Annotated in this window: 211 protein-coding genes, 3 tRNA genes, 3 pseudogenes and 1 riboswitch; of the genes and pseudogenes, 114 read left to right on the forward strand and 103 right to left on the reverse strand. The window is 74.9% G+C overall.

The window, feature by feature from the left end; all coding sequences use genetic code 11:
• Positions 1–128: 128 nt before the first annotated feature.
• Together ACI784_RS02730 and ACI784_RS02735 are read right to left on the reverse strand one after the other, a co-directional pair.
• The gene (locus ACI784_RS02730; RefSeq protein WP_457012451.1) at positions 129–1,340 is read right to left on the reverse strand and encodes a sensor domain-containing phosphodiesterase; all 1,212 of its coding nucleotides are present in this window, start codon (positions 1,338–1,340) and stop codon (positions 129–131) included.
• 250 nt (positions 1,341–1,590) lie between these two features.
• Positions 1,591–1,673: transfer RNA gene (locus ACI784_RS02735), tRNA-Leu, on the reverse strand.
• A 178-nt stretch (positions 1,674–1,851) separates the two neighbouring features.
• Between ACI784_RS02735 and ACI784_RS02740 the strand changes: the two genes are divergently transcribed.
• The 7 genes from ACI784_RS02740 to pknB all read left to right on the forward strand — a co-directional run bounded on the left by ACI784_RS02740 (position 1,852) and on the right by pknB (position 11,311).
• Positions 1,852–2,661 (forward strand): FhaA domain-containing protein, encoded by an 810-nt coding sequence (locus tag ACI784_RS02740; RefSeq protein WP_457012452.1) that lies wholly within the window; start codon positions 1,852–1,854, stop codon positions 2,659–2,661.
• A gap of 13 nt (positions 2,662–2,674) precedes the next feature.
• Positions 2,675–3,133, forward strand: coding sequence for an FHA domain-containing protein FhaB/FipA (locus ACI784_RS02745; protein WP_456921827.1), 459 nt, complete (start codon positions 2,675–2,677; stop codon positions 3,131–3,133).
• Complete coding sequence (locus ACI784_RS02750; RefSeq protein WP_457012453.1) at positions 3,130–4,545, forward strand: PP2C family protein-serine/threonine phosphatase; 1,416 nt, start codon at positions 3,130–3,132, stop codon at positions 4,543–4,545. The genes ACI784_RS02745 and ACI784_RS02750 overlap by 4 nt, the downstream gene beginning before the upstream one ends.
• Positions 4,542–5,960, forward strand: a complete 1,419-nt coding sequence (locus ACI784_RS02755) for an FtsW/RodA/SpoVE family cell cycle protein (protein ID WP_457012454.1) — start codon at positions 4,542–4,544, stop codon at positions 5,958–5,960. Before ACI784_RS02750 ends, ACI784_RS02755 begins: the two co-directional genes overlap by 4 nt.
• Positions 5,957–7,399 (forward strand): peptidoglycan D,D-transpeptidase FtsI family protein, encoded by a 1,443-nt coding sequence (locus ACI784_RS02760; protein ID WP_456921830.1) that lies wholly within the window; start codon positions 5,957–5,959, stop codon positions 7,397–7,399. The genes ACI784_RS02755 and ACI784_RS02760 overlap by 4 nt, the downstream gene beginning before the upstream one ends.
• Positions 7,399–9,246 (forward strand): serine/threonine protein kinase, encoded by a 1,848-nt coding sequence (locus tag ACI784_RS02765; RefSeq protein WP_457012455.1) that lies wholly within the window; start codon positions 7,399–7,401, stop codon positions 9,244–9,246. Before ACI784_RS02760 ends, ACI784_RS02765 begins: the two co-directional genes overlap by 1 nt.
• Positions 9,247–9,379: 133 nt before the next feature.
• Entirely contained in the window at positions 9,380–11,311 is a 1,932-nt protein-coding gene (pknB, locus tag ACI784_RS02770) for a Stk1 family PASTA domain-containing Ser/Thr kinase (RefSeq protein ID WP_457012457.1), read from the forward strand.
• Between the two features lie 73 nt (positions 11,312–11,384).
• Here the strand turns inward: pknB and ACI784_RS02775 are convergent, their stop codons facing one another.
• Both ACI784_RS02775 and ACI784_RS02780 read right to left on the reverse strand, forming a co-directional pair.
• Positions 11,385–12,041, reverse strand: coding sequence for an aminodeoxychorismate/anthranilate synthase component II (locus tag ACI784_RS02775; protein ID WP_456921833.1), 657 nt, complete (start codon positions 12,039–12,041; stop codon positions 11,385–11,387).
• 76 nt (positions 12,042–12,117) lie between these two features.
• Positions 12,118–12,885 carry a DUF881 domain-containing protein gene (locus ACI784_RS02780; protein ID WP_457012458.1) on the reverse strand — a complete coding sequence of 256 codons (768 nt, stop codon included), beginning with the start codon at positions 12,883–12,885 and terminating at the stop codon, positions 12,118–12,120.
• 69 nt (positions 12,886–12,954) lie between these two features.
• Between ACI784_RS02780 and crgA the strand changes: the two genes are divergently transcribed.
• Positions 12,955–13,227 carry a cell division protein CrgA gene (crgA, locus tag ACI784_RS02785; protein WP_456921835.1) on the forward strand — a complete coding sequence of 91 codons (273 nt, stop codon included), beginning with the start codon at positions 12,955–12,957 and terminating at the stop codon, positions 13,225–13,227.
• A 527-nt stretch (positions 13,228–13,754) separates the two neighbouring features.
• On the opposite strand, the gene ACI784_RS02790 is transcribed toward crgA, so the two are convergent.
• The gene (locus ACI784_RS02790; RefSeq protein ID WP_457012459.1) at positions 13,755–14,912 is read right to left on the reverse strand and encodes a thiolase family protein; all 1,158 of its coding nucleotides are present in this window, start codon (positions 14,910–14,912) and stop codon (positions 13,755–13,757) included.
• A 96-nt stretch (positions 14,913–15,008) separates the two neighbouring features.
• Between ACI784_RS02790 and ACI784_RS02795 the strand changes: the two genes are divergently transcribed.
• The gene (locus tag ACI784_RS02795) at positions 15,009–15,437 is read left to right on the forward strand and encodes a PH domain-containing protein (protein ID WP_456921837.1); all 429 of its coding nucleotides are present in this window, start codon (positions 15,009–15,011) and stop codon (positions 15,435–15,437) included.
• Here the strand turns inward: ACI784_RS02795 and ACI784_RS02800 are convergent.
• The 11 genes and pseudogenes from ACI784_RS02800 to ACI784_RS02850 form a co-directional block, all read right to left on the reverse strand.
• A complete protein-coding gene (locus ACI784_RS02800; protein WP_456921838.1) occupies positions 15,434–16,192 on the reverse strand; it encodes a rhomboid family intramembrane serine protease in 759 nt (252 codons plus the stop codon). The two genes, ACI784_RS02795 and ACI784_RS02800, sit on opposite strands and share 4 nt — an antisense overlap.
• Before the next feature lie 6 nt (positions 16,193–16,198).
• Positions 16,199–16,327: pseudogene (locus ACI784_RS02805) on the reverse strand (hypothetical protein); the annotation flags it as partial.
• Entirely contained in the window at positions 16,324–16,857 is a 534-nt protein-coding gene (locus ACI784_RS02810; RefSeq protein WP_456850887.1) for a peptidylprolyl isomerase, read from the reverse strand. The gene ACI784_RS02810 and the pseudogene ACI784_RS02805, both read right to left, overlap by 4 nt.
• A 107-nt stretch (positions 16,858–16,964) precedes the next feature.
• On the reverse strand, positions 16,965–17,459 hold the full coding sequence (locus tag ACI784_RS02815) for a DUF1059 domain-containing protein (protein WP_457012461.1): 495 nt from the start codon (positions 17,457–17,459) through the stop codon (positions 16,965–16,967).
• Positions 17,460–17,796: 337 nt separating this feature from the next.
• Positions 17,797–17,869: transfer RNA gene (locus ACI784_RS02820), tRNA-Ala, on the reverse strand.
• 25 nt (positions 17,870–17,894) lie between these two features.
• Positions 17,895–18,038: a DLW-39 family protein gene (locus ACI784_RS02825; RefSeq protein ID WP_456921840.1), complete on the reverse strand. Its 144-nt coding sequence runs from the start codon at positions 18,036–18,038 to the stop codon at positions 17,895–17,897.
• Positions 18,039–18,140: 102 nt separating this feature from the next.
• Positions 18,141–18,214 (reverse strand) — tRNA-Ile (locus tag ACI784_RS02830).
• Between the two features lie 64 nt (positions 18,215–18,278).
• A complete protein-coding gene (locus ACI784_RS02835) occupies positions 18,279–19,025 on the reverse strand; it encodes a DUF3566 domain-containing protein (protein ID WP_457012462.1) in 747 nt (248 codons plus the stop codon).
• 171 nt (positions 19,026–19,196) lie between these two features.
• Positions 19,197–21,665: a DNA gyrase subunit A gene (gyrA, locus tag ACI784_RS02840; RefSeq protein ID WP_456921842.1), complete on the reverse strand. Its 2,469-nt coding sequence runs from the start codon at positions 21,663–21,665 to the stop codon at positions 19,197–19,199.
• A 106-nt stretch (positions 21,666–21,771) separates the two neighbouring features.
• Positions 21,772–23,808 carry a DNA topoisomerase (ATP-hydrolyzing) subunit B gene (gyrB, locus tag ACI784_RS02845; RefSeq protein ID WP_457012463.1) on the reverse strand — a complete coding sequence of 679 codons (2,037 nt, stop codon included), beginning with the start codon at positions 23,806–23,808 and terminating at the stop codon, positions 21,772–21,774.
• Between the two features lie 380 nt (positions 23,809–24,188).
• On the reverse strand, positions 24,189–25,604 hold the full coding sequence (locus ACI784_RS02850; RefSeq protein ID WP_457012464.1) for an APC family permease: 1,416 nt from the start codon (positions 25,602–25,604) through the stop codon (positions 24,189–24,191).
• Between the two features lie 126 nt (positions 25,605–25,730).
• Here ACI784_RS02850 and ACI784_RS02855 point away from each other — a divergent pair, with 126 nt between their 5' ends.
• Positions 25,731–27,227, forward strand: coding sequence for an SDR family oxidoreductase (locus ACI784_RS02855; RefSeq protein ID WP_457012465.1), 1,497 nt, complete (start codon positions 25,731–25,733; stop codon positions 27,225–27,227).
• Between the two features lie 70 nt (positions 27,228–27,297).
• Here ACI784_RS02855 and ACI784_RS02860 read toward each other — a convergent pair whose 3' ends face one another.
• The 7 genes from ACI784_RS02860 to dnaA form a co-directional block, all read right to left on the reverse strand.
• Entirely contained in the window at positions 27,298–29,142 is a 1,845-nt protein-coding gene (locus ACI784_RS02860) for an ABC transporter ATP-binding protein (RefSeq protein WP_457012466.1), read from the reverse strand.
• A complete protein-coding gene (locus ACI784_RS02865) occupies positions 29,139–30,083 on the reverse strand; it encodes a hypothetical protein (protein WP_456921847.1) in 945 nt (314 codons plus the stop codon). Before ACI784_RS02865 ends, ACI784_RS02860 begins: the two co-directional genes overlap by 4 nt.
• A 42-nt stretch (positions 30,084–30,125) precedes the next feature.
• Positions 30,126–30,626, reverse strand: coding sequence for a DUF721 domain-containing protein (locus tag ACI784_RS02870; RefSeq protein ID WP_456921848.1), 501 nt, complete (start codon positions 30,624–30,626; stop codon positions 30,126–30,128).
• Positions 30,623–31,825, reverse strand: a complete 1,203-nt coding sequence (gene recF / locus ACI784_RS02875; RefSeq protein ID WP_457012467.1) for a DNA replication/repair protein RecF — start codon at positions 31,823–31,825, stop codon at positions 30,623–30,625. Before recF ends, ACI784_RS02870 begins: the two co-directional genes overlap by 4 nt.
• Before the next feature lie 90 nt (positions 31,826–31,915).
• Positions 31,916–32,848: a phosphogluconate dehydrogenase (NAD(+)-dependent, decarboxylating) gene (gene gnd, locus ACI784_RS02880; protein ID WP_456921850.1), complete on the reverse strand. Its 933-nt coding sequence runs from the start codon at positions 32,846–32,848 to the stop codon at positions 31,916–31,918.
• Between the two features lie 115 nt (positions 32,849–32,963).
• Positions 32,964–34,124, reverse strand: coding sequence for a DNA polymerase III subunit beta (dnaN, locus tag ACI784_RS02885; protein ID WP_456921851.1), 1,161 nt, complete (start codon positions 34,122–34,124; stop codon positions 32,964–32,966).
• A gap of 918 nt (positions 34,125–35,042) precedes the next feature.
• On the reverse strand, positions 35,043–36,827 hold the full coding sequence (dnaA, locus tag ACI784_RS02890; protein ID WP_457012468.1) for a chromosomal replication initiator protein DnaA: 1,785 nt from the start codon (positions 36,825–36,827) through the stop codon (positions 35,043–35,045).
• 585 nt (positions 36,828–37,412) lie between these two features.
• On the opposite strand from dnaA, the gene rpmH reads away from it, so the two are divergent.
• From rpmH to ACI784_RS02930, 8 genes are all read left to right on the forward strand, one after another.
• Positions 37,413–37,550 carry a 50S ribosomal protein L34 gene (rpmH, locus tag ACI784_RS02895; protein ID WP_089305879.1) on the forward strand — a complete coding sequence of 46 codons (138 nt, stop codon included), beginning with the start codon at positions 37,413–37,415 and terminating at the stop codon, positions 37,548–37,550.
• Between the two features lies 1 nt (position 37,551).
• A complete protein-coding gene (rnpA, locus tag ACI784_RS02900) occupies positions 37,552–37,935 on the forward strand; it encodes a ribonuclease P protein component (protein ID WP_456921853.1) in 384 nt (127 codons plus the stop codon).
• A 56-nt stretch (positions 37,936–37,991) separates the two neighbouring features.
• Positions 37,992–38,285: a membrane protein insertion efficiency factor YidD gene (gene yidD / locus ACI784_RS02905; protein ID WP_457012469.1), complete on the forward strand. Its 294-nt coding sequence runs from the start codon at positions 37,992–37,994 to the stop codon at positions 38,283–38,285.
• Positions 38,278–39,426, forward strand: a complete 1,149-nt coding sequence (gene yidC, locus ACI784_RS02910) for a membrane protein insertase YidC (RefSeq protein ID WP_457012470.1) — start codon at positions 38,278–38,280, stop codon at positions 39,424–39,426. Before yidD ends, yidC begins: the two co-directional genes overlap by 8 nt.
• A gap of 94 nt (positions 39,427–39,520) precedes the next feature.
• The gene (locus ACI784_RS02915) at positions 39,521–40,159 is read left to right on the forward strand and encodes a Jag family protein (protein ID WP_457012471.1); all 639 of its coding nucleotides are present in this window, start codon (positions 39,521–39,523) and stop codon (positions 40,157–40,159) included.
• Entirely contained in the window at positions 40,156–40,815 is a 660-nt protein-coding gene (gene rsmG / locus ACI784_RS02920; RefSeq protein ID WP_456921857.1) for a 16S rRNA (guanine(527)-N(7))-methyltransferase RsmG, read from the forward strand. Before ACI784_RS02915 ends, rsmG begins: the two co-directional genes overlap by 4 nt.
• A gap of 82 nt (positions 40,816–40,897) precedes the next feature.
• On the forward strand, positions 40,898–41,968 hold the full coding sequence (locus ACI784_RS02925; protein WP_457012472.1) for an AAA family ATPase: 1,071 nt from the start codon (positions 40,898–40,900) through the stop codon (positions 41,966–41,968).
• The gene (locus tag ACI784_RS02930; protein ID WP_456921859.1) at positions 41,965–43,008 is read left to right on the forward strand and encodes a ParB/RepB/Spo0J family partition protein; all 1,044 of its coding nucleotides are present in this window, start codon (positions 41,965–41,967) and stop codon (positions 43,006–43,008) included. Before ACI784_RS02925 ends, ACI784_RS02930 begins: the two co-directional genes overlap by 4 nt.
• A 110-nt stretch (positions 43,009–43,118) precedes the next feature.
• Here ACI784_RS02930 and ACI784_RS02935 read toward each other — a convergent pair whose 3' ends face one another.
• The 9 genes from ACI784_RS02935 to ACI784_RS02975 all read right to left on the reverse strand — a co-directional run bounded on the left by ACI784_RS02935 (position 43,119) and on the right by ACI784_RS02975 (position 54,963).
• Positions 43,119–44,111: a D-alanine--D-alanine ligase family protein gene (locus ACI784_RS02935; RefSeq protein WP_457012473.1), complete on the reverse strand. Its 993-nt coding sequence runs from the start codon at positions 44,109–44,111 to the stop codon at positions 43,119–43,121.
• Positions 44,108–45,397 (reverse strand): aminotransferase-like domain-containing protein, encoded by a 1,290-nt coding sequence (locus tag ACI784_RS02940; protein WP_457012474.1) that lies wholly within the window; start codon positions 45,395–45,397, stop codon positions 44,108–44,110. Before ACI784_RS02940 ends, ACI784_RS02935 begins: the two co-directional genes overlap by 4 nt.
• 182 nt (positions 45,398–45,579) lie before the next feature.
• A complete protein-coding gene (locus ACI784_RS02945) occupies positions 45,580–46,734 on the reverse strand; it encodes an N-acetylmuramoyl-L-alanine amidase (RefSeq protein ID WP_456921862.1) in 1,155 nt (384 codons plus the stop codon).
• A 170-nt stretch (positions 46,735–46,904) separates the two neighbouring features.
• Positions 46,905–47,231, reverse strand: coding sequence for a thioredoxin (trxA, locus tag ACI784_RS02950; protein ID WP_456850861.1), 327 nt, complete (start codon positions 47,229–47,231; stop codon positions 46,905–46,907).
• A 116-nt stretch (positions 47,232–47,347) separates the two neighbouring features.
• Positions 47,348–48,355, reverse strand: a complete 1,008-nt coding sequence (trxB, locus tag ACI784_RS02955; protein WP_457012475.1) for a thioredoxin-disulfide reductase — start codon at positions 48,353–48,355, stop codon at positions 47,348–47,350.
• Between the two features lie 86 nt (positions 48,356–48,441).
• On the reverse strand, positions 48,442–50,079 hold the full coding sequence (locus tag ACI784_RS02960; RefSeq protein ID WP_456921864.1) for a protein kinase family protein: 1,638 nt from the start codon (positions 50,077–50,079) through the stop codon (positions 48,442–48,444).
• Between the two features lie 71 nt (positions 50,080–50,150).
• Positions 50,151–51,896 (reverse strand): murein biosynthesis integral membrane protein MurJ, encoded by a 1,746-nt coding sequence (gene murJ, locus ACI784_RS02965; protein ID WP_457012476.1) that lies wholly within the window; start codon positions 51,894–51,896, stop codon positions 50,151–50,153.
• A 251-nt stretch (positions 51,897–52,147) separates the two neighbouring features.
• Positions 52,148–54,490 (reverse strand): DUF6049 family protein, encoded by a 2,343-nt coding sequence (locus tag ACI784_RS02970; RefSeq protein ID WP_457012477.1) that lies wholly within the window; start codon positions 54,488–54,490, stop codon positions 52,148–52,150.
• A complete protein-coding gene (locus ACI784_RS02975; RefSeq protein WP_456921867.1) occupies positions 54,487–54,963 on the reverse strand; it encodes an NUDIX hydrolase in 477 nt (158 codons plus the stop codon). Before ACI784_RS02975 ends, ACI784_RS02970 begins: the two co-directional genes overlap by 4 nt.
• A gap of 42 nt (positions 54,964–55,005) precedes the next feature.
• Here ACI784_RS02975 and ACI784_RS02980 point away from each other — a divergent pair, with 42 nt between their 5' ends.
• Together ACI784_RS02980 and ACI784_RS02985 are read left to right on the forward strand one after the other, a co-directional pair.
• Positions 55,006–56,505, forward strand: a complete 1,500-nt coding sequence (locus ACI784_RS02980) for a CCA tRNA nucleotidyltransferase (protein WP_457012478.1) — start codon at positions 55,006–55,008, stop codon at positions 56,503–56,505.
• A gap of 80 nt (positions 56,506–56,585) precedes the next feature.
• Positions 56,586–57,518, forward strand: coding sequence for a DUF559 domain-containing protein (locus tag ACI784_RS02985; RefSeq protein WP_457012479.1), 933 nt, complete (start codon positions 56,586–56,588; stop codon positions 57,516–57,518).
• 32 nt (positions 57,519–57,550) lie between these two features.
• Here the strand turns inward: ACI784_RS02985 and ACI784_RS02990 are convergent, their stop codons facing one another.
• A complete protein-coding gene (locus ACI784_RS02990; RefSeq protein ID WP_457012480.1) occupies positions 57,551–58,819 on the reverse strand; it encodes an MFS transporter in 1,269 nt (422 codons plus the stop codon).
• Positions 58,820–58,936: 117 nt separating this feature from the next.
• Between ACI784_RS02990 and ACI784_RS02995 the strand changes: the two genes are divergently transcribed.
• Entirely contained in the window at positions 58,937–59,602 is a 666-nt protein-coding gene (locus ACI784_RS02995; RefSeq protein WP_456921871.1) for a YqgE/AlgH family protein, read from the forward strand.
• Positions 59,603–59,728: 126 nt separating this feature from the next.
• Here ACI784_RS02995 and ACI784_RS03000 read toward each other — a convergent pair whose 3' ends face one another.
• The 3 genes from ACI784_RS03000 to ACI784_RS03010 all read right to left on the reverse strand — a co-directional run bounded on the left by ACI784_RS03000 (position 59,729) and on the right by ACI784_RS03010 (position 62,370).
• Positions 59,729–60,490, reverse strand: a complete 762-nt coding sequence (locus ACI784_RS03000; RefSeq protein WP_457012481.1) for a hypothetical protein — start codon at positions 60,488–60,490, stop codon at positions 59,729–59,731.
• A 97-nt stretch (positions 60,491–60,587) separates the two neighbouring features.
• On the reverse strand, positions 60,588–61,667 hold the full coding sequence (locus tag ACI784_RS03005) for an inositol-3-phosphate synthase (RefSeq protein WP_456921873.1): 1,080 nt from the start codon (positions 61,665–61,667) through the stop codon (positions 60,588–60,590).
• A gap of 88 nt (positions 61,668–61,755) precedes the next feature.
• Positions 61,756–62,370, reverse strand: coding sequence for a PadR family transcriptional regulator (locus ACI784_RS03010; RefSeq protein ID WP_456921874.1), 615 nt, complete (start codon positions 62,368–62,370; stop codon positions 61,756–61,758).
• Between the two features lie 179 nt (positions 62,371–62,549).
• Between ACI784_RS03010 and ACI784_RS03015 the strand changes: the two genes are divergently transcribed.
• The 3 genes from ACI784_RS03015 (at position 62,550) to ACI784_RS03025 (ending at position 67,136) form a co-directional block, all read left to right on the forward strand.
• Entirely contained in the window at positions 62,550–62,963 is a 414-nt protein-coding gene (locus ACI784_RS03015) for a DUF5318 domain-containing protein (protein WP_456921875.1), read from the forward strand.
• 365 nt (positions 62,964–63,328) lie between these two features.
• Positions 63,329–65,593: a transglycosylase domain-containing protein gene (locus tag ACI784_RS03020; RefSeq protein ID WP_457012482.1), complete on the forward strand. Its 2,265-nt coding sequence runs from the start codon at positions 63,329–63,331 to the stop codon at positions 65,591–65,593.
• Positions 65,594–65,615: 22 nt separating this feature from the next.
• Positions 65,616–67,136, forward strand: coding sequence for a glycosyltransferase family 87 protein (locus tag ACI784_RS03025; RefSeq protein ID WP_457012483.1), 1,521 nt, complete (start codon positions 65,616–65,618; stop codon positions 67,134–67,136).
• Here the strand turns inward: ACI784_RS03025 and ACI784_RS03030 are convergent.
• Positions 67,122–67,934, reverse strand: coding sequence for a deoxyribonuclease IV (locus ACI784_RS03030; protein ID WP_457012484.1), 813 nt, complete (start codon positions 67,932–67,934; stop codon positions 67,122–67,124). The genes ACI784_RS03025 and ACI784_RS03030 overlap by 15 nt on opposite strands.
• Positions 67,935–68,155: 221 nt before the next feature.
• Between ACI784_RS03030 and rpsF the strand changes: the two genes are divergently transcribed.
• The 4 genes from rpsF to rplI all read left to right on the forward strand — a co-directional run bounded on the left by rpsF (position 68,156) and on the right by rplI (position 69,720).
• Complete coding sequence (rpsF, locus tag ACI784_RS03035; RefSeq protein WP_456921879.1) at positions 68,156–68,443, forward strand: 30S ribosomal protein S6; 288 nt, start codon at positions 68,156–68,158, stop codon at positions 68,441–68,443.
• 2 nt (positions 68,444–68,445) lie between these two features.
• Entirely contained in the window at positions 68,446–68,928 is a 483-nt protein-coding gene (locus tag ACI784_RS03040; RefSeq protein ID WP_457012485.1) for a single-stranded DNA-binding protein, read from the forward strand.
• A gap of 97 nt (positions 68,929–69,025) precedes the next feature.
• Positions 69,026–69,262: a 30S ribosomal protein S18 gene (rpsR, locus tag ACI784_RS03045; RefSeq protein ID WP_097207512.1), complete on the forward strand. Its 237-nt coding sequence runs from the start codon at positions 69,026–69,028 to the stop codon at positions 69,260–69,262.
• Positions 69,263–69,264: 2 nt separating this feature from the next.
• Entirely contained in the window at positions 69,265–69,720 is a 456-nt protein-coding gene (gene rplI / locus ACI784_RS03050; RefSeq protein WP_456921880.1) for a 50S ribosomal protein L9, read from the forward strand.
• 142 nt (positions 69,721–69,862) lie between these two features.
• Here the strand turns inward: rplI and ACI784_RS03055 are convergent, their stop codons facing one another.
• Complete coding sequence (locus ACI784_RS03055; protein ID WP_457012486.1) at positions 69,863–70,264, reverse strand: RidA family protein; 402 nt, start codon at positions 70,262–70,264, stop codon at positions 69,863–69,865.
• A gap of 517 nt (positions 70,265–70,781) precedes the next feature.
• Here ACI784_RS03055 and dnaB point away from each other — a divergent pair.
• Both dnaB and ACI784_RS03065 read left to right on the forward strand, forming a co-directional pair.
• Positions 70,782–72,152 carry a replicative DNA helicase gene (gene dnaB / locus ACI784_RS03060; RefSeq protein WP_456921882.1) on the forward strand — a complete coding sequence of 457 codons (1,371 nt, stop codon included), beginning with the start codon at positions 70,782–70,784 and terminating at the stop codon, positions 72,150–72,152.
• 99 nt (positions 72,153–72,251) lie between these two features.
• Complete coding sequence (locus ACI784_RS03065; protein ID WP_456921883.1) at positions 72,252–72,701, forward strand: DUF7715 family protein; 450 nt, start codon at positions 72,252–72,254, stop codon at positions 72,699–72,701.
• Between the two features lie 103 nt (positions 72,702–72,804).
• Here ACI784_RS03065 and ACI784_RS03070 read toward each other — a convergent pair whose 3' ends face one another.
• A complete protein-coding gene (locus ACI784_RS03070; RefSeq protein ID WP_457012487.1) occupies positions 72,805–74,004 on the reverse strand; it encodes a fatty acid desaturase family protein in 1,200 nt (399 codons plus the stop codon).
• Between the two features lie 34 nt (positions 74,005–74,038).
• Entirely contained in the window at positions 74,039–75,139 is a 1,101-nt protein-coding gene (locus ACI784_RS03075) for a ferredoxin reductase (protein WP_457012488.1), read from the reverse strand.
• 101 nt (positions 75,140–75,240) lie between these two features.
• Here ACI784_RS03075 and ACI784_RS03080 point away from each other — a divergent pair, with 101 nt between their 5' ends.
• Genes ACI784_RS03080 through ACI784_RS03090 form a run of 3 tightly spaced genes read left to right on the forward strand, consistent with a single transcriptional unit; the run spans position 75,241 to position 78,336 of the window.
• Entirely contained in the window at positions 75,241–76,434 is a 1,194-nt protein-coding gene (locus ACI784_RS03080) for a PucR family transcriptional regulator (RefSeq protein WP_456921886.1), read from the forward strand.
• Between the two features lie 22 nt (positions 76,435–76,456).
• The gene (locus ACI784_RS03085) at positions 76,457–77,038 is read left to right on the forward strand and encodes an RBBP9/YdeN family alpha/beta hydrolase (protein ID WP_457012489.1); all 582 of its coding nucleotides are present in this window, start codon (positions 76,457–76,459) and stop codon (positions 77,036–77,038) included.
• Positions 77,035–78,336, forward strand: coding sequence for a CoA transferase (locus ACI784_RS03090; protein ID WP_457012490.1), 1,302 nt, complete (start codon positions 77,035–77,037; stop codon positions 78,334–78,336). The genes ACI784_RS03085 and ACI784_RS03090 overlap by 4 nt, the downstream gene beginning before the upstream one ends.
• A gap of 252 nt (positions 78,337–78,588) precedes the next feature.
• Here the strand turns inward: ACI784_RS03090 and ACI784_RS03095 are convergent, their stop codons facing one another.
• Positions 78,589–79,194: a class I SAM-dependent methyltransferase gene (locus ACI784_RS03095; protein ID WP_457012491.1), complete on the reverse strand. Its 606-nt coding sequence runs from the start codon at positions 79,192–79,194 to the stop codon at positions 78,589–78,591.
• Positions 79,195–79,201: 7 nt separating this feature from the next.
• Between ACI784_RS03095 and ACI784_RS03100 the strand changes: the two genes are divergently transcribed.
• A complete protein-coding gene (locus ACI784_RS03100) occupies positions 79,202–79,399 on the forward strand; it encodes a hypothetical protein (RefSeq protein ID WP_457012492.1) in 198 nt (65 codons plus the stop codon).
• On the opposite strand, the gene ACI784_RS03105 is transcribed toward ACI784_RS03100, so the two are convergent.
• On the reverse strand, positions 79,365–80,732 hold the full coding sequence (locus ACI784_RS03105) for a DNA polymerase IV (protein WP_457012494.1): 1,368 nt from the start codon (positions 80,730–80,732) through the stop codon (positions 79,365–79,367). The two genes, ACI784_RS03100 and ACI784_RS03105, sit on opposite strands and share 35 nt — an antisense overlap.
• A 143-nt stretch (positions 80,733–80,875) precedes the next feature.
• Here ACI784_RS03105 and ACI784_RS03110 point away from each other — a divergent pair, with 143 nt between their 5' ends.
• Together ACI784_RS03110 and ACI784_RS03115 are read left to right on the forward strand one after the other, a co-directional pair.
• Positions 80,876–81,436: a hypothetical protein gene (locus tag ACI784_RS03110; protein ID WP_457012496.1), complete on the forward strand. Its 561-nt coding sequence runs from the start codon at positions 80,876–80,878 to the stop codon at positions 81,434–81,436.
• Positions 81,427–82,983: a flotillin family protein gene (locus ACI784_RS03115; protein WP_457012497.1), complete on the forward strand. Its 1,557-nt coding sequence runs from the start codon at positions 81,427–81,429 to the stop codon at positions 82,981–82,983. Before ACI784_RS03110 ends, ACI784_RS03115 begins: the two co-directional genes overlap by 10 nt.
• Before the next feature lie 3 nt (positions 82,984–82,986).
• Here the strand turns inward: ACI784_RS03115 and ACI784_RS03120 are convergent, their stop codons facing one another.
• From ACI784_RS03120 to ACI784_RS03140, 5 genes are all read right to left on the reverse strand, one after another.
• Entirely contained in the window at positions 82,987–83,676 is a 690-nt protein-coding gene (locus tag ACI784_RS03120; protein ID WP_456921894.1) for a TenA family protein, read from the reverse strand.
• Positions 83,673–84,515: a bifunctional hydroxymethylpyrimidine kinase/phosphomethylpyrimidine kinase gene (gene thiD / locus ACI784_RS03125; protein WP_457012498.1), complete on the reverse strand. Its 843-nt coding sequence runs from the start codon at positions 84,513–84,515 to the stop codon at positions 83,673–83,675. The genes ACI784_RS03120 and thiD overlap by 4 nt, the downstream gene beginning before the upstream one ends.
• Positions 84,512–85,183, reverse strand: a complete 672-nt coding sequence (gene thiE / locus ACI784_RS03130; protein WP_457012500.1) for a thiamine phosphate synthase — start codon at positions 85,181–85,183, stop codon at positions 84,512–84,514. Before thiE ends, thiD begins: the two co-directional genes overlap by 4 nt.
• Positions 85,180–85,977: a hydroxyethylthiazole kinase gene (gene thiM, locus ACI784_RS03135; RefSeq protein WP_456921897.1), complete on the reverse strand. Its 798-nt coding sequence runs from the start codon at positions 85,975–85,977 to the stop codon at positions 85,180–85,182. Before thiM ends, thiE begins: the two co-directional genes overlap by 4 nt.
• Positions 85,970–86,064: riboswitch (TPP riboswitch) on the reverse strand. It overlaps the preceding gene by 8 nt.
• Before the next feature lie 25 nt (positions 86,065–86,089).
• Positions 86,090–86,803, reverse strand: coding sequence for a DUF4386 domain-containing protein (locus ACI784_RS03140; RefSeq protein WP_457012501.1), 714 nt, complete (start codon positions 86,801–86,803; stop codon positions 86,090–86,092).
• Positions 86,804–86,949: 146 nt separating this feature from the next.
• Between ACI784_RS03140 and ACI784_RS03145 the strand changes: the two genes are divergently transcribed.
• Entirely contained in the window at positions 86,950–87,663 is a 714-nt protein-coding gene (locus ACI784_RS03145; RefSeq protein ID WP_457012502.1) for a TetR/AcrR family transcriptional regulator, read from the forward strand.
• Between the two features lie 15 nt (positions 87,664–87,678).
• Here the strand turns inward: ACI784_RS03145 and ACI784_RS03150 are convergent, their stop codons facing one another.
• Positions 87,679–89,400: a helicase gene (locus ACI784_RS03150; protein ID WP_457012503.1), complete on the reverse strand. Its 1,722-nt coding sequence runs from the start codon at positions 89,398–89,400 to the stop codon at positions 87,679–87,681.
• Between the two features lie 97 nt (positions 89,401–89,497).
• Here ACI784_RS03150 and ACI784_RS03155 point away from each other — a divergent pair, with 97 nt between their 5' ends.
• The 6 genes from ACI784_RS03155 to ACI784_RS03180 all read left to right on the forward strand — a co-directional run bounded on the left by ACI784_RS03155 (position 89,498) and on the right by ACI784_RS03180 (position 96,957).
• Positions 89,498–90,358 (forward strand): alpha/beta fold hydrolase, encoded by an 861-nt coding sequence (locus ACI784_RS03155; RefSeq protein ID WP_456921901.1) that lies wholly within the window; start codon positions 89,498–89,500, stop codon positions 90,356–90,358.
• A 147-nt stretch (positions 90,359–90,505) separates the two neighbouring features.
• On the forward strand, positions 90,506–92,143 hold the full coding sequence (pgm, locus tag ACI784_RS03160; RefSeq protein ID WP_456921902.1) for a phosphoglucomutase (alpha-D-glucose-1,6-bisphosphate-dependent): 1,638 nt from the start codon (positions 90,506–90,508) through the stop codon (positions 92,141–92,143).
• A 4-nt stretch (positions 92,144–92,147) separates the two neighbouring features.
• Positions 92,148–93,239 (forward strand): M20 family metallopeptidase, encoded by a 1,092-nt coding sequence (locus ACI784_RS03165; protein ID WP_456921903.1) that lies wholly within the window; start codon positions 92,148–92,150, stop codon positions 93,237–93,239.
• An 81-nt stretch (positions 93,240–93,320) separates the two neighbouring features.
• Positions 93,321–93,950 (forward strand): TetR/AcrR family transcriptional regulator, encoded by a 630-nt coding sequence (locus ACI784_RS03170; RefSeq protein WP_456921904.1) that lies wholly within the window; start codon positions 93,321–93,323, stop codon positions 93,948–93,950.
• Positions 93,951–93,970: 20 nt separating this feature from the next.
• Positions 93,971–96,211: an MMPL family transporter gene (locus tag ACI784_RS03175; protein ID WP_457012504.1), complete on the forward strand. Its 2,241-nt coding sequence runs from the start codon at positions 93,971–93,973 to the stop codon at positions 96,209–96,211.
• 5 nt (positions 96,212–96,216) lie between these two features.
• Entirely contained in the window at positions 96,217–96,957 is a 741-nt protein-coding gene (locus ACI784_RS03180; RefSeq protein WP_456921906.1) for a hypothetical protein, read from the forward strand.
• A 7-nt stretch (positions 96,958–96,964) separates the two neighbouring features.
• Here ACI784_RS03180 and ACI784_RS03185 read toward each other — a convergent pair whose 3' ends face one another.
• On the reverse strand, positions 96,965–97,852 hold the full coding sequence (locus ACI784_RS03185; RefSeq protein WP_456921907.1) for a diguanylate cyclase domain-containing protein: 888 nt from the start codon (positions 97,850–97,852) through the stop codon (positions 96,965–96,967).
• 137 nt (positions 97,853–97,989) lie between these two features.
• Here ACI784_RS03185 and ACI784_RS03190 point away from each other — a divergent pair, with 137 nt between their 5' ends.
• From ACI784_RS03190 to ACI784_RS03200, 3 genes are all read left to right on the forward strand, one after another.
• On the forward strand, positions 97,990–98,925 hold the full coding sequence (locus ACI784_RS03190) for a hydroxymethylglutaryl-CoA lyase (RefSeq protein WP_456921908.1): 936 nt from the start codon (positions 97,990–97,992) through the stop codon (positions 98,923–98,925).
• Between the two features lie 25 nt (positions 98,926–98,950).
• Positions 98,951–99,472, forward strand: coding sequence for a flavin reductase family protein (locus ACI784_RS03195; protein ID WP_456921909.1), 522 nt, complete (start codon positions 98,951–98,953; stop codon positions 99,470–99,472).
• Between the two features lie 77 nt (positions 99,473–99,549).
• Positions 99,550–100,281, forward strand: coding sequence for a hypothetical protein (locus ACI784_RS03200; RefSeq protein WP_456921910.1), 732 nt, complete (start codon positions 99,550–99,552; stop codon positions 100,279–100,281).
• Positions 100,282–100,322: 41 nt separating this feature from the next.
• Here the strand turns inward: ACI784_RS03200 and ACI784_RS03205 are convergent, their stop codons facing one another.
• Positions 100,323–100,751, reverse strand: coding sequence for a hypothetical protein (locus ACI784_RS03205; RefSeq protein ID WP_456921911.1), 429 nt, complete (start codon positions 100,749–100,751; stop codon positions 100,323–100,325).
• Positions 100,744–101,109 carry a hypothetical protein gene (locus ACI784_RS03210; protein WP_456921912.1) on the reverse strand — a complete coding sequence of 122 codons (366 nt, stop codon included), beginning with the start codon at positions 101,107–101,109 and terminating at the stop codon, positions 100,744–100,746. The genes ACI784_RS03205 and ACI784_RS03210 overlap by 8 nt, the downstream gene beginning before the upstream one ends.
• 136 nt (positions 101,110–101,245) lie before the next feature.
• On the opposite strand from ACI784_RS03210, the gene ACI784_RS03215 reads away from it, so the two are divergent.
• Positions 101,246–102,091, forward strand: coding sequence for a PaaX family transcriptional regulator (locus ACI784_RS03215; protein ID WP_456921913.1), 846 nt, complete (start codon positions 101,246–101,248; stop codon positions 102,089–102,091).
• Here the strand turns inward: ACI784_RS03215 and ACI784_RS03220 are convergent.
• Positions 102,061–103,047, reverse strand: a complete 987-nt coding sequence (locus tag ACI784_RS03220) for an aldo/keto reductase (protein WP_457012505.1) — start codon at positions 103,045–103,047, stop codon at positions 102,061–102,063. The genes ACI784_RS03215 and ACI784_RS03220 overlap by 31 nt on opposite strands.
• Before the next feature lie 129 nt (positions 103,048–103,176).
• Between ACI784_RS03220 and ACI784_RS03225 the strand changes: the two genes are divergently transcribed.
• The 16 genes and pseudogenes from ACI784_RS03225 to ACI784_RS03300 all read left to right on the forward strand — a co-directional run bounded on the left by ACI784_RS03225 (position 103,177) and on the right by ACI784_RS03300 (position 123,162).
• Positions 103,177–104,190 carry a siderophore ABC transporter substrate-binding protein gene (locus ACI784_RS03225; protein ID WP_456921915.1) on the forward strand — a complete coding sequence of 338 codons (1,014 nt, stop codon included), beginning with the start codon at positions 103,177–103,179 and terminating at the stop codon, positions 104,188–104,190.
• Positions 104,191–104,269: 79 nt separating this feature from the next.
• On the forward strand, positions 104,270–105,247 hold the full coding sequence (locus ACI784_RS03230; RefSeq protein WP_456921916.1) for an ABC transporter permease: 978 nt from the start codon (positions 104,270–104,272) through the stop codon (positions 105,245–105,247).
• On the forward strand, positions 105,237–106,253 hold the full coding sequence (locus ACI784_RS03235) for an iron chelate uptake ABC transporter family permease subunit (RefSeq protein WP_456921917.1): 1,017 nt from the start codon (positions 105,237–105,239) through the stop codon (positions 106,251–106,253). Before ACI784_RS03230 ends, ACI784_RS03235 begins: the two co-directional genes overlap by 11 nt.
• On the forward strand, positions 106,250–107,008 hold the full coding sequence (locus ACI784_RS03240; protein ID WP_456921918.1) for an iron ABC transporter ATP-binding protein: 759 nt from the start codon (positions 106,250–106,252) through the stop codon (positions 107,006–107,008). The genes ACI784_RS03235 and ACI784_RS03240 overlap by 4 nt, the downstream gene beginning before the upstream one ends.
• A gap of 194 nt (positions 107,009–107,202) precedes the next feature.
• Positions 107,203–108,984, forward strand: a complete 1,782-nt coding sequence (locus ACI784_RS03245) for an N-acetylglutaminylglutamine amidotransferase (protein WP_457012506.1) — start codon at positions 107,203–107,205, stop codon at positions 108,982–108,984.
• A gap of 104 nt (positions 108,985–109,088) precedes the next feature.
• Positions 109,089–110,720: pseudogene (gene ngg, locus ACI784_RS03250) on the forward strand (N-acetylglutaminylglutamine synthetase); the annotation flags it as partial.
• A gap of 101 nt (positions 110,721–110,821) precedes the next feature.
• Entirely contained in the window at positions 110,822–111,187 is a 366-nt protein-coding gene (crcB, locus tag ACI784_RS03255) for a fluoride efflux transporter CrcB (RefSeq protein ID WP_457012507.1), read from the forward strand.
• Positions 111,188–111,204: 17 nt separating this feature from the next.
• A complete protein-coding gene (locus tag ACI784_RS03260; RefSeq protein WP_457012554.1) occupies positions 111,205–111,534 on the forward strand; it encodes a fluoride efflux transporter FluC in 330 nt (109 codons plus the stop codon).
• 48 nt (positions 111,535–111,582) lie between these two features.
• The gene (locus ACI784_RS03265) at positions 111,583–112,998 is read left to right on the forward strand and encodes an alpha,alpha-trehalose-phosphate synthase (UDP-forming) (protein ID WP_456921923.1); all 1,416 of its coding nucleotides are present in this window, start codon (positions 111,583–111,585) and stop codon (positions 112,996–112,998) included.
• Positions 112,998–113,741 (forward strand): trehalose-phosphatase, encoded by a 744-nt coding sequence (otsB, locus tag ACI784_RS03270; protein ID WP_457012508.1) that lies wholly within the window; start codon positions 112,998–113,000, stop codon positions 113,739–113,741. Before ACI784_RS03265 ends, otsB begins: the two co-directional genes overlap by 1 nt.
• Positions 113,742–114,035: 294 nt before the next feature.
• Positions 114,036–115,652 (forward strand): methyl-accepting chemotaxis protein, encoded by a 1,617-nt coding sequence (locus ACI784_RS03275; RefSeq protein ID WP_457012509.1) that lies wholly within the window; start codon positions 114,036–114,038, stop codon positions 115,650–115,652.
• A 122-nt stretch (positions 115,653–115,774) separates the two neighbouring features.
• Positions 115,775–116,227: pseudogene (locus ACI784_RS03280) on the forward strand (methyl-accepting chemotaxis protein); the annotation flags it as partial.
• Between the two features lie 263 nt (positions 116,228–116,490).
• Entirely contained in the window at positions 116,491–118,119 is a 1,629-nt protein-coding gene (locus ACI784_RS03285) for a methyl-accepting chemotaxis protein (RefSeq protein WP_457012511.1), read from the forward strand.
• Positions 118,120–118,429: 310 nt separating this feature from the next.
• The gene (locus ACI784_RS03290; protein ID WP_457012512.1) at positions 118,430–120,043 is read left to right on the forward strand and encodes a methyl-accepting chemotaxis protein; all 1,614 of its coding nucleotides are present in this window, start codon (positions 118,430–118,432) and stop codon (positions 120,041–120,043) included.
• A 295-nt stretch (positions 120,044–120,338) separates the two neighbouring features.
• On the forward strand, positions 120,339–122,708 hold the full coding sequence (locus ACI784_RS03295) for a chemotaxis protein CheA (protein ID WP_457012513.1): 2,370 nt from the start codon (positions 120,339–120,341) through the stop codon (positions 122,706–122,708).
• A gap of 1 nt (position 122,709) precedes the next feature.
• Positions 122,710–123,162, forward strand: a complete 453-nt coding sequence (locus ACI784_RS03300) for a chemotaxis protein CheW (protein ID WP_456921930.1) — start codon at positions 122,710–122,712, stop codon at positions 123,160–123,162.
• Between the two features lie 137 nt (positions 123,163–123,299).
• On the opposite strand, the gene ACI784_RS03305 is transcribed toward ACI784_RS03300, so the two are convergent.
• Together ACI784_RS03305 and ACI784_RS03310 are read right to left on the reverse strand one after the other, a co-directional pair.
• On the reverse strand, positions 123,300–124,676 hold the full coding sequence (locus ACI784_RS03305; RefSeq protein ID WP_456921931.1) for a sensor histidine kinase: 1,377 nt from the start codon (positions 124,674–124,676) through the stop codon (positions 123,300–123,302).
• A gap of 5 nt (positions 124,677–124,681) precedes the next feature.
• Positions 124,682–125,365 (reverse strand): response regulator transcription factor, encoded by a 684-nt coding sequence (locus ACI784_RS03310; RefSeq protein WP_456921932.1) that lies wholly within the window; start codon positions 125,363–125,365, stop codon positions 124,682–124,684.
• Between the two features lie 324 nt (positions 125,366–125,689).
• Between ACI784_RS03310 and ACI784_RS03315 the strand changes: the two genes are divergently transcribed.
• Positions 125,690–126,568, forward strand: coding sequence for a hypothetical protein (locus tag ACI784_RS03315; protein WP_456921933.1), 879 nt, complete (start codon positions 125,690–125,692; stop codon positions 126,566–126,568).
• 110 nt (positions 126,569–126,678) lie between these two features.
• On the opposite strand, the gene ACI784_RS03320 is transcribed toward ACI784_RS03315, so the two are convergent.
• Positions 126,679–127,860 (reverse strand): glucose-1-phosphate adenylyltransferase family protein, encoded by a 1,182-nt coding sequence (locus ACI784_RS03320; RefSeq protein ID WP_456921934.1) that lies wholly within the window; start codon positions 127,858–127,860, stop codon positions 126,679–126,681.
• 385 nt (positions 127,861–128,245) lie between these two features.
• On the opposite strand from ACI784_RS03320, the gene ACI784_RS03325 reads away from it, so the two are divergent.
• Genes ACI784_RS03325 through ACI784_RS03350 form a run of 6 tightly spaced genes read left to right on the forward strand, consistent with a single transcriptional unit; the run spans position 128,246 to position 131,942 of the window.
• Positions 128,246–129,379 (forward strand): protein-glutamate methylesterase/protein-glutamine glutaminase, encoded by a 1,134-nt coding sequence (locus ACI784_RS03325; RefSeq protein ID WP_456921935.1) that lies wholly within the window; start codon positions 128,246–128,248, stop codon positions 129,377–129,379.
• The gene (locus ACI784_RS03330; RefSeq protein WP_456921936.1) at positions 129,376–130,200 is read left to right on the forward strand and encodes a CheR family methyltransferase; all 825 of its coding nucleotides are present in this window, start codon (positions 129,376–129,378) and stop codon (positions 130,198–130,200) included. The genes ACI784_RS03325 and ACI784_RS03330 overlap by 4 nt, the downstream gene beginning before the upstream one ends.
• A 2-nt stretch (positions 130,201–130,202) precedes the next feature.
• Positions 130,203–130,586, forward strand: coding sequence for a response regulator (locus ACI784_RS03335; protein ID WP_456921937.1), 384 nt, complete (start codon positions 130,203–130,205; stop codon positions 130,584–130,586).
• Positions 130,583–131,086, forward strand: a complete 504-nt coding sequence (locus ACI784_RS03340; protein ID WP_456921938.1) for a chemotaxis protein CheX — start codon at positions 130,583–130,585, stop codon at positions 131,084–131,086. Before ACI784_RS03335 ends, ACI784_RS03340 begins: the two co-directional genes overlap by 4 nt.
• Positions 131,083–131,445: a response regulator gene (locus ACI784_RS03345; RefSeq protein WP_456921939.1), complete on the forward strand. Its 363-nt coding sequence runs from the start codon at positions 131,083–131,085 to the stop codon at positions 131,443–131,445. The genes ACI784_RS03340 and ACI784_RS03345 overlap by 4 nt, the downstream gene beginning before the upstream one ends.
• Positions 131,442–131,942 (forward strand): hypothetical protein, encoded by a 501-nt coding sequence (locus ACI784_RS03350; protein ID WP_456921940.1) that lies wholly within the window; start codon positions 131,442–131,444, stop codon positions 131,940–131,942. Before ACI784_RS03345 ends, ACI784_RS03350 begins: the two co-directional genes overlap by 4 nt.
• Positions 131,943–132,098: 156 nt before the next feature.
• On the opposite strand, the gene ACI784_RS03355 is transcribed toward ACI784_RS03350, so the two are convergent.
• Positions 132,099–132,557, reverse strand: coding sequence for an ATP-binding protein (locus tag ACI784_RS03355; RefSeq protein ID WP_456921941.1), 459 nt, complete (start codon positions 132,555–132,557; stop codon positions 132,099–132,101).
• A gap of 101 nt (positions 132,558–132,658) precedes the next feature.
• Positions 132,659–134,320 (reverse strand): SpoIIE family protein phosphatase, encoded by a 1,662-nt coding sequence (locus tag ACI784_RS03360; RefSeq protein WP_456921942.1) that lies wholly within the window; start codon positions 134,318–134,320, stop codon positions 132,659–132,661.
• 225 nt (positions 134,321–134,545) lie between these two features.
• Between ACI784_RS03360 and ACI784_RS03365 the strand changes: the two genes are divergently transcribed.
• Positions 134,546–136,267 (forward strand): SpoIIE family protein phosphatase, encoded by a 1,722-nt coding sequence (locus ACI784_RS03365; RefSeq protein WP_456921943.1) that lies wholly within the window; start codon positions 134,546–134,548, stop codon positions 136,265–136,267.
• Position 136,268: 1 nt separating this feature from the next.
• Here the strand turns inward: ACI784_RS03365 and ACI784_RS03370 are convergent, their stop codons facing one another.
• From ACI784_RS03370 to ACI784_RS03390, 5 genes are all read right to left on the reverse strand, one after another.
• Positions 136,269–137,195 carry an alpha/beta fold hydrolase gene (locus ACI784_RS03370; protein WP_456921944.1) on the reverse strand — a complete coding sequence of 309 codons (927 nt, stop codon included), beginning with the start codon at positions 137,193–137,195 and terminating at the stop codon, positions 136,269–136,271.
• A 38-nt stretch (positions 137,196–137,233) separates the two neighbouring features.
• A complete protein-coding gene (locus ACI784_RS03375; protein WP_457012514.1) occupies positions 137,234–137,983 on the reverse strand; it encodes a ZIP family metal transporter in 750 nt (249 codons plus the stop codon).
• Positions 137,984–138,173: 190 nt separating this feature from the next.
• On the reverse strand, positions 138,174–139,358 hold the full coding sequence (locus ACI784_RS03380) for an AAA family ATPase (protein ID WP_456921946.1): 1,185 nt from the start codon (positions 139,356–139,358) through the stop codon (positions 138,174–138,176).
• Between the two features lie 54 nt (positions 139,359–139,412).
• Positions 139,413–140,387, reverse strand: a complete 975-nt coding sequence (locus ACI784_RS03385) for a chemotaxis protein CheB (RefSeq protein ID WP_456921947.1) — start codon at positions 140,385–140,387, stop codon at positions 139,413–139,415.
• Positions 140,388–140,460: 73 nt separating this feature from the next.
• Positions 140,461–140,907, reverse strand: coding sequence for a hypothetical protein (locus ACI784_RS03390; RefSeq protein ID WP_456921948.1), 447 nt, complete (start codon positions 140,905–140,907; stop codon positions 140,461–140,463).
• A gap of 115 nt (positions 140,908–141,022) precedes the next feature.
• On the opposite strand from ACI784_RS03390, the gene ACI784_RS03395 reads away from it, so the two are divergent.
• A complete protein-coding gene (locus ACI784_RS03395) occupies positions 141,023–141,409 on the forward strand; it encodes a phage holin family protein (RefSeq protein WP_456921949.1) in 387 nt (128 codons plus the stop codon).
• Between the two features lie 77 nt (positions 141,410–141,486).
• Positions 141,487–146,427: an NAD-glutamate dehydrogenase gene (locus tag ACI784_RS03400; RefSeq protein ID WP_457012515.1), complete on the forward strand. Its 4,941-nt coding sequence runs from the start codon at positions 141,487–141,489 to the stop codon at positions 146,425–146,427.
• A 48-nt stretch (positions 146,428–146,475) separates the two neighbouring features.
• On the opposite strand, the gene ACI784_RS03405 is transcribed toward ACI784_RS03400, so the two are convergent.
• The 6 genes from ACI784_RS03405 to ACI784_RS03430 form a co-directional block, all read right to left on the reverse strand.
• Positions 146,476–147,084 (reverse strand): TIGR03086 family metal-binding protein, encoded by a 609-nt coding sequence (locus ACI784_RS03405; RefSeq protein ID WP_456921951.1) that lies wholly within the window; start codon positions 147,082–147,084, stop codon positions 146,476–146,478.
• 146 nt (positions 147,085–147,230) lie between these two features.
• Complete coding sequence (locus tag ACI784_RS03410) at positions 147,231–148,652, reverse strand: amidase (protein ID WP_456921952.1); 1,422 nt, start codon at positions 148,650–148,652, stop codon at positions 147,231–147,233.
• Positions 148,653–148,686: 34 nt separating this feature from the next.
• On the reverse strand, positions 148,687–151,266 hold the full coding sequence (locus tag ACI784_RS03415) for a SpoIIE family protein phosphatase (protein ID WP_456921953.1): 2,580 nt from the start codon (positions 151,264–151,266) through the stop codon (positions 148,687–148,689).
• A 181-nt stretch (positions 151,267–151,447) separates the two neighbouring features.
• Positions 151,448–152,206, reverse strand: a complete 759-nt coding sequence (yaaA, locus tag ACI784_RS03420; RefSeq protein WP_456921954.1) for a peroxide stress protein YaaA — start codon at positions 152,204–152,206, stop codon at positions 151,448–151,450.
• Positions 152,207–152,210: 4 nt separating this feature from the next.
• Positions 152,211–153,002 carry an exodeoxyribonuclease III gene (locus tag ACI784_RS03425; protein WP_456921955.1) on the reverse strand — a complete coding sequence of 264 codons (792 nt, stop codon included), beginning with the start codon at positions 153,000–153,002 and terminating at the stop codon, positions 152,211–152,213.
• Between the two features lie 55 nt (positions 153,003–153,057).
• Complete coding sequence (locus ACI784_RS03430; protein WP_456921956.1) at positions 153,058–153,993, reverse strand: acyl-ACP desaturase; 936 nt, start codon at positions 153,991–153,993, stop codon at positions 153,058–153,060.
• 331 nt (positions 153,994–154,324) lie between these two features.
• Here ACI784_RS03430 and ACI784_RS03435 point away from each other — a divergent pair, with 331 nt between their 5' ends.
• Positions 154,325–155,782: an LCP family protein gene (locus ACI784_RS03435; RefSeq protein ID WP_456921957.1), complete on the forward strand. Its 1,458-nt coding sequence runs from the start codon at positions 154,325–154,327 to the stop codon at positions 155,780–155,782.
• On the opposite strand, the gene ACI784_RS03440 is transcribed toward ACI784_RS03435, so the two are convergent.
• Together ACI784_RS03440 and ACI784_RS03445 are read right to left on the reverse strand one after the other, a co-directional pair.
• Positions 155,779–157,386 carry an ABC transporter permease gene (locus ACI784_RS03440; RefSeq protein WP_457012516.1) on the reverse strand — a complete coding sequence of 536 codons (1,608 nt, stop codon included), beginning with the start codon at positions 157,384–157,386 and terminating at the stop codon, positions 155,779–155,781. The two genes, ACI784_RS03435 and ACI784_RS03440, sit on opposite strands and share 4 nt — an antisense overlap.
• A complete protein-coding gene (locus tag ACI784_RS03445; protein ID WP_457012517.1) occupies positions 157,383–158,312 on the reverse strand; it encodes an ABC transporter ATP-binding protein in 930 nt (309 codons plus the stop codon). Before ACI784_RS03445 ends, ACI784_RS03440 begins: the two co-directional genes overlap by 4 nt.
• A gap of 90 nt (positions 158,313–158,402) precedes the next feature.
• Here ACI784_RS03445 and ACI784_RS03450 point away from each other — a divergent pair, with 90 nt between their 5' ends.
• A complete protein-coding gene (locus tag ACI784_RS03450; protein ID WP_457012518.1) occupies positions 158,403–158,912 on the forward strand; it encodes a GbsR/MarR family transcriptional regulator in 510 nt (169 codons plus the stop codon).
• Between the two features lie 4 nt (positions 158,913–158,916).
• On the opposite strand, the gene ACI784_RS03455 is transcribed toward ACI784_RS03450, so the two are convergent.
• Both ACI784_RS03455 and ACI784_RS03460 read right to left on the reverse strand, forming a co-directional pair.
• Positions 158,917–159,300: a VOC family protein gene (locus tag ACI784_RS03455; protein WP_456921961.1), complete on the reverse strand. Its 384-nt coding sequence runs from the start codon at positions 159,298–159,300 to the stop codon at positions 158,917–158,919.
• Positions 159,301–159,302: 2 nt separating this feature from the next.
• On the reverse strand, positions 159,303–159,584 hold the full coding sequence (locus ACI784_RS03460; RefSeq protein WP_456921962.1) for an ArsR/SmtB family transcription factor: 282 nt from the start codon (positions 159,582–159,584) through the stop codon (positions 159,303–159,305).
• Positions 159,585–159,672: 88 nt separating this feature from the next.
• Between ACI784_RS03460 and ACI784_RS03465 the strand changes: the two genes are divergently transcribed.
• Entirely contained in the window at positions 159,673–159,870 is a 198-nt protein-coding gene (locus ACI784_RS03465) for a hypothetical protein (RefSeq protein WP_456921963.1), read from the forward strand.
• Positions 159,871–159,938: 68 nt separating this feature from the next.
• Here the strand turns inward: ACI784_RS03465 and ACI784_RS03470 are convergent, their stop codons facing one another.
• Both ACI784_RS03470 and ACI784_RS03475 read right to left on the reverse strand, forming a co-directional pair.
• A complete protein-coding gene (locus ACI784_RS03470; RefSeq protein ID WP_457012519.1) occupies positions 159,939–161,315 on the reverse strand; it encodes a hypothetical protein in 1,377 nt (458 codons plus the stop codon).
• 1 nt (position 161,316) lies between these two features.
• Positions 161,317–161,829: a SigE family RNA polymerase sigma factor gene (locus ACI784_RS03475; RefSeq protein WP_456921965.1), complete on the reverse strand. Its 513-nt coding sequence runs from the start codon at positions 161,827–161,829 to the stop codon at positions 161,317–161,319.
• Positions 161,830–161,996: 167 nt separating this feature from the next.
• Between ACI784_RS03475 and ACI784_RS03480 the strand changes: the two genes are divergently transcribed.
• Positions 161,997–162,197, forward strand: coding sequence for a hypothetical protein (locus tag ACI784_RS03480; protein ID WP_456921966.1), 201 nt, complete (start codon positions 161,997–161,999; stop codon positions 162,195–162,197).
• 30 nt (positions 162,198–162,227) lie between these two features.
• Here ACI784_RS03480 and ACI784_RS03485 read toward each other — a convergent pair whose 3' ends face one another.
• The 6 genes from ACI784_RS03485 to ACI784_RS03510 form a co-directional block, all read right to left on the reverse strand.
• Positions 162,228–162,623: a DUF1801 domain-containing protein gene (locus tag ACI784_RS03485; RefSeq protein ID WP_456921967.1), complete on the reverse strand. Its 396-nt coding sequence runs from the start codon at positions 162,621–162,623 to the stop codon at positions 162,228–162,230.
• A gap of 85 nt (positions 162,624–162,708) precedes the next feature.
• Positions 162,709–163,920: an acyl-CoA dehydrogenase family protein gene (locus ACI784_RS03490; protein ID WP_456921968.1), complete on the reverse strand. Its 1,212-nt coding sequence runs from the start codon at positions 163,918–163,920 to the stop codon at positions 162,709–162,711.
• 35 nt (positions 163,921–163,955) lie between these two features.
• Positions 163,956–164,246 (reverse strand): DUF3040 domain-containing protein, encoded by a 291-nt coding sequence (locus ACI784_RS03495; RefSeq protein WP_456921969.1) that lies wholly within the window; start codon positions 164,244–164,246, stop codon positions 163,956–163,958.
• A gap of 175 nt (positions 164,247–164,421) precedes the next feature.
• Positions 164,422–164,889 (reverse strand): DUF4383 domain-containing protein, encoded by a 468-nt coding sequence (locus ACI784_RS03500; RefSeq protein WP_456921970.1) that lies wholly within the window; start codon positions 164,887–164,889, stop codon positions 164,422–164,424.
• Between the two features lie 135 nt (positions 164,890–165,024).
• On the reverse strand, positions 165,025–166,668 hold the full coding sequence (locus tag ACI784_RS03505; RefSeq protein ID WP_456921971.1) for a carbamoyltransferase family protein: 1,644 nt from the start codon (positions 166,666–166,668) through the stop codon (positions 165,025–165,027).
• Positions 166,669–166,780: 112 nt separating this feature from the next.
• The gene (locus ACI784_RS03510; RefSeq protein ID WP_456921972.1) at positions 166,781–168,490 is read right to left on the reverse strand and encodes a RecQ family ATP-dependent DNA helicase; all 1,710 of its coding nucleotides are present in this window, start codon (positions 168,488–168,490) and stop codon (positions 166,781–166,783) included.
• 129 nt (positions 168,491–168,619) lie between these two features.
• Here ACI784_RS03510 and ACI784_RS03515 point away from each other — a divergent pair, with 129 nt between their 5' ends.
• From ACI784_RS03515 to ACI784_RS03540, 6 genes are all read left to right on the forward strand, one after another.
• On the forward strand, positions 168,620–169,015 hold the full coding sequence (locus ACI784_RS03515) for a TOBE domain-containing protein (protein ID WP_456921973.1): 396 nt from the start codon (positions 168,620–168,622) through the stop codon (positions 169,013–169,015).
• 124 nt (positions 169,016–169,139) lie between these two features.
• Entirely contained in the window at positions 169,140–169,940 is an 801-nt protein-coding gene (modA, locus tag ACI784_RS03520) for a molybdate ABC transporter substrate-binding protein (protein WP_456921974.1), read from the forward strand.
• Positions 169,937–170,734, forward strand: a complete 798-nt coding sequence (locus tag ACI784_RS03525; protein ID WP_456921975.1) for an ABC transporter permease — start codon at positions 169,937–169,939, stop codon at positions 170,732–170,734. The genes modA and ACI784_RS03525 overlap by 4 nt, the downstream gene beginning before the upstream one ends.
• The gene (locus ACI784_RS03530) at positions 170,731–171,786 is read left to right on the forward strand and encodes a sulfate/molybdate ABC transporter ATP-binding protein (RefSeq protein ID WP_456921976.1); all 1,056 of its coding nucleotides are present in this window, start codon (positions 170,731–170,733) and stop codon (positions 171,784–171,786) included. Before ACI784_RS03525 ends, ACI784_RS03530 begins: the two co-directional genes overlap by 4 nt.
• 77 nt (positions 171,787–171,863) lie before the next feature.
• Positions 171,864–172,445 carry a nucleotidyltransferase family protein gene (locus ACI784_RS03535; protein ID WP_456921977.1) on the forward strand — a complete coding sequence of 194 codons (582 nt, stop codon included), beginning with the start codon at positions 171,864–171,866 and terminating at the stop codon, positions 172,443–172,445.
• Positions 172,442–172,852 (forward strand): molybdenum cofactor biosynthesis protein MoaE, encoded by a 411-nt coding sequence (locus ACI784_RS03540; RefSeq protein ID WP_456921978.1) that lies wholly within the window; start codon positions 172,442–172,444, stop codon positions 172,850–172,852. The genes ACI784_RS03535 and ACI784_RS03540 overlap by 4 nt, the downstream gene beginning before the upstream one ends.
• Before the next feature lie 13 nt (positions 172,853–172,865).
• Here ACI784_RS03540 and ACI784_RS03545 read toward each other — a convergent pair whose 3' ends face one another.
• From ACI784_RS03545 to ACI784_RS03580, 8 genes are all read right to left on the reverse strand, one after another.
• Positions 172,866–173,795 (reverse strand): SMP-30/gluconolactonase/LRE family protein, encoded by a 930-nt coding sequence (locus ACI784_RS03545; protein ID WP_457012520.1) that lies wholly within the window; start codon positions 173,793–173,795, stop codon positions 172,866–172,868.
• Positions 173,796–173,890: 95 nt separating this feature from the next.
• The gene (locus ACI784_RS03550; protein ID WP_456921980.1) at positions 173,891–174,406 is read right to left on the reverse strand and encodes a GAF domain-containing protein; all 516 of its coding nucleotides are present in this window, start codon (positions 174,404–174,406) and stop codon (positions 173,891–173,893) included.
• Positions 174,407–174,476: 70 nt separating this feature from the next.
• Positions 174,477–174,683, reverse strand: coding sequence for a hypothetical protein (locus tag ACI784_RS03555; RefSeq protein ID WP_456921981.1), 207 nt, complete (start codon positions 174,681–174,683; stop codon positions 174,477–174,479).
• Between the two features lie 52 nt (positions 174,684–174,735).
• Positions 174,736–175,761 carry a hemolysin family protein gene (locus ACI784_RS03560; protein ID WP_457012521.1) on the reverse strand — a complete coding sequence of 342 codons (1,026 nt, stop codon included), beginning with the start codon at positions 175,759–175,761 and terminating at the stop codon, positions 174,736–174,738.
• Positions 175,754–177,133 carry a hemolysin family protein gene (locus ACI784_RS03565; protein WP_456921983.1) on the reverse strand — a complete coding sequence of 460 codons (1,380 nt, stop codon included), beginning with the start codon at positions 177,131–177,133 and terminating at the stop codon, positions 175,754–175,756. Before ACI784_RS03565 ends, ACI784_RS03560 begins: the two co-directional genes overlap by 8 nt.
• A 96-nt stretch (positions 177,134–177,229) precedes the next feature.
• On the reverse strand, positions 177,230–177,484 hold the full coding sequence (locus tag ACI784_RS03570; RefSeq protein ID WP_457012522.1) for a MoaD/ThiS family protein: 255 nt from the start codon (positions 177,482–177,484) through the stop codon (positions 177,230–177,232).
• Positions 177,485–177,559: 75 nt separating this feature from the next.
• Entirely contained in the window at positions 177,560–178,612 is a 1,053-nt protein-coding gene (gene moaA / locus ACI784_RS03575) for a GTP 3',8-cyclase MoaA (protein WP_456921985.1), read from the reverse strand.
• A 97-nt stretch (positions 178,613–178,709) separates the two neighbouring features.
• Positions 178,710–179,585 carry a hypothetical protein gene (locus ACI784_RS03580; RefSeq protein ID WP_457012523.1) on the reverse strand — a complete coding sequence of 292 codons (876 nt, stop codon included), beginning with the start codon at positions 179,583–179,585 and terminating at the stop codon, positions 178,710–178,712.
• Positions 179,586–179,789: 204 nt separating this feature from the next.
• Here ACI784_RS03580 and ACI784_RS03585 point away from each other — a divergent pair, with 204 nt between their 5' ends.
• Entirely contained in the window at positions 179,790–181,043 is a 1,254-nt protein-coding gene (locus ACI784_RS03585; RefSeq protein WP_456921987.1) for an MFS transporter, read from the forward strand.
• Positions 181,044–181,111: 68 nt separating this feature from the next.
• Positions 181,112–181,951, forward strand: coding sequence for an aldo/keto reductase (locus ACI784_RS03590; protein ID WP_457012524.1), 840 nt, complete (start codon positions 181,112–181,114; stop codon positions 181,949–181,951).
• Positions 181,952–181,999: 48 nt separating this feature from the next.
• On the opposite strand, the gene ACI784_RS03595 is transcribed toward ACI784_RS03590, so the two are convergent.
• From ACI784_RS03595 to ACI784_RS03605, 3 genes are all read right to left on the reverse strand, one after another.
• Complete coding sequence (locus ACI784_RS03595; protein ID WP_456921989.1) at positions 182,000–182,371, reverse strand: GntR family transcriptional regulator; 372 nt, start codon at positions 182,369–182,371, stop codon at positions 182,000–182,002.
• A 5-nt stretch (positions 182,372–182,376) separates the two neighbouring features.
• On the reverse strand, positions 182,377–183,246 hold the full coding sequence (locus ACI784_RS03600) for a hypothetical protein (RefSeq protein WP_457012525.1): 870 nt from the start codon (positions 183,244–183,246) through the stop codon (positions 182,377–182,379).
• Positions 183,247–183,352: 106 nt separating this feature from the next.
• Complete coding sequence (locus ACI784_RS03605) at positions 183,353–184,162, reverse strand: DUF3097 domain-containing protein (protein ID WP_457012526.1); 810 nt, start codon at positions 184,160–184,162, stop codon at positions 183,353–183,355.
• Positions 184,163–184,482: 320 nt separating this feature from the next.
• On the opposite strand from ACI784_RS03605, the gene ACI784_RS03610 reads away from it, so the two are divergent.
• From ACI784_RS03610 to ACI784_RS03640, 7 genes are all read left to right on the forward strand, one after another.
• The gene (locus ACI784_RS03610; protein WP_457012527.1) at positions 184,483–185,454 is read left to right on the forward strand and encodes a DUF2382 domain-containing protein; all 972 of its coding nucleotides are present in this window, start codon (positions 184,483–184,485) and stop codon (positions 185,452–185,454) included.
• 114 nt (positions 185,455–185,568) lie between these two features.
• Positions 185,569–186,486, forward strand: coding sequence for an AAA family ATPase (locus tag ACI784_RS03615; protein ID WP_456921993.1), 918 nt, complete (start codon positions 185,569–185,571; stop codon positions 186,484–186,486).
• 52 nt (positions 186,487–186,538) lie between these two features.
• Positions 186,539–187,651 carry a vWA domain-containing protein gene (locus ACI784_RS03620; RefSeq protein WP_456921994.1) on the forward strand — a complete coding sequence of 371 codons (1,113 nt, stop codon included), beginning with the start codon at positions 186,539–186,541 and terminating at the stop codon, positions 187,649–187,651.
• A gap of 68 nt (positions 187,652–187,719) precedes the next feature.
• The gene (locus ACI784_RS03625) at positions 187,720–188,841 is read left to right on the forward strand and encodes an XdhC family protein (RefSeq protein WP_456921995.1); all 1,122 of its coding nucleotides are present in this window, start codon (positions 187,720–187,722) and stop codon (positions 188,839–188,841) included.
• A gap of 49 nt (positions 188,842–188,890) precedes the next feature.
• On the forward strand, positions 188,891–189,154 hold the full coding sequence (locus tag ACI784_RS03630) for a helix-turn-helix domain-containing protein (protein ID WP_457012528.1): 264 nt from the start codon (positions 188,891–188,893) through the stop codon (positions 189,152–189,154).
• A complete protein-coding gene (locus ACI784_RS03635; RefSeq protein WP_456921997.1) occupies positions 189,151–189,828 on the forward strand; it encodes a ClpP family protease in 678 nt (225 codons plus the stop codon). Before ACI784_RS03630 ends, ACI784_RS03635 begins: the two co-directional genes overlap by 4 nt.
• A 95-nt stretch (positions 189,829–189,923) precedes the next feature.
• Positions 189,924–190,451, forward strand: a complete 528-nt coding sequence (locus ACI784_RS03640) for a molybdenum cofactor biosysynthesis protein (protein WP_457012529.1) — start codon at positions 189,924–189,926, stop codon at positions 190,449–190,451.
• Here ACI784_RS03640 and ACI784_RS03645 read toward each other — a convergent pair.
• From ACI784_RS03645 to ACI784_RS03655, 3 genes are all read right to left on the reverse strand, one after another.
• Positions 190,405–191,340: a vWA domain-containing protein gene (locus ACI784_RS03645; RefSeq protein WP_456921999.1), complete on the reverse strand. Its 936-nt coding sequence runs from the start codon at positions 191,338–191,340 to the stop codon at positions 190,405–190,407. The genes ACI784_RS03640 and ACI784_RS03645 overlap by 47 nt on opposite strands.
• 122 nt (positions 191,341–191,462) lie before the next feature.
• Positions 191,463–192,353, reverse strand: coding sequence for an AAA family ATPase (locus ACI784_RS03650; protein ID WP_456922000.1), 891 nt, complete (start codon positions 192,351–192,353; stop codon positions 191,463–191,465).
• 72 nt (positions 192,354–192,425) lie between these two features.
• A complete protein-coding gene (locus ACI784_RS03655; protein WP_456922001.1) occupies positions 192,426–193,553 on the reverse strand; it encodes an NDMA-dependent alcohol dehydrogenase in 1,128 nt (375 codons plus the stop codon).
• A 151-nt stretch (positions 193,554–193,704) separates the two neighbouring features.
• Between ACI784_RS03655 and ACI784_RS03660 the strand changes: the two genes are divergently transcribed.
• The 3 genes from ACI784_RS03660 (at position 193,705) to ACI784_RS03670 (ending at position 198,353) form a co-directional block, all read left to right on the forward strand.
• Positions 193,705–195,144: a bifunctional 3-(3-hydroxy-phenyl)propionate/3-hydroxycinnamic acid hydroxylase gene (locus ACI784_RS03660; protein WP_457012530.1), complete on the forward strand. Its 1,440-nt coding sequence runs from the start codon at positions 193,705–193,707 to the stop codon at positions 195,142–195,144.
• Positions 195,145–195,244: 100 nt separating this feature from the next.
• Positions 195,245–196,447: a cysteine desulfurase-like protein gene (locus tag ACI784_RS03665; RefSeq protein WP_457012531.1), complete on the forward strand. Its 1,203-nt coding sequence runs from the start codon at positions 195,245–195,247 to the stop codon at positions 196,445–196,447.
• A gap of 241 nt (positions 196,448–196,688) precedes the next feature.
• Positions 196,689–198,353 carry a multicopper oxidase family protein gene (locus tag ACI784_RS03670; protein ID WP_456922004.1) on the forward strand — a complete coding sequence of 555 codons (1,665 nt, stop codon included), beginning with the start codon at positions 196,689–196,691 and terminating at the stop codon, positions 198,351–198,353.
• 59 nt (positions 198,354–198,412) lie between these two features.
• Here ACI784_RS03670 and mftR read toward each other — a convergent pair whose 3' ends face one another.
• Positions 198,413–199,006, reverse strand: coding sequence for a mycofactocin system transcriptional regulator (gene mftR, locus ACI784_RS03675; RefSeq protein WP_456922005.1), 594 nt, complete (start codon positions 199,004–199,006; stop codon positions 198,413–198,415).
• A 186-nt stretch (positions 199,007–199,192) separates the two neighbouring features.
• On the opposite strand from mftR, the gene mftA reads away from it, so the two are divergent.
• The 4 genes from mftA to ACI784_RS03695 are packed head-to-tail and all read left to right on the forward strand — an operon-like array spanning position 199,193 to position 202,750.
• The gene (gene mftA, locus ACI784_RS03680; protein ID WP_456922006.1) at positions 199,193–199,306 is read left to right on the forward strand and encodes a mycofactocin precursor MftA; all 114 of its coding nucleotides are present in this window, start codon (positions 199,193–199,195) and stop codon (positions 199,304–199,306) included.
• Between the two features lie 32 nt (positions 199,307–199,338).
• Positions 199,339–199,659: a mycofactocin biosynthesis chaperone MftB gene (mftB, locus tag ACI784_RS03685; protein WP_456922007.1), complete on the forward strand. Its 321-nt coding sequence runs from the start codon at positions 199,339–199,341 to the stop codon at positions 199,657–199,659.
• Positions 199,656–200,891 (forward strand): mycofactocin radical SAM maturase, encoded by a 1,236-nt coding sequence (gene mftC, locus ACI784_RS03690; RefSeq protein WP_456922008.1) that lies wholly within the window; start codon positions 199,656–199,658, stop codon positions 200,889–200,891. The genes mftB and mftC overlap by 4 nt, the downstream gene beginning before the upstream one ends.
• A 14-nt stretch (positions 200,892–200,905) precedes the next feature.
• Complete coding sequence (locus tag ACI784_RS03695; RefSeq protein WP_457012555.1) at positions 200,906–202,750, forward strand: mycofactocin system FadH/OYE family oxidoreductase 1; 1,845 nt, start codon at positions 200,906–200,908, stop codon at positions 202,748–202,750.
• Here the strand turns inward: ACI784_RS03695 and ACI784_RS03700 are convergent.
• Positions 202,747–203,226 carry a pyridoxamine 5'-phosphate oxidase family protein gene (locus tag ACI784_RS03700; protein WP_456922009.1) on the reverse strand — a complete coding sequence of 160 codons (480 nt, stop codon included), beginning with the start codon at positions 203,224–203,226 and terminating at the stop codon, positions 202,747–202,749. The two genes, ACI784_RS03695 and ACI784_RS03700, sit on opposite strands and share 4 nt — an antisense overlap.
• 72 nt (positions 203,227–203,298) lie before the next feature.
• Positions 203,299–203,676, reverse strand: coding sequence for a YchJ family protein (locus ACI784_RS03705; protein WP_456922010.1), 378 nt, complete (start codon positions 203,674–203,676; stop codon positions 203,299–203,301).
• A 54-nt stretch (positions 203,677–203,730) separates the two neighbouring features.
• Here ACI784_RS03705 and ACI784_RS03710 point away from each other — a divergent pair, with 54 nt between their 5' ends.
• A complete protein-coding gene (locus tag ACI784_RS03710; protein ID WP_457012532.1) occupies positions 203,731–205,662 on the forward strand; it encodes a mycofactocin system FadH/OYE family oxidoreductase 2 in 1,932 nt (643 codons plus the stop codon).
• An 11-nt stretch (positions 205,663–205,673) separates the two neighbouring features.
• Here the strand turns inward: ACI784_RS03710 and ACI784_RS03715 are convergent, their stop codons facing one another.
• Entirely contained in the window at positions 205,674–206,315 is a 642-nt protein-coding gene (locus ACI784_RS03715) for a TetR/AcrR family transcriptional regulator C-terminal domain-containing protein (RefSeq protein ID WP_457012533.1), read from the reverse strand.
• A 62-nt stretch (positions 206,316–206,377) separates the two neighbouring features.
• Between ACI784_RS03715 and ACI784_RS03720 the strand changes: the two genes are divergently transcribed.
• From ACI784_RS03720 to ACI784_RS03750, 7 genes are all read left to right on the forward strand, one after another.
• On the forward strand, positions 206,378–207,370 hold the full coding sequence (locus ACI784_RS03720) for an ATP-binding cassette domain-containing protein (protein ID WP_457012534.1): 993 nt from the start codon (positions 206,378–206,380) through the stop codon (positions 207,368–207,370).
• 1 nt (position 207,371) lies between these two features.
• Entirely contained in the window at positions 207,372–208,241 is an 870-nt protein-coding gene (locus ACI784_RS03725; RefSeq protein WP_456922014.1) for an ABC transporter permease, read from the forward strand.
• 154 nt (positions 208,242–208,395) lie between these two features.
• Positions 208,396–209,091: a mycofactocin biosynthesis peptidyl-dipeptidase MftE gene (mftE, locus tag ACI784_RS03730; RefSeq protein WP_456922015.1), complete on the forward strand. Its 696-nt coding sequence runs from the start codon at positions 208,396–208,398 to the stop codon at positions 209,089–209,091.
• A 26-nt stretch (positions 209,092–209,117) separates the two neighbouring features.
• Positions 209,118–209,660: a cysteine hydrolase family protein gene (locus tag ACI784_RS03735; RefSeq protein WP_456922016.1), complete on the forward strand. Its 543-nt coding sequence runs from the start codon at positions 209,118–209,120 to the stop codon at positions 209,658–209,660.
• Positions 209,657–211,153 carry a mycofactocin biosynthesis glycosyltransferase MftF gene (mftF, locus tag ACI784_RS03740; protein WP_457012535.1) on the forward strand — a complete coding sequence of 499 codons (1,497 nt, stop codon included), beginning with the start codon at positions 209,657–209,659 and terminating at the stop codon, positions 211,151–211,153. Before ACI784_RS03735 ends, mftF begins: the two co-directional genes overlap by 4 nt.
• Positions 211,154–211,220: 67 nt before the next feature.
• The gene (locus tag ACI784_RS03745) at positions 211,221–212,558 is read left to right on the forward strand and encodes a GAF domain-containing protein (protein ID WP_457012536.1); all 1,338 of its coding nucleotides are present in this window, start codon (positions 211,221–211,223) and stop codon (positions 212,556–212,558) included.
• Between the two features lie 233 nt (positions 212,559–212,791).
• Positions 212,792–214,030, forward strand: a complete 1,239-nt coding sequence (locus ACI784_RS03750; protein ID WP_457012537.1) for an MFS transporter — start codon at positions 212,792–212,794, stop codon at positions 214,028–214,030.
• Here ACI784_RS03750 and ACI784_RS03755 read toward each other — a convergent pair.
• On the reverse strand, positions 214,027–215,019 hold the full coding sequence (locus ACI784_RS03755) for an iron-siderophore ABC transporter substrate-binding protein (RefSeq protein ID WP_457012538.1): 993 nt from the start codon (positions 215,017–215,019) through the stop codon (positions 214,027–214,029). The genes ACI784_RS03750 and ACI784_RS03755 overlap by 4 nt on opposite strands.
• Positions 215,020–215,319: 300 nt before the next feature.
• Here ACI784_RS03755 and ACI784_RS03760 point away from each other — a divergent pair, with 300 nt between their 5' ends.
• The 4 genes from ACI784_RS03760 (at position 215,320) to ACI784_RS03775 (ending at position 220,265) form a co-directional block, all read left to right on the forward strand.
• Positions 215,320–215,865 (forward strand): (2Fe-2S)-binding protein, encoded by a 546-nt coding sequence (locus tag ACI784_RS03760; RefSeq protein ID WP_456922021.1) that lies wholly within the window; start codon positions 215,320–215,322, stop codon positions 215,863–215,865.
• A complete protein-coding gene (locus tag ACI784_RS03765) occupies positions 215,862–218,354 on the forward strand; it encodes a xanthine dehydrogenase family protein molybdopterin-binding subunit (protein ID WP_457012539.1) in 2,493 nt (830 codons plus the stop codon). The genes ACI784_RS03760 and ACI784_RS03765 overlap by 4 nt, the downstream gene beginning before the upstream one ends.
• A 28-nt stretch (positions 218,355–218,382) precedes the next feature.
• The gene (locus tag ACI784_RS03770) at positions 218,383–219,243 is read left to right on the forward strand and encodes an FAD binding domain-containing protein (RefSeq protein WP_456922023.1); all 861 of its coding nucleotides are present in this window, start codon (positions 218,383–218,385) and stop codon (positions 219,241–219,243) included.
• A 95-nt stretch (positions 219,244–219,338) separates the two neighbouring features.
• The gene (locus ACI784_RS03775) at positions 219,339–220,265 is read left to right on the forward strand and encodes an SRPBCC family protein (RefSeq protein WP_456922024.1); all 927 of its coding nucleotides are present in this window, start codon (positions 219,339–219,341) and stop codon (positions 220,263–220,265) included.
• A gap of 27 nt (positions 220,266–220,292) precedes the next feature.
• Here ACI784_RS03775 and ACI784_RS03780 read toward each other — a convergent pair whose 3' ends face one another.
• The 3 genes from ACI784_RS03780 to ACI784_RS03790 are packed head-to-tail and all read right to left on the reverse strand — an operon-like array spanning position 220,293 to position 222,312.
• A complete protein-coding gene (locus ACI784_RS03780) occupies positions 220,293–220,913 on the reverse strand; it encodes an alpha/beta hydrolase family protein (RefSeq protein ID WP_456922025.1) in 621 nt (206 codons plus the stop codon).
• On the reverse strand, positions 220,910–221,584 hold the full coding sequence (locus ACI784_RS03785) for an HAD-IA family hydrolase (RefSeq protein WP_456922026.1): 675 nt from the start codon (positions 221,582–221,584) through the stop codon (positions 220,910–220,912). Before ACI784_RS03785 ends, ACI784_RS03780 begins: the two co-directional genes overlap by 4 nt.
• Positions 221,581–222,312 (reverse strand): DedA family protein, encoded by a 732-nt coding sequence (locus ACI784_RS03790; RefSeq protein ID WP_457012541.1) that lies wholly within the window; start codon positions 222,310–222,312, stop codon positions 221,581–221,583. Before ACI784_RS03790 ends, ACI784_RS03785 begins: the two co-directional genes overlap by 4 nt.
• A gap of 61 nt (positions 222,313–222,373) precedes the next feature.
• Here ACI784_RS03790 and ACI784_RS03795 point away from each other — a divergent pair, with 61 nt between their 5' ends.
• On the forward strand, positions 222,374–223,672 hold the full coding sequence (locus ACI784_RS03795) for an amidohydrolase family protein (protein WP_457012542.1): 1,299 nt from the start codon (positions 222,374–222,376) through the stop codon (positions 223,670–223,672).
• A gap of 45 nt (positions 223,673–223,717) precedes the next feature.
• Here the strand turns inward: ACI784_RS03795 and ACI784_RS03800 are convergent, their stop codons facing one another.
• Positions 223,718–224,533: an MBL fold metallo-hydrolase gene (locus tag ACI784_RS03800; protein ID WP_457012543.1), complete on the reverse strand. Its 816-nt coding sequence runs from the start codon at positions 224,531–224,533 to the stop codon at positions 223,718–223,720.
• Between the two features lie 171 nt (positions 224,534–224,704).
• Between ACI784_RS03800 and ACI784_RS03805 the strand changes: the two genes are divergently transcribed.
• Both ACI784_RS03805 and ACI784_RS03810 read left to right on the forward strand, forming a co-directional pair.
• A complete protein-coding gene (locus ACI784_RS03805; protein WP_457012544.1) occupies positions 224,705–226,219 on the forward strand; it encodes a TldD/PmbA family protein in 1,515 nt (504 codons plus the stop codon).
• Complete coding sequence (locus ACI784_RS03810) at positions 226,216–227,604, forward strand: metallopeptidase TldD-related protein (protein WP_456922031.1); 1,389 nt, start codon at positions 226,216–226,218, stop codon at positions 227,602–227,604. The genes ACI784_RS03805 and ACI784_RS03810 overlap by 4 nt, the downstream gene beginning before the upstream one ends.
• Positions 227,605–227,838 lie beyond the last annotated feature (234 nt).

Below are 227,838 nucleotides of genomic sequence, written 5' to 3' on the forward strand. Positions count from 1 at the left end.
GCGAGCGTTAGCGTGGGACACGAGACCTCCGAGCATTCGGGCGTGGCGTCAGCACCCACACCTTCGCTCGGAGGTCTCCTCGTTGGATCAGGCCTCGGCGCCGTCAACAACGCTCATGGGCAGTACAGCTAGGCGAGCACCGCGCAGTCCTGTCGGGGACGGCGCAGTGCGTCCGCCAGCACGGTGACGGGGCGGGGACGGCCCAGGTGGAAGCCCTGGCCGTGGCGGACGCCCAGGCCCTGCAGGGCGGCGTGCTCCCGGGCGTGCTCGATCCCCTCGGCGACCAGGGTGGCGCCGATGCGGTCGGCGAAGAGCACGAGGCTGCTCACGAGGGAGGCCCGGGCGGGGTCGGTGTCGATGCCCCCCACCAGGGCACGGTCCAGCTTGATGACGTCCGGGGCGAGGTTGAGGATGTGCTGCAGGGACGCGAACCCGGAGCCGGCGTCGTCGACCGCGAGGCGGACCCCCGACCAGCGCAGCCGGTTCAACGGAGCGGCCAGGACGTCGTAGTCGGCGACCGGGACGTGCTCGGTCAGCTCGATCACCAGCCGCTCGGTGGGGCCAGAGGTGATCAACCCGACCAGCCGCGGTGACGCGAGAGTCGCCGGGGAGGCGTTGAGCGACAGGTACAGGTCCGGAGGCAGCCGGTCCAGGGTGGCCACGGCCCGCTCGATGGCCGCGAGCTCGAGCTCCGCCCCGAGTCCGACGGCGGTGGCGTCGGCGAACCACGCCTCCGGCCCCTGCCGGACGTGGGCGGGGAAGCGGGACAGGGCCTCCGCGCCCACCGCCTGCCCGGTGGTCAGGTCCACGATCGGCTGGACCACCACGCTGGGCCCACCGTCGCGGAGCACCTGCTCCACCCGCTCCCGCCGTGCGCGGGCGACCTGCTGCCCCGCCAGGACGGCGGCGTGCTCCTCGGTGACGTCGCGGATGGAGGAGACGACGTACTCGACCTCACCGGAGGGCGCCAGCACCGGGTCGGTGTTCAGCGACAGCCACCTGAGCTCGCCCTCGACGTGGACGCCGACGACGCGGCCGCGGATGCCCACGCCGGCGTGGACGGTGGCGGCGGTCGGCCGCTGGTCGGCCGGCCACGGGGTGCCGTCGGGCCGCAGCGCCGACCGCAGCTCGTGGAGCGCCTGACCGTGCAACTGGTCCGCGGTGAGACCGAGGACGCGGCGTGCCGCTGAGTTGCTGGTGATCACGCGACCCTCGGGATCCTGCAGCAGCACGCCTTCGACGATGTTGTCGAGCAGGGTGGCCTGGAGGCGCTCCAGCCGCGAGGTCTCCGCCAGCAGCCGCCGCAACTGCTCGGCGTCCGCATCCGCCCCGGGTCGCACCGCGCGGAACCTCCTCACCGCTCCCCCTCCGGACGAGCCGTCGACGGCCCCACCGGCTCGCGGACGGGTCCACGGGCGCGGCGGGACGAGACAGGGACGGCCGACACGATCACCTGACCGTCATCGGCTCCACCGCACGGCACCTGGAGCCTCGCCAACCCCCAGGGGTGACGGTCGGCCGGGCCCGGGGAGGAGCCGAGACGCGACGCGGCCCCGGGGTCGGAACCCCGGGGCCGCGTCGTCGTGCCGGTGGGCAAGGGGGGAGTTGAACCCCCACGTCCTCTCGGACACACGGACCTGAACCGTGCGCGTCTGCCATTCCGCCACTTGCCCTGGCGAGGAAGAACCCTAGCAGCACCTCTGCGGACACCCGAGGAGGGGGGCACCCCCGCCCCGCGCCGACGCGCCGCGCCCGGGGCGTCGGGAGGTCACCGGCCGGTCCGCCGCCGCGCACCCGGCTACGATCAACGATGGCAGATCGGGACGTCCGCGCGAGCGCAAGGGAGCGACTGTGGGTGTGCTGCAGCGCTTCGAGCGGCGGCTGGAGGGGATGGTCGGGCTGGCCTTCGCCCGGCTCTTCAAGGGCAAGGTGCACCCGGCGGAGATCGCCAAGGCCCTGACCCGCGAGGCCGACGAGCAGCGCAGCGTCATGGGCGAGGGCCGGGTACTGGCGCCCAACGTCTACGACGTCCGGCTGGGCCCGACCGACTACGACCACCTCGCCGAGTGGTCCGAGCAGCTGGCCGCCCAGCTCGCCGACATGGTCTCCGAGCACATCGACGCCGAGGGCTACCAGGTCTTCGACGCCGTCCAGGTGCGGCTGGAGCGCGACGAGGCGCTGCTCACCGGCGTCTTCGAGGTCAGCTCGCACGTCGCCGACCCCGCGCGTCCCGGCAGCCGCGCCGACGACGTCCCCGCGCCGCTGCCCACCGGCGGCGTCCCGCCGCTGCCCCCGCTGCAGGGACGGATGGCCACCGACACCGGCCGGCAGCAGCCGTCGTCGGTGGTCGGGCGGGCCGGCACCCGGCCCGGTGTCACCCACGTCCTGCTGGTCGACGGCCCGGGCACCCGGCACGAGCTGACCACCGGCCGCAACGTCATCGGCCGCGGCACCGACGCCGACATCCGGCTGCCGGACACCGGGGTGAGCCGCAGGCACGTCGACGTCGTCCTCGACGGGGCCACCGCGATCGCCGAGGACCTCGGCTCCACCAACGGCACCCTGGTCAACGGCCGCCGGATCACCCGGCAGCCGCTGTCGGACGGCGACGTGATCCGCATCGGCCACTCGGTGCTGGTGTACCGGCAGGACGGCGCGTGAAGCAGGTTCTGCGATGACCGCCGAGATCGTGTTGCAGATCTTCCGCTTCGGCTTCCTGCTGCTGCTGTGGCTGTTCATCTTCGCCGCGTTCCGGGTGGTGCGCGCCGACCTGTTCGGCGGCCGGGCCGGCCGGGTGGCGTCGGTGCCCCCGCGCGCGGCCGCCGGCAAGAAGAGGAACCGCGGGCCCAAGACGCTGGTCGTCACCGCCGGACCACTCTCCGGCACCAAGATCACCCTGGGTGAGCAGCCGATCCTCATCGGCCGGGCCGACGACTCCACCCTCGTGCTCACCGACGACTTCGCCAGCTCCCGCCACGCCCGGCTCACCAACCGCGGCGGCCAGTGGTACGTCGAGGACCTCGGCTCCACCAACGGCACCTACCTCGACCAGCAGCGCGTGCAGGGCCCGCTGCTGATCGCCCCCGGTCAGCCGATCCGGATCGGCCAGACGGCCCTGGAGCTGCGTTCATGACCCTCGTGCTGCGCTACGCGGCCCGGTCCGACCGCGGCCTGGTCCGCGGCAACAACCAGGACTCGGTGTACGCCGGTCCCCGGCTGCTCGCCGTCGCCGACGGCATGGGCGGGCACGCCGCCGGCGACGTCGCCAGCAAGGTCGTCATCGCCGCCCTGGAGCACCTGGACGACGACGCCCCGTCCGGCGACATGCTGCAGGCGATGCGGGAGGCCGTCTTCGACGGCAGCGAGCACCTGCGCGAGGTGATCCGCGAGTCCCCGCAGCTGGAGGGCATGGGGACGACGCTGACCGCCGTCCTGTTCGCCGGTGGCCGGCTGGCCCTGTGCCACATCGGCGACTCCCGCGCCTACCTGCTGCGCGACGGCGTGCTCACCCAGATCACCCACGACGACACGTTCGTGCAGACGCTGATCGACGACGGTCGGATCACACCGGAGGAGGCCAACCACCACCCCCAGCGCTCGCTGCTGCTGCGCGCGCTGAACGGGCAGGAGGTCGACCCCTACCTGTCGATGCGCGAGGCGCGCGCCGGCGACCGCTACCTGCTGTGCTCCGACGGCCTGTCCGGCGTCGTGAGCGAGGAGACCCTCGCCGCCGCCCTGCTCGACCCCGACCCCCAGGCGACCGCCGACCGGCTCATCGAGCTGGCGTTGCGCAGCGGCGGGCCGGACAACATCACCGTCATCGTCGCCGACGTCGTCGAGGACGGCGGGCACGGCACCGCGCCGGTGGACCCCGTGGTCGACGGCGCGGCCGGCGACAACATCGGTCAGCGCGAGGTCGACCCCCGATCGGCGGCCGGGCGTGCGGCGCTGCACGATCCGCCCCCGACGCCGCCGACGCCGTCCGGCGCGGGCGCCGGCATGGTCGCGGCTCCACCGCCGGGACGCCGCCGGCGCCGGCTGCTGTGGGGCCTGGGCGCGCTGCTGCTGGGGGTCGCGGTGCTGGTCGGCGTGTACCTGTGGCTGCTGTCGAACTGGTTCGTCGGCGTCGAGGACACCTCCGCCGGCGAGCGGGTCACCGTCTTCCGCGGCATCGACACCGCCCTGCTCGGCGTCGACCTCAACCGCGTGGCCGACGTGACCGACCTGGCCGTCGGTGACCTCCCCCAGGCCAATGCGAGCAAGGTCCGCCGGGGCATCGAGGCCACCGACGGCGACCACGCCGACCGGATCGTCGCGATGCTGCGCGCGCAGCGGCTGCCCGTGTGCCCGAGCGAGGACGACAGCAGCCGGTCCCTGCCCACCCCCACCCCCACCCCCACTCCGACCCCGGCTCCCGACGGCGTCCCGGCACCCGGCGGGCTCGTGCCGCCGGCCGTCCCGGCGGAGACGACGCCCGAGGCCACCGTGTCCGAGCGGTCGACGCCGGCGCCCGAGCCCGGAGTGGACTGCCGGGAGGCGAAGTGACGACCGGCCCGTCCACGGACCCCCGTGCGAACGCGGCGGGTGCGGCCCCGCCGAAGCGGCGGAACACCGAGCTGGCGCTGCTGGCCTTCGCCGTCGTCATCACGCTCGTCGCGCAGGGCATCGTCGACCTGACCATCACCGGGTCACTGCGCCCGGAGCTGCTCACCTTCGGCGGGTGGTTCACCGCGCTGTGGGCCGTCGTGCACGTCGTCGTCCGCCGGTGGGCGCCCTACGCCGACCCGCTGCTGCTGCCCGCGGTGGCGCTGCTGACCGGCCTCGGGCTGTCGGTCATCCACCGCCTGGACCTCGCCGCCGAGCAGATCGACAGCAGCGCCACGCGCGAGGACGCCCCCGTCCAGCTGGTCTGGGCCACCCTCGGCGTCGTCCTGTTCGTCACCGTCCTGGTGGTGCTGCGCGACCACCGGGTGCTCTCCCGGTTCGCCTACACGCTGGCCCTGGTCGGCCTGGTGCTCCTCGCGATCCCCGCGGTGCTGCCCTCCTCGATGTCGGAGGTCAACGGCGCCAAGATCTGGATCCGGCTCGCGGGCTTCAGCATCCAGCCCGGTGAGTTCGCCAAGATCTGCCTGATCGTCTTCTTCGCCGCCTACCTGGTCGACAAGCGCGACGTCCTCGCGCTGGCCAGCCGCCGGGTGGCCGGCCTGGAGCTGCCCCGCGCCCGCGACCTCGGGCCGGTGCTGGTGGCCTGGGCGCTGTCGATCCTCGTGCTGGTCTTCGAGCGCGACCTGGGCAGCTCGCTGCTGCTGTTCGGCATCTTCGTGGTGATGCTCTACGTCGCCACCGAGCGCGCCAGCTGGCTGCTCATCGGCCTCGGCCTGTTCGCCGGCGCCGCGCTCATCGCCTACTCGGTGTTCACCCACGTCCAGTCGCGCGTCGACGTCTGGCTGAGCCCCTTCGAGTACCGGGACGGCTCCGGCTACCAGCTCGTGCAGTCGCTGTTCGGGCTCGGCACCGGCGGCCTGTTCGGCGCCGGCCTCGGCGGCGGACGCCCGGACCAGGTGCCGGTCGCCAAGAGCGACTTCATCGCCGCGGCCATCGGCGAGGAGCTCGGGCTCTTCGGCCTGGTCGCGGTGATCATCGTCTACCTGGTCCTGGTCGAGCGCGGGCTGCGCACCTCGCTGATCGTCCGCGACGCCTTCGGCAAGCTGCTCGCCGCGGGCCTGTCCTTCGCCATCGCCTGGCAGGTGTTCGTCGTCCTCGGCGGGGTGACCGGCCTGCTGCCGCTGACCGGCCTCACCACCCCGTTCCTCGCCTACGGCGGGTCCTCGCTGGTGGCCAACTTCGTGCTGGTCGCCGTCCTGGTGCGGATCAGTGACGCCGCCCGCCGTCCGGCCGCCCCCGCCGGGCCGCCGAAGCCGGCGCTGGGCGACGCGCCCACCGAGGTGGTGACGCCGTGAACGCACCCCTGCGCCGGGTCGCCATCAGCGTGCTCGTGCTGTTCACGCTGCTGATCATCAACGTCAACTACATCCAGGTGGTCCGCTCCGACGAGTTGCGCACCGACCCGGGCAACACCCGGGTGCTGTCGGAGGAGTACGACCGCGAGCGCGGCTCGATCGTCGTCGCGGGCACCGAGATCGCCACCTCGGTGGCCACCGACGACCGGCTGACCTACCTGCGGCAGTACCCGCAGGGGGAGCTGTACGCGCCGGTCACCGGCTACTACTCGCTGGTCTACGGCAACGCCCAGACCGAGCGGTCGATGAACGACTTCCTCGCCGGCAACGACGCCCGACTGTTCGCCCGGCGGCTCGCCGACCTGTTCACCGGCCGCGACCCCTCCGGCGGCGACGTCGTCCTCACCCTCGACCCCGCCGTCCAGGAGGCCGCGATGGCCGGCCTCGAGGGCGTGACCGGCGCGGTCGTAGCCCTGGACCCCTCCACCGGCGCGGTGCTGGGCATGGCCAGCACGCCGACGTACGACCCGAACCTGCTCTCCAGCCACGACCCGCAGGCGATCCGGGACTACTGGGCGCAACTCAACGACGCCGACCGCGATCCCCGGCTGAACCGGGCGATCGGCGACAACTACCCGCCGGGGTCGGTGTTCAAGGTGGTCGTCTCGGCGGCCGCGCTGGCCACCGGGGAGTACACGCCGGACACCGTGATCCCGGCGCCGGACACGCTGACCCTGCCCGGCACCAACACCGAACTGGAGAACTTCGGCGGCTCCCGCTGCAGCAGCACCGGCGAGCAGCCGCTGATCGACGCGCTGACCATCTCCTGCAACACCGCCTTCGCCCAGCTCGGCATCGACCTCGGCGAGGACCGGGTGCGCGAGATGGCCGAGGCGTTCGGGATGGACGGCGAGCGGCGGGAGATCCCGCTGACCGTGGAAGCCAGCACCATCGGCGACCCGGAGAACGACGCGCAGCTCGGCGTGAGCTCGATCGGCCAGCAGGACGTGGTGGTGACCCCGCTGCAGGCGGCGATGATCGCCGCCGCGGTGGCCAACGACGGCACGCTCATGCAGCCGTACCTGGTCGACCAGCTGCGCGCCCCCGACCTCAGCGTCATCGACGAGACCGACCCGGAGGAGCTGAGCCAGCCGGTCACCCCCGAGGTGGCCGGCCAGCTGACCGAGATGATGGAGAGCGTCGTCGCCAACGGCTCCGGCCGGGCCGCCCGCATCCCCGGCGTCACCGTCGCCGGCAAGACCGGGACGGCGGAGAACGCCGGCCCCGACCACAACTGGTTCGTCGGGTTCGCCCCGGCCGACGACCCGCAGATCGCCGTCGCGGTCTTCGTGGCCAACGGCGGGGGTACGGGTGGGGACGTGTCCGCCCCCATCGCCCGTGAGGTCATGCAGGCCCACCTGGACGGGCAGGGCGGCTGATGGCCCTGTCCACCGGCACGATCCTCGCCGGCCGCTACGAGATCACCGCCCCCATCGCGACCGGCGGGATGGGGGAGGTGTGGCGGGCCCGCGACCGGGTGCTCGACCGCGTCGTCGCCGCCAAGGTGCTGCGCAGCGAGTTCACCGGCGACCCCAGCTTCGTGGCGCGGTTCCGCAACGAGGCGCGGCACACCGCGGCGCTGAGCCACCCGAACATCGCCTCGGTCTACGACTACGGCGAGACCGACGACGAGCGCGGCGGGCAGCTGGCGTTCCTCGTCATGGAGCTGGTCGAGGGCAAGCCGCTGGTGACGATCCTCCACGAGGAGGGCAAGCTCCCGGTCGACTGGACGCTGCACGTGCTGGGCCAGTCCGCCGACGGCCTGTCGGCGGCGCACAAGGCCGGCGTCGTGCACCGCGACATCAAACCGGGCAACCTGATCGTCCGGCCCGACGGCGTGGTCAAGCTGACCGACTTCGGCATCGCCCGCGCACGGGACGCCACACCGCTGACCCGCACCGGCATGGTCGTCGGCACCGCCCAGTACCTCTCCCCCGAGCAGGCCCAGGGCTTCGAGGTCACCGCCGCCTCCGACGTCTACTCCCTCGGCGTGGTCGGGTACGAGTGCCTGACCGGCGGCCGCCCCTTCGACGGCACCTCCCAGGTGGCCGTGGCCCTGGCGCACATCAACCGCCCGCCGCCGCCGCTGCCGGGCCACGTGCCGGCCGCGGTGCGGCTGCTGATCGAGCGGGCCCTGGCCAAGGACCCCGCCGACCGGTTCCCCGACGGCGGTGCGTTCGCCGCCGCCATCCGCTCGGTGGCCGCGGGGAGCGGCCTGTCGGCTCCCGGGTCCGGCGGGCCGGCCACACCGGCCGCAGGGCGTCCGCGCCCCGGGCCCGTCGCCGCGGTCCCCGTGCCCACGTCGGCGGAGCCCGCGACGGCCCAGACCGAGCTCGTCACCGACGTGTCCGACAGCCGCACCCAGGTGCTCGGCGCCGCCTCCGCCGGCGGCACCGGCGACACCGGCGGCCCGGGGACGGCGCCGGGGACCATGCCGCCGCTGCGGCGACCGGCCGAGGACGACGGCACCTGGGACGGGCCCCGCCACGCGGAGCCGTCCCGCGGCCGCAACCGGTGGGTGTGGGTGGTCGCCGGCCTGCTGCTGCTCGCGCTGCTCGGCGGCGGTACCTGGTTCCTGCTCTCCGGCGACGGCGACCCCTCGGCGGCCGACCCGCAGCAGACCAGCGCACCGGCCACCAGCACCTCCACGGCGGCGGGCACGTTCACCGTCAACACCGACGAGTTCATCGGGCAGAACGTCGACGACGTCGAGGAGTACCTGGTCGGCAACGGCCTGCAGGTCAGCCAGCGCGAGGCGACCGCCGCGCAGGTGACCGCGCCGGGCCGGGCCTTCGACGCCGACGACGTCGTCGCCTCCGACCCGGCCAACGAGGCCGTGCCCCTGGGCACCGTCGTCACGCTGTACTACGCACCCGACGACTACGCGCCCGACACCACCGACGAGAGCGACCCGAGCGAGACCCAGCCCCAGCCGACGACGGCGGTGCCCACCACGACGACACCCAGCCGGACGACCACGGCGCCCGGCAACACGTCGAGCAGCAGTCAGGGCAACGGCCAGGGGAACGGCAACGGCGGCAATCCGGGGGAGAACCAGGACCCGGGCGGTGAGCGGGAAGGGGACGAGGGGGATGAGGCGCCCGCCAACCCGCCGGGCGGGAACCTCCCGGGAGACCCAGCACCGACGGCGACCGAGCCTTCCGTTCCCGCGACCGGGACGGGGAACGCCCAGCCGGCACCGGGCGCCGCGGGTGCGACGGAGTGATCCCGCTCCCCCGCGGCTCCCGGGTCGGGGTCGTCCCAGCGGTTAGGCTCCCCGCCGGCCCACCCGTCCGCCGCGTCCGCCCGTTGCCCGACTCCCCCTGGACGCCGGACCGCACCGCCCGAGAGGACCCCCGATGACCACGCCGCAGGTGCTCGGAGAGCGCTACGAGATCGGCGGGGTGCTCGGCCGCGGAGGCATGGCCGAGGTGCACCGGGGCCGTGACCTGCGGCTGGGCCGCGAGGTGGCCGTCAAGGTGCTGCGCAGCGACCTGGCCCGCGACCCGTCGTTCCAGGTGCGCTTCCGGCGCGAGGCACAGGCCGCGGCCTCGCTGAACCACCCGGCGATCGTCGCGGTCTACGACACCGGCGAGGATCGCTCGCCCAGCGGCGCCACGCCGTACATCGTCATGGAGTACGTCGAGGGCCAGACCCTGCGTGACGTGCTGCGCAGCGAGGGGGTGCTCTCCCCCGAGCGGGCCATGAGCCTGTCCGCCGACATCTGCGGGGCCCTGGACTTCAGCCACCGCAACGGCATCGTGCACCGCGACGTGAAGCCCGGGAACGTGATGATCACGCCGCAGGGCTCGGTCAAGGTCATGGACTTCGGCATCGCGCGCGCGGTCTCCGACTCCGCCGCCACGATGACCTCGACCGCCGCGGTCATCGGCACCGCCCAGTACCTCTCCCCCGAGCAGGCCCGCGGTGAGGGCGTCGACGCCCGTTCCGACGTCTACTCGGTCGGCTGCCTGCTCTACGAGCTGGTCACCGGCGCGCCGCCGTTCACCGGCGACTCCCCGGTCGCGGTGGCCTACCAGCACGTCCGCGAGGACCCCCGCCTGCCGTCGTCGATCAACCCGGCGATCCCGCCGGAGCTCGACGCGATCCTGCTCAAGGCGATGAGCAAGAACCCGGCCAACCGCTACCAGTCGGCCGCGGACATGCGCAACGACCTGCTCCGTGCACTGGCCGGCCAGCGGGTCGAGGCCACGCCGGTCATGAACGACGCCGAGAAGACCACCATCCTCGGCGCGCCCCCCGGCTACGGCGGCGGCGACTGGGACGAGGGCGACGACGAGGCGGCCCGGAAGCGGAAGCGCACGCGGGTGGTCATCGCCGTCGTCGCCGCCGTCCTGCTGCTCGGCGGCGTGATCACCGCGGCCCTGCTGCTCAACTCCGGCGACGACCCGGAGACCCCGGCCGCCCAGCAGGTCGCCGTGCCCACCCTGGTCGACCTGCCGCGGGCCGACGCGGAGGCCGCCATCACCGACGCCGGCCTGGTCGTGGGCGACGTGACCACCGAGATCACCAACGACGACTCCCAAGTGGGCAACGTCGTCTCCAGCACCCCCGCCAGCGGCGCGCGGGTCGACGAGGGCAGCGAGGTCGACCTCGTCGTCGGCGCGGCCCCGGACAGCGTCGCCGTCCCGCCGGTGGTCAACCTGGACGAGGACGACGCGCGGACCGCCCTGGAGAACGCCGGTTTCACGGGGAACGTCAACCGCGACGCCGTCGACTCCCTCGAGCCGGAGGGCACCGTCGTCCTCGTCGACCCCGAGCAGGGCACCCAGGTGCCGCCGGACACGACGATCACGCTGTCGGTGTCCGACGGGGACGCCGAGGTGCGCGACGTGGTGGGCCAGCAGCAGGACGCCGCCGTCCAGGCCCTGCGCGGGGACGGGTTCACCAACGTCCGGCCGGAGCAGGTCGAGGACGAGCAGCCCGCGGGCACCGTCGTCGCCATGTCGCCGGCGGCGGGCAGCCAGGCGACCGCGGACGCCCAGATCACCCTGCGGGTCTCCAGCGGCCCCGCGGAGCCGGAGACGGTCACCGTGCCGAACGTCGTCGACCAGCAGCAGTCGGCGGCGACCAGCGCGCTGCAGGGGCTCGGACTGGTCGTGAACGTGGTCCAGCAGGACGCTCCCGACCCGGCCGACGTCGGCCTCGTGATCGCCCAGAGCCCGTCGGCTGACGCCGAGGTGGAGCCGGGCTCGACGGTGACCATCACCGTCGGCCGGGCGCCCCAGGGCGGCGGCGGCACCGGTGACGGCACCGGTGGCGGCGGCTGAGCCACGAACCGACCGCACCGACGGCGAAGGGCCCCTCCCGAGCGGGAGGGGCCCTTCGCCGTGCCGGGGGGACTCAGGCGGGGGTGGCGACCGTCGTGAGCCGGCGCACGGCCGCTGCGGCCGCCTCGACCGCGGCGGGGTCGGGGGCCATCCCGCAGGTCTCCAGCCACGTGGCGAGCATCCGGTGCCCGCCCTCGGTGAGCACCGACTCGGGGTGGAACTGCACGCCCTCGATGGGCAGCTCCCGGTGGCGCAGGGCCATCACGATCCCCGACGGCGTCTCCCCGGTCACCTCGAGCTCGTCGGGCACCGTGGCGCGCTCGACGGCCAGCGAGTGGTACCGGGTGGCGGTGAACGGCGAGGGCAGCCCGGCGAGGACGCCGGCGCCGGTGTGCACCACCTGGCTGGTCTTGCCGTGCAGCAGCTCCGGCGCCCGCACCACCTCGGCACCGAAGGCCTCGGCGATCGCCTGGTGGCCCAGGCACACCCCGAGGACGGGCGTGCCGGCGTCCGCGGCGGCCCGCACCATGGGCACCGTCACCCCGGCGCCGGACGGCGTCCCGGGGCCGGGGGAGAGCAGCACCCCGGCGACGTCGAGGTCGGCGAGCTCGTCGACGGTGACGGCGTCGTTGCGGCGGACGATGCAGCGCACGCCCAGCTGACCCAGGTACTGGACCAGGTTGTAGACGAAGCTGTCGAAGTTGTCGACGACGAGGACGGGGCGGTTCACGCTCCCTGTGTACCAGGCAGACCCCGTGCTCCCCACCACTCGCGGACTGGCAGCGGGACCCCGCACGGGGCCTCACTCAGTCGTCGGTGGCGGTGGCGTGCTCCATGGCCAGCGTGCCCTCGTAGGCCGGCACCGTCAGAGACGGGCGGTCGCGCACGTCGAAACCGAGGCCGAAGTCCTCGACCGCCTGCTGGAACACCGCCACCTGCGGCGAGGCGGCCAGCTGGGCGCGGATCGCGGTGGTGTCCCCGACCGCGGTGACCACGAACGGGGGCGAGTACGTGCGGCCCTCCAGGAGCAGCACGTTGCCGACGCAGCGGACGGCGCTGGTGGCGATCAGCCGCCGGTCCATGATCGCGACGCCGTCGGCCCCGGCGGCCCACACCGCGTTCACCACCGCCTGCACGTCGGACTGGTGGATGACCACGTCGTCGGGGCGGGCGCCGATCGGCAGCGAGCCGTCCGGCCGGCGGGGCGCGTCGTCCAGGACGATCTCCACACCGCGGCCGCTGAGCGCGACCAGGCCCGCCGACAGCTCGGCGCCGTCGTCCTGGGCCTGGGCGGCGGCCACCGCGCCGTCCCGGGAGGCGGCCTGGTCGGTCAGCGCCTGCGTCTGGTCGCGCAGCGCCGCCAGCTGCTGCTGCTGGGCCCGGAGGACCTCCTCCCGGGCCCCGATCAGCGCCGACAGCTCGGTGACCTCCCCGCCGCGCAGGTCGGTGCCGCCGGCGGTCTGGCTGGAGGTGGCGAACAGCAGCCCGGCGAGGAGCGCCACGACGGGCACCAGCGCCGCCCACGCGGCGCCACGGCGGTGCCCCGGACGGGTCAGGGTGCGGGCTCCGGCCACGGTCGCAGCTTAGGCTGGAGTTCTGTCACGGCCGGCAGCGACGAACCGGCCCCGGAGGGAGTTCGCACGGTGCCCAAGTCCAAGGTGCGCAAGAAGTCGGTCTACACGCCGCCGCAGGGCACGCTGCAAGCCGGGACGCCGGCCGCACGGGCCGCCACGCCCAGCCCCCGCTGGTACGCGCCGCTCATGGTCGTCCTCATGCTGCTGGGGCTCCTGTGGATCGTCGTCTTCTACGTCGCCGGCGACCGGATCGGCGTGATGAACGGCCTCGGGCCGTGGAACTTCGCCATCGGGTTCGGCCTCATGGTCGCCGGCCTGGTGATGTCGATGCGCTGGCGCTGAAGAAGGACCCCCCTCCTCCCCACCCCTGGCACGCTCGGGGCGGGCCCGGGGAGGGGGCCGCACGACCCTCACGAGGCCCTCGTCCCCACCCGGGGACGGGGGCCGTTGTCATGTGAGCGCCCGAACACCCACCGTGTTGTTCACAGGTGCCGCTGTGCACAGCCGATCGCTGCGTCCACAGGTCGACAAAGCGCGATACCCCCAGAGTTGTCCACCGTGTGTGGAGAACGGATGTTCGATCAAACTCCGCTGACCTGCGGTTTCCCCACGGGTGAGGCGGATGTGACGCGAAGGGCCCCCGAGTAACTACATGCCTGTGACTCCATCCCCAGCTGTGCACACAGCTGTGGACGAATCGACTTGGCGGCAGGCTCAGGGCGGCGGCCGCACCGCGTCCCTACCCAGCGCCCGGCACTCCGACACGCGATCTGACCACGGGAGATGTCCCGGTCTCCCCGTTCCTCCACAGAGACGGCGACGGCCCCCGGTCCGCAGGGGGACCGGGGGCCGTCGTGGGGAACTGTGGATCAGGCGTCGATCAGCTCGAGGATCGTCGCGTTCGCCATCCCGCCGCCCTCGCACATCGTCTGCAGGCCGTAGCGGGTGCCCGTGGCCAGCATGCTGTGGACGAGCGTGGTCATGATGCGGGCGCCGGAGCCGCCGAGCGGGTGGCCGAGCGCGATCGCGCCGCCCCGGGGGTTGACCCGGTCCAGGTCGGCCCCGGTCTCCACCTGCCAGGCCAGCGGCACCGGCGCGAACGCCTCGTTCACCTCGAACAGGCCGATGTCGTCGATCGACAGCCCGGAGCGCTGCAGCACCTTGTGGGTGGCCGGGATCGGCGCGGTGAGCATGATGACCGGGTCGTCGCCGGCCATGACCGTGGTGTGCACGCGGACCAGCGGGCGCAGGCCGAGCTCGCGGGCCTTCTCCGAGGTGGTCACCAGCAGCGCGGCCGAGCCGTCGGAGATCTGGCTGGCGTTGCCCGCGCTGATGACGCCGTCGGCCTTGAAGGGGGTCTTCAGCGACGCCAGCTTCTCCAGCGTGCCCCCCGGCCGCACGCCCTCGTCGGCCCGCACCACGGTGCCGTCGGGGGTGGTGACCGGCGCGATCTCCTCGTCGAAGGCGCCGTCGGCCTGGGCCTTGGCGGCCTTCTCGTGGGAGGCGAGGGAGAACTCGTCGAGCCGGGTGCGGGAGAAGCCCCACCGCTCGGCGATCATCTCGGCGCCGACGCCCTGGTTGGGGGCCACGCCGTAGCGCTCCATGAACCGCGGGCCGAGGGGACGGCCGGCCGTGCCGTCGCCCACCGAGGAACCCATCGGCACCCGGCTCATCGACTCCACACCACCGGCGACGACGACGTCGGCCTGGCCGCTGACGACGCTGGCCGCCGCGAAGGCCACCGCCTGCTGGCTGGAGCCGCACTGCCGGTCGATGGTCGTGCCGGGCACCGTCTCGGGCCAGCCCGCGGCCAGCGCCGCGTTGCGGGCCACGTTGTACGTCTGCTCGCCGATCTGGCTCACGCAGCCCCAGATGACGTCGTCGACCACGGCCGGGTCGATGCCGGTGCGTGCCACCAGCGCCTCCAGCACGTGCGCGGAGAGGTCGACGGCGTGCACACCGGACAACCCCCCGCCCCGCTTGCCCACCGGGGTCCGCACGGCGGCACAGATGACGGCATCTCGCATGACCACTCCTCGTCGACGTGGGCGGCGTCACGCCCCTCCGGCGATGGTAGGACGTCCACGCACCCGCTCCGAAGGCCCGGCTGGAAGGCTGGACGGGTGCAGTGGTCCACACGGCCGGCGGAGACCGTCGCCCTCGCCGTCGCGGGGGTGGTGCTGGCCGTGCTCGCCGTGCTGCTGGACCCGGTGGGCCGGGTGCTGGTCGGCGCGGCCGCCGTCCTGCTGCTGCTCCTGGCGCTGCGCGACCGCGTGCTGCGGCCGCGGCTGGCCACCGATCCCGACGGGCTCCTCGTCCGCCGGCTGACCGGCACGCTGGAGCTGCCGTGGGCGCTGCTGCGGGTGCGGGTGCGCGAGACCCGGCGCTGGGGCGTGCGGTCGCGGCTGCTGGAGCTGGACACCGCCGTCGGCGCGGACGACGACGGGGTGCTCGTCCTGCTCGGGCGCCGCGACCTCGGCACCGACCCGGAGGACGTCGCCCGCGCCCTGCTCGAGCTGCCGCCGGCCGGCGCCGAGGCCGGCGGCCGCTAGCCCAGGACGGCGATGGTCGGCACGGTCAGCGCCACCACGACCAGGGCCGCGGCCAGGAGCATGAGCCCCAGCACCTGCAGCTCGGTCCGCCGGCGGGCCAGGACGACGATGCCGGTGGCGGCGAACCCGGCGACCAGCCCGCCGAGGTGGCCGAGCAGGGAGACGCCGGGCAGGAAGCTGATGACCACGTTGATCGCCAGCAGCGTGAGCAGGCCCCGCAGGTCCTGCCTGCGGGCGATCATCACGACCGCCAGGCCGCCCAGCAGGCCGTAGATGGCCGCCGAGGCGCCGGCGACCGCCCGCCCCGGGTCGCCGAACAGCTGCAGCGCCACCGCCCCGCCGAGCAGCGAGACGAGGTAGACGACGAGGTAGCGCCAGCGGCCGAGCTGCCGCTCCAGCTCCGAGCCGAACACCAGCAGCGCGAGCATGTTCAGCGCCAGGTGGACGAGCCCGATGTGCAGGAACGCAGCGGTGAGCAGCCGCCAGTCCTCCCCCAGCTGGACCAGGATCGGGATCTGCGCCAGCCGGGCGAACAGGGGCGAGAACTGGTTGTCCAGTGGGTTGGCCCCGACGAGACCCGCGGAGACCGCCGTCGCGACGAACATGGCCACGTTGAGCCCGATGAGGCTCACGGTGACCAGCCCGAACCGGCGGCTCGCCCGGCGCAGCAGGGGCGCCTGGCGGGGCCGGCGCACGTCGGCCTGCCCGTCGCGGACGCACTGGGGGCACTGGAACCCGACCGAGGCCGGGGTCATGCACTCCGGGCAGATCGGCCGTCCGCAGCGCGTGCAGGAGATGCGGGTCGGCCGGTCGGGGTGCCGGTAGCAGGTGGTCGTCGGGGGCGCCGGCTGCGGCTGGCCGGCGCCCCCGTCGTCGGGTCCGGTGGTCAGCTGCGCTGCACCTCGACCGACTGCAGGACGACGTCCTCGACCGGCCGGTCACCGCGGGCGGTGGGCACCTTGGCGATGCGGTCGACGACGTCGCGGCTGGCCTGGTCGGCCACCTCGCCGAAGATCGTGTGCTTGCCGGTCAGCCACGTGGTCGGGGCGACCGTGATGAAGAACTGGGAGCCGTTGGTGCCGGGGCCGGCGTTGGCCATGGCCAGCAGGTACGGCTTGGTGAAGGCCAGCTCGGGGTGGATCTCGTCGCCGAACTTGTAGCCGGGGCCGCCGATGCCCTGCCCCAGCGGGTCGCCGCCCTGGATCATGAAGCCGTCGATGATCCGGTGGAAGACGGTGCCGTCGTAGAGCCGGTCGGTCGTCTTCTCGCGGGTCTGCGGGTGGGTCCACTCCCGGCGGCCCTCGGCGAGGTCGGCGAAGTTCGCGACCGTCTTCGGGGCGTGGTCGGGGAACAGGTCCACGGTGATGTCGCCGTGGTTGGTGTGCAGCACGGCGCGGCGTGCGGGAGTCGATTCGGTCACGACGCCCACTCTCCCACTGGTCCGCTCCCCGCGGACCGCGGGGAGCGGACCGTGGCCCCGTGCAGGGTCCCGCCGCGGGCCCGCGAGTGGCGGGCACGGGGCTCCTCCTACATGCGCAGCACCTCGGCGACGTCGAGGTTGCGGAAGGACGCCTCGCCCTCGGTGGCCTCCTGCATCCGCTTGGCGAACTCGGCGGTCACCGGGTGCTCGGAGTTCCGCATCGCCGAGGCGTGGTCGGGGAAGGCCACGATCTCGACGTAGGTGTCGAGCCGGTCGCGGTCGGCGGCCACGATGCCCCACCGGGCGGTCGTCTCCCGGCCCATGCGCTCCCGCCACTGCTCGGCCAGCCGGCGGAACTCGTCGAGGCCGCGGGCGCGGAACTCGATGAACTGGAGGAACGAGCCCTGCTCGGCCAGCAGGGCCTCCTCGTCGCGCATCGCGGCACGGATCCCGTCGCGCAGCTCGGCGTCGTCGGTGTGCCCGTGCGCGCTGACCGCGTGGGCGACCGCGAGCTCGAGGACCTCGTCCTCCTCGCCCGAGATCTGGACGGTGCAGTCGTAGTCGCTCGGCACCGTCCGGCAGTCGATCGTCTTCCGCGCCATGGCTGCTCCTCGTCGCGAGCCCTGGCCCGCCCGGCCGGTGGGCCACGAGCGGGGCCGACAGTGACGCCGCACAGGCGCGGCGTCCAGTGACGGAGGTCCCTGCGGCCGTGGACGACCCGGGGCGGCGTCGTCGGCGTTCCGGCGTCGGCCGCTCCGGGGAGGCTCCCGTGACGTCGCTGCCCGGATCCCGGCGATCACGGTTCCCGTCGGGCTGCGGATGGCGTTCTCCGCGGGCGACGGCGCACGGGGGGCCGGACCGGACCCGGAGCCGGCCGGCGCGGCGCCGGCGGGCGTCCGTGACGCGGTGACCTCCGGCCGGCCGGCGGGGCCGGGAGCGTGGAGACGAGGGGAATCGAACCCCTAACCCCCGCCTTGCAAAGGCGGTGCTCTGCCAATTGAGCTACGTCCCCGGGACGGGGCGGGTGCCCCGGTGGGTCAGCGTGCGGTGGGGGTGCTGACCGCCTGCGGGCCGCGGGTGGCCTCGGCCCACAGGTCGGCCTCGGTCCGGCCGGCGGACCGCTTGCGGACGAGGGCCAGGGCCGCTGCCCCGGCTGCCGCCAGCGCCAGCTTCTTCAGCACGCGGTGTACCTCCTCGACGGGAGTTCCCCGGCTCCGCCCTGCGGAGTGGGCCGGCCCGTCCGGAGGACGGGCCGGGTGGCGCGCTGGGCGCCGGGACACGGGTGGGCCTGGGAGGACTTGAACCTCCGGCCTCATCCTTATCAGGGATGCGCTCTAACCGCCTGAGCTACAGGCCCGTGAACCTCGAACAGCGTACCTGGCCCGTCCGAGGCGGTCGGAGGGGGGTCGGCCCCCCTCCGCTCAGTCGCGTTCGGACAGGGTGACCTCGAGGCCGCCGACCAGGTCCGAGCACATGTTGTAGATGAACGCCGCGACGGTGCACAGCGCGGTCATGAGCACGATGTTGATCGCGCCGATGACCGCCGCCCCGCCGAACACGATGCCCGGGGTGATGACCTCGGTGCTGCCGTCGGCGCCGGAGGCGGTACCGAGCTGGCCGAAGAGGTCGTTGAGCGTGTCGAAGACGCCGAGGCCGGAGAGCACGCCGTACAGGACGCCGACGGCGACCATCCAGATGAAGAACATCGCGATGGACAGCACCAGTGAGATCTTCAGCGCCGACCAGGTGTCGATGTGCCGTAGCTGCAGCCGGGCACGGCGCGGGCCGCGGGCCGGCTTCTGCTTGCCCGGCTTGCCGGCGGACCCGGTGGCGGGGGACCCGGTGGCGGGGGCAGCCGTCGCGGCAGCCGGGGCGGCCTTCGTCGCGACGACGCCGGTGCCGGCGCCCGTGGCCGGAGCCGGCGCGGCGGCCGGGGGCTCGGTGGCGTCCGGCGTGGCGGGCGGGACGGTGACCGGAGCCGATGCGACCGGTGCGGTGCCGTCGGCCGGGGAGACCCGCTGGGTGCCCGTGCCGGGTGCGGAGGGGGCGGCCGTGGCCGGGGACCCCCCGTCGGCGGCGGGCTGCTGGCCGGTCGGCGCCTTCGTCGACGCGGTGGCGCCCCCAGGCCGGGACCCGGTGCGCACCGAACCCTGCGTCCGGTCGCTCATGCGAGTCTCCCGTTCCCCAGCGGCCCTCGCCGCTCCCTCGTACCCGAGTGTCCCGGCTCGCGGCCAGGGGCGCCCGGGCGCCGGTCAGATCTGTGGTGGTGTGACCGGAGGAGGAGCGGCACACCGGCCCGCGGGCCCGGCCGCCGCGCCCCCTCCGTCATCACGTCCAGACTAGGCGGCTGGCTCGTCGTTGTCCGTCGTCCGCGCGATCGCCACGATCGACACGTCTTCCGGCAAGTTCATGAGCTTGACACCCATGGTGGCGCGGTCCTTGTTGTGCCGCACCCCGTTGACCGGCGTCCGGATCACCCCGCCGCCGGAGGTGATCGCGTAGAGCTCGTCGCCGAGCCGCACCGCCAGGGCACCGACGAGGGAGCCCTTGCGCGCCTTGGGGTCGGCGGTGAGCACGCCCTTCCCGCCGCGGCCCTGGTTCGGGTAGTTCTCGATGCCGGTCCGCTTGGCGAAACCGCGCTCGGTGGCGACGAGGACGTCGACGCCCTCCTCGACCACGATCATCGACAGCAGCTGGTCGTCGGGGGCCAGCGAGATGCCCCGGACGCCCTCGGTCGCCCGCCCCATCGGCCGCAGCGCGGCGTCGTCGGCCTTGAACCGGATCGACATCGCCTTGCGGGTGACCAGCAGCAGGTCCTGCTCGGGGTCGATCAGCGCGGCGCCGACCAGCTCGTCGCCGTCGCGCAGGTTGATGGCGATCACGCCGCCGCTGCGCGGGGAGTCGAAGTCGGTCAGCCGGGTCTTCTTCACCTGCCCGTTGGCGGTGGCGAGCACGAGGTACGGGGCGACCGAGTAGTCCTTGATCTGCATGACCTGGGCGATCCGCTCGTCGGGCTGGAACGCCAGGATGTTGGCCACGTGCGCGCCGCGGGCGGTGCGGTTGGCCTCGGGCAGCTCGTAGGCCTTGGCCCGGTAGACCCGGCCCTTGTTGGTGAAGAACAGGATCCAGTCGTGGGTGGAGCCCACGAAGAAGTGGTCGACGATGTCGTCCTGCTTCAGGGCCGCACCCATGACGCCCTTGCCGCCACGCCGCTGCGACCGGTAGAGGTCGCTCTTGGTCCGCTTGGCGTAGCCGGTGCGGGTGATGGTGACGACGACCTCCTCCTCGGCGATGAGGTCCTCCATGGAGACGTCGCCGTCGTTGGCCACGAACTTCGTGCGCCGGTCGTCGCCGTACTTCTCCACGATCTCGGCGAGCTCGTCGCGGATGATCTGCCGCTGCCGCTCGGGGGAGTCGAGGATCGCCTGCAGGTCGGCGATGCGGGCCTCGAGCTCGGCCAGCTCGTCGAGGATCCGCTGCCGCTCCAGGGCCGCCAGCCGGCGCAGCTGCATGTCGAGGATCGCGGTGGCCTGGATCTCGTCGATGTCGAGGAGGTCCATGAGGCCACCGCGGGCGGCGTCGGCCGACGGGCTGTTGCGGATCAGCGCGATGACCGCGTCGAGCTGGTCGAGGGCCTTGGCCAGACCGCGCAGGATGTGCGCGCGCTCCTCGGCCTTGCGCAGCCGGTAGCGGGTCCGCCGCTGGATGACCTCGACCTGGTGGGCCACGTAGTAGCGGATCAGCTCGTCCAGGCGCAGCGTCCGCGGGACGCCGTCGACGATGGAGAGCATGTTGCAGCCGAACGTGGTCTGCAGCTGGGTGTGCTTGTAGAGGTTGTTCAGCACGACCTTGGCGACGGCGTCCCGGCGCAGGGTGATGACCAGGCGGCGGCCGACGCGGTCGGAGGACTCGTCGGCGATCTCGCTGATGCCCTGCAGCCGGCCGTCCTTGACCGCCTCGGCGATCGCCTCGGCCAGGTTGTCGGGGTTGACCTGGTAGGGCAGCTCGGTGACGACCAGCTGCACCCGGCCCTTGGCGTCCTCCTCGACGGTGACGACCGCGCGCATGCGCACCGAGCCGCGGCCGGTGCGGTAGGCGTCCTCGATCCCCTCCCGGCCGACGATCAGGCCGGCGGTCGGGAAGTCGGGGCCGGGGATGCGCTGCATGCAGGCGGTGAGCGCCTCCTCCGGCTCGGCGTCCGGGTGGTCGAGCATCCAGAACACCGCCTCCGCGACCTCGCGGAGGTTGTGCGGCGGCATGTTGGTGGCCATGCCGACGGCGATGCCGGCCGAGCCGTTGATCAGCAGGTTCGGGATGCGCCCCGGCAGGACCAGCGGCTCCTGGTTCTTGCCGTCGTAGTTGGGCTGGAAGTCGACGGTCTCCTCGTCGATGTTGGCCAGCATCTCCATGGCCAGCGGCGTCAGCCGGGCCTCGGTGTAGCGCATGGCCGCGGCCGGGTCGTTGCCGGGGGAGCCGAAGTTGCCCTGCCCGTCGATGAGCGGGTAGCGCATCGACCACGGCTGGGCCAGCCGGACGAGGGCGTCGTAGATCGCCGAGTCACCGTGGGGGTGGTAGTTACCCATGACCTCGCCGACGACGCGGGCGCACTTGACGTAGCCGCGGTCGGGGCGGAAGCCCTGGTCGTACATCGCGTACAGCACGCGCCGGTGCACGGGCTTGAGGCCGTCACGGACCTCCGGCAGCGCGCGGCCGACGATGACCGACATCGCGTAGTCGATGTAGCTGCGCTGCATCTCCTGCTGGAGGTCGACCGGCTCGATGCGGTCGCGGGCAGGGGTCTCGGTCACGTTTCAGGTCCTCATGGGTCGGTGCGAAGGATGTGGAGTCCGCGCGGTGGCCCCGTCCAGAGGCTCGCCGCGAGCATGCGAGCGGTGAGGGGGACGGGGTCCTTCTTCAGACGTCGAGGAAGCGGACGTCCTTGGCGTTGCGGGTGATGAAGCTGCGGCGGGCCTCGACGTCCTCGCCCATGAGCACGCTGAACAGCTCGTCGGCGGTCGCGGCGTCCTCGAGGGTGACCTGCAGCAGGATGCGCGTCTCCGGGTTCATCGTGGTGTCCCACAGCTCGGTCGCGTTCATCTCGCCGAGGCCCTTGAAGCGCTGGATCGCGTCGTCCTTGGGCAGCTTGCGGCCGGCCTCGGCACCGGCCTTGAGGACGGCGTCGCGCTCCTTGTCGCTGTAGACGTACTCGTCCCCGATCTTGCCGCCCCACTTGATCTTGTACAGCGGCGGCTGGGCCAGGTAGACGTAGCCGGCCTCGACCAGCGGCCGCATGAATCGGAACAGCAGGGTCAGCAGCAGGGTGCGGATGTGCTGGCCGTCGACGTCGGCGTCGGCCATCAGCACGATCTTGTGGTACCGCAGCTTCGAGACGTCGAACTCGTCGTGGATGCCGGTGCCGAAGGCGGTGATCATCGACTGGACCTCGGTGTTCTTGAGGACCCGGTCGATGCGCGCCTTCTCGACGTTGATGATCTTGCCGCGGATCGGCAGGATCGCCTGGAACATCGAGTCGCGGCCGGACTTCGCCGAACCACCGGCGGAGTCACCCTCGACGATGTAGATCTCCGAGGCCCGCGGGTCGGTGGAGCGGCAGTCGGCCAGCTTGCCCGGCAGCGAGTTGTTGCTCAGCAGGTTCTTGCGGGCCAGCTTGCGGGCGTCCTGCGCCGCACGCCGGGCCCGGGCCGCCGACGAGGCCTTGTTGATGATCGTCTTGGCCTCGGTCGGGTTGGCCTCGAACCAGTGCGCGATCTGCTCGTTGCAGACCTTCTGGACGAAGCCCTTGACCTCGGTGTTGCCGAGCTTGGTCTTCGTCTGGCCCTCGAACTGCGGGTCGCCGATCTTCACCGAGACGATGGCGGCCAGGCCCTCGCGGATGTCCTCACCCGTGAGCTTCTCGTCCTTGGCCTTGAAGAGCTTCTTCTCCTCGGCGTACCGGTTGACGATCGAGGTCAGCGCGGTGCGGAAGCCCTCCTCGTGGGTGCCGCCCTCGTGCGTGTTGATCGTGTTCGCGAAGGAGTAGACCGACTCGGAGTACGCGTCGGACCACTGCATCGCGACGTCGACGCTCATGCGCATGTCGTTCTTGCCGGTGCCCTCGGCGCCGAAGCTGATGATCGACCGGTGGATCGGCGTCTTCTTGGCGTTGATGTGCTTGACGTAGTCCTCGAGGCCGCCGTCGTAGCGGTAGGTGATCTCGGTGGCCTCGAACGCCTTCGCCTCGGCGCCCGGCTCGGGGGCGGCCTCGGCGAGGGTGACCTCCTCGGCCATGCCGGTCTCGGCCTTGCCGTGACCGGGCCGCTCGTCGCGCAGCACGATGGTCAGGCCCTTGTTGAGGAAGGCCATCTCCTGAAGCCGGCGGCTGATCGTGTCGAACGAGTAGGTCGTCGTCTCGAAGATGTCGCCGTCGGCCCAGAACGTCGTGGTGGTGCCGCGCCCCTTGGTGGGGCCCACCTTCTCGAGCGGGCCCGGCTTGGCCATGTCGTAGTGCTGGTACCACTCGAAGCCGTCCCGCTTGATGCGGACGTCGAGCTTCGTGGACAGCGCGTTGACGACGGTGACGCCGACGCCGTGCAGGCCGCCGGAGACCGCGTAGCTCTTGCCGTCGAACTTGCCGCCGGCGTGCAGCACGGTGAGGACGACCTCGACCGTGGGGCGCTTCTCGACCGGGTGCATGTCGACCGGGATGCCACGGCCGTTGTCCTCCACCCGGACGCCGCCGTCGGCGAGCAGGGTGACCTTCACGGTGTCGCAGTGGCCGGCGAGGGCCTCGTCGACGGAGTTGTCGACGACCTCCCACACCATGTGGTGCAGACCCCGCTCACCGGTGGAGCCGATGTACATGCCGGGGCGCTTGCGCACGGCCTCGAGGCCCTCGAGCACCGTGATCGAGCTGCCGGAGTACGCGTTGTCAGTCTGGGGTCGAGCGACCACGTGGGGCCCTTCTGTCGCGCAACCGGCGCACGGCTCCCCGGCCTCGCGGGCGGGGGGCTGGACGCGGACGGCGTCGCGCCCTGAGGGCGCAGAACGACGCTGAGCCGGTTGCTGGCGGTTTCTCGTTCCCAGGATACCGGGTGGTACGACAGGAATGCCGCCGTCCACGCCCTGAGGCGGTTCCTGCGCCACTCGCGGCTCGTTCGCCACCCCCGATGGTGGGTCCCGGGGTCGACATGCCGTCCCCGGCTGTCTGGTGACCCGACGGAGCGGCCCCCTGCAGGGCCCCCGCCGCCGGCCCCGTCCAGGGCCCCGCTCCGGGCGCGGCGTGGGTGGGGCGGACGGGGTCCTCCCACGGAGGGGTGCGGGAGTCCCGTCTCTCAGTTGACGGGGCCGCCCTTGGTGAACCGGTCGGGGTCCAGCAGCGGCACGGCGGGGCCGGTCCGGCGGTTGATGAGCACCGTGACGCCCCAGAGGACGACGCCGATGACCAGCAGCACCCCGGCGATCCGGTACTGCTCGGCGGGCCGGCCGGCCCACGGCGTGGCGAGGAAACCGCAGGCCAGAGCCCCGACGACGGGCAGCACGGTGGGGGTGCGGAAGTGCTCCTCGTCCACCTCGTCCTTGCGCAGCACCAGGACGGCGACGTTGACGACGGTGAAGACGACCAGCAGCAGCAGCGCCGTCGTCCCGCCGAGGGCCGGCACGGCGCCGACGAAGGTGATGAGGCCGAAGGCGAGCGCGGTGGTGAACAGGATCGCGGTCGTGGGGGTGCGCCGCCGCGGGTGCACCCGGCCCAGCAGCGGGGGCAGCACGTGCTGGCGGCTCATCCCGTAGACCAGCCGGCTGGCCATGAGCATGTTGATCAGCGCCGAGTTGGCGACGGCGAACATGGTGATGACGCCGAAGATGCCGATCGGGAAGCCGGGGGCGCCGGCCTGGACGACCTGCAGCAGCGGCGTGTCGCCCTCGCTGAGGTCGTCGGCCGGCACCAGCGCGATCGCCGAGATCGACACCAGCACGTAGATGAGCCCGGTCAGGCACAGGCCGGCGAGCAGCACCTTGGGGAAGATCCGCCGCGGGTGCTTGCACTCCTCGGCCATGTTGACCGAGTCCTCGAACCCGACCATCGCGAAGAAGGCCAGCCCGGTCGCCGCGATGACCCCGCCGACGACCGAGCGCTCCCCGGTGTCGAACTCGGTCACGCGGGAGAAGTCGCCCTCCCCGATGCCCAGCGCCCAGACGCCGACCCCGATGACGATCAGCAGGCCGGAGAGCTCCACGCAGGTCAGCACCACGTTGGCCTTGACGCTCTCCCCCACGCCCCGGTGGTTGACCAGGGCGACCAGCGCCATGAACCCCAGGCCGATGAGGGTGATCCCGATGCCGTCCTCGATGTCGAGGCCCAGGACGCTCGCCGCGTTCGCGCTGAACGCCCGGGCGGCGGTGGACGCCGACGTGATGCCGGAGCTCATGACCGCGAAGGCGACCAGGAACGTGACGAAGTGGATGCCGAACGCCTTGTGCGTGTACAGCGCCGCACCCGCCGCCTGCGGGTACTTGGTCACGAGTTCCAGGTAGCTGAAGGCGGTGACCAGCGCGACCAGGAACGCGACGAGGAACGGCAGCCACACGACACCGCCCACCTGGGCGGCGACCTGCCCGGTCAGCGCGTAGATCCCGGTGCCGAGGATGTCGCCGACGATGAACAGCAGCAGCAAGCCGGGCCCCATGACCCGCTTGAGGGTGGGCTGACCGTCCTCGGTCCGGTCGCGTGCCTCGGTGGTGTCGGCCATGAGGGGCCTCCTGCTCGGCCGGTTGTGGGTGGCGACCGCCGTTGGTCCAGGTGCTGTCGATCGTGGCGGGTGGCGGTCCCGCCCGCGACCCGAGCACGGCGTCCCGGGACGGCCGACACTCGGGGCATGGCCGAGTCCGACGCCGCGAAGACCTGCCTCGTCACCGGGGCCACCGGCTACATCGGGGGCCGGCTGGTGCCCGAGCTGCTCGCCGCCGGCCACCGGGTGCGGGTCATGACGCGCTCGCCGGAGCGGCTGCGCGACCACCCGTGGGCCGGCCAGGTGGAGGTGGCCCGCGCCGACGCCGGGGACGCCGAGGCGGTCGCGGCCGCCTGCGCCGGGGTCGACGTCGTCTACTACCTGGTCCACGCGCTGGGCAGCGGCCGGGAGTTCGAGGAGACCGACCGGCGGACGGCGGGGGTCGTGGCGCGTGCCGCCCGGGCGGCCGGGGTGGGCCGGCTGGTCTACCTGGGCGGGCTCGAGCCGGCCGACGAGGAGCTGTCCCCGCACCTGCGCTCGCGCGCGGAGGTGGCGCGGATCCTGCTCGACTCCGGCGTCCCGACCGTCGTCCTGCGGGCCGCGGTGGTGCTCGGCTCGGGCTCGGCGTCGTTCGAGATGCTGCGGTACCTGACCGAGCGGCTGCCGGTGATGGTCACGCCGCGGTGGGTGCACAGCCGCATCCAGCCGATCGCGATCCGCGACGTGCTGCGCTACCTGGTCGGCTGCGCCACCCTGCCGGCCGACGTCCACCGGTGCTTCGACATCGGCGGGCCCGACGTCATGGACTACGCCGCGATGATGCAGCGGTTCGCGGCCGTGGCCGGGCTGCCGCGGCGGCGGATCCTGCCGGTGCCGCTGTTCACCCCGTCGCTGTCCAGCCACTGGGTCGGGCTGGTCACGCCGGTGCCGGCCGGCATCGCCCGCCCGCTGGTGGAGTCCCTGCGCAACACCGTGGTCTGCCGCGAGCACGACATCGCGGCCTACGTCCCGGACCCGCCCGAGGGGCTGCTCGGCTTCGACGAGGCGGTGCGGCTGGCCATCCAGCGGGTCCGGGAGGCCGCGGTGGACACCCGCTGGTCCTCGGCGTCGGTGCCCGGGGCGCCGTCGGACCCGCTGCCCACCGACCCCGACTGGGCCGGCGGCAGCCTCTACGTCGACGAGCGCACCCGCGCGACCGACGCCGCGCCGTCCGCCCTGTGGCGGGTGGTCGAGGGGATCGGCGGCGAGAACGGCTGGTACTCGTTCCCCCTCGCCTGGGAGGTCCGCGGCTGGCTGGACCGGGCGGTCGGCGGGGTGGGACTGCGCCGGGGACGGCGCTCGCCGTCGCGGCTCTACGTCGGCGACGCCCTGGACTTCTGGCGGGTCGAGGAGATCGAGCCCGGCCGGCTGCTGCGGCTGCGCGCCGAGATGCGGGTGCCCGGGCTGGCCTGGCTGGAGTTCCACGTGGAACAGGAGGGCGGGCGCACCCGGCTGCGGCAGAAGGCCACCTTCAAGCCGAACGGGTTGTTCGGGCACGTGTACTGGTGGGCACTCGTGCCGTTCCACGGCTTCGTGTTCGGCGGCATGCTGCGCAACGTCTGCCGGGAGGCCGAGGCGCTCGGCGAGGCGCGCGCCGCGGCCTGAGCGGGTGCGCTGAGGCGGAGGTGCGCGGCCGGGAACCGGGCCTCGGCGCACCCGCTCGGCATGGCGCCGGCTACACGAGCAGCTGGGCGGCGGCGAGCTCGCGGTAGAGCGGGCTGGAGTCGACCAGCTCGGCGTGCGTGCCCCGGGCTACCACCCGGCCGCCGTCGAGCACCACGATCTGGTCGCTGTCGAGCACCGTCGACAGCCGGTGGGCCACGACGAGCAGCGCGCGGTCCTCGGCCGCCGCGGCGAGGGTCTGCCGCAGCAGCTGCTCGTTGCGGGCGTCGAGGCTGGCGGTCGGCTCGTCGAGCAGCAGCAGCGCCGGCCGGGCCAGCAGCGAGCGGGCGATCGCCAGCCGCTGCCGCTCCCCACCCGAGAGCAGCACGCCCTCGTCCCCCACCGGGACGTCGAGCCCGCGCGGCGAGCGCTGCACCACGTCGGTGAGCCCGACGTCGGCCAGCACCGCCCACAGCTCCGGGTCGGTGGCGTCCGGGGCGGCCAGCAGCAGGTTGTCGCGCACCGAGCCGGCCAGCACCGGGGCCTCCTGCTCGACGTAGCCCAGCCGCGCCCGCAGCCCGGCCCGTGGCAGGTCGCGCACGTCGGTGCCGGCCCATCGGATCGCCCCACCGGTCAGCGGGTAGAAGCCCTCGACCAGCGCCAGCACCGTCGACTTGCCCGCGCCCGACGGCCCGACCAGCGCCACCCGGCTGCCGGCCGGCACCGCCAGCGACACCCCGCGCAGCACCTCGGTGCCGTCCGCGTAGGCGAAGGAGACGTCGTCCAGCTCGAGCAGCGGCACCTCCCGGGACGGCGGCGCCGGCGGGACCGCGACGGCGGCACCGCCCCGCTCCGGCCAGGCGTCCTCCTCCGGCGCCAGGCCGAGCACCTCCTGGATGCGGGCGAGCGCGCCCAGGCCGGTCTGCAGCTGGGTCCACGCCCCGATCGCCTGGCCCAGCGGCATGACCAGCAGGAACAGGTACAGGATGAACGCGACCAGGTCGGCGACGGCGATCGAGCCCGCGGCCACCCGGTATCCGCCGAGCCCCAGGACGGCGAGGAACGCACCCTGGACCGCGATCGAGCCCGCCGGGGAGACCAGCGCCTCCAGCCGGGCCACCCGCACCCCGGCCGCGTGGGCCCGGCCCGCGCCGGCGCCGACGACGTCGACCTCGCGGGTGGTGGCGCCGCTCGCGCGGATGGTGCGGACCGCCGACAGGGCCCGCTCCACCGCGGCGCTCATCGCGCCGACCTCCTCCTGCGCCTGCCGCGACAGCCGGCGCACGCCCCGGGTCACCGAGGCGACGACGGCCACGCCGACGGCGACCGCGACGACGGTGACCAGCAGCAGCCAGCCGTCGACCAGCGCCATCGCCACGAGGGCACCGACGCCGACCACGACCGACCCGGCGATGTCGACGACGCCGGAGGTGACGGTGGCGCGCAGGAGCGTGGTGTCCGCTCCCACCCGCGACATGAGGTCCCCGGTGCGCCGCCGGTCGTACTCGGCGATCGGCAGCCGCAGCAGCCGGTCGGCCACCGTCCGGCGGGTGGTGAGCACCACGCCCTCGGCGGTGCGCTGGAGCAGGTACTGCTGGAACGCCGACAGCGCCGAGGCGGCCACGAGGACGAGGACCAGCGTGACCACCGCGGGCAGCAGCGCCCGGCCGGCCCCGACCGCCTCGATGACCCGCGCCACCAGCGCCGGCTGGGCCAGCGCGCCGGCGGCCGCCACCAGGGACAGCGCGGCGGCGCCGAGCAGCGGTCCGCGGTGCGGGCGCAGCAGTGGGAGCAGCTCCCGCACCCCCGCCGCCGGGGCCGCCACCTGGCCGGGATCGGCGGCGGCTCCCGTGGCCGGATCGGCGGCGGGTTCCGCGCCGGGAGCGGCGGCCTGCGCGGCGCCGGCGGCGTCGCTCACGAGCCGGCGGTGAGGGCGCCGACGATCGCGGTCAGCAGGCGTGCGTGGTGCTCGATGAGCTCGGGCCGGTGGCCGTCGGGCCGGATCGCGGCGACGAAGCCGCCCTCCCAGGCGGCGCCCTGACCGGGCGACGTCCAGAACTCGTCACCGTCGTCGGTGTTGAGCAGCAGGCCGCGCACCGTCGCGTCCGCCACCAGCCGGCGGGTCACCGGACCGTCCTCGGCGGCCAGCAGCACCCACCGCGCGTCGAACTCCGGGTCGCCGCTCGGCACCTGCACCAGGCCGCCGGTGCGGTGCTTCCAGAAGCGGGCGGGCGAGAGCCGCAGCGACGGGACGGGGACGAGCACCGGCGCGGCGGTGACCGCGTACTCCGGCACCGCGTACCGGCCCGAGGCGTACAGGACGTCGAACGCGACGAGCTCGGTGGAGCCGTAGCGGCCGCGCATCACCCCGGCCGGCCGGTGGTCCTTGGTCGCCCGGACCGGCGCGGAGGCGACCAGCCCGGCGAGGGCGGCGTCCTCGGGGCCGGTGCCGTCGGAGATCGCCCAGCCGTGCTGGACCGCCCAGCCCTGCGCACCGACCGGATCGCCCTGGTAGGCGAAGACCCGTTCCACCTCGCCGGGCTGCCGCGGCCGCCGGCTGCCGAACAGGCCCCCGCGCGCCGGCTGGTCCACCGGTGGCGGACCCCACGGCGTCCGGTCGTCGTCCGGCGGGACGGGGGCGGAGGCGCCGGAGGGAGCCGGCCGGGCCGGCTCCGCGGCCGGCAGGTCCCAGCCCGGCGGCTGCCAGGGGGCGCCGTCGTCCGGCGACTGCGCGGGACCGTCGGCCGGCCGCCCGGGGGACCGTGCGGCGTCCCCCTCGCCCAGGTGGGACGGCTCCCGCCAGCCGCTGCCGTCGTCGTGCCGGTCGTCGAAGCCGTCGCGGTCGCGCGGGCTGCTCATCGCTGCATCGTCCTCCCGGAGCGGCCCGCCTCGGACCGGCTCCTATCCGTACGTGTCCCGGGGCCCCCGCCCGCGGACCGACCGCGGGCCCTTCTTCCAGCTGGGGGCCGTCGGTCCGACAACGCGCAGGCGGGTCACGACGTCCCCGCCCACCGAGGCGCGCAGCCGGCCGAGGATCGTCGGGGCGAGCAGCCGCAGCTGGGTCGCCCACGCGGTGGACTCGGCGACGACCAGCAGTTCACCCTCCGTGAGGGTCTGCGGGGTGCAGTGCGCGGCGATGTCCGGCCCGACCAGCGCCGACCAGCGGCCGAAGACGGCGCCGACCTTGGTGTGGGCGCTCCAGTCCTGCGCGGTGACCAGCGAGTCGACCAGCCGGCCCAGCGGCTGCGGGTCGTCGTCCCCCGGCCGGGGGCCGGTCCAGGCCCGGCGCGGCCCGGCGATCCGCCGCCGCGTCGGGCGCGGCCGGGCGGCCGAGGCAGCGCGCGCGGCCTCCAGCGCCGCGCGGGCGATGTCGCTGGGCCGGGACGGCGGGTCAGCGGTCACCGGACCTCCTCCTCGAGCACCGCGGCGTCCACGGCCCCATCCTCGGCGGCCCCGGCGGCCAGCGGAACCGCCTGCCCACCGGCGACCTGCACGACCGTGCCGCGCAGCTCGGCAGGGACGTCGTCGAGCACCGCGGCGGTGATGAGCGTCTGCTCCGCGGACCGGGCGACCGCGGCCAGCGCCGCACGCCGGTCGGCGTCCAGGGTGGCGAAGACGTCGTCCAGCACGAGCACCGGCTCCTCGCCGTCGGCCCGCAGCAGCTCGAAGCAGCCGAGCTTGAGGGCCAGCGCCAGCGACCAGGACTCCCCGTGGCTGGCGAACCCCTTGGCCGGCAGGGTGCCGAGGGAGAGGACGAGGTCGTCGCGGTGCGGCCCGACCAGGGTCATCCCCCGGTCCACCTCCTCGCCGCGCCGCTCGGCGACCCGCTCCCGCAGCGCCGTGCTGAGCTCGGCCGCGTCGGGCAGCCGCGCCCCCTCGGCCGGCGGGGTGCCGTCACCGGCCAGCGGCACGGTGCTGGCGTAGCCCAGCGCCGCCACCGCGGCGTCGGCCCCGGCCACCCCGGCGTAGGCGCGGGCCACGTGCGGACCGAGATCGGCGACCAGCCGCAGGCGGGCAGCCAGCAGCTGACCCCCGAGGTCGATCAGGTGACCGTCCCAGACGTCGAGGGTCGCGAGGGCGTTGCCGCGGGCCAGCCGCGCGGTCTTGAGCAGGGCGTTGCGCTGCTTGAGCACCCGGTCGTAGTCACTGCGCACACCGGCCAGCCGCGGCGTCCGGCTGACCAGCAGGTCGTCGAGGAACCGGCGCCGCTCGGCGGGGTCGCCCCGGACCAGCACGAGGTCCTCCGGGGCGAACAGGACCGACTTGACCAGGCCCAGCAGCTCGCGTGGCCGGGGCAGCGGCGCCCGGTTGACCCGGACGCGGTTGGCCCGGCCGGGGTTGATCTCGATCTCGACGAGCAGTTCACGGTCCTCGCGGCGCAGCGCCGCGCGCACCACCGCCTGCGCGGCGCCCTGGCGGACCAGGGGTGCGTCCGAGGAGACCCGGTGGCTGCTCATCGTGGCCAGGTAGCCGACCGCCTCGACCAGGTTGGTCTTGCCCTCGCCGTTGCGGCCGACGACGACCGTCGGCCCGGGGCGCAGGGCGAGGTCCACGCGGTCCCAGTTGCGGAACGAGCCGAGCTGCAGGTGGCGCAGGTACACCTCAGCGTCCCCGTGGTGAGGCGCTGGAACGGCCCCCCTGCAGGGCCCCGCCGCGAGCCTGCGAGTGGTGGGGGGCAGGGGGGTCCTCTCTCATGCCGGGCGCTCGGCCTCCTGCGCCTGCACCGCGTGCACGGCGTGCCCGCCGAACTGCTGGCGCAGCGCGGCGACGGCCTTCATCGTCGGCGAGTCCTCCTGGCGCGAGGAGAAGCGGGCGAACAGCGAGGCGGCGATCGTCGGCATGGGGACGGCGTTCTCGATGGCCTGCTCGACGGTCCAGCGGCCCTCGCCGGAGTCCTCCGCGTAGCCCTTGATGCGGTCGAGCTCCGGGTCCTCGTCCAGGGCGCGGACCAGCAGGTCCAGCAGCCAGGAGCGGATGACGGTGCCCTGGGTCCAGGACTTGACCACGCCGGGGACGTCCTCGATGAGGTCGACGGCGGCCAGCAGCTCGTAGCCCTCGCCGTAGGCCTGCATCATCGCGTACTCGATGCCGTTGTGGACCATCTTCGAGAAGTGGCCGGCGCCCACCGGGCCGGCGTGCACGAAGCCCGCGCCCGGCAGCTCCTGGCCCGACGCGTCCTTCGGCGCCGGCGGCTTGAGGGCGTCGAAGACCGGCTGCACCTTGGCGACGTCGTCCTTCGTGCCGCCGACCATCAGCGCGTAGCCGTTCTCCAGACCCCACACCCCACCGGAGACGCCGGCGTCGACGTAGCCGATGCCCTTCTCGCGGCACAGCACGTCGTGGACCTGGTCGTCGGTGTACTTCGAGTTGCCGCCGTCGACGATCACGTCGCCGGGGCTCAGCAGCTCGGCCAGTTCCTTCACCGTCGCCTTGGTGGGCTCACCCGCCGGCACCATCACCCACACCACGCGCGGTGCCGACAGCGCCTCCACCAGGGCGGGCAGGCTGTCGACGTCCCGCCTGTCCGGGTGGTGGTCGAAGCCGACGACCTCGTGGCCGGCGCGGCGCAGCCGCTCGCGCATGTTGCCGCCCATCTTGCCCAGCCCGATCAGCCCCAGCTGCACGACGACGTCCTCTCCTCGAGATAGAAGGACCCTCCTGCCCCCCACCACTCGCAGGCTCGTGGCGGGACCCTGCAGGAGAGCCTGCCTCGGCACCGGCCGGGGCGCGACTGGTTCCTCAGCCGGGCAGGCGCACCGGCATGATCAGGTAGCGGTAGCTGCCGGGGCGCTCGGCCGCCGCGGCGGCGCCGTCGTCGTCGGCCGCCGGCTCCTCCACCCCGGAGAGGACGGCGGGCTTGAGCGGGCTGGTGAAGTCCATCCGCGCCCGCGGCGTGTGCACCGCGGCCAGCCCGTCGAGCAGGAACGTCGGGTTGAAGCCGATGGTCAGCGGCTCGCCGTCGAACTCGACGTCGCAGCGCTCCTCGGCCTGCCCCTCGTCGTCACTGCCGCCGGCCCGCAGGGTGACCTGACCCGGCGTGAACTCGCAGCGCAGCGGCGTGCCCCGCTCGGCGACGAGGGCGACACGCTTGGCGGCGTCGGTGAACAGGCCCACCGGGAGCACCGCGTTGGCGTGCGACTCGTTGGGCATGATCGCGCGGTACTTGACGAACTCGGCGTCCAGCAGCCGGGTCGTGGTCTGCCGGTCCTTGCCCGAGAGGCCGAGGATGCCCTCCCCCGAGCTGCCCGAGGACAGCGACAGGGTGATCTCCGGGCCGCTGGTCAGCGTCTTCGCCGCGTCGGCCAGCGTGCGGGCGGGGACGAGCACCGCCGCGGACAGCCCCGGGGACTCCGGGCGCCAGGCGAACTCACGGACCGCCAGCCGGTAGCGGTCGGTCGCCGCGAGGGTGACCAGGTCGTCGTCGATCTCCAGCCGGACGCCGGTGAGCATCGGCAGGGTGTCGTCGCGGCCGGCGGCGACGGCGACCTGCCCGACCGCCTCGGCGAAGACGTCACTGTCCACCACACCGGCCGAGGACGGCATCGACGGCAGGGAGGGGTAGTCCTCCACCGGCAGCGTCGGCAGGCTGAACCGCGCGTTGCCACAGGCGATGGACAGCCGCGGCCCCTCGGCGGTGATGTCGACCGGGTGCGGCGGCAGTGCCCGGGTGATCTCCGCCAGCAGCCGGCCGGGCACGAGGGTGCGGCCGCTCTCGGTGGCCTGCACGTCGACCTCCGCGCGCGCGGAGACCTCGTAGTCGAACCCGCTCACCGACAGCTGGCTGCCGTCGACCTCGAGCAGGATGCCGGCCAGCACCGGCACCGACGGCCGGGGCGGCAGGCTGCGCGCCGTCCATGCGACGGCATCGGCGAGCACCTCACGTGCCACCCGGAACTTCATGACCTGATCCACCCCAGCTCTGTCCGTGCTGCTCCTACTGCGGTGCTCATCGTGCCTTGTACTCCTGACTTGCGGGTGACCGCTGTCCCGATCAGGTGCGCTCCAGCCCCTGCAGACCCTGCTTCCCCACCCTGAATGTGGTTCGAGAACTCATGGAGAGAACTCCCTCATCCTCGTCATCACTGGTGTGGAAGCTGGGGATCGGGCACTTCTGCCCAGGTCAGGGCCGAAGTCGACATGTTGGCCGGCTGTGGGTGCAGCAGCGTCATCTGTTGTCGACACGTGGACATCTCGACGACTGTGCACACCGACCGTCGTCTCTCCACCTGCTGTCCCCTGGTTCCCCCAGTGCCCGTCCCCAGGTGCTGTGCACGACGCCGGCCCCGCCGACGCGGCCGATCCGGGACCTGACGGAGGTCGGTCGCATACCAGCAGGTCAACGACGTGCGGGTGACGGGAGGACGACGAACCGACGACGGCACGCCCACGGACCGGCGTCACGACGCGTGAGGTCCTCCCTACGAGATACCCCCAGACTGTGCACATCCCTGGGGACAACTCGTCGACGAGTCGACCGGCGCCCGGCCGGTCACCGCGGCATCCCGGGCGCAGACGTGCCCTGACGCCATGCACACGCTTGTGCACAGGTGTGGAGAAGTCGACCGTGCTGACCGTCATTGCACTGCGGTCCTCCGGACCGCACCGCGGCCAACGAGGGTTCCCGGCTGCCGTGGAGCCCCACCCGTGTCCCGGTCGGGAGACCCCTCCGGGCCTCCGCGACCGGTCCACTCCCCGCCGGGCTGCCGTTCCCGGCCCGGTGCCCGGCTCACCACGGCCAGCGGCCTCACCCGGCGCCCCTCACCCGGCGTCCCCGGCCGCGCCCGATCGGCCTCCGACCGGCGGCGGTCCCCGGCGGGGTTACTGGCGGGCGCGGCTCTTGATGCGGGCGGTCAGCTCGGTGACCTGGGTGTACGTGGCCCGGCGCTCGCTCATCAGGTTGGTGATCTTCTTCACCGCGTGCATGACCGTGGTGTGGTCCTTGCCGCCGAAGGAGGCACCGATCCGCGGCAGGGACAGCTCGGTGAGCTCCCGGCACAGGTACATCGCGATCTGCCGGGCGTTGACCAGCGTGCGGCTGCGGTTGGAGCCCTGCAGCTCCTCCATCGTCACGGAGAAGTACTCCGCGGTCGCGGCCATGATGATCGCCGCGGTGATCTGCGGGCCCTGCTCGTCGCTGATGAGGTCCTTGAGCACCAGCTCGGCCAGCGGCAGGTCCACCTGCTGCTTGTTCAGCGACGCGAACGCCGTCACCCGGATCAGCGCGCCCTCGAGCTCGCGGATGTTGGTCTGCACCTTGCTGGCGATGAACTCCAGCACCGGGTCGGGCACCTGGAGCCGCTCGCCGTAGGCCTTCTTCCGCAGGATCGCGATGCGGGTCTCCAGGTCCGGCGCCTGGACGTCGGTGATGAGGCCCCACTCGAAGCGGGTCCGCAGCCGGTCCTCGAGCGTGGTCAGCTTCTTCGGCGCCCGGTCGGAGGTGATGACGATCTGCTTGCTGGCGTTGTGCAGCGTGTTGAAGGTGTGGAAGAACTCCTCCTGCGTCCGCTCGGCACGCTCCAGGAACTGGATGTCGTCGATGAGCAGGAAGTCGATGTCCCGGTAGCGACGGCGGAAGTCCTCGGCCCGGCCGGAGTGCACCAGGTTGATGAACTCGTTGGTGAACTCCTCGGTGCTCACGTACCGCACCCGCACGTTGGGGAACATCCGCGCCGCGTAGTGCCCGATCGCGTGCAGCAGGTGGGTCTTGCCCAGCCCGGAGTCGCCGTAGATGAACAGCGGGTTGTAGGCCCGCGCCGGTGCCTCGGCCACCGCGACCGCCGCGGCGTGGGCGAACCGGTTGCTGTTGCCGATGACGAAACTGTCGAAGACGTACTTGGGGTTCAGCCCCGGGTCCTGGGCACCGGCCGGCGCGCGACGGTCCCCGAACAGCGGGACGGCGTCGCCTCCGCGCCCACCCGCTCCGCGGCCCTCACTGCGGCGGCCGCGACCGCTCGCCGACGGTGCGTCGTCGTCCCGGCCGGTGGGCTCGAGGTCGAAGGGCAGGACGGCGGCGCCGTCCTCGTCCACGTCCCCGCCGCCCCAGTCACGGTCGGCACCCCGGGTGCCGCGGCCGGCGGCCCGGCGCGTCGGCGGGCTCCAGTCGGTGGCCGGCCGGTCCTCCTCGTCCCGCTCGGGCGCGGGCCGCTCCGGGAGACCGGGGCGCTCCGCCGCGTCGCGCTCCCAGGTCAGGGGGCGCGTGACGTCGGCCCGGACGCCGAAGGCGCTGCGCCCGTCGTCGGTGCGGTCGCGGGTCTCGCGGTCCTCCTCGGCGCGCTGGGCCTCGACGGCGGACCACGGCCGCCGGGTCGGGACCTCCGGGCGCGGCTCCTCCTCGGGCTGGGCCGGGGTGTCCTCCACCTGGACGGCGACGCGGATGTCGCGACCGAGCTGCTCGGACAGCGCCTCGGCCAGCACCCGCCGCATGCGCGACTCGAGCACGGTCTGGGTGAACTCGTTGGGCGCCGACAGCACCGCGGTGTCCTCGAACACCCCGACCGGCCGGGTCAGGTTCAGCATCGCGTTCTGCTGCGGGGACAGACTCGTCGCCAGCCGCTCGCGGATCTGGTCCCAGACCGTCGCCAGGTCCACCGTGGCATCGGCCATGACCGTGTCCTCCCCAAACCGTGTGTTCGTCGCCACTGCCGCGGGGTGCGCACCGCCGCGCCCGATCCCTCGGCAGTTCCCCGCTGTGGACAGCCGGACACACGGTGTCCACACCGTCGTCCACAGGTTGTGCACGGTCGACGACGCGCTCGTCGGGCATCCGCTCGCGCGGGCCGGTCAGGGACGTCGTCGCTGGTCGGGGAGGGGGTCGAGAGGTTGTTCGAGGAGCGCGGTGGTCGGTCGACCCAGCGGGGCGGCCCCGGTACCGGACGCGGTCGTCCGGTGTGGAGCGACGGCGACGCTAACAGCCTCGTCCACAGCCGGGCAACGAGACCGGCGGCGCCGCGCGGCGCGGCGCGGGGCGTGTCGCCGGGAACCCGCGGCGCGCCGTTCGCTCCCACCGCCGCGTCTGGGGGAGCCTGGGGAGTCCGTGTCCGGACGGCCCTCCGGCACCGGGGAATCCTCGGCTATGCTGGCGGGAGTCTGTGGACGGGGAGCCGGTCCTGCCGAGCTCCAACCGTCCCTCCGCGCGTGCCTGCCCGCCGGCCGGTGCGCACCGTCGATGTCGTGTAGTGGGAGTACCTCGTGAGCAAGCGCACGTTCCAGCCGAACAACCGCCGCCGGTCCAAGACCCACGGCTTCCGGCTGCGTATGCGCACCCGCGCGGGCCGGGCGATCATCGCCGGCCGTCGGCGCAAGGGTCGCGAGAAGCTCTCCGCCTGAGGTGCTGCCCGCGCAGGCACGCCTGCGCCGGCGTCCGGAGTTCACCGCGGTCGTCCGGTCCGGTCGGCGTGCCGGACGGCCGACCATGGTGCTCCACTACCTCCCCGAACGGCCCGTGACTCCGGCCGCCGGCACCGCCGGCGAGACCGGCGGTCCACGGGCCGGCTTCGTGGTGGGCAAGGCCGTGGGCAACTCCGTGGTCCGGCACCGCGTGACGCGCCGGCTGCGGGCGGTCGTCCTGGGCGAGCTGCACCGGCTGCCCGCAGCGGCCGACCTCGTCGTCCGCGCCCGTCCCGAGGCGGCGACCGCGAGCTCGGTCGACCTGCGCCGGGACCTCGCGGCCGGTCTGGACCGCCTCCTCGGCTCCCGGACCCGCACCTCGTGAGCGGCGCCGCGGTCCCTTCCGGTTCCTCCCCCGCTGCCTCGCGCGGGCGGGGACCGGTGGGCCGCGCCCTGCTGGGCGCGGTGCGCTTCTACCAACGCGCGGTCAGCCCGGCGCTGCCGCCGCGCTGCCGGTTCGCCCCCACGTGCAGCGCCTACGCCGTCGAGGCGATCGAAGTCCACGGCGCCGCCCGCGGCAGCTGGCTGGCACTGCGCCGCCTGCTCAAGTGCGCGCCCTGGCACCCCGGGGGCTTCGACCCCGTTCCCCGGGTGAGCACCGCACCACCCGGAACCGACCGAGCCACCCCGCCGGCCCCCGCCCGGGCCCCGCAGGAGGAGTCCCCCCTTGCTTGACTGGCTGTACACCGCCATCTCGTGGGTCATGGCCCGGTGGCACTCGTTGTGGGACGCCGTCTTCGGTGACCCCCCGGCCGGGACGGGCCTGTCCGGGCTGGCCTGGGCGCTGTCGATCGTCTTCCTTGTCGTCACGATCCGGGTGCTGCTGTTCCCGCTGTTCGTCAAGCAGATCAAGTCGCAGCGGGCGATGCAGGAGATCCAGCCGGAGATCCAGAAGCTGCGCAAGCAGTACGGCAGCGACAAGCAGGGCTTCAGCCAGGCGATGATGGCGCTGCAGAAGGAGCGCGGGGTCAACCCGCTGGCCGGGTGCCTGCCGATCCTCCCTCAGATCCCGGTCTTCCTCTCGTTGTTCCACGTGCTGCGCCGTCTCGCCCCCGGTGCGCCGGGCCTCTACGGCTGGAGCGACCAGCTCACCGACGAGGCCGCGCGGGCGCCGTTCTTCGGGGCGCCCATCTCCTCCTCGTTCGACATGTCCGGGGAGAAGGAAGCGGCGATCCTCGCGCTGCCCGGGGTCACCTACACCAGCATCCGGGTCGTCGCCTTCATCCTCATCGTCATCATGTGCGTGACGACGTACGTGACGCAGCGCCAGACGATGAAGCGCTCCGGCCCGGTCGAGGGTCAGGCCGCCACGGTGCAGAAGCTGCTGCTCTACGGCATGCCGATCAGCCTCTTCGTCACCGGCTTCTTCTTCCCCATCGGCGTCCTCCTCTACTGGTTCACCAACAACCTGTGGACGCTGGGGCAGCAGTACTTCATCCTCCGCAAGATGCCGCCGCCCGGCTCCCCCGCGGCGCTGGCCAAGGCGGCCGCCGACAAGCCCGCTGTCGACCCGAAGACCCTCGCGCCGAAGCCCGGGGCGAAGCCGGTCCGGCCGAAGCCCGGCCGTCCCGCGGCGCCGTCGTCCACGGTGGACCCGGCCAACCCGACCGGCGACACCACGCCGTCGGACACCACGCCGTCGGACACCACGCCGTCCGGTACCGCGTCGTCCGACGGCGTGAGCGGGTCGTCGGCAGCCTCGTCCAACGGCCAGGCGCCCGGCGGCAAGGGCTCGGCCAGCAGGCCACGCGGGACCACCGCCGGCCGCGGCGGCAGCCCGGGCCCGGCCAACCGGGGCAAGCGCAAGCGCCGCTGACGGCGCGCACCGGCGTCCGCGCGGGCGCCGTCCGGCTCCGGCCGGCCACCGACCACCGGGGAAGCCCGGATGACCGACCACGGGAGGAGACGCCATGAGCGCCCCGCAGAACCCCACAGACACGTCCGTGACCGCTGAGGCGACGTCGGGTGCGGTCCTCAGCCCCCTGCCCGGCGACCCCGGACCGGCCCAGCCGGACCTGCCTGACCCGGACGCCGACAGCGCCGACGCCGTCGTCGACCCGGCGGACACCGACGACGAGGACGGCGGGGACGACCTGCTCGTGCGCGAGGGCGACGTCGCGGGGGACTACCTGGAGCGGCTGCTCGACATCCTCGACGTGGACGGGGACATCGACCTCGACGTGGAGGGCGACCGCGCCTCGGTCGCGATCGTCGGCGGGGAGCTGCAGGACCTCGTCGGTGCGGACGGCTCGGTGCTGGAGGCCCTGCAGGAGCTGACCCGGCTGGCCGTGGCGCAGTCCACCGGCGTGCGCAGCCGGCTCATGCTCGACATCAGCGGGTTCCGGGCCAAGCGCCGCGCCGACCTGACCACCCTGGCCGCCGAGGCGGCCCGCCGGGTGGCGCAGAGCCGGCAGCCGGAGCGGCTGGCGGCGATGAACCCGTTCGAGCGCAAGGTCGTCCACGACGTCATCGCCGGCGTCGCCGGTGTGCACAGCGAGTCGGAGGGCGAGGAGCCCAACCGCCGCGTCGTGGTGCTGCCGGATCGGTGAGTGCCCCCGCCGACGTCCCGGCCGTCCCACCGGCCCCACCCGTAGCGCGGGCGGTGTTCGGGGACGCCGTCGCCGACGCCGAGCGCTACGTGGCCCGGCTGGCCACCGACGGCGTCACCCGCGGGCTGATCGGCCCGCGGGAGGTGCCGCGGTTGTGGGAGCGGCACGTGCTCAACAGCGCCGCCGTCGCCGAGGCGGTCCCCTCCGGGGCCCGGGTGGTGGACGTCGGCAGCGGTGCCGGCCTGCCCGGCGTCCCGCTGGCGCTGGCCCGGCCGGACCTCCAGCTCACGCTGGTGGAGCCCATGGCCCGCCGGGTGGAGTTCCTCGAGGAGGTCGTCGCCGAGCTGCAGGCCCCGTGGCGGGTGGTCCGCGGGCGGGCCGAGGAGCGCTCCGTGCGCACCGCCGTCGGGCCGGTCGACGTGGTCACCGCCCGGGCGGTGGCGGCGCTCCCCCGCCTGGTGTCGTGGTGCCGCGGGCTGATGCGGCCGGGCACGCTGCTGGTCGCCCTGGTGGGCGCGCGGGCGGTGGAGGAGCTCCCTGCCCTGGTGCCCGAGCTCGAGGCCGCCGGGATGCGGGAGATCCACGCTCGGGCTGTCGGTGCGGAGCTGGGCGACGCTGCCACTACCGTGGTGGTCATGACGCGTGGGCCACGGTGACCTCCGCCGCCTGTTCCACGTGGAACCCGTACATCTCCCCGAGCCCGTTCCACGTGAAACGGATCGGCAGGAAGGACCCGAGATGACCGACCCGGGCCAGCGGCTGCGGAGCAGCCTCGCCGCCGACCAGGCGGCCAGCTCCGGAGCGGACTTCGACAGCCCCATCGCCATGGAGGCCCTGCGGGCCACTCGAGTGCTGCACGCGGCCAACCAGGAGCCCTTCCCCAAGCCGGGGCGGATCCGGGTCATCACCATCGCCAACCAGAAGGGCGGCGTCGGCAAGACGACGTCGGCGGTGAACCTCGGGGTGGCGCTCGCGCTCTACGGTCTGCGGACGCTGGTGATCGACCTCGACCCGCAGGGCAACACGAGCACCGCGCTGGGCGTCGAGCACACCGTCGGGACGCCGTCGGTCTACGACGCCCTGGTGGGTGACAGCTCGCTGTCGGAGGTGGTCCACCCGACCACCGCCAGCCCGCTCCTCCTCTGCGTGCCCGCCACCATCGACCTCGCCGGCGCGGAGATCGAGCTGGTCTCCGTCGTCGCCCGCGAGTACCGGCTGCGCCGGGCGATCGAGGCCTATCTCGTCGCCCTGCCGGCCGAGCAGCGGCCGCACTACGTCCTGGTGGACTGCCCGCCGTCCCTCGGGCTGCTCACGCTCAACGCGCTGGTGGCCGGCGACGAGGTGCTCATCCCGATCCAGTGCGAGTACTACGCGCTGGAGGGGCTGGGGCAGCTGCTCAACAACATCGACCTGGTGCGCCAGCACCTCAACCCGGGCATCGCCGTCCGCACCATCCTGCTGACGATGTACGACGCGCGGACCAAGCTCGCCGACCAGGTCGCGGAGGAGGTCCGCAGCCACTTCGGGGACCTGGTGCTCGACGCGGTGATCCCCCGCAACGTGCGCGTGTCCGAGGCGCCGGGCTACGGCCAGTCGGTGCTCACCTACGACCCCGGCTCCCGCGGCTCGACGAGCTACGTCGAGGCCGCCCGTGAGCTGGCCGAGCGGGGCGTCTCGTTGCCGCCGCTCGCCTCGCGCACGGGCCCCGGGATGCCCGCCGTCCCCCCGCCGCCGCTGGGTGCGGCATTCCCCGACACCGACGCGGCCGCCGTGCCCGTCCCCCCTTCTTCTCCTGAGGAGCGAGCATGACCAAGCGCGGTGGCCTGGGCCGGGGGCTCGCGGCACTGATCCCCACCAGCGCCCCGCCCGTCGAGCAGCCGACGCTGCCGGGCGCGCAGCCCGAGGACGGTGCGGCCGCGGCCCCCGCGCCGGCGGCCGAGGCGCCGTCCGCTCCGCCGGTGCACCTGCTGCCGCCGGCGGCCCAGGCGGCCGAGACCGTGGCCCGGCAGCGGGAGGAGGCAGCGGTCGGCGTCCCCGGGGCGCAGCTGCGCGAGGTGGCCGTCGGCGAGGTCGTGCCCAACCCCAAGCAGCCCCGCCAGGTCTTCGACGACGAGGCGCTGGAGGAGCTCACCTACTCGGTCCGGGAGTTCGGCCTCCTGCAGCCGATCGTGGTGCGCGAGCGCACCGAGGGCGGCTACGAGCTCATCATGGGCGAGCGGCGGCTGCGGGCCGCCCGCGCCGCCGAGCTGGACACCGTGCCGGCCATCGTCCGCGACACCACGGACGACGCCCTGCTCCGGGACGCCCTGCTGGAGAACATCCACCGCGTCCAGCTCAACCCGCTGGAGGAGGCCGCGGCCTACCAGCAGCTGCTGGAGGAGTTCGGCGCCACCCACGAGGAGCTGGCGCAGCGCATCGGCCGCAGCCGGTCGCAGGTCACCAACACCATCCGGCTGCTGAAGCTGCCGGTGAAGGTCCAGACGCGGGTCGCGGCCGGGGTCATCTCCGCCGGGCACGCCCGGGCGCTGCTCGGCCTGGCCGATGCCGAGGCCCAGGACGCGCTGGCCACCCGGATCGTCGCCGAGGGGCTGTCGGTGCGGGCCACCGAGGAGGCGGTCGCGATGGCCGCCGCCGAGCAGCCCTCGGCCAAGCGGCGCGCCCGGCGGTTCAGCGCCCCCGGGGTCGAGGACCTCGCCGGCCGGCTGTCGGACGCCTTCGAGACCAAGGTGAAGATCCAGATCGGCCGGGCCAAGGGCCGCATCGTCGTCGAGTTCGGGTCCGTCGACGACCTGCAGCGCATCATCGGCCAGATGGCGCCGGAGATCAGCGGCCGCCAGACCGAGGACTGAGGCCGCTCGACGACGAAGGCCGGGTTACGTCACAGACGTAACCCGGCCTTCGCGCGTCGGCCCCTGGCCTGGTCCCGGGCACCCCCGAGCTGGCGAGCGAGGAGTCCCCCTCAGCGTTCGGTGGTCGCCCGGCGGGTCAGCAGCCGGGAGAGGACGTCACCGAGCGAGTGCCCGGCCGCCTCCACCGCCATGGGGAACATCGACGTCTCGGTGAGCCCCGGGGAGACGTTCACCTCCAGGAAGTGCACCTCGCCGTCCGGGCTGACGATCGCATCGGTGCGGGACAGGTCGGCCAGCCCGAGCACCCGGTGCACCTGGACGGCGAGCGCCGCGGCCGCGGCCGCCACCTCGTCGGGCACCCGCGCCGGGGCGTGGTACTCGGTGAGGCCGGGGGTGTAGCGGGCCGTGTAGTCGAACACGCCCGACTCCGGCGCGATCTCCACCGCCGGCAGCGCCTCGGGCCCCTCCCCGAGGTCGACGACGGAGAGGGCGAGCTCCACGCCGTCGACGAACCGCTCGACGAGCACGGTGTCGCCGTAGGCGAAGCAGCTGACCATCGCGGCCGGGAGGTCCTCCACCCGGGTCACCTTCTGCGCCCCCAGCGCGGACCCGCCCGAGGCCGGCTTGACCATGAGCGGCAGGCCGAGCCGGGCCACGATGAGGTCCAGCACCGCGCCCGCGCCGAGCTCGCGGAACGTGCTGTGCGGCAGGGCCACCCAGTCCGGCGTCGTGACGCCCGCGGAGCGCACCACCGACTTCGCGGCGGGCTTGTCCCAGGCCAGCCGGCAGGCCGCGGCGGGCGACCCCACGTAGGGGACGCCGGCCAGGTCGAGCACCGCCCGCAGCGCGCCGTCCTCGCCGGTCGCCCCGTGCAGCGCGATGAACACCGCGTCGGCCGGGGCGGCGGCCAGTCCGGGCAGCAGCTCGGCGTCGGCGTCCCGGACCTCGGCGTCCACCCCGGCGCGGGTCAGCTCCTCCCACACCTGGGTGCCGGAGGAGAGGCTGACCTCGCGCTCGAAGTTCAGCCCACCGGCCAGGACGACGGCGCGCAGGGGGTGCGGTGCCGCCGCGGACTCCGCGGCGGGTGCGGCCGACTCACTCATGCGCGTCCGTCCTCGTAGGTGTCGCTGTTGGCCGGGCCGACGATGTTCTCGGCCTCGTGGCTGCGGGTGGACCGGGTGACGGCCCGGAAGGAGCCGGTGTCCACGGCGCCGAAGGTGGAGTGCAGGTCCAGCTCGGCCTCGATGACGCGGGCCAGCCGGCGCACGCCCTCGCGGATCTGGTCCGGCTCGGGGTAGCAGTAGGACAGCCGCATGTACTCGCGCCCCGACCCGTCGGCGTAGAAGCCGATGCCCGGCACGTAGGCGACGTGCGCGTTCACCGCGCGCGGCTGCATCAGCTTGGCGTCCAGGCCGTGCGGCAGCTTGAGCCACACGTAGAACCCGCCGTCCGGCCTGGTCCAGGTGGTGCCCGCCGGCATCAGCTGCTCGAGGGACTCCAGCGTGGCGTCGCGGCGCTCGCGGTAGAGCTCGACGAAGTGCTTGATCTGCTCGCGCCACGGCTGGGTGTCCAGGTACCGCGCGACGGCGTACTGGGTGAGCGAGGGCGGGCAGAGCACCTGCGCCTCGGTGGCCAGCACCAGCTTCTCGCGCACGGCGAGCGGGGCGAGCACCCAGCCCACGCGCAGGCCCGGGGAGAACGTCTTGGAGAACGACCCGAGGTAGATGACCCGCCGGCTGTCGCGCGCCCGCAGCGCCCGCATCGGCTCCCGGTCGAAGCCGAGCAGCCCGTAGGGGTTGTCCTCGACGACGAGCAGGTCGTAGCGCTCGGCGATCTCCATGACCGCCTGGCGGCGCGGCTCGGACAGCGTCACCCCGGCCGGGTTGTGGTAGTTCGGCACCGTGTAGAGGAACTTCACCCGGTCGCCGTTGGCCCGGCACTCCAGCAGGGCCTGCTCCAGGGCCTCGGGGATCAGGCCGTCGTCGTCCATCGGGACGTGCCGGACCCGCGCCTCCGAGGCGTCGAAGACGCCGAGCGCGCCCACGTACGACGGCCCCTCGGCGAGGACGACGTCACCGGGGTCGCAGAAGACCCGGGTGACGAGGTCCAGCCCCTGCTGGGAGCCGACGGTGACCACGACCTCGCTGGGCGAGGCGTCGGTGATGCCCTCCAGCGCCATGACGTCGCAGATGCGCTCGCGCAGCCGCGGGTCGCCCTGACCGGAGCCGTACTGCAGGGTCTGCGCGCCCATGCCGGAGACCAGCTCGCCGATCATCGAGCCCACCGCGTCCAGCGGCAGCGCCGTGACCGCCGGCATGCCCCCGGCCAGCGAGACGACCTCGGGCCGGCTCACGACCGAGAACAGTGCCCGGATCTCCGAGGTCTTCATCCCGTGCGTGCGTGCTGCGTACCGGTCCGCCAGAGGGTCCAGCCGCGGATGGCGCGGAGCCGGGTGGGGGGTCACGCCGGGGCCCGGAGGCGTGCCGGGCGGGAGATTGGCCACCCGTCGAGTGTAGGGAGCCGCCCGCCGTTGCCCGCCGGGGACACGGCGGGCAGGACGGACCAGTCCGCTCACACCCTCCCGGGGAGGACGAAGGTGCCGGTCGGCGGGTCGGCCTCGGCGGGCAGGAACAGCCGCTGGACGGCGGCCAGGACGGCGCTGGCCACGGTGCTGCGCAGCCGGGCGTCGAGCAGCAGCAGCCGGTCCACCGGGTGGGAGAGGTAGCCGCAGTCGATGCGCACCGCGGGCATGCGGGTCATGCGCAGCAGGTCCCAGGTCTTGGGGTGCGAGCCGAGGTCGATCAGGCCGGTGCGCGCCACCACCTCGCGGCGCAGCAGGTTGGCGAACTGCTCCCCCACCGTGGACGACGCCCCGGACCCGGTGCCGTAGTAGTAGCTGGCCACGCCGCGGGCGTGCTCGGAGGCGTGCGCGTCGATGTGCAGGGAGAGGAAGAGGTCGGCGCGGGCGTCGTTGGCGAACGCCGTCCGGTCGGCCGGGTCGGGGTTCTGCTTCCGGCCGCGGGTCAGGTAGACGGTCGCCCCCGCGGCGGCGAGCCGGCCCTCGATGCGGGAGGCCAGGTCGAGGACGAGGTCGGCCTCGGTGGTCTCCCCCGCGGTGAACCCGGTGTCGGCCCCGCCGTGCCCGGGGTCGATGACGATCCGCCGCCCGATGAGGTGCGGTCCGCTCTCCACGAAGCTGGCGCTCTGCCGCAGCAGCTGCGGGCGGCCGCCGGTGACCTTGCGGCCGAGCTGGCGCAGCGCGCGCAGCGTCGCCGGCCCGCAGGTGCCGTCGGAGGTCAGCCCGTAGTCGCGCTGGAAGGCCCGCAGGCCGACCTCGGTCTCCGGCCCGAAGACGCCGTCCACCGGGCCGGCGTCGTAGCCGAGCTCGTGCAGCCGCTCCTGCAGGTTGGTGACGTCGTCCCCGCGGATGGGCCGCTCCGGGTCGTGGTGCAGCAGCCGGTCGCCCAGGGACCAGCGGGCCTCCGAGAGGGCCCGGTAGGTCTCCGCACCGACCCGGCCGTCGACCGAGAGGCCACGGACCTGTTGGAAGTGCCGGACGGCGAGCTCGGTGGCCGGGCCGTAGACCGCGTCCTCGAGCGACTCGTCCTCGGTGCCGCCGTCCCCGGAGGGCAGCAGGGCGAGCGCGCGCAGGGCGGCCTGCACGTCGGCCACGGCGGGGCCCCGGTCACCGGGGCCCAGGGGGTGCATGCGGCTGTCGGTTCCCATCGTGGGGTCGATTGTGGTCCCCGGCCGTGCGCCCGGCCTCCCGGGGGGCACCCGGACGCACGAGGGCCTCCCCGGCACACGGCCGGGGAGGCCCTCAGTGACGTGCTGGAACGGCCACCCTTCGGGGCCCACGCCGAGCGTGCGAGGCGTGGGGGGAAGGGGGTCCTCTGTCAGATGTAGTCGGCGAGGTCCGAGAGGATCGCGCCCTTCGGCTTGGCCCCGATGATGCTCTTCACCGGCTTGCCACCCTGGAAGACCGTCATCGTCGGGATCGACATGACCTGGTAGTCACGGGCGATCTGCGGGTTCTCGTCGATGTTCAGCTTGGCGATCGTCAGCTTGTCGCCGTGCTCGGCGGCGATCTCCTCGAGGACCGGAGCGACCATCTTGCACGGGCCGCACCACTCCGCCCAGAAGTCGACGAGCACGGGCTTGTCGCTGCCCAGCACGTCGTCGGCGAAGCTGGCGTCGGTGACCGTCACGGTGTTGCCTGCCATGGTCGTTCTCCTCGTGGTTCGTGGCTGTGGTGTGGGCCTGGCAGGGGTAACCGACCGGACCGGCCGTCTATGCCCCGGCCTGGTGGGTGCCCCGCATCACCCGACGGCGAACGGGCTCAGCGCTCGCCGAAGGACTCGGCGAGGTACCGCTCGGCGTCGATCGCGGCCGAGGCGCCGGTGCCGGCCGAGGTGATGGCCTGCCGGTAGATGTGGTCGACGACGTCGCCGCAGGCGAAGACACCGTCGATGTTGGTCCGGGTGGTCGGGTGCTCGACCTGGATGTAGCCCTCGTCGTCCAGCTTCAGCTGGCCGGCGAAGATCTCGCTGCGCGGGTCGTGGCCGATCGCCACGAAGACGCCGGTGACCGGGACGGTCTCGGTGCCGCCGCTCTCCACGTCGGTGAGCTGGACGCCGGAGACGGTCTCCTCACCGAGGACGTCGGTGACCTGCTTGCCGAGCGCCCAGCGGATCTTCTCGTTCTCCTGGGCACGCTGCTGCATGATCTTCGAGGCGCGCAGCTCCTGGCGCCGGTGCACCACGGTGACGGTCTTGGCGAAGCGGGTGAGGAAGGTGGCCTCCTCCATCGCCGAGTCGCCGCCGCCGACCACGATGATGTCCTGGTCGCGGAAGAAGAAGCCGTCGCAGGTGGCGCAGGCGGAGACGCCGCGGCCGAGCAGGCGGGCCTCGTTGTCCAGGCCCAGGTACCGGTACTTCGAGCCGGTGGCGACGATGACGGCGTGCGCCCGGTGGACCTCGTCGCCGACCTTCACGATCTTCGGCTCGGCGGTCAGGTCGACCTCGCTGACGTCCCGCGCGACGAGCTCGGCGCCGAAGCGCTCGGCCTGCTGGCGCATGTCCATCATCAGCTGGGGGCCCTGGATGCCCTCGGCGAAGCCGGGGAAGTTCTCGACCTCGGTGGTGGTCATCAGCGCGCCACCGAACTGGGAGCCCTCGAACACCAGGGGGTGGAGGTTGGCGCGGGCGGCGTAGACGGCGGCGGTGTAGCCGGCCGGGCCCGACCCGATGATGATCAGGTCACGGATGCCGTCATGCTCCGCCGGCGGGATCGCGGGGTTCCCGTCGGTGGTCACGGCGGGGCCGGGGGTCGGGTGGTCTGAGGTCACGGGCGGCACAACGTGGATGGTAGAAGCCGCATTCCCCCGTGAGCAGCGGCGCATTCCAGGGGGCGGAAAACCCGACCGGGCGCGAGTCAGTCGGCCGGCTGGGGCGCGACCTCGGCGATGTCGGCGGAGAAGCCGTCGTCCGAGGGCACCAGGCCGGTGACCCACACCAGCAGGTAGCGGGTGGTGACCGGCTCGTCGAACGCGAGGTCCGTGGTCTCCTCCAGCTCGCCGGAGGCGACGACGTCGAAGCCGTCCAGGCCGTCGTCGGGCCGCTCGCCGGCCCGCACCTCGACGGTCGCCCCGGGGGTGTTCGTGGTGAGCGCGACACCGGCCAGTGCCTGCTCCGACCCGAGGTCGTAGACGACGCCGACGCCGTCCTTGAGGTTGCCGAAGGCCGGTGAGCCGCGGTAGGTCAGCGTCGACCACGCGGTCGCGGGGTCCCCGTCGAAGGACAGCGGGATCTCGTCGACGTTCTCCGGCTCGCCGTCGCCGCCGGGGTCGAGCACGGTGCCCTCGACGATCGTGGCGGGCGGGCCCTCCGCGGGGGTGGGGGCCGCGTCGTCCTCGGGCGGGGCGCTGCTGACCGGCGGGGGCGACGTGGTGTCCTCCGCGTCGACCGAGCCGGCCACCGACAGCACGCTGGAGCCGAACCACCAGGCCAGCGCGACCACGATCGCCAGGGCGGCCAGCGGCAGCCCGATGACGAGCAGCCGCCGGCGCGCGGGCGAGCGCTCGTGGTCGTCCTCCGGCTCCGGCGTCACCTCGTCGTAGCCGTGGTCGTCGTCCTCGTACACCCCGAAGCCGGAGGCCAGGGGCAGCAGGTCCTCGTCGGCGTCGACCGGGTGCGGTGCCGGCACCGGCGGGCGGCCCTGGGCGTCCAGGCGGCGCGGAGCGCCCGGCCCGGTGGTGTTCATCGTGGGCGCGGGGTCGTCGGTGGCGTCGTCCTCCCGGCGCTCCCGCAGCCGGCGCAGCCACCCGCTGTCGCTCTCGTCGGCGCCGCGCACCGGCTCGGAGACGTGACCGCGGGGCCGCTCGGCGAGCAGCGCGGCCATCGCCGCCACACTCGACAGACCGCCGCCGGGCTCGGTGGAGCGGGCGCGGCGCACCAGGGCGGCCAGGTCGGGCGCCATGCCCGGACGCGGCCCGGGCTGCGGCTCCTCGCCGGGGCGGCGGCCGGTCAGGCAGTACTCGAGCAGCTCGCCGAGCGCCGCGATGTCGCCCTGCAGGGTGCCGCTGGCGGCGGGCACGGCCCGCAGCCCGACCAGGCCGTTGGGCCGCAGGACGACGGTCTCGGGGGTGAGCCCGCCGACGGCCAGCCCGACGCGGTGCGCCTCGGCCACGCCCTCGGCGAGCCGGCGCAGCACGGTGCGGGCCTCGCGCTCGGGCATCGGGCCCCCGGCCAGCCGCTCGGCGAGGGTCTGCCCCTCGATCCACTCGTTGACGACGTAGGCCGAGCCACCGGGGGCGGTGCCGCCGCTGCCCTCCGCCGCGTCGTACACCATCGCGAGGGCCGGGGTGGCCAGGCCGCCGGCGGTGAGGGCGCGGGTGATCCAGTCGCGCGCGGCCAGGCCGCCGGGGGTGTGCACCCGGATGGCGACGTCGCGGTTGAGGATGCGGTCCTTGGCGCGCCAGCAGCGGATGACGCCGGTGGCGGTGTTCTCCGCGGGCCCGACCTCGTCGAGCGGGCGGTACCGGTCGGGGAGGCCGGTGGTCGTGGACGTCATCGACGCAGCCGACCCCCACTCCCATCCCGGCCGGCGGCTGGGTTGCCCCGGCGAGGGCGTCGCCGGGGTGTTCACCCGCGCCCCAGCCGTGCCCTGACGGTGGCCAGGGGCTCACGGACCTCGGGAACTCGGGCGAGCACCAGCCCTGCCAGGGCCACGACGCCGATCACCACGGTACCGACCAGCAGGGTGCCGAGCGACCCCGCCACCGACGAGCCGAGGGCGTCCTCGGTCACCAGCACCGCACCCCACCCGATCAGGCCTGCCACGGCCGAGGCGGCGGCGATGCGCAGCACGGGGCCCAGGGTGGCGCGGCCGTGCAGGGCTCCCAGCCGCCGGTGCAGCGCCACGTGGCCCAGCACCCAGCCGGCCACGTAGGTGATGCTCGTGACCAGCATCAGCCCGGCCACGACGTGCTCGGGGCCGACGACGACCGGGACGAGCAGCAGCAGCGGCACCCGTACGGTCACCATGCCCAGCTGGATGAGCGTCGGCGTCCGGGCGTCCTTCATGGCGTAGAAGACCCGCAGCTGCAGCAGCGTGACCGCCATGGGCAGCAGGCCGAAGGCGCCGACGGCCAGCGCCGTCCCGATGGCCTGTGCCTCCTCGACGCTGGTGTTGCCCCGGGCGAAGGCCACCGTCGCGAGGGCCGGCCCGAGCACGGTGAGGGCGGCGGTGACCGGCAGCAGGCCGAGGGCCGACAGGCGCGTGCCGAGGCCGAGGTCCTGCACCACGCCGGGGACGTCGGCCCGTGCGGCCGCCCGGCTCATCCGCGGCAGCAGCGCGGTCAGCAGGGCCACGCCGATGATCCCGTAGGGCATGTGGAACAGCAGGCTGGCGATGGCGAAGGCGCTGGAGCCCAGTCCGTCCGCGCGGCCGGCCGCGTTGGCGATGCGGGTGGCGACGGCGACGCCGACCGCGCTCACCGCGCTGTACCCGATCACCCACAGGCCGAGCGAGCCGGCCTCGCGCAGGCCGGTGTTCCGCAGCCCCCAGCGCGGTCGCAGCGGCACACCGGCCCGGCCGAGCAGCGGCAGCAGCACCAGTGCCTGCGCGGCGATGCCGAGCGTCGTGCCGCCGCCGAGCAGCCACACCTGCGCGGGCGTGATGGTCGCCGGGGTGAGGTCGCCCGGGCCGGTGGCGGCGACGAAGAGGACGCCGGTGGCGATGACCACGACGTTGTTGAGCACCGGGGCCCAGGCCGGCGGCCCGAACACCCCGCGGGAGTTGAGGATCGCCTGCGCCAGCGCCCCCACGCCGTAGAACACGATCTCCACCAGCAGGATCCGCGCCAGCCAGTTGGCCAGCCGGACCTGCTCCGGGTCGCCCTGGATGCCGTAGAGCGCCGTGAGGGCCGGTGCGATCACGATGGCCAGCGCCGTCACGACCACCAGCCCGGCGACGGCGACCGTGGCCAGCCGCTGGGCGTACGCCGTGCCGCCGTCCCGGTCGCGCTCCTGGGCGTGCACGAGCAGCGGCACGATCACCGAGGTCAGGACGCCGCCGAGCAGCAGCTCGTAGACGATGTTGGGCAGCGTGTTCGCGGTGTTGTAGGCGTCGTTGACCAGCCCGACGCCCAGCGCGGCGGCGAGCACCATCGTGCGCAGCAGGCCGGTGACCCGGGAGACGAGCGTGGCCACGGCCATGGTCCCGGCGGCGCGGAGGATGCCGCGGCTGGCGCCGGGCGCCCCCTCCCGGGCCTCGAGGTCCTCGTCGGACTCGTCGACCGGGCGCGGCACCGCGGGCAGCACCGGGATGAGCTGGGTGTCGTCGGGCCCGGGTACCCAGCGTCCCGGGCGCGGCCGCGGGGGCGGCACGGGGGGCAGCGGCCGCGCCCGGGACCCCGGAGGCGCCTCCGGCCGCACGGGGGACGCCGTGGGCGCGGACGTGCGCGGGTACGGCGGCGGGGGCAGCGGGAGCGCGGGCGGCGTGCCGGGACCGGGAACCGGTGGCGGGCCGGCCGCCCGGTCGGACCGGTCCGCGCCCGACCGGGTCGCCGGGGGGACCGGTGGCAGCGGGATCCGGCGCCGGCGCTCCTCCACGGGCCGCTCGTCGCGGCCGGCGGCGGTCACACCGGGCTCCGCGTCGGGGGCAGGGGCTGGGGCTGCTCGACCGGCTCGGCGGTGCCCCGCCGGCGGCGGAGCACGAACAGCACCAGGCGGCGGAGGAACAGCAGACCCAGCAGCGCGGCGGCGCCGATCGTGATGAACAGCGAGATCGACCCGTACGCGGTGCTCTTCACCTGCAGCTCCACCGGGTCGCCCAGCGGGCCGCCGTCCGGCGTGGTGAGCGTGGCGACGACGCCGAAGCGCCCCGACTGGCGCACCTCGGCCGGCACCGGCAGCGTCGTCCGCTGGCCGGGGTTGAGCACCTGTTCGCCGATGTCGCCGACGGTGAGGGCCGCGTTGCCCCGCGGCTGCACCCGGAGCAACACCCGGACGGCGAACGGCAGGTCGTTGCGGACGGTGAGCACCAGCGGGGCGTCGCCCGAGGCGAGGCTGTAGGTGCCTTCGGCCGGGGAGAGCAGGGTGACCCGCTCCCGCAGCCGGCCGAGCGTGGCCAGCAGGTCCGCGGCGCCGGCGTCGAAGCCCGCGGGGTCGTCGCGCCACGCGGCGGACACGGCCCGGGCGACCGCGGCGTCGTAGGGCGCCAGGACGGTGCCGGGGTCGTCGACCACCGCGCCGGCGAGGTCGTCGCGGATGCCGATCGCCGTGACGACGTCGGCCAGGCCCGCGGGCTCCAGCCCGCCCGGTGCGTCCGGGGAGGCCAGCTCGCCGGTGGCCGCCGACGGCCCGTCGCCGAGCTGGGACACCGTCGCCGGCCGCAGCCAGGGCAGCTGGGCGGCGGCGGCCATCATCGCCGCGGCGCCGCCGGGGTCGGGGTCGACCTCGCGGGTCGGGGCCACCAGCACCGTCTGCCCGGCCGGGTCGCTCCCGCCCCGCAGCGCCAGCAGGGACAGCTCGGCGAGGTAGCGCTGCTCCGCGACCCGGGCGCCGCCGGTCGACCGGGACGCCGCGCCGACCAGCCCGCTGAGGGCGCTGTCGGCGACGAGGGCGTCGACCTCGCCGCCGTCCACGGGGACCGCCGTCCGGGCCGCGGCGCCGCCGCCGTCCAGCCCGAGCGCCGCGGTGCCGTCGGTGAGGCCGTCGGGCGAGAGCACCAGCTCCCGCACCCCGCCGGCCTGCAGCGTGGCCACCGTGTCGGGGCGCACCGACCCGCCCACGGCCCACGCCAGGTCGGTGCGGGGCTCGACGCCCAGGGCGTCGCGGAGGATCTCCGCGCCGGCGCCGGTCGGGTCGTCCTCCGCCTCCGGGGGTGTGCTGCCGTCGGTGGGAGCGGCCGGGGTCGAGGCGTCGGGGTCGTCCTGCGCCGTCCCCTGCGGGGTGCCCGGCAGGCTGCGGATGACCACGCCCGGCAGGCCGGCGGCGGTGAGGGCGTCGGCGTCGACGTCGCCGTAGGGCAGCGCCACCACCGGGTGGTCGACGGCGACGGTCCGCAGCCGGTCGAGGAACTCGGCGGCGTCCTCGGTGCCCTGTCCGGCGTCGTCCTGCCCGGCCACGTCGTAGGGACCGGCGGCCATGAGCTCCAGCTCCTCGACCAGCGCGGGGTCGACGGCGAGGGTCACCCGCACCACCGGGGTGGGGTCCCCGCCCTCGGGCGCTGCGGTCTCGGGCAGCCGCTCGACGGCGGACAGCACCCGGTCCAGCCGGCCGCCGTCCTCGACGGCGTCGGCCAGGCCGTCGTCGGCGAACCCGCCGTCGGCGTCGCGGTGGGTGTGCTCCACCAGCGGCCACAGCCAGGCGACGCCGGTGGCCGCGGCCGGCTGCGCCGGGGGCTGCACGAGGAAGGTGGACAGCTCCCCCAGCCGGCGGCGCTCGCCGTCGGCCGCGGCGCCGTTGAGGTTGAGCAGCACCGGGTAGACGCCGTCCCGCGCGATCTGCAGCTCGGCGACGGTGGTGGTGAGCGCGAAGGCGACCGACCCGCCGGGGGCCAGCTCCCCGGGGACGGGCTGGAACGGCGTGGCGACGTCGGTCATCGGGTCGCGGTCGGCGTCGGTGGCCTGCAGCTCGGCGCGGCTCTCCAGCAGGTCGCCGCGCTGCAGACGGACCTCCAAGCCGGTGAACGTCTCGCTGCCGGTGTTGGTCAGCGTGCCGGCGATGGTGACGACGGCGTCGGGGGCCAGCGTCCGCGGGTCGATGCGGGTGACCTCCAGCTGGACCGGCCGGGCGGCGTCGTCCTCGCTCACCGGCGAGGGCTCGCCGGGCGTGGCCGCGGCCGCCGGCAGCGGGCCGAGCCCGACGAGGGGAGCGGCCAGGAACCCCACCAGGACGGCGCAGAGCGGCGCCGCCCGGCCGCAGGTGCGGCCCCGGTGCGGCGCGGGAGGGGTGCGGAAGGGTCGCCGACCGCTCACGCGCTGTCGGCGAGGAGTGCCGGTGCCCGCTCGACGAGGGCGCGCTCGTCGGCGTAGGCCAGCCGGTCACCGAGCTCGTCGAGGGGGACCCAGGCGACCTCGGTCACCTCGATGTCGGCGTCGGACAGGGCTCCTCCGATGGCGCGGAGCAGGAAGTGGTGCACGGTCTTGTGCACGCGGCGGCCGTCGGCGACGAACCAGAAGTCGATGATGCCCAGCGGGGCGACGACCTCGCCGACGATGCCGGTCTCCTCGGCGACCTCGCGGACGGCGGTGTCCTCCGGGGTCTCGCCCTCCTCGATGTGGCCCTTGGGCAGCGACCACAGGAGCCGGCCGCGGCGGTCGGTGCGGCCGATGAGCGCCGCTCGCGGCCCCGTGACGGGGTCGTCAGCGACCACCAGGCCCCCGGCGGAGGTCTCGTCGACCCGGCGCAACCGGCGGCCGGGGCGCCCTCGACCACCCGTCCCAGCCATGCCAGGAGGGTAGCGCGCGCCACGGCACTACCCTGGATCGTCGTGTCCGGTCAGCCCGCAAGTCGTCCCCCGGTCGTCGAACCGGTGCCGCCCGCCGTCCAGGAGACCGTGCGGGAGCTGGTCGACGTCTCCCCCGTGCTGACCCGGCTCGGCGAGCGCTTCACCGCGGCCGGTTTCGAGGTGCACCTCGTCGGCGGCTCGGTGCGCGACGCGCTGCTGGCGGCCGGTTCCGGCGGCCCGCGCGTCCCCGGTGACCTGGACCTGACCACCGACGCCCGCCCCGAGCAGGTCCTCGAGTTGGTGCGCGGCCTGGCCAGTTCCACGTGGAACACCGGCATCGCGTTCGGCACGGTCGGCGTGGAGGTGTCCGGCGTCCGGCTGGAGATCACGACGTACCGGGCCGACCGGTACGACCGGGAGTCGCGCAACCCGGAGGTCGCCTGGGGCACCTCGCTGGTCGACGACCTCGCCCGGCGCGACTTCACGGTCAACGCCATGGCGGTCTCCCTCGGCCCCGACCGCACCGTCACCGACCCCTACGGCGGGCTCGGTGACCTGCTGGCGCGCCGGCTGCGCACCCCGGGTGCCGCCGTCGACTCCTTCGCCGACGACCCGCTGCGGATGCTGCGCGCCGTCCGCTTCGTCGCCCAGCTCGGGCTGACGCCGGACGACGACGTGCTCGCGGCGATGACGTCGCTCGCCGGCGAGCTGGCCCGGATCACACCGGAGCGGGTGCAGGTGGAGCTGTCCAAGACGCTGCTGCAGGACGCCCCGCGGACGGCGCTGGAGCTGTTCGTCTCGACCGGGCTGGCCGACGTCGTCCTCCCGGAGCTGTCTGCGCTGCGCATGGAGATCGACGAGCACCACCAGCACAAGGACGTCTACAGCCACTCGCTGACCGTGCTCGACCAGGCGATCGCGCTGGAGCGGGCCGACGCGTCGGTGACCGAGCCGGACCTCGTGCTGCGGCTGGCCGCCCTCCTGCACGACATCGGCAAGCCGGCCACCCGCCGTCACGAGGCGCGGGGGCGGGTGTCGTTCCACCACCACGAGGTGGTCGGCGCCAAGCTGGTGCGCAAGCGGCTGATGGCGCTGCGGTACTCCAAGGAGGTCGTCGAGGCCGTCTCCCGGCTGACCTTCCTGCACCTGCGCTTCCACGGCTACGGCCGCGGCGAGTGGACCGACTCCGCCGTCCGCCGGTACGTCACCGACGCCGGCGACCTGCTCCCCCGGCTGCACAAGCTGGTGCGCTCGGACTGCACGACCCGCAACAAGCGGCGGGCGGCGGCGCTGTCGGCCACCTACGACTCGCTCGAGCAGCGGATCGCCGAGCTGTCGGCGGCCGAGGACCTCGCCCGCGTGCGCCCGGACCTCGACGGCAACGCGATCATGGAGATCCTCGGCATCCCGCCCGGCCGCGAGGTCGGCGAGGCGTGGAAGCACCTCAAGGAGCTGCGGCTGGAGCGCGGGCCGCTCGACCGCGACGAGGCCGAGGCCGAACTCCGCGCCTGGTGGGCCGCCCGAGGGTGTAGCGGAGGCTGAGGGCGCAGGAATCCTCGCTCTCCAGCCTCCGCTGTGGACGGTGGAAGCGAGGCGGGCCCCACCTGGTCCAGCCTGCGCGGGTGCACCTCCAGCCGATCGACCACCGAGGTCAACAGGTCGCGCCCCGGAAGCTGTTGCTGGAGCGTGGCATCAGCGCCTACCGGATGCGGACCGCCGTCGCGTCGGGTCGCTGGCAGGAACCGCTCCCGGGTGTCCTCGTCAGTCACTCCGGGCCCCTCACCCGGACGGAGCGGTGGCACGCGGCGCTGCTGTTCGCGGGAGAGGCTGCGGTGCTGTCCCATCGCAGCGCCCTGCTGGCGTGGGGCGCTCGCATCGAGGAACCGTCGCGAGCGGTGCGCGTCGCCGGCGTTCGAGGTGACTACGCCTCACTGCCGGAGGGTGGCCTGGTGGAGGTCACCACACCCCACGGGCAGCACCTGAGGTCGAGGGGCTTCGTGGTCCACCAGAGCCGTCGTCCCGTGGCCGAGGGGTTCGTCGTCGACCGGCTCCCGGTGGCACCCGCGGCGCGGGCTGCGGTCGGCGTCGCCATCACCTCGCGCCGCCGGGCCGACGTCGACCACGTCGTGGCGGACGTCCTCCAGCGCGGCCTGTGCACGGTGCGGGAGCTCGAGGACGAGGCGGCCGCGCTCGCCCGGCGGCTGACACCCTGGCTCCAGGCCGCGATCGCCGACGCGCGGCGGGGGATGCGGTCGGTGGGTGAGGCTGATCTCCGCCGGGCCGTCGTCGCAGCGCAGGTCCCCGAGCCGGAGTGGAACGCGGCGGTCGAGACGCCGCTGGGCACGTACTTCGTCGATGCGTACTGGCGGCGCCACCGGGTGGCCGCCGAGGCCGACGGGGCGGCATTCCACCTGAGCGCTCCGGACTGGGCTGCAGACCTCCGGCGGCAGAACGCCCTCCAGGCTGCCCGCGTGACGCTCTTGCGCTTCCCGGTCCGGCGCCTCCGCGCGGAGCCACTCGCCTGCGGGCTGGAACTGGCTCCCCTCGTCGCCTGAGCGGAGGCCGAGAACGCAGGAAACCTCGCTCCTCAGCCTCCGCCGGCCCTCCGGCTGAGGACGGCGGTGAGGGCGTAGATCGCGCCGACGGCGACCACGAGGCCGGCGGAGACGCCCGACGCGGGCAGCAGGAAGGCCGCCGTCACCAGCGCGACCACGTAGCTGACGTTGACCAGCGTGTCGTAGACGGAGAAGACCCGGCCGCGGAAGTCGTCGTCCACCGCCTCCTGCAGGGTGGCGTCGACGCAGATCTTGACCCCCTGGCCCACGAAGCCCAGCACGAACCCCGCGAGGACGACGGTGGGCGGGAGCGCGGGCAGGCCGAGGGCGACCAGCAGCGGCCCGGCGAGGGCCAGCAGCAGCGTCACCCAGCGGGACCGCCCGAGCCGGCGCACCGCCGCCGGGGTGACCGCCGCCGCGAGCAGGGTGCCCGCCGCGCCGGTGGCCACGACCACCCCGAGCCCGCCGAGCCCGCCGGGCACCGGCCCCCACGCGTCGAGGGTGTTCCGGAACAGCAGGAGCGTCATCAGCGTCACCAGGCCGAAGCACAGCCGGTGGGCGGTGATCACGGCGAGCGCGACGACGGCGGGCGGGCGGCTCCACGCGTGCCGGGCGCCGGCGACCATCCCGGCGCCCACCGCCCGCACCGACGGGGACGCCGTCCGGGTCGCGGTGTCCGGCCCCAGGTACCCGCGGCCGAACCCGGCGACGACCCCCGCGGACACCAGGTACGGCAGCGCCGCGGCCAGGGTGGCCGCCGCGTAGGCGCCGTCCCCCGCGCCGGCCAGGGGCAGCAGCGCGACGGCGACCGCGCCGCCCACCACCGTGGCCACCGCCCCGGAGGTCGTCGACAGGGCGTTGGCCGGCACCAGCGACGGCTCGTCGGCCGTGTGGGGCAGCGCCGCGGACAGTGCGGAGAGGACGAAGCGGTTGACCGAGAAGACCGCCAGGCCGGTGAGCAGGAACGGCGCGCCGGAGACGCCGGACCACACCAGTCCGGCGAGGAGCGCGACCAGGGCGCACCGGACGAGGTTGGCCCGCAACAGCACCTGGCGGCGGCTCCACCGGTCCAGCCAGACGCCGGCGAAGGGGCCGACCAGCGAGTAGGGCAGGAGGAGCGCGGCGAACCCGGCCGCGACGTCGAGCGGGTCGGCCGCGCGCTGCGGGTTGAACAGCACCGTGCCGGCGAGCGCGGCCTGCACCACGCCGTCCCCGAACTGCGCGGACAGGCGCGTGCCCAGCAGCCGGCGGAAGTCCGGCCGCACCAGCAGGTGGCGCACGCTCGTCCCCGCCTGGCGCACGCGGTCACCCTACGGTGGCCGTCCCGTCCCGGAGGGTGGACGACGGGCCGCGATCGGGCTTCCACAGCGGGCGGGCGCGGGCACCCTGCCCCGTCCGCGTGGGGCACACTGGGTGCGATGACTCCCCCGCCCTCGTCCGAACCCGAGTCCGGGCCGCCGGCGCGCCCGGTGGCGGGACGACGCCGTGCGGGCGCGGTTCCCCCGCTGTCCATCGGCGGTCTGGACGACGTCCGCCCGGGCTCGCTGCTGGTCGCCATGCCGGCGCTGACCGACCCGACCTTCGCCGGGACGGTCGTCTTCGTGCTCGACCACAGCGACACCGGCACCCTGGGCGTCGTCCTGGGCCGGCCGAGCCAGGTGGAGATCCGCGACGTCCTGCCGGGCTGGTGCGACCTCGCCGTCGAGCCCGGGGTGTTCCACGTGGGCGGCCCGTGCGAGACGGACACCGCGCTGTGCCTGGCCGTCTGCCCCGGTGTCCCGCCGGCGCCCGACAGCGGTCTGCGCCAGGTCGCCGGCGACGTCCACCTGGTCGACCTCGACGCCGAGCCCGACGTCCTCGACGGGCAGGTGCAGGGGCTGCGGGTGTTCGCCGGCTACGCGGGCTGGTCGCCGGGCCAGCTGGCCGGGGAGGTCGCCGAGGGGGCGTGGGCGTGCGTGCCCGGCACCCCGGACGACGTGCTCAGCGAGCTGGCCGGCCCGGAGCTGTGGCGCCGGGTCATGGGCCGGCAGACCGGCCGGCTGGCGGTGCTGTCCACGGCACCGGCCGACCCGTCGGTCAACTGAAGGTCACGATCCGCCGGTCAGGGGCGCGCCGGGGCAGCCGATCTGGTAGAAAGACCCTCGGAAGGGGGCGGTCTGGGGAAGAGGCCGCCCCCTTCCGCATGTCCGGGGCCGGGTGCTCCAGCGGCCTCAGAGGCCGACGGCCGCCGAGACCTCCGGGTGCGCCGCCCCGTCGACGGTCTCCTCCTCCGCCGGCACCGCGATCTGCCGGGGCCCGTGGTCGGACAGCGTCACCGTCACGTCGTGGTCCTGGCCGGGCAGCCGGGTGAGGAACTGCACCAGCAGGTCGCTGGAGCTGTCCACGGCCACCGACCAGCCCGACTCCGACGCGTAGACCGCCGTCAGGTCGCCGTCCACCGAGCGCTCGCCCTGCCAGGTGTAGTCGGTGCCACGGAACGCGCCGGGGTCGTCGGGCTCCTCGGCGGAGAGGTTGAGCACCAGCCGCACCAGCACGTCGGTGAGCGGCGACTCGTCGCCGGTGGCCAGCGGTCGGCGCACGTACGAGGCCTCCGGGAGGCCGGCCGCGGCGAGGGTCGCGGCGAGCCCCGGCACGTCGCCGAACCAGACGGCCTCGGGGGTGAAGAAGAGCGTGCGGGTGTCGTCGGGGCGGCCGTCGCCGTAGGTGGTCACCGCCTGGGCGCGCCCCACCCGGCCGGCGAGGTCGACCTCGCCGGTCAGGGTCAGGACGGTGTCCTCGCCGTACGGCGCCGTGACGACGACGTCCGCGCCGCCCTCGTCCTGGTTGCGCGCCAGCAGCTGCGCCAGGACGTCGGCCTCGGCCGCGGTCACGGGGTCGCCGGTCTGCCGTTCCTCGTCGCCGCCGGAGCACCCCGTGAGCAGCGCGAGCACCAGCCCCAGGGCCGGGAGCAGCGGACGGCGGCGCGGCGGCATGCGGCCCAGCGTAGGCAGCCGGGGCGGTCGGGCCGCGCAACGCGACAGGGCCCGTCCCCCGGATCGGGAGACGGGCCCTGTCGGGGCGCTCAGGACCTCAGCGCTCGACGTCGCCGCGGATGAAGGCCTCCACGGCGTCGCGGGCCTCGCTGTCGTCGTACTGCACGGGCGGGCTCTTCATGAAGTAGGACGACGCGGAGAGGATCGGGCCGCCGATGCCGCGGTCCTTGGCGATCTTCGCGGCGCGGACGGCGTCGATGATGATCCCGGCCGAGTTCGGGGAGTCCCAGACCTCCAGCTTGTACTCCAGGTTCAGCGGGACGTCGCCGAACGCGCGGCCCTCCAGGCGGACGTAGGCCCACTTGCGGTCCGACAGCCACGGCACGTGGTCCGACGGGCCGATGTGCACGTTCTCCTTGCCCATGTCCCGGTCGACCTGGCTGGTGACCGCCTGGGTCTTGGAGATCTTCTTGGACTCCAGGCGCTCGCGCTCGAGCATGTTCTTGAAGTCCATGTTGCCGCCGACGTTGAGCTGCATGGTGCGGTCCAGCTGCACGCCGCGGTCCTCGAACAGCTTGGCCAGCACCCGGTGGGTGATGGTCGCGCCGACCTGGCTCTTGATGTCGTCGCCGACGATCGGCACGCCGGCGGCGGTGAACTTGTCCGCCCACTCCTGGGTGCCGGCGATGAACACCGGCAGCGCGTTCACGAACGCGACGCCGGCGTCGATGGCGCACTGGGCGTAGAACTCGGCGGCCTGCTGCGAGCCGACGGGCAGGTAGCAGACGAGGACGTCGGCACCGGACTCGCGCAGCGCCGCGACGACGTCCACCGGCTCCTCGTCGGACTCCTCCACCATCTCGCGGTAGTACTTGCCCAGGCCGTCGAGGGTGGTGCCGCGCTGCACGGAGACGCCCAGGGGCGGCACGTCGCAGATCTTGATGGTGTTGTTCTCACTGGCGACGATGGCCTCGGAGAGGTCGCGGCCGACCTTCTTGGCGTCGACGTCGAACGCGGCGACGAACTCCACGTCGGACACGTGGTACTCGCCGAAGCGCACGTGCATGAGCCCGGGCACCGAGGCGGTCTCGTCGGCGTCGCGGTAGTAGTGCACGCCCTGGACGAGCGACGCGGCGCAGTTGCCGACGCCGACGATGGCGACCTTGACAGATCCCACAGGGGTCTCCTTCTTCATTGGACCGCGAACGGTCGGTGAGCGGACCGGGGACGGTCCTGCGTGTACGGAGGTGGCGACGCCTCCGGGGTCATCCCGCTGCCGGGGGCGGGTCGGCGTCCCTGGTCTCGGGTCCGCCGGTCCGTCGCCGCTCGCTGTCGGTCAGCTCCTGGTCGATCAGCTCGGCGAGCCAGCGGACCTCCCGGTCCACCGACTCCAGGCCGTGGCGCTGCAGCTCGAGGGTGTAGCGGTCCAGGCGCTGGCGGGTCCGCGCCAGTGAGGCCCGCAGGCCCTCCCGCTGCTGCTCCACGGTGCGGCGGCGGCCCTCGAGGATCCGCAGCCGCACGTCGGCGGCGGTGTGCCGGAAGAACGCCAGCCGGACGCCGAAGAGCCCGCCGTCGTCGTACGCCTCCGGGCCGGTCTGGCTGACCAGCTCGTGGAAGCGTTCCTTGCCCTCCGCGGTGATCGTGTAGACCACCTTCCCGCGCCGGCCGGTCAGCGCCGGGGCGTCGGCCGGCAGCGGTGCCCGCGGGTCCGGCTCGTCGGTGGTGACGTAGCCGGCCGCGTGCAGCCGCTTGAGCGCGGGGTACAGCGAGCCGTAGGAGATGCTGCGCAACCCGCCGAGCACCTGTGCGAGCTGTTTGCGCAGCTCGTAGCCGTGCATCGGGGACTGGTGCAGCAGGCCCAGGATGGCGAGCTCGAGCACGTCGCCTCCCCTTCGCCCCCACGGTTCGATGTATCGGGACGATACATCGACAGGCGACCGCCGCGACACGGGGAGGTGTCCGTGAGGTGGCCGGCCGGAGGGCCCGGTGGTGCGGCCGGGACGCCGGGGACCTGCTCGTCAGCGCTGACGGCGTCGGTCGCGGTGCGTACATTGGCGCCGTGCCCGGACGTCGATCCGTCGTGGACTACTCGCTGCAGCGGCGAGCCGTCCTCGCCGACGTGTACGCCGGACGCACGGGGCTCTTCGAGGTCTGCGACGCCAGTCCCTACCTCTCCCGGGCGGCCAAGTACCACGGTGAGGCGACCGACGTCGTCTGCCCGGTCTGCCGCAAGGAGCGCCTGACGCTGGTCAGCTACGTCTACGGCGAGCACCTCGGACCGACAGCCGGACAGGCCAAGACCCCGACCGAGCTCGCCCGGATGGACGCCGCGCAGGAGGAGTTCTCCGTGTACGCCGTCGAGGTCTGCCGCGGCTGTGGCTGGAATCACCTCGACTGCTCGTACGTGCTCGGGAACGAGCCTGAGCCGGGGCGTTCGCCCCGCCGGACCCGCCGGCGCGCCGCCACGGAGTAGTGGCTGCGGGAACAACTGCGCCCCGCCGGACCCTTCCGTCACGTGGGACCGCTGTGAGTACGGCGCTGCCGCGGGTCCTCCCCCGCTCTCACAGCTGAAGACGACACCCTGAGTGCGGGACGCCTTCGTCCCGCCCACCGAACGAGTCAGAGAGGGGCCCCTTCGTGCCTCCCCACGACGAGACCTCCCCGGTCGGGCCGCAGGGCGGCCCCGACCGCCGACCGGCGCCGGGCCGCACCGGCGGCGGGAACGGCGGCAACCGGCGGCCACCAGCCGGCCGTGGGGGCCGGACGACGGCGTCCCGGTCCGGCGGCGCGCGCCCCGGTTCCGCCGTCGCACGGTCGGGGCGGCCGAGCGGCCGGCCGATGACCAAGGCGGCCCGCACGAAGAAGCAGAAGGGCCGCCGCCGGCTGAAGATCGTCGGCGCCGCGTTCGCCGGCATGCTCGTGCTGCTCGGCGTCTTCGTCGGCGTCGTCTACGCCACCACCGAGGTGCCCGACCCCGACTCGGTGCAGAACGCGCAGACGACCGTCGTCTACTACGCCGACGGCACCACCGAGATGGCGCGGCTCGGCGTGGACGGCGGCAACCGCACCAACGTCCCCCTCGACAAGGTCGCGAAGCCGGCGCAGGAGGCGATCCTCGCCGCCGAGAACCGCAGCTTCTACACCGATCCGGGCATCTCCTTCACCGGGATCATGCGGGCCGCGTGGAACAACCTCACCGGCGGCTCGACCCAGGGTGGCTCGACGATCACCCAGCAGTACGTCAAGAACGCGTTCCTGACGCAGGAGCAGACGTTCAGCCGCAAGTTCCAGGAGCTCTTCCTCTCCATCAAGCTCGACAACGAGTACGAGAAGGACGAGATCCTCGAGAACTACCTGAACACCATCTACTTCGGCCGTGGCGCCTACGGCATCGAGAGCGCGGCCAACACCTACTTCGGGGTGCCGGCCGCCGAGCTGACCCCGCAGCAGGGCGCCGTCCTCGCCGTCCTCATCCGCAGCCCCAGCAACAACGACCCCGAGACCAACCCCGAGGGCGCGCAGAAGCGCTGGGGCCTGGTGCTCGACGCCATGGTCGACGAGGGGTGGCTGACCCAGGAGGAGCGGGACGCCTCGGTCTACCCGCCGGTGCAGCCCAAGACCGAGTCGAACCTCGGCATCCCCGGCACCCACGAGGGCCTGGTCGTGCAGCGGGCCATGGACGAGCTCGAGGCGAAGGGCTACACCGAGCAGCAGATCCGGGCCGGCGGCCTGCGGATCACCACCACGGTGGAGAAGCGTGCGCAGGACGCCGCGGCGGCCGCCGTCGACGAGGTGATGGACGGCCAGCCCGACGGCCTGCGGCAGGCGCTGGTCGCCGTCAACCCGCACAACGGTGCGGTGCGCGCCTACTACGGCGGCGCGAACGGCAACGGCACCGACTACGCGCAGGCCCAGCGCCAGGCCGGCTCGTCGATGAAGCCCTACACCCTGGCCACCGCGCTGGAGGAGGGCATCAGCGTCAACGCCCGCCGGGACGGCAGCTCGCCGCAGAAGTTCGACGACCGCGAGGCGCTGGTGCGCAACTCCGGCGGCGCGTCCTGCGGCGCGTGCACGCTGGTCGAGGCCATGACCCGGTCGCTGAACACCACCTTCTACGGCCTGGCGCACGAGGTCGGTCCGGAGAAGGTCCGCGAGACGGCCCTGGCCGCCACCGGCCTGCCGGAGGTGTGGCCCGAGGGCACCAACCTCGCCGGCAACACCACGCTGGCCAACGCCGACGGCTTCACCGGCTCGGCGATCGGCATCGGTGAGTACGAGATGCGCCCGATCGACCAGGCGCACGGCTTCGCCACCCTGGCCAACGGCGGGGTCGAGCACGAGCCGTTCTTCGTCTCCCGCGTGACCGACAGCCAGGGCGCGCTGCTGCTGGAGTACTCCGGTGACTCCGGTGACCAGGCGATCACCGCCGACGTCGCCAACGACGTCACCTTCGCGCTCAAGGGCGTGGCGTCCTACTCCAAGCGGGCGCTGGACGGCGGCCGCGAGGTGGCCAGCAAGACCGGTACGCAGGGCCAGGGCGAGGACAACTCCGACGCCTGGATGGTCGGCTACACCCCGTCGCTGTCGACGGCGGTGTGGATGGGCAACGACTCGCCCAGTGACCCGATCGTCAACTCCAGCGGCGCGATCATCTACGGCTCGGGCCTGCCCGGAGCGATCTGGCAGGAGTTCATGAACAGCGTCCTCGAGGGCACGCCGAAGGAGGACCTGCCCGACCGGGCGCTCATCCGGGGCGACACCGGCGTGAGCGTGCCCGAGCCGGCGCCGCAGACCCCGCGGCCGCAGCCGTCCACCGCCCCGCCCACGCAGTCGCAGCCGTCGACCCCGCCGGTCGTCCAGGACACGCCGCCGGCCGACGGGACCGGCAACGGCAACGGCAACGGTCAGACCGGCAACGGCGAGACGACGAACGGTCAGACCGGCAACGGCGAGACGACGAACGGGCAGACCGGCAACGGCGGGACGACCGGCGACCAGACAGGCCCGGGGGGTCGCACCATGCCGCCGCAGCCCGGCAGCCCGGCCCCTGCCCAGCCGGCGCAGCCCGTGGAACCCGACAGCGAGCTGCAGCCGACCGGCTGACCTGCGCGGGCAGACTGTCCGCGTGAGCACTTCCCCGCAGGGCCCGTCCGACCCGGCTGTCCAGCCGGCGGGCGGGCCCTCGGCGTCACCGGCGGCGACCACCGGCCGGGGGGACGACGCGCGCCCCGACCGCGTCGTCCCGACCTGGACCGACCCGGTGGCCACGCAGGCCAGCGAGGCCGTCGGCGGCCCGTGGGGACGGCACGCGGTCACCGGCCGGGCCCTGTTCTGGACGCCGCTGCGGGTCTGCCTGCTGTTCAGCACCACCGTGCTGGCGCTCGCCTGGGTCAAGCAGGCGCCCTGCTCCGACGGCAACTGGGCCGGCTGGGTGCAGTACACGCACTTCTGCTACTCCGACACCGTCCCGCTCTACGGCCTGCACGGGCTGGACGCCGGGGAGGTCCCCTACCTGGACTCCGCCGTCGAGTACCCGGTGCTCACCGGCGCGCTCATGTTCGTCTCGGCCCTGCTCGGCCGGTCCTACGACGCGCTGGCGGCGGCGTCCGGCGTGCTGCCCGCCGTCCCGGCGGTGCAGTCGTACTACGTCGCCACGTGCCTGCTGCTGTCGCTGTGCGCGCTGCTGGTGACCCGCGCGGTGCTCGGCTCCTCCGGACGGCGGCCGTGGGACGCCGCGATGGTCGGGCTGTCCCCGCTGCTGTTCGTGCACGCGTTCACCAACTGGGACCTGCTGGCCGTCGCCCTGGCCTCGCTCGGGGTGTGGGCCTGGGCACGCCGCCGCCCGGTGCTCGCCGGGGTGCTGCTGGGTCTCGGCGTCGCCGCCAAGCTGTACCCGGTGCTGCTGCTGGGCGCGCTGTTCCTGCTGTGCCTGCGGGCGGGGCGGCTGCGGACCTGGCTGCGGACGGCGGGAGCCGCGGGGCTGGCCTGGGCGGCGGTGGACGTGCCCGTCGCCGTCCTCGCCCCGGAGAACTGGTCGCGGTTCTTCCGGCTCAACAGCGAGCGGCCGGCCGACCCCGACACCCTGTGGAACATCGCCATCCACGTCTCCGGGGGGCGGCTGTTCGACGGTCCGCTGGCCGAGGGCGAGGCGCCGGTCGTGCTCAACGCCGCCGTGGCCGTCGCGGTGCTCGCGCTCGTCGCGGCGGTGGCCTGGCTGACGCTGGCCGCCCCGGTGCGGCCCCGCGTCGCGCAGGTGGCGTTCCTGCTGGTCGCCGGGTTCCTCCTGCTGAACAAGGTGTGGAGCCCGCAGTTCTCCGTGTGGCTGCTCCCGCTGGCGGTGCTGGCCCGGCCGCAGTGGCGGGCGCTGTTGCTGTGGCAGGCCACCGAGGCGCTGGTGTGGGTGCCCCGGCTGCTCTGGTACCTCGGCACCGACAACCGCGGCGTCGGCGTGGAGTGGTTCTTCCTCGCCGTGACGGTGCGCGACATCGCCGTCGTCGTCCTCATGGCGCTGGTGGTGCGGGACGTCTGGCGCCCGGACGGCGACGTCGTCCGGGCGAGCTGGCCCGGCGTCGACGACCCGGCCGGAGGCGTCCTCGACCACGCGGCGGACCGGGTGGTGCTGCGCCGGCGGTCAGCTGACGTGTGACCGCAGGAAGGCGATCTCCTCGGCGTGGGCGGCGGCGTCGCCGGGGGTCTCCAGGACGACGGGACAGTCCGCGGCGCGGGCCACCTCGACCAGGAGCTCGGTCGGGATCTCGCCGTCGGTCAGCGGTGCGTGCCGGTCGCGGCTGGAGCCGGCCGGGTCGCGGCTGTTGTTCAGGTGCACCAGGTCGACGCGGCCGGTGATCGCCCGGACGTCGTCCACCGCGGTCGCGAGGTCCCACCCGGCGGCCCAGGAGTGACAGGTGTCGAGCACGAAGCCGGCGCCGAACTCCCCGACCGCCTCCCACAGGCGGGCGATCGCGTCGAGGTCGCGGGCCATCGCGTTGCCGCCGCCCGCGGTGTTCTCGATGAGCAGCGGGACGGCGAAGCCGCCGGTCTCCGCCTGCCGCGCGAACGTCTTGCGCCAGTTGTCGACACCGGCCGCCGGGTCGTCCTTGGCCAGCACGTGGCCGCCGTGCACGACCATGCCGCGGGCGCCGATCGCGGCCGCGGCCCGGGCGTGCGCGTCCAGCAGCTTGCGGCTCGGGATGCGGATGCGGTTGTTCGTCGTCGCCACGTTGAGCACGTAGGGCGCGTGCACGACCACCATGACGTCGCCGGCGAGCAGGTCCGCGGCGTCCGGGCGGGGCTTGGGGGCGGTCCAGCCCTGCGGGTCGGCGAGGAAGACCTGCACGCCGTCGGCGTCCATCTCCGCCGCGCGCGCCAGCGGACCGCCGGCGTCGAGCTCGTTGTCCTCGGTCAGGCCGGGGCCGACGTGTACGCCGATCGGGTGAGCTGGCACGGCGGGAACCCTAGAAGGACCCCCTGCCCCCCGTCGCTCGCAGGCTCGCGGCGGGACCCTGCAGGGGGCCTGTGGACGCGCCCCGCGGCGAGGTCGGCGCGTGGCGTACCATGGGCGGAGCGCGTTCCACCGGTACCTCCGGTCGGGGCGCGCGACGCGTGTACGACCCTCCTGCTGCAGACCGACTGCAGCCGCCCAGACCAGAGGAGGTGGGGTTCTCCGTGCGTCACTACGAACTGATGGTCATCCTCGACCCCGATCTCGAGGAGCGGACCATCGCGCCGTCCCTCGACCGGTTCCTGACCGTCGTCAGCAACGCCGGCGGCACGTTCAAGACCGAGATCTGGGGCCGTCGCCGCATGGCCTACGAGATCAAGAAGCAGGTCGAGGGCATCTACGCCGTCATCGACATCCAGGCCGAGCCCGCCGCGGTCGCCGAGCTCGACCGGCAGCTCAACCTGAACGAGTCGGTCCTCCGCACGAAGCTGATGCGGCCCGAGGCCCACTGACGATGGCCGGCGAGACCGTCATCACCGTCATCGGCAACCTGACGTCGGACCCGGAGCTGCGGTTCACGCCCTCCGGTGCCGCGGTCGCCAACTTCACCGTCGCCTCGACGCCGCGGACGTTCGACCGCCAGTCGCAGGAGTGGAAGGACGGCGAGGCGCTCTTCCTGCGCTGCAACGTGTGGCGGCAGGCGGCGGAGAACGTCGCCGAGTCGCTGACCCGCGGTTCGCGGGTGATCGTCTCCGGCCGGCTCAAGCAGCGGTCGTTCGAGACCAAGGAAGGCGAGAAGCGCACCGTCGTCGAGCTGGAGGTCGACGAGATCGGCCCCTCGCTCCGCTACGCCACCGCGAAGGTCACCAAGGCCTCGCGCGGTGAGGGTGGCGGCGGCTTCGGCGGCGGTGGCGGTGGCGGCTTCGGCGGCGGCGGCGGCGGGTCGAGCGACCCGTGGTCGACCCCGGCCCCGCCGTCGGACGAACCGCCCTTCTGAAAGAGGACCCCGTCCTCCTCACCCCCTCCCACGCTCGGGGTGAGCCTCTGGACGGGGCCGACAACCCCCTGAACCTCTTCGTAACTGGAGAACCCCGGTGGCCAAGCCCCCCATCCGCAAGCCGAAGAAGAAGGTCTGCCAGTTCTGCAAGGACAAGGCGACCTACATCGACTACAAGGACACGACCCTGCTGCGGAAGTTCATCTCCGACCGCGGCAAGATCCGTGCCCGCCGCGTCAGCGGCAACTGCAGCCAGCACCAGCGGGACGTCGCCGTGGCCGTGAAGAACAGCCGCGAGATGGCTCTGCTGCCCTACACCTCGACGGCGCGCTGACCATGAGCACCCAGAAGCTGATCCTTACGCAGGAGGTCACCGGTCTCGGTTCCTCCGGTGACACCGTGGAGGTCAAGGGCGGGTACGCCCGCAACTACCTCCTGCCCCGCGGCCTGGCCATCGTCGCCACCCGCGGTGCCGAGAAGCAGGTCGAGTCGCTGCGCCGGGCGCGTGCCGCCCGCGAGGTGCGGTCGCTCGAGGAGGCGCAGACCGTGGCCGGCAGCCTGTCCGGGCTGACCGTCCGCGTGCCGGCCCGCGCCGGTGAGGGTGGCCGCCTGTTCGGCCGCGTCACCACCGCCGACGTCGTCAACGCCGTCACCGCCGCCGGTGGCCCGGCGCTGGACCGCCGCCGCGTGGAGCTGCCCAGCAGCATCAAGACCACGGGCCAGCACACCGTCACCGTGCGGGTGCACCCCGAGGTGACCACCCAGCTGGCGATCGAGGTCGTCCCCAGCTGAACCCGGACCCTCCAGGTTCCCTCCGGGGAAGCCGTGGAGGGCCCACCGCCCGCGAGGGGCGTCGGACTCCGGTCCGGCGCCCCTCGCGGCGTCGTGGCCCCCGTGCAGGGTCCCGCGAGCGGCGGGGGCAGGGGGCCCTCCGTCAGTCGACCGCCGTCGCCTCGATCTCGACCATCAGCTCCGGGAAGGCCAGCCGCGTGACCCCGACGAGGGTCGACGTCGGCCGGATCCCGGCGGCGGCGAAGCGCTCGGCGAGGGCCGGCCAGCAGGTCATGATGCCGTCGACGTCGGTCGTGAAGACGTTCAGCCGGACGACGTTGGCCAGTGTCATGCCGCCGTCCTTCAGCACGGTCTGGACGTTGTCGAGGCTCAGGGCCACCTGGGCGGCCAGGTCGCCTGGGTGCTGCGGGACGCCCTCGGCGTTCACGGCGGCCTGACCGGAGCACACGAGCACCCTGCCGGCGCCCTCGACGAGCGCGGCCTGGTCGAAGCCGAAGGCGGCCGACCACGGCCAGGGGTTCACGGGGGTACGGGTGACGGGCATCGGGGCCTCCCTTCCTCGGCCGCCGCCACGGGTCCGGGGCGGTCGGCGGCGGGAGCCCATGGTGGACCACCGGCGGGCACGAGTGGAGCTGTGGACATGTGGCCCGTGGGACGGGTGGTCACCGGTCCGCGACACGCCGGGGGGCGACACCCGGATTTCTCGGTGATTTTCCCCGTCCACACCCGGTGGGTCGTCTTCCCGCAGCTCAGGCGCGGGATGTGGAGATCGGCGCCCGTCCGTCCCCCGCTGTCTCCACATGTCGACACGTCTGTGTCCACCGACTTGTCCACAAGTTGTGCAGAACGAGGTGCACAGCGGTGTTGGACTGCTCCGTCTCAGCTTCCTAACGTCCTCCCCGAGCTGCCGCCGGCGCGTCCTGTCGGTGCCGCGCGGTAGCAATGACACGAACAGACGTTCGAGTCAGGTGTACGTCGATTCTGGTGCTTCCCCCACCAGGCCCCGGCCGGCGGCCGGGGTCTGTTCGCGGGTGCGCCGGTGAGTGGATGGAGGAGCCTCCGTGGCGGTGGCCGACGAGTTCAGCCGACCGATGCCGACGGCGCCGGAGTACGACCGGCAGCCGCCGCAGGACGTCGCGGCCGAGCAGTCGGTGCTCGGCGGCATGCTGCTGAGCAAGGACGCGATCGCCGACGTCGTCGAGGTGCTGGCCGGCCCGGACTTCTACCGGCCCGCGCACCAGGTGATCTTCGACTGCATCCTCGACCTGTACGGCCGTGGCGAGCCGGCCGACGCGATCACCGTCGCCGCGGAGCTCAACCGCACCGACCAGCTGTCGAAGATGGGCGGCGCGGTCTACCTGCACACGCTCATCCAGTCCACGCCCACCGCGGCCAACGCCGGCTACTACGCGGCGATCGTGGCCGAGCAGGCGGTGCTGCGCCGGCTGGTGGAGGCCGGCACCCGCGTGGTCCAGCTGGGCTACGGCGCCGCGGGCGGCAAGGGCGACGTCGACGACATCGTCGACCGCGCCCAGCAGGAGATCTACGACGTCACCGAGAAGCGCATGAGCGAGGACTACGCGCGCCTCGAGGACGTCCTGCAGCCGACGATGGACGAGCTGGACGCCATCGCCTCCCGCGGTGGCACCGCGCGCGGCGTGCCCACGGGCATCCGCGACCTCGACGAGCTCACCAACGGCCTGCAGGCCGGTCAGATGGTCGTCATCGCGGCCCGCCCCGGTGTGGGCAAGTCGACCCTCGGCCTGGACATCGCCCGCTCGGCCACCGTGAAGCACCACCTGCCGGCGGTCATCTTCTCGCTGGAGATGAGCAAGCACGAGATCACCATGCGTCTGCTGTCGGCCGAGGCGAAGGTGCCGCTGCACCACATGCGCGCCGGCACGCTGTCCGACGAGGACTGGTCGAAGCTGGCCCGTCGCATGGGCGAGATCGCCGACGCCCCGCTCTACATCGACGACTCCCCGAACATGACGATGATGGAGATCCGGGCCAAGGCGCGGCGGCTCAAGCAGCGCAACGACCTCAAGCTCGTGGTCATCGACTACCTCCAGCTGATGACCTCGGGCAAGCGGGTCGAGAGCCGCCAGCAGGAGGTCTCGGAGTTCTCCCGTGCGCTCAAGCTGCTGGCCAAGGAGCTCGAGGTCCCGGTCATCGCGATGAGCCAGCTGAACCGTGGGTCGGAGCAGCGTCAGGACAAGAAGCCGATGCTGTCGGACCTCCGTGAGTCCGGCTCGATCGAGCAGGACGCCGACATGGTCATGATGATCCACCGCGAGGACATGTACGAGAAGGAGAGCCCGCGGGCCGGCGAGGCCGACATCATGCTGGTCAAGCACCGCAACGGCCCCACCGCGAACGTCACCGTCGCCTTCCAGGGCCACTACAGCCGCTTCGTGGACATGGCGAACTGACCCGACCCCAGACCCCCAGAGGCCCAGGACGACGTCGTCCTGGGCCTCTCGGCTGTCGTCACGGCGGAAACCGTCGGACCCTCCTGTCACGGTGGGCGCGTGAAGCTGTTGACCGCGACGTACACGGGGCAGGGCGAGCGGGACGGCGACTTCTGCTTCGCCGTCGAGGGCGAGCTGGTCCTGGTGGGTGACGTCTGCGCGGCCGACCAGGCCGACCCCGACCCCGACGGCGGGTGCGGCTGCGGCCGGGCCTTCACCGGGCTGAGCTCGCACCGGGGCACGACGACCGCGATGGTCCGCGACCTCGAGTTCTCCCTCGGCGACCTGCAGCTGGCCCTGGAGGCCCATCTCGCCGCGAGCGGTCTGGGTCCCGATGTCCTGGGCGACGAGGACTTCGCCGACCTCGTGGAGGAGACGGTGCACGAGACGGCGTCCTTCGCCCGGTGCTGGCCCGTGGGCACGGTCCTCGGGCGGCGCCTGGACTCGGTCCGCCGGCGGTCGCTGCCAGCCGGCGCGGAGGACCACCCCTGGTTCGGCTCCGACAGCTGAGCGCGTGTGCTCGTCGTGGCCACGGACGACGAGAACCCGGAGTGCGGCTACCAGCACTCCGGGCCTCGTCGTCGGCTCCCGCCGCCTCAGGGGCGGCCAAGGGTCAGGCCGCGGCGGCCTCGGCCAGGAGCCGGCGGCGGACCTTCGGCGACCCGGTGCTCATCTTGTAGAGCTTGACCAGCTGCGAGGGCAGGTTCCGCGCCGTCGTCTTGTCCAGCCACCCGTTGGGCAGCGACAGCCGGATGATCTTGTGCCAGGCCGACGCGACCTGCTTCGGCAGCGGCGCCGAGTGGTAGTTCAGCCCGTACCGGTCGAACAGGTCACGGACCCGGGGCGCGATCTCGGCGTACCGGTTGCTCGGCAGGTCGGGGAACAGGTGGTGCTCGATCTGGTGCGACAGGTTGCCGGTCATGATGTGCATGGCCTTCGACCCGGAGATGTTCGCCGAGCCCAGCATCTGCCGCAGGTACCACTCACCGCGGGTCTCGCCGTCGATGGACTTCTTCTCGAAGGTCTCCACGCCCTCGGGGAAGTGCCCGCAGAGGATGACGGAGTTCGACCACAGGTTGCGCACCAGGTTGGCCACGAAGTTGGCCGTCAGGGTCGCCAGGAAGTTGGGCCCGGACAGCAGCGGGTGGACGAGGTAGTCCTTGCGTGCCTGCCGGCCGATCTTGCGCAGCACGGCCTTGGCCCGCGCGCGGAACTCGGGGTCACCGGTCTGCTTCTTCGCGATGACCGCGCCGAGCTCGAGGTCGTAGGCGGCGATGCCGTACTCGAAGAAGCAGGCGTTGATGAAGCTCCACAGCGGCTGCCCCAGGTACATCGGCACCCACGTCTGGTCCTCGTCGACGCGCATGATGCCGTAGCCGAGGTCGTTGTCCTTGCCGATCACGTTCGTGTACGTGTGGTGCAGCTCGTTGTGCGAGTGCTTCCACTGCTCGGCCGGGCTGGCCATGTCCCACTCCCACGTCGTGGAGTGGATCTTCGGGTCGCGCATCCAGTCCCACTGCCCGTGCAGGATGTTGTGCCCGATCTCCATGTTGTCGAGGATCTTGGCCACCGAGAGGCCGATCGTCCCGAGCACCCAGGCGGGCGGGAAGCCCGAGGCCAGCAGCACCGCGCGGCTGCCGAGCTCGATCTTCCGGTGGACGTCGATGACCTTGCGGATGTAGGCCGCGTCGGCCGCACCGCGGGTGTCGATGACGCTCTGACGGATGTCGTCGAGCTCCTTGCCGATGAGCTCGATGTCCTCGGCGGTGAGGTGGGCGATCGGGTTGACGGGCTTCTTCTGCAGGACGGTCACGCGTGAGTCCTCCGCTGGGTTCGGGGGCGGTCGGTCAGTGGTCGATGTCGCAGGCGCCGGCGGCGGCGCTCACGCAGGTCTGGATGAGGACGCCGTCCCCGGGGGCGGCGGTGGTGACCTCGCCGTTGCGCAGGTCGCGGACCGCGCCCTCCCGCAGCGGCAGCACGCAGCCGAAGCAGATGCCCATCCGGCAGCCGCTCGGCATGAGCACGCCGGCCTCCTCGGCGGCGTCGAGGATCGTCGTCGCGCCGTCGGCCTCCAGCGTCGTGCCCGACTTCACGAAGGAGACGGTGCCGCCCTCGCCGGCGACGACGGTCGTGGGTCGGAACCGCTCGGTGAACAGCCGGTCGGCCAGCCCGGCCGTCTCCCAGTGCTCCTCGAGGGCCTCCAGCAGGCCGACGGGGCCGCACGCCCAGGTGGCGCGCTCGGCGTGGTCGGGCACCAGTGCGGTGATCGCCGCGGCGTCGAGCAGCCCTGCGGTCTCGGTGTGCTGCTCGACCAGCCGGATCCGGCCGGCGGCGGCCAGCGCCCGCAGCTCCGCACCGAAGACGACGTCCTCGGCGGTGGGCGCGGAGTGCACGAGGACGACGTCGGGGAGCTCGGGGTGGTTGCGCAGGATGCCCATGACCGGCGTGATCCCGGAGCCCGCGGTGATGAACAGCGTCTTCGCCGGGGCCGGCGTGGGCAGCACGAACTCACCCGCGGCCTGGTCGAGCTGCACGATGGTGCCCGGCTCGGTGTGGTGCACCAGGTGGCTGCTGACCTTCCCGCCGGGGATGGCCTTGACGGTGATGCTGATGCAGCCGTCGGAGCGGGTCAGGTCCGAGGTCAGCGAGTAGGCGCGCCACTGGCGGACGCCGTCGACGTCGACACCGATGCGCACCCACTGGCCGGGCACGTGCGGCCGCCAGTCGGCGCCGGGGCGGATCACGAGGGTCGCGGCGTCGCGGGTCTCGTGGTGCACCGCCTCGATGCGCCCGCGCAGGGCGGCGCCGGAGCGCAGCGGGTGCACCAGGTCCAGGTAGTCGTCGGGCAGCAGCGGCGTCGTCACCAGCTCGGCGAGGCGCAGCGCCCGCCGGCGCAGGGCGGTCAGGGCCGGCCGGGCCGGGGAAGGGCGCGGGACGGTCGCGGTCATGCTTCTGATCGTTCCCAGCCCACCGTGCAATTACCTGTGCTCTCGACGTGAACCTCGGGCCGGATACTGTCTCGGCCGAACAAAGAACCGGTGACGGTGAGGTGAGTGTGACGCCGGAGCAGAACCCCTTCACCCCCGCGGTGGCCGCGGCCATGCGCGCCGAGCTGCCCGCGGTGGCCGAGAGCACCGTGGCCGCGATCGTCGTCGAGGTGCCCAGCTACACCGAGGCCTTCCGGGGCGACATGGGCCGGGCGATCGAGAACGCCGTCCAGCTGGCGCTCGGGGGGTTCCTCCAGCTGGCGACGACGACGGCCGGTGTCGACGCCAGCCGGCCGATCGGTCCCGCGCTCGAGGGTGCCTACGCCCTGGGCCGCGGGGAGGCCAAGAACGGGCGGACGATGGACGCGCTGCTGGCCGCCTACCGGGTCGGCGCCCGTGTGGCGTGGCGGCACATGAGCGAGACCGCGGTGGGTGCCGGGATGCCCGCCGCCTCGCTGGCCCGCTTCGCCGAGCTGGTGTTCGCCTACATCGACGCGTTGTCGGCCTCCAGCGTCGCCGGCCACGCCGACCACCTGGCCACCAGTGGCCGCGAGCGCCGCCGTCACCTGGAGCGGCTGGCCGAGCTGCTGCTCACCGGCAGCCCGGCCTACGACCTGGCCGCCGCGGCCGAGCGGGCGGACTGGACGCCGCCGCGGACCCTCACCGCGGTGCTCCTCCCGGAGGCCCGGGCCCGCGGGGCGGTCGCCCAGCTGGATGCCCGCACGCTGCAGGCCGGCACGGACCTGCCCGGCGCCGAGCCCTCCACCGAACGGGCGGTGCTGCTCGTGCCGGACGCGGAGGGGTTCGCCCGGGGCGGCCTGCTCAAGGCGCTGTCCGGGCGCGAGGCCGTCGTCGGACCGCCGCGACCCTGGCAGGACGCCCGGTCGTCCTACTCGCGGGCGCTGCGGGCGCTGCAGCTGGGCCTGCGACCCGAGGGCGAGGCGCCGGTGGACACCGAGCAGCGGCTGGCCGAGCTGGTCCTGCGGGCCGACGGCGAGGCGCTGGCCGACCTGCGCGCCCAGGTGCTCGCGCCGCTGGAGGACCTCGCCCCGGGTCCGCGGGAGAAGCTGGTCGAGACGCTGCGCTCGTGGCTGGCGCACCACGGACGGCGGGAGCGGATCGCCGCGGAGCTGTTCGTCCACCCGCAGACCGTGCGCTACCGGATGGGGCAGCTGCGCGAGCTGTTCGGCGACCGCCTGGAGGACCCCCGCACCGTGCTGGAGCTCACGATCGCCCTGGGCACCGCCGAGCCCTAGGCCGCTCCCTACGATCGCCGCCGTGATCGGCTTCCTCGTGGCGCACGGCTGGGAGAACCGGCGTCCGGCCGGGCACTGGCAGCACTGGCTGGCCGGGGAGCTGGCCGTGCAGGGGCACGCCGTGGCCTACCCGCAGTTCCCCTCGCCCGACGAGCCGGTGCTCGACGAGTGGCTGGCCGAGTTCCGCCGCCACCTGGCGGCCCTGGACGGCGACGAGCGGGTGCTGGTGTGCCACAGCCTGGCGGTCCTGCTCTGGTGGACGGCGCAGCCGGCACTCGGGGACCTGCAGCCCGACCGGGTCCTGCTGGTCGCCCCGCCCTCTCCCGACCGGCTGCGCCGGGAGCCGGCGGTGGCCGCCTTCGTGCCCGACGGCATCGAGACGACCCCGCTGGACGACGACGTCCGCCGCCGGGTGCGGATGGTGGCCTCCGACGACGACCCGTACTGCCCGGGCGGGGCGCTGGAGGTCTACGGCAGGCCTCACGGGCTGGACCTCGACGTGGTGCCGGGCGGCGCGCACCTGGACCTGCCGGCGGGCTACGGGTCGTGGCCGGCGGTGCTGCGCTGGTGCACCGACCCGAGTGTGCGGATCACCGGTCGATGAGCGCTCTGCTCGACGAGGTCTGGCCGCTGCTGACCGGGAGGGCGGCGCCGTCGGTCCGCGTCGTCGGGGCGACCGGTCTGGGCGGGCCGCTGCCCGTGCCCGACCTCGCCGTGGGGTCGGTCGCCGCGCAGTTGCTGGCCGCGCGGCTGCTCCGCGGCGGCTCGGAGCCGGTCGAGGTGGACGCCGCGCACGTCGGGCCGGCGTTCCGCAGCGAGCGGTTCGCGGCGGTGGGCGGGCAGCCGGTCGCGCCCGGGTTCGCGCCGCTGTCGCGGTTCTGGCGGACCGCCGACGGCTGGCTGCGGCTGCACGGCAACTACCCGCACCACCGGGACGCCGCGTTGCGGGTGCTGGGGCCCGAGGGTGGCCCGGCGGCGGAGCGGTGGCGGGCCGAGGAGCTGGAGGCGGCCGTCGTCGCGGCGGGAGGTGCGGCCGCCGCCGTCCGTCCGCGGTCGGTCTGGGCGGGGACGCCGCAGGGGCGGGCCGTGGCGGGAGCCCCGCTGGTCGGGTTGCGCCGGGTCGCCGACGGGCCCGTGCGGGCGTCGTCCCCCGACGGGGTGCGGGTGCTGGACCTGACGCGGGTCATCGCCGGCCCGGTCGCCACCCGCACGCTCGCCTCGCACGGCGCGGACGTGCTGCGGGTCGACAGCCCGCGGCTGCCCGAGGACCCGGGGCAGCTGGTCGACACGGGGCCCGGGAAGCGGCACGTGCTGCTGGACCTCGCCGCGGCGGCCGACCGCCGGACGGTCGAGGGGCTGCTGGCGGGGGCGGACGTCGTGGTCCAGGGGTACCGGCCCGGGGCGCTGGCGCGGTTCGGCCTGGATCCCGCGTCGCTGGCGTCCCGGCACCCGCACCTGGTCGTGGTGAGCCTGTCGGCCTGGGGCACGGCCGGGCCGTGGGCACAGCGGCGGGGCTTCGACTCGCTGGTGCAGGCGGCGACCGGGATCGCGCTCGAGTGCGGGTCGGCCGGGGAGCCCGGGGTGCTGCCGGCGCAGGCGCTGGACCACGCGACCGGTCACCTGGCCGCCGCGACGGTGCTGGCCGCGCTGGCCCGCCGCCGGGAGGAGGGCGGCGGCTGGCACGGGGAGCTCTCCCTCGCGCGCACGGCGCACTGGCTGCTGGACGCACCGCGGGTCGCGGCCCCAGCGGCGGCCTCGTCGGTCGATCCGGCGCCGTACCTGCTCTCCCTGCCGTCGCCCGACGGGCCGGTGACGCTCGTCGCGCCGCCGGGCTCGCCGCCGTGGCGGTCCGCGGCGGTCGGGCCGGCGGGGCAGCGGCCGGTCTGGCTGCCCCGGCCGTAGCCGGGGCCCTGGCGTGCGGGGTGCGGCGAAGCCTCGAGGGTGCGGCGGCGTCGGGTCACGGCGTCCTCGGAGCCGGCGCACAGCTGCCGTCCAGGTTCCCCGCTGACGATGGTGGTGCCGGGTCGACGGACCCCACCGTCCCGTTCCCACACCCCGGCACCCGCAGGTCGCCCCGAGGGGAGGCGGCCGGGGGCGGGTGGCGCGAGGCCCAGCGCCCTGGACAGCCGGGTCTCGCGCCGCCCGCGGCACCCCTCAGGCGGGGCGGAGGACGGCGACCAGGAACTCCGACGTCGGCGTGAACGGCCGCAGGTCCCAGGTGGCCAGCAGCAGGTCCGGCGTCCAGCCGCCGGTGCGGGTGTCGGCGAGGAAGTCGTCGAAGGCGTACCCCCGGCCGGCGCCGAAGCCGATGGCCGCGCGTCCGTCGCCGGCGACGTGCGCCCGCAGCCGCTCCAGCACCGCGACGCGGGTGGAGGGCGCCAGGAACGTCATCACGTTGCCGGCGCAGACGATCGCGTCGAAGGCGCCCGCCACCCCGGCCGCCGGCAGGTCGAGCTCGGCGAGGTCGCCGACCAGCCACCGCGGGCCGGGGTGGTCGTCCTCGGCGGCGGCGATGAGCACCGGGTCGACGTCCACCCCGACGACGTCGTGACCGGCCGCAGCCAGCCGGCCGCCCACCCGGCCCGGCCCGCAGCCGGCGTCGAGCACGCGGGAGCGGCGGGGCAGCATCGCGTCCACCAGCCGGGCCTCGCCGCCGAGGTCGGCGCCCTGCGCGGCCATGGTGCGGAAGCGCTGCACGTAGGCGGCCGAGTGCCCGGGGTCGTCCTGCGTCATCTGCACCCACGCGCTCTGGTCGACCATGCGGCCCATGATCGCCCCCGGTCGCGACCGAACTGGCACCCGGCTCCCAGCCCCCGGCCGGCCGGACGACGTCCTGCCAGCCGACCGGGCGGTCGACGTGGCCGCCGCTGCGCTCGCAGATCACCCCGGCGCGGTCATCGACGGGGTCGACGTCCACGTCGACTCCGACCTCACGGTGCCGGGCCGGCCGGCGTTCCCGGGCTGACCCGCCAGTCCGGCGGGTCGGCGGGGTGCAGGGCGGGGTCGTCGGCGGCCAGCGTGCGCACCGGTCCGGGCGGCGTCCCGGGGCCCTCGAAGCGCACCGTGACCCGGCCCAGGCCCCGGCCCCACACCCAGCCGGCGCCGAGGTCGTCGTGCCGGACGTCCTGCCCCGGCCACCACCGCTGCTCCGCGGGCAGCGGGGCCTCCGGCTCGTCGGGGGCCTCGTCGGGGACCGGGTCCTCCTCGGCCGGCGCGGGGTCGTCGGCCGCGAACAGGTCGCCCTGCGCGTAGGGCGACAACCCCGAGACGCCGACGCCGAGCAACCGCAACCCCCCGGCGGTGCCGGCCTCGGTGAGCAGCCGGCGGGCGATCCCGGCGATCGCCCGCGGGTCGTCCGTCGGCTGCGGCAGCGTCTGCGAGCGGGTGAGCGTGGTGAAGTCGTAGCGCCGCAGCTTGAGCGTCACGGTCCGGCCGGACAGGGCGGAGTCGCGCAGCCGGGTGGCGACCCGCCCGGCCATCGTGTCGATCTCCCGCGTGAGGACGGCGACGTCGGTGAGGTCCCGCTCGAACGTCGACTCCTGCGACACCGACTTCGCGCCGCGCTCGGCCACCACCGGCCGGTCGTCCTCGGCGCGGGCCAGCGCGTACAGGCCCCCGCCGTGCGCCCGCCCGGCCAGCGCGACCAGGTCCGGCAGCGACCGGGCGGCGAGGTCCGCGACGGTCTTCACGCCGATCTGGTGCAGCCGCTCCGCGGTGGCCGGGCCGACGCCGCCGAGCCGGGTCACCGGCAGCGGGTGCAGCACGTCCAGCTCCCGCCCCGGGGGGACGACGACCAGCCCGTCGGGCTTGTCGAGGTCGGAGGCGATCTTGGCCATGAGCTTCGAGGACCCGATGCCCACCGACCCGGTCACCCCGCCGGTGGCCTCGGCGATCCGCTCCTTCAGCCGGCGCCCGAGCGCGGTGACGCCGTCCACGGAGAGGTCGTGCCCGGCACCGGCCGCGAGGTCGACGTAGGCCTCGTCCAGCGAGGCGGGCTCCACCAGCGGGGAGAGCTCCCGCAGCAGTTCCATGACGACGTCGGAGGTGCGCCGGTAGGCGGCGAACCGGCCGCCGAGGAACGCCGTCCCGGCCGGGCAGCGCCGCCGCGCCTCGGCGGTGGACATCGCCGAGCGCGCCCCGTAGGCCCGCGCCTCGTAGGACGCCGTCGCCACCACGCCGCGGCCGCCGACCCCGCCGACCACCACCGGCCGCCCGCGCAGCGACGGCTTGTCGCGCTGCTCGACCGCGGCGAAGAAGGCGTCGAGGTCCAGGTGGAGGATGCTCGCCTCCCGCCGCACGCCCCACCTCCTCGCTGTCGCCGGCCCACCCCATCGTCGCCCGTCCTCCGACCGGGTGACGCGGACGCCCCGGTGCCGGTTCCGGTTGATCACCGGCGCCCGCGCCTGCGAGTGTCGGCGGCCACACCGACGGAGGGGGGCGCGTGGAGGTCGCTCTCCTGGTCGTGGGCGCGATCGGCCTCGCCGTCCTGCTGCTCTCCCTGGTCGTCGGCGAGATCGGCGACCTCGCCGGCGACGCGGACGGCCCCTTCTCCGTCCCCGCCGTGGCGGCGCTGCTCGGCGGCGTCGGCTTCGGTGGCGCCGCCGCCGCCTCGCTCCTGCCCGACGACCTCCCGGACGCCGGCCGGCTCGGGCTGGCCCTGGTCCTCGGGCTGGCCGTCGCGGTCCCGCTGGCCTGGGCCGCGGTCCGGCTGTCGCGGGCGCTGCGGAACATGCCCACCGCCGAGACCCTCACCCGCCACCACCTGCTCGGGGCACAGGGGGTCGTGGTCTCCGCCGTCCCGACCGCGGGGTTCGGGGAGGTCCGGCTGCGGGTCGCCGGCCAGCAGGTGAAGTTCGCCGCCCGCAGCGACGTCCCACTGGCCGCCGGCACCCCCGTCTACGTCGTCGAGGCGCTCAGCGAGACCGCCGTCCAGGTGGTGTCCACCGCGCCCGACCCCCTGCCCGAGCTGCCCCAGACCGGAGGCCCCGAACCGTGGACCTGACCCTGCTCATCGCCATCGGCGGCATCGCCGTCCTGGTGCTCCTGCTCGTGCTGCTGGTGCTCTCCCGGATCAAGGTGGCCGGACCCAACCAGGCGTTCATCGTCACCGGCCGGCAGGGCCGCCAGGTGACCAGCTCCAACGGGGTGACCTCACGGGACTCCTCCGGTCAGAAGGTCGTCATGGGCGCGAGCGTCTTCGTGCTGCCGGTCGTGCAGAAGCTGCACACGATGGACCTCTCCAGCCGCCGCATCCCGGTCGGCATCCGCGGGGCGGTGTCCAAGCAGGGCGTGAAGTGCGACCTCGAGGGCGTGGCCATCGTCAAGGTGGGCGGCACCGAGGACTCCATCCGCGCCGCCGCGCAGCGGTTCCTCAACCAGCAGGAGGGCATCGACACCTTCACCTCGGAGGTGCTCGCCGGCGCGCTGCGCTCCATCGTCGGCCGGCTGACGATCGAGGAGATCATCCGGGACCGCGCGGCGTTCGCCTCCGCCGTCGCCGAGGAGGCGGAGTCCTCCCTCACCGGGCAGGGGCTGGTGCTCGACACCTTCCAGCTGCAGGACATCCAGGCCGAGGGCAGCTACCTGGCCGACCTGGGCCGTCCCGAGGCCGCCCGGGTGCTCAAGGAGGCGAGCATCGCCGAGGCCCGCGCCCGGCAGGCCGCCCAGCAGGAGCAGCTGCTGGCCGACGAGGCGATCGCCGTCGCCCAGCGGCAGCTCGCGCTCCGGCAGGCGGAGATCACCGCCGAGACCGACGCCGCCAAGGCCAGGGCCGCCGCGGCCGGCCCGCTGGCGCAGGCCGCCCAGGACCAGGCGGTGCTCATCGAGCAGGAGAAGGTCGCCGAGCGGACGGCGGCGCTGACCGAGCGGCAGCTGGACACCCAGGTCCGCCGGCCGGCCGATGCCCAGCGGTACAAGGTCGAGCAGGAGGCCGAGGGCCGCAAGAACTCCGCGATCCTCACCGCCGAGGCGCAGCGGCAGGCCACCATCGCCGCCGCCCAGGCCGCCGCCGAGCAGGCCAAGCTCTCCGGTGAGGGTGAGCGGGCCCGCCGCTCGGCGCTGGCGGAGGCCGAGGCGATCGAGGGCGCCAAGCGGGGTGAGGCCGAGAAGCTGCGCCGGCAGGCCGTCGCGGACGCCGTCGAGCGCGAGGGTCAGGCCGAGGCGGCCGCGATCCTCGCCCGCGGGCAGGCCGAGGCCGAGGCGCTGGACGCCCGCTCGGAGGCCTTCGCGAAGTACGGCGAGGCGGCGATCCTGGAGATGCTGGTCAAGGTGCTCCCGGACGTCGTCCAGGCGGCCGCCGCCCCGCTGGCCGGCGTGGACAAGATGACGGTCATCTCCGCCGACGGCGCCGGCTCGCTGGGCCGGTCGGTGGCGGCCAACGTCGCGCAGGGCCTGCAGCTGTCCGGCGACCTCACCGGCGTCGACGTCGCGGCGCTGCTGCGCCGGCTGGGCGGGGCGGGTGCGCCCGGCGCGGACGGTGCCTCCCGGGCCACGGACGGCGCCACCCGCATCCCGATCGTCCCGGCCACGGGTGAACCGCCGGCGAGCTGACCGTCAGAGCCGGTCCGGCCAGGTCTCCCGCTCGTGCGCCGCCCGCCAGAACTCCAGCTCGTACCGGGTGGCGACGGTGAACGCGCGCAGCATCGCGGGCTCCGCCCCGGGCGACGCGAGGGCGGCCGCGTCCACCAGTGCCCGGGCCTCGCGAGCGGCGTCCTGGAACGCCGGGGAGTCGTAGGCGGCGACCCAGCGCAGGTACGGGTGCCCGGGGACGAGCGCGGCGGTCCGGGCCAGCCGCGCGCCGACGTCCGCGTACACCCAGTAGCAGGGCAGCGCGGCGGCGGCGCCCACCGCGTACGGAGCCGTCGCCGCCGCGGCCACCAGGTAGGAGACGTAGGCCAGGCAGGTCGGGGAGGGCACCGGGTCGCCATCCGGCCGGTCGGCCGGCCGGAGCTCGGCGGCCAGCAGGTCGGCGTGCAACTGGCGCTCGACCGTCGCGGTCGTGGCCGCGGACGTCGCCCAGAAGGCCGCGGCGGCGGAGTCCGGGGCGCGGGCGGCGAGCAGGGTCAGCGCCCGGGCGTACTCGGCGAGGTAGAGGGTGTCCTGCTCCAGGTAGTGCCGGAAGGTGGCCGGCGGCAGGGTGCCCGAGCCCAGCTCTGCGAGGAAGGACAGCTCGTCGATGGCCACCCGCAGGCCGGCGGTGGCCGCCCAGGCGCGCTCGGTGAACCGCTCGGTGGACGAGGTCACGACGGCCAGATGCCGGCGAAGTGGTGGACCGGGCCGGCCCCGGAGCCGATGCCCAGCCCGGCGCCGCCGACCAGCGCGGCCTGCAGGTAGTCCCGCGCCCGCTCCACCAGGGGCAGCCAGTCGCCGGCGCCCTCCGCGGCGGCGAGGGCGGCCAGCGCCGAGGAGAGCGTGCAGCCGGTGCCGTGCGTGGCCGAGGTCGCCACCCGGGGCCGCCGGGTGGGCGTCGCGCCGGCCGCGGTGACCAGGACGTCGACGCTCTCCGCCCCGCCCAGGTGGCCGCCCTTCAGCAGCACCGCCCGCGGGCCCAGCGCCAGCAGCGCCTCGCCCTGCCCGACCAGCCCGTCGACGTCGGTCGCGGGCGCGGCGTCCAGCAGCGCCGCCGCCTCGGGGACGTTGGGCGTGACGAGGTCGGCGAGCGGCAGCAGGGTGGTGCGGACGGCGTCCACCGCCGACTCGTCGATCAGCCGGTGGCCGCTGGTCGACACCATGACCGGGTCGCAGACGACCGGGCCGGCGGGGCGGGCGGCCAGGACGCCGGCCACTGCGGCGACCACCTCCGCCGTCCCGAGCATGCCGAGCTTGGTGGCGGCGACGGGGACGTCGTCGAGCAGCGTGTGCAGTTGCTGGGCGACGAACTCCGCCGGTACCGGGTGCACGCCGGTCACGCCGCGGGTGTTCTGCGCGGTGAGGGCGGTCAGCACCGCCGTCCCGTAGGCCCCGAGGGCGCTGAAGGTCTTGAGGTCGGCCTGGATGCCGGCCCCGCCGCTGGGGTCGCTGCCGGCCACGGTGAGCGCGACCGGTACCCCGGCCCGCCGCGGGGGCGCGTCCGGCGCGGTCACCGGTGCGCCCCCGCGGCCCGGCCGGCGGCGATCCCGGTCCGCAGGGCGCGAGCCGCCGCCTCCGGGTCGGACGCGGCGCAGATCGCGGACACCACGCAGATCCCGTCGACCCCGGTGCGGGCCACGTCGGCCGCCCGGCCGGCGTCGATGCCCCCGATCGCCACCGCGGCCAGGCCACCGGCACGGGCGGCGGTCGCCAGCGCGGCGGCGCCCGCGAGCCCCAGCCCCGGAGCGGCGTCCGGCTTCGTGGGGGTGGCCCACACCGGGCTCAGCCCGACGACGTCCACGGTGCCCGCGGGCAGGGCCAGCGCCGCGTCGAGTTCCGCCGCCGAGGAGACGCTCACCCCGAGCAGCCGGTCCGGCCCGAGCAGCGCGCGGGTCTCCCCCGGCGGCAGGTCGTCCTGTCCCACGTGCGCGCCGTCGGCGCCGGCGACCACGGCGACGTCCACCGCGTCGTTGACCACCACCGCCACGTCCGGCCGGTCGGCGAGCGCCGTCTGCACCGCCCGGGTGAGCGCCAGCAGCTCCCGGCGGGAGGCGGTCTTGTCGCGCACCTGGACGGCGGTGACCCCGCCGGCCACCGCGGCGCGGACGACGTCGGCGACCGGCCGCGGGTGGCACAGCGCGGTGTCGGTGACCAGGTAGAGGGTGGGGTCGAAGCGGGTCACCGGGAACCCCGGATGTCGGCGCCGGCCAGGGAGTCGCCGTCCAGGGCGTCGAGCGCGTCCAGCCACGCGGGCGCGAAGGTGCCCGGGCCGTCGGCGAGGTCGGCGGCGACCTCGGCGGCCAGCGCCACGTGGGCGTGGGCGGCGACGGTGCCGGTGAGGGCGTCGCCGGTGGCGGCGACGTAGGCGGCGACCAGCGCACCGAGGGCGCACCCGGCACCGGTGGTGCGGGTCAGCAGTTCCGAGCCGCCGCCCACGCGGACCGTCCGCCGCCCGTCGGTGACCAGGTCGACCTCGCCGCTGACGGCCACCACCCCACCGGTCCGGCGGGCCAGGTCGGCCGCGGCCGGGGCCGCGGCGTCGGTGCCGGCGGTGCTGTCCACCCCGCGGCCGCCGCTGCCCGCGCCGGCCAGCGCCATCACCTCGGAGGCGTTGCCGCGGACCACCGTGGGCCGCAGCCCGACCAGCTCGGTGGCCAGCTCGGTGCGGAAGACCAGGCCGCCGACGGCGACCGGGTCCAGGACCCACGGCGTCCCGGCGGCGGCCGCCGACCGGGCGGCCAGGCGCATCGCCTCGGCGGTGCGGGCGTTCACCGTGCCCACGTTGACCAGCACGGCGGAGGCGACGGCCGCGAAGTCGGCGGCCTCCTCCGGGGCGTCGACCATGGCCGGCGCCGCGCCGGCGGCCAGCAGGGCGTTGGCGGTGAGGGTCTGCACGACCGTGTTGGTCAGGCAGTGCACCAGGGGGGTGGTGGCGCGCAGGGCCGCCCGGGCCGCGCGCAGGTCGTCGGCATCCACGCCGTGACATCCCTTCGCCAGTACGAACTGGAGCAGGTTCGACGGGTGTGCTCTCAGTCCCCTGCGGGGACACCCCGTGTCACTTCCGCCGCCGAACCTAACAGCCGGGCCCTCAGACCGCGGCGGTCACCGCGGGCCGCGCGACCGGGACGGCCGGGCGGGGCGACGGCCGGAAGCCCCTGGCGATGAGGACGGCGGCGAGGCTCATCTCCCAGACGGTGACGGGGAGGGCGGCGACCATGCCCCACACGGAGACCTGCTCGTAGAGGCCGAACAGGATCGCGGTGGACGACGCGAAGACGACCGGTCCGCCCACGATCCCGAGGACGGCGATCCAGCGCGGCACGAGCCGGGACCGGTACACGAGGACGGCGAGCAGCAGGCTGTTCACCCCGATGACGAGGCCGGGGCCCAGCAGGAACGTCCGGTCGTGCAGGGCGACCAGCGACCGCGCGACCGCCAGCAGCCCGGCGTCGTCCGTGCCGGCCGCGGGGTCCTGCCGCAGGGTGACCACGGACAGGAGGCTGACGACGCCGACGACGATGAGCGCGGCCTCGAGCAGCCGGCCGCAGACGTAGGCCAGCGCCATGCCCTCGCCGTGCCGCTTGACCACCGGGTACAGCGTGACCGCGGTGCCGATGCACGAGGCGGCGAGCACGACCTCGAGGAAGCCGCCCCACAGCACGTGGGTGTCGGCACCGGCGCCCAGGACGTAGCCCGGGTCGCCCAGCACCGGCTGGTACAGCGCCAGCGCCACGACCGCGGTCACCGCGGCCACCACGAAGAACGTCCCCGCGACGACCGCGGTCCCTCTGTCCGTGCTCATGTCGTTCCCTCCCGGCCGAGGTGTACGGCGTACACCGATGCCGGAGACGGTAGGTGTACGTCGTACACCGGTCAAGGGCTAGGCTCGTCAGGGTGGCCTCGGCGGGGAGCTCGTCGGGGCGAGCTCGTCGGTGGGAGGGAGCCGCGATGCCCCAGCAGGCAGCCGGCGCGCGGCGCGTCCCGCTCAGCCGGGAGCGGGTGCTGCGCGCCGCGGTCCAGCTGGCCGACGAGGCCGGGATCGACGCGGTCAGCATGCGGCGGCTCGCCCAGGAGCTGGGGGTCGTGCCGATGGCGCTGTACAAGCACGTCGCCTCGAAGGAGGAGCTGCTCGACGGCATGGTCGACGTCGTCATCGGCGAGTTCGAGGCGCCCGACCCGTCGCTGGACTGGCGGACGGCGGTGCGCGAGCGGGTGCTCTCCGCGCGGCGGGCGGTGCTGCGGCACCCGTGGGCGCGGCAGGCCATCGAGTCCCGCACCCGCCGGACGCCCGCCGTCCTCGGCTACATGGACGCCGTGACCGGCACGTTCCGGGCGGGGGGCTTCTCCGCCGACCTGACCCACCACGTGATGCACGCGCTGGGCAACCGCATCTGGGGCTTCAGCCCGGAGCTGTTCGACGAGGCGCCCGGTGCGGACGCGCCGGCTCCCACCCCGGAGGAGCAGGCGGCCATGGCGGCGGAGTTCGCCCAGCGGTACCCGCACATCCTCGAGATCGCCGTGGCCGCGAACGAGGGCCCCGGGGCCGGGTCCGGCTGCGACGAGCAGTTCGAGTTCGAGTTCGCCCTCGACCTGCTGCTGGACGGGTTCGACCGGCTGCGACAGCAGGGCTGGAGCTCTCGGCCGGCCTCCGTGCCCGGCTGACGGGACCGGACGGGCTCAGGCGTCGGTCAGCGCCGTGGCCGGCAGCCAGTCGGCGTCCAGCAACTCGGCGATCTCCTGCAGGGACGACGTGTCCGCGCCGGCGGTCGACCCGCTGACCGCCAGCCGCTCCACCATCACGCGGGCGACCTGCTCCTCCACGGTGTCCTCCGCGAAGGCGACCCGCCACGGGGAGACCTGGCCGTCGCGGTGCGTGCGGCCGGTGACCTGCCGGGCCTGGATGCCGGAGAACCGCGGCTGGTGGAACAGCCCGACCCGCGGGGTGGCCGAGGCGGCGGACCCGCTCGGCAGCAGCTCGCCGGCGTGCAGGCTGATGGAGGCGGTCACGGTGAACACGCACACCGGCGCGGCGCCGGTCTGGAAGCGCAGCCGCTCGGCCTCGACGTCGAACCGGTCGCGGCCGTAGATGGCGGCGACGGGGATCCCGGAGTCGAGCAGGGCCTCGCGGATCGGGTCGGCCGCCGTCTCGACGAACTCCACCGAGACGGCCACCTGCCGCTCGGCCTCCACCTGCGCCCTGACCCAGTCGACCGTCGCCTGCGCGCGGATCAGGCCGGCCTTCTGCCGGAACCGCAGCAGCGCCGCCCGGCCGCGGGCGCTCTGCCGGGCGCGCCGGGCCAGTTGCATCTCGGTCCGGAACTCCTGCCACTCGGAGTCGTAGGCGGACCGCTCGGCGGGGGTCAGTGCGACCGGCGTCCCGGTCACCGACACCGGCCCCCAGGGCGCCGGCCGGTGCAGCGTCGCCGGTGGGGTGCCGTCGGCGAGCCACCCCTGCAGCCGGGCGAGGTCGGCGCGGCGCTCGTCGGCGTCCTCGGTCCAGGCCCAGCCGTAGCGGCCGCGTTCCACGTGGAACCCGTGCTCGGCCAGCCGGCCGGGCAGGTCGGACCAGGCGCGCAGCGGCTCGCCGTGCCGCTGCGCGAACTGCGGCGCGAGGTACGGCAGCTCCAGCGGTGTGTGCGCGGGGGTGGCGGTCGCGGCGATGACGAACGGCGCGTCCTTGACCCGGCCGGCGCCGGAGACGGCCTTCCAGTGCTTCCACCGCTGGGTCGTGGTGTGCCGGACCATGTGTGCCTCGTCGGCGATCACCACGTCGAACCGGAGCTTGGCGACCTTGGCCAGGCGGTCCCAGGTGGTGACGCACCAGCGCAGCCCGCCGTCCCCGAACCCGGCGATCGAGCGCGTCCAGTGCGGGATGGTGATCGCGGCGGGGCGGTCCGCGACGACGAGCACGGTGCGGCCGCCGCGCTGCGCCGCGACCTCGCGCGCGGCGAGGACCGCGGTGCCGGTCTTGCCGACGCCGGGGTCGTCACCGAGCAGGAACACGCGGTGCCCGGCCTTCGCGGAGGCGGCGATCGCCGCGGCGCCGGTGAGCTGCTCGTCGCGCGGCTGCATCGGGCGGCCGGCGGGGATCGGACGCGGCATCGGGTTGAGCTCGTCCTCGAGGAACCGCTCGAAGGTGTACGGCGCGGGGGCGTGGGGCGCCAGCTCCGGCGGCAGCCCGCGGCCGACGTACACGTGGGCCTGCAGGTCCGGGCGCCACTGGGCGCCGGGCGCCGGCGCGCGGAACGGGACGGCGAGCACCCACACCCGCTCCCCCGGCCCGGCGACCGGCGGCTCCGGGGCAGGCTTCGCGGCGCGGCGGGCCGGTGGCTTGCGGCGGGTGGCGGTCGTGCTGCGGGTGGTGGACCGGGTCGTCGTCCGGCGGCGCCGTCCGGGCATGGGTGCGCTCTCCTTCGTCGGCGCCGAGGGCGACCGGTGACTTCGTCGGCCGTCGACGGTAGGTGGGGAGGCCGCGGGGATCTGGTGGAATCGCCGGGTGACGACGAACTCCGACGAGCGGCTGCACGCCCGGACGCTGGGGGACGCCGGCCCGCGGGTGGTGTTCGTGCACGGGTTGTTCGGCCAGGGGAAGAACTGGACGACGATCGCCAAGGGGCTCTCGGCCGACCACCGCGTCACCCTGCTCGACCTGCCCAACCACGGGCACTCGCCGTGGACCGACCGCGTCGACTACGTCGACATGACCGGGATGGTCGCGGCGGAGCTCGAGTCGTTCGGCGAGCCGGTGACCCTCGTCGGGCACTCGATGGGCGGCAAGGTCGCGATGCAGCTCGCGCTGCGCCACCCGGAGCTGCTGCGCGCCCTCGTCGTCGTCGACATCGCGCCCACGGAGTACCCCGTGTCCGGCGGCCGCACCGACGACGAGGACGAGGAGGCCTCCCCGTTCGGCGCGTACATCGCCGCGATGCGGGCCCTCGACCTCGACGCGCTCACCAGCCGCGAGGACGCCGACGCCGCGCTGCGCTCCGCCGTCCCGAGCCGGATGGTGCGCTCGTTCCTGCTGCAGAGCCTGGTCCGCGAGGGGCTCGGCGAGGGCGGCGGCTGGCGGTGGCGGCTGAACCTGGAGCTGCTCGAGCGCGACCTCGGCGAGCTCCGCGGCTTCCCCGAGCCGCCGCCGGGGGCGCGGTACGACGGGCCGGTGCTGTGGATCGCCGGGGCCAACTCGCACTACGTCCTGCCCGAGGACCGGGAGCGCATGGACCGGCTGTGCCCGAACACCCGGCTGGTGCGGGTCAAGAACGCCGGGCACTGGGTGCACTCCGAGCAGCCGGAGGTGTTCCTCGAGACGCTCAAGCGCTTCCTCGCCGCGGTCGAGGGGCGGGACGGCACCGCCTGAGGGGGGGTGCCGGTCGAGCGGCAGGTGCTCGGCCGGCGCTCCCGGTACCGAGCGACCACACCGTCCGGCCCGGCCCTCCACGCGGACGGCCGGCGCCGCCGTGTCCACCGGTCGCGACCGGGGTGGGTCCGGGCCAAGATCGGCGACATGACCGACCCCCGCGCAGGACAGCCGGCCCGGCCGGACGACCTCATCGACGTCGCCTCGCTGGTCACCGCGTACTACACGTTGGAGCCCGACCCGTCGGACCCGGCGCAGCAGGTGGTGTTCGGTACCAGCGGTCACCGCGGGTCGGCGTTCGACGCGGCCTTCAACGAGGCGCACATCCTCGCCACCACGCAGGCGATCTGCGAGTACCGCACGGCGCAGGGCTACGACGGGCCCCTGTTCGTCGGCCGCGACACGCACGCGCTGTCCGAGCCGGCCTGGGCCAGCGCGCTGGAGGTGCTCGCCGCCAACGACGTGACCGTGCTGGTCGACGCCGCCGACCGGTACACCCCCACCCCGGCGGTCAGCCACGCGATCCTGCAGGCCAACCGGGGGAAGAGCTCCGGGCTCGCCGACGGCATCGTCGTCACCCCGTCGCACAACCCGCCCCGCGACGGCGGGTTCAAGTACAACCCGCCGTCCGGCGGGCCGGCCGACACCGACGCGACGAAGACGATCGCCGACCGCGCCAACGAGCTGCTGCGGGCCGGGCTGGAGGGTGTGCAGCGGATCCCGTTCCGCCGGGCCCGCGCGGCGGCTGCGGCGCACGACTTCCTCGGCGACTACGTCGACGACCTGCCGTCGGTCCTGGACGTCGACGCGATCCGGTCGGCCGGCGTGCGGATCGGCGCGGATCCCCTCGGCGGCGCGAGCGTCGACTACTGGGCCGCCATCGCCGATCGGCACCGCCTCGACCTCACCGTCGTCAACCCGCTGGTCGACCCGACCTGGCGGTTCATGACGCTGGACTGGGACGGCAAGATCCGCATGGACTGCTCCTCCCCCAGTGCGATGGCCTCGCTCATCGGCAAGCGCGCCGACTACGCGATCGCGACGGGCAACGACGCCGACGCCGACCGGCACGGCATCGTCACCCCGGACGGCGGGCTGATGAACCCCAACCACTTCCTCGCCGTGGCGATCTCCTACCTCTTCTCCCACCGGCCCGAGTGGGGCCAGGACACCGCGGTCGGCAAGACCCTCGTCTCGTCGTCCCTCATCGACCGGGTGGTCGCGGGCCTCGGCCGGCGCCTGGTGGAGGTGCCGGTCGGGTTCAAGTGGTTCGTCCCCGGCCTGCTCGACGGGTCGGTCGGCTTCGGGGGTGAGGAGTCCGCGGGCGCCTCGTTCCTGCGCCGCGACGGCAGCGTCTGGACGACGGACAAGGACGGCATCCTGCTGGCGCTGCTGGCCAGTGAGATCCAGGCGGTGACCGGCAGCTCGCCGTCCCAGCTGCACGCGGAGCTGACCGCGAGCTACGGGGAGTCGGCGTACGCGCGGGTCGACGCCCCGGCCTCCCGGGAGCAGAAGGCCAAGCTCGGCAAGCTCTCCCCCGGCGACGTGACGGCGACCGAGCTGGCCGGCGAGCCCATCACCGCCAAGCTCACCAGCGCGCCGGGCAACGACGCCGCGATCGGCGGGCTCAAGGTGACCACCGAGAACGCCTGGTTCGCCGCCCGCCCCTCCGGCACCGAGGACGTCTACAAGGTGTACGCGGAGTCGTTCAAGGGCCCCGACCACCTGGCGCGTGTGCAGGAGGAGGCCCGCGCCGTCGTGACCGCGGCGCTGGGTGGGAGGTGACTCGGTGGCTGACGTGGCCGCGCTCGACCTGACCGCGCTGGTGCGGGAGCTCGTCGGCCGGACCACGGTGTCGGGGGACGCCGCCGCCCAGCGCGACACCCTCGGCGCGCTCACCGAGGTGCTGCGCGAGCGGGCGCCGCACCTGGAGGTCACGGAGGGCCGCGACCCGGACCACCCGTGGACCCTGCTGCGCACCCCCACCGACCCGGGCCGCCGGCAGCTGCTGCTGGCCTGCCACGTCGACACCGTGCCGGTGCCCGACCCCGGCGCGTGGTCCCGCGACCCCTTCGGCGCCGAGCTGGACGGCGGCCGCGTGTGGGGCCGGGGTGGCAGCGACATGAAGGCCGGCGTGGTGGCTGCGGCCGCCGCGCTCGCCGCCGCCGACCCGCAGACGCCGGTCGCGCTGCTGCTCACCAGCGACGAGGAGATCGGCTCCCAGGGCGCCGCCGCCGCGGCCGCCGCGGTCGCCGACCAGGCGGTGGGCGCGGTCGTCGTCCCGGAGGCCACCGGCAACCAGGTCGTCCTCGGCCACAAGGGTGCGCTCTGGCTGGCCGTCCGGACGGCCGGGCGGGCCGCGCACGGCTCCACGCCCGAGCGCGGGCACAACGCCGTCCTCGACCTCGTCGCGCTGCTCGCCCGCGCGGGCAGCGCCCTGCCGTTCCGCACCGACCCGTTCCTGGGCACCGAGACGTGGAACCCCGGCGTGGTGGCCGGCGGCACGGTGCCCAACGTCGTCCCCGACCGGGCCGAGGTGGTGGTCGACATGCGCACCGTCGCCGCCGGCGACGAGCTGCTGGCCTGGTGGCGCGGCCAGCCGGAGGTGGCGGACGTCGACGTGCGGGTCGACCTGCCGCCGGTCGGCACCCCGGCCGACGACCCGTGGGTGGCCGCGCTGCCGGCCACGGTGCTGCCCACACCGGCCACCTACTTCACCGACGCGTCGGTGCTCGGCCAGGTCGTGGGCGGCGCCCCGATCGTCGTCTGGGGTCCGGGCACGCCCGCGGTGATGCACGCCGTCGACGAGTACGTCGAGCTCGCCGAGCTCGAGCAGGCGGCCGCGGCGTTCACCGACGTCGTCGCCCGCTGGCGCGGCTGACCGCAGCCTGCTCCCGCCACGTCCCCAGGGCGAGGCAGGTCACGTCTCGATACACGGGTGTATCCGATACAGTCGTGCATCGTGACGAGCGAGGACCTCGACCGGCCCAAACGCCGCCGTGAGGTCACCGTGGAGCGGCTGCTGGACGCGGCGCTGGAGACCTTCGCCGAGGTCGGCTTCGCCGCGGCCAGCGTCGAGGACATCTGCCGCCGCGGTGGCTTCACGCGCGGCGCGTTCTACTCCAGCTTCCGCACCAAGGACGAGCTGTTCGCCGCCCTCTACGAGCGGGAGACCCGGCGCGAGCTGTCGCGGGCGGAGGAGCAGCTGGCCGGCCTCGAAGGGGAGGACGACCCGGTCGCGGCCGCGGTCGAGCGCTGCCTGAACACGCTCCGCGCCGACCGGACGTGGGTGCTCGTGCACACCGAGTACACGTTGCACGCCGCCCGGCACCCCGAGGCCGCCGCCGCGCTGCGCCAGCACACCGCCGCCATGCACGCGCAGGTCGCCACGCTGATCGAGGGCGCGGTCACCCGGCTGGGGCTGCGCCTCACCGTGCCCGCCGGGCAGCTGGCCCGCGCCCTCATCGCCCTGCACGAGGGCACCGTCCTGCGGTCGGTCGCCGACGACGCCGTCGACCCGTCCACCCCGGGCGACCCCGACCTCGAACACACCGCGCTGCTGCTCCTGCTGCGCGCGGCCGTCTCCCACTGAACCCGGAGCACTCGACACCCATGGCAACCCTGCTCGCCCGGCTCGGCCGGGCCGCCTACCGCTCCCGTCGGCTCGTCGCCGCGATCTGGGTGCTGGTCCTCGCGGGCGTCGTCGCCGTCCTGGTCACCGCCGGCGGCGAGTTCGACGACACGTTCACCATCCCCGGCTCGGAGTCCCAGGCCGCCCTCGACCGGCTGGCCGAACTGCAGCCGCAGGCTGCGGGGGCCAGCGCGCAGATCGTCTTCGCCGCCCCCGAGGGCGCCGGCCTCGCCGAGCCGCGCTACCAGCAGGCGATCGCCGAGGTCGTCGCCGCGGCCGCGCAGGCGCCGCAGGTGGCCGCGGTCGCCGACCCCTTCACCAGCCAGGCGCTCACCCCCGACGGCCGCGCCGCCCTGGCCACCGTCCAGTACGAGGTCCAGCGCGAGGCCCTGGACGCCGGCAGCCTCGACGCCCTCGAGGAGGCCACCGCGGCGGCCGAGGACGCCGGCCTGGAGGTCGCCGTCGGCGGCAACGCGTTCGGCACGACCGGGGTGCACATCGGCCCCACTGAGTTCGTCGGTGTCGCCGTCGCCGTCCTGGTGCTCGTGCTCACCTTCGGCTCGCTGCTGGCCGCCGGCATGAACCTGCTGACGGCGATCGTCGGCGTCGGGGTCGGCCTCGGCGGCCTGCTCGGCGTCTCCAGCCTGATCTCGCTGTCCTCGACCGCGCCCACGCTCGCCCTGATGATCGGCCTGGCCGTCGGCATCGACTACGCGCTGTTCATCCTCTCCCGGCACCGCACCCAGCTGGCCGCGGGCATGCACCCGGAGGAGTCCGCGGCCCGCGCCACCGGCACGGCCGGGACGGCGGTCGTCTTCGCCGGCCTCACCGTGGTCATCGCCCTCGCCGGCTTGTCGGTCGTCGGCATCCCCTTCCTGAGCGTCATGGGCCTGGCCGCCGCCGCCACGGTGCTGGTCGCCGTCGCCGTCGCGCTGACCCTGCTGCCGGCCCTCATGGGCTTCGCCGGGCTGCGGCTGGCGCCCAGGCCGGGGTCGCGGGCCGCGACGCGGGAGGCCGCCGTCGCCACCGGGGCCGGCCGGCGTTCGATGGGCGAGCGGTGGGCCACCCTGGTCACCCGACGCCCGCTGGTCACCGTCCTGCTGTCGGTGATCGGGCTCGGCATCCTGGCGATCCCCGCCGCCCAGCTCCAGCTCGCGCTGCCCGACAACGGCGCCGCCGCCGAGGACACCAGCCAGCGGCAGGCCTACGACCTGATCAGCGAGACCTTCGGCCCCGGCCTCAACGGCCCGCTCGTCGTCCTCGTCGACGGCCTCGACCCGGCCACCGCCCAGCAGGCCGCGGGGCAGGTCGCGGGCGCCATCGGCGGCACGCCCACACAGACGCCGGGGCAGTTCACCGGCGGGCTGACCGACGTCGCCTACGCGGTCCCGACCGTCCTGCCCGAGGGCACCGCCGCGCTGGTCACCGTCGTCCCGGAGAGCGGCCCACAGGACGAGGCGACCAGCGACCTGGTCACCGCGCTGCGCGACCTCGCGCCGCAACTGGAGGAGCAGACCGGCGCCGACGTCGCCGTCACCGGCCAGACCGCGGTGGCCATCGACGTCTCCGACCAGCTCGACGACGCGCTGCTGCCCTTCGCCCTCGTCGTGGTCGGCCTCGCGGTCGTCCTGCTGCTCCTGGTCTTCCGCTCGGTGCTCGTGCCGGTCAAGGCCGCCGTCGGGTTCCTGCTGTCGGTCGGCGCCTCGTTCGGCGCGGTCGTCGCGGTGTTCCAGTGGGGCTGGCTGGCCGACGTGTTCGGCGTCCCGACGACGGGGCCGATCATCAGCTTCATGCCCGTCATCCTCATGGCGGTGCTGTTCGGCCTGGCCATGGACTACGAGGTCTTCCTCGTCTCCCGGATGCGCGAGGAGTTCGTGCACGGCGCCCCGCCGCGTCCGGCGGTCCTGGCCGGCGCCCGGCACGCGTCGCGGGTCGTGGTCGCCGCCGCGCTGATCATGTTCTCGGTGTTCGCCAGCTTCGTGACCATCGACGACGTCATCGTCAAGGCGATCGCCTTCGGCCTGGCCGTCGGCATCCTGCTCGACGCCTTCGTCGTGCGGATGACGCTGGTCCCGGCGGTCCTGGCGCTGCTGGGCCGATCGGCCTGGTGGCTGCCGCGCTGGCTGGACCGCCTCCTCCCCGACCTCGACGTCGAGGGCGCGAAGCTCGGCCCGGTCTCCACCGTGCCTGCGCGGCGCGAGCCGCAGCCGGCTGCACACTGAACGGCATGCACGGGGACGGTCAGGCGCAGGAGTGGGACGCGGTCCCGCCGGGACAGCAGGCACCCCCGGCGGGCCACGGCCCGCCGCCGGCCTACGGTCCCCCGCCCGGGTACGCGCCGCCGGCCTACGGTCCCCCGCCCGGGTACGCGCCGCCGGCCGGGTATGCGGCGGCACCCGGGTACGGCACCCCCGGCTACGGTCCACCTCCTGGGTACGCGCCGGGCTACGGCCCGCCGCCGACCTACGGTCCCCCGCCCTGGTACCCGCCGCCGCCCGGCTACGGCTGGGCCTGGCCGTCCGCGCCGGTGGCCTGGCCGGACGGGCCGGCACGGCCCGGGGTGGCGACGGCGGCGAGCGTGCTGGGCTTCGTCACCGGCGGCCTCACGGCGCTGGCCTCGCTCGGGTTCCTGGCGGCCGTGGCCGGCGGGGACGACGACGCCGTGACGGCGCTCCTGCTGCTCGGCCTGCCCTGCGCGGCCGGGCTGCTGGCGGGCGCGGCCCAGCTGCTGCGCCGCCGTCCGCCGGCCCTGCTGTTCGGCTCCGCGCTGGCGGCGGTGGGGGTCCTGCTGCTGACCCTGCTCGTCGGCTGGGCGACCCTCGGCGACAGCGACCGGGCCGGGCTGACGGCGTTCGTGGTGCTCGCCGCGCCGCTGCCGGTGCTGACGGCGGTCTACGCCCGGCTCGGCCGGGTGACCGGCTGGGCCGCCGCCGGAGCACCCGCCGGAGGGCCACCCGCCGGACGGTGAGGGGTCGTCATCGGCGGCGGGCGGACTTGTCCGCGTACATGGCGTCGTCGGCCTCGCGGATGAGCAGTTCGTAGGCCAGTTCCGGGTCGGTGCCCCCGGCGACGGTGCCGATGCCGATGCTCATGCCCAGCGGGACGACCACCTCCCCGATCGTCAGCGGCTCGGTGAGGGTGTTCCGCAGCCGCTCGGCGAGGGACTCGGCGTCGGCCCGCTCGCTGTTCTCGCACACGATGCTGAACTCGTCGCCGCCCACCCGGGAGGCCGTGTCGCTGGAGCGCAGCACCGAGGTGAGCCGCTCGGCGAAGCCGACGAGCACCGCGTCGCCGACCGGGTGGCCGTGCCGGTCGTTGATCTCCTTGAAGCCGTCGAGGTCGATGCCCAGCACGCAGGTCGGGGTGCGCTCGCGGTGGCCGCGCTCCAGGGCGTGCCGCAGCCGGTCGCCGAACAGGATCCGGTTGGGCAGCCCGGTGAGCGGGTCGTGCAGCGAGCGGTGCACGAGCGCCGCCTCCAGGGACTTGCGCTCGGTGATGTCCTCGACGATCGCCACCATGTGCGGCGGGTCGCCCTCCGGGGTGGCCTCGACCCACGACGCGGTGATCTGCGTGGGCACCGCGGTGCCGTCGGCCCGCACCAGCCGGGTCTCCAGCCGCATCGTCCGGTGCCGGCTGAGGAGCTCGGCGTGCGCCTCCTGAGCAGCGGGCTGGTCCTCCGGGTGGATGAGGCCGAGCACCGAGCAGCCGTACAGGTCCTCGGCGCTGCGGTCCAGCATCGCGGTGAAGGCCGGGTTGGCGTCGACCAGGAGGCCCGACGGGGTGGCGAGCACGATGCCCATGGGGGCGTTGGCGAACGCGCTCCCGCGGTCCGCCGGGGGCAGCGTGCCCAACGCGTTCGTCACTTCCCACCTCCGTGCCGGACATTCTGCGCACACGACGCCCTGTTCCTGCAGGTTCTCGGCGTGCAGGGTGCCCCGGACCGTTCCACGTGGAACCTCGGGACGGGGCAGGATGGGGGTCCGGACACGAGGGGGTTGCCGTGAACGAGTTCGACCTGGTGCTGCCGGCCACCGTGGACATCCGCGAGGTGGGCATGCGCGACGGCCTCCAGCTCGAGGCCCCCGTGCCGCTGGAGGCCAAGCTGCAGATGCTGGAGGCGCTGGTCGCCACCGGCGTCCGGCGGATCGAGGCGACGTCCTTCGTCTCGCCGCGGGCGGTGCCCGCGCTGGCCGACGCCGACGGGGTGGCCGCGGAGCTGTCCCGGTGGGGCGACGTGCACTGGTCGGCCCTGGTGGCCAACCCGCGCGGGGCGACCCGCGCCGTGGACGCCGGGGTCGCGAACCTCGAGTACGTCGTCTCGGCCTCCGACGGGCACAGCCGGGCCAACGCCGGGCGATCCACCGCCGAGGCCGTCGGCGCGGTCGGGGAGATCGCCGGTCTGGCGCACGGCGCCGGCGGGTCCCTCGAGGTCGTCGTCGCCACCGCCTGGGACTGTCCCTTCGACGGGCGCACGCCGATCCCCCGCACCGTGGACGTCGCCCGCGCCGCGGTCACCGCGGGCGCCGACGCGCTGTGCCTGGGCGACACCATCGGGACGACGACCCCGCTGCGGGTGGTCCAGCTGCTCGACGCCGTCCGCCGGGCCTGCCCGGGCGTGCCGGTCGGCGTGCACTTCCACGACACCCGCGGCACGGGCCAGGCCAACGCGCTGGCCGCCGTCCAGGCCGGGGTCACCCAGTTGGACTCGTCGGTCGGCGGACTCGGCGGCTGCCCGTTCGCCCCCGGCGCCAGCGGCAACATCGCCACCGAGGAGCTGGTCTACATGCTGGAGGAGTCCGGCGTGCGCACCGGCCTGGACCTCGACGCCGTCCTGGCCGCCGCGCGCGTCACGGAGCAGGCGGTCGGGCACGAGCTGCCGAGCTCGCTGTACCGGGCCGGTGGCCGCTCCGTCCCCCGCGCCACGCCCGTCGGCTGACCGGCACCCGTGGTTGGCTGAGGGCATGAGCGAGTCGGGGTCCCCGCTGGACGGCGCCGTCGAGGTCATCGACCCGGGTCAGATGCGGGAGGTGCTGGGGCACTTCGCCTCCGGGGTCACCGTGGTCACCGCCGTCGACGACGGGGAGCCGATCGGGTTCACCTGCCAGTCGTTCAGCTCCCTCTCGCTGGACCCGCCGCTGGTGGTGTTCGCCCCAGCGCGGACGTCGCGCACCTGGCCGCGGCTGCGTCAGCTCGGCCGGTTCTGCGTCAACGTGCTCGCCGAGGACCAGGACGGGCTGTCTGTCGCGTTCGCCCGCTCCGGCGAGGACAAGTTCGCCGGCGTTTCCTGGCGGCCCAGCCGGTTGGGCCGGCCGGTGCTCGACGGCGTCGTGGCCTGGATCGACTGCGAGCTGTGGGCCGAGTACGACGGCGGCGACCACACCCTCGTCGCCGCCCGCGTGCTCGACCTCGGCGCCGACGGGGCGCGGCGTCCCCTGCTGTTCCACCGCGGCGCCTACGGCCTGCTGGAGGGCCCGCGCGGCTGACCGGGCGCCCGTCGCCAGGTGTGGGGACGGCGACGGCGGGCACCCACCCCTGCACCGCCTGAGAGGAGACGATCGCCATGGGACTGCTCGACCGGCTCTTCGGCCGCCACCGGCGGCGGGACGACGAGGGCCACCCCCAGGGGTACCCGCGCGGCTACGACGACGGCTACGGCGCACCACCGCCGACCCGGGCACCCCGCTCGGACGACGAGCGGGCGATCGAGCGCTACCGCTACCTGCTGCGGACCGCGCCGCCGGACCAGATCGAGGCCGCGCACGCCGAGGCGTTCGCCCAGCTCACCCCGGAGCAGCGGCGGCAGGTGCTCGACCAGCTGGCCGCGGCGGGTGAGCGGGCCCGCGGCGACGACGCGCGCAGCCTGGCCCAGGCCGCGACCCGCGCGGAGATGCGCCGCCCCGGCACGCTGGAGCGGGCCTTCGGCGGCTACGGCGGCGGCCCGGGCCACGGGCCCGGCTACGGCGGCGGCCCCGGCTACGGGGGCGGCTTCGGCGGCGGGTACGGCCCGAGCTTCGGCAGCATGATGGGCGCCAGCCTGCTGGGCACGGTGGGCGGCCTGGTGGTCGGCACGGCGGTCGCCGACGCGCTCTTCGACACCGGCCTCGGCGATGGCGGCCTGTTCGGCGGCGGCGACGAGGAGGCCTACGCCGCGGGCTACGACGACGGCAACGACGCCGGTGGCGGTGACTACGGGGGTGACCCGGGCGGCGACTTCGCCGGCGGCGCCGACGCCGGCGGGTGGGACGGCGGTGGCGGCGACTTCGGCGGCGACTTCGGGGGCGGCGACTTCTGAGCCGCCGCGGCCCGCGGCGGGCAGCCCCCGCCGTGGGCCGCTCAGCCGGTGACGGCGCGGGCGCGGGCCTGCCGGCGCAGCCAGAGCAGGCCGAGCACCGGCAGCACCAGCGGGATGAACAGGTAGCCGCGACCGTAGGCCGACCACACCGTCTCGTCGGGGAAGGCGGCGCGGTCGGCCAGCGAGAGGGTGCCCACGATGAGCACCCCCGCCAGCTCCACCGAGCAGGCGACCAGGGCGGTGCGCCGTCCACCGCGGGCGAAGGCGACCGTGGCCACCAGGTACACGACGGCGGCCAGCGCCGACAGCAGGTAGGCGATCGGCGCCTCGGAGAACCGGGTCGCCAGCTGGACCGCGGCCCGCGCGCCGGCGGCCAGGGCGAACACCCCGTAGACGGCGACCAATACCCGCCCCGGGCCGCCGGAGGTGTCCCCCGCGCTCGCGCCGTCGGTCCGTCCCGGTTCAGCCACCGGTCGCCTCCCACAGTTGCAACAGCCGCCAGATCATGACCCCCACCGCACCGGCCGCGACGGCCAGCACCGTGCCCGCCCAGCGGGTCGGATCCGACCGCGCCCACAGCCCGCCCGCGACCGGCAGCAGCACGATGCCGCCGAGATAGCCCACGAAGGTGGGGGTGTCGGCCGGGTGCTGCCCGCGCACCAGCAGGACGACGGCGAGCACGGCCTGCACCAGCAGCAGCAGCTCCAGCAGCGCCGTCCCCCCGAGGTGGAGCAGGCCGATCCGGCGCCGGGCGAGGGTCGAGGCCAGGCCGGCCAGGGCCACCGCGGCGGCGACGACGGTCACCGCCACCACGAGGGCCGGGATCACCGGGGGGACCTCGCGGACACGGCGCTGAGCACGGATGTCATCCTCCCGCGTGGGGGAGACGGCCCGGGCACCCGCCCTGCCCCGGGTCGCACACCGCGCGGGCGCGCTCAGCGGGGGGCGCGCCGAAAGGATCGTCATGACCGTCCGCGACCTGGTGGTCGACCTCTTCTCCGAGCACGTCGACGCCGTCACCGACCAGCCGGTGCGGTTGCAGGCCCTGGTGGCGCTGCTGGAGCACTTCGAGATCGCCGAACCGACCTCACGCATGACCATGGCCGCGCTGCGCCGCTCCGGGTTGCTGGCCGCCTCACGCTCCGGCCGGGAGACCCTCTACAGCCCCACCGAGGCGATGCGCAGCGCCGTCCGGGCGCGGTGGGCGCGGCTGGACGAGCGGCTCGGGCCGTGGGACGGCCGCTGGCGCATGGTGATCTACACGGTGCCCGAGACCGACCGGTCGGCCCGGGAGCGTGTGCGTCGCACGCTCACCCGGCACGGGTTCGGGCCGCTGGCGCCGGCCACCTGGCTCTCGCCGCACAAGGTCGCGCTGGACGACGTCCGGACCGAGCTCGCCCGGGAGCCGCTGAGCCGGCTGGACCTGCTCACCGCCCAGGTGACCGAGGAGACCGGCGGCTCGGACACCGAGCTGGCCGCGCGGTGCTGGGACCTGCAGGGGGTCGCCGCCGCGCACCGCCGGGTGATCGACCGGATCCGCGCGCTGCTCACCGACCCGGTCGCGGACGGGGCGACGGCGTTGGTGACCCACCTGCGGGTGCTCGCCGACATCCGGCGGGTCGGCGTCAGCGACCCGCTGCTCCCCGACGCGCTGCGGCCGCCGGGCTGGCCCGGCGCGGAGCTGCGCGAGGCCTGGGACGAGCTCTGCGCCCGGCTGCACGGACCGGCACGCGAGCACGTGGGCACCGTGCTGGCGCGGCCGGACCGTGCGCGCCCGGCTCAGCGGTGCACGGTGGACATGTCCGGGTAGCGGTCGCCGGCGGTGGTGCCGGCCGGGGCGGCGTCGTCCAGCCGGCGCAGGTCGTCGTCGGAGAGCCGGAGGTCGGCCGCCGCGGCGTTCTCCTCGAGGTAGGCGACCCGCTTGGTGCCGGGGATCGGCACGATGACCGGCTTCCCGTCGAGGCCCCCCTGCGCCATCACCCAGGCCAGCGCGAGCTGGCCGGCGGTGACGCCCTTCTCGTCGGCGATCTCCCGGACCCGGTCGACCAGCTCCAGGTTCCGGGTGAAGTTCTCCCCCTGGAAGCGCGGGTTGCGCCGGCGGAAGTCGTCGGGCGCGAGGTCGTCGAGGCTGCGGATCTGCCCGGACAGGAAGCCGCGGCCCAGCGGCGAGTAGGCGACGAAGCCGATGCCCAGCTCGGCGCAGGTGGCCAGCACGCCGTCGTCCTCGGGGTCGCGGGTCCACAGCGAGTACTCGGTCTGCACGGCCGTCACCGGCTGCACGGCGTGCGCGCGGCGGATGGTCTCCGGCGCGGCCTCGGAGATGCCGACGTGCCGCACCTTGCCGGCCTCGACCAGCTCGCGCAGCGCACCCCAGGTCTCCTCGACCGGCACCGTCGTGTCCACCCGGTGCTGGTAGTAGAGGTCGATGACGTCCACGCCGAGGCGCTGCAGCGAGGCGTCGCAGGCCCGGCGGACGTAGTCGGGGCGGCCGTTGATGCCGCGGAAGGAGCCGTCCTCGCCGCGCTCGTTGCCGAACTTGGTGGCCAGCACCACCTCGTCGCGGCGGCCGGTGATCGCGCGGCCGACCAGCTGCTCGTTGGTGAACGGCCCGTACATGTCCGCGGTGTCGAGGAACGTGACGCCGAGGTCCAGTGCCCGCTGGATCGTCCGCTCGGCCTCCGCCTGGTCGCCGGTGCCGTAGAACTCGCTCATCCCCATGCAGCCCAGGCCCTGGGCGGACACGGTCAGGTCTCCGAGTGTGCGCATCTGCATGGCCGCTCCCCTGCCCTCCCGCGCGGCCGGCCAACCGGCTGGAGGGACCCGCTTGACAGACGGTGCTGCTCGTGTGACAGGTTAGGGCCTCCTCACTAAGCCAAGCCTTACCTCAGGAGCACGATGCGTACCGCCGCCCGGCCGCTGGCCGCCCTGTCCCTCACCGTGGCCACCGCCGTGGCCCTGACCGCGTGCGGGGAGGGCGACGACACCGCCGAGGCCGCCGCCGCCGGTACCGAGACCGTCTCCTTCACCTGGGACCGGAACACCGCCGCCGAGGACGAGGAGCCCGTCCTGGAGGAGACGACGGTCGACGTCCCGAAGAACCCGGAGCGGATCGTCGTCTTCGACATGGCCAGCCTCGACACCATCGGCGCGCTCGGCGGAGAGATCGCCGGTGCCCCGCTCGACTCGGTGCCCGGCTACCTGGAGCAGTACCTCGCCGACGACGCCTTCAACGCGGGCACGCTGTTCGAGGCCGACATCATCGAGATCGAGTCGCAGCAGCCCGACCTCATCGTGATCGGCGGCCGGTCGTCGGCGCTGTACGAGGACCTCAGCGAGATCGCCCCCACCGTCGACCTGGGCCTGCGGGGCTCCTACACCGAGAACCTCGAGCGCAACACCACGTTCCTCGGCGAGGTGCTCGGTGCCGAGGACGAGGCGGCCGCCGCGATCAGCGAGATCGAGGCCGGCATCGAGGAGGCCCGCGCCGCCACCGCCGACGCGGGCACCGGCCTGGGCCTCATGGTCTCGGGAGGCGAGCTCAGCGCGATGGCCCCGGCCGGTGACGACGCATCGGGGCGTGGCGCGCGCGGCGGCCTGATCTACGACGCGTTCGGCGTCCAGCCGGTGGTGGAGGACATCCAGGCCGCCACCCACGGCGAGCCGGTCTCCTTCGAGTTCCTGCTCGAGACCGACCCCGACCACCTGTGGGTCGTCGACCGGGACGCCGCCACCGGGGAAGAGGGCGCGCAGGCGGCCGCGGCGGTGCTCGACAATGACATCGTCGAGCAGACGACCGCATTCCGGAACGGCCAGATCCACTACCTCGACCCGGTGGCCTGGTACGTCGTCTTCGGCGGCATCGACACCACGAAGATCATGATCGAGGACGTCCTGGAGAGCGCGGCGTGACCAGCCCCTCCCCGGTCGGGCACCGCCCCCGTCGGTTGTGACGGCGCTCGACCCGACCTCGACGAGCACCCCTGCCCGCGTGCGGCCCGGCCGCACCTGGGCGGGGGTGCTCGTCGGCGTGCTGCTCGCCGTCCTGGCGGTCACGAGCCTGTTCGTCGGAGTCTCCGACGTGTCCCTGGGGTCGGTCCTCGCCGCTGGGCCGGAGAGCGACGCGGCCCTCCTGCTCGGGGTGAGCCGGATCCCGCGCACGCTCGCCGTCGTCCTGGTCGGCGCCTCCCTGGGCATCGCCGGGCTGATCATGCAGATGCTGGTGCGCAACAAGTTCGTGGAACCGGGCACCACGGGCGTCAGCGAGTTCGCGACGCTCGGCATGCTCGTCACGATCGTGTTCCTCCCGGGCCTGGCCGTCGTCGGGAAGATGGGCGTCGCCGCGGTCTTCGGCCTGGTCGGCACCTGGGTGTTCCTCCAGGTGGTCAAGGTCGTGCCCGTGCGCCAGCTCGTGCTCGTCCCGCTGGTCGGCATCATGCTCGGCGGCGTCGTCGGCGCCGTCACGACGTTCTTCGCCTACCGCCTGGATCTCCTGCAGTCCCTCGGGCAGTGGTCGCAGGGCAGCTTCGCCACGGTCATGCAGGGCCGCTACGAGTTCGTGTGGATCGCCGGACTCATGGTCGGGGTGGCCTGGCTGGCCGCCGACCGCTTCAGCGTGATCGGCCTCGGCGAGGAGTTCGCGACCAACCTGGGGCTGGACCACCGCCGGTGGGTGACCGTCGGGATGGTGATCGTCGCGGTGATCACGGCGGCGGTGCTCGTCACGGCCGGGCTGATCCCGTTCCTGGGGCTCGTCGTGCCCAACGTCGTGAGCCTGGTCGTCGGCGACAACGTGCGCCGGGCGATCCCCTGGGTCGCGGGGCTCGGGGCGGTCTTCGTGCTGGGCTGCGACATCCTCGCGCGCGTCGTGCGCTTCCCCTACGAGATCCCGCTGTCGGTCGTCGTCGGCGTCATCGGCGCCGCGCTGTTCCTCTGGCTGCTGCTGCGGAGGAGGAGCCGTGCTCACTGAGCGCACCCCCACGACGTCCCCCGCGCCCGCCGGCGGCGCGCGGATCGCGACGCGCTGGGCGCAGCCCGGGGTCCGCCTGGCCGCGCTCGGCGTCGCCGCCCTGGGGCTGGCCGCGGTCTACTGCCTCACCGACGTCCCCGGCTCGCTGGCCTTCGCGCTGGAGGTCCGCAGCCTCACGGTGGCGGCGATGCTCGTCGTGGCCGCCGCGGTCGGGGTCTCGACGGTCGTGTTCCACACGATCACGCAGAACCGCATCCTCACCCCCTCCATCATGGGGTTCGACGCCTTCTACGTGCTGGTCTCGACCGTTCTCGTGTTCACCTCCGGGTCGGCGGCGTTCCTGCGGTTCGACCAGCTCACCCTCTGGCTCGTCCAGGTCGTCGTCATGGTCGCCGTCAGCGTCGTGCTGTTCACCTGGCTGTTCGGCGGCAAGCGGCGGTCGATCCACCTCATGCTGCTGGTCGGCATCGTGCTGGGCACGTTCTTCCGCAGCGCCACCGAGTGGATGCAGCGGATGCTCGACCCGCTGGACTTCCAGGTGCTCTCCGATGCGGTGTTCGCCTCCCTCACCCGGCCCGACGAGACGCTGCTGGCGCTCACCGCCGCCCTCGTCGTCCTCGCGTGCGCCGCGGTCGTGCCGCTGCTGCGCACCCTCGACGTCCTGACCCTCGGCGAGCCGGCGGCCGTGGGCCTGGGGGTCGACCACCGGCGGGTCGTGCTGGTCCTGTTCGCGAGCGTCTCGGTCATGATCGCCGCGTCGACGGCCCTGGTGGGGCCGATCCTGTTCCTCGGCCTCATCGTCGCCAACCTCGCCTACTCGTACGCGGGGTCCTTCCGCCACGTGTGGACGCTGCCCACCGCCGTCCTCATCGGGGTCGTCTGCCTGCTGGGCGGCCAGCTGGTCCTCGAGCGGCTGCTGCACCTCGGCGGCACCCTCTCGACGGTCATCGACTTCGCCGGCGGCCTGTTCTTCCTCTACCTCGTCCTGCGAAGGGGGGCGCGTTGATCGCGCTCGAGCACGCCACCAAGCGCTACCACGGCCACACCGTGCTGGACGACGTCTCGATCGGCTTCGGCGCGGAGGGCGTCACCGCGCTCATCGGCCCGAACGGCGCCGGCAAGTCCACGCTGTTCGGTCTCGTGGGCCGGCTCCTCCAGCCCGACGCCGGCCGGGTCACCGTCGACGGCAGGGACGTCGCTCGGACGCCGTCCAGCGAGCTCGCGCGGACCCTCGCGGTGCTGCGCCAGGACAACCACGTCGCGGCGCGCCTGACCGTGCACGACCTCGTCGAGTTCGGCCGCTTCCCGCACTCCCGCGGGCGGCTCACGGTCGACGACCGCGAGCACATCGAGCGCGCCATCGCGTACCTGGACCTCGACGCCCACCGGAACCGGTTCCTCGACGAGCTGTCGGGCGGTCAGCGCCAGCGCGCGTTCATCGCGATGGTGCTCGCGCAGGACACCCGGTACGTGCTGCTCGACGAGCCGCTCAACAACCTCGACCTGCGGCACATGACGGAGATCATGCGGCTGGTCCGGAGGATGGCCGACGAGCTCGGCAAGCGGGTCGTCACGGTGCTCCACGACGTCAACTTCGCCGCGACCTGGTCCGACCGCATCGTCGCGATGCGCGACGGCCGCGTCGTGGCGGACGCCCCCGCACGCGAGATCATGCGTCCCGAGGTGCTGGAGGCCGTCTACGGCACGACCGTCGACGTCCGCGAGATCGACGGCCGGCCGGTGGCCCTGTACTACGGCTGAGGTCGCGCGGCGGCCGACGGCGCCGCCCGAGCGTGTGCGCCGACGGGTGGTTCGAGGGCCGCGAACTCCCGCTCGGCGCACACGGTGGGCCGCGGAGGCCGGGCTGTTCCACGTGGAACGCGGCGCTGTTGCAGGCGTGTGACGTTCTCCCGACCGTCTGGCGGGTCCCCGGGGAGCGGGGTTGGATCGAACCCATGTGCGGCCTCTCCGGCGAGATCACGTTCGACGGCTCCCTGGCCGACACCACCGCCGTCGCGCGGATGGTGGACGCCCTCGTCCCCCGCGGCCCGGACGGTCAGGGCACCTGGAGCAACGGGCGGGTGGCGTTCGGGCACCGCCGGCTGTCGGTGATCGACCTCTCCACCTGCGGCTCGCAGCCGATGATCGACAACGACCTCGGGCTGACCGCCGTCTTCAACGGCTGCATCTACGACTACAAGGAGCTGCGCGCCGAGCTGGAGGGCCACGGCTACCGCTTCTTCTCTCACAGCGACACCGAGGTGATCCTCAAGGGCTACCACCACTGGGGCACCGACGTCGTCTCGCACCTGCACGGCATGTTCGCCTTCGTCATCCACGAGCGCGACACCGGCCGGGTCGTGCTGGCCCGCGACCGGCTGGGCATCAAGCCGCTCTACCTGTCCGAGACGCCGGGCCGGCTGCGGTTCGCCTCCACGTTGCCGGCGCTGCTGCAGGCGGGGGACGTCGACACCTCGATCGACCCGGTCGCGCTGCACCACTACCTCACCTGGCACGCCGTCGTCCCGGCGCCGCGGACGATCCTGGGCGGGGTCCGGAAGCTGCCGCCGGCCACGCTGCGGGTGGTCGAGGCCGACGGCACCTCCCGCGAGGAGCGGTACTGGAACGCCACGTACGAGCGGCGTCCCGAGCACGCCTCCTGGTCCGCCCGGGACTGGGAGGACGCGATCGAGGAGGCGCTGCGGGTCGCCGTCCGCCGGCGGCTGGTCGCCGACATCCCGGTCGGCGTGCTGCTGTCCGGCGGCCTGGACTCCAGCCTCATCGTCGGCCTGCTGGCGCAGGAGGGGCAGACCGGCCTGGCCACCTACTCGATCGGCTTCGAGGCCGTGGGCGGTCGCGCGGGCGACGAGTTCCAGTACTCCGACGTGATCGCCGAGCGGTTCGCGACGAACCACCACCGGATCCGGGTCGCCTCCGACGAGCTCGCCGCCGCGCTGGGCCACGCGATCGGCGCGATGGCCGAGCCCATGGTCAGCCACGACGTCGTCGCCTTCGACCTGCTGTCGGAGCGGGTGTCGCAGACGATCCGGGTTGTGCAGTCCGGCCAGGGCGCCGACGAGGTCTTCGCCGGCTACCACTGGTACCCGCCGCTGGCCGACGTCGGCCGCGACGAGGCCGTGGCGCGCTACGCCGCGGCGTTCTTCGACCGCGACCACGACCAGATGCGGTCGGTGGTCTCCGACCGGTACGCCCTGGCCGAGGACCCGAGCCTGGCCTTCGTCCGGGAGCACATGTCCATGCCCGGCGCCGAGACGGCGGTGGACGCCGCCCTGCGCCTGGACAGCGAGGTCATGCTCGTCGACGACCCGGTCAAGCGGGTGGACAACATGTCCATGGCGTGGGGCCTGGAGGCCCGGGTGCCCTTCCTCGACCACGACCTGGTCGAGCTGGCCGCGATGTGCCCGCCGGAGCTCAAGCTCGCCGACGGCGGCAAGGGCGTGCTCAAGGCGATCGGCCGGCGGATCATCCCGCCGGAGGTGATCGACCGGCCCAAGGGCTACTTCCCGGTGCCGGCGATCACCCACCTCGAGGGCAAGGTGCTCGACCTGGTGCGTGACGCGCTGTCCGGCGACGCCGCCCGTGAGCGCGGGCTGTTCCGTCCCGAGTACGTGCGCGAGCTGCTCGGCGACCCCAACGGCGAACTCACCCCGCTGCGCGGCAACAAGCTGTGGCAGCTGGGCCTGCTCGAGCTGTGGCTGCAGAGCCACGGAGTGTGACGGTGCCCCGGATCGCCGGGCACCGTCGCCGTACCGCGGTGACCGACGTCCCCTCGTTCACCAGCCGCTCGTGGCAGCAACCCTCCGAGCACCAGCGTCAGGGCATGGACGCCGACGTCGTCCTCGACCTGGGCTGGGGGCGGCTGGTCTTCGGCCAGACCTTCGACGACCTGGGCGGGATCGTCGACGCACTGCGCGCCGAGGGCAGCGGCCGCCGCGACATCTGCATCTACCCGCGGGACCCGCACGTGCTGGTCGGCATGGCCCCCGACGAGCTGTTCATCGATCCCAGCTACACCTACCGGCTGGACCTGCACCGCTACCGGCCGCGGCCCGAGCTCATCCGCGGCGTCTTCGTGCGCACGGTGACCTCGCTGGCCGACATGGAGCAGATCAACGACATCTACGCCCGCAACGGCATGGTCACCGGCGACGCCGCGACGATGTGGGCCAACCACCGCACCCGGACCTTCACCTACCTGGTGGCGGAGGACCGGCGCACCGGCCGCATCGTCGGCACGGTGACCGGCGTGGACCACGTCCTGGCCTTCGGCGACCCGGAGCGCGGCGCCAGCCTGTGGTGCCTGGCCGTGCACGCCCAGGACGCCCCGCCGGGCACCGGGGAGGCGCTGGTCCGGGTGCTCACCGAGCGCTACGTCGGCCGCGGCCGGGCCTACCTGGACCTGTCGGTGCTCTACGACAACAGCGGGGCGATCGCCCTCTACCGCAAGCTCGGGTTCCAGCGGACCCCCGCGGTGTGCGTCAAGCGCAAGAACCCGATCAACACCCCCCTGTTCGCCTCGCGCCCGCCGGGGCTGGAGGAGCTCAACCCCTACGCCCGGATCATCGCCGACGAGGCCCTCGAGCGCGGCATCCGCGTGGAGGTCACCGACGCCGAGTGGGGCGAGATCCGGCTGTCCCTCGGCGGCCGCAGCGTCCTCACCCGCGAGTCGCTGTCGGAGTTCACCAGCGCGGTCGCGATGAGCCGCTGCGACGACAAGCGGGTGACCCGCCGGATCATGGAGCGCGCCGGGGTCCGGGTCCCGAAGGGGGCGCTGGTCACCGAGGGCCGGCTGGACGACGGACGGGCGCTGCTCGACGAGTGTGGCGAGGTGGTGGTGAAGCCGGCCCGCGGCGAGCAGGGTCGCGGCATCACCGTGGGCGTGACCGCACCCTCGGCGCTGGAGCGGGCGGTCGGCCTCGCGCTGCAGCACTGCCCCGAGGTGCTGGTCGAGGAGCTGGTCGCCGGCGACGACCTGCGGGTGGTGGTCATCGACCACGAGGTGGTGGCCGCCGCGGTGCGCCGTCCCGCCGAGGTGGTGGGTGACGGGCGCACCGCGGTCACCGGGCTGGTGCGCTCCACCAGCCGCCGCCGGGAGCGGGCCACCGGCGGGGAGTCGACGATCCCGCTGGACGACACCACCGCCGAGGTGGTCGCCGAGGCCGGCTACGCGATGGACGACGTCCCGCCGTCCGGAGAGCGCATCCGGGTCCGGCGGACGGCGAACCTGCACACCGGCGGCACGATCGAGGACGTCACCGACCGGCTGCACCCGGCGATCGCGGAGGCGGCCGTGCGGGCCAGCCGGGCGATCGGCATCCCGGTGACCGGCCTGGACTTCCTGGTGCCGGACGTCGAGGGCGAGGAGCACGTGTTCATCGAGGCCAACGAGCGGCCGGGGCTGGCCAACCACGAGCCCCAGCCGACCGCGGCGCGCTTCGTGGACCTGCTGTTCCCGGAGACCCGCCGCCGGTGCGCGACGGACCCGACAGCTCTCGGCCCCGGCCAGGGGCTCGCCCCGAGCCTGCGAGGGGTGAGGGGGCCGGGGTCCTCTATGTGCTGGCCGCGCTGGGCGGTGCGATCGGCGCCCTCGCCCGCTGGGGCATCGAGACGGCGCTCCCCCGCTCCCCCGGCGGCTGGCCCTGGGCCACGCTGCTGGTCAACCTCACCGGCTGCCTGCTGCTGGGTGCGCTGTACGCCGCCCTGGCCGCCCGCTCCCCCGAGCCGCCCTGGGTCCGGCCGCTGCTGGGGGTGGGCGTGCTCGGCGGCTACACCACGTACTCGACCTTCGCGGTGGAGGTCGTCGAGCTCACCGACGCCGGCGCCGCGCTGCTCGCCGTCGGGTACGTGCTGGTCTCGGTCCTGGGCGGGGTCCTCGCCGTGGCCGCCGGCGCGTACGCGGTGCGGAGGCCCGCCCGGTGACCCCACTGCTGGTCGCGGTGGGTGCGCTGGCCGGCGCTCCCCTGCGCCTGCTGGCCGCCCGGCTGGCGACCCGGGCCGGCCGGGACGCCTCGGCGGGCACCCTGGTGGTCAACCTCGCCGGCAGCGCCCTGCTCGGCGTGCTGCTCGGGCTGGCGGACGTCCCGGCGGCGGTCCTCGCCCTGGTCGGCACGGGCTTCTGCGGCGCGCTGACCACCTTCTCGACCTTCGGTTCGGACGTCGTGCGGCTGGTCGAGGAACGGACGGTGGGCCGCGCCCTGGGCTACGTCGGGGCGACCGTCGTCCTCGGCCTGGGGGCGGCCGCCGTCGGCCACACCCTCGCCTCGTGAGGGTCCGCGATGCCCTCGGGACGCGCCATCGATAGGGTCGGAGGCGGCATGGGTGGAGCATCCGGAGCAGACGAGCGGGCGGACAGCCCCGTCGTGGTGGTGGCCAACCGGCTGCCCGTCGACCAGGTGACCGACCCGGACGGGACGACGCGCTGGCAGCGCAGCCCCGGTGGGCTGGTGACGGCGCTGGAGCCGTTCGTGGCCGGCCGCGGGGGCGCCTGGGTCGGCTGGTCCGGCTCGGCCGGGGAGGCGCCGGAGCCGTTCGAGTCCGGCGGCGTGCAACTGATCCCGGTGCCGCTCTCCGAGGAGGAGGTGGACCGCTACTACGAGGGCATGTCCAACGCCTCGCTGTGGCCGCTCTACCACGACGTCGTCGAGAAGCCCGAGTACCACCGGACGTGGTGGGACACCTACGTCCAGGTCAACAAGCGCTTCGCCGAGCGCACCGCCGAGGTCGCCGCCGAGGGCGCGATCGTGTGGGTGCACGACTACCAGCTGCAGCTGGTCCCCGCGATGCTGCGGCAGCGCCGCCCCGACCTGACCATCGGGTTCTTCCTGCACATCCCCTTCCCGCCCTACGAGCTGTTCACCCAGCTGCCCTGGCGCTCGGCGATCGTCGAGGGGCTGCTCGGCGCCGACCTGGTCGGCTTCCAGCGGCCCAGCGCGGCGTCGAACTTCGTCCAGCTCGCCCGCCGGCTGCACGAGCTGCCGGCCCGCGGCACGACCGTCGAGTACGACGGGCGCACGGTCACCGCGCGCGCCTTCCCGATCTCCATCGACGTCGCCGCCTTCGACGAGCTGGCGAGCTCGCCGGAGGTGGTCCAGCGCGCCAAGGAGATCCGCGCCGAGCTCGGCAACCCGGAGAAGATCATCCTGGGCGTCGACCGGCTCGACTACACCAAGGGCATCGCCGTCCGGTTCTCCGCGTTCCAGGAGCTGCTCGAGGACGGCGCCCTGGAGGCCCCGGGCACGGTGCTGGTCCAGGTGGCCACGCCCAGCCGCGAGCGGGTCGAGCACTACGTGCACATGCGCGAGACCATCGAGCAGCAGGTCGGCCACATCAACGGCGTCTTCGGCAGCCTCGGCGGCCCGGCGGTGCACTACATCAACCAGTCGGTGCCCCGCGAGGAGCTGGCCGCCCTCTACCGGGCCGCCGACGTCATGCTCGTGACGCCGTACCGCGACGGGATGAACCTGGTCGCCAAGGAGTACGTCGCCGCGCGCAGCGACCTCGGTGGTGCGCTGGTGCTGTCGGAGTTCGCCGGCGCCGCGGCCGAGCTGAAGCAGGCCTTCCTGGTCAACCCGCACGACATCGCAGGGGTCAAGAACCAGCTGGTGCGGGCGCTGCGCGCCGAGCCGGCGGAGCTGGCCAAGCGGATGCGGGCCATGCGGCGGCACCTGGCGAAGAACGACCTCGAGCACTGGGCGACGTCCTTCTTCGACGCGCTGCGCGCGCAGCAGTGATGGCCGGGTCGCCGGCCGACCTGGCCACCGCGCTCCGGGAGCTGGCCGGACGGCGGCCGCTGCTGGTGGCCAGTGACTACGACGGCGTCCTCGCGCCGCTGGTCGGGGACCCGTCGGCGGCGGTCCCCTCCCCCGGTGTCGGCGAGGCGCTTGCCCGGCTGGCCGACCGCCCCGGCGTCGTCGTCGCCCTCGTCAGCGGCCGCGGCGTGGCCGACCTCCAGACGGTCAGCGGGCTGTCCGGTCCGTACCGCTGGGTGGGCAGCCACGGCGCGGAGTTCGACGGCCCGCTCACCGGGGAGCTCGCCGCCCGCCGGGATGCCCTCGCCGAGCGGCTGGCGCCCCTCGTGGCCGCGGTGCCGGGTGCGCTGCTCGAGGTGAAGCCGGCCAGCGTGGCGGTGCACGTGCGGCAGGTCGCCGACCGCGCCGCGGCCGCCGAGCTGCTCGCGGCCGCCGACCGGGACGCCGATCCGTCACTGACGAAGAAGCCGGGCAAGGAGGTGCTCGAGCTCGCCGTCACCGACGCCGACAAGGGCCGGGCCCTGCTGCGTCTCCGCGAGGAGCTCGGCGCCGCGGCGGCGGTCTACCTCGGCGACGACCTCACCGACGAGGACGCCTTCCGGGCCCTCCCCGCCGGCGACGTCACCGTCAAGGTCGGCGAGGGCGACACCGTGGCCCGCTTCCGCATCCCCGGTCCCGCCGCCGTCGTCGCCCTGCTCGAGGAGCTCGCGGGCCTGCTCGCCTGACCCGTGTGGCGCGGCGGACTCCCGGGTCACCGGCGGGGCCTGCGCGGCCGTCCGCCCGGCCGCTGTCGACAATCCCGGGATCGGCGCAGGGCGGAGGCTCCCGGCGCTCCGGGAATGGCGTAGTCGCCGTTCCCGCGCTGTCGACAAATGCCGTCGGCGAGCCGGTCACCATACTGCTCGGGAACGATTCCGCATCCCTCTCCGAATGGGCTCCGGAACCGCCAGGAATGGCACCAGACTATGCCGAAGCGCACATCCGTCTGCCATTCGCCATCGTCCCTGGAGGGGCTCTCCGTGTACTCCCCCACCACCCCCGCTCCCCCCGGCCGCACCTCCGGGTGGTTCGCCGACCGGCCCCTCGGCGTGCGGATCGGCGCGGTCGTCGCGCTGCTCGCCGTCGTGGTGCTCGCGACCAACGTCCTCGCGGTCCTGCGCATCTCCGAGATGCGCACCCACCAGGAGACGATCTACACCGAGAACCTCGAGCCCCTGAACGCGCTGTCCGCGGTGCAGCGCGCCACCGCCGCGCACCGCGCCCGCGTGCTCGAGTACGCCGTCTCCGACCCCGCCCGCCGGGAGGAGCTGCGCGGCGAGATGGACGAGAAGCAGGCCGACGTCGACGCCGCCCTCGCCGAGTACGCGCCCTACGTGATCGACCAGGCGGCCATGGACGCCTACGCGCAGGGCCGGCAGCGGTTCCTCGCCACCAACGAGGCCCAGCTGTTCCCCGCCGCCGACCGCGGGGACCTCGCGACGTACGCCCAGGTCTACCGCGACGTCTCCAGCCCGCTGCTCACCCAGATCGCCGACGGTCTGGAGGAGGAGGGCGTCGCGCAGTCCGCGCAGGCCGCCGCCCGGAACGCCGAGGCCGCCGAGCGCGCCGACTCCGCGGTCACCACGCTGCTGGTCAGCGCCCTGGTCGCGACCGCGCTGGCCACGGGGCTGACCGTGGTCGTCGTCCGCCGGATCACGGGGACGGTGCGCGCCGTGCAGGAGGTGGCCGAGGCCATGGCCGGCGGGGACCTGCGCCGCACCACCGGCGTCCACTCCGCCGACGAGCTCGGCCGGATGGCCGCCGCCCTGGACGCCGCGCAGGCCAACCTGCGCGCGGTCATGGCCTCCGTCGCGAGCTCGGCGGACGCGGTGGCGGCGTCGTCGGAGGAGCTGTCGGCCTCGTCCGCGCAGATCGCGGCGTCGGCGGAGGAGACCAGCGCGCAGTCCGGTGTGGTCGCCGGCGCGGCCGAGGAGGTCTCGCGCAGCGTCGAGACGGTGGCCGCGGGTGCCGAGCAGATGGGCGCCTCGATCCGGGAGATCGCCACGAACGCGGCCGAGGCCTCCGACGTCGCCGCGCGCGCGGTGACCGCGGCGGCGTCGACGACGGCGACGGTGGCCAAGCTGGGGGACTCCTCGGCCGAGATCGGCAACGTGGTGAAGGTGATCACCTCCATCGCGGAGCAGACCAACCTGCTGGCGCTCAACGCCACCATCGAGGCCGCCCGCGCCGGGGAGGCGGGCAAGGGCTTCGCGGTGGTGGCCAACGAGGTCAAGGAGCTGGCCCAGGAGACGGCGAAGGCCACCGAGGACATCGCGCGGCGGGTGGAGGCGATCCAGCACGACACCGGTGCGGCGGTGACCGCCATCGAGGAGATCTCCCAGATCGTCGCCCAGATCTCCGACCGGCAGACCACCATCGCCTCCGCGGTGGAGGAGCAGACCGCGACCACCAGCGAGATGTCGCGATCGGTCGCGGAGGCCGCCGGCGGGTCGGGGCAGATCGCGGAGAACATCATCAGCGTCTCCACCGCGGCCGAGTCGACCACGCAGGCGCTGACGCAGACACGCACCGCCGTCGACGAGCTGTCGCGGATGGCGTCGGACCTGCGGACGAGCGTCTCCCGCTTCGCCTACTGACGCCCGAGTCCAGGACGACGGAGCGCCCGGCCGGGGAAACCGGCCGGGCGCTCCGTCGCATCTCCGCGCCATCGTCGGGGATGTCGGCAAGACTTCGCACGGGATGCGCTGCCCGGCCTTTCTCGGGCGATGTGCGACCGTCGGCCGAGGAGACCAGCGTGCAGTCCGGCGCCGTGGCCTCGGCCGCGGAGGAGGTCACCCTGGGCGTGGAGACGGTGGCGGCGGGCGCCGAGCAGATGGGCGCGTCCATCCGCGAGATCGCCCAGAACGCGAACGAGGCGGCGAAGGTCGCGGTGACCGCGATCGGCCGCATCAGCCAGGTCATCGGGCAGATCAACGACTTCCAGCTGACCATCGCCAGTGCCGTGGAGGAGCAGACCGCCACCACCAGCGAGATGTCGCGCTCGGTGGGGGAGGCCGCCGGCGGCTCGCGGGAGATCGCCGCCAACATCACCGGGGTCTCCGCGGCGGCCGGCTCGACGACGCAGGCGCTCACCCGGACCCGCACCAGCGTCGACCGGCTCACGGGCATGGCCGCCGACCTGCGGACGGCGGTCACCCGCTTCACCTACTGAGGCACCGCGAGGAGGGGCGTCCGGTCGCGACCGGGCGCCCCTCCCGTATTTCCCGGAAATGGTCGCCGAGAACGGCCCGGTGTCGACAAGTCGGGAAGGCAGAGGAGGTTGCCGACCATTCTTGCCGACCATTTGCGACACACCCCGCGCGCTGCCGTGGAATCGGTCCACGGCCAATAACGTCCCGCGTGTCACCCACCGGGGCGCGGACCGCGCCCCGGCAGCCCGACCGCTCCGGTCTCCGTACACCAGGGACGTCCCTCATGCACACCAGCACGCCCGTGCGCCGCTCCCGCCTCGGCGTCCGCGGCTCCATCTCCGCAGTCGGCGCCGCCGGCATGGCCGCTGCCCTGGCCGTCGGTGGCTTCGGGCTGGCCGGTCTCGGCAACTCCGGCGACGCACGGCAGCACGTGGCCGAGCTCAACGACGCCTTCGACCACGCGCAGGCCATGGAGTTCTACAACGCCGACGTCAGCGGGTGGCAGACGGCCTACGCGTGGGACGCCCGTCTCTCCGGCCCGGTCGTGGCGGTGCAGCCCACCAGTGCCAACCGGGCCGGCTTCCTCGACGTCGCCGGTCGGCTGCGCGAGGAGCTCCAGGCCATGCCGATGGACGTGCTGACCGAGGAGGAGGCGGCGACCTACGCGGAGATCGGCGCCAGCTGGGACGACTTCTTCGCCGTGGACGACCAGGTCGTCGCGCTGTACCAGCAGGGGATCCCGCAGGCGACGGACGCGGCGGACGCGCTGATCCTGGGCGAGGGCTACCAGGTCTACTTCGGGATCATCGACCTCACCAAGCAGCTGGAGGACTCCCTGCGGGAGCGCGTCGCGGCCGCGACCGCGGCCGCCGAGGCGCAGGAGACGCGCACCCGCTGGACCATGATCGCCGTCGTCGTCCTGGGGGCCCTCCTGGCGCTCGGGGCCGCGCTGGCCGTCTCGCGGCGCATCGTGCGCCCCCTCGCGGCGGTCGAGTCGGTCGCCGGGGCCCTGGCCGCCGGTGACCTCACCCGGACGACCGGTGTCACGCGGGACGACGAGGTGGGCCGGGCCGCCGCGGCCGTGGACCGGGCCATCGAGTCCGTCCGCGAGGTGGTCGCGTCCGTGGCCGCGTCGGCGGACGCGGTGGCGGCGTCGTCGGAGGAGCTCAGTGCGTCCTCGGCGCAGATCTCCGCCTCGGCGGAGGAGACCAGCGCGCAGTCGGGTGTGGTGGCCGGTGCAGCGGAGGAGGTCAGCCGGAACGTGCAGACCGTGGCCGCGGGTGCCGAGCAGATGGGTGCGAGCATCCGGGAGATCGCCACGAACGCCGCGGAGGCCAGCGAGGTGGCTGCCCGGGCGGTGACCGCCGCCGAGACCACCACCGCCACCGTCGCCAAGCTCGGTGAGTCCTCGGCCGAGATCGGCAACGTCGTCAAGGTGATCACCTCCATCGCCGAGCAGACCAACCTGCTGGCGCTGAACGCCACCATCGAGGCGGCGCGGGCCGGGGAGGCGGGCAAGGGCTTCGCCGTGGTGGCCAACGAGGTCAAGGAGCTGGCCCAGGAGACGGCGAAGGCCACCGAGGACATCGCGCGGCGGGTGGAGGCGATCCAGCACGACACCGGTGCGGCGGTGACCGCCATCGAGGAGATCTCCCAGATCGTCGCCCAGATCTCCGACCGGCAGACCACCATCGCCTCCGCGGTGGAGGAGCAGACCGCCACGACGAACGAGATGTCGCGGTCGGTGACCGAGGCCGCCGGCGGGGCGGGGGAGATCGCCGCGAACATCACCGGCGTCTCCACCGCGGCCGAGTCGACCACGCAGGCGCTGACCCAGACCCGCACCGCGGTCGACGAGCTGTCCCGGATGGCCGCCGACCTGCGTGCCGGGGTGGCCCGCTTCAGGTACTGACGTCCGCGCCCCGGCCGGCTCGGCGTGTGGAGCCGGCCGGGGTGCTACACGCCCCGGTGCCCGACCATTCCGAAGAAATGGTCGCGAACGGGTGGAACGACCTCTCGTGTCGACAAGTCATCCATTCCGGGGCGACGACCGTCCCGGCGCAGGATGCAGACGCCGGAATTCTCATGAATTCGGGACCAAGGTCCCTGAAATGGCTGTGCGCCCTACCGAAACACATGGCGGGTCGATGCAGACCCGCCCCGCAGCAGAAATCCCCCGCAGAACGCCCCCCGCAGACCGCCCTCAGCACAGGAGACCTCGAATGAGCGCCACCGCCCCGCCCGCCGCCGGCCCCCGGTCCGGCGGGTGGTTCGCCGACCGTCCGATCGGCGTCAAGATCGGCGCGGCCCTGGCCGTGCTCGCCGTCGTCGCGATCGGCATGACCGTCCTCGCGGTCAGCCGCATCAACGCCCTCGAGGCGGCGGCGACACGGATCAACGGGAACGTCACGACCCTCGCGGACCTGGCGGACATCCAGCGCTCCTGGCAGGGCGACCGGTCGCGGTTCAACACCTACCCGCTGGCCGACCCGCAGAGCCGCGCCGCGCTGCTGGCCGACCTGACCGAGCGGCGGGAGACCATCGAGGCGCAGCTCGACGCCTACGCCGAGGTGACCGTCAACCGGGAGGGGTTCGAGGTCTTCCGCGGCCACGTCGAGGAGTACTACGACGTCGCCGACCACCAGCTCGTCCCGGCCTCGGACGCCGGTGACCTGCGGACCGCCACCGCGCTGATCACCGGCCCGCTGCAGGACTCCTCGGACGTGCTCATGGACGAGTACAACGCCATGCAGGAGCGGCGGGTCGAGGCCGGCCAGGCGGACACGGACGCCGCCGCCGGCATCGCCGACTCCGCCGTCCTCACGCTGTGGCTGACCCTCGCCGCGGGCATCACCGTCGCCGGCGCGATCACCGTGTTCGTCGTCCGACGGATCGTGTCCACCGTCCGGTCGGTGCAGCAGTCGGTGGAGGCCCTCGCCCAGGGTGACCTGACCGTGACGCCGGAGGTGCGCGGCCAGGACGAGCTGGGCCGGATGGCCGGCGCGCTGTCCACGGCACAGGGGAACCTGCGCGACGTGCTGGCGTCGGTGGCCGCGTCGGCGGACGCGGTGGCCGCCAGCTCGGAGGAGCTGAGCGCCTCGTCGGCGCAGATCTCCGCCTCGGCGGAGGAGACCTCCGCCCAGTCCGGTGTCGTGGCGAGCGCGGCCGAGGAGGTCAGCCGGAACGTGCAGACCGTGGCCGCGGGTGCCGAGCAGATGGGTGCGAGCATCCGGGAGATCGCCACGAACGCGGCCGAGGCCTCCGACGTCGCCGCGCGCGCGGTGACCGCGGCGGAGACCACGACGGCGACCGTCGCGAAGCTGGGGGAGTCCTCGATCGAGATCGGCAACGTGGTGAAGGTGATCACCTCCATCGCCGAGCAGACCAACCTGCTGGCGCTCAACGCCACCATCGAGGCGGCGCGGGCCGGGGAGGCGGGCAAGGGCTTCGCCGTGGTCGCGAACGAGGTCAAGGAGCTCGCCCAGGAGACGGCCAAGGCGACCGAGGACATCGCGCGGCGGGTGGAGGCCATCCAGGGCGACACCTCCGCGGCGGTGACCGCGATCGGTGAGATCTCCCAGATCGTCGCCCAGATCTCCGACCGGCAGACCACCATCGCCTCCGCGGTGGAGGAGCAGACCGCCACCACGAACGAGATGTCGCGGTCGGTGACCGAGGCCGCCGGCGGGGCGGGGGAGATCGCCTCGAACATCACCGGCGTCTCCACCGCGGCCGAGTCGACCACGCAGGCGCTGACCCAGACCCGCACCGCCGTCGACGAGCTGTCCCGGATGGCCGCCGACCTGCGCGCCGGGGTCGCCCGCTTCACCTACTGACCCGCGCGGTCACCGCCCGGCCGGGATCCCCGGCCGGGCGGGTCGTCGGCCATTCCCGGGAATGGCGGACGGTCGACATGGGGACCGCCCCGATGCGGTCACCGACGTTCTTGCGAACGCATTCCGCGACACGCACGGAATGGTGTGACGGGCGCACCGTGCGGCGTCCACCATCCCCTCCACGCACCGACGGCGGCACGCCAGCAGGTCCGGCCGTTGGGCTCAACCCCCGGCACTGCCCGCCGATGAACAACCCGAAGCGCGCGCTGCGCCGGGAACGAGAGAGAAGAGCAACGTGGACGGTCTGGACGACATCGTCGAGGAGTTCCTGGTCGAGAGCCACGAGAACCTCGACCAGCTGGACACCGACCTGGTCGCCCTGGAGCAGGAGCCCGACTCGCGGGAGCGGCTGTCGAGCATCTTCCGCACGATCCACACGATCAAGGGCACCAGCGGCTTCCTGGCCTTCCACCGCCTGGAGGAGGTCACCCACGTCGGGGAGAACATGCTCTCCCGGCTGCGGGACGGCGCCCTCGCGCTGACCCCCACCCGGACCAGCGTGCTTCTGCAGATGGTCGACACGGTCCGTTCGCTGCTGGCCTCCATCGAGGCCACCGGCGGCGAGGGCTCGGTCGACGTCTCCGCCGTCGTCGCGGCGATCAGTGCGGCGATGGACGACGCCCCGGCCGCGCCGGCCGTCGAGGTCCCGGCCGTGGCGGCCCGGCCCGTGGGAGCGCCGGCCCCGGCGCAGGAGGCCCCGGCCGCCGAGGCGACCCCCGTCGCCGTCGTCGAGGCCGTCCCGACCCCAGCCGTCCCTGCTCCGGCCCCCGCCGCGGAGGTGCCTGCGCCCGTGTCCGAGATCCCGGTCCCCGCGCCCCGGCCCGAGCCGGTGCTGGAGACTCCCGAGCCCGCCGAGGCCGAGGCCGGCCCCGCCGCCGACACCGGTGGCGGTCAGGCCCGCCGCGCCGTCGCCGACAGCACGATCCGGGTGGACGTCGACCTGCTCGACGAGCTGATGCTGCTGGTCGGGGAGCTGGTGCTGACCCGCAACCAGATCGTCCAGTACGTCGGCCGCTCCAACGACACCGACCTGCTGCGCGCCTCGCAGCGGCTCAACCTGATCGCCAGCGAGCTGCAGGAGGGCGTCATGAAGACGCGCATGCAGCCGATCGACCACATCTGGTCGAAGCTGCCGCGCGTCGTCCGCGACCTGGGCCTGCAGTGCGGCAAGAGCGTCCGCCTGGAGATGGAGGGCCGCGACACCGAGCTGGACAAGACGCTGCTCGAGGCCGTCAAGGACCCGCTGACGCACCTGGTCCGCAACTCCGTCGACCACGGCATCGAGGCCCCCGAGGCCCGCCGCGCCGCCGGCAAGCCCACCGAGGGCGTCCTGACCCTGCGCGCCAAGCACGAGAGCGGCCAGGTCGTGGTCGAGGTGGCCGACGACGGTGCCGGCATCGATCCGGCCAAGGTCGGGGCCAAGGCCGTCGAGCGCGGCCTGATCAGCGCCGACGCCCTCGCGCGGACCAGCCCCGCCGACGTCCTCCAGATGATCTTCCTGCCCGGCTTCTCCACCGCCGCGGCCGTCACCAACGTCTCCGGCCGCGGCGTCGGCATGGACGTGGTCAAGACCAACATCGAGTCGATCGGCGGCACCATCGAGGTCGAGTCGGTGCCCGGCGAGGGCACCGTCTGCCGGCTGCGGATCCCGCTGACCCTGGCGATCGTCCCCGCGCTGACCGTCGAGTGCGCCGGCGACCGCTACGCCATCCCGCAGATCAGCCTGCAGGAGCTGGTGTCCCTGGACGCCGAGAAGGCCGCCACCGCGGTCGAGGAGGTCGGCGGCGCGCCGGTCTACCGCCTGCGCGGGGAGCTGCTGCCGCTGGTCCGCCTCACCGACGTCCTGGGGCTCACCTCCGACCGGCACGACGGGCACGTGGTCATCGCCGTCCTCCGCTCCGAGGGGCGCCGCTTCGGCCTCGTCGTCGACCGCGTCATCAACACCGAGGAGATCGTCGTCAAGGCCGTCGGCGGCCAGCTCAAGGCGATCGGCCTCTACTCGGGTGCCACCGTCCTCGGCGACGGCACCGTGGCGCTCATCCTCGACGTCCAGGCCCTGGCCCGCCGGGCCCTGCGCACCGAGACCAGCGAGCGTCAGGACTCCCGCGTGGCGGCCCTGCAGGCGTCGGCCGCCGAGAGCGACCGGCAGCGGATGCTGCTGGCCGCCATCGGCGGCGGACGGCGGGTGGCCATCCCGCTGGACACCGTCACCCGGCTCGAGCAGGTGCGCACCGAGGCCGTCGAGCGCGTCGGCAACCGCGAGGTCGTCCAGTACCGCGGCGCGATCCTGCCGATGGTGCGCCTGGACCGGCACCTGGGCGCCTACGGCGAGAGCGACCGCGAGGTCCTCGAGGTCATCGTCTACAGCGACCACGGGCGCAGCGTCGCGATCGTCGTCGAGGAGATCCTCGACATCGTCGACGGCGAGGCGGCCGTCCGCAGCGACATCGACGACCTGGGCCTGCTCGGCTCCGCCGTCCTCGGCGACAAGGTGACCGAGCTGCTCGACGTCCGCGCGGCGATCCTCGCCGCCGACCCGGCCTTCTACTCCGCGCCCCTCTCCGCGACGCCCGAGGGCGTCCCCGGCTCCCTCCTGGAGGTCTGACGTGCCTGCCGCGACCGACACCACCGCGCCGGCCATCGGCGGCCAGCTGGCCACCTTCTGGCTGGACGGCGACCTCTACGGCATCGAGGTCGCGCACGTGCAGGAGGTCCTGAAGAGCCAGGGGCTCACCCGGGTGCCGCTGGCCCCCGCCGCCGTCGCCGGCCTGATCAACCTGCGCGGGCAGGTGGTGACCGCGATCGAGCTGCGCGAGCGGCTGGGCCGGCCGCCGCGGCCCGAGGGCACCGACGCGGTGGTGATCGTCGTCCGCCTGCACGGGGAGGCGGTCAGCCTGCTCGTCGACGCGATCGCCGACGTCGTGGACGTCGACCCGGCCGACTTCGAGGCGCCGCCGGACACCCTGGACGGGTCGGCCCGCGAGCTGATCCGCGGGGCGTTCAAGCTCGACGGGCAGCTGCTGCTGGCGCTCGACGTCCAGAAGGCCGTGAGCGCCTAGCGGCCACGGACCCGGGCGCGGCCGGACTTCCCCGGCGGCCGACGCCCTGCCTCCTCGACCCCCGGTCGGGCGGCCCCTCTCTCCGGAGGGTCGCCCGGCCGGGGGTCGCTGCGTTCCCGGGCCGGCCGGGCCCGGTCTCACCGCTGTCCGTCGTGCTGGGCGGGCTCGCCGGCCGGGCCGAGGGCGAGAGTGACCGTCAGGCCACCGGAGGCGGCGTTGGCGGCGGTCACCGCACCGCCGTGCGCGGTGGCGACGGCGGCCACGATGGCCAGGCCGAGGCCGGCGCCGCCGGGTTCGTGGCGGGCGTCGTCCACCCGGCTGAACCGGTCGAACAGGCCGGGCAGCCGGTCGGCCGGGACCCCGGGCCCGGTGTCGCTCACGGCGACCTGCGCACCGGCCGAGCCGGTGGCCTGCACGTCGACGGTGACGGTGCCGCCGTCGGGGGTGTGCCGCAGCGCGTTGTCGACCAGGTTGGCCACCGCCCGCTCCACGCCGGCCGGGTCGCCGCGGATCACCGCCGCCCCGCCGGTCTGCAGCCGGATGCCGCGCCGGGCGGCGAGCGTGGTGAAGCGGCCGGCCACCCGCTCGACGAGGTCGTCGAGGTCCAGGGGGCGCTCGGTCTCGAGGTGGCCGGTGTCGACACGGGCGAGCACCAGCAGGTCGTCGATGAGCCCGGAGAGGCGGCCGGCCTCGTCCAGCGCCGTCCCCAGCGCGGTGCGGACGGCGGGGTCGTCGGTGCGGTCGCGGGCCAGTTCGACCTCCGCGGTGAGGATCGCCAGCGGGGTGCGCAGCTCGTGGCTGGAGTCGGCGGTGAAGATGCGCTCCCGGGCGACGGCGGCGGCCAGGCGGTCGAGCATGGCGTTGAGGGTCTGCACCAGGCGGCCCACCTCGTCGGGGTGCGCGGGCGGGGACAGCCGCCGGGACAGGTCCGCCGCGCTGATCGCCAGCGCCTCGTCGGTCGCCCGCCGGACCGGGGCCAGCCCCCGCTGGGCGATGACGTAGCCGAGCAGGCCGGCCAGGACGGTGGCCAGCCCGGCGGCGGGCAGGTAGCCCGAGACCAGCGCGGCCTGCGCCTCCTGGACCTCGTCGAGCCGGGCGGCGAGGATCGCGACCTGCCCGCGGGAGCCGTCCCGGATGGCGAGCACCCGCAGCCCGGACCCCTCGTCGAGGGTGCGGAGCACGTCCTGACCCGACCGGGCGCGGGCGAGGTCGGTCGGGCCGAGGAGGGGTGTCCCCGGGACGTCGTCGCCGGCCGTGCCCATGACCCGGCCCCGCCGGTCGACGAGCTGCACCATGCGGTCGTCGAGGTCGACGCTGAGCATGTCCTCGTCCAGCTGGTCGCCGCGCAGGCCGACCGGGAGCGCCACGGCGAGGTCGTCGAGCCGATCGTCGACGCCCGCGCGCAGGGCCGTGCCGAGCTGCTGGTGGACGACCACCCCGACGAGGGCGAGCAGGACGGCGAGCGACGCGGCCGACAGCGCGGCGAGCCGCACGCTGATCGGCAGGCGGGACACCGCCGTCAGGCCGCCGAGTCCGGGCAGGCCAGCCGGTAGCCGGCACCGCGCACGGTCTGCACGAGGTCCAGGGAGAACCGCCGGTCGATCTTGTCCCGCAGGTACTTCACGTAGACGTCCACGACGTTGGACAGCCCGTCGTAGTCCTGCCCCCAGACCTGTTCCAGGATCTGGCTGCGCGACAGGACGTGCCCCGGGTGGCGCAGCAGGAACTCCAGGAGGGCGTACTCGCGCCGGGAGAGCTCCACCTCCTCGCCGCGGCACTCCACGGTGTGGGCCGCGGGGTCGAGCGTGATCGGGCCGCAGCGCAGCAGCGCCGGCCGCGGGGGCGCCCCGCGGCGCTGCAGGGCGCGCAGCCGGCCGAGCAGCTCGGTGAACGCGAAGGGCTTGACCAGGTAGTCGTCGGCTCCGGAGTCCAGGCCGTACACCCGGTCGGGCACGGCGTCGCGCGCGGTCAGCATCAGCACCGGCGTCCACACCAGCCGGTCCCGCAGCGTCCGGCACACCGCGAAGCCGTCCATGCCGGGCAGCATCACGTCGAGCACGACGGCGTCGTAGAGGACCGACGTCGCCCAGGCCAGCCCCGCCGAGCCGTCGGCCACCGCGTCCACCGCGTGCCCCGCCTCCGTCAGACCACGAACGAGGACGTCGCGCATCTTGGTCGAGTCCTCGACGACCAGAACCCGCATGCCCCGAGGGTGGCACCTGGGGATGAAGGAGTCATGAGAACCGCGCCCGGCTCATCGTCCCCTCATCTGGAGGGGGCAGGGTCGTACCCGGAGGAGCTCGGGGTCCGCGGCGTCGCCGGGGCCTGGTCGGGGGTCATCGTCGACGCCGGGCCCGCACAGGGTTGGTCACGTGGAGTGACCGCCTGCTGACGCTGCTCCGGGGGACACGCAGGTGGACCCCTCCCCGGGTCCGGCGATCGGGTGACGGTGACGTGGCGCTGCCTGTCGATCACCGTCAGCATGGGCTGACCTCACCCCGGGGGACGTGGAAAGGGAGGCGCTGCCGTGCCCTACTCGCTGGTCAGTGCCGCCACTCTCGGCTTCGACCTGGTCCGGCTGCCCGCCGGCCGCGCCGTCGCCGACGCCCTGCTGGCCGGGCTCGCGGCCGACGCCGCCACGCTCGAGCAGCTGGCCACCGTCCACCCCGCCGCCGGCCGCGACCGCGAGCAGCGGGCGGCCCTCGCCGTCCGGTCACGCAAGGCTCGCGAGCTCGCCGTCTCGGTGCCGCACGTGCGCACCGCCGCGGCCGACCTGCCCGGCGCCGACCGCACCGCGGCCCTCGTCGCCCAGCTCGAGCGCAGCACCATCGGGGACGCCGTCGCCCTGGAGCGGGTGCTGCGCGAGGACGTCCTCGGTCCCGAGCACCCCGCCCGGAGCCTGGTCGGCGAGGAGGTGCTGGCCGCGGCCGCCGACGTCCTCGCCGACGCCGCCGTCGGCTCGTGGGCCGCCGCGGTGCTGCCGCCGCTGGTCCGGCGACAGCTGACCGGCCCGTTCGCCGTCGCCACCGCGGCCGGCATGGTGCCGGCGCCGGAGCTGGACCTCGGCCCCGCCACCGCGGAGCTCACCGACGTGCTGGCCGGGATCCGGTCGCTCGACGCCGCCGGCCGGGCCCGCTGGCAGGCCGCCGTCGACGCCGCCCGCGCCGAGCGCCGGCCGTGGGCCACCGCCATGCACGAGGCCTCGTGGGCCGCGCACGTCTCCGGCCGCACCCGCACGCTCGCCACCGCTCAGCTGCTCGCCGTCCAGGCCTTCCTCGACGGCGGCTTCGACCCGGGCACCGCCGCCGCGGGTGCGTGGAACGCCGTGGCCGGCTGCGTGCAGGGCATCGTCATGGGTGACCTGCTCGGCGCCGACGCGCTCGCCGTGCTCTGCGCTCCGCGATGACGCTGCGGTCCTCCGGACCGCACCGCGGCCAGGTGCCGTACCCCTGATGCGCTGAGCCGCTGCCTGCCGTCCCCGGCTCCCGCGCCCGGTCCGGTTCGTCCGCCCGTGCCTCAGTCCTCGTCGTCCGCGGGGTGGCGGGCGCCGGCGGGCAGTTGCGTCCCCGGCGGGACGACGGCCTCCCGGCCGACCAGGGTGATCTCGCCGTCCCCGCCGACCGAGGCCTTCTCGCCGATCTCGACCCGGTCGTCGAGGACGGCGCGGGTCACGGTCGCGCCGGCGCGCACGCGGGCACCGGGCAGCAGCACCGAGTCCACGACGGTCGCGCCGGCCTCCACGACGACGCCGGGGGAGAGGACCGAGCCGCTCACCAGGCCGGCGACCCGGGTGCCGCCGGACAGCAGGCTGCCCGCCACCTCCGCACCGCGCAGGACCCGCGCGGCGCTGTGCCGGCCGCCGCGGGTGTGCACCGGCCAGCGCGGGTCGTCGAGGTCCAGCGGCGGCTCGGGGGAGAGGAAGTCCTGGTGCGCCGCCCAGTACGCCGGGATGGTGCCCACGTCGCGCCAGTAGGAGCCCAGCGGGTGCGCGCGGGCCCGCCCGTCGCGGGTCTGGGCGGGCAGCAGGTGGGTGCCGAGGTCCTCGAGCCCGTCCTCCCCGACCTCCGTGCTCAGCGCCTCCAGCCGGTCCAGCGTCGGGCCGGGGGAGAAGACGAACACCTCGTTGGTCGCGGTCGTGGTGCGCGGCTCGTCGGGCTTGTAGGCGTAGTCCCGGATCCGGTCGTCGTCGCCCATCTCGACGATGCCGTAGCGCGGGGCGTCGTCCTCGGCGACCTCGGTGGTCACCATCGTCACCTCGGCGCCGGACTGCAGGTGCCCGTCGACGACCTCGCGGTAGTCGAGCTTGTAGACGGCGTCGGCGCTGACGACGACGAGCGCGTCGGCGGCGAACTCGCGGACCAGCGGCGCGTAGCGCCACAGCGAGTCGGCCGTGCCCGACACCCAGCCGCCCCGCTCGGTGCCCCGGTAGGGCGGCAGGGTGAGCAGGCCGCCGGTCGTGCGGTCGAGGTCCCACGGCCGGCCGTTGGCCAGGTGGCGGGCCAGCGACGTCGGGTGGAACTGCACCGACACCCACACGTCGGACAGGTGCGAGTGCTGGCAGTTGGTCAGCGGGAAGTCGATGAGCCGGTACACCCCGGCGAAGGGGACGGCGGGCTTGGCGCGCTGGTCGGTCAGCAGCTCCAGGCGGCCGCCGGCGCCACCGGCGAGGACGAGGACGAGGACACGGGGGAGCGCCATGCGACCCCGCCTACCCCGGCGACCGCGCGCCACCCGCGTCCAGGGATCTCTGCCGCTCTCTAGTTCAGTCGCTAGACGACCGCAGACAGCGCTCGACCGCTCGGGCAGTGCTGACCCCGCGGTCGCCGGGTGACCTGTCGACAAATGGTGCGAAATGGTCGGCAACCGCATTTCCGCAGGTCGCGAAAAATGCGCCGCCAATTCGGCGGATCGGCTCAAGGAGTGTCGGCGGGAGGCCGACAACCCGGGGGACAGGCACCGTCTTCGGACGTACCGCACCGGAGCGGTGCGCCCCCGCGCCCCGCGCGCGGCCTCCGGGCGACTGCCGACGCCAGACAGCACTGCACACCCCCCGCTGGGCCGACCAGGGGGAGACGGAGGACGCATGGACCCGATCCGGGTGATGGTCGTCGACGACTCGGTGGTCGTCCGCAAGATCGTGACCGACGTCCTGTCCGCGGACCCGGCGATCGAGGTGGTCGGCACCGCGGTCAACGGCCGGATCGCCGTCGGCAAACTCGAGCAGCTGAAGCCCGATCTCGTCACCATGGACATCGAGATGCCGGAGATGAACGGCATCGAGGCGGTCCGGGCCATCCGCGCCGGTGCCGGGGCCGGTGGGGCGGGGCGAGGGCACAGCCGGGTGCCGATCATCATGTTCAGCACGCTGACCGAGCGGGGCGCGGCGGCGACCCTCGACGCGCTGTCGGCGGGCGCCAACGAGTACGTCACCAAGCCCGCCAACGTCGGCAGCGTCGCGCAGTCGATGGAGAGCGTGCGCGAGCAGCTCATCCCCAAGATCAAGGCGCTCACCGGCCGCCCCGCCACCCCGGGCCCGTCCCGCCCCGCGCCGCCGCCGGTCCGGATCGCCCCGCCGGCCCCGCGCCAGGGCGCGGTCAAGGCGCCCGCCGTCCTCGTGATCGGCTCCTCCACCGGTGGGCCCGAGGCGCTGGCCAAGCTGCTCCCCGCGCTGCCGGCCACGCTCCCGGTGCCGGTGCTGCTCGTCCAGCACATGCCACCGGTCTTCACCCGGCAGTTCGCCCAGCGGCTGGACCGGCTGAGCGCCCTGCGCGTCGTCGAGGCCGTCGACGGCACCCCGCTGGTGCCCGGCACCGTCCACCTGGCGCCCGGCGACCACCACCTGACCATCCGCAGCACCGGCCGCGGGCAGTACACCGTGCTCACCCAGGGCCCGCCGGAGAACTTCTGCCGCCCGGCCGTCGACCCGCTGTTCCGCTCCGCGGTCGACACCTACGACGGCGCCGTCCTCGGCGTGGTGCTCACCGGCATGGGCTCCGACGGCCGGCTCGGAGCCGGTCGCATCCGGGAGGCCGGCGGCTCGGTCGTCGTCCAGGACCAGGCCACCTCGGTGGTCTGGGGGATGCCCGGCGCCGTGGCCTCGGCCGGCTTCGCCGACGAGGTGCTGCCACTGGACGGGATCGCCGAGGCGATCCACCGGCGGCTGGCCCCGCCGCGTGCCACCGCCCCTGTCCCGGCGACCGCCGGAGGACGGCGATGACCCTCACCGCCACCAGCTTCGACTGGGTCCGTCAGCTCGTGCACCGGGAGAGCGCCATCGTGCTCGCCCCGGGCAAGGAGTACCTGGTGGAGGCCCGGCTGCTGCCGATCGCCCGCCAGATGGGCCTGCCCGACGTCGGCCAGTTCGTCGACTCGGTCCGCACCCGCCCCAGCCCGGAGTCGACCCGGAGGATCGTCGAGGCGCTCACCACCAACGAGACCTCGTGGTTCCGGGACGGCGACCCGTTCACCGCGCTCACCTCGACGGTGCTGCCCGCGCTGCAGGCCGCCCGCGGCCCGGCGGAGCGGCTGCAGATCTGGTCGGCGGCCTGCTCCAGCGGGCAGGAGGCCTACACGATCGCGATGCTGCTCGAGGACGCGATGCCGAACGCGGGCACGCGGGTCTCGATCACCGCGACCGACATCTCCCGCGAGATGGTCGAGCGCACCCGCGCCGGCCGGTTCAGCCAGCTCGAGGTCAACCGCGGGCTGCCCGCCCCGATGCTGGTGCGGCACTTCACCCGCGCCGGCAGCGAGTGGGAGGTCGCCGCCGGCCTGCGCCGGATGGTGACGGCCTCCGAGTGCAACCTGGCCGCGCCCCTCCCGCGGATGGGCCCGTTCGACGTGGTCTACCTCCGCAACGTCCTCATCTACTTCGACCTGCCGACCAAGCAGGCGATCCTCCGCCGGGTGCGCGACCTCATGCGCCCCGACGGGTGGCTCTTCCTCGGCGCCGCCGAGACCACCCTCGGCGTCGACGACTCCTGGGAGCGGGTCGTCATCGGCCGCAGCTCCGCCTACCGCCCGCTGAAGGGGGCCTGACCATGCGTGCTCTGGTGATCGACGACTCACGCGCCATGCGGCGCATCGTGAGCGGGACCCTCGAGGGCTTCGGCTACGAGACCCGCCAGGCCGGCCACGGCCAGGAGGCGCTCGACGTCCTGCACGAGGGCTGGGTGCCCGACCTGTGCACCATCGACTGGAACATGCCGGTGATGGACGGGCTGCAGTTCGTCTCCGCCGTGCGCACCAACCCGGCCTGGCGGGCGGTGACGCTGATGATGGTCACCTCCGAGGGCGAGCAGTCCCAGATCGTCCGCGCGCTGGCCGCCGGCGCCCACGAGTACGTCCTCAAGCCGTTCACCGCCGACGCGATCCGCGACAAGCTCGCGCTGCTCGGCCTGCTCCCGCAGGAGGTCGTGCTGTGAGCGCGCCGGTCATCACCGACCTGCTCGACGAGGCGACGGTCCAGGAGATCGCCGACCAGGCGTGGGCCGCGCTCGTGGGCGAGGACGAGGTCCTCGTGCCGCTGCCGGGCGACCTGGGCCCGGACGTCCTCAGCTCCTGGGTGGGCATCGCCGGCCCCTGGACCGGCACCGTCGTCCTGACCTGCGGCCGGGACACCGCCGAGCAGCTGACCCGGGCGCTGCTGCGCGAGCACGCCCCGGCCGAGCTGGAGGCCGAGGACGTCGACGACGCCCTCGGCGAGCTGGCCAACGTGGTCGGCGGCAACGTCAAGGCCATCCTCCCGGGCCCCTCGGTCCTCGGCCTGCCCGAGGTCGGCACCGCGCCGGAGCTCACCTCGCCGGCCGACACCTGCCGCGTCGACGCCCAGTGGCGCGGCCGTCCCCTGTCCATCTCCGTCCAGGGCACCCCCGCCCCGGACGCCGACGAAGACCCCACGCACGAGAACGGAGTGTCCCTGTGAAGATCCTGATCGCCGACGACAGCCGCGTCATGCGGCAGATCGTCATCCGGACGCTGCGGCAGGCCGGTTACGACGACCACGACATCGTCGAGGCCGAGGACGGCCGCGACGCCCTCGACAAGGTCAGGGCCGAGAACCCGGACCTGGTCCTGTCCGACTGGAACATGCCGAACATGACGGGGATCGAGTGCCTGCAGGCGCTGCGCTCCTCCGGGTCCGGCGTGCCCTTCGGCTTCGTCACCTCGGAGGGGTCGGCGGAGATGCGGGAGAAGGCCGCCGACGCCGGCGCCCTGTTCCTCATCGCCAAGCCGTTCAACGAGGACACCTTCAAGGACGCCCTGGACGGGGTGATCGTGTGACCGCCACCCTCGTCCTGCCCGCGGCCAAGGACGTCCGCGACATGCTCGTGGGCCTGCTCGGCAAGCCGGTCGCGGTGAGCCCGGGTGCCCCGGTGACCCCGGGGGAGGAACGCCCGGTCTCCGTCGCCGTCTACGTCGACCCGCAGCTGGCGGTCAACGCGCTGTGCGTCATGGACCTGCCGCTGTCGGCCTGGACCGGTGGCGCGCTGGCCATGCTGCCCCCCGGCGGCGTCCAGGACGCCGTCGAGGAGGACGGCGAGCTCACCACGATGCTCACCGAGGCGCTGCACGAGGTCGTCAACGTGCTGTCGGCGCTGTTCAACGTGCCCGGTGCGCCGCACTCGAAGCTGTACAAGCTCTACGCCCCGGGTGACGAGCTGCCCGCGGACCTGGCCGAGATGGCTGCCGGGTTCAACCGGATCGACCTGGCCGTCGACGTGCCCGGCTACGGCAAGGGCGCGCTGTCGCTGGTCATCAACACCCTCCAGGCGGTCTGAGACCCCCCGCCCGCCCTGCCCTCACGGGCAGCGGCGGGCGGCCTGGGCTGCCCCGGGACGGCGCCGGGACGCGAGTCCCCGCCGTCCCGGGCGCATCCGTGCACGACGGCCCCGGGAGCACCGCTCCCGGGGCCGTCGTGTTGCACGTGGAACGCCTCAGTTGAAGGCGGGCTCGCGAGCGCCGTCGGTGGTGGGCATGCACGCCCACACGTGCTTGCGCCCGTCGTCGACGTACCAGCCGTGCGCGACGGACAGCCGCGCCACCAGGTGCAGGCCCAGCCCGCCCTGTGCGGGGTCGCGGTCGACGGCCGGGGTCGGCATCGTCTCCGGGTCGTGGTCGCTCACGTCGAGCAACCAGCCACCGCTGCCGGCGACGACCGTCGCGACGACCGGCGAGATGCCGTGCCGCAGCGCGTTGGACGCCAGCTCGTCGAACGCCAGCACCAGCTGCTCGGCCGCGTGGTCCTGGTCGTCCCGGGGGATGCCGACGTCGTCGAGGCGGGCGCGCAGGCCCGCCCGGGCGGAGGGCAGCTCGGCCACCGTCTGCAGGTCCCACCGCCACAGTTCGCCCCGGCCGTCGGGGAGCGGGCGCACCGGCCACGCGAGTCGACCCACTGCCCTCTCCTCTGTCGTCTGCTCCGACGACACAGGGGTTGCCCACCAGCCCCGGGGCTCAACCGTGCCGATGGCGTTCCGACCCTCCGGGGTGAGAGGGTTCACGGCGCGGGCGGCGTGTCCCCGGCCGGCTGCAGGCGCAGGGCGACGAGCGCGACGTCGTCCTGCGGGACGCCGGCCAGCATGCGGGCCAGCAACTCGTCGCACAGCCGGTCCAGCGGCAGCCCCACCAGCTCGGCCAGGTGCCGCCGCAGCTCCGCCACACCGGCGTCGACGCCGCGGTCGCGCCGCTCGACCAGTCCGTCGGTGTAGAGCAGCACCGTCGCGCCGGGCCGCAGCGGCGCGACGAACTCGCGGCGGGCGGCGGTGGGGTCGACGCCGAGGAGCAGGTCGCCGTACCCGCGGGACAGCACGCTCACCGCGCCGTCGGTGTCCACGACGAGCGGCGGCGGGTGCCCCGCGCTGGCCCACCGCAGCCGCGTGCCGTCGGCCTCGACGCGGGCGATCGCCGCGGTGGCGAGGGTGCCCGGGTACAGGTGCGCGATGGCGTCGTCCAGCCCGCGCAGCACCTCGGCCGGACCCGCGCCGCTGTAGTGCGCGATGCCGCGCAGCAGCCCGCGCAGCTGGCCCATCTCCGCGGCGGCAGCCGTGTCGTGGCCGGCGACGTCGCCGATCACCAGCACCGGGTCGCCGCGGCGCTGCAGGAACGCGTCGTACCAGTCGCCGCCGACCTGCGCGGCCTCCGCCGCCGGCACGTAGCGCACCTCCAGCCGGGCGCCGTCGACGTTGAGCGGCTGGGTGAGCAGGCTGCGCTGCAGCACCTCGGCGAGCTGGGCCTGGCGGCTCTGGCGGTGCACCCGGTCCACGGCGCGGCCGGCGCGGTCGGCCACCTCCCGCGCGGCGGCGAGGTCGTCGTCGTCCAGGGACCGCCCCGCGTCCAGGTAGAGGGTGAGCACGCCGACGGGCCGGTCCCCGGCGGGGAGGGGGAGGACGACGGCCGACTCCGGGCGCAGCGCCGCCAGGAGGTCCCGCGCCGGGCCGGGGTCCATGAGGCCGAGCACGGCCGTCGCCGTCTCCCGCGCCTCCGTGCCCGCCCGCAGCGCCCGCCCGACCGGGGAGCTCTCCGGGAGGGTCTCCATGCGCACCGCGGCGTAGCGGGCGATCACGTCGCGGCGGTCGGGGTCGGCGTGCCAGGAGGCGACGTCGTGCGCCCGGCCGTCGCGGTCGATGACGGTGACGATGCACCCGTCGGCCAGGCCGGGCACCACCAGCCGGGCGAGGTCCCCGAGCGCCGACTCGACGTCGCGGGCCCCGGACAGCTCGGCGCTGACGGCGGCCAGCAGCGTCAGGCGGGCACCGGCCCGCTCCGCCTCCTCCTGCGCGTGCCGGCGGGCGGTGATGTCGACGAACGCGAACGCCGGCCCGGCCGCGGTGGGCCAGGCGTGCAGCTCCGTCCAGCCGGCCCCGGCCCGCGACGGGGGCAGCTCCACCGCGAGCGGCCGGCCGGTGGCGACCGCGTCGGTGCAGGCGGTCGCGACGGCGGCGGCGACCTCGGGCGGGAGGACGTCGTCCAGCCGACGGCCGACGAGCTCGAGCGCGGGGCGCCCCATCAGCTGCTCGGCCGCCCGGTTGGCGTAGCGGACCCGCTGCGACCCGTCCAGGCAGCACAGCGCCGCGGGCGCACTCGCGAGCACGGCGGTGGCCAGCACCGCGTCGGACGGCGTCCGGACGGGGGTCAGGGGGACGACGGTCGGTGCCGCCACGGCAGGGCACCGGTCGTCCACGCCGCCCACCCCCTCCTCCGCCGCGCGCTCCGGGCGACACTGCCCGGCGCCTCCCCCGCACCGTCCCGCCGGAGCGGGCTCCCGGATGGTGGCAGCGCGCGGACCGACTGCCAAGCGCCCCGGGCGCGGCGGGTCGCCCCCCGACCGGGCGATGCCGCGCCCGCCGTGCCGGGGGACGCGGCGGCATGCGGCAGAGTGATTCCCATGGACCCGGAGGCGGCGCACGACCACGGCCTGCTCGTCCAGGCCGTGGAGGGCATGGAGCGCCCGCTGATCGTCCTGGGTGAGGACTGGCGGTTCCGCTACATCAACCCCGCCGGCGCGCGGGCGCTCGACCGCACCGTCGAGGAGCTGGTCGGCCGGGACGTCTGGGCCGAGTTCCCCGAGGCCCTGGGTGGCCCCTTCGAGGAGCTGTACCGGCGGGTCGCCGCGACCGGGGGGTCCGACGGCGTCGAGGCGTGGTTCGGGCCGCTGGCCCGGTGGTTCCGCGCCGACGCCTTCCGCACCGACGCCGGCCTCGTCGTCACCTACGACGACGTGACCGAGCGGCGGCGCACCGAGGAGGAGCGCGCCCGGGCCGCCGAGGAGGCCGAGCTGGCCGGCCGGCACCTCATGCTGCTCGGCGACATCAACCTGGCCATGACCTCCACCGTCGACGTCGACGAGGCCGTCGACCGGTTCGCGCACCTGGTCGTGCCGCTGCTGGCCGACTGGTGCCTGGTCAGCGTCGTGGACCCCGACGGCACCCGCCGGGACGTCGGCCGCGCGCACAGCGACCCGACGCAGCTCGAGGCCATGCACCGCTACGCCGACGCGCGGGTGCTGACCAACGCGCCCACCGCACCGGTGCCCGTGTCGCTGCGCAGCGGTCGTCCGGTGGTCATCGCGTCGCTCACGGACGCCGACGTCGCGGCCATGGTGAGCTCCCCCGCCGCCCGCGAGGCCCTCGCGCCACTGCGCCCCGCCGCGGTCGCCGCCTTCCCGCTCATCGCCCGCGGTGAGATCTTCGGCGCCTTCACCCTGGTCAACGGCCCCGAGCGCGGGGCGCACACGCCCGCCGAGCTGCGGACGGCGGAGATCGCCTCCCGCCGCGCAGCGCTGGCCCTCGACAACGCCCGGCTGGCCGTGGTCAACCAGCAGGTCGCCGAGCGGCTCCAGGTCAGCCTGCTCTCCCCGCCGGTGCAGCCGGACCGCATGGAGCTCGCCGTCCGCTACCGGGCCGCCACCCGCGGGGTGTCCATCGGCGGTGACTGGTACGACTCGTTCCTGCAGCCCGACGGCGACACGGTCGTCGTCATCGGCGACGTCATGGGTCACGACATCGAGGCGGCGGCGGCGATGGGCCAGGTCAAGACCCTGGTGCGGGCGATCGCCTTCGACCGGCTGGAGGAGCCGGCCGGCGTCCTGCGGCGGGTCGACCACGCGCTGGTCGGCCTCGCGGTGCCCGCGATGGCCACCGCGCTGGTCTGCCGGGTCGAGCAGACCCCGGAGGAGCGGGCGGCGGGCGTGCGCCGGCTGCGCTGGTCCACGGCCGGGCACCCGGAGCCGATGCTGCGCCTCCCCGACGGCCGCGTCACCGACCTCACCGCCCCGGTGGGCCCGCCGCTGGGGATCGGCTGGCGCGGGCCCCGCGCCGACGGCCAGGTGCTCCTGCCCGACGGCGCGACGCTGCTGCTGTTCACCGACGGGCTCTTCGAGCGGCGCGGCGTCCCCCTCGACGAGGGCCGCGACCGGCTGCGCCGGCTGCTGGCCACCGCCGCGGAGGAGACCCTCGACGAGCTCGCCGACCGGCTGCTGGCCGAGATGGTGGGGGAGGGTGCCGAGGACGACGTCGCGTTGCTGGCGGTCCGCGTGCACGCCCATGACGACGAGCGCTCGCCCGTCCCGGTCCGGGCCCCGGCGCGGTCGGCCGCCCGCCGGCGCTGACTCAGCTGCGGGCGGCGGCCACCCGGGTGGCCTCGGCGATCGCGGCCACGCCCTGCGGGGCCCACACGATCGAGTAGTGGTTGGTGTCGGGCACCTCGCGGGCGGTGATGCCGCTGGGCTCCAGGCCGAGCAGGGCCAGCCGGCGCTCGTCGTACAGCCCGGGGGACTGGTCGAGCAGCCCGCGCGACGCCCACAGCAGGGTGGCCGGCACCGGCAGCTCGGCGGTCGCCTCGAGGACACGCTCGTTGAGCAGCACGTCGCCGCCGTCCACGCGCACCGCCTCGGGCACGCAGGTGCTGCGCAGCGCCGGCGGGTCGCCGGCCACGTCGCGGGCCAGGTAGGCGGCGACCGCGGGGTGGTCGACCCACGGGCCGACCGCCGGGTGGCCGGCCCAGAAGTCCCGCACGGCGGCCTGGTCGGGGAAGGTCGTGGTCAGCCGGGCCAGCGACGGGCCGAGGACGGCGGTGAGCATCGCGTCCACGTCGGCACCGGGCGGCTGCGGGAAGGCCAGACCGCCGTCGACCAGCACCAGCCCGTGCACCCGGTCCCGCGCCGTCCCCGCGGCGGCGAGGGCGGCGACGAACGCCCCCATCGAGTGCCCGACCAGGACCGCGGCCTCCGCGCCGCCCTCGGCGTCGCCGCCGAGGCGGTCCAGCAGCGTGGCGACGTCCGCGGCGTGCGCCTCGATGCCGTACGGGCCGGGCACGCCGGCCGAGCGGCCCCGGCCGCGCAGGTCGGGGGCGACCACCTCGAACTCCCCGGCCAGCGCGGGCGCCACCGCGGCCCACGCCATCGCGTTGGCGGTGATGCCGTGCACGAGGACGGCGATCGGGGCGCCCGGCGCGTCCGCCGGCCAGCGGAGGACGGCGAGCTCCCCGCCGTCGACCGGGACGCTGATCTCCTGGGGTGCGCGCGGAGCGGGGGTCACGGCGTCCACCCTGCCCGGATCGCCCGGCGGGCGCAGCCTCAGGAGACCTCGATGGCGAAGGCGACCAGGAAGCCGAGGCTGGTGATGACGCCGGTCCAGGTGCGGGTCCGCTCGAACGCCTCGGGGATCATCGTGTCGGCGATCATCGTCAGGATCGCCCCGGCCGCCACGGCGGTGATCACCGCGACCACCTCCGGCGGAGCCCCGCCCAGCGCGGTGTAGCCGACCAGCGCGGCCAGCCCGCTGGCCACCGCGATCGCGCCCCACACCCCGAACACGTAGCCCGCCGACCGCCCGCCGGCCTTCATGCCCGCGGCGGAGGAGAGCCCCTCGGGCACGTTGGAGATGACCACCGCCGCCAGTACCGAGGCGCTCACCGAGCCGCCGCCGAGCAGCCCGAGCCCCAGGACGACGGACTCCGGGACCCCGTCGAGCAGTGCGCCCACGGCGATCGCCGCGCCGCTGCCGGACTGCTCGCCCTCCGACGGCTGCAGACCCCCCGACCGCTTGCGGTGCCGGGCGCCGCGGCGGGCCAGCGCCGCGTTGGCCGCCAGGTAGGCGACCGCGCCGCCCACGAACCCGAGCGCCGTCGCGGGCAGCCCGCCGGTGGCGGCGGCCTCGGCCATCAGGTCGAAGGCGACCGCGGAGATCAGCACCCCCGACCCGAAGGCCATCACCGACGCGATGACGGTCTGCGGCACCCGCACGAACCAGGCGACCAGCGCGCCCGCCACCAGCGCCCCGCCGCCGAGCAGCCCCCACAGTCCGGCCTCCAGCCACGTCGGCACCCGGAGCCCTCCCGTCGTCGTGACGCCGGATCGGGCGCCGGGGCGGCCGTGCCCGGACGGGGCGGGATCGAACCCCCCGCCGCTCGCCGGCCTCGGGGCAGCGGTTCGTGCACGGACCGTCGTCGGGCGGGTTCCGAGGCGACGTTCTGTGCACAGAGCGTCGCCTCACGGCTCCAGGGCGCGCGCCCTCTCAGTCGGCGTGGGACAGCAGGTAGCGGCCGAAGTGGGGGACGGTGAACGCGATCTGGCCGCGCTCCGCCGAGTAGACCAGCCCCTTCTTGATCAGCGAGTCGCGCGCGGGTGAGAGCGACGCCGGCTTGCGGCCCAGCGACACCGCGACCTCCGACGTCGCCACCGCGGCCCCGTTCGGCCCGCCCAGCTCGGCCATCGCGTGCATGTACTCGCGCTCGGCGGGGGTGGCCCGGTCGTAGCGGGAGCCGAAGAACCCGACCGCCAGCTCGGCCTCGGCCACCGGGGCGGCCATGGCGACGTCCGCCGCGGTGATGGGGGAGGAGGCGGCGACGTCCCAGGTGACCTTGCCGTAGGCCTGCACGAAGTAGGGATAGCCGTCGGCGGCGGCGTAGAGGGCGTCGAGGGCCCCGGGCTCGAAGGTGACGTCCTCCCGCTCGGCCGGGGCGAGCAGCGCGCGGTCCGCGGCGGGGCGGTCCAGGCGGTCGATGCGCAGGTAGCGGAACAGCCGCTCGGAGTAGCTCTTGGACGCCGAGAGCACCGCCGGCAGGTGCGGCAGCCCGGCACCGACGACGATCAGCGGCGCGCCCTGCTGGGACAGCTCGTGGCAGGCGGCGCAGATCGCAGAGACGTCGTCGGACTGCACGTCCTGCATCTCGTCGATGAACAGGGCGACTCCCTTGCCGACGTCGGCGGCGAGCCCGGCGGCGTCGCTGAGCAGCTCGACGAGGTCGATCTCCATGTCCCCGGAGTCGGCCCGCCCCGAGGTCGCCGCGACGTCGATGCCCGGCTGCCAGCGGTCGCGCACCTTCGCGTCCGACGACTGCCGCAGCGCGAAGGCCTTGAGCACCCCCAGGACGGCGTCCATCGACTCCTGGTCGGGGTGCCGCAGCTCGCGCAGCGCCATGTGCAGCGCGGAGGAGACCGGGCGGCGCAGCGACTGGTCCGGCCGCGCCTCGATCTTGCCGGTGCCCCATCCCCGGTTGATCGCCGCCGACCGCAGTTGGTTGAGCAGCACCGTCTTGCCGACGCCGCGCAGCCCGGTGAGGACGAGTGACCGCTCCGGGCGGCCGTGCGCGATCCGCTCGAGGACGACGTCGAACGCCGACAGCTCGGCGTCGCGTCCGGCCAGCTCGGGCGGCCGCTGGCCGGCGCCGGGGGCGTACGGGTTCCGCACGGGGTCCATGTCGACCACCGTATGGGCACGTCTAGCCCGGGCAGTAGAGACGGGTAGAGGTCGCTACGGCGTGTCGTCGCCGCGGCTGGGGTCCTCCGTCGCCAGGGCCTGCACCCGCGCGGCGCGTTGCTCGGCCCGCTCGGCGGCGGCCAGGTGCTCCGCGCGGGTCGTGCCGGTCTCGCCGTCCCCCAGTTCGGCCAGGCGCCGGTGCACCGCGGCCATCTCCAGCAGCTTGGACGCGGCGTTGTAGATGGCTCCCTCGACCGCCTCCCGCTGGGCGGCGAGCAGCGTCTGTGCCGACCAGGTGTGGCCGACGTGGCACGTGTAACTCGCCGTCGAGCCCGGCACCGACTCGAACATCCCGCCCTGGCACTCGGGGCAGCCGATGGCGGCGGGGGCGCCGAGGTCGGTGTCCGCAGTGGGGCCGCCCATGGTCGGCTTCCTCTCTGCTGTGGGGGCGGCGACGCCGGGGAGCGCCGGCCCGCGTACCAGTCCGGTCACGGCCGCGGCCAGCTCCGCGGTGCGCAGCGTCCGGGCGTGACGCACGGCGCCCAGCACCGCGCGGGGCATCGCCGACACGCGCGCCTCGGCCGGGTCCTGTACCAGCACCACGCCGTCCTGGGCCGCCACGGCGGCGGCCCCGGCCGCGCCGTCGTCCAGGGCCCCGGAGAGCACGACGGCGATCACGCCGGGCCCACAGGACCGGGCGGCGCTGCGGAAGAGCGTGTCGACGGCCGGGCGCTGCCGGTTCTCGCGCGGCCCCCGGCTGAGCCGGACGTGCGAGCCCCGGAGGAGGAGGTGGTGGTCGGGCGGGGCCACCAGGATGGTCCCCGGCCGCAGCCGCTGCCCGTCCTCCGGGTGCGCGGCGGGCAGCGGGCCGCAGCGGGACAGCAGCCGCGGCAGGTGGCTGTCGGCCGTGGGCGGCACGTGCACCACCACGAGGACGGCGGTCGGCAGGTCCGCGGGCAACCCGGCGACGAACTCCTGCAGCGGAGTCAGCCCCCCGGCGGAGGCCCCGACCACCACGACGTGGTCCATCGCTGCCCGCCTCTCCGCTCCCCGTGCCCGGGGGAGGTGTTCCCCGCGTGCGCCGGATCGATGCCTCCGAGGCTCAGAGGAAGGGGCGCGGGCGACCGGAGCGCCACTCCTCGATCTCGGCCACCTGGCGCGCCATCCGGGTGCGGAGGGCGGGCAGCGCGGGGGCGGCCGTGACGTCCAGCCGCAGCGCGGACCCGTCGCGCAGGTCCAGCTCGACGGCGCGGTTGCCCGCGCGGCCGGACACGCGGGCCACGCCGACCCCGGTGATCTCGTCGCGGTGCAGCGTGCGGGTCCGCCAGGTGTTGCGCACGACCAGCCGCCCGTCGGCGGTGCCGAGCACGCGCAGGGTGGCCTGGCGCCAGGACGTCCCCACCGCGGCGGCGCAGAACAACACCACGAGGGGCAGCGGTGGGCGGATCACGAGGACCACGACGGCGACGAAGACGACCGGGAAGCCCAGCAGGTAGAGACGGGCCCAGGCCGGCGGGCGCAGGGACAGCCGGGCGTCAGCCGTGGTCACGGGCGGAGTCTGCGGGTGTCGACCGCCTTCTGTCACCCTCTAGCTCCACGACTAGACGGGCGTAGAACCTCCGACACGGCCTGATCCGTGATCTTCGGCGGCTAGCGTGGCCGCCGTGCTGAGGTTCCTGGTCAAGGTCGTCCTCATGGCCGGCGTCTTCTATCTCGCGGTGTACGCCTACGACAACATCCTCGGTCTCACCGGGGTCGAGGTGGTGCCCAACCCGCAGGGGGCGTTGGGCGAGCCGGGTACCTGGCTGTGGATCGCGCTCGTCTTCGCGGTGGTCAACGCCATCGTCGGATCGGTCCTCCGGCTGCTGTCGCTGCCGTTCATCCTGCTCACCCTCGGCCTGTTCCTGCTCGTGGTGAACGCCGCCGTGCTCGGCATCACCGCCGCGCTCAGCGATCGGCTGCAGGTCGATGGGTTCGGTGCGGCCGTGGTGCTCGGACTGATGCTGGCCATCGGCGGCTGGTTCGTCGACCTGGTCGTCGAGAGGCGCTGACCCGGCCCCCTGCGGGGGCCCGCCGCGAGCGTGCGTCGTTGTGACGGCGCGCACTCCGCGGGCTAGCGTCAGCCGACATGGCCAGCACCATCGGCACCGCCCCGGCGACCCCGGGAGCGGGCCCCGCTGACGGCTCACCTCCGGTCGTCGCCACCGACCTGGCCGCCCTGGAGGCGGCCCGCGACGAGAAGCGACGGCTGCTGGAGCGGGCCGCCCGCGAGGCCGTCGACGCCGGCTCCGGCCTGCCCGCGGGCTGCGGTGCGGCCGACGTCCCGGCGCTGCTGCGGCGCTACTACTGGAGCGAGCCGGCCGCGGAGGTGCTCGACCAGGACCCGGCCGACCTCGCCGCGCTGGCGCTGGGTCACCTCCGGCTGGCCGAGGTCCGCCCGCAGGGGTCGGCCACCGTCTCCGTCCGGCGGCTGCCCGGCCGGGAGGGCCCGGCGGCGCGCTCCATCGTCCTGGTCGTCACCGACGACATGCCCTTCCTCGTCGACTCGGTCACCGCCGAGGTGGTCCGCCAGGGCTTCCGGCTCGAGCACGTCGTCCACCCCGTGCTGGTGGTCCGCCGGGACGTGACCGGGGCGATCCTCGCCTTCTGCGACAGTGCCTCCCCGGAGCAGTGCGGGCCCGACGCCCTGGCCGAGTCCTGGATGGCGGTGGTGCTCGACGGCCCGCTGGACGAGGAGGCCGCCGGTGACCTCGTCACCGGGCTGCGGACGGTCCTGGCCGACGTCCGGGCGGTCGACGAGGACACCGGTCGCATGCGGGCCCGCGCGCTGGAGCTGGCCGGGCGGCTGGCGGACCTGCCGCCGGCGCCCGGCGGCGACCCGGCCGACGACCCGGCCGAGGCCGCCGCCCTGCTGCGCTGGCTGACCGACGGCAACTTCGTCCTCCTCGGCGCGCGCGACGTCGAGCTGACCCACCCCCGGGGCCGGACGGCGGTGCGCGCGGTCCCGGGCAGCGGCCTCGGGGTGCTGCGCAGCGACACCGACATGGCCGCGAGCCCCGAGCTCGAGTCCGGCGGCGCGCTGCTGGCCGTCACCAAGGGCGACGCCCGCTCCACCGTGCACCGCCGCGCCTGGCTCGACGTCGTCACGGTCACGCCCCCGGCCGGCGACGGCCCGGTCCGGCAGCACCGCCTCGTGGGCCTGTTCCCCTCCACGGCCGCCGCGCACGACGTCCGCGACGTGCCGCTGGTCCGCCGGCGGGTGGCCGACGTGATCGAGGGCTCGGGCGTGCCGGCCGACAGCCACACCGGCAAGCAGCTGCTCGACGTCCTGGAGACCTATCCCCGCGACGAGCTGTTCCAGGTCGGCGCCGACCAGCTGCTGCCCGCCGCGCTGGCCGTGCTGCAGCTGCAGGAGCGCCGGCAGACGCGGCTGTTCCTGCGCCGCGACCCGGCCGACCGGTTCTGGTCGGCGCTGGTCTACCTGCCCCGCGACCGGTACACGACCGAGGTGCGGCTGGCCGTCCAGCAGCTGCTGCTCGAACGCCTCGGCGGCACCAGCATCGAGTACACCGCGTGGGTCACCGAGTCGGTGCTGGCCCGCCTGCACTTCGTCGTCCGGCCCCCGGTCACCCGCCGCGGCCGCCCGGCGCTGCAGGACGTCGACGTCGCGTCCCTGCAGGCGGCGCTGGCCGCCGTCGTCCGCAGCTGGACCGACGACCTCGCCGACGCCCTCGGCGCCCGCTACGGCGCCGACGCCGAGCGGCGCCTGGCCCGGGTCGCCGACGCCTTCCCCGCCGCCTACCAGGAGGACTTCCCCGCCTCGGTCGCCGTCGAGGACCTCGAGCGGCTCGAGGCCCTGGCCGAGCACGAGATCGGGCTGGTCCTTCGCCGCCCGCCCGCGGGGTCGGCGGCCGAGCCGCGGCTGGCCGTGTACCGGGTGGGGGAGCGGCTGCTGCTGTCCGACGTCCTGCCGATGCTGCAGCACATGGGCGTGGACGTCGTCGACGAGCGCCCGTACGAGATCGACCGGATCGGTGCGCCCCTGGCGTGGATCTACGAGTTCGGGCTGACCGCCCCGGCGGGCGAGCTGCCCTTCCCGGGGTCGCTGCCGGAGCGGTTCACCGAGGCGCTGTCGGCGGTCTGGCGCGGCGACGCCGAGGACGACGGCCTGGGCGCGCTGGTGCTGCTGGCCGGGCTCAACTGGCGCCAGGTCACCGTCGTGCGGGCCTACGTGCAGTGGCTGCGCCAGGCCGGGCTGCCCTTCGGCCAGCGCTACGTGGAGACCACGCTGGCCGCCCACCCCGACGTCGTCGCCCGGCTGGTCGCGCTGTTCGAGGCCCGGTTCTCCCCGGGTCGCGACGCCGGGCGCGCCAGTCGGCAGGAGGAGCTGGTCCGGTCGCTGCGCGAGGCGATCGGCGAGGTCGACTCCCTGGACGCCGACCGCGTGCTCACCGCCCTGCTGGCCGCCGTCACGGCCACCCAGCGGACGACGTACTACGCGATGTCCGGACCCCGGCCCACCCCGCTGGCGCTCAAGCTGCACCCGGCGGACGTGCCCGACGTGCCCCAGCCGCGGCCGGCCCGCGAGGTGTGGGTGAGCTCGCCGCGGGTGATGGGCGTGCACCTGCGCTTCGGGGCGGTGGCGCGTGGCGGGCTGCGCTGGTCCGACCGGCACGAGGACCTCCGCACCGAGGTGCTGGGCCTGGTGAAGGCGCAGATGGTGAAGAACACCGTCATCGTGCCGACCGGTGCGAAGGGCGGGTTCGTCGTCCGCAAGCCGCCGCCGGAGAGCGCCGGCCGGGACGCGTGGCTGGCCGAGGGGCAGGCCTGCTACCGGCTGTTCATCGGCGCGCTGCTGGCCCTGACCGACAACCTGGTGGAGGGCCGCGTCGTCCCGCCCGAGCGGGTGGTGCGCCACGACGGCGACGACACCTACCTGGTGGTCGCCGCCGACAAGGGCACCGCCACGTTCTCCGACCTGGCCAACGCCGTCGCGCTCGAACGCGGGTTCTGGCTCGGTGACGCCTTCGCCTCCGGCGGCTCGGTCGGCTACGACCACAAGGCGATGGGCATCACCGCCCGCGGCGCCTGGGAGTCGGTGACCCGCCACTTCCGCGAGCTCGACCTCGACGTCCAGAGCCAGGACTTCACCGTCGTGGGCATCGGCGACATGTCCGGCGACGTCTTCGGCAACGGGATGCTGCTGTCCGAGCACATCCGCCTGGTGGCCGCCTTCGACCACCGGCACGTCTTCGTCGACCCCACTCCCGACGCCGCGACGTCGTTCGCCGAGCGTCGCCGGCTGTTCGGGCTGCCGCGCTCCTCGTGGGCCGACTACGACCCGTCGCTGATCAGCCCCGGCGGAGGCGTCTGGCCGCGGACGGCGAAGTCGATCCCGGTCAGCGAGCCGATGCGCACCGCACTGGGCCTGCCGGACGGGGAGACGGCGCTGTCGCCCGTGGAGCTGGTCCGCGCGATCCTCCTGGCGCCGGCCGACCTGCTGTTCAACGGCGGCATCGGCACCTACGTCAAGGCCTCGGCCGAGAGTGCCCTCGACGTGGGGGACAAGGCCAACGACGCCGTCCGCGTCGACGGCCGCGACCTGCGCGTGCGGGTGGTGGGGGAGGGCGGCAACCTGGGCCTGACCCAGCGCGGCCGGGTGGAGTACGCCCTGGCCGGCGGGCGGATCAACACCGACGCCATCGACAACTCCGCCGGCGTCGACACCTCCGACCACGAGGTCAACATCAAGATCGCGCTGGACCGCGTGGTGGAGGCCGGCGAGCTGGACGCCGACGGCCGGGCCGAGCTGCTCGGCGAGATGACCGACGAGGTGGCGGTCGCCGTCCTCACCGACAACCACGCGCAGAACGCGACGCTCGCCGCCGAGACCGCCTCCGCGCGCAGCCTGCTCGACGCCCACCAGCGCTACCTGCGGGCGCTGGAGCGCTCCGGGCGGCTGGTGCGCAGCGTCGAGGCCCTTCCCGACGACCGCGCGATCACCGAGCGGCGCCGCGACGGGCACGCGCTGACCGGTCCGGAGCTGTCGGTGCTGCTGGCCTACGCCAAGCTGCAGACCGGGGACGCCGTGCTCGGCTCGGGCCTGCCCGACGACCCGGCGCTGGAGCACCTGCTGGTCGAGTACTTCCCGGCCGAGCTGCGCCGCCGCTTCCCCTCGGCGGTCGGCGGCCATCCGCTGCGGCGGGAGATCGTGGCCACCGCGCTCACCAACCGGGCCGTCAACGTCGCCGGCGTCACCGGCCTGTTCCGGCTGGTCGAGGAGACCGGGGTGCCGCTGGCCGGGGTCGTGCGGGCGCACGCCGTGGCCCGCGCGGTGTTCGAGGTGGACCGGCTCTGGGACGCCGTCCGGCCGCTGGACAACCGCGTCTCGGCGGCCACCCAGGTGGAGCTGCGCACCGAGGCCACCCGGCTGGCCGAGCGCGCGACCCGCTGGCTGCTCGGGCTGGCCGAGCTCGCCGCGGAGGACGGCGCGCCGATCGGCGAGGTGGCCGACCGGTTCGCCGTCCCGGTGGCCACCGTGCGGGCCGGGCTGCCGTCGTGGCTGCTGGGCGCCGAGGCCGCCGCCTACGCCGAGCGGGCCGCCCGGCTGCAGGAGGTGGGGGTGCCCGGGGCGCTGGCGGCGGAGGTCGCCGCGGCGCCGCTGCTGCCGGCCGCCCTCGACCTCGCCGTCGTGGCCGAGCGCACCGGCGCCCCGATCGCCCTCGCCGGGCAGGTGCAGCAGTGCCTGGCCGAGCGGCTGGCGCTGGTGCCGCTGCGCGAGCTGGTCATCGCGCTGCCCCGCGACCGGCGCTGGCCGTCGATGGCGCGGGCCTCGCTGCGCGACGACCTGACCGGCGAGCAGGCCGCGCTCACCGCCGAGGTGCTGACCGGGCGGCGCAGCGACGCCGAGCCCGCCGACGCGCTCCTCGCCCGGTGGGTGGGCAGCTGGGACGGCACGCAGCAGCGGGCCGCGGCCCAGCTGGTCGACATCGCCGCGGGGGACCGGCAGGAACTGGCCGAGCTGCTGGTCGCCGTGCGGACCCTCCGCGGCCTGCGCCGCCGCACCTGACGGTGTCCGCGCCTCTCCAGCCGGTGCGCTGGAGAGCCTCAGACGTGGCTAGCGCCTCGGCGTCCACGCGGGGTCGCGGCCGACCAGACCGAGGGCGCGGTCCTGCAGCGGCGCGTCGGCCGGCACCTCCACCACCGGGCCGAAGACGACGACGCCGGGCCCGAAGGCGCCGGGCTGCCGCATGACGTCGGGGATCTCCTGCAGGCCGGGCCACATGGCCTCCAGCTCGGCGGCGTCGATCGTGTCGTCCTGTCCCGTGGCGCGGGCGAGGTCCCAGCGGTGCAGCACCAGGTCCGCGCTGGGCACCCGGTCGACCAGGTCGACGCCGGCCATCGTGCCGGCGGGGCTCTGCGTCTCCCGGGCGGCCAGTCCGGGGTCGGCCAGGATCGCCTCGACCTCGGCGCGGGCGGCCCGGAAGGCGGCGAGGGGGTCCTGGTCCACGGTGGGCGCGTCCGCCGGCGTCCGGCCGTAGGGGCGCAGCGCCACGTGCTGCATGTCCACGACGTGCCGGACGACGTCCCGGGCGTCCCACCCGGCGCACGGGGATGGGCGCGACCAGGCGTCGTCGGGCACGCCGGCCGTCGTCGCCTCGAAGGCGTCCGCTCGCCGCCGGTAGCGCGCGACCACCTCGGCGAGGTGCTGTGGGTCGGGTGTCATGCCCTTCCGACCGTCGGGCGGCGCCGGACTCATCGGTGGCCGGCCTCATCGGGACACGTCGCGAGGGCGGCGACGGCGGAGTGAGGGCGGCCGTCGAGTCGCGTCTGGCTCTCTCTAGCGGCTGCGCAAGAGAGCCGTAGATCATCTCAGAGGGGTGGACGGCGCTGCCCGAACAGCGTGGCCTGCTCGAAGGCGTGACCCACCTCGAGCACCCGCCGGTCGGCCCGCGGGGCGGCGACCACCTGCAGCCCGACCGGCAGCCCGTCCGGGGTGAAGCCGGCCGGCACCGACAGCGCGGGGCACCCGGTGGGCGTGATGAGCGTGCAGGCGCGCATCCACTCCAGGTAGTTGTCGAGGGCGACGCCGCCGATCTCGGTCGGGTACTCCTGCTCCACCGGGAACGGCAGCACCTGCGTCGTCGGGGCCAGCAGCACGTCGTAGCGGTCGAAGAAGGCGACCGTGCGCTCGTAGAGGGCGGTGTGCGTCACCTCCGCCCGCGCGATGTCGGCGCCGGACAGCTTCGCGCCCATCTCGGCGTTCCAGCGGATCGACTCCTTCACCTGGTCCGGGTGCTGCCGGGCGAGCTCGGTGAAGGAGGAGTCGAACAGCCAGGCGCGGAGCGTGCCGAAGACGTCGTCGGCGCCGGTGAGGTCGGGGCAGTCGGCCTCCACCGTCGCGCCCAGCTCCTCGAACACCCCCACCGCGTCGGAGAGCACCGCCGTGATCGCGGGATCGACCCGCACCCGCCCCCCAAGGTCGGGGGCCCAGGCCACGCGCAGCCCGTCCAGCCGCTCGGGCAGCGGCGCGGCGAAGGGGGCGCCGGGGTCCCCCAGCGCGATCGGCACCCGCGGGTCCGGCCCGGCGACCGCGGACAGGGTCAGCGCGACGTCGGCCACGGTGCGGCCCATCGGGCCCTGGACCGACATCTGCGACCAGCCGATCGGCGCCGGCCAGGTCGGCACCCGCCCGGGCGTGGGACGCAGCCCGACGACGTTGCAGAACGCCGCCGGGTTGCGCAGCGACCCGCCCATGTCGCTGCCCTCCGCGAGCGGCACGAAGCCGGCGGCCAGCGCCGCGGCGGCACCGCCGCTGGACCCGCCGGCCGACAGCCCGTGCCGGTAGGGGTTGTGGGTGACGCCGAAGAGCGTGTTGAAGGTGTGCGAGCCGGCGGCGAACTCCGGGGTGTTGGTCTTGCCGACCCGGACCGCGCCGGCCGCCCGCATGCGGGCGACGATGAGCTCGTCCTCGGCGGGCACGGTGTCGGCGTGCAGCGGCGAGCCCCACGTCGTCCGCATGCCGGCCGTGGCGTGGGTGTCCTTGTGCGCCACCGGCAGGCCGTGCAGCGGCCCGACCTCCCCGCCGGCGGCCAGGGCGGCGTCCGCGGCGTCGGCGGCGGCACGGGCTCCCTCGGCGTCGAGGGTGACGATCGCGTTGACCCGGGGGTCGAGCCGCTCGATGCGCTCCAGGCAGGCGTCGGTCAGCTCACGCGCCGACAGCTGCCGTGAGCGGATCAGTGCGGCCAGCTCCGTCGCGGGGCGCAGGCACAGCTCGTCAGTGGTGGCGGTCACCGGACGAGGTTGCCACAAGGGCGGCACCCCGCGGTCAGGTCGTCGCCGGTTCCTCCGGGACGACGTCCGGCACGACGTTGGGGCCCGCCTCGGGGGGCCGCGGGCGGTCCTGCGGGTGCAGCCGGACGGCGACGAGCGCGACGTCGTCCTCGGGGCGGCCGCCGACCAGCCGCTGGACCACCTCGGTGAGCATGTCCTGGAGCGGCAGCTCGGCCAGCTCCGACAGGGCCTCGCGCAGCCGGAGCATCCCGGCGTCGAGGTCGGCGTCGCGGCGCTCCACCAGCCCGTCGGTGAACAGCAGCACGGTGGCGCCCCGGTCGAGGGTCACCACGGACTCCTGGCGCTGCACCTCGGAGTCGACGCCGAGCAGCAGGTCGCCGCGCCAGGAGGCCAGCTCGGCGACGCTGCCGTCGGGGTTGATCACCAGCGGCGGCAGGTGGCCGGCGTTGGCCCAGCGCATGCGGGTGACGCCGCGCTCCCGCTCGCCGGGGGTCTGCTCGAACCGGGCCACGGCCGCGGTCGCCAGCACCCGGGTCTGCAGCACCGCCATCGAGGCGTCCAGCCCGCGCAGCACCTCGGCCGGCGGGGCGTCGCTGTAGGTGGCGATGCCCCGCAGCAGCCCGCGCAGCTGCCCCATGGCCGCGGCCGCCTCGGTGTCGTGGCCGACGACGTCGCCGATGACCAGCATCGTGGCGCCGCACGGCTGGAGGAACGCGTCGTACCAGTCGCCGCCGACCCGGGCCGCCTCGACGGCGGGCTGGTAGCGGACGGCGATCTCCGCGTGGTCCGGCTCCGGCGGCTCGGTGAGCAGGCTGCGCTGCAGGCCCTCGGCCAGCTGTTCCTGCTGGGCGTAGAGCTGGGCGTTGTCCAGGGCCAGCCCGGCGCGGTCGGCGACGTCCTGGGCGACGGCGACGTCCTCGGGGGTGGGGGCGTGCCCGTCGGCGTAGAAGAGGGTGAGCAGGCCGACCGTTCGGCCGCCGCGGGCCCGCAGGGGGAGCGCCACCTCGGTGGTCGGCGCGAGGACCGCCAGGAGCTCCTTGGCGCGGCCGGGGGGCAGCACGTCGAGGACGTCGTCGCCCGCGAAGGTGACCGCCTCCCCGGTGTGCAGCGCCCGGGCGACCGGGGCGCTGACCGGCATGACGTCCATGCGGACCTCGGCGTACCGCTCGAGGACCGGGCGGCTGGCGGGGTCGACGTGCCAGCTGCCCACGTCGCGGGGCCGGCCGTCGGCGTCGATGACGGTGAGCACGCAGAAGTCGCTCAGGGCCGGGACCACCAGGCGGGGGAGGCGGCCGGTGGCGGCCTCGACGTCCAGGGTGCTGGCGAGCTCGGCGCTCACCTGCGCGAGCAGGGCCAGCCGCTGGGCGGACCGCTCGGCCCGCTCCCGCACCCGCCGCCGCTCGGTGACCTCCAGGAAGTAGACCGACAGCCCCTCGGGGGTCGGCCACGCGCGCAGCTCGTACCAGCCGTCCAGCGGCGGGGGGTAGTACGCGTCGAAGTGCACCGGCCGCCCCGTCCGGACGGCGTTGCGGTAGCTGTCCTCGAAGATGCTGCTGGTGGCGGCGGGGAAGGCCGCCCACAGCACCTCGCCGAGCAGCTCCTCGCGGGAGCGCCCCAGCAGCCGCTCGGCCTCGGCGTTCACGTGGGTGAACCGCCACTCGTGGTCCAGCGAGTAGAAGCCGGCCGGCATCGCCTCCAGCACGCGGGTCACCCGGGCCTGGGCGGTGCGGTCGTCGGTGGAGTCGTACGCGGCGCCCAGCACCCGCACCGCCCGCCCGGAGGCGTCGGTGAGCGCCCGGCCGCGGGCGAACACCCAGCGCGTGGTGCCGTCCGGGCGGACCACCCGGTACTCGGCCTCGTACTCCCCGCCGGTCTCGATCGACACGCGCAGGGCCTCGGAGACCCGCGGCAGGTCGTTGGGGTGCAGGCGGCGGTTGAACGCGTCGATCGTGCCGTCGAAGTCCTCGTCGGTGTAACCGAACGTGGCCAGCAGCGGCGCGTCCCAGACGAGCTCGCCGGTGCGCAGGTCCCAGTCGAAGGTGGCGACCCTGCCGGCGTCCATGGCCAGCGACCAGCGCAGCCGCTGGCGCTCCTGCTCGCCGATCAGGGCCGCGTACTCGAGCTCGGTCACCGCGAGGTCGGCGAGGTGGCGCAGGGTCGCCACGTCGGCGGCGGACCACGCGTGCGGCTCGACGTCGAAGACGCAGAGGACGCCGACGACGAGGCCGCCCTCCCCGGTCAGCGGCACGCCCAGGTAGGCGCCCACCACGCCGGAGGTGACCGGGTCGAGGGCGCCGAGCTGGTCGTCGGCGCGCGCGTCGGGGACCACCAGCGGGGTGCCGAGCGCGGCCGCGAGGGCGCAGGGGGACTGGTCCAGCGGGGAGACCTGACCGCGGCCGCCCGGGGGCACGCCCGCGATCCCGGCGATCGTGTGGGCGTCGTCCAGGATGGAGATCTGGGCGGACGGGACGTGCAGCAGCCGCGTGGCCAGCTCGACGATCCGGTCGAGGGCGGCGGTGCCGCCCTCCGGTGTCCGCAGCCGTCGCGCCGCCCGGACGCGCGCGGGGTCGCTGCGCAGCTCGACGGCGGCCTGGGCAGCGTCGAGCGCGCGCACGGCGCTCGCACGCCGCGGGATTCCCTCCACCGCAACCCTTCTCATCCGGCCCTCCGGCCGGGCACGGCGCGCGGGCCCCGGCTGTTGGAGCCCCTCGCGCCCCCGCAGTTATGCCACCCGGAACGCCATCGGGCAAGGAAAGCTGACCCAGATCACTGCCCGTGTCACGCTCCGTGTCCGCTCAGCGAGTCACGTGCTCGGCCGGGACGACGAGCGTGAGCGCGGTGGCGCGGTCGTGTTCCACGTGCAACCCCGCCCGGCGCAGCAGCGCCCGCAGCCGGACGACGTCCCCCGGCTCGGCCGTCGTGGTGGCCAGCAGTCGCGCGACCCGGCCCTTGTGCGCCTTGTTGAAGTGGCTGACCACCGAGCGGGTGCCGTCCGGCCGCTCGCTCAGCACGTCGACGGTCACCGCGCCCGGCACCGGTGCCAGGGCGGCGTAGGACCCGCTGCGCAGGTCGACGACGAGCTCGTCCACGGCGGCCAGCACCGGACCGAGCACCGGCTTCCACAGCGCCCGCAGCGTCGGCTGCCCCGGCAGGGCCGAGCCCGCCGAGAGCCGGTAGGCCGGGATGGCGTCCGTGCCGCGGACCAGCCCGAACAGGGCCGAGCCGACGGCCAGCCGCCGGTCCGCCCGCGCCCGCTGCGCGCAGGTCAGCGAGCGCACGTCCAGCGCGTCGTACAGGACGCCGGTGTAGCGCTCCAGCGCCGGCGCCGTCGGGCTGGTGAGCAGTGCGGCGTTGCGCGCGATCTCGTCGTCCTGCTTCGGGGAGAGCCCGAGCGCGGCCCGGGAGGCGGGGACGTCGGCGGCGAGGTCGGCGAGGGTCTTCGTCAGCTCGGTGCGGACCGGCGTGAGCTCGGGGGAGGACAGCGCGTCGAGGTCGAGCGGGGCGCCGTCCCCGCCCGGCGCCTTGGTCTCCGACGGCGGGAGGAGCACCAGCACGCCGCTACTCGCCCAGCTCGACGACGACCGGCGCGTGGTCGCTGGCGCCCTTGCCCTTGCGCTCCTCGCGGTCGATGCGGGCACCGGTCGTGCGCGCGGCCAGCGCGGGGGAGCCGAGGACGAAGTCGATCCGCATGCCCTCACGGCGGGGGAAGCGCAGCTGCGTGTAGTCCCAGTACGTGTAGACGCCGGGGCCGGGGGTGTGCGGCCGGACCACGTCGGCGTACCCGGCGTCGACGATCGCCCGGAACGCGGCCCGCTCGGGCTCGGAGACGTGCGTGGAGTGCGCGAAGACCCGCATGTCCCACACGTCGTCGTCCTGCGGGGCGATGTTCCAGTCGCCGACCAGGGCGACCTGTGCGTCGGCGTCCTCGGCCAGCCACCCGGACGCCGTCGTCCGCAGGGCGTCGAGCCACTGCAGCTTGTACTGGTAGTGCGGGTCGGTCAGCGTGCGGCCGTTGGGCACGTAGAGGCTCCACACCCGCACCCCGCCGCAGGTGGCGCCGAGCGCACGGGCCTCGGACTGCTCGTCGTCCCCCCAGCAGGGCTGGCCCGGGAAGCCGATCTGGACGTCGTCCAGGCCGACCCGCGACAGCACCGCCACGCCGTTCCACTGCGAGTAGCCCACGTGCGCGACCTGGTAACCGAGGTCGGTGAAGCGGGACTCGGGGAACTGGTCGTCGCGGCACTTGGTCTCCTGCAGCGCGAGGACGTCGACGTCCGAGCGCTCCAGGAAGGCGGCCACCCGGTCGGCGCGGCTGCGGATGGAGTTCACGTTCCAGGTCGCGATGCGCACGTGGGACGACGATACGGAGTGACACGAGTGTGGTTCCCGCGCCGTGGCACTCCGCTCAGGCGTTGCGGGCGGCCTCGCGGGCGCGCATCCGCTCCCGGCTCTCGACGAAGCGGGTCGCCTGCGCGTCCAGCCCGGCCAGGAAGGCGGCGAGCTCCTCGCGGGCCTTCTCGCCCGCCGGCCCGAGGTCGGTGCGCTCGAACACCTTCCAGGCGCGCAGCACCGGGCTGACCACCTCGTCGTGGTGCAGCCGCAGGTCGTAGATGCCGGCCTTGGCGATGATCATCGAGTTCTTCCGGAAGCCGGTCATCGTGGCGCCGGGCATCTCGAAGCCCACGACCTCCCGGGTCACCGCCTGCATGGCGAGGTCGGGGTCGATGTCGAACGCCGCGGCCATCAGGTTCCGGTAGAAGACCATGTGCAGGTTCTCGTCCGTGGCGATGCGGGCCAGCAGCCTGTCGGCGATCGGGTCGCCGGTGGCGCGGCCGGTGTTGCGGTGCGAGACGCGGGTGGCCAGCTCCTGGAACGACACGTAGGCCACCGCCTCCAGCGGCGTCTTGTCGCCGGAGTCGTAGCCGAGGGTCATGTAGTCCATCCGCGCCCGCTCCAGCGCGACCGGGTCCACGCCGCGGGTGACGACGAGGTAGTCGCGTAGCGCGACCCCGTGCCGGTTCTCCTCCGCCGTCCACCGGCCGACCCACTGCCCCCAGGCGCCGTCCCGGCCGAACCGGGTGGCGATCTCCCGGTGGTAGCTGGGCAGGTTGTCCTCGGTGAGCAGGTTCACGAACATCGCCGCCTTGGCGGCCTCGTCGAGCCGCGACTGCTCGGGCGACCAGTCCTCGCCGCCGAGGAAGGCGAAGTTCCGGCCCTCGTCCCAGGGCACGTAGTCGTGCGGGTGCCACTCCTTGGCCACGCCGATGTGGCGGTCCAGGTTCTGCGCGACCACCGGCTCGAGCTCGTGCAACACCGCCGCGTGCGGGGACGTCTGGGACATGGGGACCTCCGGGCGACTCGAGCTGCGACCCACGCCGTAGCCAGGCGCCAGCCTGCACCTGTGGGTGCCCCGCCGGGACACCGGACACGCATCCCGTGCCCTCCGATCGGGTGTACCGGCATCTGGGGCCGGACGGACGGGCGGTACGGGTGGTGCAGGAGTGGGAGCATGGCCGCGTGACCGGGTTCTGCCGCACGGGGGCGTGCACATGAGCGAGTGGGACGAGACCCGTCCCATCGGCCCGTCGAGGCCGCTCCCGCCACCACCGGACAGCCCCGGACGTGCGCGCCGGCGGGAGGGGCGCCGGTTCCGCTCCGCCCTCGCCTGGACGGTGGCCGGTGCCGTAGTCCCGGGGACGGCGTTCCTCGCGGCCGGCCGCCGCGTGCTCGGCGCGGTCACGCTGCTGCTGTTCCTGGCCCTCGTCGGTGGCGGGGCCTGGCTGGCCACGGCCGGCCGGCGCACCGCCGTCCGGATCGCCGTCGACTCGCACTGGCTGGGCTGGGTGCTCGGCGGCGTCGTCGTGGTGGCCCTGCTGTGGGTGCTGGTCGTCGTCGCCGGCTACCGGATGCTGCTGCCGCGGCCCACGTCGGGGTGGCGGCACGCGCTCGGCGCCGCGGTCGTCCTCGCGCTGGTGGCCGGCATCGTCTACCCCGCCTACACGGCCGTCCAGGTGGCGGCGGCGCAGCGCGGCCTGCTCGACGACGTGTTCGCCGACCGCGAGTCGGCGACCGTGGTGGACACCCCCGACCCGTTCGGCGACAAGGAGCGGGTCAACGTGCTCCTGCTCGGCGGGGACGGCGGGGAGGGCCGCGAGGGGGTGCGCACCGACACCGTCATCGTGGCCAGCATCGCCACCGACACCGGCGAGACGACGCTGTTCAGCCTGCCCCGCAACCTGCAGGACCTCCCGTTCCCCGCCGACAGCCCGCTGGCCGAGGCCTACCCCGACGGGTTCGAGGGCAGCAACGAGAGCGAGGGCCTGCTCAACGCCGTCTACCGCAACGGGCCGGCGGCGTTCCCCGACATCCTCGGCCGCACCGACGACCCGGGCGCGGACTTCCTCAAGCTCGGCGTCGGCGAGGCGCTCGGGCTGGACATCGACTACTTCGTGCTGGTCAACCTCGACGGGTTCAGCAAGCTGGTCGACGCGCTCGGCGGCATCACCGTCAACGTCAACTACTACGTGCCGATCAACGGGGACCCGGGCACCGGCGAGCTGCCCGACGACTACATCGACCCCGGTCCGAGCCAGCACATGGACGGCGACCGCGCGCTGCAGTTCTCCCGCGGGCGCTTCGGGCTCACCGACTACGACCGGATGGCCCGGCAGCGCTGCACCATCTCGGCGATCATCGACGCGGCCGACCCGGTGACCCTGCTGCAGCGCTACCAGGACCTCGCGGCGACCACGCAGGACATCGTCAGCACCGACGTCCCGCGGTCGGCCCTCGACGACTTCGTGGACCTGGCGTGGCTGGTCAAGGACTCCGAGGTGCGCAGCGTCGTCTTCGACACCAGCGTCATCGACCCGGCCTACCCCGACTACGACCTGGTGCGCCAGGTCGTCTCCGACGCCCTGGACCCGCCGGCGCCGGCGGACGACGCCCCCGACGGCACCCCAGCCCCGAGCGGCGAGCCCGCCCCCGAGGCCGGCACGACCCCGCCGCCCCCGGGGACCCCCGAGGGCGACGCCGAGACCGTCACCGAGGTCGGCGACGCCTGCGCCTACGACCCGGCCCAGGCCGCCGAGGCGCGCGCGGCCGGCGAGCCCCCGAACAAGGCGGACTAACCGACGACGAGGTCGCGGCGGCGGAAGCCGGCCAGGCCCGCCGCGAGCAGCACGAGGGCGACGAGCGTGAGCGCCGCGGCCGGGCCGGTCGCCCACGGCTCGCCCGGCCCGGCCGGGGTCCACGACAGCGGCGACAGGTCGTCGACCCAGGACGGCCAGTCCAGCGACCGGGCGAACAGGGTCACCACGACCACGTAGGCCACCCAGCCCCAGGTCACGGCCGTCGCGGCCCGCGGCAGCACGCCGACGAGCAGCGTGGCGACGGCGGCGAACACCCACACGTCGGGCAGGTGGCCCAGGGCCGCCTCCAGCACCCGGACGGTCAGCGCAGGATCCCCCGTGGCCGCCGCGGCGGACAGCCCCATGACCAGCCCGGCCGCGACCAGCACGGCGGTCGACCCCAGCAGCGCCACCGCCGCGTGGCTGCCCAGCCAGGCCGGGCGGCTCGTGGCGGTGGCGAGCACCGGCTCGGCCCGGCCCGCGGCCTCCTCCGAGCGGGCGCGAAGGGCCGCGGAGACGGCGTAGGCCCCGGTGACGAGCACGACCATGCCGAGCGTGACACCGAGGTAGGCGTCGACCAGCCCGGCCGTGGACAGGTCGGGCAGGAAGGTCTCCGCGGCGGGGTTGTCGCCCAGCAGCGTCTGCACCGACCCGGCGATCGACCCGTAGACCGCCCCCAGCGCGACCAGCCCGACGGCCCAGCCGAGCAGCGCGCCCCGGTGCAGCCGGCCGGCCAGGCCCCAGGCGGAGCCGAGCGCCCGGGAGGCGGAGGCGGCGCCGGGCCGGGGGCTCACGATCCCGGCACCGAGGTCGCGCCGGTCGAGCAGGGTGCGGGCGGCGGCCAGCAGGACGACGGCCCCGGCCAGGCACAGCAGCAGCGGCCACCAGCGGTCGTCGGAGAACGGGTGCGTCGCCTGGGCCCAGCCGACGGGGGACAGCCACGACAGGCCGTCGTCCCGGATGTCACCGACGGCGCGCACCGCGAAGGCGACACCGAAGACCGCGAGCACGATGCCGTAGCCGGCGCGGGCCGAGCCGCTCACCTGGGCGGCCACGGCGGCGACGGCGGCGAAGACCAGGCCGGCGGCCCCGACCGAGGCGCCGAGCAGGAACGACCCCCCGGACGGCAGGCCGGTGGCCACGCCCGCCGCACCGATGGCGACCGCGAGCGCGGCGCAGCCCAGCGCGGCCAGGCCCACCCCGGCCAGCAGCGGTGCGTGCCGGCCGACCCGCGCCGCCCGCGCCAGCTCGGTGCGGCCGGCCTCCTCGTCGGCGCGGGTGTGCCGGATCGTGGTGGACATGGCCATCAGCGTGGCGACGAGGGCCAGCGTGAACGAGATCTCGAACGCCACCGCGCCGGCCACCGTCCCCAGCCCGACCGGCGGGCCGGACAGCGCGATCGTGGCCGCGTTGCTGCCCACCGAGGCGCGGTAGGCGGCCAGGGCCTCCGGGGTGTCGTAGAACGCCTGGCTGCCGAGTGACTGCTGGGCCATCAGCCCCGCGCCGACCGCCACCCAGACGGCGAGGCGGACGCGGTCCCGGCGCAGCGCGAACCGCAGCAGCGTGCCCGTGCCCGCCTGCAGCGACGGGTCGACGGCGATCACGGCCGCACCGCCTCCGGCGCGCGCCCGACGCCGTCCTCGGCGAGCTCCTCGCCGTAGTGGCGGAGGAAGAGCTCCTCGAGGGTCGGCGGGGCACTGGCCAGGGCCCGGATGCCGAACCCGGTCAGGTGCCGGACGGCGCCGTCCAGGGCGTCGGTGTCGACGTCGAACCGGACGCGGCCGTCGCCGTGGGCCAGGTCGTGGACGCCGGGGAGCCCCTCCAGCCCGGTGACCGGCCGCGCCGTCTCCACCGTGATCGACGTGCGGGTGAGGTGGCGCAGCTCGGCCAGGCTGCCGCTCTGCACCGTCCGGCCGTGCCGGATGATGCTCACCCGGTCGCACAGGGCCTCGGCCTCGGCGAGGATGTGGCTGGACAGCAGCACGGTGCGCCCCGCGTCGCGCAGGCGGCGCACCTCGTCCTGGAACACCGCCTCCATGAGCGGGTCGAGGCCGGACGTCGGCTCGTCCAGCACGTACAGCTCGGCGTCCGAGGCGAGGGCGGCCACCAGGGCGACCTTCTGCCGGTTGCCCTTGGAGTAGGTGCGCGCCTTCTTGCGCGGGTCGAGGTCGAAGTGCTCCAGCAGCTCGGCGCGGCGGGCCGGGTCGAGCCCGCCCTGCAGCCGCCCGAGCAGGTCGATGGCCTCCCCGCCGGTGATGCCGGGCCAGAGGGTGACGTCGCCGGGCACGTAGGCCAGCCGGCGGTGCAGCGTGACGGCGTCGGCCCAGGGGTCGCCGCCGAGCAGTCGCACGCGGCCGGCGTCGGCGCGCAGCAGCCCCAGGAGCACGCGGATGGTCGTGGACTTGCCGGAGCCGTTGGGCCCGAGGAAGCCGTGCACCTCGCCGGTGGCCACCTCGAGGTCGAGGCCGTCGAGGGCGCGCGTGGTGCCGAAGGTCTTGACGAGTCCGGAGGTCGAGATCGCACTCTCCATGGCGCGGAACCTACACACATTTCACGATGTTGTGAATCATGTTGACCGTGCTTATCGTGATCGTCACCGGCGGCGAGCGGAGGGGGACGCGTGGCGGAGGACGGCGACCGGGCCACCCTGCTGCGCTTCGTGGAGCGCTTCGCGCTGGTGCTCCGCGAGGCGGGGATGGCGCCGATGCCCGCGCGCGTGCTGGCCTACGCCCTGGCCGACGACGCCGACCACTACACCGCCGGTGACCTCGCCCGGGGTCTGGGCGTCAGCGCCGCGGCGATCAGCGGCGCGGTCCGCTACCTGGTGCAGGTCGGCTTCTTCACCCGCGAGCGGGAGCCGGGCACGCGCAGCGATCTGTACGTCCTCGACGACCGGGACCTGTGGTCGCACTTCATGGCCGCCGAGCTGCGCTCGCTGCACCGGTTCGAGGAGACGGTGGCCCGCGGCGTGGAGGCGCTCGGGGTCGACCGCCCCGGTGGGCGGCGCCTGGCCGAGACCCGCGACTTCATGGTCTTCCTGCACGCCGAGCTGACCGACGCGCTGCGCCGCTGGCCGGCCGAGCGCGACCGGCTCGCCGCCGGCCGGAGCGAGGTCGCCCCGGCCGGCTGACCGGTCACATGTCGGCGATCTGGATGAGGTTCCCGCAGGTGTCGTCGAAGACGGCGGTGGTGACCGGCCCCATGTCGGTCGGCTCCTGGGTGAAGCGGACACCGAGCCCGCGCAGCCGCTCGTACTCCGCGTGCACGTCCTTGACGGCGAACGAGGTGAACGGGATGCCGTCGGCGACGAGCGCCTCCTTGAGCGGCCGCGCGGCCGGGTGCTCGTCGGGCTCGAGCAGCAGCTCCACCCCGTCGGGGGCCTCGGGGGAGACGACAGTGAGCCACCGGTGTGCCCCCGTCGGGACGTCGGTCTTCTTCACGAAGCCGAGCACGTCGGTGTAGAAGCTCAGCGCCTTCGCCTGGTCGTCGACCCAGACGCTGGCCAGGTTGATCCGCATCGTCACTCTCCTCGAGGCTCGATCCGCCACCGGTCGGTGATGGCTCTCAGGGGCGCGGTGTCCAGGGAGTGGAACTTGCAGCGGCCCTCGCGGCGGGTGGTGACCAGGCCGGCGTCCTCCAGGACGTCGAGGTGCTGGGAGATCGCCTGCCGGCTCGAGGTGAGCCCGTGCCGGTTGACCAGCCGGGCGCACAGCTCGAACAGCGTCTGGTCGTCCCGCTCCTGCAGCTCGTCGAGGATCACCCGCCGGGTCGGGTCCGCGAGGGCCCTGAACACGTCGCCCACGGGGGGACGATACGCAAGCAGCCGCTTGCATGACAAGGGCGTCTGGGAGGCTCGGGGCGTCGGGTCGGCACGGCGGGAGGCGCAGGCGATGGTGCAGAGGTCAGGCGGGGACCGCCGGGAACGGCTGGTCGCGCTGCTCGCGGCCGGGATCGCCGTCGTCCTGCTGGTGTCGTCGGTGAGCTGGTTCGCCGGCGACCAGACCGGCGTCGGCGTCACCCAGCTGTTCCTCGGCGCCGTCCTCGCCGGGGTCGCCGCCTTCCTGTACCGGCGCTCCCGGGGGCGCTGACCACCGGGCCCGCCGCCGGCGGGCCTCGGCGGCCGGCTGCCGCATGGCCACCACCGACGTCGGCTCCCTCATCGCGGCGGCTCGGTCAGCCGCCCCTCGGCGACCAGGGCCCCGTCCGCGTCGAGCAGCCGCACCGTCGCGCCGTCGAGGGGGCCCGTGACGGGGCCGCTGCCCGCCCCGCCGGGAAGCCCGAACCGGGCGACCCGCCCGCCGTCGGCGCCGAGCACGTCGGCCACGGTGGCGGACGACGGGCCGCTGACGGTGACCACGACGTCCCCCGGCACGGAGGCGGGCACGGCGAGGACCTGCTCGAGCAGCGGCGTCCCCGCCGGTGCCACCTCGGTCAGGGCGACCTGGGAGGTCGGGCCCGTGCCGTCGTCCCAGACGATCACCTGGGCCGCCGTCGTGGCGCCTGACGGGAACGTGGCGCCGACGAGCACCGTGGCCGACGGGGAGCCGTCGCCGACCGGCCCCGCGGCCAGCAGGGTGGTCCGCAGGTCGGCGGTGGGCACGCCGTAGTACCCGGCCAGGGCCTCGACGGCCGACCGGAGGTCCTCGTCGCGGACCGAGCCGCGCAGGCCGCGGGGGTCGGCCACGTCCGGCACGGCGCGGGCGCCGTCGAGCACCCGGTCGGCCACGGTGAGGGCCGGCTCGTACGAGCCGCCGGTGCGGTCGACCCGCAGCTGGGCCTCCAGCGGCCAGGTCGCCGGGCCGGGCGCGGCGATCGCGCCGGCCCCGTCGGTCAGCGGCACGGGCAGCCACTGCTCGGTCGCGGTGCCGTCGGCGGTCACGGTCCTCCCGGTCAGCAGGCGGGCGCCGTCCCCGGGCCAGGTGACGACGACCAGCGTGGGGCCGGCGGCGGCCGGGTCCGGCGCGTCCATGAGGGCCAGCGGGTGCTGCGCGGTCGTCTCCGCGGGCGGGGCGGCCAGGGTCATCTGCCCGGGGTCGGCGCCCTCCGGGCCCACGAACCAGGCGGCGACCAGCGGGGCGTCCCCGGCGAGGACGAGGGCCACCCGGGCACCCGGCACGTCACCGGCGAAGGTGACCCGGCGCTCGGCCACGGCCGGGTCCGGCGCGCCCTCGGGGGAGTTGGCCGTGGTCCAGGGGAGTGCGCGGACCCCGGCCAGCCAGTCGGCGTCCCCGGCCAGCGAGCCGCGGGTGGGGAGCTCGGTCAGCGGCCGGGAGGTCTCCGGCGGCACGGCGCCGGACGGCGCGGCCACCTGCCCGCCCGGACGGTCCCCGAGCAGCGTGGCCGCCCCCACCGGGACGCCGACCAGCACGGCCGCCGCGACCAGGCCGGCGGCGCCCACCGCGAGGCGGGCGCGGCGCTGGGTGCGCGCCCGCTGCCGCACCCGGTCGGCCAGGTCGTACGGCGCGGGCGGGACGTCGTCGGCAGCGGCGTGCAGGCCCTGACGCAGCCGGGTCTCCAGATCGGGCCGGGCCATGTCAGCACTCCTCCAGGACGACGGCGGGGGCGGGGGTGGCCAGCAGGACGCGCAGCCGGGCCAGGCCCCGCGCGGTCTGGGTCTTCACCGTGTTGACCGAGCAGCCCAGGACCTCCGCGGTGGCCGCCTCTCCGAGGTCCTCCGCGTAGCGGAGCACCAGGACCGCGCGCATCCGGGGCGGGAGGGTCGCCAGCGCCGCGGTCATGCGCTGCCGCTCGGCGAGCTCGTCGGTGGCGTCGGGGCCGGCGGGGTCGTGCGCGGGCAGGGCCACGATCTCCTGCGTCGTCCGCAGGCGCCGCCAGCTCGCGGCACTGGTCACCAGGACCCGGCGGACGTACGGGTAGGGGTCGGCTCCCGCGATCCGGCCCCAGCGCCGGTAGGCCTTCACCAGCGCCGTCTGCAGCAGGTCCTCCGCGTGCCCGCGGTCGGACGTGAGCAGCACCGCGGTGCGCAGCAGGTCGTCCGACCGTGCGGCGACGAACGCCTCGAAGGACGCCTCGTCCCGTGCTCCCACTGGTCCCTCCCCCTCGTCACCCCCTACGACGCGCGAGGACGCCGGGCGGGGGTGACGCCGTGACCGGATCGTGACCGAACGGGTTCGGGTCGTCGTGACGTTGCAGGTCACCCGGGCGCGCCGCACGCTGGACGCCCGACCGTCGGAGGACCGAGCGGAGGTCAGGCGTGAAGCTGGACAAGCAGGAGCTGCTGCGGGTGCTGCGCACCGAGGGCGACAACGACACCGCGGAGAAGGTGGCGGCCCAGCTGCCCGACGAGATCGACACCGACCGGGACGGCGACGCGCTCGACGCCGTGGGCCTGGACCGCACCCAGCTCATGGCGAAGCTGGCCGGCGGCGGTCTCGGCGGCACGCTCGCCCCCTGAGCGGCGGACCGCTCTCCGGGCGCACCGGGTTCATCCCCGGGCGCCCCGAGCGGCCGCCGATCGCAGTCCCGCCCCGAGCTCGACGGCGAGGTCGAGGAACCCGGTCACGACGTCCGGGTCGACGTCCTCGGGGGCGGCGAGGTCCAGCGTGCGCACCTGCCGGCCGGTGCCGGACAGCCGGTGCTCCGGGTCGGGCAGGCGGACGCCGTGCTCGAAGACCAGCTGCACCCGGTCGGCCGTCGGGAAGACGGCGCAGACGAAGCCGGCCGTCGGGTCCCGGTAGTTGAGCGAGTGCCAGCCGTGCCGTACGCGCTCCTGCAACTGCGGGTGGGCGTCGAGCAGCACGGTGCGCAGCCGCTGCGCCGTGGCGGCGACGGTGTCGGTGTGCTCGGCGAGCAGGTCGTCGGCCTCCGGGTCTCTGGGCACGCTCGCAGCCTGGCAGCACGGTGTGACAGGTCCGGACCGCAGCGGAGGCTCGGGAGCGACGGGAGCTCACTCCCGAGCCTCCGCGTCAGCCGGCGTACGGCCGCTCCCGCCCCAGCTCCTCACGGGCGACCGAGCGCAGGTGGACGGCGTCCGGCCCGTCGGCGATGCGCAGCGTGCGGGCCGCGGCGTAGAAGCGGGCCAGCACGGTGTCGTCGCTGACCCCGGCGCCGCCGTGCACCTGGATCGCGCGGTCGACGACCTCGCAGGCCACCCGCGGCGCGACCACCTTGATGCCGGCGATCTCGGTGCGGGCGCCCTTGGCGCCGAACCGGTCGATGAGGTCGGCGGTCTTGAGCACCAGCAGCCGGGCCTGGTCGATCTCCAGCCGGGACAGTGCGATCAGCTCGCGGACCGTGCCCTGGTCCGCGAGCGGCCGGCCGAAGGCCACGCGCGACCTCGACCGCTCGACCATCAGGGCCAGCGCCCGCTCGGCCATCCCGAGCGCGCGCATGCAGTGGTGGATCCGGCCGGGGCCCAGCCGGGCCTGGGCGATCAGGAAGCCGTCGCCCTCGCCGGCCAGCAGGTTCGTCGCCGGCACGCGGACGTCGGTGAGCAGCAGCTCGGAGTGCCCGTGCTGGTCCTGGTACCCGAACACCGGCAGGTGCCGCACGATCTCCAGCCCCGGGGTGTCGCGGGGGACCAGGATCATCGACTGCTGCCGGTGCGGCGCGCCCCCGGGGTCGGTCTTGCCCATGACGATGAACACCTGGCAGCGCTCGTCGGCGGCGCCGCTGGTCCACCACTTGCGGCCGTTGAGGACGTAGTCGTCCCCGTCCCGGACGATCGAGGTCTGGATGTTGCGGGCGTCGGACGACGCGACGTCCGGCTCGGTCATGGCGAAGGCCGACCGGATCTCCCCGGCCAGGAGCGGCTCCAGCCAGCGCTGCTTCTGCTCGGGCGTCCCGAACAGCATCAGCGTCTCCATGTTGCCGGTGTCGGGGGCGCCGCAGTTGGTGGCCTCGGGGGCCAGCGTCGGGCTCCAGCCCATGATCTCGGCGACGGAGGCGTACTCGAGGTTGGACAGCTCGCCGAGCTCGGGGGAGAACAGGTTCCACAGCCCGCGCCGGCGCGCCTCGGCCTTGAGCTCCTCCAGCACCGGAGGGTGGGCGTGGTCGTCGTGACCGCGCGCGGCCCGCCACTGCTCGTAGACGGGCTCGGCGGGGAAGACGTGCTCCCGCATGAAGTCCCACATCCGGCCGCAGACGTCCTCGGCACGGGCGGAGAGGGCGAAGTCCATGCCCGCAACGTAGAGGGCGGGGCCCCGCGCGTGGGTCAGGTCGGCCCGTCGGACGGCGGACCTGCCAGCCACCGTGCCACCAGGAGCGGGCTGCCAAGGACGAGCGCGATGCCGAGCACGCCGATGGCGGGCAGGCCGAAGAGCAGTGGCGCGGTGACGCCGACGGCGATCGCGCAGAGCAGCAGCAGGAGGAAGCCGGCGCCCCGCGGCCGGTGGCGGCGGTCCTCGGCGGGGGAGTCCGGGCCGGAGCCGAGCAGGGCGGCCAGGCGGGGGTCCTCGCGCGCCAGGTCGTCCCCCAGCGCGCGCAGTACGGGGTCGTCGTCCACGGTGGTCCCCTGCGGACGGAGCAGTGGTGCACCGTCCAGTGGGCGACCGGACCGTGCCGGCGTCGAGTGACCCAGGTCATCGTGCGGGCAGGGACCTTCGGCGTGGCCCGCCGCGGACGCGCCGGAGGCCGGGCCCCGCGCGGGGGCCCGGCCTCCGGGTGGTGGTGCCGGCAGCTCAGACCCGGTTCGTGCGACCGCGGACGGCGGAGCGCACCGGGCCCAGTGCGATGACCAGGCCCACGATCGCGGTCACGAGGTGCAGGACGTTGTCGGCCCAGTTCAGGTTGAGGAAGTCCCACTCCTTCCCGACCGCGAACAGGCCGTACAGGAACGCGGCCCCGTAGCCGACCGTCAGCAGCCAGCCGTAGGTGCGGGCGCCGCTGAGCGTGCGGGCGAGGACGAGCCCGGCCACACCGATGGCGATGTGCACGACGTTGTGCATCGGGTTCACCATGAAGCCGAGCAGGTTCGCGTCGACGTGGTGCGGCGTCCCCGCCTCGTTGCCGACGAAGTCCTCGAATCCGGTGACGAAGAAGCCGGCGATGCCGACCAGCAGGTAGACGGCGCCGAAGACCAGCGCCAGCACCTGGGGCCAGGTCATGGCCCCCCGGCCGGTACCGGTGTCGTTGAGTGGTGCGGACATGGTGGTCCTCCCAGGGACATGCGGACCGCCCTGTTCTGGACGGCCTGCATCCGGGACTACCCAGGTCAGAGGGCGGGGAACGGGATCCCCCTGTTTCGGCGCCCACCGTTGCCGAAACGTCACCTCCCGGTCTCGTCAGCGCCGGGTGGGCCTCGGCCGGCGGACGACGAACGGGCCGATGGCCAGCAGGTCCACCGGCGCCGAGCCGAAGCACTCCAGGGCGTCGCGCGGGTCGTCGACCATCGGCCGTCCGGCGGTGTTCAGGCTGGTGTTGACCACCACCGGCAGCCCGGTGCGCCGCTCGAAGGCCGAGATCATGCGGTGCACCAGCGGCTCGGTGCCGGCGTCGATCGTCTGGATCCGCGCCGTCCCGTCGACGTGGGTGACGGTCGGGATGCGGTCCCGCCACTCCGGGGCCACGTCGTGGACGAACAGCATGTAGGGGGAGGGGATCGGCCCGCGGCTGAAGATCTCCCCCGCCTTCTCCAGCAGCACCATCGGGGCGACCGGGCGGAACTGCTCGCGGCCCTTCACGTCGTTCATCCGCTCGAGGTTGGCCTCGTGGCCGGGGTGGGCGAGCAGGGAGCGGTGGCCCAGCGCCCGGGGGCCGTACTCGCTGCGGCCCTGGAACCAGGCGACGATCCCGTTGTCGGCCAGGACCTCGGCGACCGCCTCGGCGACGTCGTCCGGACGCTCGTAGTCGATGGCGGCCGTCTCCAGCCACCGCTCGATCTCGTCGTCGTCCCAGCCGCGGCCCAGGGCCGCGCCGGGCATCGGCTCGGTCTGCTCGCCGAGCTCGCGGGCCACGTGCAGGGCGCTGCCCAGCGCCGTGCCGGCGTCGCCGGCGGCCGGCTGGACCCACACCTCCTCGAACGGGCTCTCGGCGAGGATGCGGGTGTTGGCCACGCAGTTGAGCGCGGTGCCGCCGGCCAGGGTGAGGACCTCGTCGCCGGTCTGCTCGTGCACCCAGCGGGCCAGGTCGACCAGCACCTCCTCCAGGCGCTGCTGCACGCTGGCGGCGAGGTCGGCGTGGTCCTCGGTCCACTGGTCGCCCTTGCCCAGCCGCGGCGCGAACTCGGCGAAGTCGATGCGCTCGGTGCGGAAGCCGCCGTCGCCGGTGGCCCGGATCAGCTCGGAGAGCTCGCCGAGGAAGCGCGGCTTGCCGTACGAGGCCATCGCCATGACCTTGAACTCGTCGGAGCTGCGCAGGAAGCCCAGGTGGTCGGTGAGCTCCTCGTACATCAGGCCCAGCGAGTGCGGCAGCGTCTGGCCGGCGAGGACCTCGAGCGTGCCGTCGACGTACCGGCCGGCGAGGTGGCTGTGGGCCTCCCCGCGGCCGTCGAGCACGAGCACGGAGTTGTCCCGCTGCGGCGCGGCCAGCCCGGCCGAGGCCGCGTGGGCGACGTGGTGCTTCACGAACCGGACCTTCGCCGGGTCGAGGCCGGGCAGGGCGTGGGCCAGGAACTCCGGCGCCATCTCGGCGTACTTCTTGCGCATGACGTCGCCGTCGTCGAACAGCCCGGACTCCTCGGGCGTGCCCATCAGGGCGGGGTCGAAGGAGTAGGCGACGGCGTCGAGCTCCTCGGGGCGGATGCCGGCCTCGGCCAGGCACCAGGCCGCGGACAGCTCGGGCAGCTCCCACGCGCTCCACGGCAGTGGCCGCTTGCCGTGCTTGCGCCGGCTGAAGCGCTCCTCCTCGGCCGCGGCCACGACCCTGCCGTCGATGACCAGGGCCGCCGCCGGGTCGTGGTAGATCGCGTTGATGCCGAGGACCTTCACCCGTGTTCTCCTCCCGCCGGGCGGGTCTGCCCGGTCTCCGTTGTGATCATCGAGCCGATGACCTCGGCCCGCAGCGCGAGCGCCGCCGGTCCCCCGTGAGACCGGCGGCGGTTCACTCGCGCCGGACGAGCAGGTCGTTGTCCAGGACCGCGGCCAGCCCGAGGGTCTTGTAGCCGACCTCCTCGAACAGGACGACGACCCGGTCGTCCTCGACCCGCATGACCACGCCCGGCCCCCACTCGGCGTGCTGGACCGGCGTCTGGGCGGGGAACGGGGTGTCGCCGTCGTCCGCGCCCGGCTGCTGCTGCGACAGCCCGGCCGAGCAGTTGTCGCAGTTGCCACAGGGCTCCTCGAGCTGCTCGCCGAAGTAGCCGAGCAGGAACTGCCGCCGGCACTCGGTGGTCTCGGCGTAGCCGCGCATCATCTCCACGCGGCTCTGGTCGACCCGCTCGTGGTGCTCGGCGAGCTCGCGGGCCGCGGCCGCGGCCTCGCCGGGGCTGGGCGCCCCCTCGGCCGGGTGCGCCGCGCCCTCCTCGTCCAGCACGACCGCTGACACCTGCTCGAGCAGGTTGAGGTCGCGGGCCAGCGGGGTGGCGCCCCGGCCGGTCTCCTCGCGCAGCTGCCCGACGTCGACGCCGTCGTCCAGCCCGGCGGCCTGCGCCCCGGTCACCAGGCCGGCCACCTGCTGCAGCTCCTCCTCGGCCGGGACGCCGGCGGCGAAGAACTTGCGCAGGCCGAGGTCCTCCTGCCGGTAGACCAGCACCGCCAGCGCCGGCTCGCCGTCCCGCCCGGCCCGGCCGATCTCCTGGTAGTAGCTGTCGACGGAGTCCGCCGGCTCGGCGTGGACGACGAAGCGGGTGTCGGGCTTGTCGATGCCCATCCCGAACGCGGTGGTGGCGACCACGACGTCGAGCTCGTCGTCCATGAAGGCCCGCTGCGCCTCCTCGCGGTCGGACTTCCTGAGCCCGGCGTGGTACGGGCGGGCGCGCAGGCCGCGGTCGGTGAGCTCGGCGGCGAGCTCCTCGGTGCCCTTGCGCGTGGCGCTGTAGACGATGCCCGGCACGTGCCCGGCCCCGACCTCGGCGAGCACCCGCTCGAGCACCGCCTGCTGCTTGCCGTGTGCGTCGGCGTGCTGCTCGACCTCGAGCCGGATCTCCGGGCGGTCGAAGCCGGCGACGACCACGCGGGCGTCGCGCATCTCCAGGCGCTCGACGATCTCGGCGCGCACCGGCGGGGCGGCGGTCGCGGTGAGCGCGAGGACCGTCGGGTGGCCCAGCTGCTCGACGACCGCGCCGAGCCGCAGGTAGTCGGGGCGGAAGTCGTGGCCCCAGGCCGACACGCAGTGCGCCTCGTCGACGACGAACAGCGCGGGGGAGGCCTGCCCGATCGCCTCGACCACCTCGGGCTTGGCCAGCTGCTCGGGGGCGAGGAACAGGTAGCGGACCGTTCCGTCCGCCAGGCCCTCGAGGGCGGCGCGCTGGTCGCCGGCGCTGAGCGCGGAGTTCAGCTGCGCGGCCTGCCCGTCGAGGCCGTCGAGCTCGTCGAGCCGGCCGACCTGGTCGCGCTGCAGGGCGATCAGGGGGGAGACGACGAGGACCGGACCGTCGGTCAGCTGCCCCGCCACCTGGTAGACGGCGGACTTCCCGGCCCCGGACGGCAGCACCGCGAGGGTGTCCCGGCCGGAGACGACCGATCTCATCGCCTCCTCCTGGCCCGGCCGGAACTCCTCGAAGCCGAGCAGGTCGCGGGCCACCTCCCGGATGCGGCGGGTGCGGACGGAGGCGGACGCCCCGGCGGGGTTGGTCTCTTCGGTGCGGGGCACCGGCCACCTCTCCCCGCGCCGGGAGATCGGCAAACCGGGCGCCGATCGTGGCGTGCGCGGCGTCGGCGGCTCGGCGACGGTGAGGGGAGGACGGCGGCTCGCGGGCGGGCGACGGGCTACTGTCCGGCCGTGGCCGCCTCCTACCGCATCGCCGAGGCCGCCGCGCTCCTCGGGGTGAGCGACGACACCGTGCGGCGCTGGATCGACAGCGGCCGGCTGCCGGCCCGCCGCCAGGGCGGTGGCCCGGCGCAGGTCGCCGGCGCGGACCTCGCGCGGGTGGCCGCCGGGCTGCACGAGGCGCCGGAGCCGGGGACGACGCGCGGCTCGTCGGCCCGCAACCGGCTCACCGGCATCGTCACGCGCGTCCTCCGCGACACCGTGATGGCCCAGGTGGAGATCCAGGCCGGGCCGTTCCGGGTGGTCTCGCTGATGTCGCGGGAGGCCGCGGACGAGCTGGGCCTGGAGGTCGGCGTCCGGGCGGTGGCCACGGTCAAGGCCACCCAGGTCAGCATCGACGTCCCCTGACCCGGTGACCGAGACGCAGTCTCGGATCCGCTGCCCATGGAGCACGCGCAGTCGCGGCTGGATTTCGTATAACCTCCCGCACACGCGGACGGTGCCACGCCGGTCCGACCGACCGGAGGTGTCGATGAGCAGGCGCGCCCCTCTCGTGCTCCCCCTCGCGGCGGCCCTGGTGCTCACCGCCTGCGGCGGGTCGTCGGACGACGGGGCGGCGGGGACGACGGCGGCACCGGGCTCGTCGGGCGCCGGGCTCGGCGGCACCCTGACCGTCTTCGCGGCCGCCTCCCTGACCGACGTCTTCACCGAGCTGGGCGAGCAGCTGGAGCAGGAGAACCCCGGCCTCGACGTGCAGTTCAACTTCGCCGGCAGCTCCGCGCTCGCCACCCAGCTCACCCAGGGCGCCCCGGCCGACGTGTTCGCCTCGGCCAACGAGACGCAGATGACCGTGGTGACCGACGCCGGGCTGCAGGCCGAAGACCCGGCCGTCTTCACCTCCAACGTCCTGCAGATCGCCGTCCCGGAGGGCAACCCCGCCGGGGTGACCGGCCTGGCCGACTTCGGGCGGGAGGACCTGACCCTGGCGGTCTGCGCCCCGGAGGTGCCGTGCGGGGCGGCCGCCGAGGACGTCTTCGCCGCCGCCGGCACCACCGCCGTGCCCGACACCCTGGAGGAGGACGTGCGGGCCGCGGTCACCAAGGTCGAACTGGGTGAGGTCGACGCCGCGCTGGTCTACACGACCGACGTCACCGCCGCCGGCGACGCCGTCGAGGGGCTGGACTTCCCGGAGGCCGAGGACGCGGTCAACGACTACCCGATCGTGACGCTCGCCGACGCCCCCAACCCCGACGCGGCGGCCGCCTTCGTCGACCTCGTCGAGTCCGAGGCGGGGCAGCAGGCGCTCACCGACGCCGGCTTCCGGACCCCGTGAGACGACGGGAACCCGGCGTCCCGCTGCCGCTGCTCGTCCCCGCGCTGCTCGCGGTCGTCTTCCTCGTCCTGCCGCTGGTCGGGCTCGTCGTCCGGGCGCCGTGGGGTGGACTGTGGCCGCAGCTGACCGCGCCGGCCGTCGGCCAGGCCCTGCGGCTCTCGCTGGTCACCGCCACGCTCGCGACGGTGCTCTCGCTGGTGCTCGGCGTGCCGCTGGCCTGGGTGCTGGCCCGCTCCCGCATCCGCGGGCGGTCGGTGCTGCGGGCCCTGGTCACCGTGCCGCTGGTGCTGCCGCCGGTGGTGGGCGGGGTCGCGCTGTTCCTGGTGCTGGGCCGGCAGGGCATCGTCGGCCGCTGGCTGGACCAGACCTTCGACGTCACGATCCCGTTCACCACGACGGCGGTGGTGATCGCCGAGACCTTCGTGGCGATGCCGTTCCTCGTCATCAGCGTGGAGGGCGCCCTGCGCGCGGCCGACGCGCGCTTCGAGGACGCCGCGGCCACCCTGGGCGCCGACCGGTGGACGACGTTCCGCCGGGTCACCCTCCCGCTGGTCGCCCCGGGGATCGCCGCCGGCGCGGTGCTGTGCTGGGCCCGCGCGCTCGGCGAGTTCGGCGCCACGATCACCTTCGCCGGCAACTTCCCGGGGACGACGCAGACGATGCCGCTGGCCGTCTACCTGGCGCTCCAGCGGGACCCGGAGGCGGCGATCGTCCTCTCGCTCGTGCTGCTCGTCGTCTCGCTGGCGACGCTGCTCCTGTTGCGCGACCGCTGGCTGTCCCGGGCGGCCGCGTGAGCCTCACCGCCGACGTCCGGGTCACCCGCGGCACGGCCACGGTCAACGTGGCGGTGGACGTCGCCGACGGGGAGGTGCTCGCCGTCCTCGGGCCGAACGGGGCGGGCAAGTCCACCCTGCTGCGGGTGCTCGCCGGCCTGCTCCCCCCCGACGGCGGCCGGGTGGTGGTCGACGGCCGTGACACCTGGGACGACGTCGCGGCCGGCGTGCACGTGCCCGCCCACGAGCGCCGCCTCGGGATGGTGTTCCAGGACCACCTGCTCTTCCCGCACCTGACGGTCACCGACAACGTCGCCTTCGGCCTGCGCACGCGCGGGGTGGGCCGGGCCGCGGCCCGCGCCGCCGCAGGGGGGTGGCTGGCGCGGGTGGGCCTCGAGGGCCTCGGCGACCGCCGCCCCGGGCAGCTCTCCGGCGGGCAGGCGCAGCGGGCCGCGCTGGCCCGCGCGCTGGTCGGCGACCCCGCCGTCCTGCTGCTCGACGAGCCGCTGTCGGCGCTGGACGCCCGCACCCGGCTCACCGTCCGCGCGGAGCTGCGCCGGCACCTGGCCGGCTTCGGCGGCAGCACGGTGCTGGTCACCCACGACCCGGTCGACGCCATGGCGCTGGCCGACCGGGTGGTCGTCGTCGAGGAGGGCCGGGTGGTCCAGGCCGGCGCCCCGGCCGACGTCAGCCGGCACCCGCGCACCGACTACGTGGCCCGGCTGGTCGGGCTGGCGCTGCTGCCGGGCACCGGCGCGGGCACGTCGGTGCGGCTGGACGGCGGGGGCACCGTGGCCGTGGCCGAGGAGACCTCGGGGCCGGTGTTCGTCGCCGTCCGCCCCGAGTCGGTGGCCCTCTACCTGAGCGCGCCGCACGGCAGCCCGCGCAACGTCTGGCCCGCCCGCCTGGTCTCCGCGACCCCGCACGGGGCGACGGTGCGCTGCGAGCTGGACGGCGAGGTGCCGCTGGTCGCCGACGTCACCGCGACCGCCTTCGCCGAGCTGGGCCTGGTTCCCGGGTCGCAGGTGTGGGCCACGGTGAAGGCCTCCGAGGTCGCCGTCTACGCCCGCTGACCGGCCTTTGTGGCCACGAAGGCCCGTTTACGGACGGCCTTTGTGGCCACAAAGGCCGGTCCTGGCAGGGTGGGGGTGTGAGTTCAGTCGCGGGGCTGGTCCTCGCCGCGGGGGGCGGCCGTCGCTACGGGATGCCCAAGGCGCTGGTCGAGTACGAGGGCAGCCTGCTGGTCGAGCGGGCGGTCCGGACGGCGCGGGCGGTGTGCGACCCGGTGCTCGTCGTCCTCGGCGCCCGGGCCGTCGACGTCTGGCGCACCGCCGACCTCGACGGGGCCACCGTGCTGGCCAACCGCGACTGGGAGACCGGCATGGCGTCGTCGCTGCGCACCGGGCTGGAGGGCCTGCGCGGGTGGCCCGGGCAGATCGACGCCGCGCTGGTCCTGCTGGTGGACATGCCCGGGATGACGCCGGCCGCGCTGGAGCGGCTGGCAGCGCACGCCGCCCCGGACGCCCTGGCCGTGGCGGCCTACGACGGGGTCCGCGGCCACCCAGTGCTGCTCGGGCGCGAGCACTGGGCCGGCGTGGCGGAGACCGCGACCGGGGACGAGGGCGCCCGCCGGTACCTCGCCGCGCACCGGGTCAGCGAGGTCGACTGCACGGGGCTGGCGGATCCGACCGACCTCGACGTGCCGCCCGGCGGGGTACCGTCGGCGCCGTGATCGCCCGGGTCGTGGACACGCCGCTGTCGGTCGCCGAGCACGAGGACGCCGTGGCGGACAAGGCGGCCGGCGCGGTCGTCTCGTTCGCCGGCGTGGTGCGTGACCACGACGGCGGCCGGTCGGTGACCGAGCTGGAGTACGTGGGCCACCCGACCGCGGAGGAGCTCATCGCCGAGATCGCCGCGGAGTTCGCCGCGCGGCCCGAGGTGCACGCGGTGGCGGTGTCGCACCGGGTCGGCATGCTCGGCATCGGCGACGTCGCCCTGGCCTGCGCGGTCAGCGCCTCCCACCGCGGGCAGGCCTTCACCGCCTGCGCCGAGCTCGTCGACGAGGTGAAGAAGCGGCTGCCGATCTGGAAGCGGCAGGTCTTCACCGACGGCGAGGAGGAGTGGGTCGCCTGCCCGTAGGCGCCGTCCCGCTTCAGTCGTCGACGAGCACGACCTCGTACTGGTCCGCCGTCGGCGGGACGCCGGTGTCGAACTTGGCGTTCACCACGGCCAGCTCGCCGTCGTACCGGATCGCGGTGGCCGGGCTCTGGAAGCGCTCGTCGGTGATCTCCTCCCGCACGGTCCCCGACGTCAGGTCCCGGCTCAGCCGGACCTCGACCACCCGGTTGTCGGGGTTGCGCACCACCCACAGCCGGCGACCGTCGAGCACGAGCCCGTCGGCGTTGGGCGCGCTCACCCCCGTGATCAGCGCGCTGGCGCCGGACTCCGGGTCGACGGTGTACAGCTGGCCGGTGCCGGAGTGGGCGACGATGAGCGTCCCGCCGGAGCGGGTGGCGACGATCCCGTTGAGGTTGAACTCGCCGCTGGTGTCGGCCGCCGGGCCGCTCAGGGCGAGCGTCCTCGCCTCCCCCGGCTCCCCGTCGTCCAGCGGCACGAAGTAGAGCTGGGCCTGCAGGCTGTCGGTGAACCAGGCGCCGTCGCGGGTGACGGTGACGTCGTTGACGAAGGACGTCGTCGGGTCGTCGAGCTGGTAGGTGGCGACGGTATCGCCGGAACGGGTGTCGTACACGTAGCCCTGGCCCGTGTAGCCCCCGGCGACGAACAGCAGCCGGTGCCGGTTGTCGGCGTCCATGCCCACGGCCAGGCGCCCGTCCGGGGCGTCGATGAACAGTTCGGCCGTCCGCTCGCGGAGATCGCCGCGGAAGACGTCGCCGCGGAACAGGTCGCCGGCGTAGAAGGTGGCGCCCCGGCCCTGGGCGATGCCCTCGGCGGAGCTGGCGCCGGGCAGGACGATGACGTCGTCCCCGGGCGCTGCGGCGGCCGGGCCGCCGGTGCCCGCGAGGAGGCCGAGGACGGCGCCCAGGAGCACCGTCGTGCGTGCGGGGGAGAGTGACCTGGGCATCGGTGCCTCCTGGTCGGACCGCGGCGCGCGGGGCTCCCAACCATGGCACCGCGGCGTCGTCGCCGGAAGAGGCGTCCGGGCGTCGGGCCGCCCGGTCAGTGCCCGGTCGAGCCGATGTCCGGGCCCGGCGGCGGGTCGGGGGGCTTCATGCCGGCGGCCATGAGGGTGCTGAGCATCCGCGCCACCGTCTCCACCAGCGGGAGGTCGCGCGTGGCGCTGCGCGGCCGGGCGCGGAAGCCGACCGCGCACAGGGTGCCGAACAGCTCGCCGTCCGCGGTGACCAGCGGGACGCCGAGGTAGGAGGCGACCCGGCGCACCGGCCCCATGGAGCGGGCCGCGTACTCGGGGACGGCCGCGGTCACGGTGGCGGCCCGCGGCGCCTCCCCGGCGACCATGAGGCGGCAGAAGCTCTCCTCCCACGGGAGGGACGCCCCCGGTGGCAGCACCGTCGCCGGGTGGGCGTGCAGCACGACCTGACGGTCGTCGATCACGCGGGTCACCGTCCACACGTCCCAGCCGAGCTGCTCGTGCAGGAACTGCAGGGCGCCGTGGGCGGCGTCGGCGAAGTCGCGCCACGGCGCGACATCGGTGATGCCCGGTTCTGGAACCATGTCGTCCAGTGTCCCAGCGCGCCGCCGCACCGGCCGCCGCACCGGCCGCCGTCCGGTCAGCCGGCCCCGGTCACTGTCGCGCGGGCACCCCGTCGTCGTCCTGCGGCCGGCGGCGGTCGTCGTCCTCGCGGAGCTCGGCCTCCTCCGCCTCGCCCTCCAGGCGCCGTGCCTCGCCGGCCACCCTCGCCGCAGCGTCCCCGTGCGACTCCCCGTAGACCTCCTCGGCGCGGCCGATGAGCTCGTCGGCCTTCGCCTTGGCCCTGCCCCAGATGCTCATGCGCCCATTGTCCGGCGTCGTGATCAGCGGCGCAGCAGTCTCCGGCGCGTCGTCACCGGTGCACCGAGTCGCGGATCTCGCCGACCAGCTCCTCGAGGATGTCCTCCAGCGCGACGACGCCCAGCACCGCGCCGTCCTGGGTCACCGCGGCGAACTGCGCGCCGTCGGCCTGCATGGTCTGCAGGGTGGTGCGCAGGTCGCCGGTGGCCGGCACACGGGGGAGCGGACGGGTGATGTCGGAGACCCGCACGTCGGGCTCGCCGTCGGCCACGAGCACGTCCTTCACGTGCACGTAGCCGGTGAACACGCCGTCGCGGACCACCGGGAAGCGGGAGAAGCCGGTGCGGGCGGCGGCGCGCTCGACGGCGAGCGCGCCGTCGTCCGGGCGCACGGTGGTCAGCTGCGTGCGGGGGATGAGCACCGACCGGGTGTCGCGGTCCTCCAGCGTGAGGGCGCCGGTGAGCAGGTCGTGCCCCCGCTTGTCGAGCAGCCCGCCGGCGCGCGACTGGTCGAGCAGCCCGGCCACCTCGTCGCGGGTGAAGGAGCTGGTGACCTCGTCCTTGGGCTCGACCCGCAGCAGCCTCAGGACGCCGTTGGCCAGGGCGTTGAGGACGACGATCACCGGCTTGAGCACGGTGACCACGGCCGAGAGGGGTGGGGCGAGCGCGAGCGCGGCGCGGTCCGGGCCGGCCAGCGCCAGGTTCTTCGGCACCATCTCGCCGATCACCACGTGCAGCGCCACCACGACGGTGAGCGCGAGGACGAAGGAGATCGGGTGGACCAGCACCTCCGGCACGCGCAGCGCCTCGAAGACCGGCTCCAGCAGGTGCGCCACGGCCGGCTCACCGATGGCGCCCAGGCCCAGCGAGCACACGGTGATGCCCAGCTGCGCGCCGGCCATCATCAGCGAGACCCGCTCCATCGCCGCCAGCGTGGTGGCGGCCCGGCGGGACCCGGCCTCGGCCAGCGGCTCGATCGAGGAACGCCGCGCCGAGATCAGCGCGAACTCGGCCCCCACGAAGAAGGCGTTGGCCAGCAGCAGGACGACGGCGACCGCCACCCCGGCCCAGTCAGGCACCGTCGGCCTCCCCGTCCTCGGCGGACAGCGCGCCGACCAGCGCGCGGTCCACGCGGGTGCCGTCGAGGGCCTCCACCTCGACCCACACGCCGCCGGGGTGGCCCTCGGCCTGGCCGGCCAGCTCGGCGGGCAGCCGCCGCAGGGCGGTCACCCGGTCACCGGGCTCGGGGATGCGCCCCAGCTGGTGCAGCACGAGGCCGCCGATCGTCTCGTAGTGCCGGTCGGCGGGGACGGCCAGACCGGTGAGCGCGCTGACCTCGTCCGGCCGCAGCAGCCCCGACACCGACCAGGTGCCGTCGCCGCGGTCGACGACGTCCTGCTCGCCGTCCTCGTCGTGCTCGTCGGACACCGCCCCGACCAGCTCCTCGACGAGGTCCTCGACGGTCACCACGCCGTCGGTGCCGCCGTACTCGTCGACGACGACGGCCATCTGCAGGCCGCCGCGGCGCAGGTCGGCCAGGAGGTCGTCGAGCTGCCGGGAGGTCGGGACGAACCGCGGCGGCACCATCACCCGCTCCACCGGGACGCTGCCGCGCTGCTCGCGCGGCACCGCGAGCGCGTGTTTCACGTGGACCATCCCGACGACGTCGTCCGCGCCGGCCCCGGACACGACGGGGAACCGCGAGTGCCCGGACTCGCGTGCGGTGGTGAGGACGGCGGCGACCGGGGCGTCCACCTCGACGGTGGTCATCCGGATCCGCGGGGTGGCGACGTCGCTGGCCCGCAGCTCACCGAAGGCCAGCCCGCGCTCGAGCAGCGTCGCCGTCCCGGCGGGCAGGGTGCCGACGGTGCGCGAGCGGCGGACCAGGGAGGTGAGCTCCTCCGGGGACCGGGCCGAGGCCAGCTCCTCCTGCGGCTCGACGCCGAACAGCCGGCGCAGGATGCCGTTGGCCCAGCCGTTGAGCAGCCGGATGACCAGCGCGGTGCCCGTGGTGAAGCCGCGCTGGAATCCCGAGACCCGCTTGGCCACGCCCAGCGGCGCCGAGATCGCCAGGTTCTTCGGCACCAGCTCGCCGAAGACCATGGTCAGCGCGGTCGCGAGCACCAGGGCGAGCGTGATCGACACCGAGCGCGCGGCGCCGCCGGAGAGCCCGGCCGAGGCCAGGGGCCCCTCCAGCAGTGCCGCGATGGAGGGCTCGGCGACGAACCCGATGGCCAGGTTGGTGACCGTGATGCCGAGCTGGGCGCCCGACAGCTGGGTCGACAGCGTCTGCATCGCGGTCAGGACGCCGCCGGCGCGGGGCCGGCCGGCCGCGGCCTCGCGCTCGACGGTGGCGCGGTCGACGGTGACCAGCGCGAACTCGAAGGCGACGAAGGCGGCGCAGGCGAGGACGAGGAGGACGCCGACGCCGACGAGCAGCCACTCGGTCATCGGGGGCCGGGAGCGTGCCGGCGCGCGGCGGCGCGTCCGGTCAGCGGCAGTTCGGGGGGCTTGCGATGGTGAGGCAGCGCCTTCACGGGGGCGGGATCATCCTCCGGCGAACGGGGGCAGCACGTCGACGACCGCCCCGGGTTCCAGGACCAACGCGCGGTCCCGGGTCTGCGTTCCGTCGACCAGGAAACTGCAGGCGGTGAGCACCCGCTCCAGCCGCTCCCCGTGCGCGTCGATGATCTGCCCGACGAGCTCCTCGAGGGTGCCCGCGGTGCGGGTCTCGGTGTCCACGCCGGCGGCGGCACGGGCCCCGGCGAAGTAGCGGACGGTGACGTCGCTCCCGGTGCTCATGGTTCGCCTCCGCGCTCGCTCCGCCCCTCGCTCGCAGAGCTCGCTGCGATGCTCACGCGCTGTCGGCTCACGGGCTCAGCCGCCGATCGCCGACATCGGGCGCGAGGGCTGCAGGAAGCTCGGGTCGTCGATGCCGTGCCCGGGCAGCTTGCCGAGCGTGGCGATCCGCCAGCGGTCGGCCAGCTCCTCGTCGGTCGCGCCCTCCCGCATCGGCGTCCGCAGGTCGGACTCCTCGCGGGCGAACAGGCAGTTGCGGACCTGCCCGTCGGCGGTGAGCCGGGTCCGGTCGCAGGTGCCGCAGAAGGAGCGGGTCACCGAGGCGATGACGCCGACGGTCGCCGGGCCGCCGTCGACCAGCCACCGCTCGGCGGGGGCCGAGCCGCGCTCCTCGGTGTCCGGGGTGAGGGTGTGCGCCGCCGACAGCCGCTCGAGGATGTCCTCGGCGGTGACCATGCGGCCGCGGGTCCAGGCGTGGTGGGCGTCCAGCGGCATCTGCTCGATGAAGCGCAGCTGGTAGCCGTGCTCCAGGCAGAAGTCCAGCAGCGGGACGGCGTCGACGTCGTTCATGCCGTGCAGGAGCACGGCGTTGACCTTCACCGGGGTGAGGCCGGCGGCCTGGGCGGCGGCGAGGCCGGCCAGCACGTCGTCGAGCCGGTCGCGCATGGTGAGCTGCTTGAACCGGTCGCGGTCGAGGGTGTCGAGGCTGACGTTGATCCGGTCCAGCCCGGCCTCGGCCAGCGCCGGCGCGACCCGGGACAGGCCGATCGCGTTCGTCGTCAGGCTGACCTCGGGGCGCGGCCGCAGCGCGGTGGCTGCCGCGACGATGCCCACGAGGCCCGGGCGCAGCAGCGGCTCGCCGCCGGTGAAGCGGACCTCGCGGATGCCGAGGCGCTCCACGCCGATGCGGACCAGCCGGGCGATCTCGTCGTCGGTCAGCACCTCCACCTTGGGCAGCCAGTCCAGCCCCTCGGGCGGCATGCAGTAGGTGCAGCGCAGGTTGCAGCGGTCGGTCAGGGACACGCGCAGGTCGGTGGCCACCCGGCCGTGCCGGTCGACCAGCCCGCCGGTGCCGGGCACCGGGTCGGGACGGCGCAGCACCGGGTCGGGCAGCGGGCTCGTCGAGGTCACCCCTCGAATGTAGTGGCCGACGGCGACACCGCGCCGCCGTGCTGACGTGCGACGGGGGCGGCCGGTGTCCCGGTCGCCCCCGTCGGGTGGAGTGCGGTCAGCCGATCGGGGTGGGGTCCACCGGCTCCGGCGGCACCGGCACCGAGCCCTGGATGCGGTTGCGGGCCTGGCAGTCGCTGGTGCAGTCGGTGGCGCCCGCCGACAGCTCGATGGCGTCCTCGCCGAGGACGCCGCCCATCCGGCCGCCGGAGGCCACCGACCACCGGCTCGTCGTCCCGTCCTGGGCGAGCTTCGTGGCCACCTGGGGGCTGTCCTTGCCGAGCAGCATCTGGTGCGTCGCGTCGCCGGTCACGCCGTCCCCGAAGTTCACCTTCCCGGTGAACTCGTTGACGAAGTAGAAGAGCGTCGGGCCGAGGGTGTGCACGTACTCGACGGGGCCGCCGAACTCCTGCTCCATCTGGAAGATGCCGCCCTGCGGGGCGTCCTTCGCCTGCACCTTCAGCTTGCCGCCCGCCGTGGCGAACTCGGCGACGACCACGCCGTCGCGCAGTCGCAGCTCGGTGAGGCGGACGCCGCGCAGCTGGGCGGCGGTCAGCTGCGGCACCTTCGAGGCGAAGACGACGGTCGGGGCGGTGACCATGCGCTGCGGGTCCGGGGCGCCGGTGAGGGTGTACCGGTGGACGCCCAGCGTGGCCGGGTCGATGGTGAAGGTGACGTGCCGGCCCGTGACGGCGATCGGACCGGTGGGCGTGACGTCCCGCAGGCGGGCCTCCCGCCCGGCGGCGGGGTCGGTGGTGCGGCCGTTGACCGTGACCGCGAAGTCGCCGCTGCCGCCGGCGGCCTCGCCTCCGCCGCCGTCCTCGACGGAGGCGGCGTCGTCACCGCCCTTCGCGGCGGCGGTGCCGGGGGCGAGCGAGACGGCCAGGGCGAGCAGCGCGGCGCACAGCAGGCGCGGGCGGGAGGTCGCGGACACGGGGCTCCTTCGGGAGGCGGTGCGTCCGCGTGTGCGGTCGCTCACACAGAGTGCATGAAGCTTCATGCAGTGGCCCCGGGACACGCGGCTCGCGCGCGGAAACCGGCGGCGCGGCGTCGGCGGTCGTTGCTACCGTCTCCGGGCCACCCGAGAGACCGGCGGGCAGCCCCGCACTCGCTCGTGGCCAGGAAGCGCGAGAGTCCCGTGTCGCCCCGCACCGTCTTCGGTCCGTACGCCCGTCTGTTCACCGTGCCCGGCTCGGTGGCCTTCTCCCTCGCCGGCTGGGTCGGCCGGCTCCCGGCGCCCATGCTCGGTCTCGGCGCCGTGCTGCTCGTGGAGGGCGAGACCGGCAGCTACGGCGTCGCCGGTGCCGTCTCGGGCACGCTGGCGCTCAGCTACGGCCTGGCCGGCCCCCAGTGGGCCCGCGCCATGGACCGCCGCGGCCAGGGGACGGTGCTCCGCCTGGCCATGGCCGCGTTCCTCCTCACCGGCGTCGCGTTCGTCGTCTCCGTCGTCGCCGGTGGGCCGCGGTGGAGCTGGTTCCTGCTGGCCGCGGTGGCCGGCGCCTGCGGTCCCAACATCGGCTCGCTGGTGCGCGCGCGGTGGTCGGCGGTCCTCGACCCGGTCTCCCGGCAGACGGCCTACGCCTTCGAGGCGGTGGCCGACGAGGTGGTCTTCGTGCTCGGCCCGCCGCTGGTCACGCTCCTGGCCACGCTGATCGCCCCACCGGTCGGGTTCCTCACCGGCGTCGGCTTCGGCGTCGTCGGCGGGCTGTGGCTGGCCGCCCAGCGGGCCACCGAGCCCCCCGTCCACCCGGTCGACGCGACCGCGCCGTCCCGGCGGTGGTCGGTGCTCACGCCGACGCTGCTGGTCGTCGTCGTCACGTACCTGGCGGTCGGCACGGTGTTCGGCGCGATCGACGTCGTGGTCGTCGGGTTCGCCGAGGCGGAGGGGGCGCAGGCCCTGTCCGGCGCGGCGCTGGCCGTCTTCGCCGGCGGCAGCCTCGTCGCCGGCCTCGTCTACGGCCTGGCCCGGCTGCCCGGCACGCTCGCTGCCCGCTTCGTCGGGACGGCGGTCGCCTTCGGGCTGGCCGCGCAGCTGCTGTGGAGCGTGGGCTCGCTGCCGGTGCTCATCGGCTGCGGCTTCCTCGCCGGCCTCACCATCGCGCCGGTGCTGGTCTCGGGGACGTCGCTGGTGGAGTCCCGCGTGGCGCCCGGCGTCCTCACCGAGTCGCTGGCCTGGACGATCACGGGGCTCACCCTCGGCGTCACGGCCGGGTCGGCGCTGGCCGGTGCGGCCGTGGACGCGTGGGGCGCGGAGGCGGCCTTCGCCGTCCCGGCCCTCGCCGCGGCGCTGGCCGCGCTGCTGGCCCTCGGCGGGTCGCCGTTCCTGCGCCGGGTGGACGACGCGCTGCCGCATGGTGGAAGCCGCCGGGTTGAGCGGGAGACGGCCGGGTAGCCCTCGCCGCGGCAGGCTGCGCGCCGTCCGGTCGCGCGCGGCGCCCCCATCCGTCGAGAGGAGCACCCGTGGCAACCGTGCCCACGATCCGGCTCAACAACGGTGTCGAGATCCCGCAGCTCGGGTTCGGCGTCTACCAGGTCCCGCCCGAGGACACCGCCGACGCGGTCGCCGCCGCGCTCGAGGTCGGCTACCGGCACATCGACACCGCGGAGATGTACGGCAACGAGAAGGGCGTCGGGGAGGGCATCCGCAACGCCGGCGTCGACCGCGACGAGGTCTTCATCACCAGCAAGCTGAGCAACGCCGCGCACCGCCGCGACGACGCGCTGCGCGCCTTCGACCAGACGCTGGCCGACCTCGGCACCGACCACCTCGACCTGTTCCTGGTCCACTGGCCGCTGCCCGGCATCGACGTCGACTACGTCGAGACGTGGAAGGCGATGGAGGAGATCTACGCCGGCGGGCGGTGCCGCGCGATCGGCGTCTCCAACTTCACCGCCACCCACCTGCGGCGGCTGTTCGCCGAGACCGACGTGCGCCCGGCGGTCAACCAGATCGAGGTGCACCCCTACCTCGCGCAGGAGGAGCTGCGGGCGTTCGGCGCCGAGCACCAGATCGTGACCGAGGCGTGGTCGCCGATCGCCCAGGGCAAGGTGCTCGGCGACCCGGCCATCACCGCGATCGCCGAGCAGCTGGGCCGCACGCCGGCCCAGGTGGTGCTGCGCTGGCACATCCAGCGCGGGGACGTCGTCTTCCCGAAGTCGGTCACCCGCTCGCGGGTCGAGGAGAACTTCGCGCTGTTCGACTTCGAGCTCGACGACTCGGCCATGGCCGCCCTCACCGGCCTGGACCGCGGCGAGCGCACCGGCCCGGACCCGGACACCTTCAACTACGTCCCCGGCTGACCCTGGTGGAGTCGCTCGGGAGCGGTCCCCGCACTCGAGCGACTCCACTCAGCCCGTGCGGAGCAGGGCCGCCCGCACGATCGCCAGCACCGTCTCGCCGTCCACACCCGCCGCGCGGGCCCGGGCGGCGAGGTCGGCGGCGGCGCGGCGCAGCTCCTCCTCGGCCGGGGCCTTCGGGCGGCCGGTGACGACCGTGCCCGTGCGGCGCCGGCTGGCCACCAGCCCCGCGGCCTCCAGTTCCGCGTAGGCCCGCCCCACCGTGCCGACCGCCACGCCCAGGTCGGCGGCCAGGGCCCGCATGGTGGGCAGCCGGGCACCCTCGGCCAGCAGCCCGGCGTCGACGTAGGCGGCGATCTGCCGGCGGATCTGCTCGTACGGCGGCGTCGCGGCCGCGACGTCGACCGTGATGTCCAGGGCCATGGCGGTCAGGTGGCCACCGGCCGGTCCGCCGGGACGCCGGGTGCCCGGACACAGGCCACCACCGCCCCGGCCAGCAGGGCGCTGACCCCGCAGCCGCCCAGGCCGATCCCGAGGACGCCGAGCACCGGGTGCCCGGTCGAGGTGGACACGCTCCACACCGCGCTGCCGGCGGTGGCCAGCAACCCGCCGGCGACCACGAGCGTCGTCGCGGTGGCCCCGCGCAGCACCCGGTGCGCCGACGCGGACCGCAGCGCGGCCTCGGCCCGCGCGTCCTCGGTCGCCACGGCCGGGCGGCTGGCGACGATCCACAGCGTCGCGGCCGTCGCGGCGGCCAGCACGAGCAGCCCGAGGGCGGCCGGCAGCCCGTAGACGGGCCCGGGGAACGGGCTCGCGGTGGCCGTGACGGGTGGGGCCTCGACCAGGAGGCTGCGGCCGTCGGGTGCCGCGGTGACGGCGCCGGCGACGACGGTCAGCAGCACCACCCCCGCCGCGATGCCGGCTCCGCGGACCAGCCACCGGGGCGCCGCGTCGAGCAGACCGCGGCGCTCCAGCCGGGCCCGGCGCACCGTGCCGGCGGGCCGCGGCCACGTCAGCTCGGCGAGGGCGAGGACCACGGTGTGGACGACGCCGAACACGATCGGGACCAGGAGCGCGGTGACCCCCAGGCTGCCGGGGGAGGGGTCGCCGAGGCGCGTCGTCCCCACCCACAGCGCGGCGGCCGCCCCGGCTCCGAGCGCGGCGGCGGAGCCGTACCGGGCGTGCCGCCGGGCGGTGGCCACCGTCTGCTCCCGGCTGGGCGGCGAGCGGCGGAGCAGGCCGGTGGCGACCACGGTGGCCATCCCGGCGAGGACCGGCAGCAGGACGAGCAGGCTCACGGACACTCCCATTGACTCAGATGAATGAGACAATGGCGCGTGCCCCGCGCCGCGGCAAGACCCTGCGGAGCGCCGGGGACGCGTTCTGCGCGGCGGAGTGCTCCGCTCAGTCGGTGGTGACGAAGTCGATGAGCTCCTCGACCCGCCCGATCAGCGCCGGCTCCAGGTCGGTCCACGTGCGCACCCGGGCGAGGATGCGCTGGGCCCACACGTAGCCGGTGTCGTCCTCCCAGCCCAGCCGCCGGCAGACCCCCTCCTTCCACGACTCGCCCTTGGGCACGGTCGGCCACGCCTTGATCCCGACCACCTGCGGCTTGACCGCCTGCCAGATGTCGATGAACGGGTGGCCGACGACCAGCGCGTGCGCGCCGGTGACCTGGTCGGCGATCCGCGACTCCTTGGAGCCCGTCACCAGGTGGTCGACGAGGACGCCCAGGCGCCGTCCGGAGGAGGGGCGGAAGTCGCGGACGATGGCCGGCAGGTCGTCGACGCCGTGCAGCGGCTCGACCACGACGCCCTCGATGCGCAGGTCGTGGCCCCACACCTTCTCCACCAGCTCGGCGTCGTGCTTGCCCTCGACGTAGATGCGGCCCTCGCGGGCGACCCGGGCGCGCGCGCCGACGACGTAGGTGGAGCCGGAGGCGCTGCGCTGCGGGCCGGACGGGGCGTTCTGCTTCGGCCGGACGAGCACGACCGGGCGGCCGTCGACCCAGAAGCCGGGGCCCAGCGGGTAGGCGCGGACCTTCCCGAAGCGGTCCTCGAGGTGGACGACGTCCTTCTCGCAGCGCACGACGGCGCCGACGAACCCGCTGCTCGGGTCCTCGACGACGACGTCCCGGAGCGCCTCCACCTGCGGCGGCGGCTTCTTCACGGTGCGCGGGTGGACCAGGTCGTCGTACGGCGAGCGGGGAGGCACGCCGTCCAGGATGAGCAGCCGCACCCCGGAGGGCGGCGGCGACGCGCCGGGACGGTGGGTGACGCGACACGCCCGGCGGTGCGGCGATCGCGGAGAGTCACTCTCTCGCCCGGCGGCGTCGGGCGATCCGGTTGCGCGCCATCTATCGGCTCCTGACCTGCGGGGACGGTCCACCTGGGGGCATGGCGGCTGTCGACTCCGATGGGTGCGTGTGCGCTCTCCGGGCGTGTCGTGTGACCGGTCTCGTTTCGTCGGCCCGGCCCCGGTCACCCATCAGGTGACCGTGACACCCCGTGCTCAGATGGGAGCGACGAACGACGATGATCGGTACCGAGACCATCAGCCGTGTGATCGGCAAGGACGTCTACGACCAGTCCGGCGAGAAGATCGGATCGGCGTCGGAGGTCTACCTCGACGACGAGACCGGCCAGCCCGAGTGGGTCACCGTGCGCACCGGCCTGTTCGGCACCAAGGAGTCCTTCGTCCCGATCCGGGACGCGGACCTGACCGATGACGGGCTCCGGGTACCGGTGAGCAAGAGCGCCGTCAAGGACGCCCCGAAGATCGACACCGACGGGCACCTCTCGCCGCAGGAGGAGCAGGAGCTCTACCGGTACTACAACCTGGAGTCGAGCGCCGGGACGGCCGGGACGGGCCGCACCGACACCCGGACCGAGTCGACCACCGGCATGGCGACCACCGGGATGACCGACCGGGACCGTGACCTGACCGACCGGGACCGGGACCTGACCGGCACCGACGCCGGCCACGCCCGGCACACCGACACCCGCCCCGCCGTCGGCCGCGACACCTCCGGCCCCACGACGGACAACGCGATGACGCGCTCGGAGGAGCGGCTCGACGTCGGCACCCGCCGCGAGGAGGTCGGGCGCGCCCGGCTGCGCAAGTACGTCGTGACCGAGAACCAGACCGAGACGGTGCCGGTCTCCCGCGAGGAGGTCCGGGTCGAGCGCGAGCCGATCACCGACGCCAACATCGGCAACGCGATGGACGGCCCCGCGATCTCCGAGGAGGAGCACGAGGTCACGCTGCACGCCGAGCGTCCGGTCGTGGAGAAGCAGGCCGTCCCCGTCGAGCGCGTGCGCCTCGACAAGGAGACGGTCACCGACACCGAGACCGTCAACGCCGACGTCCGCAAGGAGCGGATCGACGTGGACGGCGGCACCGCGGGCACCGGCGTCCGGGACGACGTGACCGGCCGTGACGACCGCAGCCTCAAGGAGAAGGCCAAGGACGCCCTGGACCGTGACCGGGACGGCCGGATCGGCTGACCCGACCGCCCCGAACGGCGCCCGCCCGGCTCGCCCGGGCGGGCGCCGTCGCGTGGAGGGCGCCATCCGGACGACCGCCCGTCGCCCGGACACCGCAGGTGGGATGCTCAGTACGTGAGTGAGACCACGCTGGAGCCGGTGTCCGCCCCGCGCGAGGGCTTCACCGGCCCCGAGGACCTGGCCGCGGCCCTGGAGGGCACCGGGTACCTGCCCGACGAGGGGCTGGCCACCGCCGCCTACCTCGCCCTGGCGATGCACCGGCCGCTGTTCCTCGAGGGGGAGGCCGGCGTCGGCAAGACCGCGCTGGCCCAGGCGCTGGCCCAGGTGACCGGCCGCCCGCTGTACCGGCTGCAGTGCTACGAGGGCCTGGAGGCCAGCCAGGCGCTCTACGACTGGGACTTCGGCCGGCAGCTGCTGCACCTGCGGGCCGCGGAGGCCGCGCACGCCACCGGCGACACCGAGACGCTGGAGGCCTCCCTCTACGACCGCCGGTTCCTGCTGGCCCGCCCGTTGCTGCAGGCTCTGGAGGACTCGCCGTCCGTACTGCTGGTCGACGAGGTCGACCGCGCCGACGACGAGTTCGAGGCGTTCCTGCTCGAGGTGCTCTCGGACTTCACCATCTCCATCCCGGAGCTGGGCACCATCCGCGCGGCCACCCCGCCGCTGGTCATCCTCACGTCCAACCGCACCCGCGAGGTGCACGACGCCCTCAAGCGGCGCTGCCTCTACCACTGGCTGCAGCACCCCGACTTCGACCGCGAGGTCGCGATCCTGCGGCGCCGGCTGCCGGAGGTCACCGAGCAGCTGGCCCGCGAGGTGGCCCGGGCGACGGCGAAGCTGCGCACGCTGGACCTGCTCAAGCCGCCCGGCGTGGCCGAGGCCATGGACTGGGCCACCGCGCTGCAGACCCTCGGCGCCCGCGACCTCGACCCCGACATCGCCGCGCGCACGCTGGGTGCGGTGCTCAAGTACCGGGAGGACGCCGACCGCGTGCACGCCCTGGCCCGGGGGGCGCTCTTCGGTGGCAGCTGAGGAAGGGCCCCGTCTCCCTTCCCCCTCGCGAACTCGGGGCGGGGCCGTCGGGGTGCAGCCGTCGCGCGACGTCGTCGACACGGTCCTGGGCTTCGCGCGCACCCTCCGGCACGCCGGGGTGACCGCCTCGCCCGACCGGGTCGAGGCGATGCTGGCCGCCGTCGGGGCGCTCGACGTCCTCGACGCGACCGACGTGTACTGGGCCGGCCGGCTCACCCTGTGCGGCGGACCGGACGACCTGGAGCGCTACGACGCCGCCTTCGCCGCGTACTTCGGCGGCGAGGCGCCGCGGCCGACCCGCTCGGCGGGCCGGCCGGAGCAGCAGCTGGCCACGACCGCACCGCTGGAGCCCGGTACCGGGCACAGCGACGACGGGGAGCAGCCGCCGGAGCTGGCCGGGACGGCGAGCGCCGACGAGGTGCTGCGCCACCGCGACGTCGCCGAGATGAGCGTCGCCGAGCGGGACCACCTGCGCCGGCTGTTCGCCCTGCTCGTCCCGGCCTCGCCGATGCGCCCGTCGCGGCGGCGGCGGCCCAGCGCGCACGGGACGGTGCACGCCTCCCGCACCGTGCGCCGCGCCCTGCACGACGGCGGCGAGGTCACCCGGCTGCTGCACCGCCGCGCCCGGCCCCGCCCGCGCCGCGTCGTCCTGCTGGTCGACGTCTCCGGCTCGATGAGCCCCTACGCCGACGCGCTGCTGCGGTTCGGGCACGCCGCCGTCCGCGCCCACCCCGCGGCGACCGAGGTGTTCACGATCGGCACCCGGCTGACCCGCGTGACGCGGGAGCTGCGGATGCGCGACCCCGACAAGGCGCTGGCCGCCAGTGGTGCCGCCATCCCGGACTGGTCGGGCGGCACCCGCCTCGGCGACGTGCTCAAGGCGTTCCTCGACCGGTGGGGGCAGCGCGGCACTGCCCGCGGGGCGGTCGTCGTCGTGTGCAGCGACGGCTGGGAGCGTGGCGGCACCGAGGTGCTGGCCGAGCAGATGGCGCGGCTGCACCGGCTGGCCCACGCGGTCGTGTGGGTCAACCCGCACAAGGGCCGGGAGGGCTACGAGCCGCTCACGGCCGGCATGCAGGCGGCGTTGCCGTCGGTCGACCACTTCGTCGCGGGGCACAGCATGGCGGCGTTCGAGGAGCTCGCGGGAGTGATCTCGCGTGCCTGAGGTGTTGAGCGGAGTGCCACGGTGCAGGTTTCCTGCACTCCCACACTCCACTCGGAGGAGAGGCAGCGATGCGTGACGTGCTCGAGGACCTGGTCGGCTGGTGGCAGGCGGGGGAGACCGTCGGCATGGGCACCGTGGTGGCCACCTGGCGCTCGGCCCCACGGCCGGCGGGCGCGTCCATGCTGGTCGGCCCGGACGGCACCGCCGTGGGCAGCGTCTCCGGCGGCTGCGTCGAGGGCGCGGTCTACGAGGAGGCCAAGGACGTCGTCGAGACCGGCGTCCCGACGCTGGAGCGGTACGGGGTCAGTGACGACGACGCCTTCGCCGTGGGCCTGACCTGCGGCGGCATCCTCGACGTCTTCGTGGAGCGGGTCTCCCGCGAGTCGTTCCCCGAGCTCGGGGAGATCGCCGAGTCCGTGGCCGCGCACGAGCCGGTCGCCGTCGTCACCTGCGTCGCCGGCCCGGAGGACCGGGTGGGCCGGCGGCTGGTCGTCTGGCCCGACCGCGCCTCGGGCACCCTCGGCCTGCAGCGCCTGGACGACGCCGTCGCCGCAGACGCCCGCGGCATGCTCGCCGCCGGCCGGACCGGGATGATGCACGTCGGCCACGACGGCGAGCGGCGCGGCGACGACCTGTCGCTGTTCGTCAACGCCTTCGCCCCGGCGGCCCGGATGGTCGTCTTCGGCGCCATCGACTTCGCCGCCGCCGTGGCCCGGGTGGGGGCGTTCCTCGGCTACCGGGTCACCGTCTGCGACGCCCGCCCGGTGTTCGCCACCCCCAAGCGCTTCCCCGACGCGCACGAGGTCGTCGTGGAGTGGCCGCACCGCTACCTGCAGGCCGAGGTGGACGCCGGCCGCATCGACGAGCGCACCGTGCTGTGCGTGCTCACCCACGACCCCAAGTTCGACGTCCCACTGCTGGAGGTCGCGCTGCGGATCCCGGTCGCCTACGTGGGCGCGATGGGTTCCCGGCGCACCCACGAGGAGCGGCTGGCGCGGCTGGAGGAGGCGGGGCTGGCCAAGGAGGAGTTGGCGCGGCTCTCCTCGCCCATCGGGCTGGACCTCGGGGCCCGCACCCCGGAGGAGACGGCGATCTCCATCGCCGCGGAGATCATCGCCGGGCGCTGGGGTGGCTCCGGCGAGCGGCTGACCGGCATCGAGGGCCCGATCCACAAGACCGCCGACCGCTAGACGCCGTCGGGGCTCCCCGCTATAGCGGAACAGGTATACCGTTGCTGGTGTGCCACCGCGCCGCAGCCGGTTCCCGGGCCTGGAGGACCTCGCCGACCGCCGGCGCGAGCTGATCGAGGAGCTCGTCCGCGCCCGCCGGGAGAGCGACCTCAGCCAGACCGACGTCGCCGCGCGCATGGGGACGTCGCAGTCGGCGGTCGCCCGGCTGGAGAGCGGTGAGCTCGACGCGCGGCTGTCCACGCTGGAGCGCTACGCGGCCGCGCTGGGCCGCACCGTCGACTGGCAGGTCCGACCGTCCGAGGAGCCGTCATGACCCGTGCCACCTGGCCACCCGTGCCGCCCGGTCCTCCCGACCCGCCGTTCCCCCCGCGGACGCCGGAGTGGCCCCGCACCCCCTGGCAGCCGGAGGCGCGGCCGCCGGTGCCCGGCCCCTCGTCGGCGTCGGCCACCGTCGTCCTCGGCGGGGCGGACTGGCTGACCGAGCGACTGCTCGAGCAGCGCGTGATTCCCCTGGCCGGCGAGCTGGACGCCGACGCGGTGAACCAGGCCGTGGCCGAGCTCGCCCTGCTCGACGCCACCGGTGACGGACCGGTCCACCTGCGGTTGTCCGGCGTCGGCGCGGACCTCGACGGCGCCCTCACCCTCGTCGACGCCCTCGACCTCGTGGGCGCGCCCGTGCACGCCACGTCGCTGGGCACCCTCACCGGCCCCGCACTCGCCGTGCTGGCCGTAGCCGACTCCCGGCAGGCCGGGGCGCACGCGAGCTTCCGGCTGGTCGAGCCGCGGGCGCCGCGCGGCGTGCCCGGCCACGAGGTGGAGGCCTGGGCCGCCGAGCACGTGCGGCAGCTGCGCCGGCTGCAGGAGCGGCTGGCCGCCGCGTGCGGTCGTCCGGTCGAGGAGGTCGCCGCCGACATGCGCGCCGGGAGGTTGCTCGACGTCGACGAGGCCCGCGCGTACGGGCTGCTCGACGCCGGGCCGGCCCGCTGACGCCCCTCCCGTACCGCTACGACGTCGAGGTCGTCGCGCTGCTCGCCTCCCCGGTGCACCGCTACGGCGGACGCCCCGGCGGCGGGGTCCCGACGGTGGACGACGACCACCGCGCGGAGATCGCGGTGCGCGCCGGGTACGGGGTGGTGGGTGATCGCTACGCCGGCCGGCCCGCTCACCGCGACGCCCAGCTGACCGTGCTCGCCGTCGAGGGCCTGGAGGCGCTGGCCGCCGAGCTCGGCGTGGCGCCGTTCGACCCGCTGCTGGCCCGGCGCACCGTCGTCCTGCGGGGCGCCGAGGTGGAGGCGCTGCGCGGCCAGGAGTTCGCCCTCGACACCGGCTCGGGGCCGGTGCGGCTGCGCGGGGGCCGGCCGGCGAACCCGTGCGGGTGGATGGACGTCGTCCTCGCGCCCGGGGCGCACCGGGGGCTGCGGGGGCGCGGCGGGGTCCGCTGCGCGGCGCTGTCCGACGGCGTGCTGAGGCTCGGGCCGGCGGTCCTCACCTCCGCCGTCCCCCTCGACCCGGCCCGCGCGGGGGACGCCGTGGAGCCGGTGCGCCGACCGCGTCGACCGGCCCCTAGCCCAGGACGGCCCGCACCGCGGCCGGGGCCTGCGTCGGCTTGAGCAGCGGGGCGACCCGGCCGTCGCCCGCGGCCGCGAGCGCGGCGCAGTTGGCGACCGACTCCGGGTCGTCCGACAGCGAGAGCACGTGCAGGTGGGCGCCGGCCCGGGCCAGCGCGCCGGCGGCGGGCAGCGGGTCGGGGCTGTCGGTCGGCATGCCGTCGGAGAGCAGCAGCACGTCACGGGCCGCGGCGCGGGAGCGGGCCAGCTGGACGGCGGCGGTGCGCAGGCCGAGGTCGAGGTCGGTGGTGCCACCGCCGTCGAGGTCGAACAGCCGGTCGATGACGACGTCGGTGCGCGGGTCGGTGGACAGCGGCCGCAGCACCACCGCCTGCGACCAGAACGCCACCACGGCCAGCTCGTCGCCCGGCCGCATCCGCTGGGCCAGCGCCGAGGCGGTGAGGACGGCGACCGACAGCTCGTCCCCGGCCACCGAGCCGGAGGCGTCCACCAGCAGCACGCAGGCCCGGCCGGTGGAACGCCAGCCACGGGTGTGCAGGTGCTCGGCCCGCCAGTGCGGTTCCGCGCCCCGGGCGACGAGGGTCGCGTCGAGGTCGATGTCGCTGCCGGTGTCGTCGCGGCGGGTCACCACCCGGCGGGTGCCCGGGCGGTCGGGGACGCCGGCCCGCGGGGTGCCCACCGGCAGCCGGCAGGCCAGGGCGCGGGCGGCCGCGCGCAGCCCGGGGTCGAAGGCCCGGCCCATCGCGGTGAGCAGCCGGTTCGCGGCGTCGGGGTCCCGGGCGGTGAGGTCGGCCATCGCCTCCTCGTCGAGCTCACCGAGCTGCGGGGAGACCTGCCGGAAGTCCGGGTGCGCCCGGGCCAGCTCGTCGCGGCCGGCCTTGCGCGCGGCGTGCTGCTTGAGCACCTGCTCGACGTCGTCGGGGTCCTCCACCGGCGTGGGCTGCGGCGGCCGGCGTCCGGGTGGGTCGTGCAGGCCGCCCGGCCCCGGCGGGGGTGGTGGCGGCGGATCGGCCGGGTCGGCCGCGTCGGCGGGGTCGCCCGGCTCCTCGGGCGTCAGTCTTTTCCCAGCTCCTCACCCGCCCGGCGCCAGATGTCGGCGACGACGTCCTCCACCGCGCGGGCGGTGCCGTCGGCGAGGGTGACCTTGCCGGTGAGGGCGGCCAGGGCGGCGTCCAGGCCGGTGGACTCCTCGATGCCCTCGTGCCCGCGGACGGTCGCCAGCTCCAGCGCGATGAGCACGGTGTCGATGGCGCCGCGCACCGAGGAGCCGATCCGCAGCTCGGGGTGGTCGCGGGTGATCCGGACGGTCCGCACCGCCTGGGCGACCAGGGGCGCGGGTCCGTCGGTGGCGGTCGTGACGACGGAGAGCTCGGCCTCCTCGTCCTGGTAGCCCATCGCCACCCGGCAGGAGCGGTCGTAGAGCGCGGGGGTGACCCGTGCCGTGCCGACGGCGTCGAACGGGTTCATCGCCGCGACCAGCCGGAACGTCGGACGGGCGCTCACCCGCCCGAACCGTGGCACGTGCATCTCGCGCTCGGAGAGGACGCCGAGGAGGACGTTCATCGTCTCCTCGGGCACCCGGTTGAACTCCTCGACGTAGAGGATCGCGCCGTCGGTCATCGCGCGGGTGAGCGGCCCGGGCACGAAGTTCTCGGCGCGGTAGTCCTCGGTGAGCACCCGCGAGGCGTCGTGGTGGCCGACCAGCCGGGTCGGGGTGAGCTCGGCATTGCCCTCCACCAGCACCAGCGGGACGCCGGCGCCGTCGGCCAGCGAGCGCAGCAGGGTCGTCTTGCCGGTGCCGGGCGGGCCCTCCAGCAGGACGTTGCGTCCGGCCGACAGCGCGGCGGCGACGACCTCGGCCTCGCGCAGGCGGGCGACCACCCGCTCACGGGCGACCCGGACCATGCCGGTCACGTCGAGCCGCCGGGCGGTGGTGGTGCTCACGGTTCTCCTCGTGGGGTGGGTGACGCGCGACCGGGGCGCTCCCCGCAGGGAGCGCCCCGGTGTGTTCCGTCCTCAGTCGTGGATGATCACGCCGCGGATGTTCTTGCCGTTGTGCATGTCCTCGTAGCCCTGGTTGATGTCGTCGAGCTTGTACCGGGTGGTGATCAGCTCGTCGAGCTTGAGCTTCCCCTCCTGGTAGAGGCGGAGCATCTTCAGCATGTCGGCGCTGGGGTTCTGGTCGCCGAACAGGGCGCCGCGGATCTCCTTGGTGAACAGCGCCAGCATGCTCGGGTTGATCGGGATGCCCACGTCGGTGAGGTCGCCGAGCCCGGTGATGACGACGCGGCCGCCCTTGCCGATCGCGTCGAACGCCTGGGCGACGTGCTCGCCCTTCAGGATGCCCACGGTGACCAGCGCCTTGTCCGCGCCCTGGCCGTTGGTGACGCTGCGCGCGAAGTCGGCGGCCTCCTCGATGCTGCCGAAGGCGTGCGTCGCACCGAACTCCTGGGCCTTCTCCCGCTTGAACGCCACCGGGTCGACGGCGATGACGTGGCTCGCCCCGGCGTGCGAGGCACCCTGGACCGCGTTGATGCCGATGCCGCCGATGCCCATGACGATCACCGTGTCGCCGGCCTTCACCTCGCCGGCCTGCACCGCGGTGCCCCAGCCGGTGCCGACGCCGCAGCCGACGAGGCAGGCGACCTCCAGCGGGATGTCGTCGGGGATCTTCACCGTCGAGCGGACGTCGACCGTCGTCACCTCGGCGAAGGTGCCCAGGCCGCACATCTGGCCGACCGCCGTGCCGTCGGAGGTCTGGATGCGGAAGCTCTCCGCGTCGTCCCAGCGCGAGCCGATCAGCAGGTTGGCGCCGGAGTCGCAGATGTACTGCTGACCGTTCGCGCAGTAGCGGCAGCGGCCGCAGCCGGGCAGGAACGAGAAGACGACGTGGTCGCCCTCCTTGAACCCGGGCGTGCCGGGGCCGACGGCGGTGACGACGCCGGCTCCCTCGTGGCCGCCGAGGAACGGGTAGTGGCCGACCTGCATGTCGCCGGTGGCGATGTGGTCGTCGGAGTGGCACAGGCCGGACGCCGCGACCTTGACCTGGAGTTCGCCCTGGCGCGGGTCGTCCGCGACCAGGTCGGTGACCTCCCACTTGCCAGGAGCGGAGCGCAGGATCGCGCCGCGGGTGTTCACGGGCACAGTGACCTCCTCGTCGCCCTCGTCGTCGAGGGCACTCGCGCATGCACGACGCATGACCGTGACCGGCACGTTATGGCGTGGCTCACACCAAGGGGAAGGGAGGTGCAACGTTTCCGCTACCCCGACTTCCGCCCGCTGGGAGAGTGGCGCCGTGACAGGCGGGCCGGTGGTCGTCGTCGGCGCCGGCCCGGTGGGTCTGACCGCGGCGCTGCTGCTGGCCCGCCGCGGGCTGCCGGTCGTCGTCCTCGAGCGGCAGCCGGCGCCCTACGCCCGGCCGCGCGCGGTGCACCTGGACGACGAGGCGCTGCGGGCGCTGGCCGACGCGGGGGTCGCCGAGGCGTTCCTGCAGCTCAGCCGGCCGATGAGCGGGCTGCGGCTGCTCGACGGCCGGCTGCGCACCCTCGCGGAGTTCCGCCGCTCGCCGTCCGCCGGGGCGCACGGCTGGCCGCAGGGGTCGATGTTCCACCAGCCCGACCTGGAGGAGGTGCTGCTGGCCGCCGTCCGGGCGACGCCGGGGATCACCCTGCGCACCGGTGCGGAGGTGGTGGGCCTGACCGGGGACGGCGGCGTCACCGTGCGCGACCGGGCCGGCGGCGCGCCGTCGGAGGTGACCGCGGCCGCGGTGCTCGGCTGCGACGGCGCCAACAGCACGGTGCGCCGGCTCATCGGGGCGGCCATGCGGGACCTCGGCCCGGCCGACCGCTGGCTCGTGGCCGACCTCCGCTCGGCCACCCCGCTGCCGGTCTGGCCGGGCGTGCACCAGGTCTGCGACCCGCACCGGCCGGCGACGTTCATGCCGGTCGCCGGCGACCGCTACCGCTGGGAGTTCCGGATGCGGCCGGGAGAGACCCGGGAGGGGCTGGCGGCACGGCTGCCGGAGCTGCTGGCGCCCGCGGGCGCCGACGGCGCGGAGGTGGTGCGCGTGGCCGAGTACGTCTACCGGGCGCAGGTCGCCGACCGCTGGCGGGCCGGCCGGGTCCTGCTGGCCGGGGACGCCGCCCACCTCACCCCGCCCTTCATCGGCCAGGGGCTGGGCCTGGGGCTGCGCGACGTCCACCAGCTGACCTGGAAGCTCGCCGCGGTGCTCACCGACGGGGCCCGGGACCGGCTGCTCGACACCCACCAGGCCGAGCGTGCGCCGCACGCCCGGGCGATGGTGCGGCTGGCGGTCCTCGTCGGCCGGCTCATGACCGGCGGCGGCGCCGGCGGCGCGGTGCTGCGGCGGGCGGTGCTGGCGGCGGTCGGGCGCGTGCCGGCGGTCGCCGCCTTCGCCACCGACAGCCGCACCCCGCCGCTGCGCCGCGGTCCGCTGGTCACCCGCCGCGGGCGACCCGGGCGGCGGCTGGCCGGCACGCTGCTGCCACGCGCCCCGGTGGACGCCGGCGGCCGGCGGTGCCCGGTGGACGACGTCCTGGGCCCGGGGACGGCGCGGCTGCGGCTGCTGGCCCCCGGGCGGGTGGCGGTGCGTCCGGCGGGCGGTCCGGAGGTCGTGGTGGCCGACGTCGACGGCGTCCTCACCGCCTGGCTGCGACGGGCGCGGGCGACCACCGTCGTCGTCCGCCCGGACCGGATCGTCCGCTCCGCCCGCTGACCGCGGGATGTGCACACGTCGTGGTCTCCGGCCGCTCGGGACCACGGTGTGTGCACACACCGTCCGGCGGTCGACGGCGCCCGACCGGCATGCTGGCGCGGTGAGCTACGACGTCGACGCCGTCCGCGCCTGCTTCCCCGCCCTCCGTGCCGGCACCGCGCACTTCGACGGGCCGGGCGGCTCGCAGGTCCCCGAGTCGGTGGCCGCGGCGGTCTCGGCCACCCTGACCGCGCCGATCGCCAACCGCGGACGGGTGACGCAGGCCGAGCGGAACGCCGACGACGTGGTCCTGGGTGCGCGCCGGGCGGTGGCGGACCTGGTCGCGGGTGACCCCGGCGGGGTGGTCTTCGGCCGCAGCGCGACGCAGCTGACCTACGACCTCTCCCGCGTGCTGTCGGCCGGCTGGGCCGCGGGCGACGAGGTGGTGGTGACCCGGCTGGACCACGACGCCAACGTACGGCCGTGGGTGCAGGCGGCGCAGGCGCGCGGGGCGACGGTGCGGTGGGCGGAGTTCGACCCGGCCACCGGCGAGCTGGCCCCGGAGGCCGTCGCCGCCGTCCTCTCCGACCGCACGCGGCTGGTCGCGGTCACCGGCGCGTCCAACCTCATCGGCACGCGGCCGGACGTCGCCGCGATCACCGCCCTCGCGCACCAGGCGGGGGCGCTCACGTACGTCGACGGCGTGCACCTCACCGCGCACTCCGCGGTCGACGTCACCGCCCTGGGCGCGGACTTCTTCGCCTGCTCCCCGTACAAGTTCCTGGGCCCGCACTGCGGCTGCGTCGTCGCCGCGCCCGCGCTGCTGGAGACGCTGCGCCCGGACAAGCTGCTGCCCTCCACCGACGTCGTCCCGGAGCGGTTCGAGCTCGGCACGCTGCCCTACGAGCTGCTCGCCGGCACCACCGCGGCGGTCGACTTCCTGGCCGGACTCGGGGGGCCGGAGGGGAACCGGCGGGCCCGGCTCGAGGCGGGGATGGCCGCGCTGGAGGAGCACGAGGACCGGCTGCGCGAGCGCATCGAGGACGGGGTGGGGGCGCTGCCCGGCGTCACGCTGCGGTCGCGGGCGCGGCGTCGCACGCCCACCCTGCTCATGACCTTCGCGGGGCGGGACGCCGCCGACGCGTACCGGTTCCTCGCCGAGCGCGGGGTCAACGCGCCGGCCGGCTCGTTCTACGCGATCGAGGCCTCCCGGTGGCTCGGGCTGGGTGACACCGGCGGCCTGCGCGTGGGCCTGGCGCCCTACAACGACGACACGGACGTCGACCGGCTGCTGGCCGGGCTGGAGGAGTGGCTCGCCGGCTGACCGCCGCGGCGCCAGCCGGCGCCGGCCGCGGGTGGAGCCGGCTGGGAGCCGCGTGGGAGCCCGCTGTGATCAGCCGTCAGGCACCGGTGCTCCACGATCGGTGAGGGCGCGGCGCGCCGCGGGGGGCGGACCCCCAGGACAGGGCGGTGGACCCGCCCCACCTCACGGGTGTCGTTGGGCTGTGCAACGAGCGGAGTCTCCTCGCCGCCCACCCGTTCGGGGGACGCCAGAAGGAGCACTCGTGTCCGCCAACCTCACCCGCCGCGACGCCCTCAAGGTCGGCGCGTTCGGCGCCGCCGCCCTGTCCCTGCCGTTCATCCCGGTGCTCAGCGCGAAGTCCGTGTCGCAGCTGGCCGCCAGCAAGCTGCCCAAGCCCTACACGCTGCCGTTCAGGACGCCGCCGGTGGCGCAGGCGCGGTCCAACCCCGCCCATCCGGGCGCGGCGTTCTACCGGATCGAGCAGCGGCTGCTCACCCCGGAGATCATCCCCGGCTACAAGACGCCGGTCTTCGGCTACTTCGACACCATCGGCGGTGCCGGCGGTACGCCCGGGCCGACGATCCGCGTGCAGCAGGGCCAGACCGCCGTCGTCCGGCAGGCCAACAAGCTGCCGGAGACCCACCCCGCGATGAAGTACCGCGACTGGACCTCCACCCACCTGCACGGCTCTCCGTCGCGGCCGCAGTACGACGGCTACGCCAGCGACATGACGCAGCCGGGGGAGTGGAAGGACTACGTCTACGAGAACCGGATGAGCGCCCGCACGCTCTGGTACCACGACCACGGCGTGCACCACACGGCCGAGAACGCCTACATGGGCCTGGCCGCCATGTACGTCAGCACCGACCCCGTCGAGCGGGCACTCCCCCTGCCCAAGGGCGAGTTCGACGTCCCGCTGGTGCTCGGCGACAAGGCGTTCACCTCGAACGGCGCGCTGCTGTTCGACGACAACAGCCACTCGTCGACCTTCGGTGACGTCGTCCTCGTCAACGGCGTCCCGTGGCCGAACATGCAGGTCAAGCGGCGTAAGTACCGGTTCCGGATCCTCAACGCCTCCATCTCGCGCGGCTTCCGGCTGGCCCTGAGCGACGGCTCGCCGATGACCGTCATCGGCACCGACGGCGGCCTGATGCCGGCGCCGCAGACCGTCAAGGGCTTCCGCATCGGCATGGCCGAGCGCTACGAGGTGGTCATCGACTTCGCCAAGTACACGAAGGGGGCGAAGGTCCAGCTCAGGAACCTGGGCGTGCCCAACGCCACGGACTACGACAACACCGACAAGGTCATGCAGTTCGAGGTCCTCGAGGACACCGGCCCGACGACGGACAACGCCGTCCCCGACCTGCTCGACCCCACCGCCGCCCGCGGCGTGATGAGCCTGACGACCCAGGGCGCCATCAAGCGCACGATGCGCCTGGAGCGTAGCAACGGGGAGTGGGAGATCAGCGGCGTCACCTGGAAGGACATCGAGGACTCCGGGTTCACGCTGGAGTTCGCCAACCCGCAGCCCGGCGCCACCGAGCTGTGGACCATCGAGAACAGCTCCGGCGGCTGGTTCCACCCGTTGCACATCCACCTCGTGGACTTCCAGATCGTCGCCCGCAACGGGGCCCCGCCGCCGGCGCACGAGCGCGGCCCCAAGGACGTCGTCTACACCGGGGAGAACGAGAAGGTGGACCTGCTCATGCGGTTCCACCCCGCGGGCGACCCGAACTCCCACGACGCCGCCAGCCGGCCGGAGGAGCTCACCTACCCCGCCGACCACGGGCGGTACATGGTCCACTGCCACAACCTCACGCACGAGGACCACGACATGATGACCCAGTTCTGCGTGGGCGAGGACACGGCGGACGTCGACCCCATCAAGGCCGCGGCGGCGACCAGGGACGCCGAGCCGGACGACTGAGCGGGGGGCGGCCCCGGCTCCGCGCCGGGGCCGCCCGCCGTTCCACGTGGAACGGGCGGTCAGGCGGAGCGCAGGGTGGGGAAGCCGGCGGCGAGCTGGTCGAACGCCGCGTGCAGCTCGTCGCCGAGGGACGTCGTCCCGTCGGCCAGCCACACCTCGAACGCCGTCGTCGCGGCCGCGCGGGTCGTGGTGGCCACCAGCCGGGGGAGCAGCATGTCGGGCCGCTCCCCGGTGCGGCGGGCGACGTACTCGGCCACCACCCGGTCGACGTCGGCGTAGCGCACCTGCGAGTGGGCCTGCAGCGCCGGCTCGCCCAGGATCAGGGCCATCCGCCGGCGCAGCATCGGCAGGTCGGCTGTGGAGTAGTCGTTGACCTCGACATAGGCGGCGCAGATCGAGGCGAGCACCGGCTGGTCGGCCCGGGCGGTCGCCAGCAGCTGGTCGAGCCGCTCGACGTGGGAGGCGAAGTCGCCCCAGACCGCGTCGGCCTTGGTGGCGAAGTAGCGGAAGAACGTCCGGCGGCTGATGCCGGCCGCGTCGGCGATCTCGTCGGTGGTGACCTGCTCGAACCCGGTGCGGGCGAACAGGTCGAGGGCGGCCTCCTCGATCCGGGCACGGGTGTCCGCGCGCGCGTCGGGCAGGACGGAGGTCACGGGGTCCATCTTGCGGCACCGGGGCGCTCTCCCGGCCCGTCCCCGCGCCGCGTCCCCGGACGGGGCGACCGGGACCGCGCGCCGGCGCGCTGACCTGCGGGCCGCGGCCGACCCCCGGTGTTGCCCGTGGCACTGGGTGTCACTAACGTCCACGCCACGTTCGTAACCCCGATCACAGGAGGCACCGTGCCCGAGAACACCGACACCCAGGCAGCCGAGGCGCCCGCCGCCGAGGAGACCCTGGTCGAGGAGTCGCTCGTCGAGGAGGTCTCCATCGACGGCATGTGCGGGGTGTACTGATCGACGTCCCCGTCGCGGCGCCGGCTGACCCGATGAGCGACGCCGGCGCCGCTCCGCCGCCGGGCTCCGGCGCCCCCGCGTTCGACCCGTCGCTGCCGTGGCGCCGGGCCCGCTCGGTGGCCCTGCGCCCCGAGCCGTTCGGCGCGCTCGTCTACCACTTCGGCAACCGGAAGCTGTCGTTCCTCAAGTCGAAGACGCTGGTCACCGTCGTCGAGACGCTGGCCGACCACCCCAGCGCCGAGGCCACCCTCGTCGCGTGCGGGGTGCCCGAGGCGCAGCGGCCCGCCTACGTCAAGGCGCTGGCCGACCTCGCCCGTTCGCAGATGATCGAAGTACGGGAGACCTCTGCATGACCGCCGTCCTGCCGCCCCGCGCACCCGCCCCCGAACGCCCCGTCGGCGGCCGGCTGATCGACCAGTTCGAGTACGGGCTGGACGCGCCGATCTGCCTCACCTGGGAGCTCACCTACGCGTGCAACCTGGCGTGCGCGCACTGCCTGTCCTCCTCGGGACGGCGGGACCCCCGCGAGCTGTCCACCGCCGAGGCCGAGGCGGTCATCGACGAGCTCCAGCGGATGCAGGTCTTCTACGTCAACGTCGGCGGCGGCGAGCCCACCGTCCGGCCGGACTTCTGGCACCTGCTCGACTACGCCATCGGCCACGACGTCGGCGTCAAGTTCTCCACCAACGGCGTGAAGCTGGACAAGACCCGCGCCGCGCAGCTGGCCCGCACCGACTACGTCGACGTGCAGATCTCCCTGGACGGCGCGACCGCCGAGGTCAACGACCGCGTCCGCGGCACCGGCTCGTACGCCACCGCGATCCGCGCGCTCGAGAACCTGGCCGAGGCCGGGATGAAGGACTTCAAGGTCTCCGTCGTCGTCACCCGCGAGAACGCCGGGCAGCTCGACCAGTTCAAGGCCCTGACCGACTCCTTCGGCGCCCAGCTGCGGATCACGCGGCTGCGCCCGTCCGGCCGCGGCGCCGACGTCTGGGACGAGCTGCACCCCACCCAGCAGCAGCAGAAGGAGCTCTACCACTGGCTGCTGGCCAACGGCGACAACGTCCTGACCGGTGACTCCTTCTTCCACCTGTCGGCGTTCGGCGAGGCCCTGCCCGGGCTGAACCTGTGCGGCGCGGGCCGGGTCGTGTGCCTGATCGACCCGGTGGGCGACGTCTACGCCTGCCCGTTCGCGATCCACGAGAACTTCCTCGCCGGCAACGTCCGCGACGAGGGCGGCTTCCAGCGGGTGTGGCAGCAGTCGGAGCTCTTCACCGACCTGCGCAGCCCGCAGACCGGCGGCGCCTGCACCAAGTGCGCGCACTTCGACGCCTGCCGGGGCGGCTGCATGGCGGCGAAGTTCTTCACCGGTCTGCCGCTGGACGGCCCCGACCCCGAGTGCGTGCAGGGCTACGGCGAGACCGCCCTGGCCGCGCGCGACCTCGACCTGGTCACGCCGAAGAGCCACATCGACCACTCGCACAAGGGCCCGGTGCGCGGCCAGCCGACGCTGCTGGGCATGCCGAGCATCCCGCCGGCGAAGATCTGCGACGAGTCGCCGCTGGCCGGGCTCGACCTGCGCTGAGGCTCCTCGAGCCGCTGGTCCTGGCGGGCCGGACGGCGCCCTCCCGGGTGCTGTTCGGCCCGCACGAGACCAACCTGGGCCGCGGGCGTGCCCTCTCGGACCGGCACGCCGCGTACTACGCCCGCCGGGCCGCCGGCGGCTGCGGGATCGTCGTCACCGAGACCGCGTCGGTGCACGCGGACGACTGGCCCTACGAGCGCAGCCCGCTGGCCGCCGACTGCGGCCCCGGCTGGGCCGCCGTCGTCGCCGCCTGCCGGCCCTCCGGCGCGCTCGTCCTGGCCGGGCTCGGGCACACCGGGGCGCAGGGCACGAGCGCGCACACCCGGGCGGCGGTCTGGGGGCCGTCCGCCGTCCCCGACGTCGTCACCCGCGAGGTCCCGGCGGAGCTGGAGCCGGACGGGATCGCCGCCGCCGTCGCCGGCTTCCGGGCCGCCGCCCGCACCGCGGTCGCCGCGGACCTCGACGGCGTGGAGGTCGACGCCGGCCCGCGCGCGCTCCTGCGCCAGTTCGCCTCCGGCCTCACCAACACCCGCAGCGACGGCTACGGCACCGACCGGCTGCGGCTGCTGCGCGAGGTGCTCGCCGCCGTCCGCGCGGAACTCGGACCCGGCCGCGTGCTGGGGCTGCGGTTGTCCTGCGACGAGCAGGCACCGTGGGCCGGCATCACGCCGGAGACCGCGGTGGTCGCCGTCGCCGAGCTGGCCCCGGTGGTCGACCTGCTGGTCGTCGTCCGGGGCAGCGGCCTGGCGCCCTCGGCGTACCGGCCCGACGGGCACACCGCGCCCGGGTTCAACACCGCGCTCACCCGGGCGGTGCGATCCGCGGCGGGGGGCACGCCGGTGGTGCTCCAGGGATCGGTGGTGGACGTCGCCGCCGCCGAGGCCGCACTCGCCGACGGGACCGCGGACGCCGTGGAGATGACCCGCGCGCAGATCGCCGACGCCGACCTGGTCGCCAAGACGCGGGCCGGCGTCCCGGTGCGCCCGTGCACGCTGTGCAACCAGGCCTGCCAGGTGCTCGACGTCCGCAACCCCCCGGTCAGCTGCGTCGCCGACCCGTCCAGCGGACACGAGACCGAGGAGCCGGCCGGGGTGCCGTCCGGTGCCGGCCGGCGGGTGACCGTCGTGGGCGGCGGCCCCGCGGGGCTGGAGGCGGCCCGCGTGCTGGCCGGTGCCGGGGCCGACGTCCGGCTGGTCGAGCGGTCCGGCCGGCTCGGCGGTGCGCTGCCGCTGGTCGCCGCGCTGCCGGGCCGGGCGCGCTTCGCCGACCTCGCCGGCTGGCTGGAGCGGGAGGTGCGGCGGCTCGGGGTGCGCGTCGAGCTCGGGGCCGCCGCGGACGCCGGGGACGTCGTCGCCACCGGCGCCCGGCCCCGCCCGCCGGCGTTCGCCGTCGCGGACGGCGCGTGCGTGCTGCCCGCCGCCGACGTCCTGTCCGGGCGGGCCGTTCCCCCTGGGCCGGTCATCGTGCATGATCCCGCCGGCGGGCCGGCCGGCACGGGGGCGGCCGAGCTGCTCGCCGCCGCCGGCCGTGAGGTCACGGTGGTCACCCCGGACGAGGTCGTGGGGGTCCGGCTCGCCGGTGACCTCGCGCCGGCCAACACGCGGCTGCTGAGGGCCGGCGTGCGCCGGGAGACCGGCTGCGTGCTCCGGGCGGTCCAGGACGGCGCGGCGGTGCTCGCCGACCGCTGGACCGGCGCCGAACGCCGCCTGCCCTGCGCCGTCGTGGTCGACGCCGCGGCCCTGCTGCCCGGCGCCGTGCCGGGCGCCGCGGTGGGGGCGGGGGACGTCATCGCGCCGCGCACCGTGCTCGAGGCGGTGCTCGAGGGCCGGCGCGCGGCGCGGGCGGTGCTGGGGGCCTAGAGGTCGACCTTGGCGCTGTCGCCGGCCTCGATCCGCTGCCCGGTGGCCTTGGCCTTCACGAAGCTGAACGCGGTCGCCAGCCGGCCGCCCGGGGCGTCCCAGTACTCCGCGGAGTCGGCGTCGACCCGGACCAGCACGGACGTCGGGTCCTCGGGCCCCTGGGGCAGCCACGCCTCGACGCCGCTGTTCCAGAGCTCCTTCTTCTTCGCCACGTCGTCCACCACCGAGGCGTGCCCGGTGAGGGACACCCAGGTGCCGCCCGACCCGACGCCGACGTTGACCTGCGGGGAGGCGGCGACGTGCGCCAGCCACTCGGTGCCCCGCTCGGCGAAGAACCACAGGTCGCCGTCGAACTCGACCTCCTGCAGCGTCATGGGGCGGCTGGTGAGCTTGCCCTCGGGCGTGACGGTGGTGAGGAAGCCGAACCGCTCCCCCTTGATGAGCTCGGCGACCTTCCGGGTGTCCTCGGTGGTCATGACGTCCTCTCGTCGTGCGCGATCAGATGACGCCCACCTCCTGCCCACCGCGCCGGTCGCCGACACCCGGCGTCACACCGCGTCGACGTACCGCCAGGCCCCGTCCTCGCGGACGAACCGGCTGACCTCGTGCTGGCTGCCGGTCTGCCCGTCGTGCCGGTACCAGGCGCGGAACTCCACGGTCCCCTCGCGCGCCAGCAGCCCGCCGCCGGTGCCGCCGATCACGTCCAGACCGGTCCAGCGCACCGACGGGTGCAGCTCCAGCGACGCCGGGCGCGTCGTCGGGTGCCAGGTCGCCAGCAGGTAGTCGGCGTCCCCGACCACGAAGGCGCTGTACCGCGAGCGCATGAGCTGCTCCGCGGTGCCCGCCGCGGTCGTCCCGTCGTGCAGCGGGCCGCAGCACTCGGCGTAGGGGAGCCCGGTTCCGCAGGGACAGCGTCGGGGAGCCATGCGCAAGAGTGTCCCGGGACCCGGAGGTGCCGGGGCACGCGGAACGGAGGGGACGTGGCGTTCGAGCGGCTGGCTGCCCCGCTGCGCGTGGGGCCGGTGACGCTGCCCAACCGGGTCGTCTTCCCCGCCCACCTGACGAACTTCGCGGTCGACGGGCTGCCCACCGAGCGGCACGCCGCCTACTACGCGGCGCGGGCGGCGGGCGGCGCCGGGCTGGTGGTCACCGAGGAGTCGACCGTCGACCCCGCCGACCGGCCCTACGAGAAGCTGGTCCGGGGGTACGACCCGGCAGTGCTGCCCGGTTGGCGGCGGGTCACCGATGCCGTCCACGCGCACGGGGTGCCGGTGTTCGCCCAGCTCAACCACAACGGCGGGCAGTCCGACGCGACGCACACGCGGGCACCGCTGGTCGCGCCGTCCCCCGTGCCCGACCCGCTGTTCCGCGAGGTGCCGCGGGAGGCCACCGCCGCCGACATCGCCCGGCTGGTGGCCGGCTACGCCGACGTCGCCGCCCGCTGCGCCGCGGGCGGGTTCGACGGCGTGGAGGTGCAGGCCTCGCAGTCCTCGCTGGCCCGCCAGTTCCTCTCCCGCGCGACCAACCGGCGTACCGACGGCTACGGCGGCACGCTGGAGCACCGCGCCCGCTTCCTCGTCGAGGTGCTCACCGCCGTCCGGGAGGCGCTCGGGCCGGGCCGCGCGCTGGGCGTGCGCCTGGCCGGCGAGGAGGGGGTGGACGACGGGACGACGACCGCCGAGGCCGCCGCCACCGCCCGGCTGCTGGGCGAGCGCGGCCTGGTCGACTACGTGAGCACGACGGTCGGCGTCGCGACGGCGACCCTGGAGCGGGTCATCCCGCCGATGACCACCGCGCCCGGCTACGCCCGGCCCCTCGCCGCCGCGATCCGCGCCGCCGCGGGCGTGCCCGTCATCGGCGTCGGCCGGTTCCTCGCCCCGGAGCAGGCCGAGCGCGCCCTGGCCGACGGCGACTGCGACCTCGTGGGCGTGGCCCGGGGGCAGATCGCCGACCCGGAGTTCGCGGGCAAGGCGCTCACCGGGCGGGCCGCGGAGATCCGCACCTGCCTGGGATGCAACCAGGAGTGCGTGGGCCGGGTGGGCCTCAACCGGCCGCTGGGCTGCGTGACCAACCCGCGGGCCGGCCGGGAGGCGCCGCTGCCCGTGCCGGTGCGCCGCCGGCGGGTGCTGGTGGTCGGGGGTGGGCCGGCCGGGCTCCGCACGGCGGCCACCGCCGCGCAGCGCGGGCACGCGGTCACCCTGCTCGAGCAGGGGCCGGCCACCGGGGGCGCGGTCCTGCTCGCGGCGTCCGCCCCCGGCCGGGACGGGCTGCGGCCGCTCGTGGACGACCTGGCCGCGGAGTGCGCGCGGGCCGGCGTGGAGGTCCGCACCGGGGTCCGGGCCACCGCGGCGATGGTGGCGGCCGAGGCGCCCGATGCCGTCGTCCTCGCCACCGGCGCCCGCCTGGCCCGGCCGGCGTGGGCGGGGAGCGACGAGCGCGTGGTCGACGTCCGGGACGTGCTGTCCGGCCGGGTCCAGCCGGCCGGCGACGTGCTCGTCGTCGACGACCTGGGCACGGCCGCGGCGCCGTCGGTCGCCGAGTTGCTGGCCGAGCGGGGCTGCGCGGTGGAGGTGGTGACGGCGGGGATGGTCGTCGGGCAGGACCTGGGCCTCACGCTGGACACGCCCCGCTGGCGGCGGCGCGCGGCGGAGCTCCGCATCCGGCTGGACACCGACCTGGTCGTCGAGGGCGTCGAGGGGCCGGTCGTGCGGCTGCTGCACCACCCGACCGGCGTGCCGGAGCAACGCAGGGTCGACCACGTGGTGGTCGCGACCTCCGGCCGGGCCGACGACGGGCTGTGGCGCGACCTGGCCGGCAGCGGGCTGGAGGTGCACCGGGTCGGCGACTGCCTCGCCCCGCGCCGGGCCTCGGCGGCCACCCTGGACGGCGAGCGGGTCGGCGCGGCGCTCTGACCGTCCCGGGGTCAGGTGGCGAACCGGGTGCGCAGGCCCGTGACGAGCAGGTCCAGGCCGAACTCGAACGTGGTCTCGTGCGGCTCGCCGAGCACCTCGGTGATCGCCGCGAGGAGCACCGGCTGCTCGGCGAGGACCTCCGCGCGCCGGGCGCCTGCGTCCTCGTCGTCGGCGTCCGGGAGGGGGGTGGTGCGGCTGCGCTCGGCCTCGGCCTGCCACTCGGTCGCGCTGCCGATGACGTAGGAGCCGATCGCGAACAGTGCGTGCTGGGCCTGGCCCGGTGTGAGCCCCGCGTCGACGAGCACGCTCAGGGACCGCTCGATCCGCTCCAGGCTCTCCTGCCCGGGCCGGTTGCCGGCCAGCACCCGGGGCGCGTCGCGGGTGGCGACGAGCGCGGTGAACATCCGCCGCGCGTCCTCGCGCAGCCACTCCCACCACGGCTGCCCGGGCTCGGGCGCGGGGTGGTCGACGCCGGCCCGGCGGAACAGCTCCTCGGCCATGAGGTCCATGAGCTGGCGCTTGTTCTCGACGTGCCAGTAGAGCGTCGGCCCGGCCACCCCGAGGCGCGCGGCCACCCGCCGGAAGGACACGCACTCCAGGCCGCCGTCGGCCAGCAGGGCCAGTGCCGCGTCGACGACCGCCTCCCGGGTCACCGGAGCACGCTCGGCCGCTTTCACGCTTGACACTCTAACGGTGTGAGAGGCATCCTCCCCCGGTGTCTAACACCGTTAGAGGGGCGGCCATCGAGGTGGCCGGGCTGACGAAGACCTACAAGACCGGCGACACCGTCGTGGAGGCGGTCAAGGGCATCGACCTGCGCGTTGAGCGCGGGCAGACCTACGGCTTCCTCGGCCCCAACGGGGCGGGCAAGTCCACGACGATCGAGATGCTGTGCACCATCCGGAACCCCACCGCCGGCGCCGCCCGCGTCGCCGGGTTCGACGTCGTCCGCGAGCGCGACCAGGTGCGCCGTCGGATCGGGCTGGTGTTCCAGCAGCAGACGCTGGATCTGCAGCTCACCGCCGAGCAGAACCTCCGCTTCCACGCCGAGCTGTACGGGCTCTCCCGGGCCGACGCCGACCGGCGCATCGGGGAGGTCCTGGAGATGGTCGCGCTGACCGACCGCCGCTCCGACGTCGTCCAGCGGTTCTCCGGGGGCATGAAGCGGCGGCTGGAGATCGCCCGCGGCCTCGTGCACGCCCCGCAGGTGCTCTTCCTCGACGAGCCCACCATCGGGCTGGACCCGCAGACCCGCGCCGCCATCTGGGACTACCTCCACGACCTGCGCCGGACGACGGAGATCACCGTCTTCGTCACCACGCACTACATGGACGAGGCCGAGCACTGCGACCGGATCGCGATCATGGACCACGGCGAGGTGGTCGTCGAGGACACCCCCGAGGCGCTGAAGTCCAGCATCGGCACCGACCGCATCGCCCTGCGCACCGACGACGACGAGCTGGCCATCGCCCGCGTCCGCGAGCGCCTGGGCATCGAGGCCGGCGTCCACGAGGGGCAGGTGACCCTCGCCGTCGCCCAGGGCGCGCAGGTCGTGCCCCGGCTGTTCACCGAGCTCGGCGTCGGCATCCGCTCGGTCACCGTCACGCGGCCGAGCCTGGACGACGTCTTCCTGACCTACACCGGCCGCACCATCCGCGACTCCGAGGGGGCCGGCCCGGCCGGGTTCCCGTTCGCCGGGAGGCGATGACATGACCACGACCCGACCCGAGACCGCGGCACCCGCCCCGCTCACCGAGGTCCGCAGCGACCTGGCCCACGAGCTGCGCGCCACCTGGGTGGTCATGCGCCGCGAGCTCATCCGGCTGCGTCAGGACCGCGCGCGGATCCTCACCATGCTGCTGCAGCCGGTGCTGTTCATCTTCGTCATGGGCACCGGGCTGGCCAGCATCGTCGACACCGGCGGGAGCACGGACTTCCGCACGTTCCTCTTCCCCGGCGTCCTGGCGACGTCGGTGCTGTTCACCGCCGCGTTCGCCGGCATCTCGCTGGTGTGGGACCGGGAGTTCGGGTTCCTGCGCGAGATGATGGTGGCCCCCATCTCCCGCGCGGCGATCATCTGGGGCAAGTGCCTGGGGGGCGCCGTCGTCGCCACCGTGCAGAGCCTCGTGCTCGTCGCACTCATGGGCACCGTCGGCATCCCCTACGCGCCGGTGCTGATCCTCCAGCTGGTCGCCTGCCTGTTCCTCGGGTCGCTGCTGCTGACCGCGCTGGGCGTGCTGCTGTCGACCCGGATCACGACCATCCAGACGGCGATGCCGGTCAGCCAGCTGCTGATCATGCCGATGATGTTCCTGTCGGGCGCGCTCTTCCCGATCTCCGGGCTGCCCGACTGGCTGGCGGTGCTGACCCGGCTCAACCCGCTGACCTACGTGGTGCAGCCCATGCGGTACTTCGTGCTGGAGCACCTGTCGCTGACCGCTGAGGAGCGCGAGCGGTTGGTGCCGGTGCTCACCTGGTTCGGCTGGGAGGTGCCGGTGGGGGTGCAGCTGCTCACCGTCGCCGTCATCACCCTCGGCCTGGTCGCCCTCGCGGCGCGGGTCTTCAAGACGACGGAGTAGGAGGACCCCCAGGAGGACCCCCCAGAAGGACCCCCAGAAGGACCCCGTCGCCCCCCGCCACTCGCAGGCTCGCGGCGGGACCCTGCGACGGGGCCGCCTGACCCCTCGCAGGCTCGCGGCGGGCCTCGGAACGGGGTCTCCCTAAGCTCCAGCGGTGACCTCCCTCGCCGGTGCCGTGTGGCCGGACCTCCCGCAGCGGCCGCTGCTGCTCGTGCCGCTGGGCGCGGTCGAGCAGCACGGCCACCACCTGCCGCTGGCCACCGACACCACGGTCGCGTGCACGGTGGCCGAGGCGGCGGTCGCCGAGCTGGACGGCGCGCTGTTGGCACCCGCCCTGGCCTACGGCGCGAGCGGTGAGCACGAGGGCTTCCCCGGCACCGTCTCCATCGGCACCGAGGCGCTCACCGGGCTGCTGGTCGAGTACGGCCGCTCGGCGTGCCGGTGGGCCGGCCGCCTGGTGCTGGTCAACGGCCACGGCGGCAACCTCGACGCGCTGCGCACCGCCGGGCGGCGGTTGCGCGACGAGGGGCGCGACGTCGCCTGGTTCCCCTGTGGCGTGCCCGGGGCCGACGCGCACGCCGGGCGCACCGAGACGTCGGTGATGTTGCACGTGGAACCCGCGCTGGTGCGCACCGACCGCGCGGTTGCCGGGGACACCACCCCGATCGCCGAGCTGCTGCCGCGGCTGCGCGCCGAGGGGGTGCGCGAGGTGAGCCCCACCGGGGTGCTCGGCGACCCGGCGGGTGCGTCGGCCGAGGAGGGCGCCGAGCTCCTGGCCACGATGGCCGCCCGGCTCGGGGCCGCCGTCCGGGCGTGGGACGTCGACCCCACCGGTCGGTTGAGGGGCTGATCCCGGCCGCGGTTAGGGTCGCCGGCATGGGCGCACCGTCGGGTTGGCTGGTCGTCGTCGACTACCAGGAGGTCTTCCGCGACACGTCCTCGCCGTGGACGACGCCGCGTTTCGACGAGATCCGCCCGCGCATCCGGTCGCTCGTGGAGGCCTTCGGCGAACGCGTCGTCTTCACCCGGTTCGTCGTCCCGGAGCAGCCGGAGGGCGCCTGGGTCGACTACTACAAGGAGTACGCCTACTTCACCGAGCCGCACGCCATCCCGCTGTTCCAGCTGTCGGAGGACCCGGGCGACCGGCCCGTCATCGACGCCCCGACCTTCGGCAAGTGGGTGCCCGAGGTGGCCGAGCTGGTCGGGGAGGGTCCGGTCACCGTCGCCGGCGTCGCCACCGACTGCTGCGTGCTGTCCACCGTGCTGCCCGCGGCCGACGCCGGCGTGCGCGTGCGGGTGGTCTCGGACGCCTGCGCCGGGGCCGACGACGAGTCGCACGACGACACCATGCGGATCCTCGGCTGCTACGCGCCCCTGGTCGAGGTGACCACGACCGCGGAGGTCCTCGCGGCGGGATGACGCCCGCCCCCGCGGTCCCGGCGCCGCCCTCCGCCCGGCTCCCCGACGGCTTCGCCGTCCGGCTGGACCCCCGGACCAGGCGCAGGGACGGCGGGACGGCGCTGCTCGGGGGCTCCCCGCTGCGGCTGCTCCGGCTGCTGCCGAGGGCCCGCGACCTGCTGCGGGGTGACCGGCTGGTGGTCCGGGACGCCACGACCGCCGCGCTCGCCGCCCGGCTGCTCGACAGCGGCCTCGCCCACCCAGCCCTCGCCCACCCAGCCCTCGCCCACCCGGACCTCCCCGGCGCCGCGGCGGCCGGCCTCACCGTCGTCGTCCCGGTCAAGGACCGCCCCGCCGCGGTCGACCGGCTGCTGGCCGCGCTGCGCGCCGACCCCGCCACCGTGGCGGTGCCGGTCCTCGTGGTGGACGACGGCTCCGCCGACCCCGGGACCCTCGCGCGGGTCGCGACCCGGCACGGTGCCCGCGTGCTGCGGCACGAGGAGAGCCGCGGCCCGGCCGCCGCCCGCAACGCCGGCCTGGCCGCGGCCACCACCGACCTGGTCGCGTTCCTCGACTCGGACTGCGTGCCGCGGCCGGGGTGGGCCACGGTGCTCGCCCCGCACGCGGCCGACCCCCGCCTGGCGCTGGTCGCGCCGCGGATCACCGCGCTGCCCCCGCGCGGCGCCGGCTGGGTGGACCGCTACGAGACGGCGGTCAGCGCGCTGGACATGGGGGCGCACCCCGCGCCGGTGACCGCCGGGACGGCGGTGTCGTACGTGCCCAGCGCCGCGCTGCTGGCCCGCCGCACGGCGCTCGGCGACGGCTTCGACGAGTCGATGCGGGTGGCCGAGGACGTCGACCTGGTCTGGCGGCTCACCGCCGCCGGCTGGCGGGTGCGCTACGAGCCCGCGGCCGAGGTCGCCCACGAGCACCCCTCGGCGACGGGCGAGTGGCTGCGCCGCCGCGCCTTCTACGGCACCGGGGCCGCGCTGCTGGCGGTGCGGCACGGTGCTGCGGTGGCCCCCGTCGTCGTCTCGCCGTGGTCGGCGCTGGCCTGGGGCCTGCTCCTGACCGGCCGTCGACCGGCGGTCGCGGCCGCGGGCGGGGCGCTGGCCGTCACGGCCATCCGGCTGGCGCGGCGGCTGGCCCGGCCGGGGGAGCCGCCGCCCCTCGGGCTGGCGGCCGCCCTGGTGCTGCGCGGCAGCGCGTCTGCCGGGCGCACCCTGGCCCGCAGCGCCACCCGGCACCACTGGCCGCTGGCGCTGGCCGCGGCGGTGGTGTCCCGGCGGGCCCGGCGGACGGTGGTCGCGGCGGCCGCCGCCGACGCCGTCCTCGCCTGGTGGCCGCACCGGCGCGCGGTCGGCCTGCTGCGCTTCGCCGCGGCCCGGCGGCTGGAGGACCTCGCCTACGGCACCGGGCTGTGGGCAGGTGCCCTCCGCGCGCGCGACCCCCGCGCCCTGCTGCCCGCGGCCCCGCCCCCGATGGCCCCACCGCGCCGGCCCGCCGCGCGCTGAGACGGCCGGAGGCTGCCTGGTGGAAAGCCGCGCGAGGGGCCACGATGCAGGCGATGAGCCCGAGCCCGTGGACGACGCCGTGACGCTGGTCAACCCCTGGCTCGCGCTGCCCGAGGGACGCCCCGACCCCGCCCACGCCCGGCGGCTCCGGGCCGCCCACGAGGCCCTGGTCACCCGGGGCGGTCCACCGGCCGGCGGCTCGGTGCGCGCCGTCGTCTGGGACTCCTGGCGCCGATGTCTCGGCAGCGGTGTCGACCCCGACGGCACCGCGCCCCCGGTCGACCTCCTCGACGACGACCTGCTGGTCCACCGCGCCGCGCACCCGCTGGCCCCGGTACTGCCGGTGATCCGCCGGCTGCTGGTCGAGGACGCCGAGGCCGACCAGATGATCGTCGCGGTGACCGACGCGGCCGGCCGGATGCTGTGGGTGGAGGGCGACCGGCGGCTGCGGTCGCGCGCCGAGGCCCTGAACTTCGTCGAGGGCGCCCGCTGGTCGGAGGAGGTCGCCGGCACCAACGCCCCCGGCACCGCGCTGGCCCTCGACCACGCCGTCCAGATCTACGGCAGCGAGCACTTCCGCCGTCCGGTGCAGAACTGGAGCTGCTCGGCCGCGCCGGTGCACGACCCGGTGACCGGCGTCCTGCTCGGCGCCATCGACGTCACCGGCGGCGACCACGTGGCCAGCCCGCACGTGCTCACGCTGGTCCGGGCGACCGTGGCCGCGGTCGAGTCCGAGCTGCGCTGGCTGCACCGCGAGCAGACCGCCCGGCGTCCCGCTCCGCCCGCGCCCCGGCCGGCCGCCCCGCGGCTGGAGGTCCTGGGCCGGGAGCGCGCCCGCCTCCGGCTGCCCGCAGGCCCCGTCGAGCTGTCGCTGCGCCACTCCGAGCTCCTGCTGCTGCTCGCCGAGGCCGCCGTCACCGGCCGCGGCCGCACCGCCGAGCAGCTGGCGGCCGAGTGCCACGGCGGGGAGGCCGCGCCGGTGACCGTGCGGGCCGAGCTGTCCCGCCTGCGCCGGCTGGTCGGCACCGACCTCCTCGGCTCCCGGCCGTACCGGCTGCTCGAGCCGCTGGAGACCGACCTGGACCAGGTGCGCCGGCTGCTGGGCCGCGGCGCGGTCGGCGCCGCGCTGGAGCGCTACGCCGGCGCGGTGCTGCCGCGCTCGGCCGCGCCCGGCGTCGTGACCGCCCGCGAGCGGGTCACGGCCCTCCTGCGGCAGGCGGTCCTGGCCAGCCGCCGCCCGGAGCTGCTGCTGCGCTACAGCCGGCTGCCCGAGGCCCAGGACGACGTCGCGGTGTGGCAGACCTGCCTGGAGTGGCTGCCGCCGGGCGCCCCCCACCGGCCCGCGGTCGCCGCGCACCTGCACCGCCTCCGCCGGGCACCCCGCGCGCCGCTGCGCCTGCACTGAGGAAGGACCCCCTGCCCCCCACCGCTCGCAGGCTCGCGGCGGGACCCTGTAGGGGGCCAGGGGCGATGGGGTGACCCCTGCCCCCACCGCTCGCAGGCTCGCGGCGGGACCCTGCAGGGGGCCAGGGGCGATGGGGTGACCCCTGCCTCCCACCGCTCGCAGGCTCACGGCGGGACCCTCCAGGAGGCCGTCGTCGGGAATGTCCCCGACGGGGCGGGACTTGGCACCGACACGTGAGCGCACCGCCGGACGTCCCCCTGCCCTCCACCCGGCGGGTCGTCGCCGCGGTCGTCGCCCTCGCCCTGGGCGGCTTCGCGATCGGCACCACCGAGTTCGTCACGATGGGCGTCCTGCCCGACATCGCCGCGGGGATCGGGGTCGACATCCCCACCGCGGGCCACGTCATCTCCGCGTACGCGCTGGGGGTCGTGGTCGGCGCGCCGGTGATCGCCGCGCTGGGCGCCCGGCTGCCCCGCCGCGCCCTGCTGGTCGGGCTGATGGCCGCGTTCCTCGTCGGCAACGTGGGCAGCGCGCTGGCGCCCGGCCAGGCCTCGCTGCTGCTGGCCCGGTTCGTCAGCGGCCTGCCGCACGGTGCGTACTTCGGCGTCGCCTCGCTGGTCGCCGCGGCCCTGGTGCCGCCCCAGTTGCGCGGCCGGGCGGTCAGCTCGGTGATGCTGGGCCTGGCGGTGGCCAACGTCGCGGGGGTGCCGGCGGCCACCTGGCTCGGGCAGCAGCTGGGCTGGCGGGCGGCCTACTGGGCGGTCGTCGTCCTCGCCGCCGTCACGGTGTGCGCGGTCCTCGCGGTGGTGCCGTCCGCGCCGGGCCGGCCGGACGCCGGGGTGGCCACCGAGCTGGCCGCGCTGCGCCGTCCGCAGGTGCTGCTGACCCTGCTCGTGGCCACGGTCGGCTTCGGCGGGATGTTCGCCGTCTACAGCTACATCGCGCCGGTCACCACCGAGGTGACGGGGCTGCCGCGGGGTGCGGTCCCGTGGGTGCTGCTGGTCTACGGCGCCGGCGGCGTCGTGGGCACCGCACTGGGCGGCCGGCTGGCCGACCTCGCGCTGTTCCGCTCGCTGGTGGGGGCCATGGTCACCGTCGGGCTGGTACTGGCGCTGTTCCCCGCCCTCGCGGGCTCGGCCGCGGGCCTGCTGGGCGGGGCCTTCCTGCTCGCCGCGACCGCGTCGGTCCTCGTCGTGACCCTGCAGCTGCGGCTCATGGAGGTGGCCGGCGACGCGCAGATGCTCGGCGCCGCGCTCAACCACTCGGCCCTCAACGCCGCCAACGCCCTCGGCGCCTGGCTCGGCGGCGTGGTCATCGCCGCCGGCCTGGGCTGGACCTCCCCCGCGGTGGTGGGCGCGGGCCTGGCCGCCGTCGGGCTGGCCGCGCTGACGGCCTCGGCGGTGCTTCGCCGCCGCGAGCGGCGCGCCGGGCCGGTGCGGACGGCGCCCGCACCGGCCCCGGCGGGGGGCTAGAGCGTCTCGGCGAACAGCGGGACCGCGTTCTCCAGCGCGTACTCGATGCCGAGCGGGGTGCCGCTGGAGAAGGCGCTGACCAGCTCCTGGTCCTCGAGGACGAGCGCGTGGCCCTGCTGGACCGACGGCAGCGTGCCCCAGACGGGGTTCGAGGTGATGGCGCCGGCCTCCACGAAGATCGGGAAGACGACGGTCAGCGGCGCGTCGAGCAGCGACACCTGCTCGTCGCTGACCGACACGAAGAAGTTGGTGCCGGACAGCTCCTGGATCGCGGGCTTGTTGACGAAGCCGAGCTGCTCCATGAAGTCCACCCGCGAGTCGCCGCGGACGTAGGCGCCGAAGCCCTCGGAGGTGTAGGCCGCCACGGCCACCTCGGTGCCGTCGAACTCGGGGTGCGCGGCGGCGGCCTCGGTGAACTGCTGGTCGATGTCGGCCTCGAGCTGCTGCGCCTCCTCGACCTTGCCCAGCGCCTGGCCGACCAGCTCGAGCTGCTGCTGCCAGGTGGTCTGGTAGGGGCCGGCGCCCTCGGGCTGGCCGATGGTCGGCGCGATCTGCTCGAGCAGGTCGTAGCGCTCCTGCGTGGCGGCCGACCGGGTGTCGAGGATCAGGTCGGGCTCCAGCGCGGCGATCGCCTCCAGGCTCGGCTCCAGGGTGTCGATCAGCTCCGGGGCCTCGTCGTAGCGGCCCTCCGCCCACGGGCCGACGCCCTCGCCGCCGAAGCCCAGCCAGTCGCTGGCCCCGACCGGCTGGACACCGAGGGCCAGCGCCGTCTCGGCGTCCGACCAGCCCAGCGCGACGACGCGGGTCGGCTCCTCCTCGACGGTCACGTCGCCGAAGGCGGTGGCGACGGTGACCGGGAAGGCCCCGGACGACGCCCCGGAGGACGCCGCGACGTCGCCCCCGTCCTCCGCCGGGTCGGAGCCGCAGCTGGTGGCCAGGAGGGCGACGGCGAGCAGCGCGGCGCCACGCAGGACGGGACGGGAACGCATCAGGACTCCTCGGTGCGGTCAGTAGGTGAGGCTCACCTAACACCTGTCCCGGCACGAGCGGGTCACGGGGGTGCGGCCGGGCGTGCTGCAACGGCCCTGCAACGTTGTCCGGCGGCGCGAGTCGGGACGACGCGCCATAGGGACCTCCGCAGATGCGGACCGTCAAGCGTCCTCGTTCCGCTGTAGCGGAGACGATCTCACGTGCCGCGCAGGTAAGCGTGGCCTAAGTCACTCACCCGTTGCCAGACTCCGCCTCCAGGTGGCTTCGCCACACGACCCCTGCAACGAAGCGGAGGATCCGTGACACAGATCAACGTGCGGGTCGACGGGGTGTCCTACACCGACGACGTCGAACCGCGGACCCTGCTCGTCCACTACCTGCGTGAACAGCTCGGCAAGGTCGGCACCGTCGTCGGCTGCGACACCAGCAACTGCGGCGCCTGCACCGTCCACCTCGACGGCGCCGCGGTGAAGTCCTGCACCGTGCTCGCCGTCCAGGCCGACGGCAGCGAGGTCACCACCATCGAGGGGCTGGCCCGGGAGGGCGAGCTGCACCCGGTGCAGAAGGCGTTCCACGAGATGCACGGCCTGCAGTGCGGGTTCTGCACCCCGGGGATGATCATGGCGTCGGTCGACCTGCTCAAGGAGAACCCCGACCCCAGCGAGACCGAGGTGCGCGAGGGCATCGAGGGCAACCTCTGCCGCTGCACCGGCTACCAGAACATCGTCCGCGCGGTGCGGCACGCCGCCGCCGAGATGCGCGGCAGCGGGGGCGCCGAGGTGCCGTCCGCCCGCTCGGAGGCCGGGGACACGGCCGCCGCTGACACCGTGGTGGTGCAGGCATGACGATCACCGAGGACGCCGCCGACCTGGCCCCCGCCAAGGAGGTCGGAAAGGCCCGCCGCCGCAAGGAGGACGCCCGGCTCATCACCGGCCGGACGACGTGGACCGACAACATGGTCCTGCCGGGGATGCTGCACATCGCCGTCGTCCGCAGCCCCGTCGCCCACGCCAAGATCACGAACGTCGACGTCTCGGCCGCGAAGCAGGCCCCCGGCGTCGTCGCGGTCTACACCGGCCGGGACCTCGCCGAGGAGCAGGGCTCCATCCCCTGCGCGTGGCCGGTGACGCCGGACATGGTCAACCCCGGGCACCCCTCCGTCGCCGTGGAGGAGGTCAACCACGTCGGGGAGGCCGTCGCCGTCATCGTCGCCCGCAGCCGGGCCGCCGCGGCCGACGCCCTCGAACTGGTGGACGTCGACTACTCCCCGCTACCCCCGGTGCTGGACATGGAGGAGGCGGTCAAGGGCGAGGCGGACCTCTGCCACGACCACATCGAGTCCAACACCGCGTACCACTTCGTCTTCGACGCGGGCGAGGCCGGCACCGGCGCCGACACCGAGCAGGCCTTCGCCGACGCCGACGTCGTGGTCAGCCGCCGCTTCGTCAACCAGCGGCTGATCCCGGCCTTCATGGAGCCGCGCTCGGTCGTCGTCCAGCCGCAGGGCGACAACTTCACCATGTGGTCGGCCACCCAGATCCCGCACGTGCTGCGGGTGATGCTGGCGATGGTCACCGGCGTCCCGGAGCACAAGCTCCGGGTCATCGCCCCCGACGTCGGTGGTGGCTTCGGCGGGAAGCTGCAGGTCAACCCCGAGGAGGTCATCGCCCTCCTGGTGGCCCGGCGGCTGGGCAAGCCGGTCAAGTGGACCGAGACCCGCAGCGAGTCGCTGATGACCGCCCACCACGGCCGCGACCAGATCCAGTACATCGACGTCGCCGCCGACCGCGAGGGCAACGTCAAGGGCCTCAAGGTGCGGCTGCTGGCCGACATGGGCGCCTACCTGCGGCTGATCACCCCGGGCGTCCCGGCGCTGGGCGCGTTCATGTTCCCGGCGATCTACAAGTTCCCGGCCTACCGGTTCGAGTGCGACGGCGTCTTCACCAACAAGGTGCCCACCGACGCCTACCGCGGCGCCGGCCGGCCGGAGGCGACCTTCGCCATCGAGCGGATCATGGACGAGCTCGCCGTCGAGCTGGGCATGGACCCGTTGGAGCTGCGCCGGAAGAACTGGATCCAGGCCCAGGAGTTCCCGTTCACCACGGTCGCGGGCCTGGAGTACGACAGCGGCGACTACGACGCCGCCACCCGGCAGGCGCTGGAGCTGATCGGCTACGACGAGCTGCGCGAGGAACAGCGCCGCCGCCGCGAGTCGAACGACCCGGTGCAGCTGGGCATCGGATTCTCCACGTTCACGGAGATGTGCGGCCTGGCGCCGTCCCGGGTGCTGGGTTCGCTGTCCTACGGGGCCGGCGGCTGGGAGTCGGCGTCCATCCGGATGCTGCCCACGGGCAAGGTCGAGGTCGTCACCGGCTCGACGCCGCACGGCCAGGGCCACGAGACGGCGTGGAGCCAGCTGGTCGCCGACCAGCTCGGCGTCCCCTTCGAGGACGTCGAGGTGCTGCACGGCGACACCGCGGTGGCCCCCAAGGGCATGGACACCTACGGCTCCCGGTCCCTGGTGGTCGGCGGGACGGCGGTGGTCAAGGCCGCGGAGAAGGTCGTCGCGAAGGCCCGCAAGGTCGCCGCGCACCTGCTCGAGGCCAGCGAGGACGACCTCGAGTTCGCCGACGGCAAGTTCTCGGTGCGCGGCACGCCCGGCACGAGCATGGGCATCCAGGAGATCGCCCTGGCGGTCTTCGCGGCGCACGACTACCCGGAGGACGTCGAGCCGTCGATCGACGCGGACGCCACCTACGACCCGGCCAACTTCTCCTTCCCCCACGGCACACACATCTGCGCCATGGAGGTCGACACCGAGACCGGCATGGTCACGATCCGCAAGTACGCCTGCGTGGACGACGTCGGCACGATCGTGAACCCGCTGATCGTCGAGGGGCAGGTGCACGGCGGGCTGGCGCAGGGGATCGCCCAGGCGCTGTACGAGGAGGCCGTCTACGACGCCGACGGCAACCTCACCACCGGCACGTTCGTCGACTACCTGGTGCCGTCGGCGGCCGACCTGCCGCACTTCGACACCGGTAACACGGTGCACGAGGCGCCGGGCAACCCGATCGGGGCCAAGGGCGTCGGCGAGGCCGGCTGCATCGCCAGCACGCCCGCGGTGGTCAACGCCGCCCTCGACGCCCTCCGGCCGCTGGGGGTGAGCGACATCCGCATGCCGCTGACGCCGGAACGGGTGTGGCGGGCCATCCACCAGGGCGGGGACGGCGGCGACCGCGCCACCGCCGGCACCAACGCCTACGGCGGGGCGCAGACCGAGACCACCGCCGGCGTCTCCACCCCGCAGTCGTCCCTCGGAGGTGACCGGTGATCTGCCGATTCGACGAAGGAGAAGCGCCGTGATCCCCGCTCCGTTCGCGTACGCCCGGCCGACGACCGTCGACGAGGCGCTGCAGGCCATCGCCGACGGCGGCGAGGACGTGAAGATCCTGGCCGGCGGCCAGTCGCTGATCCCGGTCATGCGGCTGCGCCTGGCCGCGCCCGAGACGGTCGTCGACCTGTCGCGGGTGAGCGAGCTGCGCGGCGTCCGGGACGACGGCGACGCGATCGTCATCGGGGCCATGACCACGCACCATGACGTGCTGGTCGACCCCCTGATCGCGCAGCACGCGCCGCTGATCGCCGAGGCCACCGAGACCGTCGCCGACCGGCAGGTGCGGGCACGCGGCACCTTCGGCGGCGCGCTGGCGCACGCCGACCCGGCCGGTGACCTGCCGGCCGTGGCGCTCGCGCTGGACGCCGAGTTCGTGATCGCCGGCCCCGGCGGGGCGCGGCGCACGGTGCCCGCGGCGGACTTCTTCGTCGACTACCTCACCACCGCGCTGGAGGAGGGGGAGCTGCTCGTCGAGATCCGCGTCCCCAAGCTGGCCGGGCAGTGGGGCATGCACTACGAGAAGTTCAACCGGGTGGCGCAGGCCTGGTCGATCGTCGCGGTGGCCGCGGCGGTCCGCCGCGAGGACGGGCGCATCGCGGAGGCCCGGATCGGGCTGACCAACATGGGCCCGACCCCGCTGCGCGCCAGAGCCGCCGAGGCCGCCCTGGCGGGGGCGGCGGCCAGCGCGGACGCCATCGCGGCGGCGGCGCAGGCGGCCGCGGAGGGCACCAGCCCGAGCAGCGACCTCAACGCGCAGGCCGACTACCGCCAGCACCTGGCGCAGGTGCTGACTCGCCGTGCGGTGACCACCGCCGCCGGGTTGTAGCGTCGGTCACCCGCCCCCGGAACCGCCCAGTCCCTCTCGGCCGGCCCGCCCCTCGGGGCGGACCGGCCGAGCCACGTAGCCCAGGAGGTCGCACCGTGCAGTTGGAGAACTCGTTCACCGTCCCCGTGCCCATCGACGAGGCCTGGCGGGTGCTGCTGGACATCGAGCGGATCGCGCCGTGCATGCCCGGCGCCGCCCTGGACTCGGTCACCGGCGACGACTTCACCGGCCGGGTGAAGGTCAAGCTCGGCCCGATCAACCTCACCTACCAGGGCAAGGCCTCCTTCATCGAGAAGGACGAGGCCGCGCACAAGGCGGTCATCGACGGCCGTGGCAAGGACCAGCGCGGCAACGGCACCGCGTCCGCGCTGATCACCGCCCAGTTGAAGGCCGAGGGCGACACCACGCGGGTGGACGTCCTCACCGACCTCAACATCACCGGCCGGCCCGCCCAGTTCGGCCGCGGCGTCATGACCGACGTCGGGAACAAGCTGCTGGGGCAGTTCGCCGACAAGCTCGCCGCCCAGCTCGGGGCCGGCGACGAGCAGGCCGCCGCGACCCCGCCCCCGGCCGGTGCGGCCGCGACGGCGGCCGGCGTGGCCGAGGAGGTCGCCGCCTCCGTCGAGCAGGTGCCCGGCGACGGCGCCGCGGCCACGGCGACGCGCAACGCGGCGTCGGCGGCCCGGGAGTCCGCCGCGGCCGCGGCGGACAAGGCCGCCGGTGACACCACCTCGGTGAGCACCCCGGCCGGCCCGTCCGCGACCCCGGCGTCCACCCCGGCGGTGCCGGCCACCGCCGCTCCGGGCGCCGCGGCCCCGGCCACGGTGGCGAGCACCCCGGCCGGCCCGGCCGCCACGCCCGCCAGCACCCCGGCCCGGTCGCCCCAGGCCGAGCCCGAGCCGATCGACCTGCTCGAGGTCGCCGGCGGCGCGGCGATGGCCCGCTACGCGACGCCGCTGGCCGGCGTCGCCGCGGTGCTGCTGGTGATCACGCTGATCGTGCGCCGGCGCCGCCGCCGCTGAGCCCGTCGGGTGGGGTCGCCGGCGAGGTCAGCCGGCGACCCCGCCCAGGCCGTCCACGGCCGCCGCGGCGACGACGTCCGGCGCCGCCTTGAGCGCGTGGTCGCCGGGCACGGCGTAGACCGAGGCGCCGGCCCGGCCGGACAGGACGGCGGCGACGTCCTCGGGGCCGCCGAACGCGTCCCGCTCGCCCTGCACCACGACCAGCGGCACCTCGACCGCGGTCAGTTCCCCGGCGCGGCTCTTCTCGGGCCTGCCCGGCGGGTGCAGCGGGAACGCCAGACACAGCACCGCCGCGGCCTCCTGCGCCGCCGCCGTCCGGCAGGCCACCCGCGCCCCGGCGCTGCGGCCGCCCAGCACCAGGGGCCCGGTCAGCCGGCCGCCGTACCGCAGCGCGTCGAGGACGGCGGTCCAGGCGAGGTCGAGCCGGGCCGGCGCCGGCGCGATCCGCTTCCCCGCGACCCGCCAGGGCTGCTCGACGCGCAGCACCCGCCAGCCGGCCGCCGCGGCGGAGGTGGTGACGGCCAGCAGGTCGGCGGACTCGATGCCGCCGCCGGCGCCGTGGCCCAGCACGAGGGTGCCGAGGGTGCCGTCGGCCGGTTCGGTGGTGGTGACCCGGGCCGGGCCGAGCGGGGTGGGCAGGTCGGTCATGCGGGGAGGGCGAGCAGCGCGTCCACGGCGCCGGTGACGTCCTCGGCGACGAGCGCGGCCGGGTCGTACACCCCGGGGTAGGCCCGCTCGGTGCGCGGGAACCAGGCGGCGGACAGGCCCGCCCGCAGCGCCCCGTGCACGTCCCACGCGTGGGCGGCGACCAACGCCATCCGCTCCGGGGCCACGTCGCAGACGCCGGCCGCCCACAGGTACACCTCGCGGGCGGGCTTCCAGGCGCGGATGACCTCGCTGGACAGCGAGCGCTCCACCAGCGCCCCCACCCCACCGCGCTCGAGCCCGGCCTCGGCGACGCCCGGCGAGCCGTGGGTGAGGGTCACCACCCGCACGCCCGCGGCGGTGAGCCGGCGCAGCGCGGGCTCGACGTCCGGGTGCGGTGCCAGCTCGAGGAACGCCTCGGCGACCCGCGTGCGGTCGCCGTCGGGGAGGTCGCTGACCTGGGCGAGGGCCGCGTCGAAGGCGTCCCGGAAGCGGCACCAGGTGCCGGCCGCCGCGGTGGCGAAGCCGGTGAGCAGGGTGCGCGCGAAGACGGTGCCGAGCAGGTCGGCGGGCTGGCCGAGCTCCACCAGGGCGGCCCGCACGGGGGCCAGGTCGAGCAGGGTCTCGTTGACGTCGAAGGCGACGACGTCCGGACGGCGGAGGGGAGCGCTCACGCCTCGCGCCGGTCGGCGTCGTCGGCCGGGGCCGTCGTCGAGGGCTCGGTCGCCGGGCGGTCGGCGGTGGTGGTCCGACCGGCAGCGGCGCGGGTGCGGCGGTGCCGGCGGACGTCCTTGGCCCGCTTGTAGACCAGCCAGGCCAGCCCCACGGTGACGGCGGCGACGACGGCGTAGTCCAGGTACTTGAGGTTGTCGCGGACGAAGTCGCCGGCCGCCACGCCCAGCCCGATGAGCACGCTGTTCCAGATCAGGCTGCCGCCGGCGGTGAAGAGCAGGAACTGGCCGAACGGCATCCGCACGACACCGGCCGGCACGGAGATGAAGCTGCGCACGATCGGCACCATGCGGCCGAAGAACACCGCCGAGCGCCCGTGCCGCTCGAACCAGGCGAAGGTCCTGTCGACGTCCGCGGTCTCCACCAGTGGCAGGCGGTCGAGGAACGCGTGCGAGCGGCGCGGCCCGAGTGCCCGGCCGACGTAGTAGAAGAAGATCGCCCCGAGGACCGACCCGAGCGTGGCGCACAGGACCACCGGGACGATCGTCATCCGGCCCTCGTTGATCAGCACGCCGGCCGCACCGAGCACGGCCTCGCTCGGGATCGGCGGGATGACCGTCTCGAGCAGGATGGACAGGCCCACGCCCACCGGCCCCAGCTTCTCCACCATGTCGAGCAGGAAGCCGGTGATGCCGCCCTGGTCGGAGGAGGCGGCGGCGAGGAACGACATGGCTCCACGGTAACGGCGCGGTCACGGGAGGGCCGGGACGGCAGGGGTAGCTTCGCCACCCATGCGCCAGCGCTTCACCGCCCGGGCCGTCGTCGTGGGGGACCGGGCCGGCACGGTGGTCCCCGACGCGGTGGTCGACGTCGACGACGGCACGATCGCCTGGGTCGGCGCGGCGGCGGACGCCCCGCCCGCCGGGGACGCCGAGGTCGTCGCCCTGCCGGGAGTGCTGACGCCGGGGCTGGTCAACGTCCACTCGCACGCGCCGATGGTGCTGTTCCGCGGCCAGGCCGAGGGGCTGCCGCTGGAGCGCTGGCTGCGCGAGGTCATCTGGCCGCGGGAGGCCCGGCTCACCCCCGAGGACGTCGAGGTCGCGATGACCGCGGCCTCGGCGGAGATGCTGCGAGGCGGGGTCACCACGAGCGTGGAGATGTACTTCTCGCCCGAGCGGATCGCCGCCGCGGTCGGCCGGACCGGGGCGCGGGCCGTGGTCGCGACCCCGCTCATCCCGCTGCCCGGGATGCCGCCGCCGGCCGAGCAGCTGGCCCACGCGGTGGACCTCGCCGCCGGCGCCCCGCACGACGGCGCCATCGAGTACGGCATCGGGCCGCACGCGGCCTACACGCTCCCCCTGCCGGTGCTGCGCGACGCCGCGGCCGCCGCACGCGAGCACGGCCTGCTGCTGCACCTGCACGTGGCCGAGACCGTCGTCGAGGACGCCGACCTGCTGGCCGCCCACGGGCTCTCGACACCCGCGCTGCTGGCCGCCCACGACGTCCTCGGTGGCCGGGTGCTCGCCGCCCACTGCGTGCACCTCGACGAGGGCGACCTGGAGCTGTGGCGCGAGTACGACGTCGCCGTCGCGCACTGCCCGGCCAGCAACGCGAAGCTGGCCAGCGGCATCGCGCCGGTCCGGGCGATGCTCGACCGCGGCATCCGGGTCGGGCTCGGCACCGACGGGCCGGCGTCCAACGACGGGCTGGACCTGCTGGCCGACGTCCGGCTGGCCGCGCAGCTGGCCCGGCTGCGGGAGCGTTCGGCCACCGCACTGACCGCGGCCGAGGCGTTCTGGCTGGCCACCGGTGCCGCCGCCGACGCCATCGGCCGGCCCGACCTGGGGCAGCTCGCCGTCGGGCGGCAGGCCGACCTCGTGCACGTCGACACCCGTGACCTGCTGTTCGAGCCGGTGGGGGACGTCGAGGACGTGCTCACCCACCTGGTCTGGTCCGGCGCCTCCCGGCTGGTGCGCGACACCTGGGTGGGCGGCCGGCAGGTGGTGCGCGACGGCGCCTGCACCACGGTGGACGCCGAGGCGCTGCGGGCCGAGGTCGCCGAGCGCGCGGCCCGCCTCAGCGGAGGCTGAGCGTGCACGTTTCCTGCGCTGTGGGCCTCCGCTACGGCGCCTCCGCTACGGCCGGAGGGAGATGGTCTCGCCGCGGGTCACGGTGCGCAGCTCGCCCGGGGCGCGCCGGGCCGCCACCTCGCGGACGAAGTCGCCCAGCGGAGACCGGAAGCGGTCGTAGTCGTCGAAGTGGATCGGCACGGTGACCGGCGGCTTCAGCAGCTCGACGAGGTCGGCGCCCTGCCGGCCGTCCATCGTGACCGTGACGCCGAGGGCCTTGGTGCCGCCCAGGTGCGGGATGAGCACGTCGAGCGGGCCGCAGCGCTGCAGCACCTCGCCGAGCCAGGGGCGGAAGATCGTGTCGCCGCTGACGTAGCCCCGCCAGCTCACCTCGCCGCCGCGCACCAGCTCCAGCACGCTGCCCATCACCGGCGGCAGCACCTTCGCCAGCGGCCCGGGCCCGTGGACGCCGGGCACCGAGGTGATCCGCAACGTCTCGCCGTCCCGGGTCAGCTCGTGCCGCTGCCAGGGCCGCAGGTCGAGGGTGGCCCGGAAGCCGCGCCGGCCCAGCGCGGCGGCGGCCGCCTGCGTGGTCACCACGGGGGTGTCCTTGTCGAGGGTGCCGGTGGCGATGCGGTCCCAGTGGTCGGCGTGCAGGTGCGACAGCAGGATCGAGTCCAGCTGCGGCAGCTGGGCGGGCAGCAGCGCGGGGTCGGTGAGCCGCTTGGTCCACAGCCCCTTGCCGAGGTAGGCGCGCTGCCCGCGGTGCAGGAAGTTCGGGTCGGTCAGCAGGGTGAACGCGCCGATGCGCAGCAGCGTGGTGGCGTTCCCGCCGAAGGTGAGGGTGACGTCGCCGGCGGAGGACGGCGGGGGAGTGGCCATGGCCCTCGACTACCCCGCCGCCTCGCGGGTGACGCCGGGTGCCCGAGGAGCCGACAGGCCTGCGTGCTCGTGGCCACCAGCGCTCGATCGCCAGGGGTCCGCAGGACCCGGTGCGTGCGGCGGGAGCTCGACGGAGGGGAGGCCGTCCGCCCCGGCTGGTAGACAGGGCGGGTGGCTGCCTCCCGCGACGTGGACGCGTCCTTCCTCGCCCTCCCGCTCTCCGCGCTGACCGACGCGGCGCTCACCCGTGCGCTCGACCTGGGGTGCGAGCACGCCGACCTGCGGGTCGAGCGGGTCCGCACCCAGTCGATCAGCCTGCGCGACGCCCGCCTGGAGTCCCTGGCCGACGGGGAGGACCTCGGGCTGGCCGTGCGCGTGGTCCACGAGGGCACCTGGGGCTTCGCCGCCGGCGTCGTCCTCACCGCCGCGGAGGCCGTGCGGCTGGCCGAGGAGGCCGTCGCGGTGGCGCAGGTGTCCGCCGCGGTGAACAGCGACCGCGTCGAGCTCGCCCCCGAGCCGGTGTACGCCGACGCCGTGTACGTCTCCGACTACGACGTCGACCCGTTCACGGTGCCCGACGCCGAGAAGACCGGGCTGCTGACCGAGCTGTCCGAGCGGCTGCTGGCCGCCGACGGCGTCGAGCACGTGCAGACCGGCTGCACGGCGGTGAAGGAGCAGAAGTACTACGCCGACACCGCCGGCACCCGGACCCGCCAGCAGCGGGTGCGCATCCACCCCGACCTCACCGCGCTCACCGTCGACCGGTCCACCGGGGCGTTCGAGAGCATGCGCACCCTCGCGCCGCCGGTGGGGCGGGGCTGGGAGTACCTGACCGGGACCGGCTGGGACTGGCGCGGCGAGTTGGCCGAGATCCCCGAGCTGCTGCGGGAGAAGACCAAGGCGCCGTCGGTGCAGGCGGGCCGGTACGACCTGGTGGTGGACCCGTCGAACCTGTGGCTGACCATCCACGAGTCGATCGGCCACGCCACGGAGCTCGACCGCGCGCTCGGCTACGAGGCCGCCTACGCCGGCACCTCGTTCGCCACCGTCGACAAGCTCGGCTCGCTGCAGTACGGCTCGCCGATCATGCACGTCACCGGCGACCGCACCGCCGCCCACGGGCTGTCCACGGTCGGCTGGGACGACGAGGGCGTGGCCGGGCAGAGCTGGGACATCGTGCGGGACGGCGTCCTCGTCGGCTACCAGGTCGACCGCAACATGGCGCGCCTGCGCGGGCTCCCGCGGTCCAACGGCTGCGCCTTCGCCGACTCCTCCCAGCACGTGCCGATCCAGCGGATGGCCAACGTCTCGCTGCAGCCGGCGCCCGGCGGCCCCTCGACCGAGGAGGTCATCGCCGGCGTCGAGCGGGGCATCTACGTCGTCGGCGACAAGAGCTGGTCGATCGACATGCAGCGGTACAACTTCCAGTTCACCGGCCAGCGGTTCTACCGGATCGAGAACGGCCGCCTGGCCGGGCAGCTCCGCGACGTGGCCTACCAGGCGACGACGACGGAGTTCTGGGGGTCGATGGCCGTCGTCGGCGGGCCGCAGACCCACGTGCTCGGCGGTGCCCTCAACTGCGGCAAGGGCCAGCCCGGTCAGGTGGCCCCGGTCAGCCACGGCTGCCCCGTCGCCCTGTTCGAGAACGTGAACATCCTCAACACGGTGCAGGAGGCCGGCCGATGAGCTCCTCGACCCCGCAGGACGTCGTCGAGAAGGCGCTGGCCGCCTCCACCGCCGACGGGCAGGTCGCCTTCGTGGTGGAGAGCTCGCAGGCCAACCTGCGCTGGGCGGGCAACAGCCTGACCACCAACGGGTCGATGCGCTCGCGGCAGGTCGTCGTCGTCTCGTTCGTGGACGGCGGGGCCGGGATGGCGACCGGCACCGTGGCCCGCACCGGCAACCCGGACGTCGCGGAGCTGGTCGCGGCCAGCGAGCAGGCCGCCCGTGACGCGGGGCCGGCCGAGGACGCCGTGCCGCTGGTGTCGGAGACGCCGCCGGGCGCCGGGGACTGGGACGCCGACCCGGCCGAGACCTCGATCGGCGTGTTCGCCGACTTCGCCCCCGCCCTCGGGCAGGCCTTCGGTGAGGCGCGCGGCCGCGACGAGCTGCTGTTCGGCTACGCCGAGCACGCGATGGCGACCACCTACCTGGGCACCTCGACCGGGTTGCGGCTGCGGCACGACCAGCCCACCGGGCGGGTGGAGCTCAACGGCAAGAGCGCCGACATGAGCCGCTCGGTCTGGGCCGGCACCGGCACCCGGGACTTCGCCGACGTCTCGGTGGCGGCGCTGGCCGCGGAGGTGGAGCGCAAGCTCGGCTGGTCGCGGCGCCGGGTGGAGCTCCCGGCCGGCCGGTACGAGACGCTGCTGCCGCCGTCCGCGGTCAGCGACCTGATGATCTACGCCTACTGGACGATGGAGGCCCGCGACGCCGACGAGGGGCGCAACGTCTACGCCAAGGCCGGCGGCGGCAACCGGGTGGGGGAGCGGCTGGCGGCCCTGCCGCTGACGCTGCGCAGCAACCCGTTCGAGCCGGGCCTGGAGGCCGCTCCGTTCCAGGTGGTCAGCGGGTCGTCGGGGTCGGCGTCGGTCTTCGACAACGGGATGGCGACGCCGGCGGTCGACTGGATCTCCGGCGGCGTCCTCAGCAACCTCATCCGCCCGCGGGCGTGGGCCCTGAAGACGACGGCGCCGGCGACCGCCGCCGTCGACAACCTCGTGCTCGAGCTGCCCGGGGCGACCGCCACCCAGGAGGAGATGGTGGCCGCCACCGACCGCGGCCTGCTGCTGACCACGCTCTGGTACATCCGCGAGGTCGACCCGCAGACGCTGCTGCTCACCGGGCTGACCCGCGACGGCGTCTTCCTCGTCGAGGGCGGCGAGGTGACCGGCGCGGTGAACAACTTCCGGTTCAACGAGTCGCCGGTCGACCTCCTGGCCCGCATCACCGAGGCCGGTCGCACCGAGCGGACCCTCCCGCGGGAGTGGAACGACTGGTTCACGCGAGCGGCGATGCCGCCGGTGCGGGTGCCGGACTTCAACATGAGCAGCGTGTCGCCCGCCAGCTGACGCCGCCGGGAGCATCGACCGAGCGCCAGCGAGGGAGGAGCGGACCGGGGGCGGAAGCGGCGCGTGGCCACGGCCGGCTGAGGGCCGCGCCAGGACGGTCATCGCGGCGCGGCGCGCCGACACCTCGCCACGGTGGGTGGTCGAGTGCCAACCGTTCCGTCACATCGTTGGCGGATCGTGACCGTGACGTTCTGCAAACACCCAAATACCGTGAGTCCTGTCGGGATGGACGCA

The sequence above is a fragment of the Geodermatophilus sp. SYSU D01186 genome (genome assembly GCF_054050215.1).

Excerpts from the sequence above, each read along its gene's own strand:
- ACI784_RS02745 (WP_456921827.1), top strand. The coding sequence starts at position 2,675 with ATGACCGCCGAGATCGTGTTGCAGATCTTCCGCTTCGGCTTCCTGCTG.
- ACI784_RS02750 (WP_457012453.1), top strand. The coding sequence starts at position 3,130 with ATGACCCTCGTGCTGCGCTACGCGGCCCGGTCCGACCGCGGCCTGGTC.
- ACI784_RS02765 (WP_457012455.1), top strand. The coding sequence starts at position 7,399 with ATGGCCCTGTCCACCGGCACGATCCTCGCCGGCCGCTACGAGATCACC.
- pknB (WP_457012457.1), top strand. The coding sequence starts at position 9,380 with ATGACCACGCCGCAGGTGCTCGGAGAGCGCTACGAGATCGGCGGGGTG.
- ACI784_RS02790 (WP_457012459.1), bottom strand. The coding sequence starts at position 14,912 with ATGCGAGATGCCGTCATCTGTGCCGCCGTGCGGACCCCGGTGGGCAAG.
- ACI784_RS02800 (WP_456921838.1), bottom strand. The coding sequence starts at position 16,192 with ATGACCCCGGCCTCGGTCGGGTTCCAGTGCCCCCAGTGCGTCCGCGAC.
- ACI784_RS02815 (WP_457012461.1), bottom strand. The coding sequence starts at position 17,459 with ATGGCGCGGAAGACGATCGACTGCCGGACGGTGCCGAGCGACTACGAC.
- ACI784_RS02835 (WP_457012462.1), bottom strand. The coding sequence starts at position 19,025 with ATGAGCGACCGGACGCAGGGTTCGGTGCGCACCGGGTCCCGGCCTGGG.
- ACI784_RS02850 (WP_457012464.1), bottom strand. The coding sequence starts at position 25,604 with ATGGCCGACACCACCGAGGCACGCGACCGGACCGAGGACGGTCAGCCC.
- ACI784_RS02855 (WP_457012465.1), top strand. The coding sequence starts at position 25,731 with ATGGCCGAGTCCGACGCCGCGAAGACCTGCCTCGTCACCGGGGCCACC.
- ACI784_RS02865 (WP_456921847.1), bottom strand. The coding sequence starts at position 30,083 with ATGAGCAGCCCGCGCGACCGCGACGGCTTCGACGACCGGCACGACGAC.
- dnaN (WP_456921851.1), bottom strand. The coding sequence starts at position 34,124 with ATGAAGTTCCGGGTGGCACGTGAGGTGCTCGCCGATGCCGTCGCATGG.
- dnaA (WP_457012468.1), bottom strand. The coding sequence starts at position 36,827 with ATGGCCGATGCCACGGTGGACCTGGCGACGGTCTGGGACCAGATCCGC.
- ACI784_RS02915 (WP_457012471.1), top strand. The coding sequence starts at position 39,521 with ATGAGCGCCCCGCAGAACCCCACAGACACGTCCGTGACCGCTGAGGCG.
- ACI784_RS02925 (WP_457012472.1), top strand. The coding sequence starts at position 40,898 with ATGACCGACCCGGGCCAGCGGCTGCGGAGCAGCCTCGCCGCCGACCAG.
- ACI784_RS02930 (WP_456921859.1), top strand. The coding sequence starts at position 41,965 with ATGACCAAGCGCGGTGGCCTGGGCCGGGGGCTCGCGGCACTGATCCCC.
- ACI784_RS02935 (WP_457012473.1), bottom strand. The coding sequence starts at position 44,111 with ATGAGTGAGTCGGCCGCACCCGCCGCGGAGTCCGCGGCGGCACCGCAC.
- ACI784_RS02940 (WP_457012474.1), bottom strand. The coding sequence starts at position 45,397 with ATGAAGACCTCGGAGATCCGGGCACTGTTCTCGGTCGTGAGCCGGCCC.
- ACI784_RS02945 (WP_456921862.1), bottom strand. The coding sequence starts at position 46,734 with ATGGGAACCGACAGCCGCATGCACCCCCTGGGCCCCGGTGACCGGGGC.
- trxA (WP_456850861.1), bottom strand. The coding sequence starts at position 47,231 with ATGGCAGGCAACACCGTGACGGTCACCGACGCCAGCTTCGCCGACGAC.
- ACI784_RS02960 (WP_456921864.1), bottom strand. The coding sequence starts at position 50,079 with ATGACGTCCACGACCACCGGCCTCCCCGACCGGTACCGCCCGCTCGAC.
- ACI784_RS02975 (WP_456921867.1), bottom strand. The coding sequence starts at position 54,963 with ATGGCTGGGACGGGTGGTCGAGGGCGCCCCGGCCGCCGGTTGCGCCGG.
- ACI784_RS02995 (WP_456921871.1), top strand. The coding sequence starts at position 58,937 with ATGACTCCCCCGCCCTCGTCCGAACCCGAGTCCGGGCCGCCGGCGCGC.
- ACI784_RS03000 (WP_457012481.1), bottom strand. The coding sequence starts at position 60,490 with ATGCCGCCGCGCCGCCGTCCGCTGCTCCCGGCCCTGGGGCTGGTGCTC.
- ACI784_RS03020 (WP_457012482.1), top strand. The coding sequence starts at position 63,329 with ATGACCAAGGCGGCCCGCACGAAGAAGCAGAAGGGCCGCCGCCGGCTG.
- ACI784_RS03040 (WP_457012485.1), top strand. The coding sequence starts at position 68,446 with ATGGCCGGCGAGACCGTCATCACCGTCATCGGCAACCTGACGTCGGAC.
- rplI (WP_456921880.1), top strand. The coding sequence starts at position 69,265 with ATGAGCACCCAGAAGCTGATCCTTACGCAGGAGGTCACCGGTCTCGGT.
- ACI784_RS03055 (WP_457012486.1), bottom strand. The coding sequence starts at position 70,264 with ATGCCCGTCACCCGTACCCCCGTGAACCCCTGGCCGTGGTCGGCCGCC.
- ACI784_RS03075 (WP_457012488.1), bottom strand. The coding sequence starts at position 75,139 with ATGACCGCGACCGTCCCGCGCCCTTCCCCGGCCCGGCCGGCCCTGACC.
- ACI784_RS03090 (WP_457012490.1), top strand. The coding sequence starts at position 77,035 with ATGAGCGCTCTGCTCGACGAGGTCTGGCCGCTGCTGACCGGGAGGGCG.
- ACI784_RS03095 (WP_457012491.1), bottom strand. The coding sequence starts at position 79,194 with ATGGTCGACCAGAGCGCGTGGGTGCAGATGACGCAGGACGACCCCGGG.
- ACI784_RS03100 (WP_457012492.1), top strand. The coding sequence starts at position 79,202 with ATGATCGCCCCCGGTCGCGACCGAACTGGCACCCGGCTCCCAGCCCCC.
- ACI784_RS03140 (WP_457012501.1), bottom strand. The coding sequence starts at position 86,803 with ATGAGCACGGACAGAGGGACCGCGGTCGTCGCGGGGACGTTCTTCGTG.
- ACI784_RS03145 (WP_457012502.1), top strand. The coding sequence starts at position 86,950 with ATGCCCCAGCAGGCAGCCGGCGCGCGGCGCGTCCCGCTCAGCCGGGAG.
- ACI784_RS03150 (WP_457012503.1), bottom strand. The coding sequence starts at position 89,400 with ATGCCCGGACGGCGCCGCCGGACGACGACCCGGTCCACCACCCGCAGC.
- pgm (WP_456921902.1), top strand. The coding sequence starts at position 90,506 with ATGACCGACCCCCGCGCAGGACAGCCGGCCCGGCCGGACGACCTCATC.
- ACI784_RS03175 (WP_457012504.1), top strand. The coding sequence starts at position 93,971 with ATGGCAACCCTGCTCGCCCGGCTCGGCCGGGCCGCCTACCGCTCCCGT.
- ACI784_RS03180 (WP_456921906.1), top strand. The coding sequence starts at position 96,217 with ATGCACGGGGACGGTCAGGCGCAGGAGTGGGACGCGGTCCCGCCGGGA.
- ACI784_RS03195 (WP_456921909.1), top strand. The coding sequence starts at position 98,951 with ATGAGCGAGTCGGGGTCCCCGCTGGACGGCGCCGTCGAGGTCATCGAC.
- ACI784_RS03200 (WP_456921910.1), top strand. The coding sequence starts at position 99,550 with ATGGGACTGCTCGACCGGCTCTTCGGCCGCCACCGGCGGCGGGACGAC.
- ACI784_RS03215 (WP_456921913.1), top strand. The coding sequence starts at position 101,246 with ATGACCGTCCGCGACCTGGTGGTCGACCTCTTCTCCGAGCACGTCGAC.
- ACI784_RS03220 (WP_457012505.1), bottom strand. The coding sequence starts at position 103,047 with ATGCGCACACTCGGAGACCTGACCGTGTCCGCCCAGGGCCTGGGCTGC.
- ACI784_RS03225 (WP_456921915.1), top strand. The coding sequence starts at position 103,177 with ATGCGTACCGCCGCCCGGCCGCTGGCCGCCCTGTCCCTCACCGTGGCC.
- ACI784_RS03245 (WP_457012506.1), top strand. The coding sequence starts at position 107,203 with ATGTGCGGCCTCTCCGGCGAGATCACGTTCGACGGCTCCCTGGCCGAC.
- ACI784_RS03265 (WP_456921923.1), top strand. The coding sequence starts at position 111,583 with ATGGGTGGAGCATCCGGAGCAGACGAGCGGGCGGACAGCCCCGTCGTG.
- otsB (WP_457012508.1), top strand. The coding sequence starts at position 112,998 with ATGGCCGGGTCGCCGGCCGACCTGGCCACCGCGCTCCGGGAGCTGGCC.
- ACI784_RS03285 (WP_457012511.1), top strand. The coding sequence starts at position 116,491 with ATGCACACCAGCACGCCCGTGCGCCGCTCCCGCCTCGGCGTCCGCGGC.
- ACI784_RS03290 (WP_457012512.1), top strand. The coding sequence starts at position 118,430 with ATGAGCGCCACCGCCCCGCCCGCCGCCGGCCCCCGGTCCGGCGGGTGG.
- ACI784_RS03310 (WP_456921932.1), bottom strand. The coding sequence starts at position 125,365 with ATGCGGGTTCTGGTCGTCGAGGACTCGACCAAGATGCGCGACGTCCTC.
- ACI784_RS03320 (WP_456921934.1), bottom strand. The coding sequence starts at position 127,860 with ATGGCGCTCCCCCGTGTCCTCGTCCTCGTCCTCGCCGGTGGCGCCGGC.
- ACI784_RS03325 (WP_456921935.1), top strand. The coding sequence starts at position 128,246 with ATGGACCCGATCCGGGTGATGGTCGTCGACGACTCGGTGGTCGTCCGC.
- ACI784_RS03330 (WP_456921936.1), top strand. The coding sequence starts at position 129,376 with ATGACCCTCACCGCCACCAGCTTCGACTGGGTCCGTCAGCTCGTGCAC.
- ACI784_RS03335 (WP_456921937.1), top strand. The coding sequence starts at position 130,203 with ATGCGTGCTCTGGTGATCGACGACTCACGCGCCATGCGGCGCATCGTG.
- ACI784_RS03365 (WP_456921943.1), top strand. The coding sequence starts at position 134,546 with ATGGACCCGGAGGCGGCGCACGACCACGGCCTGCTCGTCCAGGCCGTG.
- ACI784_RS03380 (WP_456921946.1), bottom strand. The coding sequence starts at position 139,358 with ATGGACCCCGTGCGGAACCCGTACGCCCCCGGCGCCGGCCAGCGGCCG.
- ACI784_RS03385 (WP_456921947.1), bottom strand. The coding sequence starts at position 140,387 with ATGGACCACGTCGTGGTGGTCGGGGCCTCCGCCGGGGGGCTGACTCCG.
- ACI784_RS03400 (WP_457012515.1), top strand. The coding sequence starts at position 141,487 with ATGGCCAGCACCATCGGCACCGCCCCGGCGACCCCGGGAGCGGGCCCC.
- ACI784_RS03405 (WP_456921951.1), bottom strand. The coding sequence starts at position 147,084 with ATGACACCCGACCCACAGCACCTCGCCGAGGTGGTCGCGCGCTACCGG.
- ACI784_RS03430 (WP_456921956.1), bottom strand. The coding sequence starts at position 153,993 with ATGTCCCAGACGTCCCCGCACGCGGCGGTGTTGCACGAGCTCGAGCCG.
- ACI784_RS03445 (WP_457012517.1), bottom strand. The coding sequence starts at position 158,312 with ATGGAGAGTGCGATCTCGACCTCCGGACTCGTCAAGACCTTCGGCACC.
- ACI784_RS03455 (WP_456921961.1), bottom strand. The coding sequence starts at position 159,300 with ATGCGGATCAACCTGGCCAGCGTCTGGGTCGACGACCAGGCGAAGGCG.
- ACI784_RS03465 (WP_456921963.1), top strand. The coding sequence starts at position 159,673 with ATGGTGCAGAGGTCAGGCGGGGACCGCCGGGAACGGCTGGTCGCGCTG.
- ACI784_RS03470 (WP_457012519.1), bottom strand. The coding sequence starts at position 161,315 with ATGGCCCGGCCCGATCTGGAGACCCGGCTGCGTCAGGGCCTGCACGCC.
- ACI784_RS03490 (WP_456921968.1), bottom strand. The coding sequence starts at position 163,920 with ATGGACTTCGCCCTCTCCGCCCGTGCCGAGGACGTCTGCGGCCGGATG.
- ACI784_RS03500 (WP_456921970.1), bottom strand. The coding sequence starts at position 164,889 with ATGTCCGCACCACTCAACGACACCGGTACCGGCCGGGGGGCCATGACC.
- modA (WP_456921974.1), top strand. The coding sequence starts at position 169,140 with ATGAGCAGGCGCGCCCCTCTCGTGCTCCCCCTCGCGGCGGCCCTGGTG.
- ACI784_RS03545 (WP_457012520.1), bottom strand. The coding sequence starts at position 173,795 with ATGCCCAGGTCACTCTCCCCCGCACGCACGACGGTGCTCCTGGGCGCC.
- ACI784_RS03550 (WP_456921980.1), bottom strand. The coding sequence starts at position 174,406 with ATGGTTCCAGAACCGGGCATCACCGATGTCGCGCCGTGGCGCGACTTC.
- ACI784_RS03555 (WP_456921981.1), bottom strand. The coding sequence starts at position 174,683 with ATGAGCATCTGGGGCAGGGCCAAGGCGAAGGCCGACGAGCTCATCGGC.
- ACI784_RS03565 (WP_456921983.1), bottom strand. The coding sequence starts at position 177,133 with ATGACCGAGTGGCTGCTCGTCGGCGTCGGCGTCCTCCTCGTCCTCGCC.
- ACI784_RS03570 (WP_457012522.1), bottom strand. The coding sequence starts at position 177,484 with ATGAGCACCGGGAGCGACGTCACCGTCCGCTACTTCGCCGGGGCCCGT.
- ACI784_RS03595 (WP_456921989.1), bottom strand. The coding sequence starts at position 182,371 with ATGGCCCTGGACATCACGGTCGACGTCGCGGCCGCGACGCCGCCGTAC.
- ACI784_RS03610 (WP_457012527.1), top strand. The coding sequence starts at position 184,483 with ATGATCGGTACCGAGACCATCAGCCGTGTGATCGGCAAGGACGTCTAC.
- ACI784_RS03625 (WP_456921995.1), top strand. The coding sequence starts at position 187,720 with ATGCGTGACGTGCTCGAGGACCTGGTCGGCTGGTGGCAGGCGGGGGAG.
- ACI784_RS03635 (WP_456921997.1), top strand. The coding sequence starts at position 189,151 with ATGACCCGTGCCACCTGGCCACCCGTGCCGCCCGGTCCTCCCGACCCG.
- mftB (WP_456922007.1), top strand. The coding sequence starts at position 199,339 with ATGAGCGACGCCGGCGCCGCTCCGCCGCCGGGCTCCGGCGCCCCCGCG.
- mftC (WP_456922008.1), top strand. The coding sequence starts at position 199,656 with ATGACCGCCGTCCTGCCGCCCCGCGCACCCGCCCCCGAACGCCCCGTC.
- ACI784_RS03700 (WP_456922009.1), bottom strand. The coding sequence starts at position 203,226 with ATGACCACCGAGGACACCCGGAAGGTCGCCGAGCTCATCAAGGGGGAG.
- ACI784_RS03705 (WP_456922010.1), bottom strand. The coding sequence starts at position 203,676 with ATGGCTCCCCGACGCTGTCCCTGCGGAACCGGGCTCCCCTACGCCGAG.
- ACI784_RS03725 (WP_456922014.1), top strand. The coding sequence starts at position 207,372 with ATGACCACGACCCGACCCGAGACCGCGGCACCCGCCCCGCTCACCGAG.
- ACI784_RS03735 (WP_456922016.1), top strand. The coding sequence starts at position 209,118 with ATGGGCGCACCGTCGGGTTGGCTGGTCGTCGTCGACTACCAGGAGGTC.
- mftF (WP_457012535.1), top strand. The coding sequence starts at position 209,657 with ATGACGCCCGCCCCCGCGGTCCCGGCGCCGCCCTCCGCCCGGCTCCCC.
- ACI784_RS03755 (WP_457012538.1), bottom strand. The coding sequence starts at position 215,019 with ATGCGTTCCCGTCCCGTCCTGCGTGGCGCCGCGCTGCTCGCCGTCGCC.
- ACI784_RS03765 (WP_457012539.1), top strand. The coding sequence starts at position 215,862 with ATGACGATCACCGAGGACGCCGCCGACCTGGCCCCCGCCAAGGAGGTC.
- ACI784_RS03780 (WP_456922025.1), bottom strand. The coding sequence starts at position 220,913 with ATGACCGACCTGCCCACCCCGCTCGGCCCGGCCCGGGTCACCACCACC.
- ACI784_RS03790 (WP_457012541.1), bottom strand. The coding sequence starts at position 222,312 with ATGTCGTTCCTCGCCGCCGCCTCCTCCGACCAGGGCGGCATCACCGGC.
- ACI784_RS03795 (WP_457012542.1), top strand. The coding sequence starts at position 222,374 with ATGCGCCAGCGCTTCACCGCCCGGGCCGTCGTCGTGGGGGACCGGGCC.
- ACI784_RS03800 (WP_457012543.1), bottom strand. The coding sequence starts at position 224,533 with ATGGCCACTCCCCCGCCGTCCTCCGCCGGCGACGTCACCCTCACCTTC.
- ACI784_RS03810 (WP_456922031.1), top strand. The coding sequence starts at position 226,216 with ATGAGCTCCTCGACCCCGCAGGACGTCGTCGAGAAGGCGCTGGCCGCC.